This is a genomic window from Bacillus silvicola (genome assembly GCF_050524305.1).
Lineage (GTDB): Bacteria > Bacillota > Bacilli > Bacillales > Bacillaceae_G > Bacillus_A > Bacillus_A cereus_AT.
Genome location: NZ_JBNGVC010000013.1, coordinates 1,320,344 through 1,551,029, shown reverse-complemented (window position 1 = coordinate 1,551,029; position 230,686 = coordinate 1,320,344). Strand labels below are relative to the sequence as shown.

Sequence of the window (230,686 nt, the reverse complement as noted above, 5' to 3'; positions counted from 1 at the left end):
CCTATCTTTTCTGCTGGTGAACCTTTAATTGGCGATACGATAATAAGCTTACCGTCCGTTTTGTTCACTTCAGCTCCAATCCCTTCAAGTTCAGGATCTAGTGATTGACTAAACTGTTTTGCCGTTTCTTTATCCATATACGTGGAATAAGGGTCCTTCAGCGTAGACAACATGCCTTGTATTGCACCTTCGACTAACTTGTCGTCTTTCACGTCTTCCACATAACGTGAATCAATTAGTGCATACGCCTCATTAATTTTTGCCAAATTCCCTTGCGCTGTGCCAGCATTACCATTCGATACTGTTTGCGTTACATACGCTGGGTTTATCCCAAACCAGTACATACCACCAAACATCCCGCCAGCACCAATTAAAAATGCAACAACCATTCCAATAATTGCAACTCTACGTTTCAATGCGGAATTCCCCTTTCCAGAACACACAGGTGGTGTAGCAAAAGGCATCACACGATGTGTGATGCCTTTACCTATTTCTACTATATGATAAGCTTGTACGAATTATGTTTGCAACTTTTTATACTTTTAAGAAGCGACGAATTGACATTACACTTCCCCACATACCGATTAATGCACCGATTAACACTAATAAACCAGCTAATTGGAATACGAATGGGTTGTATGGTAGAAGCTCGAAAATTGTTCCGCCAAGTTTTTCATTAAACACACCTTGCAATGAATTATATATAACTAAAATTAGACCAATTGGAATAATTGATCCTAATACTCCTAGGAATAATCCCTCTAACAAGAACGGCCAACGAATAAACCAGTTTGTTGCACCAACAAGTTTCATAATTTCAATCTCAGTACTACGAGCATAAATTGTAATTTTAATTGTGTTAGAGATTAAGAACATCGCTGTGAATAGAAGACCAGCAATTAACGCAATCCCGATGTTACGACCAGTTTTTACAGTATCAAATAATTTTTCAACTTGACCTTTACCGTATTGAACATTACTTACAAACTGCATTTTCTCAATCTTTTTCGCAATTGTTGCCGTATCAGTCGGCTCTTTCGCCTTTACAACAAATACGTCTTTCAGTGGGTTATCTTGCTCAAATAATTCGAACGTTTTTCCACTATCGCCTAAGCTTTTAATTAAACGTTTCAACTCTTCTTCTTTAGAAGAATATTTAATAGAATCTACTTTCGCAATTTTACTCATATCTTCTTCTAATTTCTTTTGATCAGCTTCTTTTGCTGCTGGATCAATATGCACACGAATTTCTACATCTTGCTCTACTTTCGTCGCAAAATGGTTCATATTCATAATCGCTGTTAAAAAGACACCTACAAGTAATAATGTAACTGTTACTGCACTTACAGAAGCAAATGTCATCCATCCGTTACGGGATAGATTTTTTACACCTTCTCGCAAATGTCGACTAAGGGTCTTAGCCTTCATATCCGTATCCTCCCTCAATCTCGTCTCGAACAATTTTTCCGCCTTCAATTGCAATTACGCGATGACGAATTGTATTTACGATATCTGCGTTATGTGTCGCCATAACAATCGTTGTACCACGCTCATTAATACGTTTAAAAATCTTCATAATATCAAGAGCTGTTTCAATATCTAAGTTACCTGTTGGCTCATCGGCAATTACAACCTTTGGTCTATTTACAATCGCTCTCGCAATAGCCACACGTTGTTGCTCTCCGCCTGAAAGTTCACTTGGAAGTGCATCTGCACGATCATCTAGACCTACAAGACCTAACACTTCTGTAACACGTTCACGAATCGCATCTGGTTCTTCTTCAATTACCTCTAAAGCAAACGCAACATTCTCATATACCGTTAATTTAGGTAGCAATTTAAAATCTTGGAAAATTACGCCTAATTGACGACGGAAATATGGAACATCTCTTTCTGCTAATGTTTCAATTACAAGTCCATTTACATTAATTGATCCTGTAGATGGCTTCTCTTCACGATACATCATTTTAATAAATGTAGATTTTCCGGCTCCACTCGGTCCAACTACGTATACGAATTCACCTTGTTTAATGTTAACTGTGAGACCAGCAATGGCTTTCATACCATTTGGGTACTCCTTATAAACATTCGTCATTTTTATCATTATTTATCACCCAATACTTAATGATTTTTTTCGAAATACTTTTCTGTACATTTGAAAATAAAAGAAAACCTTATTCTCGCTTGACCATTCTTGTTGAAGGTAGCTTCCATACATGCTTTTTATTAGCAATGCTACTCTATGTAATATATTTCATCAAAATTCTACAAACCTCATTGTAACATCAATCGGTTTCCAGTTCGGATACAATTTTGTTACAGTTATGTTACATCCCCAAAAAAGGTAAACGAGCTAATGTAATTGCTTAACCAAAAGCGCTTTTCGGTCAAGTTATACAATCAGCTCGTTTATTAATTACGTTTCTTATTTATGTTCAGCTAACCATTCAGCTACTTTTTTCGCGTCCTCACCTTGAATAAGTCCTGGTGACATTGAACCGCGTCCTTTTTTAATAATTTCCTCGATATCTGCAGCATCATACTTACCGCCTACTTTTCTTAAATCAGGTCCAGTTGCCCCTGATAAATCTGTCGCGTGACATCCAGCACAACTTCTTTGGAAAATTTGTTCTGCACTATCTGCACTTGCAGATTGTTTCGAAGGTTTACTTTCTTCTTTATTTCCACATGCTCCTAAAGCAAAAACGACTGATGTTCCTAACGCAATAGCCAACAATTTCTTTTTCACTTCTATCGCTCCCCATTGTTGATATTCTTTTCATTCATAACTAGGCAATAGTCCTCATAACACACTCAATATTCATTATAAGCATTATCTTTATATAGAAAAACTAAGGTGTATTTCATATTTTTTACAAATATATCGAGAAGCCTAATAAAATAAAGCTTTCACAAATTGTTTCAATTCTGTGAACACCTTAGAAAGTTCTATAAAAAACCTCTTTCTTCAAAGTAAATCAAAAAAATTCCATATACGGTCCTACTCTATTACCTCTTTGTTTTACTATTCTCTACTTTTTACAAAACAATATGCAGCGTTGTATTCTACATATAATCTCATCAAAAAGAGAAGTTGTCGTTTTCAACTTCTCTTCCTCATTATTTCATCAATATAAATAAGATAAACCTCTTTATACCCTCTTTTACCTCAACATGTGCCAACAATCCTGTTGGCTTTTTCTCTTATTAAATGCGAGAACGTAAATACGCATCAATAAATGGATCAATTTCTCCATCCATAACTGCTTGTACGTTACCCACCTCTGTATTTGTACGGTGGTCTTTCACAAGAGAATACGGGTGGAATACGTAAGAACGGATTTGGCTACCCCATCCGATTTCTTTTTGTTCCCCACGGATTTCATCTAATTGTGCTTGTTGTTCTTCTAATTTCTTTTGATATAATTTCGCTTTTAACATTTTCATCGCGTGCTCACGGTTTTTAATTTGAGAGCGCTCTGACTGACATGTTACAACCGTATTTGTCGGTGTATGCGTAATACGAACTGCTGAATCTGTCGTATTAATGTGCTGCCCACCAGCTCCACTTGCACGGTACGTATCAATTTTCAAGTCTTCTGTACGCACTTCAATTTCAACTTCATCATTGAACTCAGGTACAACTTCACAAGATACGAATGATGTATGACGACGGCCTGAAGAATCGAACGGTGAAATACGTACAAGACGATGTACACCTTTCTCTGCTTTTAAGTAACCGTAAGCGTTATGACCTTTAATTAATAAAGTAACACTCTTAATACCAGCTTCATCACCTGGTAAGTAGTCAACCGTTTCTACTTTAAATCCACGTTTTTCAGCCCAGCGTGTATACATACGTAATAACATAGAACCCCAGTCTTGTGACTCTGTTCCACCTGCACCTGGGTGTAATTCTAAAATAGCGTTATTTTTATCATAAGGATCGCTTAGCAGTAACTGAAGCTCATACTCATTCATCTCTTGAATTAAAGTTTTCACTTCTGACTCTAATTCCTCATGTAAATCCTCATCATACTCTTCTTTTAACAGTTCATGCGTCATTTCTAAATTTTCGAACGTCTCATCTAACTGACGGAAACTTCCAACCATATCTTTCAACGCATTCGCTTCATTAATTACAGCTTGTGCGCCTTGTTGGTCATCCCAAAATCCTGTGCCCATCATTTTTTCTTCTAACTCTGCAATTTGCTTTTCCTTAGTAGGGAGGTCAAAGAGACCCCCTAAAAGCCGCTAATCTCTTAGCCATTTTTTCTAATTCTTGCCTAATTTCTACTAATTCCATTTCCTTCACCTCTATGTAATTGCTGTTACTTTCATATGAAAACAAGGGAAACTCTCTCCGCTTATTACGGAGAGAGTTTAATCCTTTTTATTATACATTTTTGATGTAAAAGTTTGCAAAGCAGTCTGAACTACAGTTTCCTATTACTGCCCAATGCCACAACAGTTTTTATATTTTTTGCCACTACCGCATTTACATAAATCATTGCGTCCCATTTGGTCACCTTTTACAACCGGTTTTTTCTTCGCTTCTTCGCCATCGCTAGATGGATGAACAGCTTCACCTTGAGCAACTTCTTGACGCTCTAAGTTTTGTTCAATTTCAGCTTTCATAATGTAACGAGAAATTTCCTCTTCGATAGAAGCAATCATTGACTCGAACATTGCGAATCCTTCCATTTGATACTCACGAAGTGGATCAATTTGACCGTAAGCACGTAAATGAATACCTTCACGAAGATGATCCATCGCATCAATATGCTCTGTCCATTTCGTATCTACAACACGGAATACAACAACTTTTTCGAACTCACGCATTTGCTCTTCTGGCAGAAGCTTTTCTTTGTCGTTGTAACGCTCTATTAGCTTCGCGATAATTGGCTCGCTCATTTCCTCTGGAGCAAGGCGACGTAATTCTTCTTCTTTTACATCTCCTTCTTGCAGAAGGTTTGTATTTAAATAGTCAACAAGACCTTTAATGTTCCAATCTTCTTCAATTTCCTCTTGTGTATGAAGCGCAACAGCACGTTCTACCGTAGATTTCATCATACCTTCAATAATACTGCGTAAGTTCTCAGAATCCATTACTTCTTGACGCTGTTTGTAAATAACTTCACGTTGCTGACGAAGTACATCATCGTACTGCAGTAACTGTTTACGTGCATCATAGTTATTTCCTTCTACACGTTTTTGTGCAGATTCTACCGCACGAGAAACCATTTTACTTTCGATCGGCTGTGAATCATCCATACCAAGACGATCCATCATCGCTTTCATATTATCAGAACCGAAGCGGCGCATTAGTTCATCTTCCATAGACAAGTAGAACTGCGTTACACCAGGGTCCCCTTGACGACCAGCACGACCACGTAACTGATTATCAATACGACGGCTTTCATGACGCTCTGTACCGATAACTGCTAGACCAACGTTTTTAATATCGTCTCCAAGCTTAATATCCGTACCACGACCAGCCATATTCGTCGCAATCGTTACAGCACCTTTCATACCAGCTTCTGCAATGATATCTGCTTCACGCGCATGGTTTTTCGCGTTTAAAATGTTATGGCGTACACCTTTACGTGTTAACATTTTTGAAATAAGCTCTGACGTTTCAATTGCAACTGTACCAACAAGAATAGGTTGCCCTTGTTTATGACGATTTACAATATCCTCAACAACTGCATTGAATTTGCCTTCCATTGATTTGAAGATTAAATCAGCACGGTCATCACGAATAATATCTTTGTTCGTTGGAATTACGATAACATTCATATTGTAAATACTACGGAATTCTTCTTCTTCCGTTTTCGCTGTACCAGTCATACCAGATAACTTTTCATACATACGGAAATAGTTCTGGAACGTAATTGTCGCGAGTGTCATACTTTCATTTTGAATTTCTACGCCTTCTTTTGCTTCAATAGCTTGGTGCAAACCTTCGCTATAGCGACGACCTTTCATAAGACGACCAGTGAATTGGTCTACAATTACGATTTCGCCTTCTTGTACAACATAATCTGTATCAAGGTGCATAACAACGTGTGCACGAAGCGCCTGATTAATATGGTGAAGAAGTGCTACATGTTTTAAATCGAATAAGTTATCGATATGGAAAGCTTTCTCAGCTTTCGTAATACCATCTTCTGTTAACATTACATTTTTCGTTTTCACATCAAATGAATATTCTTTTTCATTTTCTAATGTACGAACGAATGCATTTGCAAACATATATAGCTCTGCTGATTTTTGAGCTTGTCCAGAAATAATAAGCGGCGTACGTGCTTCATCGACTAGAATAGAATCGACTTCATCGATAATAGCAAAATGAAGTGGACGCTGAACGCACTGCTCTCTATATAACACCATGTTGTCACGTAAGTAATCGAATCCAAGCTCGTTATTTGTGCTATACGTAATATCAGCAGCATAAGCAGCTTGTTTCTCTTCGCGCGACATACTGTTTAAGTTAATTCCTACCGTTAAGCCAAGGAACTCATGAAGTTGTCCCATTTCGCTCGCATCACGTTGCGCTAAGTATTCATTGACTGTAACAACGTGAACGCCTTTTCCTGTTAAAGCATTTAAATATACAGGTAAAGTAGACGTTAACGTTTTACCTTCACCAGTTTTCATCTCAGAGATATTCCCTTCATGTAAGGCAATACCACCCATTAACTGCACACCATATGGACGCATTCCAAGAACACGAGTTGCTGCTTCACGAACAACTGCAAAAGCTTCAGGAAGTAGATCGTCTACTGTCTCACCTTTTGTTAAACGTTCTTTAAATTCAAGCGTCTTTCCTTTTAATTGCTCATCAGTTAGTGGCTTAATAGATGATTCTAATGCATCAATTTGCTCAACTGTCTTCTGCATACGTTTAATTTGGCGTTGGTTAACATCGAACACCTTTTTTAAAATACCGATCATAGGGAATACGCTCCTCTTTTTATTAAAATAAAACTTCCGATTGCTTTTTTCTTTCTCTCTTTACAATCAGTCGTTATAAAAATCAAATATATGTTATGCCAATTTTTCTCCTAATTAAAAAAACTAAAATGTATAAACCTAATGATAATTGTAACACTTGTCTTATAACTATGACAACAATCGTCCAAATGTCTAGCCCTATATTCAGAAAAAGTTTGTATTTTATTTGTTCCAAAAAACTAATTTCTCTTCGCTACAAATTTTGTATTAAATCTAAGTAGTATTCTTTTAAGTTCTCTTTTAAAGAAGATGGCTCAATTATTTTTATAGTTTTACCAAAACTAGCTAGATACGAGATGATAAAGTTGATTTCAGCAGGCTCATAAGTTCCTATTAAATATGTCCCTTCATGTTCCTCCCATAATTTCATCGAAGGATATTGTTGTTGCTTAAATATCTCTATCCCCCTCGCAGTAATTGAGCATTTAAATTGAATAGCTTGTTCGGTTGCTTTCCAAAGACTATGTGCGTTATGTATATTTATATTTTCCAAATCCAGACTATCCTGAGCATCTACCATTTCTGACGACCTAATACGATCACAGCGAAACACTCGATAAGCCGATTTATCTAAATCGTAAGCCTGACAATACCAATAACCTTTCATTGCATAAATCGAAATCGGCTGAATACGGCGCATTGTCGTTTGTTTCGGCGTTACATAGTTTATAGTTAAAGCCCTATTTTGAACAGCAGCTAACAAAATCTCTTCTAGATGACCACATTCATGTGCTTGTTCCGAATGAAAAAAGGAAACTCTTTTTTGCAAGTTTTCAATTTGCTCACGCTGTTTTGATGAAACACTATCTAAAAACTTCTTATTGATGGAACGAAACGAGACTTGAAAGGGAATACTTACAAAACTACTTAGTGCTTGCATTGCAAAATAAAGCGCAAAAACTTCATGATTTGTAAATGAAATCGGTGGTAATGTCATCGTTTTTATTAAACGATACCCTCCATACCGACCATACTCCGCAAAAAGAGGCGCACCCATTTCCTCCAAAGATGCAATATCACGTAAAGCTGTCCTTTTTGAAATTTGAAATTCATCCATTAAATCTTTCAATGTGAATGTTTGTTTTTGATTAATAAAGCGTAGCATCTGATTTAAACGTTCAACTTTTTTCATAAACTCTCCCTATAGGTGCCAACGCGTGGCACCTTATATTTGTATAGTAATAAGTGTAAACATATATGAAGGAGGCAATACAATGAACTTTGAAGTAATCACTTTTTTATCATTAAATGGGCAAGGTGCTAAAGCAATCGCATTTTACGAACAGTATTTAGGTGCAAAAGTTTTATTTAAAAAGAATTATAAAGAAATGAAAGAAATAGATCCGAATTTCATATATAAAGAAAGCCAAGAACATTATATTACTCATTCCGTTTTACAAATTGGTACTAATAAAATTATGATTGCAGAACAGGCAGTGGATTCCACACGCCCTTGGCAATTAAGTAATAGCTCATCATTATGCATTCAATCTAAAGATTTCCAAACCATTGAAACACTCTATCACAATCTAATTCAACATGATGAGGTTTATATTTTAACACCTTTTGAAAAAAACTCCTTCAGCCCGGGTTATGCCATTGTGCGAGATCCTTTTGGAATAGTAATACAATTAACCGTGACAAAACATGACTTCTAAATTTCATTACGAATTAGCCATTAAAATTCATATCGACATTACAAGATAAGGAAGTAAAAAAACATCTAAAAAAAGCGTAGCCATTTTGGCTACGCTTTTGAATGATTATTTTGTTTCGATTAAACCATATTTCCCATCTTTACGACCATATACAACATTAGTTTCATTTGTATCAGCATTTGTGAAGACGAAGAAATTATGTCCTAGCATATCCATTTGTAAGATCGCTTCTTCAACGTCCATCGGTTTTAAATCGAATCGTTTTGTACGTACAAGTTCTAATTCATCCTCTTCTACCGCATCCAGAACAGCTACTGCTTCTGGAAGGATAAAGTTAGTTTTCACAGAACCTTTTTCACGTAATTTACGGTTTACTTTTGTTTTATGTTTACGAATTTGTCGCTCAAGTTTATCAACTACTAAATCAATCGCAGCGTACATATCGCTATTTGTTTCTTCTGCACGAAGTAATAAATCTGTAAATGGAATTGTTACCTCGATACGTTGCTTGTCAGAGTATACTTTTAAATTAACTTTAATCTCTGGGAATGTATCAAAATAACGCTCTAATTTACTTAGTTTTTTCTCTACATATTCCTTTAATGCTGGAGTTACTTCAATATTTTCACCACGAATGTTGAATTTCATAGATGAATTCCTCCTTTCAAGCCTATGTACTATAATTTCGACATTGGCTTAAAAACTCCTTCTAATTTTTTAAAAAATTAGTGGAATTGCGATTTTTTTATCGTTTTTTGTTGAAATGAAAAGATGCATCGTTTCTATCTTTATTTTATCCTATTAACATCGTGAATAACGAGTGTAACTGTGGACAATTGGTTACAGAAAAGAAACAACTTTTTGACAACTTCCCCAAAACAAACAAGCCCTTGTTACGAGCAAGAGCTTTCACCATCTATATAATGCTGCTAAAAATACAGCTCTATCTTTTCCAAAAACTTAATTTTTACAGTTTCACAACATTAGCTGCTTGTGGTCCACGTGCTCCATCAACAATATCAAACTCCACTTGTTGACCTTCTTCTAACGACTTATACCCATCTTGTTGAATAGCAGAAAAATGAACAAACACATCGTCACCATCTTCACGCTCAATAAACCCAAATCCCTTTTCTGCATTGAACCATTTTACTCGTCCTTGCATATTCATTCCATTCCCTTCACTCTTAAAATCAGGGCATTCGCCCCATATTCTGACTATAACGAATGACAAGACTGTAAGTCAAAGAAGACCTGTCGTCTTTTTATTACTCCTTTCGACATTCACATATTACCCTCTACAAAGCGTCAAACAAGAAACTTCTTTCGCTCCTCGATCATACAAAAGGCTTCCAATTTGCCTAACAGTAATTCCTGTCGTATACACATCATCCACAATTAAAACATGTTGCTCATGAAACATCTCTCCTCCCTGAAAATAAAAAGGATTAACTCCCGATATCCTTTCTTTACGCTTCTTCTTACTTTGTTTTTCAGTTTCTATTCTTCTTAATGATGTACCAGATATTTTGACAGGCAAACAAGAGGCTAATAACTCAGCTTGATTAAAACCACGTTCGTATTCTCGCTCTTCACTAAGGGGAACCGGAATGACAACTGAAACATTCGCAAAATATTTTTGAAAAAGACTTCGAAAAGACTGATGGAAAATATGCACTAATTCAGCATCTCCTCGAAATTTAAACTGTGCTAATATTTCTTTCATCCTTTCATCATACACATGCAACGAACGATTTATGAGAGACGGAAACCTCTGCTCGTTCGTCCACCTTATGCAGTCCATGCAAATATCCACGTTTTTATATTCAGCTTGTACAAGTTCTAAAGGCCGACCACACTCCTTGCAAATCTCTCCTATAATATAGGAAAGATTTTGTTCACATCTATCACATATATACTTTTTTTGAAGCTTAACAAAAAAAGTGCACCAACTAATTGCGCACGAAATATATTCATCACAAAGTAGACAATGCATTAATCTATCAACCCTTGTTCTTTAGCATTTTTATTCATACTTTGAATATGTTTTTTCGCGCGCACCATCGCCTCTGTCTTTCCATAATGAAAATAGATGACATCTCCATGCGGTTCATCAGAACTTCTACCAGCACGCCCTGCAATTTGAACGAGAGCACTTTCTGAAAATATTTCTTCCTCAGCCCCTAAAACTGCCACTTGTAAATTTTTCACAGTTACTCCTCGTTCCAAAATCGTCGTTGTAATTAATAAAGGGATTTCTCCCTTTCTGAAAGCTGCTACCTTCTCTTTTCTCGCCAGATCTTCTGCATGCACACCATCAATTTGGTTGTTTAATGATTTTAATAACTGGCTAATTTCCTCTACATATCGTACATGAGGAACAAATAGAAAAATGGGATATTGTTTAGATAAGTACATATTTAACCATTGTAATAAAGCACGAGGAATTTTTTTACGCATAAGACCCTTTTTCCAATTTCCGCACCACCGAAATAGTGGAACTGGCAATGGATGACGATGATAACGTCCTGAAATAATAACCCCTTTTTGCTTACCATTCCGCAATTTACGCTTCCACTTTTCATCTGGAGTTGCAGTTAAATAAATACGTGCTGCCTCCTCTTTCATCGCTTTGTTTACTGCATAATGCAACATCTTATCCGCATGATACGGAAAAGCATCTATCTCATCTACAATCATGACATGGAATGCTCTATAATAACGTAACAATTGATGTGTAGTTGCAACGATTAACGCCGCACCCTTTTCTCGGTCCACACTCCCTCCGTATAAAGCTGCTACATTTATATTTGGAAACACTTCTTGTAATCTTGGTGCTAATTCAAGTACAACGTCCGTTCTCGGTGTTGCAATACAAACTCTCTCTCCCTTTTGTAGTGCCTCTGCAATTCCGCGAAACAACATTTCTGTTTTTCCAGCCCCGCACACCGCCCAAATAAAAAATGATTCTTTCTGCTTAACAGCGTCAACGACACTTTGCGCAGCTAACTCCTGACCATCAGACAAAACGCCTTCCCACTGTAACGGATTCAAATAATTTTCTCCGCTTATTTCAGCAATACCGCGAACAAGTACAGTACATTCACTTACCCTGCCCATCGTTATGCACTTACGACAATACGCACATACTTTACTGCACCTTTTACATACAAATGATGCAAATAGTCGTTGCTCTATATTTCCGCAACGCTGGCACGTATATTTTGAAAATTTCTTAATTACACCTTGCACACAAACGACTTCTCGGTTCCTTTTCAAATGATCCAATTTATTCTGCAAATCTGAAGAAAGTTCTTCTAACAATAACTGTCTACCAGCTAACATCATCAATAACCACCTCCAGCACTACTATAAATCCTTCTCTTTATCTCGTAAAAACTCAAAAAAGCCGCTAACCTACTTATAAAATAGTAAGCTATCGACTTTATACACGTTTTTTATTCAATTATAAATCCTAGAATCTACCGTATCCTAAGAAATGTTTTTGGTTGTACGAACTGTTAATATCACCGTACGCGATCCCTTTATCACTCGCATGAATCATTTGTCCATTCCCAACATAAATACCGATGTGAGATGGACCTGCTTTATAAGTACCTTGGAAGAATACTAAATCTCCAGGTTGTGGGCTACTTACTTTAGAAACTGAGTTCCAGTAACCTGCAACGTCTTGACGTCCTACACCAAAGATGTAAGAAATGAATCCACTACAGTCAAAACCACCGTTTGATGGAGATGCACTTGCCCAAACATAAGGCATACCTAAGTATTGTTGTGCTTTACCAATTACGCCAGGAACCGGAGTTGGAGTTGGACCTGGTGCTGGCTCTGGTTTTTTGTTTTCTGGTTTAGGTGTCTCTTTTTTAGGCTCTTCTTTTTTAGGTTCTTCTTTTTGAGCTTGTCCACCATTGTTTGCCGGTGCAGCTTGCTCTGCAGGTGCTTGTGCTGGCTGAGCTTGTGCCTCTTTAGCAGCTTGTTCTGCTTGTTTTTGAGCAGCAGCTTCTTGTGCCGCTTTTGCTTGCGCTTCTTCTTCCGCAATACGTTGTAATTGCAGTGCTTGTTTCTCAAGATCTTTCAATTGACTTTCCGTGCTTGTCATCGTAGTTACAACTGTATCCATTTTACCGCTTAAATCGTTTACCGCTGTTTCTTTTTTCTCTTTTTCAGCGTCAAGTTCTTTCTTAGCAGTTTCAATTTGAGCTTGTGCTTCTTTTAATTCTTTTTGTTTTTCTTTTACTGTCTCAACATCTTTTTTCACGTTCGTTTGATCTTCTTGTTGAGTTTTCATGATATCTTCGTCAGACTCAAGAATTTTAGACATAGAATTGAAACGATCCACTAAATCTGCAATGTTTTTAGAGTTTACAAGAACTTCTGTTACAACGTTCGTGTTCGGTTGTTCTTGTAGTGCAACTAAACGTTTTCTTAATAACTCTTCACGTTTTGCAATCTTTGTTTGTAATTCTGCAATATCTTTATTTTTCTTTTCAATTAATTGCTCAGTGTCAGAAACTTTTTTCGTTGTTTCATCAAGTTTTGTAGCGTTCTCTTGAACAGACTTATCTAAACCTTGAATTGTTTTGTTTAAATCATTCATTTGTTTTTGTAGTTCATCACGTTCTTGTTGTTGTTTATGTAAAGTATCATTTTGTGTGTTAATTTGTGATTTCACGTCAGAAATTTTATCTTCCGCAAATACATTTGGTGTTAGCCCTGAAAACATTAACCCTGCAACTAATGCGCAAGATGCCATTTTTAGCTTTTTCATTTTATTTTTTACACCGCTTTCTTTTGTCATTTTCCGTATATAACCTATTAAAATTTATACCATAATTCGGGAGTTTTTTTGCTAATGTTACGGTTTTGTAAAATAAATGTAATATTACATTTATCTCTATAGCAAAGTATATCTAAATTTGTATATATATGTAGAATTTCAAGAGCCTTACGCCGTTTTTTATAGAATTGAAAAAAACGTAAGGGATTCCCTTACGTTTTGAAAATACTCCAATATGAATGAGATAGAAACGTTACTTCATCCATTTCTCAGCCCAATTTTGGACCTCATCCATAACACTTTCCAACGCTTTCCCTTTATCAGTTAAACCGTACTCGATTCTAACTGGTACTTCTGGGTAAACATTACGAACTACAATACCTTCACCTTCTAATTCCTTTAAACGTTCTGACAACATACGATCGCTCATATTCGGTATAATATCTGCGATTTCTCTGAAACGTTTTGGCTCTTCAAGCAAAGATTTAATAATTAAGCCAGTCCATTTCTTACTAAGCATTGTAAAAGCTGACTCAAACTTTGGACATAAACAAGAATTATGCTCCATATGTTTCACCTCTCTTCTATTATAAGATAGTTTCTTGTAAAAAGTAAGTAATAAAACTTTCCTCATTATTTAATTTTACGTACATTTTACCATTTCCAAATATTAACTTGTCAAATCTTCGTAAAATACCCGTAAAAAAACCCTCTTTAACAAGAGAGCTTTTACATCTTTATCACTTCGTATACCAGCCTAAACCAAGCGCACCTTCACCTAAATGCGTCCCAATTACAGCTCCGAAATAACTCGTACGAATTGTAACATGAGGGTATATCTCTTCTAATTCTTGTTTCCATTCATTAGCTTCCTCTTCACGATTCGCATGAATAATAACAGCCTCCATAGGCACACCTTTACTTGCCTGCTCGTCAAAGATTTCAACGATACGCTTTAACGCTTTTTTACGCGTACGAATTTTTTCGAATGGAATAATTATTTTATCTCTAAAGTATAATACTGGTTTTACTTGTAACAAACTGCCGATGAAAGCTTGCGCGCTATTTAATCTTCCACCGCGTTGTAAATGATGTAAATCATCTACTACAAAATAAGCATCCATCGTTTTTTTCATTTCATCAAAGCGAGCGATAATCTCTTCTGGAGCTTTCCCTTCACCTGCTAATTTCGCACCTTCACGCACGTAAAACCCTTGTACTTCACAACTAATTTCAGAGTCGTACGTATATACATCGATACCATCTACCATCTGTCCAGCTGTCGTTGCCGTTTGGTATGTACCACTAATTCCACTGGAAAGGTGAATGCTAATAACTGCATCATATTCTTTAGATAACTCTTCATATAACTCTAAAAATTTTCCAATTGCTGGTTGCGAAGTTTTCGGAAGTTCTTCTTGTTCACGTACTTTTACGTAAAAATCATTTGCTGAAATTTCAGCCTCTTCTTGACAAGATTCCGTTCCAAACACAACGTTTAATGGAATCATATATATATTGAGTTCATCACGAATATGCTTCGGTATATATGCTGTACTATCAGTAACAATAGCTGTTTTCATTTTCGTACCTGCCTTATAAAAAATTTTTATCCCCTAATTTTACACGAAAACTAGAAAAGGTGCATCCATACATAAAAATGCCGGTTAGAAACTACAATCACCCACTCGACAAATTACAACAAAAAGATAAAATACTCATCAAAAATTTCAACATATTTGCAAAAAATGTTTGAATATAAAAACAACCGCTTTTAAAATGTAAAGTACTAGTCATTTTGAAAGATAGGGGCGTATACCATTGTTATTACAATATTTAACAATTAAAGACTACGGTGAGCACGAGATTGTCATTCAAAAATCAAGGTTCATTTGCTATGTAAGTCGAGCCACAACTGAAGAGGAAGCCCAAGAATTTATACAAAAAATAAAAAAACAACATTGGAATGCAACACACAATTGTTCCGCATATTTAATCGGTGAACAAGATCAAATTCAAAAAGCAAACGATGACGGAGAACCAAGTGGTACCGCTGGTGTACCTATGTTAGAGGTATTAAAAAAACGAGGTCTAAAAGATACTGTCGTTGTCGTCACGCGCTATTTTGGTGGTATTAAGCTTGGTGCTGGTGGATTAATTCGTGCATACGGAAAATGTACAAGTGAAGGACTTAATCACGTAGGCATTGTTGAGCGAAAACTAATGCGCGTTATGCAAACAGAAATTGATTATACATTGCTTGGCAAAGTTGAAAATGAATTACGCAATTCAGAATATACCATTAAAGATATACATTATCTCGAAAATGTCACATTTGATACGTATGTAGAAGAAAATCAAAAACAAACATTTACAAATTGGATGATTGAATTAACAAACGGGAAATGTACAATTAAAGAAGGAGATATGTTGTACTTAGAACAAGACGTTAACTAAGAATAGCTAACTTATCCCCTTTAAAGATTAATGTAGTGAATTAATTCCCTACAGATAAACTAAGGAGATTATATATGGAAGAACGTTATTATCATCTCCAAAATAGCAGAATAAAAAAGAAACGTAGAAGAAAATTTTTCTACTTCCTTATATTCGCATTTTTATTTGGTAGCGTAGGACTTTATATGTTAAATTCCTACACTTCTCTCATGGGGATGTACAGTGGATTTAGCCGTGAAAAATCTAAATTACGAGCAGAAGATGTGGAAATCACAAAAAAACCTTTCACAATACTCATTATGGGTATTGAAGATTATGCAACTGACGGTCAAAACGGTCGAACAGATTCACTTATGTTCGCGACAGTTAATCCAAACTCAAAAAAGGTTTCACTTATGAGTATCCCGCGCGATTCTCGTGTTAAGATTGTTGGCAAAAATAAAGAAGACAAAATTAACGCTGCTCATGCTTACGGTGGAGAAAAAATGACAATCGACACCGTCGAAGAGTTTTTAAAAGTTCCTGTTGATCATTATATTAAAATTGATTTCCAAGGATTTAAAGGTATCGTTGATGCTGTTGACGGTATTACCGTTGATGTCCCCTTCGATTTTTGGGAACGCTCTGACGTGGATTACTATAAAAAAATCCAATTTAAACAAGGTCAACAGAACTTAAATGGTGAAGAAGCACTCGCATACGTCCGTATGCGAAAGCAAGATCCTAACGGTGATTATGGTAGAGCTGCTAGACAAAGACAAGTACTGGCTGCTGTTGCCCAAAAGCTAAACTCTGCTTCTACCGTATTTAAAATTAAAGATTTAACAAAGGTAGTTGGAAAATATATAAAAACCGATATTCCTATTTCAGACGGACTTGCTCTTTACAATAAAATTTCTGGATTCGATCCTTCTACAATACAAACGTTAAAACTTGAAGGAGAAGACAGAAAAATTGGCGGTATTTATTACTTCCTTCCAGATCCAATCAGTGTAGAGACTGTACGTAACGAAATTGAAAAGGAAATAGGAGAAAAAGCAAAAGTTCCAACAGAGACTACGAAAAATGAGAATACAAATTCCGATTCAAATTCTAACTCCAGCGCAAAAGCAAAGAAGGAGTCGAGTGAGAACAAAACACCACCGCCTCCTCCCCCTTCTACAAATGCTCATGCAGAGTGGATTATGAGGAATCAACAATAATAAAAGAGAGCCAAATCACATACGATTTGGCTCTCTTTTCATTTACCCTGATTGGTGCGGGCTAATAATCAGTGGGGGATATCCCCCACTGATTAAAATTTCACTTTACTTCTTGAAGTGTTGTAAAATCGCTTCTACAATACGCTCTGATGCACGACCATCGCCATAAGGATTAGATGCTTTCGTCATCTTATCATGAGCTTCTTTATCTGATAACAACTCATCAGCAAGACCAAAGATTGTTTCTTCATCTGTTCCTGCTAATTTCAGTGTACCCGCTTCGATACCTTCTGGGCGTTCCGTCGTATCACGAAGAACAAGAACCGGTACACCTAGTGATGGTGCTTCTTCTTGTACACCACCAGAATCAGTTAACATTAAGTATGAACGAGCTGCTACGTTATGGAAATCAATTACATCTAACGGCTCAATTAAATGAATGCGGCTATGCTCGCCTAAAATATCATTCGCTATTTCGCGAACAACAGGATTCATATGTACAGGGTATACAACTTGTACATCTCCGTGCTTATCAACAAGACGCTTAATTGCACGGAACATATTGCGCATTGGCTCTCCTAAGTTTTCACGACGATGTGCCGTCATAAGTACAAGACGATCGTTTCCAAGTTTCTCGAGCACCGGATGACTATAAGTTTCTTTTACAGTCGTCTTCAGTGCATCGATTGCTGTATTTCCTGTTACGAAAATGCGTGACTCATCTTTATTTTCTTTTTGTAAGTTCGTTGCTGATTTTGTTGTAGGTGAGAAATGAAGATCTGCCATTACACCTGTTAATTGACGATTCATCTCTTCTGGATATGGAGAATACTTATCCCATGTACGAAGCCCAGCTTCAACATGCCCTACTGGAATTTGATTATAGAAAGCAGCTAAGCTCGCAATAAATGTCGTCGTTGTATCACCGTGTACAAGTACGATATCAGGCTTCGCTTCTTTCATTACTTTATCTAAACCTTCTAAACCACGTGTTGTGATATCAATTAACGTTTGACGATCTTTCATGATATTCAAATCGAAATCTGGTGTAATTCCAAAGATATTTAATACTTGATCTAACATTTGACGATGTTGTGCTGTTACAGTCACAATCGATTCGATTTTTTCTGGGTGCTTTTGCAACTCTAATACAAGAGGTGCCATTTTAATTGCTTCTGGTCGTGTCCCGAAAATTGTCATTACTTTTAAACGTTCAGTCATTTCATTGCCTCTTTTCTTTCACTAGTTACAACTTCTATTATCGCATATAAAAATATGCATGTGAAAATACACTTTTTAATGTACTCGAGAAACATTACTATTACAGACGCCTTTTCGCCCAACTGAGTAATAATCTAACCCCTGCTTCTCGGCATCCTCATTAGTATAACAATTCCTCCCATCAAATAGAATAGGCTCCCTCATAAGCTGTACATACTTCTCTAGCGGATAATTTCGAATTGATTCCCATTCTGTTACGATAAAAACTGCATTTGCCGCTCTAATCGATTCATCTATACACTCAGCGTATCGTATAGCATTTCCAAATATACCTTTTACATTTTGAATAGCCTGCGGGTCATATACAACCACATCCGCACCTATATTAATTAATTCTTGTATTGTAATAAGGGATGGCGCTTCCCTAATATCGTCAGTATTCGGTTTGAATGCTGCACCAAGAACCGCAATCCTCTTCTTCTTCATATTTATCATTTTCTTCGCTTTTTCAATTAACAACAACTGTTGTTTATTATTCACTTCAATGACTGCTTTCAACAAGTGAAAATCATGAGAAACATTCCCTGCAATTTGCACAAGTGCTTTCGTATCTTTTGGAAAACAAGACCCTCCATATCCAATACCTGCATTTAAAAAAGATGCACCAATTCTCTTATCCATCCCCATCCCTGTAGATACATCTAATATATCTGCACCCACCTGCTCACATATATTGGAAATCTCATTAATGAAACTAATCTTCGTAGCCAAAAAAGCATTAGATGCATATTTAATCATCTCAGCACTTCGAATATCCGTAATATACGTTTGTAAGCTTAATTTGCTGTACAAATGCTCTACTTTCCTTGCTGCTTCCTCACTACATGCTCCAATTACGATGCGATCACCATGAAAAAAATCATAAATACCAGAACCTTCCCTTAAAAATTCTGGATTCGATACGATATGTAATTCGTGTCTACCTTGTAGTTTTTCCTCAATCCATTCTCTCATCACATCATTTGTACCTACTGGAACCGTACTTTTCGTAACAACAATAATATCGTTATTCACATATGCTCCAATATCATCACAAGCACTACGAATATACGTTAAATTTGCTGTTCCATCTAATAAAGATGGCGTTCCAACTGCAATAAATATAAACTCTACATCATTAAATGCAGTTGATCTGCTTGCTGTAAAAGTTAAATGATTGTTCTCATACTCTTCATTTATTAATTCATTTAATCCACACTCATAAATAGGTAACTCGCCTTGTATGATCCGTTCAATTTTTTCACTATTTATATCAAAACATGTGACTGAATGTCCCAATTTCGCCAATCCTACTCCTGTAATCAATCCAACATATCCGGTACCTATTATCGTAATTTTCATTTTCCTTTCGCACAGGAATATATATAAGAGAATATACGAATACATAGAAGCCTCCCCTGTGCTTCCCCCTCTCTCACTAAAAATAAGAAAACTTCTTTTCTTCTTTATTATATGAATTGTCTTTTTATTCATTTTTAAGATTTTGTAAATTTAAATGATGCAATATATATAAAATGTAAATTCCCACATTTTAACACGGAACTTACTCATTTTTACGTGCAACACTTATAATAAAATACTTGTTATATACGAGGCAGATACACTGTCATATTTCAAGTCGCAATATGAACAACCTTCTCAAACGATCCAACATTCTATATACAGTTGTCATATATTCTATGCACTTCCATTTACAGCTAAAAGAAAAAAAGATTGAATTCTAATCTTTTTGTGATACCATATGTTATGAGCCTGTAAATAAACATCATAATTTTCAGATAAATACAATTAGAAAAATTACGTTAAACTATAAAAGGTGGGGTATTAATGGACTCACAAGTGATTTATGCCATTTTGGCATCTTTCATCACTGTACTCGTCGTTACTCCTTTAGTTATTAAATTAGCTTTCAAAATAGGAGCAACAGATAAACCAAACGCACGTAAAGTACACCAAAAAATTATGCCTCGTCTTGGCGGGTTAGCAATTTTTATCGGTGTAGCTGTAGGATTTGTTGTCGGTGGATTGTACGAACAAAGAATGCTATCGATAACTTTAGGTGCTATCATTATTGTTATCATCGGGATTTTAGATGATATGTACGAACTATCTGCGAAGGTAAAATTCGGTGGACAACTATTAGTTGCCATCATGATTGTAAAAAGTGGATTATTAGTGCAAGTATTATATATTCCAATCCTTGGAGATACTGAACTCGGATGGCTTGCTTATCCAATTACAGTATTTTGGATTGTAGGTATCACAAATGCCATCAACTTAATTGATGGATTAGATGGATTATCCGCTGGGATTTCATCTATCGTACTTGCAACGCTAGCATATATGGCCTTCGTTAGTCCGTGGGGTACTGGAGCGGCTATTATATTACCTCTAGCACTGATTACATTAGCAAGTACAATTGGATTTTTATTCTATAACTTCCATCCAGCAAAAATTTTCATGGGAGATACAGGAGCACTATTTTTAGGATACTGTATTTCTGTTATTTCGTTACTTGGATTATACAAAAGCGTAACGTTATTCAGCTTTATCGTTCCAGTTATCATTTTAGGTGTACCTGTATTTGATACGACATTTGCAATCATCCGCCGTATCGTCAATAAAAAGCCTATTTCAGCACCAGATAAGTCGCATTTACATCACCGTTTGCTTGCAATGGGATTCTCTCATCGTAAAACGGTACTAATTATTTACGCACTTGGTATTTTCTTTAGCGTAAATGCAATCATTTTCAGTAGTGCGACATTATGGTTATCCATTATTCTTCTTTTCGTTTTAATCTTCTTTACAGAAATTATTGCTGAAGTAATCGGTCTTGTACATGAACGTTACAAACCAATTATTTCCTTCTATAAAAAAGTGAAAAAACGCGAAGACTAATTGTAGTATAGCCTTTACTTTTATGAACTATTCAAATAGCATCCTCTTTTTCATAAGAGGATGCTATTTTTTATTTTTTAATCCTTATTCCCCATTTCCAAAATATAGATTGTTTGAGAGTGCCTCTATTGGAGAAAGATATACGTATAACGAAAAAAGCATCAAATTTTCGTTTTTACATCTTGATTGTCAAACTGAGGGTGAATGTTATGATCAAGCGATTACTTCAATGTATAATTTTATTTTTAACTATTACTATGTACGCATCATCTAATACGGAAGCAACTACAGACATTCAAGCAGAAGATCAACAAAGCACTCAAACTACCTCTCCTACAAAAAAAATTGCGTACTTAACATTTGATGACGGACCGAATAAATACACACCACAAATTTTAAATATTTTAAAAGAGAAGAACGGAAAAGCAACTTTCTTCGTTATTGGCGGAAAAGTGCCACATTATAAAAAAACGATGGAGCGATTGATTAAAGATGGACATTATATTGGTCTCCATAGTATGTCACATGATGTAAAACGTCTTTATACTGGCGATCCATCAATTTTAATTGAAGAAATGGATCAAACCCAGAATATTGTCTGGCAAGTTACACATCTAAATACACATCTCGTTCGTGTCCCATACGGTAGCATGCCTTATTTAAAAAAGAATTACCGCGACGCACTCGTATCTTCCAAGTATAAAATGTGGGATTGGACAATTGATACATATGACTGGAAAAGCTATGATAATCCTTCCGCAATACTAGAAAGAGTGCGGAATCAAAGCGATGAACAAGTAGAGGTTATTTTAATGCATGATTCTAGTGTCACAGTGCAAATACTTCCAAAAGTAATTGATTATTTGCAATCACAAGGATATCAACTACTTCCCTACAATCCATCTTCACATCTCGAAGTGAATTTTTGGAAAGACACAAGATTGTAACAGCTTTAGTGCTTATATACTAAAGCTGTTTTATTTTTCTCTTCCCACACTTCCCATTTTTGTGTAAAATTTTAAATAGTGATGAAGTTTCGAGGTGAATAGAAATGAAACGAATAGATCTCATTTTTAACGCAATACAAAAAGGGAGTTATACAGAAGGTGTAACAGCATCAGAACTCGCCACACTTCTACAGTTAGACCGTGCAAATGTTAGTAGCGACTTAAACAAGCTCGTGAAAGATAATCGTTTATTAAAAACGAGTACACGTCCTGTCCGTTTTTATATAGAAACGAATACTTCATTGGAAACGCATTCAACAAAGAGTACTTCATTAGATACATTTGCAATTGAAAATACAAGCCTAAAAATTGCAATTGAAAAAGCAAAAGCTTCTATTCTCTATCCTCCAAACGGTATGCATACTTTACTACTTGGAGAAACAGGTGTCGGAAAATCGATGTTCGCTTCTTTAATGCACGAATATGCAATTGAAGTGGAACAACTTCCAAAAGATGCGCCTTTTATCGTCTTTAACTGTGCTGATTATGCAAACAATCCACAACTACTACTTGGACAGTTATTTGGGATAAAAAAAGGAGCTTATACAGGTGCCAGTGATCAAAAAGGTTTAATTGAAAAGGCCCATGAAGGAATCCTTTTCTTAGATGAAGTACATCGTCTCCCTCCAGAAGGACAAGAAATGCTCTTCACATTTATTGATCGCGGAGTATATCGCCGCCTTGGAGAAACAGAAAATGAACGTAAGGCACAAGTATTAATTATTACTGCAACAACAGAAGAACCAAACTCATTTTTATTAAAAACATTTACAAGACGTATTCCAATGACCGTTACGCTTCCACCACTTCGTGAGCGAACGCATAAAGAACGCTTTGCTTTGTTGCAACTATTTTTCACAAATGAAGCGATTCGGCTACGAAAAGAGATTCATGTTAGTCCAAACGCAATGCGATCCTTCGTCTTTTACAATTGCCCAAATAACATTGGTCAATTGAAAACAGATGTACAAATTGCCTGCGCGAAAGCTTATTCTGATTTCGTAACAAAAAAACGTGATTCTGTCGGTGTTTCAAGTACAGATTTACCTTGGTATATGAAAGAAGGACTGTTTATCGAAAGAAAGAGCCGTCACCTATACCAAATACCAAATGAAACATTTGTATTTACAGGTGATGAAGGCTGGAGCAAGCATAAAACAGAAGATGAAAAACGTTCTTCTATTTACGATTATATTGATTATAAATATGAAGAACTTCAAGCACGCGGCATTGAAGAGGAAGAATTGGAATTACTAATAGAAAATGATATTCAAAGCTTTTTCGTTCAATATTTTAACCAAATGTCTAAAAAAACAAATCATGAAAATGTTTTTAAAATTGTGGACCGTAATATCGTTTCCGTATGTGAAAAAATTGCAGAACTAGCTGAAAAACATTTATCTAAGACTTTTGATGAAAAAGTGTTTCTTGCATTAAGTTTACATGTACAGACAACTCTACAACGTTTACAAAGCGGGAAGCAAATTCATCACCCACAATTGAATCAAATTCGTACGAAATATAAAGAAGCTTTTTCCGTAGCTATGCAATGTATTCAACTGTTAGAAGAAGAATTACAAATAACAATGCCTATTGATGAAGCAGGCTTCTTAACAATGTTCTTCGTTGTTGATCCAATTCCTGCCTCACAAACAGAAGTAAAAGTATTAATATTAGCCCATGGTAATGGCATCGCAACAGAAATGGCAAACGTCGCAAACGAACTTCTCGGTATTGATGAAGTAACTGGTATCGATATGCCCTTGCATGAATCACCGAAAGATTTCTTAGAGCGTGTTAAGGTGTATATGAAAACACTTCAAAATGTAAACGGGCTTCTCTTACTTGTTGATATGGGATCTCTCGCTTATATTGGTGATATATTAGAAACTGAATTCAAAATTCCTGTACGTGTTCTTTCCATGACGAGCACACCACACGCACTAGAAGCAGCTCGAAAAGCTCAGCTTGGCTACTCCTTAGATGCACTATATGAAACAGTGAAGAACTTAACGCCGTTCTATTTAAATGTACAAGAAGAAAAGAAAAAGCCGCTGTCACCAATGAAATCTGTTATTTTAACAGCTTGCTTAACTGGAGAGGGAAGTGCTTTAGCAATTCAAAAAATGTTAGAGAACTATTTACGCTTTGATAAAGACTTAATTGAAATTATTCCGATTAGTATCGTTCACGAAAAAGATTTAACAAAAATGATCGAGAACATAAAAAAAGAGCGTAATATCATTTGTATCGTCACGAATTTCGATGTGCAAGTACCATGCTTAACATACCACTTCCAAGACATTGTGAACTACACAGCGATTCAGCCAATTCAAGAATTAATTACGTATGAAGAAACATATGCGAAAATGGCTGATATTCTTGAACAACAAATGCAGCGTAACGATGGCGCATTACTTATTAAAACAATTCGTTATGCATTAAATACAATTCAAGAATTAATTTCTTTACAGCTAACTCCTGACAGTTTAATGGGTGTGATTTTGCATATGAGCTGCATGGTTGACCGTCTTCAAAAAGGCGAAAGTCTCCTCCCTCATCCTGATAAAGAGAAACGAAGACAAGATGAGTACTGGATGTACATGAAAGTAAAAAAAGCATTGCAACCTATTGAAAATACATTTGAAATACAAATACCAGATGACGAAGTATTTTATGTAATGGACTTCTTCATCAAAAATCAACCTGTAAAAAATTGATCTAGGCAGTTTTTAAATATATCGACCGTAACCTGGATTATATCAGCGATTTTTTAAATATATCGATTTATCGACAATAATCGCTAAAATTTGCACCTTATAGCAGAAAAGGCTGCTCCAAAATATGGACAGCCTTTTTTCTACTTCTTTACTTTCCTTATTCTCCCCCTGATTTCGCCCTTCTTATTGGACTTCGTATAAACATTTACATATACATTCGCCTGAATTATTTCTTGAAGTAAGCTATCAAACGCTCTCCCCTGTAAAGGTCCTTCAAAATCCTCTACATTGACTACACCGGTCACGACTCCTTCACTTACACTAATACCTTGCTTTAGCGGACCAAACAATTTTAAAACAACTGGACCAATTTGATCCGCTTTCCCTAAATGAATTTGGCATGATGTAACTTTTTCGATATTTTTCAATATGACCCGATATTGTAATTTCTTTAAATCATCACTAAATATAAACTCTGTTACACCATAAGCTTCTGTATTTACAGGAGGTATTTCCCTCTTACCTGTTAACCTCGCAAAGAAATGTGTTGTCATACGGGCATTCTCCTTATATAAATTTCCCAGCACTACTTCTACTACTTTATGGTTTATACATAATCATTTATGACTTTTTCAAGTTTTAATTACGAAGAAAAGATTCACACAATCTTTACATTAGAATCGTTCCTTTTGCTTTACTACCTCTTGTATAATGCACATAGAAAAACATTCTAGGAGGTACTTTTGAAAAATAACAAATACACTTTTCACACATTATTAGAGATTTTTCTCGTCTCATTTAAATTAGGACTTACTTCATTTGGTGGCCCCGTCGCCCATCTCGGCTATTTCCACCACGAATACATACAAAAAAGAAAATGGATGGATGAAAGAAGCTATGGAGATTTAGTAGCACTATGCCAATTCCTTCCTGGCCCTGCTAGCAGTCAAGTCGGTATGGGGATTGGATTACTAAGAGGTGGTTTATTAGGAGCTATTGTTTCATGGATTGGATTCACGCTACCGTCTGTGCTTGTTTTGGTTTTCTTCGCCTCGTTCCTTAATCAGTTCGATCTTGGAAGTGCTGGCTGGATTCACGGGCTAAAACTTGTAGCAGTCGCTATTGTCGCTCATGCCATATGGGAAATGGCACAAAAATTAACACCCGACCGAAATCGTGCGACCGTTGCGATTGTAACTGCCGCAATCGCCTTACTATGGCCAAACAGCTGGACACAAGTCATTCTCATTATAATATCTGGCTTTATTGGTTGGTTTTTATATCGCAATCAACCAATTAGCCAATCTCAAAATATAAAAGTACCTATTTCAAAAACGATAGCAGTCTCTTGTCTCGTCTTATTCTTCGGACTATTACTACTGCTACCAATATTAAGACCATTCTCTTATTACATCGCTTTATTTGATAGTTTTTATCGCTCTGGCGCACTTGTATTTGGAGGCGGACACGTCGTACTTCCCCTTCTTGAAGGTGAGTTCGTACAAAACAGCATGATGACAAAAGAACAGTTCCTAGCTGGATATGGATTAACACAAGCCGTACCAGGACCACTATTTACATTCGCCTCTTATATAGGCGCAGTGCTAAATGGAACCGCCGGAGCAATTGTTGCAACAATCGCGATCTTTCTTCCTGCCTTCTTGCTCGTTATTGGCGTCTTACCATTTTGGGACAGTGTAAGGAGAGTATCCTACATACAAGGCGCACTACTTGGAGTGAATGCAGCCGTTGTCGGTATTTTACTAGCAGCTTTTTATGATCCAATTTGGACGAGTACAATTATGAATTCTGTAGATTTCGTTTTTGCTTCTCTTCTATTTTGCTTACTCGCTTTTTGGAAAACGCCACCTTGGGTTATCGTTATACTCGGAGCCTTTGGTGGATATGTTCTATCCATTTTATAAACCTAAAAAAACGACGGCCCTATTTAGCCGTCGTTTTCCTATTAAAACTTCACAAGCTCTATTCCTTCAGGCAACTCGCTCTCCGTTAAAATACGCAATTCTTTCACACGATCCATTACGTAAGAAGAACGTTTCACAAGCTCTGGGTCAATATAAGCTGGATGCACCATAATTTCTACCGTTTGTTCACCCTGCACCCTTTCTTGTAACTTTACAAAGTAATCTTCCGTCACACCATCCGCGTAAAAGTCACTGTAAAACACGTCAGAAAACGGGCGTACCGCTCTATCTTCCTCACAACGACGAATTGGAACATTATATTTAGCCGCTAATCTCTCAAGAACATCGTGCAAAATCGGTAATCCATGCACGTGATGATGACTATCTAAATGAGTTGGTGTTAATCCGTAAGAGAGGAATTTCTCAATTTGAGCAGTCCACTCCCTCTCAACTTCCTCTGGATTTACTTTCCCTTCCCATACGACGCTTTGTTTATGAAACAATCCATCGCTACTTACAAGTGATGGTACGTCTCCAAGAAGTGGTTTCCCTGCGGTTAATACGAGATGTACGCCTACTCCTAGTGTGTTATACTCTTTCGCTAAACGTACCGCATGCCCTGTCCCTGGCATATTCATCATCATCGTCGTTGAATTTACAAGTCCATTTTTATGTCCATCAATAATGCCGTAATTTGTACCTTCTGTAAGACCGAAATCATCTGCATTTACAATTAACTTAATCATCGTAATACCTCCTAATAGAATAAAAAAAGCGGGCTAAATAGCGCCGCTTTATTTCTCTACCTTTTTGAAGAACTGTGGAAGATGTTCTTTATGTGCTTCCAACATTTCATCTAAAATTTGTTTTGCAACTTTATCTGATGGTACAAGTGGATTAATTGTCATAGCAAGCAGCGCCTTATGATAATCCCCTGTAACAGCAGCTTCAATTGTTGTGCGCTCAAATGATTTAATTTGCTGTACTAAACCGCGAACCGGTACTGGAAGATCTCCAACCGCAATTGGTTTTGGACCTTCTTTCGTAATAATACAGTTCACTTCAACAGCTGAATCATGTGGCAAGCTTGCAATTGTTCCGTTGTTTCGTGTATTAACAGGCTGGATATCACCTTTATTATTGTAAATAGACGTAATTAAGCTACATGCCGCATCACTATAATAAGCTCCGCCACGTTTTTCTAATTGTGGTGGCTTAATATCTAAATTCGGGTCTTTATATAACTCGAATAAATCATCTTCTAATTGTTTTACTACTTCTGCACGTGTACCTTTTTCAATCGAAGCTTCTTTCTCTTCTTCTAACATTTCACGCGTTTTGTAGTAGTAACGATGGTATGGACATGGAATTGCACGGAGGCCACGAATAAAGTCTGGCTCCCAGTTAAGCGCAGCGATATTTTCCATCGTAATTTGCTTTTCTGGATCTGTTACAAGCTCTAACACACGATCCATTACACTTACGCCATCTAAGTATACATCTAGTCCGTATACCATGTGATTTAAACCTGCGAAATCAACGTGGACACGACTTGCATCTACTTCAAGTAATCTCGCAAGACCCATGCGAATTCCGATTGGAACGTTACATAGACCAACTACTCTTTGAATATTTGTATAACGAAGAACAGCTTCTGTTACCATACCTGCTGGGTTCGCAAAGTTAATTAACCACGCATTCGGACAAAGCTCCTCCATATCTTTACAAATATCTAAAATAACAGGAATCGTTCTCAGCGCTTTGAACAAACCACCAGGACCATTCGTTTCCTGACCAATCACATCATATTTTAACGGGATTGCTTCATCTTTTGCACGAGCTTCTAATAAACCAACGCTAAGCTGCGTTGTTACAAAGTCAGCATCCTTTAATGCCTCGCGGCGATCAAGCGTTAAATGTACCTCGATTGGTAAACCAGATTTTTTCACCATACGTTTCGCTAAGTTACCAACGATTTCTAACTTTTCTTTTCCTGCCTCAATATCTACTAACCAAATTTCACGAACAGGAAGCTCATCATAACGTTTAATAAATCCTTCAATTAACTCTGGTGTATAACTAGATCCACCGCCGATTGTAGCAATTTTAATTCCAGTCATGCTTTATTCCCCTTTCGCTTCTAACTTTTTATAAAGGTCAATAAATTCTGCCGCTAATTCTTTCACTGTAATCGCATTCATTAAATGATCTTGTGCATGAATTAAAAGAACACTAATCTCTGTTTTTTCTCCTCTTGCTTCTGATTGTATGAGCTCTGTTTGGAAATGATGCGCTTCATTAATCGCTTCTTTCGCCTTTACCATCGCTTCATCAGCTTCTGCCATTTTCCCCTGTTTGGCAAATTGAAGTGCCTCCATTGCAAAGCTTCGTGCATTACCACTATTTAAAATCAATTGGAATGGAATTTGTTCTGCTGTAGTCATCATAATTACCGCCCTCTCTATAAGGTTCAACCGATTTAAATACCCCTTCAGTTTGAACATGTCTATTAAATTATTATTTTATTAATGATAGTTTGGTGTTCTTATAGATGTATTTCATCTTTTTGAACATGATATAAAGGTGATTGTTCTCACAGACAATATTGTCTGTGAGAACAATCTTTATGTTACATAGGTACAGAGTTGTTATTTCCTTGCGTTGCTGCTTTTTCAGTACGAACAACTGAACGGTCACATAACACAACGAATGGATAATAGATTACCATCGCAATTACAAAGTTGAATAACTGTAGAATTGCACCTGAAATATGTCCACCTGTTACAAGATAACCACTAATAATTGGTGGTGTTGCCCATGGAATCATCACAACTGTTTTTGGTACCCAACCAATAGATATAGCTGTATAAGAAGTAATTACTAATACAATTGGTGCTAGAATAAACGGTAAGAATAAAATCGGATTTAAGATAATTGGTGTACCAAAGATTACGGGTTCATTAATGTTGAATGCACCTGGACCAATTGATAAACGAGATACACCGCGTAATTGTGCACTTTTTGCTACAAGTAATACCACTACTAAGAACGCTAATGTTGCACCAGAACCACCAAGATATACAAAAGTATCAAAGAATGGTTTTGTAATAATGTTTGGAACATCAAATGCAGATGTACCACCTTGGAATAACTTCATGTTTTTCTCTAATGCCGGTAAGTATAATGGCTCAATAATACCACCAACGATATTTGGACCATGTAAACCGAAGAACCAAAGAAGATGAACAAGGATTACAATGACAATTGCACTTGGTAATGTCCCCGCTAAACTTTGCAGTGGTGATTGAATCGTATTAAAGATAAATTCATGAACACTTGTACCAGCTAATTTCACTGCTAATTGAATACCTGCAACTACTGTTAAGATAACAAATGCTGGAACTATAGCTGCGAAAGATCTTAAAACTGCTGGTGGTACTCCATCAGGCATTTTAAAAGTAATGTTTCTTTGTACAAAGAAACGGAATACCTCAGTAACAAGGAGTGCCACAATAATTGCTACGAATAACCCTTGTGCACCTGTCCAAGCTAAGTTCAATCCGCCTTCTTTCGGTGTTGTTGGCGTAAGAATAATTAACGCACCAAATGAAATAATACCTGCTGACAAACCATCAACGCCGTAAGATTTTGCTAAGTTATAACTTGTTGTAAATGCTATGATTAGTGCTAGAATTGCGAAAGAACCAGTCCACATTCCACCGCCAACTTGTTTCCACGTTTCACCAAACAAACCTTTCATGAAATCTTGGAAAGCTTCAGATGGAAAACCATTAATTAGTGATGCCAGTGCACCAACTAAAATAAGTGGCATAACTGCAATAAATCCGTCACGGATCGCAGCTAAGTGACGTTGCGATCCGATTTTACCAGCGACAGGAACAATATACTTCTCCATGAATGCAATAAACTTTTGCATTTCGCTTCCCCCCTAATTATTTTTTAAGTGTTAATGCGTGTTCTAAAACTGCTTCTCCATTCATCATGCCGTAGTGCATTGGATTAATAACATCAATTCCAACGTTTTTCTCATCAGCAAGCGTTTTCATTGAAGAGAGCATGTAACGAACTTGTGGTCCTAATAATAGTACATCTGCTTGATCGATATTGTTTTTTACTGCATCCCCAGATACAGCCCAAATCTTTCCTTCTAGACCGCGAGCTTTTGCAGCCGCTTCCATTTTTGTAACTAGTAAACTTGTAGACATCCCTGCTGAGCAACATAATAAAATATTCATTTGAAAATCCCCCTTGTGTAGTATAAAAAATTTATGTTTATTTATTTTTCTTTACGCTATTTATTAATGCAATTATCGTGCCAACTTTTTAAAACCACTAAAATCAGCACTTTTTCGACTGTTTTCTTTGTGTGTTAACGCTTTCAATTAGTGTGTCGCTCAAAAAACACACAGTGTGTTATAAAACAACACGCTTTTAACACATAACTGTATGAAAATAGATTAGTGTTTAGTTGTCTAGTTGTGTTTAAAATAAAAAAACACTGAAAAAACTTTTTTCAGTAAAAAATAATTTATTATTTTAATCCACTATTATTTAATAAAATAAAAAAACCTTGCATAAGCAAGGTTCATTCCGCTTCTGACATCTTCCTATATAATTCTACAAACTCACTCGCCAATTCCTTCACTGTAATTGCGTTCATTAAATGATCTTGTGCATGCACCATCAGCAGGGTAACCTCGGTTTTTTCCCCGGCAGCCTCTTTCTGTATGAGCTCTGTTTGTAAGCGGTGCGCCTCTTTTAATTCCTCTAACGCTTCTTGTAATTTCGCTTCTGCTTCTGTAAACTCTCCACGCTTTGCGCAATCAATTGCTTCCATTGAACAACTTCTCGCATTTCCTCCATGCAAAATTAAATGAAAAGCTTTCGTTTCTACCGTATCCATTTTAGTTCTTTACGCCCCCTTTTCTTCCGCTAATTTTTGTTTATCCCATATTTTTAAGAATGGTAAATAAATAAAGAATGCTAGTGCAAAGTTCACAAGTTGCAAAATAACTCCCGAGAATTTACCACCCGACCCTAAATATCCACTAAATAGAATAGGTGTAGTCCATGTTACAGCAGCTCCGCTCGGACGGGCAACCATCCCCCATTCCATCGCAAAGTAAGAAACAACCGTTAATACAACTGGAACCAATATAAATGGAATCAGTAACAGCGGGTTCATGACAATTGGCATACCGAAAGTCACCATCTCGTTAATATTAAAAATACCAGGTGCAATCGACAAACGGCCTAAACTTTTTAATTGCTGACTTCGAGCAAACAATAACATTCCGACAACTAAAGCCAAAGTTGCCCCGGAACCACCCATATAAATCCATAAATCAAAAAACTGTGTGGTAATTGTATTCGGTACATCCTGACCAGCCTGAAAAGCAATTCGATTCTGATCCATTAACGATAACCAAATCGGGCTCATTACACCACCTACAATTGTAGCCCCATGAATTCCGCATGCCCAAAGGACATGAACGAGAATAACCGCTATAACTGCCCCCCAAAGACTAGCACCAAGTACACTAAGTGGTTCTTGCAATAGCTTCCCTACAACATTATGAATACTTCCGAAAGTCGTATGTTCAAAAATTAATCTAATAATCCAAACAACTGTCACAACAATAAATCCTGGAATAAGCGCTGCAAATGAACGTGTTACTGCTGGTGGAACGGTCTCAGGCATCTTTATAATCATCTTTTTCTGCACAAGAAATCGGTATATTTCAGTAGATATAATTGCAATAATCATCGCTACAAATAAACCTTGGCTTCCCATTAATGCCGCTGGAATTACGCCATCTACCAGTATACTTTCTTTCGTACCCGGCATGATATATGCAACTTGAAATGGAGTTGCCAGTAGAAATGTTACAAGTGACAATGCCCCAGATGCTAAAGCATCTACTTTATAATACTCACCAAGTCTGTAAGCGATTCCAAAAACAGCTATTAAAGCCATTATATTAAAAGTTGCACTAACTGGATACCCTAATGCTACGTTCCAGTTTTTCCCGAACAAACTCGCCATGAATTCACTATACCCTGGGATTGGTAATGTACTAATAATAAGAAAAATTGATCCTATAATTAAGAAAGGCATCGTCAATACAAGCCCATCACGAATTGCTAATAAATGCCTCTGCTCTGCAACCTTCCCTGCAACCGGCATCACATACTTCTCTAAAAACCGTATCATCTATCCCACTCTCCTCATGGTTTCATTGACAAAGCTGCTTGTAAGATAGCTTCTCCATTACAAAGCCCGTAATGGACGGATTGAATGACATCCACAGGTACTCCCTTCACCTTACATAATTCTTTCATTTTCGGTAATAAATAACGTACTTGCGGTCCAAGTAAAAGTACATCAGCTTCATCTATGTGACTATTTACTTCAGAACCTGATACTGCCAAAATCTTTACCTCTATCCCTCTTGCCTCTGCTGCTTTCTCCATTTTTGTAACTATCAAACTGGAAGACATTCCCGCTGCACAGCAAAGCAAAATATTCATTCCACTTCCCTCCCCTTTTTCTAAACCTAAGTTATGGCCCATCCCTTACCACCACTAGGTTACAAATATATATGTCTAGATTTCTTGCTGTATGCCGAGCTTAAACACAAAAATTTCTCGGTTTTCACGCTATTCCATCTATCTGTATTTTCCTAGTAAAGAGTACTCTAACTCGCTATAATGATTCAGTATGATTTTTTTACAATTGATAGGAGGATATATTTATGAAGGCATATCGCTTTCCACTTATTTTATTATCTTCCATCCTAATTGGTGGTTTCATTGGTTATTTCATGGGTGCCGATGCAATTGCTTTAAAGCCGCTTGGTGACATTTTCTTAAACTTAATGTTTACGATTGTTGTACCTTTAGTGTTCTTTAGCATCGCGTCATCTATTGCCAATATGGATGGATTAAAACGTTTCGGTAAAATTATGTCTAGTATGGCTGGGACTTTCTTATTTACAAGTATTTTAGCTGCTATTTTTATGATTATCATCGTGAAAGTATTCCCGCCAGCACAAGGTGTTGTATTAGAACTAACACAGCCTGATAAAGCTGAAAAAGCTGTTAGCGTCGCTGATCAAATTGTCGGTATCCTAACAGTATCAGACTTCTCGAAGTTACTGTCTCGTGAAAATATGTTAGCTCTTATTTTCTTCTCTATTTTAATGGGAATTGCAACTTCAGCAGTTGGCGAAAAAGGAAAACCATTCGCTACATTCCTACAAGCTGGTGCAGAAATTTCAATGAAAGTTGTATCTTTCATTATGTACTACGCTCCAATCGGACTAGCTGCTTACTTCGCAGCATTAGTTGGTGAATTCGGACCGCAACTTCTTGGAACTTACTTCCGAGCAGCAATGGTATACTATCCAGCTTCTCTTATTTACTTCTTTGTATTCTTTACCTTCTATGCGTACCTTGCAGGTCGCAAACAAGGTGTACAAGTATTTTGGAAGAACATGGTCTCTCCTACAGTTACATCTCTTGCAACTTGTAGTAGTGCCGCAAGTATTCCAGCTAACTTAGAAGCAACGAAAAAAATGGGTATTTCTTCTGACGTTCGTGAAACAGTTGTCCTTCTTGGATCTACACTTCATAAAGATGGATCTGTTTTAGGTGGCGTATTAAAAATTGCTTTCTTATTCGGTATTTTCAACATGGAATTCGAAGGACCGAAAACATTGGCAATCGCACTTGTCGTTTCTCTATTAGTAGGAACAGTAATGGGTGCTATTCCAGGCGGCGGTATGATTGGTGAAATGTTAATCGTTTCTCTATACGGCTTCCCGCCAGAAGCATTACCAATTATCGCAGCAATTAGTACAATCATTGATCCTCCTGCAACCATGTTAAACGTAACAGCAGATAACGCTTGTGCTGTAATGACAGCTCGCCTTGTAGAAGGTAAGAACTGGATCAAAAATAAATTTGCTTAATATATAGAAAGAGGATGCTCGTTTGGAGCATCCTCTTTTTATCGTTATTTGTCAGTGAATCAATATATTTGGAAAATCGTTGATACATTTCAAGTTACGATAGATAGATTAGCAAAAACGTTAATATAATCCCATTCCGCCACAAATTTGTTATAATCTTCACAAATATTCCACACCTGTCATCCATTCTCCGTACTATAATCATGTATGGAAAAGGAGATGTATAAAATGACTCAAAGCGCACCAGAATTCAAAGTTTTGCAAAGCATTGCATTTCTTGCTGTCGTTTTGCAAAGTGCCTTATTATATACAATGAATCAAGGAAATGTCTTACTCGAGCAATCCCTCATTATGGGCATGCTATTTAATCTTGCAAAATTTTCAGCACCTGCATTCATATTTATCGTTGGATTTCACTTAATTCGTCACTATACAAAGCAATTGGTATATAAAGAATATATTTCTGAAAAAGCGACACACTTACTCATTCCTTATTTCTTTTGGTCTATTCTTTACTTATTAACAACAAACGATCTTATTACATTACAAAGCGGAATAAAAAGCTTATTACTCGGAACAGCTGCACCTCACCTTTGGTATGTTATTATGATGTTCCAAATTCACTTATTGTTCCCTTTACTATGCACACTTTTTTATTGGTTTCAAAAGCGTACAGAAAATAAAAAAGACATATATAAATATATGACCTTTTTCGCCTGCCTATATTTCCTATTAATGTGGTTCTCTTCTCACTATATTTTTAATGGAGAAAAATTAACAAGTTCAACAATTTTACATTATACAGATCGATCATTTCTATTCTACTCATTCTATTTCGTTATGGGAGGCATTGCCGCTGTAGCACTAAAAACTTGGCGTTTATTCGTCATGAAACATATCCCGCTTATAACAATCTTATTCTTTATTTTATTTTTATTCATCAATTATGAGTTATTTAGTTTTTACGGTGTGAACTCTATTCATTTAACTGTTTCTACTTATTTAAAACCATCTATGTTTCTATATATTGTATGCGAAATTATCATACTATACGTGCTATCTATTACAATTGTACAGCGACGCGGTTTCTTATATAAAGCTTTACGATTTATCGGAAATTACACGTATGGTGCTTATTTAGCTCATTTTTTCTTCTTACAACTATGTACAAAATTTCTTTCTTTATTCACATTGCAAGAAAACACAATATTATATAGCCTATTATTATTTATACTAACGGCCACAATCTCTATTTCAGCAATGGTCCTTTGCAGTGCACTACCATTTCATACGTGGATTACAGGACCTTCTCCTACTACAAATGTGAAATGGGTTAAGATTGTACTTCGGAAAAATCACGAAAAGGTATTCAAACCATATCTTTGATATAATAGAATTCCATACAAGAAAAGAAAGTAGGACACACCTATGATTAATCAAATTGGACAAATTATGTTATATGTAAATAATCAAGATGAAGCAGTACAATTTTGGACAGAAACAGTAGGATTCCAAATTATTGCGGAAGAAAATAACGGACAAGGCTTTCGCTGGATTGAAATTGCACCAACGAAAGAAGGAGGCACAAGCATCGTCCTTCACGATAAAGCGTTAATTGCGAAGATGCAACCTGAATTAAACTTAAATACGCCCTCACTTATGTTCTTCTCTAATAACTTAGATCAACTGTATAAAGATCTTTCTGAGAAAAATGTTACAGTTGGACAAGTTGTAGATTTACCTACTGGTAGAGCATTTAATTTTGCTGATAATGAAAACAATTACTTTGCGGTAATGGAACGCAAATAAAAAAGAAGCTATCCGAAAAAATCGGCTAGCTTCTTTCATTTTAAGACACTTGTTCTGTATTCGCTTCTCTATGCTGTATATGACTCGTTATCCAAGCAATTCCGCCGGCAACAACGAGGTAGCATAACAATATTAAAATTTGCATTCGTAATTGCGACCAATCTCCTAAAGAGATAACATCCTGTAATCCTCTAAGAGAATGAGACATTGGGAGAAACTGTCCAATTTTGCTAAGCACAGCTATATTTAACTCTCCTGGGAAAGTACCTCCGCTCGTCGCTAATTGAAGAACGAGAAGCGTTACCGCTGCGAACTTCCCAACAATGCCGAATACCGTTACTAACATAAGAATAAATGTCATGAACGTAAAGGAAATAATAATACTTGATAAAACGAACAGTGGTACACTTACAACTTCTAATTTCATAACTCCTAGCACAACCACATCCACAAGTAATGCTTGAATAAGTCCAATTAAATATACCAACCCTAGTTTATTAACAAAATGTACCGTTCCGCTTACCTTCATATTCTGTCTACGGCCAAGAGGTAAAATATTCGATGCCATAATTCCGCCAACATAAAATGCAAGCGATAAGAAATATGGCGCAATACCTGAACCGTAGTTAGGCACGTCAGAAACTGTTGACTTCACTAATTGAACTGGTTCTGAGAACATTGTATTGCGTATATCATCATTGCGAACATCCGCTATCTTCTCTGCGCCCTCTCCCAATTTTGTGGAAAGTTCTTTCGCACCCTCGTCAAGTTTAACAAGTCCGTTCGTTAACTTCTCAGCACCGTTATTTAGCTCCGTTCCACCACTCGCAAGCTGATTTACACCTTCTTGCAATGATGTAAATCCATTTCCCCACTTCGTAAATCCATCAGCCAAATTCGATGCACCATCCGCTATCTTTTTCGTTCCAGCAGTAGCTTCATTTAACTTAACTCCGAATGTATTTATGCCTTCTTCAATCTTATGTTGACCGTCAGTAAGCTTCTTCGCACCTTGTGTCAATTGTTGTTGGCTATTATTTAAAGTATTTGTTGCTTTAGCTAATCCATTAGAAGTAGCAACGATTTTTTGAAAAGCAGGATCTTGCTGTGCTTCTGGATGACTTTTCATGTACTCCTCTAATTGCTTCTTCATACTACTTGCCGCATCATCTGCTTTTACTTGTCCCTCAGCAAGTTTCTCACTTCCGTTCACCCATTCATTTGTACCGGAACTTAATTCACTAACTCCCGATTGTAAAGATTTCCCACCTTGCACTAGTAACTCCATACCACTATGAAGTGATGTCGCTCCTTGACTAAGCTCATTTGCTCCCCCTGTTAACGCCGATTGGCTAGAGGCAAGCTTACCACTTCCTTCTTTCAACTTCACTGTCCCGTCACTTAAACGATTAATACCATCTGCAAGCTGATTCGCCCCATTTTTCGCATCCGTCGTTCCTTCATGTAACTTCCCAGCACCGTTACTTGCATCACTCAACCCTTGTGCCAAATCTTGAAACTTTGAAAAGACACCTTCTGTATAAGATTTCGTAATACTATTTGAGATTTTTGTTTTCATATTTTCAACAGCTGTCGTTCCAATTTGAGCTGCTACAAAGTTTTTACCTGGGTTTACTTTATACTGTAACCTCGCCGGCTCTGGTTTCTCATCCATAAGTGTACTTACCTTTTTAGAGAAATCCTCTGGAATCGTAACAACCATATAATACTTGTCTTCTTTTAGCCCTTCATCAGCATTTTTTTCTGATACGAAATGAAAAGCCAGTTCCTTATTCTCTTTTAAATTTTTAACAAAATCGTCTCCTGCATGAATTGTTTTTTCATCCATCACAGCACCCTTATCTAGGTTCACAACTGCAACAGGTAATTTATCTAGTCGTCCGTATGGATCCCAATATCCAGCTAAGAAAAATCCTGAATAAATTAAAGGAACGATTAACAAAAAAATTAAAGCAATACGTCCATGTTTATGGTTCCACATCGCCTTCCAATCTTTAAATATAAGTTGAATTCCCTTCATGAAACATACTCCTTCTCCTAATTTAACACCCTTCGAATGGTTTAACAGATTCACTATACACGTCACTTTCCATACTGTATAATACATCTTTAATTATAAATTCATTCCTTTTAGTCTATAGAAAGGAGATTCGAAATGGAACTTCTTCAATTAAAATACTTTCAGACAGTCGCACGACTAGAACATATGACAAAAGCAGCTGAAGAATTACATATCGCGCAGCCTTCACTCAGCAAAACAATTGCTAGACTAGAAAAGGACTTAGGCGTCCCATTATTTGATCGCCAAGGTCGACAGATTATATTAAACTCTTTCGGGAAAGTATTTTTAAAACGAGTAGAACGTATTTTTCATGAATTAAGTGAAGGGGAACGAGAGATTAAAGACCTAGCTGAATTACAACAAGGCTCTATTACACTGGCAGTTTCTATTCCGAGAATATTACCAGAACTACTCGGTTCTTTTTTACTAGAACATCCTAACGTTCGATTCCAGCAATTTCTCGCATCTACTCCTTCTATGAAAAGACAACTAGATAATATGGAAATTGACTTTTGTATCTCCTCTGTGCCAATTGAAGGAGAAGAGATTGTTTGGGAGCCACTTATTACAGAAGAAATTTTCTTAGTCGTTCCTTCAGGCCATCGGTTATCAAGCCGCGAAAGTATCCATCTGCATGAAGTAAAAGACGAACCGTTCATTAGTATGAACACTGGTTACGGATTTCGGCACTTAACAGATGAATTTTGTAAAGAAGCTGGTTTCACTCCACATATCGCTTTTGAAGTAGATGAACCAACCGTGATTAGCGACCTCATTAAGCAAGGTCTTGGCATCGCATTTGTTCCAAGCTTAACTTTATTAAAAAACTCTACTTTAGCACCAAATAAGTTACGTATTATTGAACCTAATTGCGAGCGAACCATTGGCTTAAGTTGGTCGAAGAAACGTTACTTATCAAAAACTGCCCAGCAATTTCGTGAATTCGTGATTGATTACTTCTCCAATATTAGGACGTAAAATTATATCGACAAGGAATATCGATTTATAAACAAATAACGCCACAAATAGAAGGTGCCATTCCTAAAGGAATGGCACCTTCTATTTCTTGCTCTTCTCTAATTCCATTTCAGCTAAAAGTGGTAATACATTATCGAAAATATGCGTATTGTTATTCTCACCTGTTACATATCCACCATAATATCTACTAAATACATTATCACTTCTGAATGTAGTCATCCGTTCATACAATTCCTTCGCAAACTTTGTATCACCTGTTTGTAATACGTACAAAATTGTTAATCCATAAGATGCTGGTGATTCATAGTTTACCGTTTGTTTTCCCGTTTCTAAGTTATAACGACCGTATAACTTTCCATCCTCATGGAATTTTTTCTTTATAAACTCCAAATAAGCATCTGATGAAAGACCGCCTAAACTACGATGATACGCAACGTAGGATTGATCAATAAGATTCACTTCTTTATCGTATGTAAATGTACCATCTTCTTTATACTCTTTCGGAAATGCCCAACCCTCTCTCGGATAATCTGCTAAAAACTGCACAACTTCCTGATACTGCTGTGCAGAAATTTTTCCGTACTTTTTCATATAAGAGAATGCATGAGGATTTATGTAAGATGTTGTTGTAAATTTATTTTGTTTACCTGTATCTGCATCATAATAATCCACGTAATAATTATCTTTTTTATTATAACGAAGTACAGCATTGCTCAATTGATCAGCAAGGTTTTTATAGCGCTCTTCCTTGTACATTTCATAAGCACGATATAATTGTTCAATAATACGAAGATCATCTATAAGTGCATTGGTTGCTGACTGCATTTCTCCCTTTTCAGAGATTTTCCATAAAACGATGTGATCCTTATGTACAAAATTATTTTGAATAACCTTTACTTGTTCATCGAATAGTGACTGATCATCTTTATCAAGAGTATATTGTAGCCATAGTCCTGCCGATTCTGATAAAGCTTCACGACCCTTCGCCTCACCTGTTCCTGCCTTTGTATCTGCTAAACGATACGTTGCAAGTGTTCCATTTTCATTTACCATATGCCTTAAAATAAAATGCTCCGTACGGTTTCCTTGTAAAGCCGACCAAAATACAATTCCTCCTAAAGCGATTAAGAGAATAACCCCAATCCCTATATATAAACGTTTTCGCAAACTTTTCACCTCCTTAGTAAGGCTAACCTAAATTTATCAGAACATACGCGAATATAAAAAAGACAATCCTTTAGATTGTCTTTTTTATATTACCCCTCACAAACCTCTTTAGAAGGTCTATATAGCGATTCCACAAGTCGATCATATTCACGACGCGTAATTTCTTTATTATATAACTTTAATAATAAATCTCTATGCTCTTTTGAAAATGCCATCTTTTTAATGACTTCAGGATACATAAGACACCCTCTCCATTTCACATAAACTTCTTCATTTCATAAACGTAACACGCCAAAAAAGAACTTATGTTCGCATAAAAGATTATAAAATATTCTTCTCTAAAAAACAAACAAAATATTACACAATAAACATTTCTTTCTTTTTCGAATATTCAAAACCATATTAACACATTCCTTTTTTTTAATGCATATATATTTTTGGCATTTTATTGAATAAATCTTCCAATTCAATCAGAAAATAATGGCAAAAAAGAAGAGGAGTATACATATGGATACCGTAACATTAGCAAGAGCATTTTTTGGTTCTTCACTAGCATTCCACATTATCTTTGCAACACTTGGAGTCGGGCTTTCATTGATGATTTTTATAAGTGAAATACTCTATCACTGGAAGAAAGATTCCGACTATGCCATTATGGCAAAAAGATGGACGAAGGCTTTTGCTATCCTTCTCGGTGTAGCAATTCCAACTGGAACAATTGTTGGTGTACAAATTTCACTTCTTTGGCCTGGTTTCGCCAAAATTGTTGGCCAAGTTATTTCCGTTCCGTTTCAAATTGAGATTTTCGCCTTCTTTTTAGAGGCTTTATTCATGTCTATTTATGTATATGCAGCTGATAAATTACCTCCATTTATGAGGTTAATCTCGTTATTTTTCGTTATGATTGGCGCCACTGCATCCGCCGTGCTTATTACATCAGCAAATACATGGATGAATACACCTGCGGGCTTTTCAATGGGACCAGATGGCTCAGTTTTTAACGTTGATCCTTGGAAAGCTTTCTTTAACCCAAGCTTTGGCACAAGTGCATTCCACGTCGTTATTACAGCTTATGCAGCCGGAGCAGCCGTCATCGCTTCCATCGCTGGATTTAAATTATTAAAGAAAAATTTAAGTGCGCGTGAAATTGCTTATCATAAAAAAGGATTACTGTTAGGGCTTGTCGTTACATTTATTACAGGTGCTACGATGTGGATTTCGGGACATGAATCAGCGATTGCCTTACATAAGCACTCACCTGAAAAACTAGCATCTGCTGAAGCTTTATTTGAAACGACATCACACGCTCCTTTATCGATTGGCGGGGTTGTGGATCCTAATACACTTGAACTAAACTATGCACTCGAAATTCCGAACATGCTCAGCTTACTAGTTGGACTCGATCCTAGCACTGTTGTAAAAGGGCTAAATGAATTTCCTCAAGAAACATGGCCACCATTTTACACACATACTCTGTTCAACTTAATGGTAGGCACTGCTGCCTTTACCTTTGCAGTTGCAGCGATCGCTCTCTTATATTGGTACTTTGTTTACCGGAAAAAAGGAGCAGAGTTACCGAAGTGGCTTCTTTGGGGAGCTGCCGCATGCGGGCCAGTTATGATGCTCGGTATTGAATTCGGATGGATTTTCAGCTGTAGTGGTCGTCAGCCGTGGACAATTTATGGTATGCAACGTACAGTCGATGCTTCTACACGCGCTGATTTCGTCGGTCCTTTATTTATTCTATTCATCATTTTATATATCGGACTCGGTATTTTAACAGTCTTCGTACTACGGACATTCTTTAAGAGACATCCGTTAAAGAATGACTTACACCACCAAGGAGGCGATTCTCGTGCATGAGGAAAGCATTGCAATCATCATCTTATGGGCTCTTATTTTCGTATACAGTATATTAGGGTCCATCGATTTTGGCGCAGGTTTTTGGGGCATGGTATATGCTAAACATCCAACGCTCGCTGCCAAGCTTGCTAATCGGTACTTATCACCAACTTGGGAAGTAACAAATACGTTTCTTGTCTTTGTCGTTGTCGCTTTTCTCGGTTTCTTTCCAAAAGCGGCCTTTACACTTGCAACCGTTATGTTCGTACCCGTTATGTTAATTTTAGTACTCGTTGCGATTCGCAGTACATTTATGGTATTTGCTTACTCCCTGCCAAAGTACCAACACCTTCTTCGGATTATTTCAGGTATTACTGGGCTCTTAATCCCAGCTCTATTAATTACCGTTCTACCTGTTACAGAAGGTGCCTATATTACGATGTCTGAAGGAAAAGAAGTGCTCCTTTATGGAAAGCTTCTTTCTAGTCCTGTTATTTATTGTTATATGCTCTTTGGACTAACTTCGGAACTATTTCTATCATCTCTCTTTCTTGCTGATTTTGCGAGAGAACAAGGTTCAGAAGATGCATATAGAATCTATAGAAGAAATGCCATCATACTTGGTCCTGCAACGCTCGTGACTGCTATTATCGCTCTCGTTGTAATGGACCCTAAAACACACTGGCTTATGCAAGGCTTAATAAAGCAATTCCCATGGTTTACAGTCTCTATCGTTTTATTTGTTATCGGATATTCCTCCCTTTGGTGGACAAATAAGAAGTATGGCACACTAGGATTTCCTCGCATTGCAGTTTTAGCTGTCGTCGCTCAATATGCATTTGCAAGCTACGCTTACGGCGTCGCCCATTTACCGTATATCATTTACCCGGATGTAACTGTATTTACAAGCTTTACGACGGTCGAAACATTCTATGCACTTCTTATTCTTTACGCAATCGGAATTGCAATTTTACTACCCGGATTCATTTTCTTCTGGAATTTATTCTTGAAGGATCGAACTTTTTTGAAGGAAAAATAATAAAGTGAAACTTTAATCAGTGGGGTCTTTACGGGCAGCAGGGCTCCCACCTAACTTCTTTGCTCCAGCCGAATTTTGAGGTGGGAGTCTTACTGCCCGGCAAATAGCGGGATAAACGAGGGGCATTCGTACATAGAATGCCCCTCATTTATTAGACATCTATCCTAATAGTTATTACACTAGTATGTATACTTGTCCTATAGCTCAAAAAACACATATTCACTCTATTCCATTATATGTCTAGTTCTTCTTATTTCCTGCTGAATATACTACCAATATAAACTTGAGACAAGCTACATTTTCAAGGGAAAATAGAAAGGTAGGTTAAATATGAGCATTGAAATATGGATTACTATTATTGTATTCTTCTTAACGATGATTGTTATCTTTTGGCGACCTCGTGGTTTAAATGAGGCGTGGCCGGCAGCAATCGGCGCTGGTATTATCCTCATTACTGGACTTGTATCAAAACCAGACGTCATGGACATTATAAGTAAAATTGGAGGCGCCTCCATAACGATATTAGCGACCATCGTTATGGCAGTTATATTAAAAAGCTTCGGCTTCTTCCATTGGGCTGCAGCAAAACTCGCAAATTTAGCGAAAGGTTCCGGACACCGCCTATACTGGTATATTCAATTACTATGCTTCCTTATGACTCTTTTATTTAATAATGACGGTAGTATTTTGATTACAACTCCAATTTTAATTCTTCTTCTGAGAAATCTTCAATTAAAGCCTCATCAACAAATTCCTTATTTATTAAGTGGCGCTTTAATCGCTACTGCATCTAGTGCACCAATCGGTGTAAGCAATATCGTAAACTTAATCGCATTAAACATCGTCCATATGACCCTTTATATGCATACTGCTATGATGTTTGTACCTGCAACATTAGGATTATTGTTTATGTCATGGCTCATGTATACAGTTTTAAAGAAAAAACTTCCGAAAAAACTACCTGTTTCTTCTTATGATATTGAAGAAATTTTCTTCACAAAAAACTTCCATCCGTTAAAAGGAAAAAATTCTGTTGATACAAAACAAAAACGTACAAAATTCATGTTAAAAGTATTAGGCTTCGTCTTCCTTATGCGCTGTCTTCTATTCGTTGCATCCTTCTTATCGATTCCAATCGAAATTGTTGCCGGACTCGGTTCACTCGTTCTTCTCATCTGGAGATGGTACTACTTACGAACAAACCCTGTCGATATTTTGAAAAAGACACCGTGGCACATTTTAATTTTCGCATTCTCTATGTATGTCATTATTTACGGGCTTCACAACGCAGGATTAACAGCGGCGCTTGTTCACTGGCTCGAGCCACTTGTAAGTCAACATCTACTCTATGCTAGCTTTGCAATGGGCGGACTCGTCTCCCTCCTCTCTAACGTCTTCAATAACCACCCTGCACTTATGATTGGTACAATCACATTAACGGAAATGGGACTAGACCCAGTCACATTAAAAACTATCTACCTCGCAAACATTATTGGTAGTGACATCGGTTCACTATTATTACCAATCGGTACGCTAGCTTCCCTCATTTGGATGTATATCCTGAAACAAAACAAAATTAAAGTAAAATGGAAAGACTATTTAAGTGTATCCCTTATCGTTATTCCTCTCACAACAGTCGTCACATTATTCCTCTTATACTACTGGGTACACCTCTTCTTCGCCTTATAAACGACAGAAGCCCGCTTTGCTACCGTCTTAGCAAAGCGGGCTTCTTCTATATTTAAGTTAGGTACTACAGTGTGATCAATCAAGTAAAGAGGTGTAACGTGTTATTGGTATAAATGACTACCAGTGTCCTTAAATTCTTTCGCTTTCGCTTTCATCCCTTTTTCAATTGCTTCTGTCGTTTCTAAATCATTTTCTTTCGCATATTCACGAATATCATGTGAAATTCTCATACTACAAAACTTCGGTCCACACATTGAACAGAAATGAGCCGTTTTCGCGCCTTCTGCTGGCAATGTTTCATCGTGATATTCCATCGCACGTTCAGGATCTAAAGATAAATTAAATTGATCGCGCCAACGGAATTCAAAACGAGCTTTTGAAAGTGCATCATCACGCTGATGAGCCGTTTTGTGCCCTTTCGCAAGATCAGCCGCATGTGCTGCAATTTTGTACGTAATAACACCCTCGCGGACATCATCCTTATTCGGCAATCCTAAATGTTCTTTCGGCGTTACATAACAAAGCATCGCCGTTCCAAACCAACCAATCATCGCAGCTCCAATTGCTGATGTAATATGGTCATAACCTGGTGCGATATCTGTCGTTAACGGCCCAAGTGTATAGAACGGCGCGCCCTGACAAATATCAAGTTCTTTCTCCATATTCTCTTTAATTAAATGCATCGGCACATGCCCAGGTCCTTCAATCATCACTTGCACATCATGTTTCCAAGCAATTTTCGTCAATTCACCAAGCGTTTCAAGCTCAGAGAATTGTGCTTCGTCATTTGCATCTGCAATCGAACCTGGACGTAATCCATCTCCAAGAGAGAACGAAACATCGTACTGCTTCATAATTTCACAAATCTCTTCAAAATGAGTATATAGGAAGTTTTCTTTATGATGGAATAAACACCACTGCGCCATAATCGAACCACCACGCGAAACAATACCTGTCGTACGCTTTGCAGTAATCGGAATGTAACGAAGTAATACGCCAGCGTGAATCGTAAAGTAATCAACGCCTTGCTCCGCCTGCTCAATTAACGTATCACGATACACTTCCCACGTTAAATCTTCTGCAATTCCATTTACTTTTTCAAGCGCTTGATAAATCGGCACTGTGCCAACTGGTACAGGTGCATTACGAATAATCCACTCACGCGTCGTATGAATGTTTTTACCTGTAGATAAATCCATAATCGTATCTGCCCCCCAGCGCGTTGCCCATGTCATCTTCTCTACTTCTTCTGCAATAGAAGACGATACAGCAGAGTTTCCGATATTTGCATTGACCTTCACGTGGAAGTTACGTCCGATAATCATCGGTTCTGCTTCTGGATGGTTAATATTCGCTGGTAAAATAGCGCGACCTTCCGCGATTTCCTTACGAACAAACTCAGGCTCTACTCCTTCACGAATCGCGACATATTCCATCTCAGACGTAATGATGCCATTACGCGCATAGTGCATTTGCGTAACATTTGCACCTTGCTTCGCTTTAAGCGGTTTGCGATCCATTTGCGGGAAAACAGGTGTATGTTTCGAAGCCACCTTTACACCGTCATCCTCCGGTTTCACTTCGCGCCCTTCGTATGCTTCTACATCACTACGCTCCAGTATCCAAGAGTGGCGTGGCGCCTGCAACCCCTTTTCCAGCTCCACTTTATACGCAGGATCTGTATAAGGACCGCTCGTATCATACACACGAATCGGCGGATTCGGAACGCCGTTTGTATCGCTTTGTTCAATCTCACGCATCGGCACTTTCATACCTTCGCGTGGTCCATCCACATATACTTTCTTACTTCCTGGTAAACTCGATTTCAATTCAATTTGCTCAACTGAAACAGATTGTTTCATAACTTATGTTGCCCCCCTGTACGTGACAAGGACGAGATATGGCCAGCGTATGCCAAAATAAAAAGAGCCAGGTCCATAAAAAAATAAGGACCTGGCTCATAAAAGACATCATTATGTAAAGCCGTTAACTTCCCTACGCTGGTACGAGCCAGATCAGGTCCAAAGGGTTAAGAAGATCACGCGCTTCTCTCTCAGCCTACGCATACGTTAGGCACCCCTAGTTTATCACTGATTTAATTTTCAATACTTTCCCATCATACACGATAATCTGAAAAATGCAAAGTTTATTTCTTTTGTTGTTTATCCCGCATTAACGGGCCGTAAGACCCCACCTCAAAATTCAGCGGAAGCAAAGAAGTTAGGTGGGGATCAACTGCCCGTAAAAGCCCGATTGGTTCAACTAATAATCAGTGGGGGATGAACAAAACCCCCACTGATTAAAGTTTCACTTTATGGAATCATCCACGTTAAATAATATGCTTGAACATACGTCATAATACCAACAATAATTACGAAGAACAAACTATGCTTCACTGTAAAGCGGAATAAATCTGATTCTTTTCCAGCAAGTCCAACTGCCGCACAAGCAATTGCAATCGATTGCGGAGAAATCATTTTTCCTGTTACACCGCCCGTTGTATTTGCTGCAACGAGAAGTACTTCAGATACACCGACTTGCTGCGCTGTAATCGCTTGTAAATTCGAGAACAGTGCATTCGCTGACGTATCAGACCCTGTTAAGAATACCCCAATCCAACCTAAGAATGGTGAGAAGAACGGGAATAGTCCGCCAGTTCCAGCAAGTGCTAACGCTAATGTAGAAGATAGACCAGAATAGTTTGCGATAAATGCGAATCCTAATACGAATCCGATAGATAGAATTGGCATCTTCAGTTCGTTTAACGTTTCTTTAAATGTTACTACTGCATCTTTTGCACTCATTTTCAAAATAAAGATAGAAATGATACAAGCAATTAAAATTGCTGTTCCCGTCGCTGATAAAATATCTAATTTCAAGATTGCTCCATACGGCGTTGGTTTATTTACAATTGGCTCTGCTTTCATTACTAAATTGTGCAAGCCCGGAACTTCAAACTTAAACACAAGACTTTCTAAAGCACCGCCCGGAGCAAATAACGCTTTAAAGAAACTTTGGCTCCAAATGACTACCATCACAGTCAAAATAATGAACGGAGACCATGCTTTTACGACTTTTCCTACTGTTAGTTTCGGCATAGATGTCACCGTCGTCGCCGCAGCTACTTCACTATTCGCTTCTTTAGATTGATAAATTTCTTTCGGCTGCCAAACTTTTAAGAATAGAGATAAACTCACTAAACTTACAAGTGCTGACGTAATATCAGGAAGTTCTGGTCCTAAAAATGTCGCTGTAATAAACTGTGTAATTGCAAATGAACTACCCGCTACAAATAGAGCAGGCCATGTTTGTCTTACCCCTTTAAATCCATCCATTAAAAATACGATAAAGAACGGAACAAATAATGATAAGAACGGTAATTGATGTCCAGCCATTTGCCCGATTTTATGCGGATCAATACCAGTTACTTGTCCAGCTACTGTAATCGGAATTCCCATCGCTCCGAATGCTACTGGTGCAGTATTTGCGATTAAACAAAGACCAGCCGCATATAAAGGATTTAAGCCAAGACCTGCAAGAAGTGCTGCCGTAATCGCTACTGGTGCACCAAATCCTGCTGCCCCTTCTAAAAATGCTCCAAATGAAAAACCGATTAAAATAACAAGTAAACGATGGTCATTCGTAATTGATAATACAGATGCACGAATAACATCAAATTGACCTGTTTTCACGGAAATTTTATATAAAAATACTGACATAATAATAATCCACGCAATTGGCCATAATCCGTATAAGAAACCGTATCCCGTCGCTGCCATTGCCATTGTGAATGGCATTTTATATGCAAATAAAGCCACCAAAATTGTAAGTACAACTGTAATAAATCCTGCCACATACCCCTTCATGCGGAAAACTGCTAAAGCTAAGAAAAAAAAGATAATCGGAATAAGTGCGACCGCTGCAGAAATCCAAATGTTCCCGAACGGATCATAAACTTGTGTCCATGTGTTCATTGTTCTCTCCCCCTCAATAATCCCCTTTTAAATAAACATAACCCCATCAATAGACTATCAGGTCATCATACCTTTAAGTCTAAAAATAAAAAACGTTTGAGAAAACGTTTTCATCTATTTCCATTTATACTTTATCACATCATTTTCCATTAAAAAAGATTTTTTTGAAAATTATATTATTTAATGCGAAAATCTTACAAAATCGTCACGTTCTTGTAATGTTCATCGATAGTAAGCTTGCAAAAATTATTGCATAATAATAGTATAACAACGGACATTATTTATGAGGTGATATATATGAACGGAAACAAAATACTAGCTGCTTTATCATACTTTAGTGTACTATTTGCCCCTATCTTATTCCCAATTATCGTGTGGATTGTGGGCGATGCTGAAACAAAACCACATGCAAAACGTGCGCTATGGACACACATTATCCCAAGTATCGCTACATTCATTGGCTTAACTATTTTAGGAATTATGGGCATCGGATCTGATCAGGCAGATGTAACACTTGGAATTGGCGCAATGATTGTCTTATGTATTTGCGGAATCATTAGCTTATACTACTTCATTTGGAACATCGTAAAAGGTATTAAAGTACTGAAAGCTTAACTTTAAACAAACGTTTGATTAAAAAGAAACTGTCGCATGGTGGTAAATGAAATTTTATCGGCGATGCGACAAGCATAACCTACCTATTAATAAGAAGAAACCGTCCCAAAATACCTTTTGGGACGGTTTCTTTATCTTCTTCGTTTCTTCTTTTTTCTCATCATTTTCTTTCGGCGTGTGTTCACTTTATCCGCTATAATGTGGAGCGTACTCGCCACTACAATGCCCATTACGAACGTTACAATTTCAACCTCATGTTTCTTCGCAATTTCTATTAAATTTCCATCGAATGCGATTACATTTAATAGGAATAAAAACGGAGAAAACACGATTAACATGTATGCAATACGAATAATATCACCAATTATAATCGTATGTGTGAAGAAGGAACGATGGGGCATTACGCTCCTATATGGATACCAAAAAATGCGGAGGAATCCCCATTTATTATACGCATTACTATACGTATCTAAATCCGGTGTTAAAAATGAAGTACCTACTAAAAAGCCAATTGCAAAAGTTAATAAAAAATCAAAATTTGTTAATCCATACGAAAAGAGCATAAACAAAACAACTGGAAGAGATATTAAGTTTATTTTCGTATGCGTTTTTCCTGATGGCATAATGCACTTCCTCGCTTACGTTCGCCCTGTCACCATATGACAGTTCTCACCTATTGATCTAATTTTTGATCGATAAATGATGTGTCTATCTCCGAATCAAACCATTCTGCCAACTTCACTCGTGCCTTATCTTTCACATCTTCATTTACGTATAACGATACTTGTAATAGTGCGGCCGTTAACGCACCTAAATCATCCGTATAACCAATTCCCGCAATGAAATCTGGGATTGCATCAATCGGTGCAATAAAATAAGCAAGTGCTCCAATTACAATAATTTTCACTCGTTTTGGAACATCCGGTCTTTGCAAAACGTAAAACAACAATAAACTCACATAAATTACAGACTGACCAGCTTGCTTTGCAACATGTTTTATTTTCTTCCAAAACGCCTCCACTGAAAATTTTTGTTTCATTTAAAAGCCTCCCTATTTTCAAAAGAAATAAGCTACTTTATGTTATCAGTAAAAGTTCATCAAAATTACACAAAATTTATCAATAAATTTCATTGTAACAAACAAACCTAAAAAGAACAAGTGTTCGTTTATTTTCTCGTATTTCCCTTCATATAATAGTTTTCTAGAAAGCCAATTTAAGCTTTGCATTTCATATTTCTCAACCTTAAAATTTTCGATTCCACCTAACATTCTTTTCTATATTTATTATATTTTCTAGTTGACGAGCATATAAACGAATGTTAAAGTTTTCTCTGGTAGTGACAAATAACATACAAAAAATGTAAAATGTTATAGTGTTTCTCAGAAATGAATTTTGTTGTATAATACAGAAATGACGTTATGCTTATGAGCAGCACAAGAAACCAAAAAGGGTATGCATAGTTAAAGTCGTATATGGGTGAATATAGAAACTCTAATTATGGCCAAGAAAACTATGTATTTTTTATTTTAACATTTTTCGCTCCAAAATCGACCAAGCCTGATAGAGAAAGGGTGGAAATGAATGAAAGAAACCATGAAATCACAATTTCAAAATGTGCGTTTCACTTTATTCGTAGCTTTGGCCGTATGGCTAAAAACCTACATTATTACACGCACTAGCTTCGATTTAAAACTTGAATCTTTTATGCAAGAATTCATTTTATTCATTAGTCCATTAGCAGCATCATTACTGTTTGTGGGTCTTGCATTATTTGCAAAAGGGAAAAAACGTAACTATATAGCACTAGGAATCAACTTTATCTTAACGTTTATCCTTGTTGGTAACGTAATGTTCTACGGATTCTACAATGACTTCGTTACTTTACCAGTACTAGGACAAACATCTAATTTCGGAAGTTTAGGTTCTAGTGTGAAAGAATTATTTAACTTCAAAATCATCCTTGCATTTGCGGATATTATCGTATTCTTCGTTCTATTGAAGAAGAAGAAAAATTTTGCACCGACAGAGCGTGTAGCACGTCCGATGCGTTCCCTATACTTCGTGTCAACAATTGCTATTTTCTTCGTAAACCTAGGATTTGCAGAAGCTGAGCGTCCAGAACTATTAACACGTTCATTCGATCGCGTTATGCTTGTTAAAAACTTAGGATTATATGTACACCAAGCATACGATCTTGGCTTACAAGCAAAATCAAGTTCACAAAAAGCGTTTGCTGATAGTAGTAAATTGCAAGAAGCAGAAAACTATGTGAAAACAACACAAAGTAAACCAGATCCAAATATGTTTGGTACTGCAAAAGGGAAAAACGTAATTGTTGTCTCTCTTGAATCATTACAAACATTCTTAATTGGTGCGCAAGTTAACGGACAAGAAGTTACACCATTCTTAAACCAATTTGCGAAAGAAAGTTATTACTTCGATAACTTCTACCATCAAACTGGTCAAGGTAAAACATCTGATGCTGAATTCTTAGTAGATACTTCATTATATCCACTAGACCGTGGTGCTGTATTCTTCACACACGGTAACAACGAATATACAGCAACTCCAGAGATTTTGCGTCAGCAAGGGTATCACACATCAGTATTCCACGCAAACAACGCAACATTCTGGAACCGTAACATTATGTATCCGGCACTTGGTTATGATCGTTACTACAACGAACTTGACTACAAGATTACGCCAGAAACAAAACTAAACTGGGGACTAAAAGATATCGAATACTTTGATCAGTCTGTCGATATGTTAAAAGAAGTGAAGCAACCGTTCTATACTCGCTTCCTTACTTTAACAAACCATTACCCATTCACTTATGATGACAGTACGAAATTAATCGATGAATACAATTCTGGTGATGGCGTATTTGACCGTTACATGGTAACTGCTCGCTATTTAGACGAAGCAATGAAACACTTTATTGAGCGTCTAAAAGCTGAAGGCATCTACGACAACTCTGTGATCGTATTCTACGGTGATCACTATGGTATTTCTGAAAACCATAACCGTGCAATGGCACAGTTCTTAGGAAAAGAAGAAATCACTACATTTGACCATATGAACTTACAAAAAACACCGATGTTTATTCACGTTCCAGGTCAAAAAGAAGGTAAAACAATTTCAAAACCAACTGGTGAAATTGACATTAAACCAACAATTCTAAACTTACTTGGTGTAGATTCTACGAATCAAATTCAATTCGGTCATGATGTATTCTCACCTGATAATAAAGGATTCGTTGTTCTTCGTGACGGTAGCTTCGTTACAGATAAGTACATGTACACGAACAGTACATTCTACGACCGTAACACTGGCGAAGTTGTACAATTGCCGAAAGAAGAATCTCAACCACTTATTGATCGTGCCCAAAATGAATTGAACATGTCTGACAAAATCATTGAAGGTGACTTACTTCGCTTCTCTGAAAGTAACAAGATCAAAACTGGTGAAGTAAAGACAGCTATTAAAGAAGAAAAGAAGAGCGCTGAGTAATCTCAGCCTCTTTTTTTATTTTCTACTATCCTTCCTCTCCTATTCATTAACTTTAAAATTACATAACCTTCACCGAATATTTACACTACATTAATGAAGTATCTTTATAATAAAATATGCAAACGAGGTTTCACATATTTCTTATCTCTCATCTGTGATAAGATCCCTTAGAGAAATATGTGCACCATTTGTTTTCAACTTTCTTATAATTGTCTTACTAAAACTTTTAATAAGACGATGTCCCTACGAAAGATAGCTACCCTCCTTGTGCAGCATTCAATACGAATGTTGCTTTTTTTATTTCAAAAAGCAGGATTCTTATTTCTCATTTTCGAATTTGTATATACAAAATGCTATAAATCACCACTACTTCTCTATAATTTTCAAATACATATACGTCATATGAAGAGAATTGCTCACATAAAAATAACTAGAGTGCTTTTTATTCATGTACTAACGAAAGGATGGGACGAAAATTGGCATACGAAAAATTTGTACTATGGAATGATGCAGTTATTGATACAACAAAACATAGCGCGTACATAGAACTTGAAGAAAGAGGCTTGCAGTTTGGAGATGGTGTCTATGAGGTTATTCGCCTATATAAAGGGAACTTTCACTTATTAGATCCGCATATCACAAGGTTATATCGCTCCATGGAAGAAATAGAATTATCACTTCCTTTCTCAAAAGCAGAGCTTATTATCCTACTTTACAAACTAATTGAAAGTAATAATTTCCACGAAGATGGTACTATTTATTTGCAAGTATCTCGTGGTGTACAAGCTCGTACCCATGCATTCTCATATGACATCCCTCCGACAATCTATGCCTATATTACAAAGAAGGAAAGACCAGCTTTATGGATTGAATATGGTGTACGTGCTATATCAGAACCAGATACGCGCTGGCTACGCTGTGATATCAAATCTTTAAATTTATTACCCAATGTATTAGCTGCTACAAAAGCTGAACGCAAAGGTTGTAAAGAAGCTCTTTTCGTACGAAACGGTACTGTAACTGAGGGGAGCTGTTCTAATTTCTTTCTCATAAAAAATGGAACTCTTTACACACATCCAGCCAATCACCTTATTTTAAATGGCATTATTCGTCAATATGTCCTTTCCTTAGCGAAAACCCTTCGTATTCCTGTACAAGAAGAACTGTTCAGCATTCGCGATGTGTATCAAGCAGATGAATGCTTCTTTACGGGAACGACTATTGAAATTTTACCGATGACCCACCTTGATGGAACTGCAATTCAAGATGGTCAAGTTGGCCCTATCACAAAAATGCTACAAAAATCCTTTTCTCAAAGCTTGTTACAATCCAACATGTCATCTTCTTAAACACGAATAATTTCTATTCTCTCCACATCCAACATATGTATTTAAATAAAAATCAAGGTGTAGATTTATACCTTGATTTTTTCTTGTAATCTTTTTGTCATATTCAGATTCCCGCATAAGTCTTGACAGTAATCGACATGCTCTTTAGAATTTTTAACAGTTGGTAAATATTTCTTCACTACATTACAGACAGAAAGGAATCGACAAATTATGAAAAAATACCTTGCCGGTCTTGCGGCAGTGTCTGTAGCAGGAGGAGCAGCACCTACACTTGATAGCGTTCAAGCTGCCCCAGAACAAAACACACAAAAAGCTGCTACACAAACTGTCCAAGCTTCCGCATCAAACAACTCATCTTATAAGGTAACTGCTGACGTATTACATGTTCGTGCAGGATCTAGCACTTCTCATGACATTATCTCTCGTGTTTATAACGGTCAATCATTAAACGTGATTGGCGAAGAAAATGGTTGGTTCAAAATTAACCTAAATGGGAAAACAGGTTATGTGAGTGGTGAATTTGTATCAAAAAATGGAGCAACAACAAATAACAATGTAAGTACAGGTGGAAACAATAAAGTTACTGCTGATGTATTACGTGTTCGCACAGCTCCTAACACTTCTAGTGCTATTTCAGGCCGTGTGTATGAAGGACAAACTTTAAACGTTATCGGTCAAGAAAATGGCTGGGTAAAAATCAAACATAACGGACAAGTAGGTTATGTGAGTGACGAATTTGTATCTGGCGTTTCTTCAAATGGGGGCTCTACAAACAATAACGACCAAACAAATGTACAGCCAGCAAGCGGAAATTATACAGTAAACGTATCTTCCCTTCGCGTTCGTACAGGTCCTAGCACTTCTCATACAACTATAGGTTCTGTGAAAAAAGGACAAGTAGTACAAGTTGTAGGCGAAGTTCAAGATTGGTTCAAAATCAATTATGCGGGACAAACAGCTTACTTAAGCAAAGACTACGTAACAAAAGGCGGTTCTAACGAAAACGCCACGCAAGGTAACAACCAGGAACAAAACAATAATGTAACTGTTCAAACTGGTGGCACTTACGTCGTTAACGCAACATCACTACGTGTTCGTACGGGCCCTGCTACTTACCATAGCGTAATTGGTGGCGTATTAAATGGTACGAAATTAAACGTAGTTGGATCTGAAGGTAGCTGGTTTAAAGTTAATTATCAGGGAAAAACAGGCTACGTTAGCAGCGAATTCGTAAAATTCGTTAAAGGTGGCACTACTACTCCTGAACAACCTGAGCAACCTAACCAAGGTGCAATTGGCGATTACTACATTAATGCTTCTGCACTAAATGTACGTAGCGGCGAAGGTACAAATTATAGAATCATAGGCGCACTTCCACAAGGACAGAAGGTTCAAGTAATCTCTGAAAACTCTGGATGGAGCAAAATTAACTACAATGGTCAAACTGGTTACATCGGAACACGTTTCCTATCTAAAACACCAGTTGGGGGCGCAGTAGATAATAAGCCTAATGAAAATCAAAACAACAACAACAACAACAACAACGACAACAATAACAATACAAGCAATAATAGCGGTGACAGTTCTTCTATACTTGCATACGCGAAATCTATGCAAGGCGTGCCATACGTTTGGGGCGGTTCTTCTGCTAATGGTGTCGACTGCAGTGGTTACATCTACCACGTATTTAAGAAATTTGGCCATAACATTAGCCGCCAAAGTGTTGCAGGATATTGGAGTAGCTTACCAAAAACTTCAAGTCCACAGCCAGGCGACTTAATTTATTTCCAAAATACTTATAAAGCAGGTCCTTCTCACATGGGTATTTACCTTGGAGGTGGATCGTTTATCCAAGCTGGAGATAAAGGTGTAGCAATCGCTTCATTAAGCAACTCTTATTGGAAAAGCCATTTCTTAGGGTATACGAAAGCACCTTAAGTGATAGTTTCAGAGGCTTCTAGTTTACTAGAAGCCTCTTTTTTTAAGGTTTCAATATATGAATCCCTCTTATTCTCTTTCTCACGAAAAAATTATGCGTTCATTCTCCTATTTCGTACACCATACTCTATAAAAATTGTCCAAAATGTTATCACAATGAATATATTTCAACAAAAAACATAACCTATTTCATGTCGATTCATTTTATATGTGTTTTTTCAAAGAATTTTCTTTTTATTTAAACTTTTCGTTAGACGTTTGACCTCCGATGTCCATTATGATAAGTTACTTAAGATGTTATATTCGCAAAAGTATAGACAACTGGTTTATACACTTTTTTACTATGAGGAAGGAGCATACACTGCATGAATGTTTTATGGGGAATTGGCGGCGTGATTGGAGTATTAGCAATCGCTTTCTTATTATCTTCCAACCGCAAAGCTATTAATTGGCGCACAATTTTAATCGCGCTAGCATTACAAATGTCATTTTCATTTATCGTATTACGATGGGATGCCGGAAAAGCAGGTTTAAAATACGCTGCAGATGGCGTTCAAGGATTAATTAATTTTTCTTACGAGGGAATTAAGTTCGTTGCTGGGGATTTAGTCAACGCAAAAGGCCCTTGGGGATTTGTTTTCTTCATTCAAGCACTACTTCCAATCGTATTTATTAGTTCATTAGTTGCAATCTTATATCATTTCGGTATTATGCAAAAGTTTGTCAGTGTCGTTGGTGGCGCATTAAGTAAACTTCTTGGAACTTCGAAAGCAGAAAGTTTAAACTCTGTAACAACTGTATTTTTAGGACAAACTGAAGCTCCAATCTTAATTAAACCTTACTTAGCACGTTTAACAAATAGTGAATTCTTTACTATTATGGTAAGCGGTATGACAGCCGTTGCCGGATCAGTTCTTGTCGGCTATGCAGCAATGGGGATTCCGTTAGAACACTTATTAGCAGCAGCAATTATGGCAGCTCCATCAAGTTTATTAATTGCGAAACTAATTATGCCAGAAACAGAAAAAGTGGATAATAATGTTGAACTTTCTACAGAACGTGAAGACGCAAACGTTATCGATGCAGCAGCACGTGGTGCGTCTGAAGGAATGCAACTTGTTATTAACGTAGCAGCAATGTTAATGGCTTTCATCGCATTAATCGCTTTATTAAATGGTCTATTAGGATTAATTGGCTCTCTGTTCCATATTAAACTTAGCCTTGATTTAATCTTCGGTTACTTACTATCACCATTTGCAATCTTAATCGGGGTTTCTCCTGGTGAAGCTGTACAAGCAGCAAGCTTTATCGGACAAAAACTTGCAATCAACGAATTCGTTGCATACGCAAATTTAGGACCACACATGGCAGAGTTCTCTGCAAAAACAAACTTAATTTTAACATTCGCAATCTGTGGATTCGCAAACTTCTCTTCTATCGCAATTCAGTTAGGTGTAACAGGAACATTAGCTCCTACTCGCCGTAAACAAATTGCACAATTAGGGATTAAAGCAGTTATCGCTGGTACACTAGCGAACTTCTTAAATGCAGCAGTTGCAGGTATGATGTTCCTATAAATTAATGTAAAGTCTCCTCTTTAAAAGAGGAGACTTTTTTGTATACTATAAATATAATTTTCGTATATACCAAACACTAAATGTCTAGATATCTAGATGATATGTTACAACAATTAGTATGTCTGTTTATTTTTTCTTGCAACAAACAACAAAAGGGATACTATTTGATATCGCACGCTAAAAAAAGACTTCCAGCTACACGATCCATTTCTTAATAATTGTGCATACTACAAATATCCAGCACGAATTAGCTTTAAGGAGGAACGTTTCGTGAAAGATAAGTCCTATAAAGTCCTCTCTATGTGGATTTTACAAATTTTATTTTATTTTACTACTGTACATGTGACGAAATATGAGCACGCGCTCATATTTACAATTATATATGTCATCATAAATGTACTATTCCTATTTTTAGCTGATAAAACAGCATTTATTTTCTTTATACTGGGAACCATTATTTCAGTATTCTATTTATTTTATGAAGCGTGGCTTCACTTATGGAGTACATCAGATCAATGGGAATATATCATTACTCACTTCCTGATGGTAGCTAACTTCTTCCTTGTTTATATTTCAACCCACTTATTAAAAAAGGTTATCCTTAAAAATAGAGAGTTAACTGAACAAGTGCGAGTGTTGGAGCAATACATCGGAGAATCCAAACTATTAACAAGACAAGAATTCGAAAGACGACAAGCATTATTAAGGACTGCGATGAATCGTCGCAATGAAACAGGCATTATTATTTTCTTTGATTTCACTTCCTTTAGTAAATATACAAAGGAAAGCGTCATGGATCGTGTAGCTTCATTATTAGTTGATACAGTAAGAGCTAACTTTGACCTTGCTGCTGAATACGATAGCAATACACTGGTCATTCTACTGCAAAACACAAATGATGCAGGCGCTAATCTTGTAATGAACCGCCTACAACCAAAAATGGAGCAATGGTTTGCAGTTGAAGCAATCCAAGATATAAAAATTTCACGAGAGCAAATTGGACAAAAAGGACCGACATTATTATGATGACACTCGTTATACTCCTTTTATTCCTTCTGTTCTGCGTACTCGTTTTTTGGATTAGTATCATATTTTCAATTAAATATGTACTTATTTTTACTGCCTTTCTATTTTCTGGCCTACTCGTTTACTACTCTCTCTTAACACTCGCAGGCTTAGTTCATCGGAATAGGAAACGAAAAGATCGTACGCTAGAACATTATCCAAGTGTAGATATTTTAATACCTGCCCATAATGAAGGGGTTGTTATTAAAGATACATTAGAAGCAATGGCAAAGATTGAATACCCAGGCAAATTAAACGTTTATTTATTAAACGATAACTCTCAAGATGAAACACCTGAAATTGGCGATGATTTCGACAAAGCTTATGCTCATATTCATCACATTCGTGTACCACCTGGCGAACCAAAAGGAAAATCGCGTGTATTAAACTACGGTCTTAGCATTTCAGATGGTGAATATTTCTGTGTTTACGATGCAGATAATCAACCTGAACCACATGCACTGCGAATGCTCGTAGAACATGCTGAAACCATCCAAGATGCTGTTGGAGCAGTTGGACACGTTCGTACAGTAAATGAAAAGAGAAATTGGCTTACACGAATGATTTCATTAGAATTTCAGATTTTCCAGCTCCTTATGCAATCTGGACGCTGGCTATTATTCCAAACAGGCTCACTGACCGGAACAAACATGCTTCTTCGTCGTTCCGCATTAGAAGAACTTGGCGGCTATGATCCTTATGCAATTGCAGAGGATGCCGAATTAACATTGAGAATTACCCAAAAAGGCTATCTCTTACCAATCGCCCCGGAATCGATTACATGGGAACAAGAACCTGAACATTTAAAAATTCTTATTAAACAGCGTACACGTTGGCTTCAAGGAAACTTATATATTTTAGAAAAAATGTTTTCTTCGCTAAGCTTCTTTAAAGGAAAACTACTCGTCCATTCCTTACAGCAAGTTTTAGTATATGTCGTATTTTGGCTATTCTTAATCATTTCAAACGTTTGGTTTGTAATTGGACTGCTCGGGATATTCCAAATTCAATACAGCATTCCATTACTATTTATGTGGTATGTCGCATATATTACATATGTTTCTCAATTATTTAGTGCCCAGAGCGTCGAACGAACCTTTACACCAACCAACATTTTCATAAGCGTCATTATGTACTTTACGTACGCACAGCTCTTTACGTATTTGTTTATTCGCAGTCTCATTCTTTACTTACGTGCAAAGAGCAAGAAACAAGTAATTGGCTGGGATAAAACAGTACGATTTAAAAAGGAAAAATAAAGTGAAACTTTAATCAGTGGGGTTATTCATTTCCCACTGATTATTATCCCTCATCAATCGGGCTTTTACGGAATAAAAAATAAGCACAGAGCGCCGTAAGCTCTGTGCTTATTTTTTTACCGTAATACTATATATCAGACAATACCCCTTAGCTGAAAGTAATTTCACGTCCATCCCCCAACGAACGATCGACCTTCATTTATATACGAAAAAGTGATTGCTATTTTTGTAGAACCAGTTGCTTTTCTTGCTGCTCTTTGCGCGTTTCAGTCTTAGGTTCCGTGCTTTCTTGGACATTGCGATGTGCCACACGTTTCAAACAAATATGCTTCCACTTTCTTTCGTAACGTTTCATTATTCTAGATGTCCCCCTTGAATGCGATTTAAAACTATTTGAAATCGCTTACAGGAAATAATATAGCATATATACATAAAAGTGACAACACATTTCCGACATATTTTTGTCAAAAATATGAACATAATTTGCATAATATCGAATATTGTCGAAACATATCGATTTTCCTTTTCGAACTACTGATATCACCCTTTTCCTAATAGGTGCATTAAAAAGGAGCTGATATAAAATCAGCCCCTTTCCTTCTATTATTTATGTTGCTTCAGACGCCCTTCTTTTTGCAACTCTTTAAATAGTGCTGCAATCATAAAGAAAATAACAAATACAAATGGGAATGCCGCAATAATTGACGCAGTTTGCAGCGCCTCTAATCCACCAACATACAATAAGATCGACGCTAATGCCGCTAGAACAATGCCCCAAACCATTTTAATGCGATTTGGTGGGTTTAAACTACCATGTGTCGTTAACATCGCTAGAACAAACGTAGCAGAATCTGCTGATGTAATAAAGAATGTTGAAATAAGTAAAATAGCTAGAACACATAATGCCGGTCCCATGCCACCCATATGGTCTAACATAGCAAACAATCCTACTTCTGTGCCCATCTCTTTAATTTGTCCATATATATTCGCACCATCAAATAGCTCCATATGAATACCCGTTCCTCCAAAAACTGAGAACCAGAGTGCACCGATTACTGTTGGTACAAGTAACACACCAACTACAAACTCACGAATTGTACGTCCGCGTGACACACGAGCAATAAACGTTCCTACGAATGGTGACCATGCAATCCACCATGCCCAGTAGAAAATTGTCCATGACTGAATCCATTGATTTCCACCTTCATTTAATGGACTTAATCGGAAACTCATACTTGGCAATTCTTGAATGTATGAACCAATTGTTGAAGTAAAGTAATTCATAATAAAGTTTGTTGGACCTGCAAATAATACAATTATCATAAGTGCAAACGCTAAAATAATATTCGCATTACTTAAATATTTAATTCCTTTATCGAGTCCCGTTTGTGCAGATAACATATAAAGAACAGTTACAATTCCGATGATTACTAACTGTGTCGGTAATGAGTTCGGAATGGATGTTAAATAACTAACACCACCTGCGATTTGCTTCGCCCCAAGTCCTAATGATGTTGCCACACCAAATACTGTCGCAAATACAGCTAGCACATCAAACGTATGTGCAATACGACCATGTTCACCGCCCTTAAATAGCGGACCCACTGTCGCACTAATTGTACTCGCCCTTCCTTTTCTAAATGTAAAATACGCAATACATAATGCTACAAGTGCATATAATCCCCACGGATGTAATCCCCAATGGAAAAATGAGAAACGAAGTGCAAGACGTGCACTCTCTTCAGTTGCACCCTCTCCAAACGGAGGTGTGTATAAATGATTCAACGGTTCTGCAACGCCCCAGAAAACCAAACCAATTCCCATGCCGGCACTAAATAACATAGCAAACCATGTCATATAACTATAATCAGGTTCATCATCATCTTTACCTAAACGAATCGAACCGTACTTAGAAACAATTAAGAAAATAGCAATTCCTAAGAAAATAGAAACGGAAATAATATAGAACCAACCAAACTTACTAACTAGCGCAGCTTGAATTGCAGTCGTTACATTTCCTAAGCTACCTTTTCTAATAATAGATTCGGGAATAATCCCCCAAAGTGTAAATGCAATGCATAATGTTAATGAGACAATAAATGTTTTCGTCAGTTTCCTCATCAAATCCCCCTTCGTATGTTTCATTTCTTGTAAATAACATAAATTCCGATATGTTAAATCGGATAGAAAACCATAGTTTTTTGTGATGATTTTCTTTCGGCTCTCTCAAGTTTACCTTCACCAATTAGAGTTCTTATGGACAGCCTTACCTTCCGTACAACCTTTTCACTCTGCAAGAGCTACGAGATTGGAATCCTACTGTCAAATTGTGTGAGAAAAATGCGGATGGGAAGAGATTTTCCCAAAAAAGGATGTATTACAGTTTTAAAAAAGGGCGGATTTATTCTTTACAACCCTTTCTTCTTGTAACAATTATGCGGTTTTTTGCTAGTATATAGCGCGTGTTTATAACTTCACAAACGAGATGTTTATGTTTATATAACTATATTACCCATAAAACGGTAAAATACTCAAGGAATGTAACCGTATAGTAATCATTACGTAATACCGATGTAACATTTTTATTTACGCCGAAAAATATATGTTGTATTAAATATTTTGAATATAACTAGAAACCTACTAATTATATAGAATGAAAAACGCTTTCCTCTCATTCTAGCTATATTACAAAGTGTTAACGACTTATTACGAATGGTTTGTAATTGTGTGTTTTCCCCAAATCCGAAAAAATCTGTTGCTATAATGAGGACACGAAAACAAACGCAATGGAGGCTATCATGAAAAAATTAATTGGTATAGCAACAGCAGCAGTTTTTGGTCTTGGGATTTTCACCGCATCTGCTAATGCAGAAACTGTTGTAACAACAGACGTACTAAACGTACGAGAAAACCCTACTACTGAATCAAAAGTTGTCGATAAATTACAGAATGGTCATAAATTAGATGTTCTAAATACAGAAAACGGGTGGTCACAAATCAAATTAGATGGTAAAGACGCATTCGTAAGTGCAGAGTTTACAAAGAACTCTTACTATGTAACAGCTAACGTATTAAATGTACGTGCTGAAGCGAACACAAACTCAGAAATTCTTGGAACGCTTAAGAAAGACGATATGATCGAAACAACGAACCAAGTACAAAATGAGTGGTTACAATTTGAATATAACGGGAAAACGGCTTACGTTCATGTTCCTTTCTTAACAGGTACAGCACCTGTTATTGAGAAACAAGAAACGCCTGCTCCTGCTAAAGCTGCAGCACCAGCTAAAACTCAAGCACCTGCACCAGTAAAAACGGCTACTAAGCCTGCTGTGAAAGCTGCTGAAACTAGCGAACCTTCTAATGGTCGTGAGTTAACAGTTGTAGCTACAGCATATACAGCTCATCCGAGCGAAAACGGTGGCACATACGGCGGCCGTGTATTAACTGCAATGGGTCATGACCTAACAGCGAACCCAAACATGAAAATGATCGCTGTTGACCCGAAAGTAATCCCATTAGGATCTAAAGTATGGGTAGAAGGTTATGGAGAAGCTATCGCTGGTGATACTGGCGGTGCAATTAAAGGTAACCGTATCGACATTCTACTTGGATCAGATAGCGCTGCTCAAAAATGGGGACGCAAAACTGTTAAAGTGAAAATTTTAAAATAACCAATGACTGCTAAATTACAGCCGGTTCTCTTTATTGAGAGCTGGCTTTTATTTTTTATATAATACATATAAGGAGGTGACGTCCATGAATTTACAAGCTAAGGTAGACTGGGTCGGTACACCAAAACCGTACATATATAAAGATGATATAACATATGATGCTATCGCAATTGACTTCTCACTCACAAATGATGACAATCGCTATAAATTAATTGTGCTCAAGTCTGAAGAAAATACACATTACAAAATCGTACAATATGGAATAAAGCCAGGCTCTCAAAAGCCATTTCCTATTGATATTCCATTCGAGCAAGGAATGCTACCACTTATAGAACAAATATTACACGATCCATATGTACAAGCGATATTAAATCAAACACGATCCTAATTGCAAAAAAGGTATCACCTAGTAGAATTTTCCGACTAAGTGATATCCTTTTTTATTTTCCCTTCATGAATACGAGTAGAGAAAATTATATCAATGATTTTTCGAATATATCTATCATAAATTACAATATATCAACGGTTCGACATGAAATATCGATTTACCGACAAAGATTGAAAATAACGGTGCTACATAAAGAAAGAGACTGTTCAAAATTGAACAGTCTCTTTCTTTATGTTAACGAGTCGGACCAGATACTTCCTCTGACTTCAGCGTATTATTCGCTCCAAGAGAATGGTACAATATCTTTCCATTTCCATTAACAGTAACGATATGGTCATTATTAAAGCTTTTGAATTTCACAGAGCCATCACCATAACGAATATGATATTCTTCATATGTCGTTACTTTATATTTCGTTTCACTTTGACGCTCTACATTACGAATTTCCATTGTTAATAAATCTTCTGTAATTCCTTTTTTGTGTAGATATTGCAAGTAATCACGGTCTTCCTTATACGATTTCCCGCTCTTATCATAATCACTTTCAATTAAGCTAAAATCATTTAATGCAATTGCACGCACGTTATTATAAATATGATTTTGTACAAAGTCACCAACTGCTGAGCTTGAAGCTTCTTTCGGGAACTTTAAATAATATGTGCTTTGGTCTCCAACTTTGATGCTTTCGGATTTAATGACACCAAAGTCAGTGTTGTTCTCTAAATGTACTTCTACCGTTTCATCTGTCGGTACAGGACCAAGTTTATAGCTACCGTAACTTAATTTTCCGCGTTTCTTACCATTAACAAAAACAGTTGCGTCGCTTTCATCGGAAGAAATGGTTACATAATTTCCTTCAAGTGACAAATTCACTTCTACTGTCCCATTCTTTTCGTCTGCTAGATCTACTTCTTTTTCTGTTTCTAATTCAGTAAGTTCTGTCTTCGCCTTCGCCTTTACAACATAAGCCCCTAGGAAGTATGGACCTAATTCTTTTGAGGTTTTATCACTAGAAAGCTCTGCTTCTTTTTTATCATTTACATATATTTCAGCATTCTTTGTAGTTGTGCTAACACTCAAGTAATAAGATTTCATGCTGAACTTATACTTCGGATATAAGAACCACTCTTTCCCGTCTTCTATAATTTGCCCATCTTTAAAAGATGCATTATCACTTGCTAACTTTTGATTTACTGTTTCTTTTTGTAAATAAGACAGTAATGCTTTATTGTACGAAGGATTATCCTTTAAATAACGTATGTAAGCTTTAATATCTTCTGTCTTCACTTTCAAGCTCGGATCGTCCACTTTCAAAAACTCATCGATCGCATTCACATCTTTCTTTTGGAATGCTTCAATCATTGCATTTACTTGCTTTTCCTTCGAAAACTTGCTTGCACCGAATTTATAAGCGCCAAACAAAATAGCAACAACAATGACAAAACCTATAAGTAAAAACATGCTTTTCTTACTTTTCACTCGCCTTGTTTCTCTACTCATTTCTGAATGAGAAGAAGCTGTTTGATCAGCAATTTCTTCTACTTTACTTCCACACTCAGGACAAAAGTTCAAATGGTCTGCAAGCTGATTTTTACAAGTTCCACAAAACTTCAATATGCTCTCCCCCTATTTCTTAGCTAATTTCATTCCAGCGAACGCCGCTACATATGTCACAATGAAACTAAACAAAGTTAAGTATATAAATGAATTTTGCATAGATAGCACCGTGCCACTTGCCTCGAATAAATTCATTACATTTCCAGATACATCAATTCGGAACTTAGAAATTATGTTCATTACAATCATCATAATTGTGTAAGAACCACTGCATACCGCTAGTGTAATATACATATTAGTAGTCGGTAATTCTGCTAACTCTCTCCCTATAAATATATAGTAATATGCAAAATTAACTTCATATATATTACCATTATTTTCTAATTGTGTAATTAGAATTTCATTTTTTCTGTTTTGAGCATTTTTTGTTTATAATGGTAAAGGAAAGAAATATGTGTACGGAGGAATATTATGCTGCAACACTCAATTACGAAAGATGAAATTATGATGATTGCGAATGAGTTCGTTCAAGGGCTTGATCCGCAGCAAGTTGCTGATCAGGAGCATGTCGCTACAGCTCGGCACCTATATCGTAGTGGTGTTGTCTATAACGTTGACTTTGATGGCTATACGCTATCAGGAACTGTAGATGCTGAAGGCAGTGTATATAGCGTTCACATCCCGATTCGTAATGTCTCTGAAAGCTATTGCGATTGCTTTGCGCCAACGCAATGTGAGCATATGCTTGCTGTGTTACTATCTGCAGCTTCAAGTTTTGGGCAGGTAGGGGACGTATTAACTTTATTTAAAAATAATACGAAACCTTCCCTTCCTCCTATTCGAACTGCAAGACAAGTATTGCAATCATCAGCTTTTGAAGAAATGGATTATAAAAGTTGGCACACATACTTTGAAAATGAATTTGAATCATTTAAAAAGGATCAGGCTCGGCTCACTTATAAACAAATGTATTTTCTTATGAGTCTTTTTACAGACTTCTATACAAAATTAGAACGGAAAGCTCCGCGCGTCATTGCTATTCATGAATTATTTAAATTGCACGCGGCACTTTATTGCTTTCAAAAATTATTAGAAGAAATTCAAGAATTTGAAGCAAACAAACTATATTCTTATCACCAACCAGTTAACGTCGTTCGTCTATTCGTTGATAAAGTTGAATCTATCGTTAGGGACTTAAAAACAGAAGCGATTCCGGCAGAATCTGAACCTATTTTACAAGAAACAGCTCGGCTCACCCATGAAGTATTCTTCTCTACCGATGCTTATACACAAGAGCGATTCTTCATTTATCGTCACATATGGGGTGAATTGTTAAGAACAGAAGAACAGCTACAGGAAGAAGCAAAACGGATCGATACTAAAATGAATCCACTTTCCAAAGCATTAGCCTCTTCTCATCTGCTCTTTTTAAATAATGAAGATTTATTGGCAATGGAATTACTCGAAAAACAGCCTGCTTCTGTAGTAAGCCTTTATTTTTATTGGTTAGAAGAGTTATTAAGTGCAATGCAGTGGGATCGCGGGAAAAATTGGCTTTCCTTTACGTATAAACAAGTAAAGAAAACAATACTCGAACAAGAGAATACCGTCTTCATACAAGATATCGTTCGGTTATTTGTAATGATGTATGAAACGTATGCAACACACACAAATGAACAAGCGGGATTAGAAATGATTTTACAAGAACTCCTGCCGTATAGTTTCGCAAATTACGAACAATACGTACTAGCGAAGAAACAATACCGTGAATGGGCAGAACTTCATCTCTTATATGGATTTGAGGCAATCGAACTTTTGAAAGAACCATTGAAAGATATTGAAAAAGAAGCGCCTGAAGCAGCACTTCCTCTTTATCACCTTGCCGCAACAGCAGCAATTGAAGAACGGAATCGCAAATCATATAGACGTGCCGTTCGTTACTTAAAGAAATTACGTATGCTTTATAAACGACTGAAACGAACTGATGAATGGGATGCCTTCATTATTCACATTGCTAATTTACATTCACGTCTGCGCGCACTACAAGAGGAATTACGGAAAGGAAAATTAATCGATGATCATACAAACTGAAGTAACAATTAGGCTCCAGCACGTTAGTCAAGGTTGGTTCCTTTGGGGAGAAGATGATAGCGGTGCTCCCTTATCCGTAGCAATTTGGAAACAAAATGCATTCACATGGCACTCTACTTCCTTCTACGGCACGTTTCTAAAAGAAGCAACGTATGAAGGTAAACAAGGCGTTATGCTAACGAATGTGCAAGCATTTGAATACATCGCAAATAAACCGATGAACTCATTTGCAAATATGCAAATGAACGGTCCTATTACAGCACTTACAAAGGATGCAGATGAATTATGGGACGCTTTCGTAATTGGAAACTTCGTACCCGATATGGAGCGTTGGTCTCATCAGCCATCTTGGAAAGTTCAGAATACCCCAATTGAAGATGACACGTTAGCATCACTTTTCACTTCAGCGGTGAACGAAAGTATTTTGCAAGATAGTCGCTCAAATGATGGCTGGGAAGATGCAAAGAGACTATATGAACATTACGACTTTACAAAAAGACAATTGGAAGCAGCACTACATGAGGAAGATTGGCTTCGAAAAATTGGTTACATTGAAGATGATCTTCCATTTATAGTTGGATTAAGGCTTCAAGAACCACAAGAAGAATTTGAAATGTGGAAGCTCGAAACAATCGTTACGCCAAAGCGTGGTGCGCATCGCATATATGTATATGAGAATATCGATTCCTTGCCAAAAAGATGGCACGATTACGAAGAACGTATTCTTGAAACACAAGAAGGATTCAGTAAGCTCATACCGTGGCTAAAAGAGGACGACAAGTTCAGGGAAGAACTCTTTGAAACAGAAGCTTGGAACTTCTTAACCGAAGCAAGTAATGAATTACTCGCAGCAGGTATTACAATTTTACTACCATCATGGTGGCAAAATTTAAAAGCAACAAAACCGAAGTTACGTGTACAGCTGAAGCAAAGCACAGCACAAACACAATCTTTCTTCGGCATGAATACGCTCGTTAATTTCGACTGGCGCATTTCAACGGACGGAATTGATTTATCAGAAAGCGAATTTTTTGAACTTGTTGAGCAGAACAAACGCCTTTTCAATTTAAATGGTCAATGGATGCGACTTGATCCTGCCTTTATTGAAGAAGTAAAAAAACTAATGAACCGTGCAGATAAATATGGACTAGAAATGAAAGACGTGTTGCAGCAACATTTATCTAACACCGCGGAAACAGAAATTGTAGAAGACGATAGTCCGTTTACCGATATTGAAATCGAACTAGATGGATATTATGAAGAGCTTTTCCAAAAACTTCTGCACATTGGAGATATTCCAAAAGTAGATGTACCCTCTTCACTACAAGCAACACTCCGTCCATATCAACAACACGGTATTGAATGGTTGCTATACTTACGAAAGCTTGGATTTGGAGCATTATTAGCCGATGATATGGGACTTGGAAAAAGTATTCAAACGATAACTTACTTACTATACGCTAAAGAAAACAATCTCCAAACAGGACCTGCATTAATTGTTGCACCAACATCAGTCCTTGGAAATTGGCAAAAAGAATTTGAGCGTTTCGCACCAAATTTACGTGTTCAGTTACATTACGGGGGGAACCGAGCTAAGGATGAGTCATTTAAAGACTTCCTTCAATCAGCAGATGTTGTATTAACTTCTTATGCATTAGCTCAGCTTGATGAAGAAGAACTTAGTACCTTATGCTGGGATGCTGTTATTTTAGATGAAGCTCAAAATATAAAAAACCCACATACGAAACAGTCGAAAGCAGTAAGAAACCTACAAGCAAATCACAAAATTGCTTTAACCGGTACACCAATGGAAAACCGACTTGCTGAGCTTTGGTCTATTTTCGACTTTATCAATCATGGGTATCTCGGAAGCTTAGGACAATTCCAGCGCCGCTTCGTCACACCGATTGAAAAGGACCGTGATGAAGGAAAAATCCAGCAAGTACAACGATTTATCTCGCCATTTTTATTGCGTCGTACGAAGAAAGATCAAACAGTCGCATTAAACTTGCCAGATAAACAAGAACAAAAAGCTTATTGTCCACTAACTGGTGAACAGGCTTCCTTATATGAACAACTTGTTCAAGATACATTACAAAATGTAGAAGGATTAAGTGGAATTGAAAGACGTGGATTTATATTACTTATGCTGAATAAACTAAAACAAATTTGTAACCACCCAGCCCTTTATTTGAAAGAAGAAGAACCACAAGATATCATCGAACGCTCCATGAAAACAAAAACGGTAATGGAACTCATCGAAAATATAAAAGACCAAAATGAAAGTTGCCTAATCTTCACTCAATACATTGGCATGGGGAACATGCTAAAACGTATGCTAGAAGAAAAATTCGGTCAGCGCGTCCTCTTCTTAAACGGGAGTGTACCGAAGAAAGAACGTGACAAGATGATCGAGCAGTTCCAAAACGGAACGTATGACATCTTCATTTTATCATTAAAGGCCGGCGGAACAGGATTGAACTTAACTGCTGCCAACCATGTCATTCACTATGACCGTTGGTGGAATCCAGCTGTAGAAAACCAAGCAACAGACCGTGCATATCGCATTGGTCAAAAACGCTTCGTTCACGTTCATAAACTCATTACAACAGGAACGCTTGAAGAGAAAATTGATGAAATGTTAGAACGAAAACAATCACTAAACAATGCCGTCATTACAAGCGATAGTTGGATGACCGAGCTATCAACAGACGAACTAAAAGAATTACTTGGTGTATAAAGTGAAACTTTAATCAGTGGGGGTTCCATCCCCCACTGATTATTAGCCCTCACCAATTGACCTTTTATAGACAGAAGACCCCCGCCGAATTTTTGGGCGGAGTCTTGCTGTCCAAAAATTGCGGGATAAATAAAAAAGGAGCAGATCCCGAAATGAGATTAGCTCCTTTTTCTATGCCAAAACCAATTGCTTATTATAATTCCTGTCAATCCGCCACACGTATCAAGCAATGAATCTTGCCACATTGGTGTACGGCCCCCCGTAAATCCTTGATGAATTTCATCAAATGTTGCATAGCCCGCAACGAAAAGAAGGGCGTATATAAAGCACCGTTTCCTCGAATAACCCGATCTATGAAAAGCAAAGTACGCCAATGAACCAAGCATAAAGAACACCGTAAAATGAGCTCCTTTACGAAGGAAGAACTCAATAAAACCACCTACACCCTTATTTGCGATACTAACAGGTGTACCTCCGCCATAATCGATAGATACCCATGAAAAATTCTCTTTTACAAACTCAACATTTACATATTGCTCAATATTTGAGCGCATATCCTGTTTTTTATATGGCTGTGCTGAGGAATGGAAAATAAGCCCCATCCATAATAATACAGGAATCCAAAATAACCATTTACGATTCATTCTCCCGAAAGCTCCTCTCTTATTCTTTTAAGAGTACCAAAAAAAAGAAAAAATTTCACGCCAAAGCATGACAGTTGAAACAATCGTAATGGATTTAACTTTACGTCTCGTATTAAACGGTGGATTAAACAAAAATGGAAAAACAGTTTCTAAGAACAAGCAATGCAAACATATTAAAACAAATGCAGATTTAGGGAAGTACATGCTGTAGCACGTGCTTTTGCTTCATTACAAGGATCACCACTTCATGCTGTACAACTTGTAAGCACGTCAGATCTTTCTAATCTATAAATCAAAAGGAGTGAATAAAGTATGCAAGCACTTGAGTTAATTTTCGCGAAAGAAGATGGAAAAACAGTTTTTTTCTATCGATAATCCCATCACACCCGTAAAAAAGGTGCACGCCTCATAGAAAAAACGCTTCTGTTGCAAGAAAAGCATTACCAAATGAACAGGTTTCTAAGTGTCTTAGATTAGTGAATAATAAAACCAACGTTCAGGTTTGGGAACATAAAAAAACTAAAAGGGCATTTTATAATGGCCTATTGGTTTGTGGAAGTGTTTGAAATTGTCCGGTTTGCGCAGCGAAAATTAATGAGAGACGACGTAAGGATTTACAGCATGCTCTTGATATACAGAAAAGTGAAGGTGGTTGTATCGCTTTATTAGCCCCTACGTTTAGGCATAATAACGCTGATAGATTAAAAGAAATGTTAGAAAAATTCGGATTAAGTACGAGTTATAAATATGGTTTGGATTTGCAAGATGGAGATGAAGCTCAAAATTATTTAAGTAAACATGGTACTTGGGGTTTGGATCAGAAACTGAGTAAAGCGTATATTAAAAAAGCTAAAAATGATTCGATGACGCCTTTTGATTTTTTACGGAGATATCTTGAGGAAGATGATGAAAGGTATTTAAAATTGTTCCGAGAATATGCTGAGTGTTTCAAAGGTAAGCGCAATTGCAATGGTCACAAGGTTTAAAAAAGAGATTCATATTAGAAGATAAGACAGATGAGCAAGTTGCTAAAGAGAAGCTAGAAGACGCTGATTTGTTAGGTCTATTAGATTACGATATTTGGAAAAAGATTTTAAAATACGAAAATCGTTCCTACTTCTTGGATTTATGCGAGAAATATCATTTCAAGAAAGCGGTGAATATCGTGTCTAACTATCAGTTTGACAAAAATAAAAAGCCAAGTCCCCAAGAATTAGGACTTGACTTCAAACAATAGCACATTGTTATATTTTAATTCTTTTGGTGTTAGCGCACTAAAAGGATTTTTTATTGTTTTAATGGACTTATTATAACATAAAATCTGAGTCTTGTTCACGGATTTAATTGCTATTTATTAGTTTTGAGTGAATGTATTCTTTCGTAAAATGCCAATTTTTTGCTTAATTCCTCGCACTTTTCCTTTAATACCTCGCACTCCCTATTTTTGTTGTCGAACCGTTTTGATAAACGTTGGATTTCCTTTTGTAATTCTGTTGAATCATTAAGTATTCGTGATATCCGCTCTGTTAAAGTAGTCTGTTTTACAAGTTCTTTTATCGCCATAAACTCCAACTCCTTTATGTTTTTTAAATAAAATTCTCTATGAGTTATAAGTTTTCCTTCTTTTATGTTTTTAAAAAAATGATATAATTGTTTTAAATTAAAAATCAAAAGAGGTGCGACTTATGAGTTGTAACGGTTCGGATGAAATTTTAAAAGTAAGCCCTAATTTTAATTTTATTGATGATGTAGGGAGTATAAAATCCTTAGAGCATAACGTAGATGGAGAGAAAGTAATTGTTCCAGTACGACAATATAGCAAGGAAAGCTTTGTTGAAATGAAAGCTAATTCCTTTAGATCCTTGCTCGACTCTTTAAATGACAAAATAAAAAAGAACTGGGATTCATATGAGAAAGAAAAAAGACAAACGCAATTATTAAATACTAAATTACTAAACAAACAAGCGGAAATTGAAATGCTAAAAACAAGATTAAAAGCTTATGAAAAATTTGAAAACCAACAAGGAAAAGGAAGGCCAAAAGTATTAAGCGGTGAAGAATTAGCTATTGCCTATAAACATCTTAAATCTTACAAAGAAAAGACAGGTCGCTATAACTATTCGAGGACTTTTCGTTACATGCAAGAAAATTATGCATATGAAGGCTCTCACGTAACGCTGATGAATAGTTTAAGAGAAAAACACCCAGAAATATTGGATAAACCTTCACAAATTAATACAGGGCAAAACAAACGGTCTAAACCACTATTAACTGATGAAATGTTAGAAATCGCTTATAAATATCGTATGAAAAATTCAAGAATAGCTGAAGATGGAAAGCGTAAATATCCCAATACTATGAAAATAAACGAATACTTGAAAATAAATCATGGTTACTATGGGGGAGTTGAGCAATTGAAAGAGAGATTATCAGTTAAAATTAGAGAACAAAAAGATATTCAGAAAATAGACCCGGCATCGCTAGCTGTTCAAAAGTTGTTTCAAGAAAAATTGAAAGGTGACAAATGATTGGAAAATGGGTAGAAGTCGAGATAAATGGTCAAATATGCTACGAAAAGTTAAAAACAAAGAAGCCTTACCGCCAGTTATCATAAGAGCAATATGGACTCGTTATTCTTGTGGACAAACACCAGAAAAAATACATGAAAAACTAAAAGAAGAACGACAAATAAGTGCTAGTTTGGAAACTATAGAAACTTATATAGAGAAAGTAGTAAAGCCTTATTTCGATAAAAAAGAGAGTGGAGAAGCTTAATTTCTCCACTCTTTTTACAATCAGGACATTGCCAGTTCAAGATTGTATCGCGTGTGATACCTGAAATCCCGATTTTTCGAGTAAAATGAGTGCAGCCGTACCATTTTTGTGATTCTTTAGGAATCGGATTACCTTGCAAATTAGCGTTGCAATGAGGACAAAATTCTTTGCTATCGTTCATGTAATTCACCTCCTTGTTTTTCGGTGTGAGTGTTGTGTCTGAGTATAAATTTGATAAAAATAAAAAAGACAAGTTCCTCCCAAGAACTTGACTTTAAATAAAAACTTGTGATTTAAGTATCTAAATTATATGTAGATTAGATTCATTCAATCCTTTTGGTGCGACCAACACCGAGAGGATTTTTTGATTTTTTTGACGGAATTATTGTACCATAAGTTTAGTTTTTTGTTCAATTCAATGTAGTTATAGTTTTGTTTTATCATAAGGTTTTATTTTTTGTCCACAGTTTAACGAAAATCAGTTCAGTTTAGCGAAGTATCAGTTCATTCTCATAAAGTATTAGCTTAGTCTCATTAAGCATCAGCCTAGTCTCATTAAGCATCAGCCTAGTCTCATTAAGCATCAGCCTAGTCTCATTAAGCATCAGCCTAGTCTCATTAAGCATCAGCCTAGTCTCATTAAGCATCAGCCTAATCTCATTAAGCATCAGCCTAATCTCATTAAGCATCAGCCTAATCTCATTAAGCATCAGCCTAATCTCATTAAGCATCAGCCTAATCTCATTAAGCATCAGCCTAATCTCATTAAGCATCAGCCTAATCTCATTAAGCATCAGCCTAATCTCATTAAGCATCAGCCTAATCTCATTAAGCATCAGCCTAGTCTAGCAAAAGCGTAGTTTCGTTTGACGATAGGTCAGGGATAGCCCACGTTCTTCCATCATTTCAACTAAATCATGAAAACTGATGCTATACCGTAGGTACCATCTCACGGTTAATAAAATAATATCCGGTTGAGAATGTTTCCACTTGAATGGATTTTTCTCTTTCACACCAATCACATCCTTTTTTAGAGTACTAATATCAGTATGTCCAAGTTTAGGCGGTCATTTACAAGCGTTTTGGAGTGTTTGCACCAGAACAAAAAAACTTTATCTGAAGTTCACATTACTCCGTAAATCAAAAAGACGAATCTGCATCATTTTGCAGATTCGTCTTTTTTCTTCGGCATTTCAATCGGGATAAAGATCTTTGAAAAACCAACGCAAACATATTTATAATTCTCTCCGCCTAAATCAAACTCGGTCGTATAGGTTGAGAAGAAAATATAATCATTTCGCTTTGTATAATGATCGATTAATAATCCAACTTGTGGCTCAACATATTTATTTGCCAGTTTTTTACCCGCCGATGCTAAGTCGCCAAGTAAACCCTCTTTATTTTCTTTCTCAACCTCATCTAGCTTCTTACTCACATCATTACGCTTCATAAATTGTTTTGCTGCCCAATCTGTATATTCTCCCTTACTTGGATTACTGTTTGCTAAATAAAATAAGAGAACAGCCGCTAGAGCCATAATAATATACTTTTTCTTCATGATATATCACCGCCTACTCTTTTCTCTTTTCATATATATATATATATATATATGTACAAGCATTGCAAATTAGAAAGACTATCATCTATTGATTGTAAACGAACAATAAAAATTTACAATACGCAACAGAAGATTAATAGAGACTTCTCACAATTCGCATATAGTTATATTGGGAATAAAAATTATATACGGGAGGATTTAAATTTATGGATAATGAAAATGATATTTTTATTTCTAGTTCTACAATGATGATCGAACTTTATAAGTACCCTTATTACCACACAAAAATCATCAACAGTAGTGGAAGCCACCTACACTCATGCCAAACAGCTCTCCAACTCATAAAGAAATCCTGTCTAACACATGTTCATTCTACTTATCAAGGTAGACGTGCTGCAGTCCAAGCAAAATTTAATTTCAAACAAAATATGCCAATTCCAATTAATCATAGAGAATATATTTGTACTTTTCCAACAGAATCTCCTTCGTCCTCAAACGGCATATGGTTGTTCTACAACCGTATACAGGATATAGAAATTTTCAAAAAAACTAAACAAGCTAAAATTTATTTTTCAAACGGAGCTACCGCAATGATACAAATCAGTTCCCATAAGTTAAGTCAGCAATTATGGAAAGTCGGATATGTATTATCCCGAATGAACATGCAAGATTCACTACACTTAAAAAACTTCATGCCACATTTACTACCTTAAAATGAATAGAATGAAAGGTAATATTTTCCATACCTTCCATTCTACTTATTATTTTTATTCCTTTATACTATCTCGCATTTTCTCAAGCACCTGTCGATACAACCATCTCGTTTGATAGTACGTCATCCCCATTTCATAGGCTATCTCTCCCATCTTTTTCCCTACAAAGAATCACTCTGAAATAATGTACCTCTCTCTCATTTAACACACTCATAAAATCTTGTGCTCTTGTTCCCACATCTTCAAATTCAAATCGTTCATCATACTCTCTAACACACACATACCTTTCATAAGCATGCCAAAGACCTATTAAACCACATCGATAATATTCTTCATGATCTTGATAAATATTTAATCTCTTTATTTGACTTATAATCATACCTTCATACAAAACAACCGTATCTGCAAAAGTCACTGGCTTCACACAATACCCATTTCTAAAAGGTATACCTCTCTATTATTCCGCAGTACTTCTACAATATAAGAAGAGAAAAGAATTTTCATTGTAGTTAATTTCAAATACTGTTGCTGGAATTTGAAATAGGGGTAAAAATAAAAAGGTGACTCTCAGAAGAGTCACCTTTTCAAAATAATATGTTATGCGCCAAAATCAGAGAACATACCGCCTAACATACTAAACCCAATTGTAAGAATAAAGAATATAGAAATTAAAATTATTGCTTGTTTTTTACTTAAACCAGCAACGATACGCAAGCCTAAGCCAGTTAAAATTAAGCTCCAAATGTTAAAGACTTCAAATGCAGAACCAATGCCATATGCAATTGTTCCTTGTTCAAATAAAGGCCCTAAACTTGTATATTTATCAGCGCCATTCCCACCGAGAATATATCCTAAAGCTACATTGAGAAGGCTACCAACATAAAAGACAACATTGGCATATATATAAATAGATAATATCTTCATATATGGAGTATCATTGCTCATAAACATCATAATAACTTTATAAAATCCTGCTACCACAAAAAGACCAACAGCTGTTCCAACTAGACCTCCAACAGCTCCAAATCCAAGTGTAGTCCATTTCATTATTCCCGTCGTATCATCCTTAACCAGCTTCGCTAGCTCCGGAGTATTAAGTAACCCTAAATAAGCTACCGCTGCTGATAAAATTGTCCCCATTAAAAGGAATAAGAAAAATCCTCCCCAGACTGGGCTTTTCGTCTTCATTCTCTCAAACTGTAAGCCTGGAGAAGTAACCATTCCAAATAATGACGGCTTCTTCGCACCTTCATCTTGCGTATTAATATTTGCTTCCATTATAACGCCTCCCTCTATTTATATAACCCGTTCTAACGGGCGGTTCACATCCTCATTTTGAGGCTACGAACCGCCCACTAGAACGGTAATGTGTAGTTCTACTACACTATTAATTACTCATAACGTAATGCTTCAATTGGATCCAATTTCGCAGCTTTGTTCGCTGGAATTAATCCGAAAATAATACCAAGTGTCATCGAGAACAATACGCCTCCAACAACAACTTCCCATGAAACGAGCGGTGGCCATTTCGCAAATGTGGAAACGATATATGCTCCGCCATATCCAAGACCAATTCCGATCAAACCACCTAGAAGTGTTAACATAACTGCTTCAATTAAGAACTGTAATAAAATTTTACTACGCGTTGCTCCAAGTGCTTTACGTATTCCAATTTCGCGCGTACGCTCCGTTACAGATACGAGCATAATGTTCATAACGCCGATACCACCAACGACTAATGAAATACCAGCGATACCGCCGATGATCATCGTCATAATACCAGTTACTTTAGAAACATTTTCTTGGAATTCTTTTAAATTCACCAGTTCATATTTACCTGGAATTTCACTTGGCTTACGACTATTTAATACATCAACTGCTTGTTTCCCTGCCGCTTCTAAATCATCTACATTTTTAGCTTGAATTGCGATATTTTGAATATTATCTGTTCCGTATAAAACAGGCCATAACGTAAGGGGGACTAATGCTTCTTCCATCTCAAATCCCATAAACTCATTATCAGATCTGTACACACCGATAATTTGCATCGGTTGTCCTTTCATCTCAATAATTTGTCCAACTGGGTTTACGTCCTTAAATAATGTCTCTTCTGTTTTTGTACTAATCATCACAACGTTATTTGCATGAGAAATATCTGATTCACTTAAAGTACGTCCCTTTACGACCTTTACTTTATTAACCGCAAAATATTCATTATCAAGACCAATAACATTCAGATTTGCTTTTTTATCATTTACATCAAGCACCTCTGAATTCTGGTTTGTCGTAATAACGTGTGAAACATCTTTCACTTGTTTTACTTCCAAAATATCTTCTTCCGTTAACTTTGGTATTTCAAATCCACCTATAGCAAACTCATCATTAATATCTGGTTTAAATTGAATTGGCATAAGGTTATTACCACCAGAGCCTGCGAATTTCGACTTCAACATCGCTTCTCCGCCTTGCCCAATTGCAACGACAGTAATAATAGAACCAACGCCGATAATAATACCGAGCATCGTAAGAGCTGAACGCAGTTTATGAGCTAAAATAGAAGATAGGGCAATTTTTATACTATCTAGTAAACTCATACCGCACACCTTCTATCTTCTGTAATTTTCCCATCTCGCAGTACAATGCGGCGGGAAGAATACGCTGCTACTTCCTCTTCATGCGTAACCATAACAATTGTTGTACCTTCTGCATTAAGCTTCGTGAAAATATCCATGACTTGCTCACCAGACTTCGTATCAAGCGCACCAGTTGGCTCATCAGCCATAATGAACGTTGGATTATTCGCAATCGATCTCGCAATAGCAACACGCTGCTTCTGTCCACCTGATAACTCATTCGGCAAATGATGAACTCTGTCGGACAAACCAACTTTACCAAGTGCCTCCAGAGCTCTTTGACGTCGCTCTGCTTTCTTCACGCCACCGTATACGAGCGGAAGTTCAACATTTTCCACCGCAGAAAGACGAGGCAGTAAATTAAAGTGCTGGAATACAAATCCAATATATTCATTACGAATTAAAGCAAGCTTTGACTCGTCTGCTGTTAAGATATTCACATCATTCAGCATATATTCGCCTTCTGTTGGACGATCTAAACAACCAATAATGTTCATAAGCGTTGACTTACCGGAACCAGAAGGCCCCATAATCGAAACAAACTCACCACTCTGAATTGTTAAACTAATACCATGCAAAATCGGCACCGCCAATTTCCCTTGGTAATACGTTTTAGCAATATTATTTAACGTAATCATTTCTCTTTCACTTCCATTCCGTCATACACATCGTCGGAAGGATTTTTAACCACCTTTTGCCCCACTGTTACGCCTTCTACAATCTCTGTCCAGTCTCCATCAGTAGAACCTTTTTTCACATTCTGCTTACGAAGCTTCCCTTTATCCTCAACATAAACAAATGCATCATCGCCTTTTTCTACAATGCTCTTAGTCGGAACAGCAATCATCGTCTTATTCTCTAAATTTACTTGCAATGAAACGTGGTAACCTGGAGATAAACCGTCTTGACTATCAAGGCTTGCTTTATATGTATATTGAGACATATTTTGAGTCGCTTCGCCTACACCACCGGCTTGAGCCATCTCTGCACTCGTTGGGAATTCACTTACCTCTGTAATCTTACCTGTCCACTTCTTCTTGCTATTTGCTTTCGCAGTTACAGTGAATGTTTGATCTTTTTGAATTTGTGACTTTTGAAGCTCAGTTAACGTCCCTTGAACTTGGAACGGGTCTTTAGAAGCCACTTGTAAAAATGCCTTTCCTTGTCCACCTAACGCTTGAGATGAACTTTGTGCTGCATCTTTATCTAACTTTTGAACAACACCCGTAAAGTTACTATAAATCGTAAGTTCTTTCTGCTTTTTACTTAACTCTTCTTTTTGCAACTTCCCTTTTTCTTTCTCAAGATCAGTTGTTTTCTGCGTCATCTCTAACTCACTTACTTGCTCTTCCATCGGATCTGTTACTTCTTTCCCAGCTCCGCCATCTTTCGCCTTCTTAATTTCTTTCTTCAACGAATCAATCTTCTTTTTCCCTTGATCATAACGCATATCTGCCATCTTCTGATCAAGCTCAGCTTGCTTCATTTGAAGATTAATCTCTTCATTGTCATAAGAGAATAACTTCGTACCTTTCTCTACCTCTTGCCCTTCTTTTACCTCAATATCTTTCACTTTTCCTTTAGTCGGATCCGCATAAAAACTCTCGATATTCCCAGGCTTCACCTGACCAGAAATTAACTTCGTATTATTCAGCTTACGCTCTGTCACTTTCTCAAAACTTACAGCATCTGTCTTAGCTGTACCCTTCTTCTTGCCTTGCATAATAAAAATATTAACTGCTGCAACAATAACAATTAGTGCAATAACCCCGATAATAATCCATTTTTTCTTCTTGTTTGGAGTACGAACCGTATTTGGTACCATATTCTCTCTCCCTTTATAAATTAATAGTTTAATAAACACTACAATTGTATAAAACTTTCTGAAAAATAATTGTATATTATTACAATCTTTTTACAAAGTTTTACACATTCATTTATATTGTAACAAAAATTCCAATGATTAGAAATATGACATCTTATCTTTTAAGATAGTTTTAAGGAAAGATTATGTTATATAGAAAAAGCCATCCAAAATAACAATTGGATAGCTTTTCAAATAAAATATTACGCCGCTTTAGGATCTTTTCTCTCATGTCCACGTTGAACGATGAACAAGAAGACTGTTGATAAAATTGCACCTGTTAATAGTAAGATAAAGCAACCATCCCAGCCAGAACGATCAACAATAACACCAATTGCTGCGTTTGCTACAAGACTTCCGCCCACATAACCAAATAGACCACACATACCAACTGTCGTACCTACTGCAAATTTCGGTACTAATTCCATCGCACTTAAACCGATTAAGAACTGTGGTACGTAAATTAAACATCCGATAATAGAAACTGCAATACTTACAACAAGTACGCTAGTTGCTTGCCAATATACAAACGTACCAATAACAACTCCAACCATACTAATAATACACAATGGCATACGTTTCCCTTTAAATAATTTATCACTTAAAAGACCAACGATTAATGAACTTGGAATTGCCATACCTTCAAAGATTGCGTATGCTGCATGTGCTTCATTTTTTGAAAAACCTTTAACTGTCGTTAAATAAAGTGGAACCCAGTTAATAACACCGAAACGAATTAAATAAACAAATGCATTCGCAATACATAAGAACCATACAAATTTATTTTTCACTACGTATTTCATTAAAATTTCTTTTGGTGACATCTTGTTAGCATTATCTGCTTTTTCAAGATTTTCATAGTCATTACGATACTCATCAATTGGAGGAAGACCTTCAGACTCTGGTGTATCCTTCGCATTGATCCAAACAAGAACTGAAATTACCATTGCGATAATCGCTGGGAAAATAAACACGCCGCCTTGCCAATGACTTTCGCCGAAAATACCTACACCAATTCCGACAAGGGGCGGCACTAGCATTCCGCCAACGTTATGTGAAATATTCCAAATGCCTGTTTTCGTACCGCGTTCTTTCTTCGAGAACCATTTCGTCATAACGATACTACAAGGTGGTGCTCCCATACCTTGTACAATACCGTTCAGGACAAGCAATGTAACAATCATTCCAAAAGAAGATGCAAACCCGAAACAAATATTTACAAGCCCTGATAAGAATAATCCGACTGCGATAAAGCGCTGGGCAAAAGCTTTATCTGATAAATTCCCCATAAAGAACTTACTAAATCCATAAACAATCGCCATTACTGAACCCAGTAGTCCAATTTCAGCTGTACTAAAACCATATTCTTGTACTAAATACGTACTTGATAACGTAAAATTACTGCGCACTAAATAATAAGCAGCATATCCAACTGAGATTCCGATTAGCACACGAATACGTAGTAATGTATATACTTTAGCGATCATATCCGCTGGTAATCTCTCAATCGCAGGTGCTGGCTTAAGCCATTTAAACATATTCTTTCGTCTCCTTTTCTCACTGCTGAGAGAGACGTTGTCTATTCCATATCTCGATTATTCCACTATTTGATATATTTTTGTTCGTTCTTCTAACTGGCTGTCCTTCTATCTCTTTTTGGTTCTTCGCAAACATCGTTGGTACGCCAAACGAAACTTTTTCTAAAATGTGCCCCGCTTCTTCTGATAAACAATAATCAATAAATAAGTCCGCAATAAAACCACTCGGTGCACGCTTCAGTTTCGAAATCGCATTAACAGATAACCCTGTTTGCTCAGGTTCATTACTTACAATAGGAAAGCCTTGTTTCTGAAGCATTCTCTGATCTCCCGCAAAATTGATGCCTATCATATATTCACCGCTCGCGACCAGTTCTGCAGGCATATAACCATTCACCGTTACTTCACCAATTTGCCTTGCAAGACTCTTAACATACCCTTTCGCTTCTTCTTCACCTAAAGTATCAATAAGTGATTGAAACAAAGTATATGCTGTGCCGGAAACATTTGGATCAGGCATTGCAATCTTACCCGTATATACCGGATCTAATAAATCTTGCCACCGTGATGGATACGGAAGACCGAGCGGCGCTATTTCTTCATTCCACCGCTCTTTATTAATCGCGATTGCTAGTTTCTCCACTTCATAACCGTACCAATAACCATCTTTATCTTTAACAGACTTTGAAATACGGTTCGCATGCTGGCTCATAACAGGAATAGAAAGTTTCTTTTGCTTCATCATTTGATGCGCATCTACTGTACCGCCAATAATAATATCCGCCTTCGGATTTCCAGCTTCCTCTTCTACTCTCCGAAGAAGTTCTTCTGTCGATAGACGAATAAATTCATATGTACACCCTCGTTGTTTACAAAATGATGAAAGCAAGGCTTCACCAACTTCCTCGCGGGCCGCTACATACGCAACAAGATGACGATCATCCAAAATAGGGAGACCACTTTTATTATATTTAATAGAGGTTGTATCTCGAGAGCAACTAGACATCGCTCCTCCGATTACTAGCAAAAAGAAGAAAAAGGCTATCTTTCTCATGACACATTCTCCTTTACAAGGAATTCTGCTAGGGAGCCCTTCATATACATGACATTCCCGTTATTATCACCGAGATATTGCACAACAAAGTACGATGGATACACAGAAATGGTTAGAATATCCTCCCGCTCATTCTTTACACGCTTGCCCGTTTTATAGGCAGTAATATAAGCAATCGGCTCATTCTGTGATTGTAATAATTTCTGAATTTCTCCGTAATCTGTAATTTGCTTTGCGTATCGAATAGAATCAAATATTTGCGTAAGATCTATAGTACGTATTACATCCCCTTGCCTCACTACAACTTCCTTTGCCTCCGCAAAGAAATTACTAATGCGCTCCGGTGTATAATACAGGCTTAACAAATACGTCTGCAATGCTGAGATCATCGGATCCGTACCATTCTTTCCGTATACATTAGCCTCATACTGGAACAAGTCACCTACTGCAAAAGTACGTTTATGTCCATTCAAGTACGTTACTTCTCCAGTAAATACTTGTTCTTGATTCCTCGCTTCTCTCGGTTCTACTCGAATTCGGTCAAAGAATGAAACAATCGTATGCAAACGAACTTCATCCGTTACAACAATTTCTCCCCACTTCTCATGCCTTACTTCCACTTCAGTAGGAAGGGATTCATTCACTCTTTGTAAAACGGCTTGTTTGTCATCCACAATCGTGATTCGATTATATATTTGCTTCTCAATAACATAAAACAAAATAAGAGAAGCGATCATACAAAAGACAAACATAAGAATTTGAAATGATAGCCTTTTCATTTCTGCCTACCTCCAAGATAAAAAAACGTTGTTTCGAAAATACCGCATAATTGTTTCATAAATGTATCATTTAACCGCTTTCAAGTTTTTTATGTCTTCCATCCGTCTCGGAAGTACAAATGTCATACATATTGTAGTTCCCATTTCTTCACTACTCTCAATTCGCATACTTCCGCCTTGCTTCTTCATAATTCCCTGACAAATATATAAGCCATAGCCATTCCCATAACTAGAAGGAAGCACCTTCCCTTCCGGAGACTCATTCCATTCTGCAAGCACACCTTCATCCATACCGATGCCATCATCATGAACAAAAACCTTTGCTTCCTGCTCATTTATAATTACATTCATACGAACTTGCGTAGCATCACTATATTTAATCGCATTATCAAGCACATTCAAGAAAATTTGCTTCGTCTTATCAAAATCCGCAACAACGTGTACTTCCATTAACTCATTCATGACTTCAATTTCAAACTGCTGCAACCTGAGTTTCACAATCGAAACTGCCTCTTCTGCCAATTCCTTTATATTCACGACTGTAGGCGACACTTCAAACGTACTCGTCCCGTACTTTGAAGACTTAAGTAATTCCTCTACAAGTGATAAGAGACGCTCACTTTCTACAGCCACATAACGGAGGCTCTCCTGCACATCCTCCTTCGATTGTAACTTCGGAATCAAATCTACATAACCGATAATTGCCGTAAGCGGTGTTTTCAGCTCATGCGTAATGCGGTCTAAGAAATCTTTCTGTTTCTCTTTCTCTTCCTTCAGCTGCTTAATATGCAGTTCAATACCATCAGCCATCGCATTAAAGGATGCTGAAAGCTGTGCAATCTCCACATACTCATTTAGCTCAATCTTACTTTCATAATCTCCATTCGCAAGCCGATGCGCCATTTGCCTTAACTGATCAATTGGTTTATGAAGAGACTTCGCCAAACGAATCGCAAAGAAAATACCAGCAGCTACTAAACAAAGCGAGGTCATTAAAAACGTCCAACTTACATTTGTTAAAACTTCCTTCTCATCCGTTAACTCATTTATAAAACGAATACTCCCAATGACATCGTTTCCATGATAAACCGGACTTGAAAACAAAAGAATTGGAGCTGGGTCTCCCTCCTCGAAAACATAAGATTTCTTTCCCTTCAAAGAACTCTCAATATCAATATTCCGATGAAGTAATGCCCCTTTTTGTGTATCTGCAACAACATCTCCATTCTTCCCAATCATCTGCACCCGGACATCCATTCGCTTCGCTAAATACGAAGCAATTAAAAGCGAATTAGGACCTAACGTCTCTACTTCTGCTTCCTTCTCTAAATAATTCATCGTATAAATTTGCGCTTCTACACTTAACTTTTCTAAGGAATCTGCCGCATTATGATATACATTCTTCTCCAGTGCAATATAAACAACCGCATACAAAAGAACAAGAATTGGAATCAACAATCCAACTATTCCAAACACCATATTTCGTTTTAAAGACATATCATCACCTTTTAGCAATCAAGCTTATACCCAACACCATAAATTGTCTTAATATACTCCCCGCTTTTACCGAGTTTCTTTCGAAGCCTTTGCACCATAATATCAACCGCTCTCGTATTTCCGATATACTCAAACCCCCATACCTTCTCGAGTAACTCATCTCTCATGAATACACGCTGCGGATTCGAAACAAACAACTGACACAAATTAAACTCTCGGTACGTTAATTGAATCTCCTGCTCATTCACATGCACCTTTCGTTCCTTTGGACAAATAAGTAAATCACCTGCGCGAATTACTTCATGACTTGAAGTTACCCCCTCCTTCTTCACACGCCTACTCATATTCTTCACACGAAGAATAAGCTCCGCATAATTAAAAGGCTTCGTCACATAATCATCAGCTCCAAGCTGAAGACCAAGTAACTTATCATTCATCTGACTCTTCGCCGTCAGCATAAGCACCGGAATATCACGATCCTTCTCCCTGAATAAACGTAATAACTCATACCCATCCGTATCAGGAAGCATCACATCTAAAATAAGTACATCCGGCTGCTCATTCCATCTCTCTAAAGCTTCTCTCCCATCAGCCGCCGTCAATACTTCATATCCTTCCATCTCTAACTGCATCCGAATCAAATTACGAATACTCGATTCATCATCTACTACAAGTATTTTCATCATTCTCCTCCTTCCATCCTGTATTATAGTACAGTTTAGTATAGCAAAAATAAGACAAAAAAAGAGAGGGTATTGTCGAACATATTTTGTCGACGATACCCTCTCTTTAATCAATTCATTACTTTGCTACAAAATAATCCGTTACATATTGCGCCCAAACTTCATGCCCTTTAGCACTTGGGAAACCAAATTCTTCTTGTAAGTATGGTAAGATAGCCTTTGTTGTTGCATCCGGCCACGCTGTCCAATGGTCAACATATGTATAATTATTTTGCGTCGCAAATTGTTTTAATGCTTCAATTGCTTTCGGATAATTCTTCGCACCGTACACTGGGTTTGGTGGTTGAATCATAATTGTAGTGCCTTTTGCACTAATAGAAAGTGCTTCCGAACATTTATAAATTATTAATTTATCCACCCCAAACGCACCTTTAATGCATTTAAATATATCCTGCGAGCATATCCCCGTAATCCTATATTGATTCTTACTTAAATTCATCTTCACACATTATTGGATTTTATTAATTACACTCTGTTTCGATGCCCCATCTTCTGTGTTATTTATTATGCTCGGCTCGAATGTTGAACCTGAAAAAATATTGGCATCTAAATAATCTTTTCCCTTTGTTACAAAACGGGAATTTGTAATAGTGGCTATAGTGTTCTCTCCAATATACATCCTTGTTTTCTCTGAGCTTTTTAAAAAATCATTTCTACTTGTAAAATAACAACTATCAAATTTCACGAGTGTTTGAAATTTAGTTCCTTCTATTTTTACGTCTATGGGACTTGACCAAGTTAATAAATCCTTATTCTTCGCTTCTTGATAATTTGCTTCAAAATAACAATTAGTAAATAGTAGCGGCGAAATTCCCTTACTAATAATAGCAGTTTCCTTACTTTTCTCAAATGTGCTGGAATCAAAATGAATCCCCATAGATACTACTTGTCCATCTAAAAAAACTGCATTCTTCGCTCCCTGTATAAATATAGAAGAAAAACGCATTCCATTTACTTGTTCCATTCCCGATGGACTTATTATATGTAAACCATAGTTTTTACATCGACTTATATATATATCATTAAGAGATGCATACCATGTTTTTACTAACCTAATTCCTGTATCTACATTTTCTATTCTAACATCTTGAATGCGACTCCCGTTTACAAAATAGTATGCATCTATCCCTATTTGCCCTTTTTCACCCGTACCTACAATCCCTAAGGATTCAATTGCTACTCCTAATTTAGCTATTTTCGAACTTAAATCTATAGCCTTAATAGGTCCATTTAATTTTAAAATTGAATTATACTTTCCCTCCCCCTTTATCTGAATACTTTTATTAACGTTAATTGATGCTGTTATAAGATAATTACCCTTAGGAAAATATAGGGTTCCTCCACCTTTTTTCTCTAAGTTCCGAACAGCCTCTTGAATTGCGGGTGAATCATTTGTTTTACCATCACCCTTCGCGCCAAAATCTTTAACTGATAAACCACTCTCGAATTGATAGTTAGGGCTAGACTCTTCTTTATCTTTTTCCAAAAATAAAAAGCAAGCAAAAAGAACTAGCAATACACATATAATAAACGCATATATTCGAAGATACTTAAGAAAATGAGCCATGCTATTCACCTTATTTCACTATAATAATGTAACTAAATATCCCATACATAACTCTTCCTCACACTAAATTTCTCATTATATTCCACGACACTACTTTAACTATAATATCTTTCCAATGAAACAAGTTAATTAAGTGATTCGTCAAAAAACACTAAATTATTAGGAGCATGGTTAATTAATTTATTTCATAATCACCGTTAAATAATCTTATGTATTTGTAACTATTAATATCTGCTTCACTTAAATTAAATGTTACTCCATTTAATAAAAAAAAAAGGAAATTATTTTGCCTATTTAAAAACAAATAATTTCCTTCCTCAATTAAACCGTTATTTAGCAACAAAATAATCCGTTACATATTGTGCCCAAACTCCATGCCCTTTAGCACTTGGGAAACCAAATTCTTCTTGTAAGTATGGTAAGATAGCCTTTGTTGTTGCATCCGGCCATGCTCCCCAATGATCAATATATGTATAATTATTTTGCGTCGCAAATTGTTTTAATGCTTCAATTGCTTTCGGATAATTCTTAGCACCGTACACTGGGTTTGATGGTTGAATCATGATCGTAGCACCCTTTGCACTAGTAGAAAGTGCTTGAACGAACTTCTGTGTATTTACTACAGAGTTTCCATTACCATTTTTACCATTATCCGTAATAAATGGCGGCTCAAATAAAATTACATCTGGATTCTCTTTCGCAATCTCTTTATCACGCTTATTCGCAATTAACTCCTCTGTGCTTTCACCCTTATATTCCTTTACTGTCACATTCCATAAACCTTTACCGTAAGAAGCCTCTAAATTAGCAGTGAACTTAGCTACCCAAGCATCTTTTTCAGATGAAGAAGCTTCATCACCAACAATAACAAGATTTACTGCCTTCTTATCAGCCGCAGCTTTCTTTAATTTCTCTTTTACTGCATCTGGCAAGTTCTTTGCGTATGCTTCATTAAAAGATGACTTTGCTTGTTTTTTCTCTTCTTTCTTCGCTCCGCTATCTTTCACTTCAGCCTTTATTTTCATTACTTCACTCGTTTGTCCCGTTGCATTCGCAATCTTCTTATTCCAATATAGTTTACCGCTCACAACTGAAGCGATAAACAATACAAAAATAAATAGGACCAGTACTGCTTTCTTATTCATCGATTCACCTCATCTATTAATCTCATAATATAATACTAATATAAACCTACGCAAAAATAAACCCAACTCCTTCCAAAGGAGTTGGGTTATTACATATTACTTAGTCAATTCAAGATGTGCTTTTAACTTATTCGTTAAATCTTGTTTTGCTGCGTCTGGAACGTAGTAGTACCAAATGCCATCAGCCGCTTTATGTCCGTCACCTGGGATTTGGATTTCTTCGCTATTCTCCAAGCAATTTTTATAGTTCTTCTGCATATCAAACATTTGATCTTGCGTTAAGTTTGTTTTCACATTCTTTTGAATCGCTGTTAATACATCACCATAACTTGTTAAAGAAGAGAAGCTTGCGCCTTTCTTAATAACTGCCTGCATCACTTGACGTTGACGCATTTGACGTCCGAAGTCGCCTCTTGGATCTTCTTTACGCATACGTGTGAATGCTAGGGCTTGGTCACCTGTTAAGTGGATATTTCCCTTTTGGAAGTGCTTTCCTTCTAGAGAGAACTCTAAATCATTATTAACATCTACACCGCCTACTGCATCGACAATATCTTTAAATCCTTCCATGTTCACTTCAATATAGTAATTGATAGGAATATTTAAGAATTTTTCTACTGTCGCTACAGACATGTCTACACCACCGAATGCATACGCATGGTTGATTTTATCACTTTTCCCTTTTCCAACGATTTCTGTATATGTATCACGAGGGATACTTACTGTTTTCATTGAATTATTTTTAGGGTTTAAAGTAATAACCATTAAAGAATCTGAACGACCTTTATCTTCACCACGTTCATCTGCACCTAATAATAGGATTGAAACTGGTTCAGACTTATTAATTTTTTCTTCTTGTTTATTATTCTCGTCACGTTTTAAAGGCTTATGAACCTCATCTAATGTTTTGGAAACAGAAGAATATATATTATAAGCATAGACTCCTCCACCTATAATTAGTACCCCTATAATTCCTAATATCCAAAATAAGATTTTCTTTTTCATGCTTTTAACCTTCTTTCTTCAGTTACCGCTATCAAATTATTATGACTACAAAATATAAAATATATTATACATGTAATTCGATTTTTAAGCCAAATTATATCGATAACTCAATGGAAGTTTTAGCACCCTACAACAAATCCCTAGTTATTAATTTTTTGATATCCATTCTTATTCTCCGACTGCCATCTCCAAGAATCTGCACACATCTCTTTTAACCCACGTGTTGCCTCCCAGCCTAATTCACGCTTTGCTTTCGATGCATCAGCAAAACATACTGCCACATCACCTGGGCGACGCTCTGTAATTTTATAAAGGACTTTCTTGCCTGAAACTTTTTCAAATACTTCAACCATCTCCAATACACTATAACCCGTACCTGTTCCCAGGTTATAAGCATCTACTCCTGTTGTATCCAATACTTTCTCAAGCGCCTTGACGTGACCATTTGCTAAGTCTACAACATGAATATAATCACGAATACCCGTGCCATCTTTCGTTGGATAGTCATTTCCAAATACACTTAATTCCTTTAACTTCCCTACCGCTACTTGTGTTACATATGGCATTAAGTTATTTGGAATTCCATTTGGATCTTCTCCAATACGCCCACTTTCATGTGCGCCAAATGGGTTGAAGTAACGAAGTAATGCAATACTCCATCCTGCATCCGCAAATGCTACATCACGCATAATTTGCTCAATCATTAATTTTGTTTGACCATATGGATTTGTTGCACTTAATGGAAACTCCTCCGTAATCGGTGACGTTTCCGGGATACCATATACCGTTGCTGATGAACTAAAGATCATCTTTTTCACATTATGTCTCTGCATTACTTCACATAGCACTAACGTGCTTGTAATGTTGTTATGATAATATGTTAATGGAATCGCTACTGACTCCCCTACAGCCTTAAAACCTGCAAAGTGAATAACCGCTTCAATTGTATTTTCTTCAAAAATCGTATCCAGTGCTTCGCGATTTAAAATATCTTCTTTATAAAACTTAAACTGTTTTCCTGTTATCTCTTTCACTCGATTTATAGACTCTACTGAGCTATTCGAAAGATTATCTACTACTATAATTTCGTAACCGTTATTTAGTAATTCTACGCATGTATGACTACCAATATATCCTGCTCCACCTGTTACAAGTATTGCCATAATTACAACCCTCCTATTTTACTAATCCATTTTAAAACTATATATTTTTATATTACATGAATCACATAAAAATAAATCCGACTATCCTTTAAAGGTAGTCGGACTAAATACTTATATAAATCTAGCGTGTCCTATGCCCAAAGCAATATATTATACAAGGGCTTTCTCACGAACTATTGCAGGTCTCCCCACTGAATAATAATCCACATCAAATTCTTGAATATAATCTAAACCATGGCAATTACGTCCATCAAAGATAATAGGTTCTTTCATTAATTCAATGTACTGTTCAATTGAAAATGTTTTTATATCATCCCATTCGGTTACAATAAGTGCTACATCTGCATTTGTAATAGCCGCTTCAACAGAAGAAGCATATACTACTTCACTAGGTAGTACTTTTTTCGCATTTTCAATTGCAATTGGATCATAAGCTACAACTTTTGCACCTAATTCTACTAATTCTTTAGCAATAACAATAGATGCAGCCTCTCTCATGTCATCTGTATTTGGTTTAAAAGCTAAACCAAGCATAGCAACATGTTTTCCTTCCATATCACCCAATACACTTTTTACTTTTTCAACTAGAGATGCCTGTTGATTATTATTTACTGTAATAACCGATTTTAATAAATCAAAATCATGTTCTACATTACCAGCGATTTGTATTAAAGCATGTGTATCTTTTGGGAAACAAGAGCCACCATATCCAATACCTGCTTTTAAAAATTGTGTACCAATTCTTTTATCTAACCCCATACCATTGGCCACATGCTCAACATCTGCATCCAACTTCTCGCAAATATTTGCAATTTCATTAATAAAGCTAATTTTTGTAGCTAAGAAAGCATTTGCTGCGTATTTAATCATTTCTGAACTTCTAATTGTTGTTTTAAAAACAGGCACATTAAAAGGTTTATTCACTTCTTCCATAACATCTGCAGTTTTGGCATCATCAGCCCCAACAACTATACGATCTCCATAAAAACTATCGTGAATTGCAGAACCCTCTCTTAAAAATTCTGGATTCGATACCATACTAATTTTCACATCTGCTTTTAAATTTTGCTGAATTAAATTTTTAACATGATCATTTGTGCCAACTGGAACTGTACTTTTAATTACTACAATCGAATCTTTTTTAAGATTATTAGCAATATCCAATGCAACTTGCTCAATATATCGTAAATTAGCTGAACCGTCTGCTTGCTGTGGTGTACCTACTGCTATATAAATAACATCTGCTTCTTCAATTCCTTGACGACAATCCGTTGTAAATAACAATCTATTTTCTTTAATATTTTTACTCATCAATTCATCTAAACCAGGTTCATATATCGGCGAAATACCGTCTTTCATTTTTGCAACCTTATTTTCATCGATATCAATACATGTTACACGATGCCCAATATCCGATAAACACACTCCTGTTACTAGCCCTACATAACCTGTACCAAAAATAGCAATATTCATTTTATATCCTCCTTAGTTATTAACAATAAAAAAAGCCTTTTTGAGAAAAGACTTTTAAAATTTATTTAACAAAATGCTTTACAACTCCATTTAATGCGTAATTCCCAAAACACCAAGCGGATTTCAAAATACTTAATCCTTCAATTTCTCTATATAATTTCCAGTTCATTTTAGCCATTTTAAATTTTTTACTAGAAATAGAGTTTTCAACTTTTCTATACTTAGATAAAACTTCATCTAAGCCATAGGCATAATGACCCTGTTTCAATATTTTCAGCCATGTTGCAGTATCCTGACGGGTTCTAATGTTAGGCATTTGTACTTTTCCTAACTTCTCAATATCCAACATAACCGTTAAACAGCCGATTATTGTATTTTTTAATAATCCATTATAATTAATTTTCTCTGGGACATGCACAATCTTATCAGTGAGAGTACCATCTTGATTCATAATTTGATAACTCGTAAATGAAAAGGCTATATCGTTATTCTGCATAAAAGCTAATTGTTTTTCTAGTTTTTCTGGTAGCCATAAATCATCACTATCCAAGAAAGCTACATATCTTCCCTTTGCATGATTAATGCCAGTATTTCTAGCAATTGCAGCTCCGCTATTTTGTTCTAGTTTTATTATTCTAATTCTTTCATCAATCTCTCCCTGTTCTTCAATTATTTTCATTGTATTATCAGAAGAGCAATCATCAATTATAATAATTTCCCATTCTTTATATGTTTGTGCTTTTACAGAATTAATTGTATGTAATATGAATTTTTCTGCATTATACGTAGGAATAATTATTGATATCAGTGAGTTTCCAGCAACTTTATTATTTTCCATATAAATTCTCCTCTAACATATTTATCAATATTTTTAAAGCTATACCCTATAAATGTATTTTAAGCTCTAAAATATTCCTGTAAATAATATAATGTAATCAAACGAAAAGGTACTAACGTTTCTTTAAAACGGACATATGACGGTTTTGCATACTTATAAAAATCTATTCCTGTATACTCTGTTGAAAATTCTATAGACTTATTTAAAACATCTTTTAGTTCATTATCTAATAACTCGTGGTGCTTCTCATATACCATAGATTTTCCTATTTGTATTTTCCCCTTAGATACTAAATAACTTAAAACGAAAGCACCTAAAAATAGTTTTCTGAACTTAGGCTGAAGTTGTTTTGGTATCGGTATATTTGAAGGGAGTTTCTGATCAGGAATCCCAAAGGTTTCAGGAAATAAATCTAATGAGGCTTTTTTATAAAGATATCTATTTTCTCTTAATTCATATGGTAGTCCATTAAAGAATTTTGCATAATCCTTAGACGCAAATGGCCTAATTATTCTAGATTCCTTCTCTAATGGTGCAAAAATATTAGCTATCAAGGAATTTTGCCTATCCACATTCCTAATATATTCATCTAAATGGCAAGGTAAATTAATCTGGCAACAATCTTCGGCTAATTTCTTCACATCATTAATTATTTCTTCTTTTTCTTTTGTATCAATCTGAGCCCAAAGTGTATGACCTTTAAATCTCCTATTTATTACATCTTCTATGGCTTCTTCTTTTGTCATGGAAAAATTTTTCGCAATTTTAGTTTGATTTGCGCCAGCAAACTCTCCACCTAAAAATCCATGAATAATATACTTAGGTGAAATTTGTTTTTCTTGCATGACAGAATATAAGTGACAATGCATTGGGCTACTTAATCCACCGGTTAATCCAACAACTTCTTCCCCATATTTTTCATAATAACTATTGCGAAGCTCTTCAACATTTAATTTTAAATTCAACTCACCGGCTACTTTTCTTGCCACCGTTATCTCATTAGAATGACTCGGTCCGAACACTAAGCTATTGAATTTAAATCCTTTTCTTTTAGCAAGGCTAGCTAATAGTCTTGAATCATACCCACCACTTAGAGGTATTAAAACATCTTCCTCTTGACAATGTAATAGTTCTTCTTCATATTTATCAAATAAACTCCCTAATATATCTTTTGCATCCCTTAAATATAACTCTTCATTTTTTTCAGAGTGATTATCATTAAACTGCAATTTGAATACTCTTTCTTTCCTAATATCAAATTTTTCCAAGTCAAAAGAAATTTCTTCACCAGCCATACATTTATATACGTTCTTAAATAAAGTTCGATCTCTTAACGGATTATCTATTATACATTCTTCAAAAAATGCAGTTCGGTCGAGTTCTAGCTTAATATTCTTTTTCTGAATCGTCTTTACAAGCTCTATTAAATTACAATCAATTAATATTAAGTCCTTATCATGATAATAAAATAAAGGATATTCTCCATACCAACTGTTGTTGATTATTATTCTCTGTTTTTTTAAATCATAATTAATAAATTGATTATCGTTATCCTTAAAAAATTCATCAGAAGACGTTGTATATAATTGTTGATTATCTATCTTTGATGGAAAAATAAAAAACCTCTCTGTATTCTCAACCTTTAAATTTGTTTTAATTTTACCTCTTTTATATTCAAGTAATATATTTTCCAATCCGAAACACCTTCTCTATAAAAATTATCTACCTCTTTGTTATAAACCTCCTATTCCCCTAAAAATATTATTTCTTCCTAATTTTCAATCGGGAGGTTTTCAATATTAACATCATTTCTCTATTTTTAAATATGCAAAGGCTAACTATATAAAAAATGAAGTATAGAAGCATCGAACATACTAAAATGGTTATTGATCTAGAATTTAAAAGCCAACTATTCTCTATTAATTTCTTAACTAACAGAATATTCAATATAGAAATCGTCAAAATAAATATTATTTTTTTTATTAATGGCCATATCAAACTATAATTCATATATTCTTTATTCTTTGTAAACATATAAACTACCGTAATTATATTTGCTATAAAAATAGCCCATGGTACACCAAATTGATTAAATTTTAAACAAAAGAGAACTGTAAAAACCATGCTAGTTATCAGTAATATAACACTTGATATAAACGGCGTTCTTTTATTAGACGTAGCAAAACAAAATCGAAGTAATAACTCACGAATTGCTGTCGGATATAATCCCAATATAAAAATATTCAAAGATGATGCCGTTAACAACGTTGCTCGTTTGTCAAAGGCTCCACGTTCAAACAAAATCCTTATTATCTCTTCACTAAAATAGATTACAAAAACAGTTGAGGGAATTAATACTATTGTTAAGAAACCTATACTATTATTAAGTTGAATTCCAATCTTTTTAAATTCTTTAGCTACAAAACTTTTATTGAATAATGTATATAAAATAGAAAAAGATGACATTGCTAACAACAAGATAGGTAAACTAGCTATTGTAAAGGCATAATTCAGACTAACTAAAGCCCCTTCTCTAAAATTCCCTGTTAAAAACCTTGCCAATAGCATCGGTATTGTTGGTGCTATACTCGAAAGAATAGCTGGGAAGAAAAAACTCCAAAAACTCCTAATATCTTGTGATTTCCACCATCGCTCCCCAACTGTAGTATGCAATCTAGTTCTCTTTGCTTTTAAAAGAAGATACATTTGAGAAAAACTTGCTACTAATAATCCATAACATAAGTAGCGTATGTCATTATAATAGGCCCCAAAAATAATGGATACAATAAAAAATACATTAATAAATAAATTAGAAATAGAGGGTAACAAATAACTATTTTCAGCTTGATGTCTCCCTCTCTCAATGCCATGTATATTAAACATCAATATTGTAGGTAATAATATTAATATCATATATAATAGCAAATCATTCATACCTGAATTTTGAAACTCACCTATTCCATATACATACAAGATTGATCCAATACCTAACACAATCATCGATACTATACCTAAAAATAATATACATTTTTTAACTTGTTCATAAAACTTTAAAGCCTTTGGTTCTGATTCCTCTTTTAAGTTTAGATAAACAGGTATAAAAGATGTTGTAAGCGCCTTTCCAATTGCCGGTAAAACAACAAGTGGAAGGAAGGAAGCAATAACGAAGGCTTCCATTTCCCTTGATATACCAAAGTACTTAGCTAATAAAGTCTCTCTTAGAAGTCCTAAAATAGCACTAAATACAGAAATCAATAACATGATTAAAGATGTAGACATTAACTTCATTCCTGGCCTTCTTTCATTATTTTATCTATTCTTCAACAATTCCAACTATTATCCACAATAATGTAGCACAGGAACTAGTTCCCCATAAAAACCCACCGTCTATCAAATCATGTATAAAGGCACCTATTATAATCGCTAAAGAGATCAATTTAAAATGATTATTAAACCAAATATCCCTTTTCATCGTTAGTACATGTTTTATGATGACAACTAATAACATTATAAAAATTACGCTTCCTAATATCCCCAATGTAACAATTAAATCTAAGAATAAATTATGTGGGTGTGGCCAAGCCGCTCCGTATGCGGAATATATCCCATACTCTTTTAAGACCTCTGGAAATTGATAAAATCCTATCCCATGAAATGGATTATCCAAGAAAATCTTTATAGCACCCTCCCACAAAATCCACCTTCCTTGTTCTACCAATTTTTCAACTAATAATTGCGAAAAGCCAGTATTAATAATATTAAAACTTAATAGCAACATAAATATTATACTTGGTAATACTACAATGAAAACTTTTCTTACATCTATGACCTTATAAAGTAATATAACAAGTGTAGATATTACAAATGAAATTATAGATCCTTCTGAATCTGTAAATACAAGGTTTGTGAGAAGTAGAAGACAAATAGAAATTTGAAACAAGATGCTTTTTATTTTATTTTTTTCTAATAGTAAATTACCCAACAGTATTATTAAACCAATACATAGGTATCCGCCATACCCATTAGTATTATTAAAAAAGGCTGTAATTCGACCTGCACCAGTTGAAGAATCTATTACAGATTGAGACCATAGCCAAGAAATATTAGTGAATTTTTGTAACAAACCAATGAAGGAGGACAAAACCATCCCTAAAATAAAATAGTTGCAAATCTCTCTAATCTCTTTCTTATTAAATTTTATTTGTAATAAAACAGCATAACATAAAAATATGAGTATATATTGAAATACCTTTAACAGGCTTTGGAATATAGAATCACTTAGTAAAGAACTCAATATACCCAATAAAGAAAATAGCACCATCACATAGCTATAACCAGATTTGTGATACTCTTTTATACCTTTCAACCGTTCTCTATATTTATAAAGTATAGTAAAAATAAAGGCTATTAATACAAGTATTTTAACTACTTTAGTTACGCTTATAGGAATTATATACATAGATTCCAGAGGAAGCAGTAACCCTAATACCAAAAAGGGATTTTTAAAAAATATAAATGCAACAATCGGTAAAATACAAAGTAATATAAATATACCGCTCAAAATCATCTTTTGAGATAATAAGCCAACTAAAACAATTAATATAAGGTAAGAAAAAAACCTTAATGTCCTTTCATATTCGGAAATGAACATTCTTATCACTTATATTACCTCCTTTTTTACCTAGCACCATCACCAGTAACTACAACTTTAACAGTTTTTATAATAATCTTTAAATCTAACAAGATACTAGCGTGGTTAATATAATAAATATCCAACTCTAACTTTTCTTTCGGCGTGATTTCATAACCGCCATTTACTTGTGCCCACCCAGTCAATCCTGGTTTGACCTCTAATCTTTTCTTAAACCCAGGTATATCTCTTTCAAATTTCTCAGTAAATATTGGTCTTTCTGGTCTTGGTCCCACAAGAGACATATCACCTTTTAAAATATTAAATAATTGTGGTAGTTCATCAATTCTTGTTTTACGAATAAATAATCCTATTTTTGTAACACGTGGATCATTCTTTTCTGCCCACTTTGCCCCATTTTTTTCCGCATCATTTCGCATGGAGCGTAATTTAATAACTTTAAATCTCTTCCCGTTCACTCCTAATCTTTCTTGCAGATAAAAAGGGGACCCTGGAGATTCTAAAACAATAAGTATACTAAATATCAATATAACAGGCATTAATACTATTAATCCTACTAAAGAAAACATAACATCTAATAAATACTTAATTCCTAAATAGATTTTAGATTGATTACTTTCTACTTGAATAGTTTGAGTATCAGATGTAACCCGATACTCCCTCGCCATATTTTCACCAGTCTTCATATTCCCTCTCCCTTAAAATTATTTGATTACTTCTTTATGTACTAGTTCATTCATATATTCCATGAGTTGTTCTTTTAATTCTTTATGTTGCAGTGCCATTTCAATTGTCGTCTTAATAAACCCGAACTTCTCCCCAACATCGTAGCGAATCCCTTCAAAATCATAAGCAAACACACGTTGAATTTCATTTAAACGTTGAATCGCATCTGTTAATTGAATCTCTCCACCCGCACCTGTTTGTTGATCCTCAAGGAACATAAAGATCTCCGGTGTTAATACGTAACGCCCCATAATTGCTAAATTCGATGGTGCTGTGCCTTGCGCAGGTTTTTCAACAAATTGACGTACTTGATATTGACGACCATTTTGCGTGATTGGATCAATAATTCCGTAACGATGTGTTTCATTTTCCGGTACCGTTTGTACACCAATGACAGATGAATGTGTTGCCTCGCACTCATTCATTAGCTGTCGTAAACATGGTGTATCCGCTTGTACAATATCGTCACCAAGCAATACCGCAAAAGGCTCATTTCCAATAAATTTACGTGCACACCATACTGCATGCCCTAAACCTTTTGGCTCTTTCTGTCTTATGTAATGGATATTAATTTTTGAAGAAGCTTGTACTTTTTCAAGCATTTCATATTTCCCTTTTTCTAAAAGGTTTTGTTCTAATTCAAAAGAATGGTCAAAATGATCTTCAATTGCGCGTTTTCCTTTTCCAGTTACAATAATAATATCTTCAATTCCAGATTCAATTGCTTCTTCTACAATGTACTGAATCGTCGGTTTATCAACGATAGGTAACATTTCTTTCGGCATCGCTTTCGTCGCTGGTAAAAATCTTGTCCCAAGACCAGCTGCTGGAATAATCGCCTTTCTTACTTTTTTCAATTCTATTCCTCCCAATTTCATTTATCTATTTATTTATATGTAACAACAATAAAAACCCTACCTATAGAGTCATAGTTATAACTCCATAGGTAGAGTTTCTAATAAAAATAAAATTACGGGCATCTAACCCATCCTCACGCCATACTCCCGACGACAAGCGTCTAAGGTAGGTCCGAAATAAAAATTTCTACCCACAGCACGACCGAGTGCCCCCATTGATAACGGTTAGGAGGCATCACCAGAGCTCTTCAATTAAAAAATACCAAACAATTTTTTACGACGAATTTGTTCTGGATCTTCTTTATAAATTACTTTTCCGCTAATTAATAAATACGGATTTTCTTTTAAATCACTCATCACGTTCATTCCAAATTCTTTTTCGATTAATTCGTAACTTTCCGCTAAATGAAATCCCCTTGATGTTGTGTTATGTGCATCTGATGCGATCATATGTGTTAAATTATGTTCGACAAGTTGTAGTGAGAATTTTTTTATCTTTTTGCCGAACTTCCCCAACAAACTTCCTGCCGTCACTTGTGTTAATGCACCTTTATTTACAAGGTTATATAACTTATCCGGTCGCTCGATTAACTCGGCATTACGTTCCGGATGAACGATAATTGGAATCATTCCTTTAACACGCAGTTCATATAATAGTTGTTCTGCATAACGAGGTACATGATTAGATGGAAACTCAATCAATATGTATTTATCTGTTTCATTTAAAGTAACAATTTTACCAGCTTCATAATCTTCTAATAAATCACCATATAATCTGACCTCTTGCCCTGGTAAAATCTTCAATGGAATTTCGTTTTGTTGTAGTTCATCATTTAATTGTTTCACTTGATGAATAATAGAAGTACGTTCATTTACATATTTTCCATTTTGATGGTGTGGTGTAGCGACAATTGTGTGAATTCCCTCTTGAACAGCTTTTTGGGCCATCGCTAAACTATCTGTTAGGGTTTGCGCACCATCATCGATGCCAGGTAAAATGTGACAATGTAAATCAATCATTCTTCTCATCCTCCCTCTCGTATAAAAATCTTTTTTCCCTTAAATATGAGACATGTCTCATATTCAAGGGAAAAAAGGAGATATGTTCTTGCCATATCTCACTTTTTAATTAGTTTGCACCGTAGTAATAATATGAGCCTTGTTCGCTTTCACGATCGTTCAGAACAACGCCTAACAATTTACCTTTTGCAGATTCTAATAATCCTTTTGCCTTTACCGCTGTTTCCTTTTCTGTCGATTCACTACGAACGACAAGAATAGATGCATCACATACATTCGCCATAATTTGCGCGTCTGTTACAGCCAAAATTGGCGGTAAATCAAAAATAACTAAATCATACATGCTATACGCTTGAGCAAGAAGTTCTTGCATCGATTTCGAACCTAACAATTCCGCTGGATTAGGCGGAATTGGACCACACGCTAAAAAGTGCAAATTATCTACAGCTGTCGTTTGTACACATTTCTCTAAACGTTCACTATATGTTAATACATTCGTGAGTCCAAAAATATTATCAACTTGGAACATTTGATGCATCGCTGGTTTACGCATATCTGCATCAATTAACAATACTTTCTTTCCTTGTTGAGCAAATACAACCGCCATATTCGCTGTCGTTGTCGTTTTCCCCTCACTTGGGTTCGCAGACGTTATCATTAATGAATGTATATTTTTATCAACAGATGCAAACTCAATGTTCGTTCGAATATTACGATACTGTTCTGAAATTGGTGATTTCGGTTGTTGATGAGCAATTAGTTGACGACGTTGACGATGATTTTTTTTCTTTTTAAATAAACTTTTAAGAACCAATTGTCTGTCCCCTCACTTTTCTTGATGATGGAGCATGTGATTTCACGCTTGCTGTTTCTTCATCCATACGTGCTACAATACCTAACACCGGTAAGCCAAGTAAATTTTCTACATCTTCTTCTTTTTTCACTGTGTTATCTAAGTATTCTAGTAAGAATGCAAGACCAACTGCAGCCATTAAGCCAATAACGAAAGCAATTGCTACGTTTAACATTGGACGTGGTTTAATTGGTGATTGATTTTCCCCAACTTCCGCTTTCGATAATACCGTTACGTTATCTACATTCATAATTTTTGCAACTTCACCTTTAAATACATCTGCTGTTGCATTTGCAATATCACGCGCTACTTTTGGATCTTTATCCTCTGCCGTAATAGAAATGACCTGGGAATCTTTTTCATTTGCAACATTAATCTTTCCTGTTAAAGCTTGTGCAGTCATATTTAAATTTAATTTTTCATTCACTTGGTCTAAGACTACTGGACTTTTAATAATGACCTTATATGTATTCGTTAATTGAATATTTGTTTGAATTTCACCAGCTTGAATCATCGCACCCTCTTGTTTCTTCTGATTCACAAGAATTTGCGTTGAAGATTGGTAGATTGGTGTCATGAAGAAAAAGCTAATGATAGCACTTACAATAGCTGCACCAAAGGCGATTACGAGGATCATTGCTAACCGTTTTTTTAAGATATAAAATAACTCTTTTAAACTAATTGTTTCTTCCATAAGTTCCTCCAACTTTCTAAAATTTGCACATAAGAAAAATTATAACATATAATCTTACATTTTTTTATTTTAGTAATATCTACGTACGATTGTTATTTGAAAACATATATAATCTTACAAAATAATCTTAAATTTGACAACACATTCCATAAAATTTCCAAAATTTATATTTTATCATATTTTTTGTATAAACAAATAAAAAGTTTTAAAACAATTCAAAAAAGCCAACAAAATACTTATTGGCTTTGAAAATTATTATATTATACATTTTTCCTAATAATATCCATATTGTTCCTTTTCTTCTCTCTTGTCATTTAGTACAACACCAAGCAGTTTACCAGACGCCTTGTCTAAAATTTGTTTCGCTTTTACTATATTATCTTTTTCTGTTTGTTCACTGCGCACGACAAGTATGACTCCATCACATTTGTTCGCAAGTATTTGGGCATCGGTAACCGCAAGGACAGGTGGTGTATCGATTAAAATAATATCAAACATGTTATAAGCTTCTAGTAATACCTCGTCCATTACTCGATTTCCTAACAGTTCCGCTGGGTTTGGTGGTATTGGACCTGCAGCCATTAAATATACGTTCTCTACATCTGTTTTTTGAATGCATTGCATTAATTTCGCTTGTCCTGATAATAAGCTCGTTAATCCATTTGAATTATGAATTGCAAATAAGTTTTGTATCGTCGGCTTACGTAAGTCAGCTCCGATTACTAAAACTTTCTTTCCTTGTTGACCGAAAACAACTGCTAAGTTTGCAATTGTCGTGGTTTTTCCGTCACCTGGCTCTGCTGAAGTGACAACGATAGAACGAATATGATTATCTACAGATGTAAATTCAATATTTGTACGAATGTTACGGTATTGCTCTGCAATACGCGATTTAGGCTCCTTATGTGTAATTAATTGTTTTAATGGCTTTCTTTTCTTTCTCCCGAACATGTTCTAGTCTCCTTTTTTAAGTGCGACCTGTTCCCCCTATTTCTATATGCTCGATATACACGCCCATTTCATTCATAATCGATATATTACGCTTATTTAACATTTATTTCTACTGTTAAATCCGTCCATTATTCCCCATATTTAACCATAACAAGTACCATTCTATTTTGTCCTATATAAAGTCCGTAACAATATGACAATAGCCTCATTTCTTTTATACCTTTATCATTTATCTCAAAAAAGAGATAAATGATAAAGATATAATATGGTAATTCCAATTGGTTTGTATTTTTGCATTTACATCGATATATATCGTAAATAAAAAAACTTCTTGTACAAATACAAGAAGTTTTTTTATTCTATCTATTCTTTTTTATCACCAATCGCAAAAGTAATTTCTGCTTCACATGCAACTTCACCATCTACTGTTGCAATAGCTTTTCCTTTTCCAATTGGGCCACGTACGCGTGTCATTTCTACTTCTAGACGAAGTTGATCACCGGGGCGTACTTGTTTTTTGAAGCGACAGTTATCAATGCCTGCAAAGAAAGCAAGTCTTCCGCGGTTTTCTTCTTTCTTTAATACAGCAACTGCTCCAACTTGTGCTAATGCTTCTACGATTAACACGCCTGGCATAACTGCATAATCAGGAAAATGTCCATTAAAGAATTCTTCGTTCGCAGTTACATTTTTAATTCCGATCGCTTTCTTACCTTCTTCTACTTCCAAAATTTTATCAACGAGTAAGAATGGATAGCGGTGCGGGATAATTTCTTTAATTTGTTCTATATTTAACATGTAACGATCGCTCCTTTTTCTAAAAAAAGATTGGTCTTACCACTAGGGTATAGTTTATTATCCCATTTTGTTAACTTTTTGTCATTATTAAACGGGGACTACATTATTTAGGGACTTTCTCCTCCCCACCTTAAAATTTTAAGATGGGAAGTTCATCACTCACTATACGAATCGGAACGGAACAATCGTTACATAAATAAGTTGTAAAAAATGCACACACTTTATTCTTAAGAAAAACTATATAACTAATTACTGCTGACACGGAAATAGAAAAAAGTGTGTGCCCATATTAGGGGAAAGAAATATGTATAAAAACATACTTTTCCTCAAGTGTCGTATTCTGCATTATTATATTACATGTGATTTCAAATAAGAAAACCCAAAATATAGTTGAATATATGTATATACATCCTATTATCTCTATATTTCTTTATTATCCTTTGATTTTCTTAAAAATAAAAAATATATAAAAATAGAATTTGCACTCCATATACAATGGAAAACCTAGTAAACACAAGCTTCGTATTCAAATTTCGCTCTGTAATACGCAAGATTTTTTTATTTTTATACTATTTTTTTAAAAACCAACCTTACTTATTCCCACTATAACGAAGAATGAGCCTGAAAACATAAAAAAACAAGTCGTGGACTTTTTTAAGCGTCCACGACTTGGAGTATAGTTCATATTCGTTCTCTTTATTTCAAAGCACGTCTTGGTAGTTTATCGATATTCTCTAACATAATACCTGTACCAACAGCAACACATTGCATTGGGTTTTCAGCAATTAATACTGGTACCTTTAATTCTTCAGCTAGAAGCATGTCGATACCGTGTAATAAAGCTCCTCCGCCTGTTAGAATCACACCGCGGTCGATAATGTCCGCAGATAGTTCTGGTGGTGTGCGCTCTAGTACGCCTTTTGCAGCTTGTACAATGATAGCTGCGTCTTCTTTTAATGCTTCTGTAATTTCTTCAGAGCATACTGTAATTGTACGTGGTAAACCTGTTACCATGTCACGTCCGCGAATTTCAAGTTCTTCACTACGTGCACCTGGGAATACTGTACCAACTTTAATTTTAATGTCTTCCGAAGTACGTTCTCCGATTAATAGCTTATACTTACGTTTAATATAGTTTAAGATCTCCATATCAAACTTATCACCAGCCATTTTGATAGAGGAAGAGGTAACAATATCACCCATAGAAAGTACGGCAATATCTGTTGTACCTCCACCAATATCAACAACCATGTTTCCGCTTGGTTGGAAGATTTCCATACCAGCACCAACTGCGGCTACTTTTGGTTCTTCTTCTAAAAATACTGTTTTCCCACCTGAACGTTCAGCAGCTTCACGAATTGCTTTTTGCTCTACAGATGTGATATTTGTTGGACAACAAATTAAAATGCGAGGTTTTGAAAAGAAGCTTTTTACGTCCAATTTGTTAATGAAATACTTTAACATTGCTTCTGTAATTTCGAAATCTGCGATTACACCATCTTTAAGTGGACGAATTGCTACAATATTACCAGGCGTACGTCCCACCATACTTCTTGCTTCTTCACCTACTGCTAATACTTTCCCACTATTACGATCAATTGCCACAACAGATGGCTCATTTAATACAATACCCTTACCTTTAACATGAATTAATACATTAGCCGTACCTAGGTCAATTCCGATATCTCGCGCAAACATTCCCGTCTTTTCCTCCTCGATATTCAAAATCAGGTTACACCCGAATTCTTTTACACCTAATTTCTGATTTTATCATAAATTTAACAGAAACGTAATATTCGCAAAAAGAATTCTTCTGAAAAATATTACCGAATTTGCAAGGAATGTTTGCTTTCTTGTATTTATTGACGTACAGGCTTTTCTGTATCTTCTTTACGATACTTCTGCTTTGTTGCTTCTCCACCTCTTAAATGACGAATAGACTTATGATAATCAAGAATTTCCTTCACTTCATTTGCGAGCTCTGGATTAATTTCTGGCAAACGTTCTGTTAAATCTTTATGGACTGTGCTCTTTGATACCCCAAACTCCTTTGCAATTACACGCACTGTCTTTCTTGTCTCCACGATATACTTGCCAATCTTGATAGTTCTCTCTTTGATGTAATCGTGCACACCACTCGCCTCCCTAAATTGGATGTGAGAAGTGTGAAATGAGACTCGCTGCATACGACTAAGAAGTAAATGTGAGTGCTGTTTGTAAGCGTTAAACATTCTTGGATTTATAATGAAATGATTCACGATTTCTCACCTCAAACACTCTCTTTGCTTTGGTTTATACCATTGTATTGCTCGCACTACTGATATATGCTACATGTTCACTATTTTTGCGGACTAAGTTAAGAAAAATTACGTTTTTTTGTGAGAAATACGTTAAAGATGACAATTATGGCAAAAAAAATGACACCTTTTTATAAAAGGTGTCACTCTTCTCGGTCACAATCTTCTTTCAACAACTGATGGTGGGGAACTTCTTTCTTACCGGCAATATAATAATATAAAGCGAATAAAACAAACAATAAAATAATAGCAATCGACAGAACAGATAAAAATGACACAGTATCCCCTCCCTTTTGTAATATATATTCGAGAATCTCGTCATTTTTCCTTGTTATTGCAACTTTTTTCTCGAAATTAATTATTTTTATATAAAAATGAAAAAATCAGCTCTCTAGTGAGAACTGATCTTTTCATTTTATTATTCTTGTGAAGAAGAATCGTTAGATGATTCTGTAGAACCATTCGTTGATTTTTCTTCTTTTTGAGATTTCTCATCTTGCTTGCTGTTCGTCTCTTTATCACTAGTTGAACCGCTCGTTGATTTCTCTTCTTTTTGAGATTTATCTTCTGTTTTACTTTCTGGTTTCGTGCTTGTTGACTTTTCTTCTTTTTGAGATTTGTCATCAGCTTTTTTACCAGAAGCATTTGTCGCCTTTGCAGCACCTGCATCAGCTTTAATTTCTGCTACTGATTTATTTAAATAACGCTCAGGGTTCACAGCCACATTGTCTTTACGCACTTCAAAGTGAACGTAAGAACCTGCATCTTTATTCATTGCACTTAGACCTGATTTCCCTAACACTTCACCTTGCGCAACTCTTGCACCTTTCTCTACTTTCACACTACCTAAGCTTTGATAAGATGCTGCTACACCATTTCCACTATCTACTGTTACAACATAACCAAGAAGTGAATCTTTTTCAGCTTTCGTTACTGTACCACTTAAAGCAGCTGTCACATCAAATTCTTTTCCGTTCTTCGCAGCAATGTCGATTCCTTTATTAGGGGAATATGTGTTGTTATAAAAGACAAGTGCTTTTTCTTGTTCCGCCTCTGATGCTGCATCTTCATAGAATTTCTTCTGTACTACTACTTCTGCATTTGCTGCAGCTGGCATTTTCACTACTTCTGAAGACTTTGTTACTGGTACTGCTGGATTTTCCGTTTGTGTATACGGTGTTGCTTGATCTTGGTTCGGGGCTTTCTTCGGATTAGCTCCTTGGAACCATAGTGCAACCATTAAGATTACCGCTGCACAAGCAATATATAGTGCCGGAAACACCCATCTTCTTTGAAATAAATGTACTACTTTTCGCGACTTTTTATTATTTCTTCCTCGCATTCCATCATCACCTCAGCAATCATTTTGAACAATATTCAAACATCCTATACAACCTATAACTAATTACTTTTCGACAAAATCTGTAAAAATATGTATATAAATTGAAAAATTTCCGAGGAAATGATAGAAAAAGGAAAAAACTGAGCGTTTGAGCTCAGTTTTTAGTCCATTTGTTTCTTTCTATAAATGAAGAGCGTAATAACAAGTACTGCAACTAACCAAATAGTTATGTTCAATAAATTACTAGTAATTGCACTAAAACCTCCACCTTTTATAACACTGCTAACTGCAAGACCGATATGACGAGTTGGTAAATAATCGATTATTTTTGTAACGACTTCATTCTTCACAAACATTCCAATTAAATCACCGAAAAGAAATGTCATTAATATTGGTAATCCAATTGTTGATGTTTGCGGTACATTTTGAGCTAATAATCCGATACAAGTACCAATGAGATTAAATATTAACATTCCAAGAACAAAGATGAGTAATAATAATGCAAAATTACCTTCTAATTTACCTAAAATAAGTAGATTAATAAAACAGATTGCAACTGTAATCATACCTGTTAATGAACTTTTACCAATTAATACTTCAATAGATGATGCTGGTGATAGCATAAGAACACGAAGCGTATTTTTTTCCTTCTCTTCAGCGATAAGCATCGCCTGTACAAAGCCTCCAACCATAACTAACGCCATCGCAGTTAACGTACTTGCTCCAACTTCTCTCATATTATCTGAACGACTAAATAATACCGAAAAGACAAGTGGCATTACCAACATAATTAAAGTTTGTGAATTCGTTTTAAAATCCTGTAACTCTTTCCGGAAAATCGCTGAAAATCGTCTCATTGAAAATGTCATTATAATCCCCTCCCAGTAACTTCAATAAAGATATCACCTAGCGTTGGTTCGTGTGAATGAATGGATAGTAATTCACCTTTTTTCATCCATTCTGAAATACGTTTTGCACCTAATTCGTCTTTTTTCACAATTTCTTTCTTCTTATCTGTTAACACAACTTGTATTTGATCTTTCGCGTATTGCAAGCGCAGGTTTTCCGGTGTATCAAGAGCTACAATTTCTCCGCCGCACAAAAAGGAAATGCGGTTACAAAGTGTTTCTGCTTCGTCCATATTGTGCGTCGTTAAGAAAATCGTCGTTCCTTCTTTATTTAAGTCTTTTAAGATTTTATGAATGTTTTGTACGTTTACCGGATCAAGTGCGGATGTTGGTTCATCTAAGAAGAGGATATCTGGTTTGTGAAGGAGCGCTCTAGCTAATGTGACGCGCTGCTTCATTCCTTTTGATAATTTTTTTACTTGTGTTTTTTTATCATCTAATAGATTCACTTGTGCTAGTACTTCATCAATTCGTTCTTTTTTACAATTGTATAAGTCGCAAAATAATAGTAAGTTATCATAAATGCTAAGTCTTTCATATAAGCCGCTATTGTCTGTTAAAATACCGATTCGTTTGTAATCGATGCTACTTGGTCCTGTAATGTCTTTCCCTAACACTTTTACAGTTCCAACGCTATGAAGTAATTGAGAAGTTAAAATCTTTACTGTTGTTGTTTTACCGGATCCGCTCGGTCCAAGGAATCCGAAAATTTCTCCTTGCTTCACCTCAATATTTACATTTCGAAGTGCTGTTTTTTCGTTGAAACTTTTCATTACATCTTTCATTTCAATTGCCAATGTCATCTCGTCATCCCCTTTGTTTTTCTTATATAGATGAAATTCGCTTTCGCAAGTTTCGATTTGTTTGTTTCGCTTTTCTTGACTCAATCATATGAAAAACAAAGGGATTACGCAGTAAAATACCGGTAAAAGGAGTATTTTTACCGGTGAATGAATCGTATTTTGAGCTTATTGGAGCATTTTTATAGCCCGATTACACCTTTTAACTCATCCATTCGTCCTTTTGAAAGCGGAATTGAACTTTTTCTTTCGTCATCCAAAATTAAACTAAAACTATTACGTGTCCAAGTAATCACTTCTCGTACTCTTTGTAAATTGACGAGGTACGAGCGATGACATCTAAAGAATCCGAATCCTGTTAATCTCACTTCTAGTTCACTTAATGTTAATGCGCATACGAAATCTCCTTCGCGCACATGAATATGTGTCACTCCATTTTGCGTTTCAATGAAATGAATCTCCATTGGATCCAGTAAAATGATTTTATCGTTCACTTTCGCTGGTATTCTTTCAAGTTTCATTTGCGGAATCATTTGAACTACTTTTTCCTCATCAGCCTCTTCCACTTCTTCTTGCTCGATCTCTACTTTTTTTACACCGTCTTGATTTAATATGTACACATCCTCTGTTAGCGAAAGAGCGTCCGATAAGAAAGATGACGTAATAAAGATCGCCTTTCCTCGCTCTTTCATTTTCATAATCGCTTTCCGAATAATAATCGTACTCTCTGTATCTACATTTTGCTCTGGCTCTTCCAAAATAACTAAATCCGGATTATGAATCATAACTCGCCCAAGATGAAGACGGCGTTTCTCTGAAAATGACAATTTTTCTATTTTAACGTTCAACTTATCTAGGAGACCAACATATTGCACTACTTCTTCCATACTTATATTTGATTCATAAAGCCCTAATAAAAACTTGAAGTATTCCTTCACCTTCAAACGGTCATATGCTTCATCTTTCAAAAAACAAAAACCGATGCGTGAATATACTTTCTTTCCAATCGGCTCCCCTTCAAATAACACACTGCCCGAAGAAGCCTCTTCTTCTCCGATAATAATGCGATGCAACACTTTAGCTGTATGGTTATTACACTGCAAAACAACACATTGTCCTTTTTCAACCTGCAGTTCAACTGCCGGTAACTGGTTCGTCTTCCCTAATTGTTTCAACTCCAATAACGCCATTCTGTCTCCCCCAAATGTTTTTATCTAATTATACCAAACAATTAATGGAAAATTATGATATTTAATACAATGTTTTTAAACTGTATCAACAAAGAAGGCTATCCATCAGGATAGCCTTCTTCTCTATTTTTGCTCCACCATATAAGTCTTGAGCTGATCACGAAGTGCTCTTTTCAGGAATTTTCCTACAGATGTTTTCGGAATTTCATTTACAAATAAAATATCATCTGGCATCCACCATTTCGGGAATTCGGCTTCTAGTAAAGAATACAGCTCTTCTCTTTCTACTGCTTGTCCTTCTTTTAATACGACACAAGCAACGGGACGTTCTTGCCATTTTTCATGCGGAACTGCCACGACAGATGCTTCTAATACGTTATCGTGTGACATTAAAGCGTTTTCTAAATCTACTGAAGAAATCCACTCACCGCCGCTTTTAATTAAATCTTTCGTGCGATCAGCAATTTTAATAAATCCTTCCGAATCAACTGTAACGATATCTCCTGTATGGAGCCAACCATCTTTCATCGATTCCTCTGTACGCTCATCTTTATAATAGCTACCAGCGATCCATGGGCCTCTTAGACAAAGTTCTCCCATTTCTTCCCCGTCCCACTTAATTTCACCGTCTTGTCCAATCACTTTCATTTCTAGCCCAGGGAACAAATATCCTTGGCGAGAGCGCAAGTTATAATATTCTTCTTTCGGTAAATTGCGTTGATATGATTTCGGACAATTAATTACAACAGCAGGACTTGTTTCTGTCATTCCATATATTTGTCTAAATGCAATTTCATATTTCTCTTCATACGTACGAATCATACTTTGCGGAGCCGCTGATCCACCTGACCATATCGTTTTTACACTACTAATATCATATGGATGCTTTTCAAGTTCTTGTAATAAGCCAATCCAAATTGTCGGCACACCAGCCGTAATTGTTACTTTCTCACTTTCAATTAACTCCGCTAAAATTTTCGGTGTGAAATGCGGTCCTGGTAATACGAGTTTCGTCCCAAACCATGTACTCGCAAACGGTAATCCCCATGCATTAACATGGAACATTGGAACGACAGGCATACAAGTGTCTACTTCTGATATATTCCCGCCATCTGCAAGTCCAAGTGTATAACTATGGAGCGCAATACTACGGTGTGTGTAAACTACACCTTTCGGTTTTCCTGTTGTAGCTGATGTGTAGCACATACCGGCTGGTTCTTTTTCATCTAAATCTTTTACAAACGGAAATGTCTCATCGCCTTCTTCGAGTAATTGGTCATAATGATATGCTGGTGATAGTGTTGTGTGAGGTAGTTTATGATCGTCTGTCATAATAATAAAGGCTTTTATATGCGGGATTTCGTGTTGAATACGCTCTAATATAGGTACCATATCTTCATCGACAAGAATGATTTTATCTTCTGCATGATTAATAATATATGAAATGTGGTCAGCGGAAAGCCTTAAATTAATTGTATGTAACACTGCTCCGATTCCTGGAATCGCAAAGTATGCTTCCAAATGCCTATGATGGTTCCAAGCAATTGTCCCTACTTTATCCCCTTGTTCAATTCCCATTCGATTTAATACACTAGCAAGCCTTCTCGTCCGCTTTGCAATTTCTCCGTATGTTAATGTATGAATACGCGATGCAGTCCGTGAGACAACTTCCTTTTTCGAAAAATATTTCTCCGCTCGTTCCATCATGGATGGAATGAGAAGTGGTACATCCATCATCATTTTTCATTACCCCCTGTTATTATATTTTATATATTCACATAACTGTATTATAACACGCAGTACGCAGAGGAACTTCCATTTATTTCTACAAATAGTGACAAAAAGGACGTTCCGAAATTGAACTTCTGACTGAAGCTATTTTCTTCTTTGTTACGATTGCAATGATAATCGAATTTATATCAACGGAAATTGATTTATATCGTTCACGACCCCAAATATATCGACTTAACTACAAAATACGACAAAAATAATCTACCTACCAACAAAAGAAAACCGTCCCAACTACCATTTGGGACGGCCTCTTTTACGTTCTACTTTTTCACCATCAATTTTCCTTCATAATCATTCATCGTCTTTATTTCAACGCCTTTATAATAATGAGCGACGATATCTGTATATTTCTTACCTTCCGCTGCCATGCCATTCGCTCCGTATTGGCTCATGCCAACGCCATGACCGAATCCTTTCGTTGTAACGACAATTTTATCCCCCTGTTGTTTCCACGTGAAGTCAGACGAGCGTAAATCTAATTTTTCACGTACTTCTTTTCCTGTTAATGTTTTTCCTTGAAACGCTACATCTTTTACTCGTTTGCCTTCTGTAAGGTCTTTAATATCGCCGACTTTTCCGTCCGCTAGTACTTTCACACCGAGACGTTTTTGAAAGTCAGCTACTGTAAATGTTTGCTCGCTCGTAAATTTTGGAGATGCTTGATCCCACGGACTATCTACGCTTTTCAGGTACGGATAATCATTTCCCCAATAATCAGCTGCATTTTCTGTCCGGCCGTTACTCGTTGAGAAGAAAGAAGCTGAAATTGGTTTTCCATCATACGTTAAAACTTGTCCTGCGGTTTTCGAAACGGCTTCCTCGATTTTCTTTAAATTATTTTCGTAGTTATTACCCCATTGTTTCTTCAATTCTTCTTTGCTTTTGTACACTTGATCTTTCACCGTATCTGTCACGTCCGCATTGTTTTTCTTACCTCCGCTTAGCATGCGCTGGACTACAAATGTTCTCGCTGCTAATGCCTGCGCCTTTAGCGCCTCTATTTCAAAGCTGGCATTCATCTCAGAAGCTACTACACCGGTCACATACTCCTCCATAGGTAATGTTTCTACCTTCTTCTGCTGATCACGATATACAGCAACCTGAACCGCTGTATCCACTTTCCCTGGAGCTGGTATACTTTCTATCGCTGGAGGAGTTTTAGAAGCTGCTTCTTCCCCTACTTTTGCTTTCGCAAACGGAATAACAAGAGCAGCAGGTACAATGATAACGAGCGCTATTAAAAGCGCTACTGTAATGAAAAGTGGCTTTGAAAATTTCATCCTATTCCCCCAATATAAAGTTGGCTTCCTTTCATTCTTATGGAACTATGGACTCTTTTAGAACACGCTTGGGGGTATCGATATAAAGTGAAATTTTAATGCAGTGAAGTTGTACTGACCACAAATAGCGAAATAAAACGAAAATTTTCTAAATATTTTTACTGAGACGTGCATAAGTATAGAATTTCTTGACTATAACAGTAATAGTAAAAAAAATAGCCCCTATGTCAAAAGACATAGAGACTATTTCAATTAAGCGTGAAGATCAGAAACTTCTTGTTCTTTCACTTCTTCTACTTTTTCGTTTACGCGTTCAATAGTTGCACCTAATGCAGCTAATTTCTTATGGAAGTTTACATAGCCACGGTCAAGATGTTTTAACTCTGTTACACGAGTATAACCTTCTGATACTAAACCAGCTAAGATTAATGCTGCTGCTGCACGTAAATCAGTCGCGCCTACTTCAGCACCTTGTAAGCTGTTTGGACCGTTCATAATTACAGAACGACCTTCAATTTTAATATCAGCATTCATACGACGGAATTCTTCAACGTGCATAAAGCGGTTTTCGAATACCGTTTCAGTAATCATGCTTGTTCCTTCAGCTTGTAATAATAATGCCATCATTTGTGATTGCATGTCTGTTGGGAAACCTGGGTGAGGCATAGTTTTAATATCAACCGCTTTTAACTTATCTGGGCCGATAACACGTATACCTTCATTTTCCTCAATAATTTTAACACCCATTTCTTCCATTTTCGCTGTAATTGAGCGTAAATGTTCAGGTACAGCATTTTCAATTAAGATGTCTCCACCAGTAATTGCTGCTGCGACCATGAATGTTCCTGCTTCAATACGGTCAGGAATAATAGGGTGGTTTGCACCATATAATTTATCAACGCCTTCGATACGAATCGTTCCAGTTCCAGCTCCGCGTACTTTCGCTCCCATCGCATTTAAGAAGTTAGCTAAGTCAACGATTTCTGGTTCTTTCGCTGCGTTTTCAAGGATTGTTGTCCCTTTTGCTAATGTCGCTGCAGACATAATGTTTTCTGTCGCGCCTACGCTTGGGAAGTCTAAATAGATTTTAGCTCCTTTTAGTTCTCCGTCTACGTACGCCTCAACAAAACCGTTACCAACTTTTACTTTCGCTCCCATTGCTTCGAAGCCTTTTAAATGTTGGTCAATTGGACGTGAACCAATTGCACATCCACCAGGAAGTGCAATACGAGCACGACCATTACGTGCTAATAATGGTCCCATTACTTGGACAGATGCACGCATTTTACGTACATACTCAAATGGTGCTTCAATGTTTAATTCTTTAGAAGAATCGATTGTTACTTGGTTATTTTCAAATACGACTTCAGCATTTAAATGACGTAATACCTCGTTAATTGTGTATACATCAGACAAAACTGGTACTTCAGATAGTACATTCTTTCCATCACTCGCTAATAGGGCTGCAGCGATTATAGGTAATACAGCATTTTTTGCGCCCTCAACACGCACTGTGCCGTTCAACCGCTTTCCGCCACGGACGATGATCTTTTCCAAATTATTCCCCTCCGTGTCCTTTTTTCAGTATCTATTCACTCAATACTCAGAAGTTATGATCGGTGTGCCAACCACAATTGTATCTTTGTTGTCTGTAGAACGTATTGCTATTTGCACATTTATTTTCTCTCTATTTATCGAAAGAGCGTCATTCCACTTTTTATTATATGCGGAGACTGATACAAATGCTCTTTCTTCTGTCTGTTCGATCGCTCTTGCTGAAAGATCTTTCAAAACCTGATTGGTTTTATTTTGCAAAACACCTTCAATCTTATCATTCAATACACCTTGAACACAAGTGTAAATTGTAGGTTTTTCACTAAAAATTTTATTCATTTTCTGAACGTACTTCGGGTCCCATTTCGCCCCGCTTACTTCAAATATAATGAAAGTGTTTTCTTTAGTATTTTCCTTAGTCCAAGTTACTACTACTCGTTCTTCATATGAAGAAGATTTTTTATAGGATGTAGCTTTATATCCATCTGGAGATTGTTCTAATTCCCAACTTTCGATATTTGCCTTTTCCTTCACATCGTTTAACAATTTTTGAAACGTATGTATATTAGAAATTGTTTTTGTTTCTCGCGCTAACCATGACCACCGCTCTACTTTTGCATCATTCTTCTCTAAAGCTGCGATCATGCTCTCCATCTTCTGTTCATCGCTTATAGGTTTCATCTCTCTATATCCAACCAAAAATAAAACAACACTCAAGGCAACAATAAGAATGGCTTTAAGCTTCAATCTCATCCCCTCCTATCCCCATTGTTAACGGAGATATGAGGTTCTATACACTTACTTTACTAAATACGTTAAACTCTTTGAATAGCCTAAATAATCAAGGAAAAAGTTACTGACAGATGTCCCAATCGCAATCGTAACTAGGATGAGTAATACTCTCGTCTGCATCACTTTCCCAGACTTCATTAAACGCTCAATGTGAATACCTTGCAAGGCCCACCACGTAATAGTAATAAACAATAAATGCGAAACAATGGCAATCAGTGCTTGTTGCCCTAAAAGTTGTGCCAAAAAATCGACCCCTTTTTGTTTGGCTACTACTTACGTAAAATGTAAAAACGATACCATAATAAGTAGGAGCCACACTTTTTCAAACGTGAATAGGATTCTTACATTTCAAATCGTAATTTCCTCTCAAAAACATATACTTATATATGTTTCCGTTTGCTGTTACTCCAAAATAAAAAGCGCAGAGTACGGACTCTACACCTTTTGTTTTCACTATTGTACCACGTTCCCCAAGAAGAAGAAATCCTTCATTAGTGGAAAATATTCATAAAAGAAATTGTAACCAATCATCGGCATAATCCCTAGTATTACAATCGAAATTGCACAAAGACTCATGACAACCTTTATATTTAACGGTAACCGAAGCCGCTCTTCTGTCTCTCCAGTGCGGAAAAACATTTGCTGTAATATCCGGAAGTAATATACAAATGAAACAACTGTTGTCCCCATCATAATAGAAGCTAATACGTAATGAGCAGGTTCAACATGAAGTGCCCCTAAAAAGATGTTAATTTTTCCGATAAAACCAGCTGTCCCAGGTATCCCAGCTAACGATAAAATAAAGATCGTCATCACTATAGCTGTAAATGGAGATCGTTTGTATAATCCTGTAAAAATCGTCATATTTTCCTTATCATTTTGTAAGATTAATCCATGGATGATTGCAAATACTCCTATATTCATAAGCATATATGCAAGCATATAAAACCACATACTATCCATCGTGAACTGTGATAGCGCCACAAGCGGCACGAGCAAATACCCAGCATGCGCGATACCTGAATAAGCAAATAGACGTTTTACGTTGTATTGCTTTAATGCTACTACATTCCCAACAATCATCGTAATACTAGCTAGCACAGCAATGTATATACTCATACGCCCGTACAAAGATTGTGCATCTCCTTGGATTGCCACGCCTGCAAACACCATAAGAAACAAACGCGTAATGAGTAGAAAACCAGCAATTTTAGAAATCGTTCCGAGAAAAGCAGTGACAGGTGTAGCCGCTCCCTCATACACATCCGGTGCCCACATATGAAATGGTACTGTTGCAATTTTGAATGAGAGTCCAACGAGCAAAAGTAGAAATGCAAGAGCTAACAATAACTGAATGCCCCCGGCCAATCCTTGCGTAAATGCCTTTTGCATTTCCACTATGTTGGTCGATCCTGTAATACCGTATAAATAACTCATTCCAAAGAGCGTAATTGCTGTTCCAATTCCTCCGTTAATGACGTATTTCATCGCCGCCTCATTCGATGCGCGGTTTCTTTTCCGGATTCCTACAAGAATGTAGGAAGAAAGCGACAGCAATTCTAAACCGACGAATAGTGTGATGAAATCAACGCTCGAAGCCATGAACATCGCTCCAAGAAGCGCCATTAACATTAAGTAATAATATTCTCCCTTATCCTCGATAGGATCCTTTTCATCATCGCTCATTGCCATACATAAGACGAGAGCTGCCCCGATTAATAACAACGTTTTAAACCCTTTTGAAAATCCATCTAACACAAACGATCCATTTAAAATATCTCCCGCTGGTTCACTATATAGCGTAATTAATGACACGGCCGCTAATACGACGGCTGCGATTGCACCAATCGCAACGTGCCTATGGTTCAGCTTAAAAAACAAATCACATATGGAAAGAAGGATGGCTGCCCCAAGAATAATGAATTCCGGCACCATCAGATGCCACGACAAGCTAAGTAACGTATTCATATCCACCCTACTTCACCCCCAATGTTTTCAACGTATTTTGAAGCGGATCCCCTAGTAGTTCTGGCATTACTCCAATTGCGATAATACAAACGATAAGTAATATAACAGGAACATACTCCCATCCGTGTATATCAGATTTCGCTTCCCATTCTTTCTTACCAAATGTCACTTGAAGTGTCGCTCTTAATACGTATACAGCGGTTAAAATAATTCCAAGTACGCCTACGGCAGCTATAACTGGTTTCCCTTGAAATAAACCGAGAAAAGCAAGGAATTCGCTAATAAATCCAGACATCCCTGGCATTCCAAGCGATGCCATACCTCCCGTTAGGAAGAAGCCGCTAAGCACAGGAACACTTTTTGCGAGTCCACCAAGCGCTGTAATATCTGAAGTCCCAAAACGCTCTTCAATCATGCCAAGTAAGAAGAAGAGCAATGCCGCAATTAAACCGTGAGACACAACCTGGAACAGCGCCCCTTGTATACCTGGTACATTTAACGCCGCAAGCCCCATTAACACAATGCCCATATGCGAAATACTAGAGTAAGCAAGCACCTTTCTAAAGTCCGTTTGGATGAGTGCTAGAAAGGCCCCGTACAATAAATTAATGACTCCTAAAATCGCAATTAGCGTTGCAAAATCACGAAAATGTTCTGGAAATAATCCTTTCCCGAAGCGAATAATACCGTATGCTCCAATTTTCAGTAAAACTCCCGCATGAAGCATAACTACAGCAGGATGCGCTTCTATGTGTACATTGACCATCCAGCGATGCAAAGGGAAAACAGGAAGCTTAATCGCAAAGGCAATCATTATGGCAAGAAACAAGCCGAACTGTAAGCTACTTGAGACAGCCATTCCTCCCCCAGCACCTACACTCGTTAATATTTCTTTAAGCTCCGTAATATTTGTTGTACCTGTTTTCGCAAATAAAACCGAGAAAACGATAAGTAAAATAGCTGATCCAATACCGTTATATATTAAATAACTATATGCAGCCTTTTCACTCGACAATTTCCCCCACTTGCCAATTAATAAAAACATTGGTGGCAACGTAATTTCAAAGAAGATGAAGAACAGCATTAAATTTTGAGCAGCGAAGACACCGAGCATCCCTATTTCTAGCATGAGTAATAGCATGTAGAATGCTTTCAAATTTCTTTTAATGGAAAATGCCGCAATTGCTGCGAGCATCGCTAGAAGGGCCGTCAGCACCATCATTACAAGCGATAAACCATCAATACCAATCTCGTAATAAATGGAAAACCATCTCTTATCTACCGCTGCAAAATCCCCAAATTTAATCCATTTCACTTTTTCATCAAATATCGATAAACTCTTTCCTGAAGCGTATGTACAAGCGAGGACGATAGCAATTCCAAATGGAAGCGCCGTTCCGAATAAACCAAGCGCCTGCACTGTACGCGATTCTCGTTTCGGCGTTAATAAAAGCAAGAGAATTCCTAAAAGTGGGGAAAAAATGAAGAACGTTAATAGTAATCCATTCACCGTAAATCCCCTCCCGTATATAACAAAATAATTAGGAGCACTGCGAGCGAAACGACCGTTACAGTTCCGTACACTTGTACATTCCCGTTTTGAAGCCGCGATCCTAGACGGCTCATACCTTTAACCAATCCCGCAATTAAAACTGCAATTCCTTCTACAACGTATACTTCAAATAAGCGAAGCACATGAGCGATTCCTTTCGTAATAGGAAGCACCGTAACATTGTAGAGTTCATCCACATAATATTTTTCTTTCAAAAGGTTATAAAGAGGCGTCCCTTCTCCACCTGCCCCATCTCTAGAGATAGATTTCTTACCATATATGAAATATGCGAGGGCAATTCCTGCAAATGAAACGAGCGTCGCAACAATCATAATCCAAACAGGTCCATGTACTTCCTGCACTTTGAATCCTACATCTTTCGTAAGCCAATCCCCAAGAAACGTCCCGAACCACGGTGTATTTATATAGCCTGCCACTACCGCGAGAATACCGAGGACAATCATCGGATACGTCATTGTGCGAGGCGATTCATGCACCTCTTCCTTCGTCTTCGTTTCCCCTGTAAAGACAAGAAAGTATAGACGGAACATATAAAACGCTGTTAGAAATGCCGCAATTACCGCTAAAACGAATAGAAAGTAATTGCCATTCATCCAAGTCGCCGCTAAAATTTCATCTTTACTAAAAAATCCGGAAAGAAGAGGAACACCACTAATTGCAAGTGTGCCTATTAAAAACAGTACACCAGTTACTTTCATCTTTTTCTGTAAACCGCCCATTTTATTAATGTTTTGTGTATGGACTGCATGAATTACACTTCCTGCCGCCAAAAACAGTAATGCTTTAAAGAAGGCGTGTGTCGTTAAGTGAAAGACACCAGCTACATAACCAGCAGAGCCTAGCGCAAGCATCATATACCCGAGCTGACTAACTGTAGAATAAGCAAGAACCCTCTTAATATCCGTTTGTACAAGGCCGATAGAGGCCGCAAAGATTGCGGTGAAAGCCCCAACGATTGCAACGGTTTGCATTGCTACCGCACTTGCTGAAAATAGTGGGAACATCGTCGCTACTAAATATACGCCGGCTGCAACCATCGTTGCCGCGTGAATAAGCGCCGAAACAGGCGTCGGTCCTTCCATTGCATCTGGCAACCACGTATGAAGCGGAAACTGACCTGATTTCCCCATCGCACCGATAAAAATTAATATCGCCGTTATTGTAATCATAGAAGGCGAGAGGTCACCCGTATGAATCGCTTTAAAGATCGCGTCATATTCAAAACTACCTGCGTGCCAAAAAATTAAAATCATCCCAATAAATAGCCCAACATCCCCAATGCGTGTCATAATAAAAGCCTTTTTCGCAGCAGCCTTCGCTTCTTCTTTAAAGAAATAAAAACCGATAAGTAAAAACGAACCAAGGCCGACTAACTCCCAAAATATATAAAGCTGTAGTAAATTCGTCGATATAACAAGCCCAAGCATTGCAAATGTAAAGAGCCCTAAATATGCATAAAAGGTTGGTAACCTTTCGTCACCTTTCATATAACCTTTTGAGTACACATGTACAAGAAAACTTACAAGTGTAACGATAAATAACATTAAAGCTCCCAATGCGGTAACTTCAAAACCAAATGATATATCTATATCTCCTGCCCTAAGCCATACCCACTTATGCTTCACCGTATCGGATGAAAGCCGTTCTATTAGTACCACTACCGCGGATATAAAAGAGAGAAAGGTAAAGAAAATACCTAGTACACTACTTCCCTCTCTAATTTTCTTCCCGAACACAATAAGTAACACAAACGAAACAAGCGGGAAAAGCGGTATGAGCCATGCATAATCGATCATTGTTTCCTTCCCCCTTTTCGGTCACAATGCTATCCTTTGAGCGTATCCATCTCATCTACATGAACTGTCGGGCGATTACGGTACAAAGCAATCAAAATTGCAAGCCCTACCGCTGCCTCCGCTGCCGCTACAGACATCGTAAACAGCGAGAAAATTTGCCCTGTTAAATTCGGAAACAAGCCTAATTTACTAAACGCTACTAAATTTAAATTGGCCGCGTTAAGCATCAATTCGATACAAACTAATACAATTACTGTATTTCGCTTTGTTAAAGCTCCAAATAAGCCGATGCAAAACAAAATAATCGCAAGTGTTAAATACGCAGAAGCCGGAACGCTACTCATGGGAATCCTCCTCCCCCTCATCCTTCTTCGCAAGGATAATCGCTCCTACAAGTGCTACAAGTAAAATAACTGAAGTTAACTCGAATGGAATAATATATTTTGAATAGAGAAGTGTACCGATTTGAAGTGTGTTGTTTTCATGAAGAGGTAAACTTCCTTGTGTGCTTTGATTTGAAAAATCGATACTATTAACAGCGAAATACATAACTGCTCCAAATGCTACAACCGCAAAGAAGATAATCCATTTTCGAAGAGTAAGACGCGATTCATTTTCCGCGTTATGTTTCGTTAACATAATGCCAAAAATCATAATAATAGTGATCGCACCAGAGTAAAGTAAAATTTGTGCAACACCGATAAACTCGGCTGATAAAAGAAAGTACAAACCTGCAATGCTGAGGAATGTAAGAACGAGAGCTAGCATCATATGCATGACTTTCGTTAAGTTCAACATAAGAACACCGCCGATAATCGCAGACAAGGATAGGATAAAGAATGCTACAAACTCGCCATTCATGCTTTATTCTCCTTCCTGACGTTCTCGTCGTTTTCGTCAAGCCACTGCAAATTTTTAAATAAATCATCACGTGAATACTCTGCGAGTTCGAAGTTATTTGTCATTACAATTGCCTCTGTTGGGCAAACTTCTGTACATAAATCACAAAGAATACAAATTTCAAAATTAATATCGTACGTGTCGATAATTTTTCCTTTTTTCGTAGGATCAGGATGTTTTTTTCCCGTTAATTGAATGCAATCTGTCGGACAAATATTGGAACACTGATTACAAACAATACATTTCTCTGGATAAAACTTTTGAATACCCCGAAAGCGATCTGGTAATGGCAACGGCTGATTCGGATAATCATACGTCACCTTTTTCTTACTCAAATTACTAAGCGTATATTTTAAACCTTTAAATAGTCCTTTCATCTCTTACTGGCACCCCCTTTATAGATTAGAAGAATAACTCCTTAATCAATGCCGTTAAGAAAATATTTGCAAGTGCAATTGGCAATAATACTTTCCAGCCAAACTCCATTAACTGGTCACCTCTTATACGTGGGAACGTAACGCGGAACCAAATTAATAGAAAGACCACACTGCTGAATTTCAGAGCAAACCATACTGCTCCTGGAATAAATCCAAGGAACATAACTGGATTCCATCCGCCTAAAAAAAGTACTGTAATTAAAGATGCCATCCCGAAGAAATACACATACTCTGAAAGCATGAAAAACGCCCAGCGAAACCCTGAGTATTCCGTATGGTATCCCGAAACAAGTTCTGACTCCGCTTCGGGTAAATCAAATGGCGTCCTATTTAACTCTGCAACTGCAGCAATTAAGAAAACGACGAAACCGATCGGCTGCGCGAAAATGTACCATACCTTCTCTTGCGCCGCTACAATCTCATTTAAATTAAGGCTACCAGCTAACAAAACGACGCCAATTACACTCATCACAAGTGGAATCTCATAAGAAATCATTTGCGCTGCTGCGCGCATCCCTCCTAGAAGGGAGTATTTATTATTCGATGCCCATCCCCCGGTTACAACGCCGATCGTCGTAATCCCAGAAACAGCAATGTAATACAGTAATCCTACACCAATATCCGCGAACTGAAATTTATCAGTAAACGGGATAACCGCAAGTACCATAAATGCTGGTGCGAAAGCAATAACAGGCGCTAATATAAACAACGGTTTATCTGCAGCCTTCGGAATGCTATCTTCTTTTAATAATAATTTCAAAACATCAGCTACCGTTTGTAATAAACCGAACCGGCCCCCAACTTGGTTTGGTCCAATCCGCCCTTGCATAAATCCCATCACTTTCCGTTCTGCCAAAATACCGTATGTAACGAAGCCAAGGACTGCAAATAATAAAAGCACCGCTAATCCGAAAAAAATGAAGAAATTCGTCCAGCCTGAAGGTGATTGTAAGAGCGTCTCAATCATTAGCCGTCAACCTCCCCAAGTACAATATCAACCCCACCTAAAATCGTAATTAAATTGGCGATGTTTTCACCTTTCAATAACTTCGGTAAGATTTGCAAATTATAAAAAGATGGTCTGCGGAATTTCAGACGGTATGGCTCTTTCTTTCCATCACTAGCAATATAGCAACCAATCTCTCCCCGCGGTGACTCTATACGGACAAATGCTTCTCCCTTAGGTGCTTTAATAATTTTCGGCACTTTTGCCAGCACGGCTCCATCTTTTGGGAACTGCTCAGCTGCTTGCTCAATAATTTTTAATGACTCCTCAATTTCTTTCATCCGGCAAACGTAGCGATCCCAGGCATCCCCCACACTCCCAACAGGAATGTCAAAGTCAAAACGATCATAAATAGAATACGGCTCATCTTTGCGAAGATCAAAATGAACTCCCGTGCACCGCAAATTCGCTCCGCTCAGAGAGTACGAGATCGCCTCTTCCGCGCTATATATGCCAACGCCTTTCACACGATTTAAGAAAATTTCATTTCCGCTAACAAGGTCGTGATACCCTTCCAATTGCTCTCTCATATACGGAACAAACTCTTTCACCTTCTCAATCCAGCCGTCCGGCGCATCCCACTTCACGCCGCCGACTCTCATATAGTTGAAAGTAAGCCTTGCACCGCACAATTCATTTAATAAATTTATAATCATCTCTCGTTCACGAAATGCGTATAAAAACGGACTAACCGCCCCTATATCAAGCAGGTTCGTTCCCCACCAGACGAGATGACTTGCAACCCTTCCCAGCTCCATCGCAAGCACACGTAAGTATTCAGCACGCTCCGGAATCTCAAGTCCCATCATCGTCTCTACAGCATGGCAAATGACGTAGTTATTCGTCATCGCTGATAAATAGTCCATTCGATCTGTATACGGGATAATTTGTGTATACTGCAAGCTCTCAGCAATCTTTTCTGTTCCGCGATGCAAATACCCGATAACTGGTGTAGCCTCTTTAATAATTTCCCCGTCAATCTTAATTACAAGCCGAAACACACCATGTGTACTCGGGTGCTGCGGTCCAACATTTAAGAGCATCTCCTCCGTACGGATCACAAGCTACACCTCCACATCATACGGTTCATAATCTTTCCTAAGTGGATACCCTACCCAATCATCCGGCATTAAAATGCGAGATAAATTAGGATGACCTTTAAATACAATACCTAGCAAATCATACGCTTCACGCTCCGGCCAATCTGCCCCTTTCCAAAGCGGCGTCACCGATTCTACTTGCGGCGCTTCCCTATCCAGTTTTACCTTCACTGCTACTGACTGCTTCTTTCCATATGAAAATAAATGAACATATACTTCCATATGCGTCACAAAATCCGTCGCATGTAGCTCTGACATATAATCAAAAGCAAGTCCCTCATGCAATCGCATTAACTCCATCACTTCATAATATTTTGAAGGCTCCACCACAAGAGTTGGAACATCTTTTGAAAGCTTATTAATATAGGAATCTACTAATGCATATTCCCCTACCTTCTCCTTAACAGCCTCCACATATTGATTTAAATACGGTTGGTTAACTGATGGTTCTTCCTGCTGCGGTTCATCTTCTATCTTATTTACAGCTCCCTTTGCTCTTGCCGCAGCAGCGGCTTTCGCTTTCGCGGCTGCAATAGCCTTTGCTTTTTCATCTCCAGAATCTCCATCACCTTGCGAGGATTTTGCTTTCGCTAGTGCCGCTGCTTTTGCCTTTGCAGCTGCTACAGCCTTTGCCTTCGCTTTTGCTTTTTCTTCGTCCGTTACTTCTTCTGTTCCTTCTCGCTTTTGCTTCGCTAGTGCCGCTGCTTTTGCCTTTGCAGCTGCTGCGGCCTTTGCCTTCGCTTTTGCTTTTTCTTCATCCGTTACTTCTTCTGTTCCTTCTCGCTTTTGCTTCGCTAATGCCGCTGCTTTTGCTTTTGCGGCTGCTGTGGCCTTTGCCTTCGCTTTTTCTTCGTCCGTTACTTCTCCTGTTCCTTCTCGCTTTTGCTTCGCTAGTGCCGCTGCTTTCGCTTTTGCGGCTGCTGCGGCCTTTGCCTTCGCTTTCGCCTTTTCTTCGTCCGTTACTTCTTCTGTTCCTTCTCGCTTTTGCTTCGCTAATGCCGCTGCTTTTGCTTTTGCGGCTGCTGCGGCCTTTGCCTTTGCTTTCGCTTTTTCTTCGTCCGTTACTTCTTCTGTTCCTTCTCGCTTTTGCTTCGCTAGTGCCGCTGCTTTCGCTTTTGCGGCTGCTGCGGCAAGACGTTTTGCTTCTTCTACATTAACTTCTTTATTTTTTGGTAGCGCTTTCTCTTTTTCTCGATGTTCTCCTTCAAGTTTAGACATTTCTGTCTCATGTTTCGCGGCAAGACGTTTTCGCGCTTCCTCTTTCGCATGACGGGCTGCTTCTCTCTTCATACTTTCTAAGTCTTTATTTGGATCACTCATTTATTCGTCACCTGCTTCCCTGTCTTCGCCTCGTAACGAATTTTTTCTTTTAATTTATTAATTCCATAAATTAAAGCAGCAGGGTTTGGTGGGCATCCAGGAATATATACATCAACTGGTACAATTTGATCTACACCTTTCACAACCGCATACGAATTCACATACGGACCACCGGCTGTTGCACAAGATCCCATCGCAATTACCCACTTTGGTTCAGGCATTTGATCATATAAGCGCCGAACAATAGGCGCCATTTTCTTCGTTACCGTTCCTGACACAATCATGACATCCGATTGTCTTGGTGACGTCCGAAAAAATGACCCAAATCGATCTAAATCGTAATGTGATGAACCTACCCCCATCATTTCAATCGCACAGCATGCCAGTCCAAATGTCATCGGCCATAAAGAGTTGCTCCGTGCCCATCCCTTGAGCTGTTCCAATGTAGAAAAAAAGATATTCCTTTCTAATTCCGCTCGCTCCTGTGGGTGTAATTCCTCAAAATTTATAACCATTGTAACACCTTCTTTTTCCAAGCATACGCTAATCCAACCAACAACATCACAACAAAAATGAGCATTTCAATCAGTGCAAATAAACCCAGCTTGTCATATGCAACAGCCCATGGATATAAAAATAAAGTTTCTACATCAAAGATGACGAACAATAAAGCAAAAATATAATAACGAGCATGAAATCGAATATTCGCATCATGAAAAGGCTCAATTCCACTCTCATACGTCGTCGCTTTCGCTGCACTCGGTTTATTTGGACGCAGCATTTTCCCTAATGTAAGAGCCACTACCGGCAGCAATATACCTAATAGCAAGAAAATCAAAACAATCATATAACTATTTTCATATACACTTGCCATTGTGAAACCCTCCCCCCTGAATTAAGAACAAGTTCACATAGTAAACAATATGTCTTACTTGCATTATTTATTATTTTTAAATTTTTCTAAATAATGCAACTATTTTAATCATTATAGCAAACTTCAAATTCCTATGTCGATATATTGGGAACAGAAACAACAATTAATACTTACTAAACAAAACTATTTTTACAACTCATTATAAATGTGTAAAATAAATATAGAAATTCTATATATTTTTCAAGCAATCCTAAAAAAACATAAACTACAAAAGGTGGCTCTTATGTATATACAGTGGGTGATATAAATGACAAAACAAGCACACGTAAGTATTCTTATAAGCATTTCATTGTTGTATATAGCTATTCATTACGTATCAATGTCCTTTTTATATGAGTACGCACTCCCATTTCAAATATTAACTAGCATCAGTACCATATTAATTGATATTACAATTTGCAGTTATATCTTTTATTTTTCAAATGTAAAACAAGGGTTATCTCGTTTGTTTTGGATAACATTAACTATCGGATCCTTTTCTTATTTCATTGGTGATATAGTAGTTGCTTATCAACGCTTAATTCTGCATGACTACTATACATTCGTTGATCCATCAGACTTTTTTTACTTATTATGTTTAATTAGCTTTGCATTTGCCTTTCTATATGAAATTATTTATGACCGAAACTTATTGGAACAGCTTTCTACGATATGTGATATTTGTATTATTGTTACAGCTCAATTTACTCTAAGCTACTATTTGCTTATTGAAAGAACCATTCATATTTTCACAACATCATATATCGACATGTTTGTTCAACTCACGTATCCAATGGCTGATTTACTCTTTCTTTTAATAGGAATCAATCTTTTATTTAGACCATTATTCTTACTACCAAAACAAGTTGGTGCTCTTCTTGGCAGTGCTTTAATTTTGTATGCTACTACGGATGCTATTTATGCTTATATAAAATACTTCCAGCCTGAGTACTCTATGTTCACAGTTTCTCCATTCTATCAAGTAACTTTAGTATTGGTAGCAATCGCTTGTATACTTCACACAAAAGAGCCTGAAAAACAAGAACAAGTATTACTAACACCTCAATTGGGTGAATCAATCCGATTATCATTACCGTATATTTCTGTAGTGATGCTTATTGTTTTTATATTGGTCGAAAATGTTTTTGCACCTATCGTAGTAATTGGACTGATGGTAACTTTCGCCTTCGTTCTCATACGCCATATGTTAGTCCGAAGACAGAATAAAATATTATTACTAGCACAAATGCAATTCAACTTGGAACTCGAGAAACAAATTGAACTACGTACAGAAGATTTAGTAGAACAAAAAAATGAGTTATATCATAACCAACAAATGTTTAAATCTTTATACGAGCATCATCCAGATCCAATTTTCACATTAGATTTGTACGGTAATTTTCTAAATGTGAACAACGCTGGAACTACTTTACTCGGTTATCAAACGAATGAATTATTAAACCAACCATACTATTCACTTATGTATGAAGAAGATTTGGAAGAGATCATTAATGCCTTTCATCACGTAAAAAAAGGGAACTCTATTTCTTTAGAAATACGGGCATATCATAAAAATAGAGATATTTACTATTTGCATGTTACAGCTGTTCCCATCTTTTTAAAGGAGCATATTTCTGGAGTTTATTTAATGATTAAAGATATTACAGAAAGCAAGCAGCAACAAGAACAAATTAATTTCTTAGCATATCACGATACTTTAACGGAACTTGCAAACCGCCGTTCATTTCATCAGCAGTTAGAACAAGCAATTGCACGAGCAAAAATATCAAAAAGACCTTTTGCTGTTATGTTTCTAGACCTAGATCGCTTTAAAGTTATTAATGATACCCTTGGTCACCGGGTAGGAGATCTCCTATTAATTGCAGTAGCAAAAAGGCTCGAACGAATATCGACACAGAATATGAAACTTGCTCGACTAGCTGGGGATGAGTTCACAATCCTTATCGAAAATTATAACAAAAGAACAGATGTAAAAAGGATAGCTGATATGATTGTAGTAGCCATGAACGAACCATTCGAAATCGAAAATCAACATTTACACATCTCACCGAGTATCGGGATTGCCATATACCCTGAAGCAGGCGAAGACCCACTGTCTATTTTGCAACATGCCGATATGGCCATGTACGAAGCAAAAAATAAAGGGAAAAATCGTAGCTCTCTTTACACGAAAGAACTATATAAGAAAATGGAACGAAAAGCTCGAATCGAAAAAGACTTGCCACTCGCTTTAGTAAACAACGAATTTTATCTCGTCTATCAACCCCAAATTGATACGACAACAAATAAAATTATCGGTGCTGAAGCATTAATACGTTGGAAACATCCACTATTAGGTGACATCTCACCATGCGAGTTCATTCCAATTGTAGAAGAGACACCACAAGTCGTTCCGCTTGGACATTGGGTGTTAAGAGAATCTTGTCGTCAACTAAAAATATGGAAAAGTTTTGGATATACAAACTTAAAAATGAGTGTCAATTTATCAGCGAGAGAATTTCAACAAAATCAATTAATCGAAAATATTTCACGAATACTAAAGGACGTTGAGATTGACCCGAAAGATGTAACACTTGAACTAACAGAACGAATTGCGATGATTGATGAAAAAGAAACATTATCTAGACTAAAGCAATTAAAAGAATATGGTATTCAAACGTCCATCGATGACTTCGGTACCGGCTATTCTTCTCTTGCTTATTTATCAATTTTCCCTATCGATACATTAAAAGTACCAAAAGAATTTACACAACTAGCCGATCATCGACCTGAAGAAAGAGCCATCGTTTCCACTATCCTTTCTCTGGCAAATACTTTAAATCTCTCCGTCGTTGCTGAAGGAATTGAAACAGAAAAACAGCTTAAATTTTTGAAGAAAAATAACTGTAAATACATGCAAGGTTACTATTTCAGTAAACCTCTAACAAGTAAAGAATTTATAAGATTTCTACAAAAAACACCCAGTATGAACCAATAGTTCACACTGGGTGTTTTTATCCCGCTATTTGCGGGCAGTAAGATTCCCACCTCAAAATTATGCTGGAGCAAAGAAGCTAGGTGGGAGATCAACTGCCCGTAAATGCCCGATTGGTGAAGGCTAATAATCAGTGGGATACCCCCCACTGATTAAAGTTTCACTTTATAGTGTCGGAATTTTTTTCTCGTAATATTCTTCTGCAATCTCTTCGTAAAAAGCTGCTGACGTAGTATAAAAATATGGAATTAACCATAAAAATCCAATCCCTAATGTAATACAACTCAATATAAACCAACCAATAAAACTTAAACATAAAATGAAATACTCCATTTTATGTCCATCCATCATACGACGGCTTTCTGTAATAGCTTGATTTATGGAATACTCCGGATGATCATTTATTATAAAGTACGTCATTGCATAAGAAAATGATTTAATAATACCTGGAATAATAAATAGTAAGCACCATAAGAAAATATAAATGTTTACTACTATATATAATAAAAATGACTTTATAAACTTACTTCCTTCTGTAAACCATCTGAATATATGCCCAATACGCGCTTCTTTTTCACGAATTAAATGTAGCGCTAAATAATAGCCACCTAGCGTTAATGGACCTACCAGAAGTATTGTAATAACGTCTACTGTAAGTGAGTTATTTACTTCTTTCCAATCCCAAACCTGAGAGAAAATGAAATCAATACTAAAACTAAAAGCTGACATAAGAATCGAAATAAGTAATGTTGCCCCAACAGCTAATCCCCATTTTCCTTCTAGTGAGTCCAGCGCTTCTCCTTTTAAATCACTAATCATACTTAGCCTCCTATACGTAACAATTCTATTAGTATAGCATGTTCCTACTACAATTCACCTTTTGCAATATAGCGATAAAAATGCGCTGTCGTTGTACCTACATATGGACTAAGCCAAAGAAATCCTATTCCAAGAGTAAGAATCGCTAAGATAGCCCATCCTATGAAGCTAAGCCATAAAAGAAATAAATCTAGTTTATGCCCCTTCATAAGGTTCTTACTTTCTTTCATCGCCTGCGAAACGCTATATTCTGATTTTTCAACCATCACATAATACGTCATCGAATATGAAAAATACAGAACAGCGATTACAATGATCGAAATAGCTAGTAAAACAAAGAAAGCGATTATGAAAGATGGGTTGGCATTCTCATCAAAAAAGCCTAATATCCCAAATACAATCATTCCAAGCATCGGAACCCACGTACCTGTATATAACAAAAGTGCAAGCATAGCCCACATTGTTTTCATCATTCTTTTAAAACCACGAAATCCTTCAAATAAATAATCTACTCTAGCATCTTCTCGTTTACTTATTTGTAGAAACACATTCGTATAACCGTATGAAGTAATACCATAAGCTGCAGAACCTAAAATTATCATAAGGCAATAAAAAATCCCAAACATAACACTAGCTCCAATTGACATCGCTCCTTCTTCAATTGAACCAGTTGAAATAGTCACTAAAAGAAATATTATAACTCCTGAAATTAATAGTATAAGCATTACAGCCATTGAAACGACGTAACTTATAATATGATATAAAATCGTCGATCCAACACCTAAGCCCCATTTCCCCTTCAAGGAATGTAATGCTTCTTGCTTCATTTCACCGATCATTTGTTCATCTCCTTTATAAAATATAAATTGCTCTATATTCTCTACTTATACAAGCAATGACATAATTATACCATTTTGTTAATTTATTCATAAACAACAAAAAAATCCGTGAAGGCGAAGCCCTCACGGATTTTTATTTCATATCGGAAACGTTTAAACGGTTCACAGCACGCTGCAAGGCCATTTCTGCACGTCTAAAGTCAACATGTGCTTGTTTATCTTGCATACGTTGCTCAGCGCGACGTTTCGATTCATTTGCACGATGGATATCGATATGGTTTGCTTCTTCAGCAGATGATGATAATATAGTTACTTTATCTGGACGAACTTCGATAAAGCCACCACTTACTGCTACATAATCAGTGTGCCCACCATTTTTCAGACGAACCGCACTAATTTTTAATGGTGCAACAGTTGGAATGTGACCTGGTAAGATCCCCATTTCCCCACTCTCTGCTTTTACGCTTACCATTTCTACTTCTTTTTCGTAAACCGGTCCATCAGGAGTTACAATACTGACTGGAAATGTCTTCATAATTCGTCCCTCCTAAGGCCTTACGCCATCATTTTCTTCGCGTTTTCAATAACTTCTTCAATGCTACCTACTAAGCGGAATGCATCTTCTGGAAGGTCATCATATTTTCCTTCTAGAATTTCTTTGAAGCCACTAACTGTATTTTTTACAGGTACATAAGAACCTTTTTGACCTGTAAACTGCTCAGCTACGTGGAAGTTTTGAGATAAGAAGAATTGAATACGACGAGCACGATGTACAACTAACTTATCTTCTTCAGATAACTCATCCATACCTAAGATAGCGATGATATCTTGAAGCTCTTTATAACGCTGTAAAGTTTGCTGTACTTGACGAGCTACTTCATAATGCTCTTCTCCTACGATTTCTGGAGAAAGTGCACGAGATGTAGATGCTAATGGATCTACGGCTGGGTAAATACCCATTTGTGTTAAACGACGCTCTAAGTTTGTTGTTGCATCTAAGTGAGCGAACGTTGTAGCTGGTGCTGGATCCGTATAGTCATCGGCTGGTACATATACCGCTTGGATAGACGTGATAGATCCTTTATTTGTAGATGTAATACGCTCTTGTAATTGACCCATTTCTGTTGCAAGTGTTGGTTGGTAACCTACCGCAGATGGCATACGACCAAGAAGGGCAGATACTTCAGAACCTGCTTGCGTGAAACGGAAGATGTTATCGATGAACAATAGTACGTCTTGTCCTTGCTCATCACGGAAATGCTCAGCCATTGTTAAACCTGTTAATGCAACACGTTGACGTGCTCCAGGTGGCTCATTCATTTGTCCGAATACCATCGCAGTTTTCTTGATTACGCCAGAATCGCTCATTTCATGGTATAAGTCATTACCCTCACGAGTACGCTCACCTACACCAGCGAATACAGAGATACCACCGTGTTCTTGTGCGATGTTATTGATTAATTCCTGAATTAATACCGTTTTACCTACACCGGCACCACCGAATAGACCGATCTTCCCACCCTTAATGTAAGGAGCAAGTAAGTCTACTACTTTAATACCAGTTTCAAGAATTTCTACTTTAGTAGATAATTCTTCGAATGCAGGTGCTTGGCGGTGAATTGGATCACGGTGTACATCCGCAGGAAGTTCACCATCTAAGTCAATTGCATCACCTAATACGTTAAATACACGACCAAGTGTTGCATCACCAACTGGTACAGAGATTGCTTTACCAGTATCTTCTACTTCTGTGCCACGAACAAGTCCATCTGTGGAAGACATTGCAACTGTACGAACTGTGTCATCACCTAAATGAAGTGCAACTTCAAATGTTAAGTTAATGTTTGCTCCGTTTTCGTTGCTTTGTTTTACCGTAAGGGCGTTGTAGATTTCTGGTAGCTTTCCGCCATCAAACTTAACGTCTACAACCGGACCCATGATTTGCGTAACGCGCCCTTTATTCATCGGGTTCCCTCCTAGCTTTCTTTTAATTAGCCAACTTTCTAAGAGAAGTCGGCTTTTAATTTTTTATTAGTTTATAGCTTATGCGACTCTTTTGACAGAGCCGCTTCCACTTTTTATTGAATCTAGCTCCGGTGGCTAGAAGGGTCGGTCATTTCACCCCTTCCTACGAGGCAAAGAACGCCTCTTTGTCAGGAGTTCCAATGCCCTCCCCTTCTGGGCAAGCCACCTACGCTTTTTAATACTATTCTAACGCTGCTGCTCCACCAACGATTTCCGTAATTTCTTGCGTAATCGCTGCTTGACGTGCACGGTTGAATGAAAGTGTAAGTGAATCGATAACTTCCATCGCGTTGTCTGTAGCACTCTTCATTGCTGTCATACGCGCCGCGTGTTCACTTGCTTTACCGTCTAGTAATGCACCGTACACTAAGCTTTCTGCGTATTGTGGCAATAATACTTTTAAAATTTCTTCTTCAGAAGGTTCGAATTCATAAGCTGTCGTCGGTTTGTCAGACGCCACATCAGTAAGCGGTAAAATTTTATTTTCCGTTACTTCTTGTGAAATTTTACTTACGTAATGGTTGTAGTAAATGTACAGCTCATCATAAGCACCATCTGCGAACATCGCAATTGCTCGAGAAGCAAGATCTTTAATATCAGTAAATGATGGGTGGTCAGATAATCCAACTACTTCATCAATGATGTTAAAGCCGCGACGTTTTAAATAATCACGTCCTAGTCGTCCAAGCACAATAATTGAATATTGGTTTGAATCCATATTATGACGTTCACGAACTACGTTACTTACCGTACGTAATACGTTACTGTTATAACCACCTGCTAGTCCGCGATCAGATGTAATAACGATGTACCCTGTACGCTTTACAGGACGCGCATTTAGCATTGGGTGATTAATCCCTTTACTTCCTTGCGCAATGCTCGCTACTACTTCTTGAATCTTTTCCATATACGGAACGAAAGATTTAGCATTTTGCTCTGCACGGTTTAACTTAGATGCAGATACCATCTCCATCGCTTTCGTAATTTGGCTCGTTTTCTTTGTCGAGGTAATCTTCGCTTTTATATCGCGTAAAGATGCCACAGGTTTTCACCACCTTTTTTCCAGAAGTTGGCACGATTAGTAAGAATCCTCTTCCTAATCTACGTTGCAAGATATTCTTGCTCATGATTGAAGGAAAAGAATAGGTGCACCTACTCTTTTCCTTTACATAACCGTCAGCAATCTCAAATCTTGAGATGCCTTATATATATACTATCTAGCTCCAGCGGCTTGAATGCTCGGTGGCTTCACTTCTTCCTACGAGACAAAGACCGTCTCTTCGTCAGAAGCTCCATCCCCCTCACATTCAGAACGAGCCGCTTCCACTTTTATTATTCAGAAGCTACGAATACTTTTTTAAATCCGTTAATTGCTGCTGCAAATTTGTCGTCATCCGCAAGTTTCTTAGTTGTGCGGATTTCTTCTAATAAGTCAGTCGCATTTGAATCTAACCAAGCATGGAATTCTTCTTCGAAACGAGTGATATCTACTACTGGGATATCATCTAGGAATCCACGTGTTAAAGCGTAAAGAATGATAACTTGTTTCTCTACACGTAACGGTTTGTGTAATCCTTGTTTTAATACCTCAACTGTACGAGCACCACGGTTTAGTTTCGCTTGTGTTGCTTTATCAAGGTCAGAACCGAACTGAGCGAACGCTTCTAACTCACGGTAAGATGCAAGGTCAAGACGAAGTGTACCTGATACTTTACTCATTGCTTTAATCTGAGCAGATCCACCTACACGAGATACAGAAGTACCCGCATCGATCGCTGGACGTACGCCAGAGAAGAATAGGTCAGATTGTAAGAAGATTTGTCCATCCGTAATCGAGATTACGTTTGTTGGGATGTAAGCTGATACGTCCCCTGCTTGTGTTTCGATGAAAGGTAGTGCAGTTAAAGAACCGCCGCCTCTTGCATCACTTAATTTTGCTGCACGCTCTAATAAGCGAGAATGTAAGTAGAATACATCCCCTGGATATGCTTCACGACCTGGAGGACGACGTAATAGTAATGAAAGCTCACGGTAAGCCGCTGCTTGTTTTGATAAGTCATCATATACTACTAATACGTGTTTACCATTGTACATAAACTCTTCACCCATTGTTACACCAGCATAAGCAGCTAAGTATAATAATGGAGCTGGTTGAGAAGCTGATGCAGTTACAACGATTGTGTAATCTAATGCACCGTGCTTACGTAGTGTTTCTACTACGTTACGTACAGTTGATTCTTTTTGTCCGATAGCTACATAGATACAAATCATATCTTCATCTTTTTGGTTAATGATTGTATCAAGTGCAACTGCTGTTTTACCTGTTTGGCGGTCACCGATGATTAACTCACGTTGACCACGGCCAATTGGTACAAGAGCATCGATCGCTTTAATACCTGTTTGAAGTGGCTCATGAACAGATTTACGATCCATTACACCTGGTGCTGGACTTTCGATTGGACGAGTGTTTGTTGTATTGATTGGGCCTAAACCATCAACTGGTTGACCTAATGGGTTTACAACACGACCGATTAGTTCTTTCCCTACTGGTACTTGCATGATGCGACCAGTACGACGAACTTCGTCACCTTCACGGATTTCTGTGTAAGGTCCTAAAATAATGATACCTACGTTGTTTTCTTCTAAGTTTTGTGCTAGCCCCATAACGCCGTTAGAGAACTCTACAAGTTCACCAGCCATAACGTTATCAAGACCATGAGCACGCGCGATACCGTCACCAACTTGGATAACTGTACCAACATCACTAACTTCGATTTCAGACTGATAGTTCTCGATTTGTTGCTTTATCAGTGCGCTAATTTCTTCAGCTCTGATGCTCATGTGCTTCACCCCTATCTATTCTTCATTAATTCACGCTGAATACGTGCTAATTTTCCTTGTAAGCTTCCGTCGTAAATGCGATTTCCAATACGTACTTTAATGCCGCCTAGTAAATCTTCATCTACAACATTTTTCACGCGAATTGCATCTTTTCCCGTTCTCTTTGCAAATGCTTCTGCAACGTTAAGCTTCTCTTCTTCAGATAGAAGACGAGTAGAATACACAGTTGCATCCGCTACGTTACGTTCTTCATTAGCAAGAACAACATATTCATCCGCAATTTCAGGTAAGATTTCAATACGCTTGTTATCAATTAAAATATATAACGTATTTAAAATAGATTCAGAAACAGATCCGAATACGTTTGCAAGAAACGTTTTCTTCTGCTCTTTTGAAATGTTCGGTTGCGTTAAAAAGCTATGTAGTTCTCCGTTCTTTACATAAACGTTTTGTACAAGGCGTAATTCCTCTTCAAACATTTCTAATACGTGTTTTTCTTTTGCAATTTTAAAAAGAGCGACAGCATAACGTTTTGCTACAATCCCATTGCTCATCGCGCTTCTCCTACTTCTTTAATATAATCGCGAATTAACTTCACTTGATCTTCTTCTTTTAACTCTTTTTCAATTACTTTAGAAGCAATTTGAACAGATAAAGAAGCGACTTGTTCTTGTAAAGCAGCAATCGCTTGCTCTTTTTCGCGTTGAATTTCTTGTACAGCAGATGCTTTAATTGATTCTGCTTCTTCTTTCGCAGCAGCAACAATCACATCTTTTTGATCTACAGCTTGTTTTTTCGCTCTTTCGATTAACTCTTGTGCTTCAACACGCGATTGTTTTAACATTTCACGTTGTTCTTCTACTAATTTCTTCGCTTCAGCGTTACTTCTTTCTGCAGCGTCGATTTCACTAGTAACATGCTCTTCACGTTCTTTCATAATTCCCATTAAAGGACCCCACGCAAATTTGCGTAGCATTACTAATAGAAGTAAGAAAATGAACAATGTATAAGCAATCGTTCCAAATGGAATGGCAGCCCCTAATAATAAAGTTGGCACAAGGATTCACTCCCTTCAAAATATCTAAATTGATCATATGAAAAAAAAAGACATACGTTTCGTTCATAAAGCAATGGCGAAGAAAGTTCAAAAAACACTCTTCGCCATCTATGTAAGGGGAGTCTCCCTTATTTGTTCATTACGATGAAAGCAATAACTACACCGATGATTGGAAGTGCCTCAACTAAAGCAACCCCGATGAACATAATTGTTTGAAGTGCGCCTTTTAATTCTGGTTGACGAGCAACACCTTCGATTGTACGTGATACGATAAGACCGTTACCAATACCTGCACCTAATGCTGATAAACCAATTGCAATTGCAGCTGCGATTACACCTAAACTCATTTAATTTGTCCTCCTTTGTATTATAAAAAAATAAATTTTTTCTTACTTAAATTATATTAATGGTCATGGCTTACTTTATGAGCCATATAAACCATCGTTAACATAACGAAAATAAATGACTGGATTGATCCAACGAATACGCTGAATCCCATCCATGCTAACATTGGTACAAGCGCACCTAATGCTCCAAGGAATGATGCCCCGCCTAACTTAGCAAGTAATCCTAATAAGATCTCACCTGCATAAATGTTACCGAATAAACGAAGACCTAACGTTAATGTGTTAGCAAACTCCTCAATAACCTTTAATGGGAATAAGAATTTCATTGGTTGGAAATAACCTTTAACATATTCTTTCGTACCCTTCATCTTAATTCCATAATAATGGGTGAGGGTAACTACCATCACGGCTAATGTTAATGTAACTGCTGGATCAGACGTTGGTGATCTCCACCATGCAATATGTTCGCCAGCCTCAACTGTTGAATACATGAATGGTAAACCAAGGAAGTTCGATACGATGATAAACATGATAAGCGTAACGCCAAGCGTTAAGAAACGTCCACCTGTTTTCCAGTCCATCGTACTATTGATAATCCCTTTCACGAAGTCAAACACCCATTCCATGAAATTTTGCATCCCGGTTGGGCGAAGGGCTAAACTGCGAGTTCCGATAACAGCGATTAAGAAAACAATAACTGCTGCTACAGTAACCATCATAACTGATGACAAATCGAACGTTAAACCTAGAAATTCAACTAATTTACCGTGTTCCACTAGTAATTCACCTCTCTTCCCTGCTCTTATACTCTAAATAAAGAAAATCTATGATCATGACAAGGTATCCTGTCAGCAATCCTACACCTAGGCCCCACATCGCAATTAGCTCTTGATATTTGGCTGCAAATAAAATTAATAACCCAATCGTGGCAAATCTTGAATATGTACTTACCGCTGTCGCCTTAAACTTCACGTTTTCTCCATTTGTTACGCGATCTAATAGCTTGTCTGTTCTACGTGCAATGATGCGCAAACTAAGAAAACTGAAAATCGTTCCGATAATCAGTCCAAGAAATACATCCTTGTAAGAGGTAAATCCCCATCCTAGCACTAGAAGCGCAAGCAAGTAGTACATATATTTCTTTTGTCTTTGGACAAGTCCATGTACGTCTATCATCATTGCTCTCCCGAATAGTAATGTCGAATGAGTCGAATCATTGCGTATATCCCTGTTCCTAAACCGAGTAATAACCCTATAATAAGAAACAATGGAAACGTTCCAACCTTATTATCAATCCATTGCCCACCAAAGATTCCAATAAGAATAGAACCGACTAACTGAGCAAGAATTCCTGACATTAAAGCATATGCTTTTATATGGCTGCGATCGTTTTTTTGCAAGGATTCATCCCTCCAATATGTAACCCTCATTCACGATGTGTTAATAATAACTCATTTTTCTGCATAAATTCTATACAAAATAAAAAGTTTACATTTTCGTCACGGAATAGATGCATTTTTGTCACTGAAAGCCCTACCATCTATCCCCGTTGTTAGCATACAATAGGGTATTAACAGTGTCAACGAGAAATCGTAAAAAATCAAAAAATTTGAGTATTAGTCATTTCCTCCCAAAAATGAAAACGTTCCCCTTCTAAATACTGGTTAGAGATATGCAATTTCTAACAGTTTTCTCTTTATAATAGAAGAAAATGTTCACAAGTTTGTCACTATTATATTTTTAAGATATAGCGCTTTCCTTCCATAATATAGTGTTCCCAAGACGTAAGACTTCTATATTATATGTGATGTGTATGCAACTTATGTTGTATACACCCTGTATATTTATCTCCCCCTCCCCCGCACGCTCAGGGCGAAAAAAAAGACGAGCGGGGACTCCCCTCTCGTCTGTTGTCTTACTTCGTTCCGAATAAACGGTCACCAGCATCACCAAGACCTGGAACTACATAACCATGGTCATTTAGCTTCTCATCTAATGCTGCTACATAAATATCAACATCAGGATGCTCTTCTTGTACTACTTTTACTCCTTCTGGAGCAGCTACGATACACATTAATTTAATTTGCTTTGCACCGCGCTTTTTCAGAGAATTAATTGCTTCAGCTGCAGAACCACCTGTTGCTAGCATTGGATCTAGTACGATAAAGTCACGCTCTTCTACATCCGTTGGAAGTTTCACATAGTATTCTACCGGTTGCAATGTTTTAGGGTCACGGTATAAACCAACGTGTCCTACTTTTGCTGCTGGAATTAATTTCAGAATTCCATCAACCATTCCTAAACCTGCACGTAAAATCGGAATTAAACCAAGTTTTTTACCAGCGATCACTTTTGTTGTCGCTTTGCTTACAGGCGTTTCAATTTCAATGTCTTTAAGTGGAAGGTCGCGAGTAATTTCAAAAGCCATTAAGCTTGCTACTTCGTCCACTAATTCACGAAAATCTTTCGTACCTGTATTCTTATCGCGAATATATGTAATCTTATGTTGAATTAACGGGTGATCAAATACATACAGTTTTCCCATGTGAATCTCTCCTTTAGATGATATTCATGCGTTTACACGCTTTTTTACACTATTTACGATTGTAAAGAAAACGCTACTAATATTCAAGGGCAAATTTGGCAAAATCATGATTTTGTGATGAATCTATCTAGTATCTTTACCAATTATGGGAGGTGTATCCTTCATTATATCGCCAAAATTTATTCATCATTTGTATACATACTTTAAAAACAATATATGTCCAAAAAAAAGACTACTAAAACAATTACGTTTCAGCAGTCTTTTTCAATCTATTATAGATTTGTATACATTGGGAATTTGCTCGTTAACGCTTCTACACGTTTACGCGCTTCTTCTAATGCAACTTCATTCTCATGATTTTTTAATGTATAAGCAATAAGTGCTGCAATTTCATCCATTTCTTCTAAGCCGAAACCACGAGATGTTACAGCTGCCGTACCGATACGCACGCCGCTTGTTACAAATGGGCTTGCTGTTTCAAATGGAATTGTATTTTTGTTCACTGTAATACCAACTTCATCTAATACGTGCTCTGCTACTTTACCTGTGATTTCTAAGTTACGAACATCAATCAAGATTAAGTGATTGTCTGTTCCACCAGAAACAAGTGTAAGTCCTTCTTTTTGAAGGCCTTCAGCTAAGCGGTTCGCATTATTAATGATATTTTGTGCATATGTTTTAAACTCATCTTGTAGTGTCTCACCAAACGCAACAGCTTTTGCAGCAATTACGTGCATAAGTGGACCACCTTGGATACCAGGGAAGATTGATTTATCAATTTGTTTTGCAAATTGCTCTTCACATAAAATCATACCACCACGTGGACCACGTAATGTTTTATGTGTTGTCGTTGTAACGAAATGTGCATGTGGTACTGGGTTTGGATGCAAACCAGCAGCTACTAAACCAGCGATATGTGCCATATCAACCATAAAGTATGCACCCACTTCATCTGCAATCTCACGGAATCGTTTGAAATCGATAACACGAGGATATGCACTTGCACCTGCAACGATTAATTTTGGTTTATGTTCTTTCGCTTTTGCTAATACATCATCGTAATTAATACGGTGAGATTCAGCATCCACGCCATATTCTACGAAATTATATTGTACTCCACTGAAGTTAACAGGGCTTCCGTGTGTTAAGTGACCACCATGGGATAAATTCATACCAAGTACTGTATCGCCTTGCTCTAAAATTGTGAAGTATACTGCCATGTTCGCTTGTGCACCAGAATGTGGTTGAACATTTACATGCTCTGCACCAAAAATTTCTTTCGCGCGATCACGTGCGATATCTTCCACTACGTCTACGTGCTCACAGCCACCATAGTAACGTTTTCCAGGATATCCTTCAGCATACTTATTCGTTAAAACAGAACCTTGCGCCTCCATTACTGCTTCACTTACAAAGTTTTCCGAAGCAATTAACTCAATCTTTGAACGCTGTCTTCCTAGTTCTGCCTCAATTGCAGCAAATACCTTTTCATCTTGACGTTTTAAATGATCCACCAAAATCCCCCTTTTCTGAACGAATTACATCGATTCCCAATAGTTTTTTCTCATTTATTCAGAAAAAACGAAAATTCAGGTTGTAATTCTTTCGAACCTTCATGTTTTCAACTACATTCTAACATGACTTTCTATATCATAAAAGAAAAAAAAAGACCGAAATCGGTCTTTTCTTTCTTCTATTATAAAGTCAGACTACATACCTTTTATTTTTCGATATAAAGCTATTATGCGACTTTATAATTTTTCACGTTTAACGGCAAGGAATAGCTTCTTCATTTGCCGCATAAACAGCACGTGCTCCACCTATTAGTTTTCCACGTGTTTTCGCCATCGTTACATGCGCACTTCCTATTTCCTTCACACTTGTACGAACCGGAACAGCTACATGTTTTAAATGCATACCGATAAATGTATCGCCGATATCCATTCCTGCATCTGCTTTAATAAACTCAATTACTACCGGATCTTTAAAATTGTGATACGCATACGTCGCTAATGCACCACCTGCTGATCTAACAGGCGTAACTGTTACAATTTCAAACTGATATTTCATCGCTACATCTCTCTCAACTACTAAAGCACGATTTAAATGCTCACAACATTGAAACGCCAATTCAATACCTGTTCCCTCTTGAAATTGCTTTAATTCAGAAAAAATCGCCTCTGCCACTTCCATCGTTCCTGATGTTCCAATTCTTTCACCTAGCACTTCACTCGTGCTACACCCCACTACAAAAATTTGACCACTTTGCAGCGTGGCTTGTTCTTGGAAATCAGAAAGCGACATTTGTAGCTGTTCTCTTACCTTTACGATTTCTGTCATTACGCCTCTTCCTTTCACAGGTTGGTTCACCAAATTATATTTCATACTACTCATAGTTAGAATCTATTACTTTGTTTCGTACGTTTTAATTTTTCCTACGCGGTTTTCGTGACGGCCACCTTCATAGTCAGTTGTTAACCAAATTTTTGCGATATCACGCGCTAGACCAGCCCCAATTACACGCTCGCCCATTGCTAGCATGTTAGTGTCATTATGCTCTCTCGTCGCTTTCGCACTAAAAGTATCATGAACTAACGCACAACGAATACCGTTTACTTTGTTTGCCGCGATTGACATGCCGATGCCTGTCCCGCAAACTAAAATACCACGATCTACTTCACCATTTGCGACCATTTCTGCTGCCGGAAACGCAAAATCAGGGTAATCAACAGAACCAGCTTCACATTCACAACCTAAATCAATATATTCAATATTTAATTCTTCTAATAAACTTACAAGTTCTTTACGGATATTCATACCGCCGTGATCAGATGCTACTACTACTTTCATTTTTACCCCTCCAAAGTTTCAATCAATTATCTCCATTTCACACTCGCTCCCTTAATGGAACAAAGTGATCTCCAATATCGTATTATACACGAAACATCAACCTTCTGAATGTTTTTTCAGGAAAGTTTGTACAAGTTTTTCCATCTCTTCTAGCGTTTCTTTATAAATAGAAAGCGATCCGCCAAATGGATCTGAAATATCCTTACTTATACCCTCAGTTAATCCATATAATGTATCCAATTTCTTTTCAACACTCGGATAATGCCCAAGTACAATTTGCTTATGGTTTTCCGTCATTGTTACTACAATATCCGCCCAATCAACCAAAGTTTCATTTACCTGCTGCGCGGCATGATCGATTGCAATGCCTTTTTCAGCTAAAGCTTCCTTTGCATGTACCGACGCATCGCTTCCAGGATAGGCGAAAACGCCAGCAGATTGCACTTCAAATTTACCTTCTCCGTAATGACGAAGCAATGCCTCAGCCATCGGACTACGGCATGTATTTCCAGTGCAAACAAATAACACTCGTTTCATCTAAACCCGCCCCTTTTTTCTGTTTTCTACCATTTATCATAGCGTACATTAGAATAGAACAAAAGAAATGTGAATATACGAAAGGCGCATTTCTCTTATATTTTTTCTAAGAAAAATGCGCCTTATCCACATATATGTGAAACCCTATTTCCAAGTGCCCAAGGTATTTTACCATACATGATGAACACACTACAAAATAAAATAAGGAATCCATTTCATACGAAACAGATTCCTCTTATAGAATAATTATTTCATTGTAACTTTCATTACTTCTGTTGAACCTTTTGTAGCTGTTACACCTACAGTTGTCTTAATAGACTCAGCTGCATCTGTGTTTGTAATAACGATTGGAGTAATTGTGCTTTTCGCTTTTTCACGAATTAATTCTAAGTCGAATGAGATTAATTTATCTCCAGCTTTTACAGCTTGTCCTTCAGAAACGTGAGCTTCGAAACCTTCACCTTCCATTTTTACAGTTTCTAATCCAACGTGGATTAAAATTTCTGTACCGTTTTTCGCTTTAATTCCAATAGCATGTTTCGTGTGGAATAATTGTACGATTTCACCATCAACTGGAGATACAACTACACCTTCAGTAGGATCGATTGCAACACCGTCACCCATCATACGACCAGCGAATACTGGATCTGGTACTTCTTCAATATTTTTCACTGCTCCAGTTAATGGAGCTACGATTGTTTCTTCATTTGTTTTTGAACCAAAACCGAATAATTTTTTAAACATAGGATAGTCCTCCTTATAATTTACCTAAAAGTTTATAGGGCAATCTCTATTCAAGATCGAAATACACGTAAGACTTCATACTTCGAATGTTATACTGTAAAAACGCTTTCGAAATAAATTGTGTCATTACTAATAGACTCTTATTGTAGCGCCTCACAAAATTCCAGTCAATTCTGATTGTCTGAATAACAATAAGAAGTTAACTTCTACTTATATTTTCTCTTTTTTCACCCAACTTGTCTAGAGGTCTTTACTACATTTTGCTTTTTGTTGTTAATTTGTAAAATTTATTTCAAACTTTTTTCTAAATCTACTTGACTAAAGTAAGTAACTATTTTATTATTACTTACATAAGGTAAGTTAATAACTTTTAGGAGGTTTTTAAAAATGATGGATTTCGGTCTTCTTATTATTCGTCTTATTATAGGTATTACATTCATGGGTCATGGTGCTCAAAAATTATTTGGTTGGTTCGGTGGTTACGGTTTAAAAGGAACAGGTGGCTGGATGGAATCAATCGGGTTACGCCCTGGTGTATTCATGGCATTTATGGCTGGCGCAACTGAATTATTAGGTGGCTTCTTATTCGCATCAGGTATTTTCACTGCAGTTGGTTCATTATTTATCGTCGGAACGATGTTAATGGCAATCTTCACTGTTCACGGAAAAAATGGTTACTGGGTAACACAAAACGGATATGAGTATAATTTAATGTTAATCGCTGTTGCTGTTGGTGTAGCTTTAATCGGACCTGGCGCATACGTTTTACTTTAATATTTATCTCGATTTCAAGATGTTTACCAAAAAAGAGATTACTTCAGTACAATTGAGGTAATCTCTTTTTTTACATCATCAAAAAAATATTATTTTCAGCAGGAGATTCCCATTGATATCTTGTAAACAAACAGTAAGTATTCATATTTAGAAAGGGGATTACAAGCATGTTATCCATTAATCCAAACGAGCAAACTGAAAAAGATAATTACAAATTACTTACAGGAAGTATCATTCCACGCCCTGTCGCTTTCGTTACTTCTGTAACAAAAGACGGCGTATTAAACGGGGCACCATATAGTTATTTCAATATTGTCGCTGCTAATCCACCACTTATCTCAGTTTCTGTACAACGAAAAGCAGGAACACCGAAAGATACTTCTCGAAACGCAATCGAAAAGGGCGAATTTGTCGTACATATTTCTGATGAATCTTACGTAGAAGCAATTAACGAAACAGCAGCTAACCTCCCGCCAAATGAGAGTGAAATTGAACTAGCGAAACTAACGCCAATTGAAAGTGATGTCATCTCCGTTCCAGGTGTGAAAGAAGCAAATATTCGAATGGAATGCGTACTAGAACGCGCAATTCCTCTTGGTGGAACAGAAGACTCACCAGCTTGCGATCTACTAATTGGCCGCGTCGTTCGCTTCCACGTCGCAGAACACTTATACGAAAACGGGCGCATTCACGCCGAAGAACTAAAACCAATAAGCCGCCTAGCAGGACACAACTACGCAAAACTAGGAGAACAATTTGAATTGGTGAGGCCTGTTTAAAAGTGGAAGCGGCTCGTTCAGAATGGGAGGAGGATGGAGCTTCTGACGTAAAGGCGCTTTTTGCCTCGTAGGAAGACGCGAAGCCACCGACCATTCTAGCCGCTGGAGCTGGATACATCTAAAAGTGGAAGCGGCCCGCTTAGCTCTGACCAGCTAAGGTTCTCTCGCACAAAAGGTGCTTTTTACCTTTAGTGCGGGAGGTTCTTAGATGCGAAGAGCTGGCCACTGGAACTGGATACTATCTAAAAGTGGAAGCGGCTCGCTCAGAATCGCAGGACACTTCAAGCTCTCGACCTTGAAGCGCTTTTTGCTTCGATCGAGAGAGCTCCATCACCCAAATATAAAATCCCCCGCTAAAAAGCGGGGGATTTTTTCACTGTAATTCTTCGTTCTTCTCCTCTAATGCAGGTAATTTCTCTTTTTTCGGTTTCCCAAGCTTAATTACTAAGAAGTATAGGGAAAGCAGTGTAATAAGAAAAACAATTAGAAACGGGTATGGAGAATAAAAAGCACGCGCTGCCTCCGTCTTTCCTGCAACAAACTTCAATGACTCAATATCTAAAAACTCAGCAAACATTTGTACACCGAGCATACTAAACCAAAAAACGAAAAAACTAATAATAATACCAAAAACTTGCTTCAATCTCGTCATTCATCTCATCCTTTCTATATTTGCAATTTTTTAGTGAGATCAATATAGTACAAACAAAACTATGCACAGAAAGGAATCATCTTACCATTCACGAATTAATTTAATCCAACCTAACATCGAAATTTGCAAAATAATACCCCAAATTATAAGTCTTCTTAGCCATCGAGGAAAGAAGGTTAAAAACTTAACATACCATCCCAATAACTTGTTCATAATTCCCTCCTACATAAAATTATATAGGAAAAAGGATATATAATCCAAATCCAACCAGAATGATACCACCTACTATTTCACCATATGTACCAAGCATACCTTTCGCATGTCTACCAATTAATAAGCCAACCCATGCTAATAACATGCTTACAAATCCAAACAGTAATATCGTAATAATCGTCTGCGCCCCATAAATTCCAAGACTAAGACCTACTGAAAAACTATCTATACTGACACCAAATGCAAATACAAATAAACTAATTCCAATTGGAGCAGTTCTAGTCTCTTCACCTTCTAAAATAGACGAATATACAATATAGAACCCTAGCCCAATTAATAAAATAGCTCCTGCAAAATTCGCGACATCCCCATACTTCTCTGATAGAAAACGTCCTAGTACCATTCCGATAAACGGCATAATAATATGAAATATCCCAATCGTCATACCGATATAAAGGATTTGTCTTAACTTTAATGTTACCATCCCCATACCGAGGCTCACTGAAAATGCATCCATCCCTAGGGCGAATGCCATAATTATTAAAGGTATTAGCTGTTCAAGTGTCATTCATATCCCCCCTCGGACGTGCTACTTCACAATATGCTTATCCGAGGAGAAATATTCTGTTTGCTAAAGGTACATTATCATTCAGTGATAATATGATGTCCCGCCGCTTTTGTTAAACGATTCATAATTGCATTTCCTATTCCTTCATTCGGGAATGATTCACTAAAGATAACATCTACTTCACTTGCATCAAACGTTCTAAGCACATCATATAATTTAGTCGCAACGCTAGCTAAATCACTTCGCATACCACAAGATAATACAACATCAGCACTATATACATGTTGATACTCTTCGGTCGTTAATACACCTACTTTAAACCCTTCTTTCTTTTTCTCATCCACAATACACTGAATAAACTCACGGGATCCTTCAACAATACTAAGTGGCGCTTTCGGTGCATAATGTGTATATTTCATTCCAGGCGATTTCGGTTTTTCTTTCTCATCCTTTAAAGCTGGATCTAAAGAAACATTTCCTATTACTGCTTCCAATTGTTCCTTCGTAATCCCACCAGGACGTAGAATCGTCGGAACTTCGCTCGTACAATCAATTACAGTTGATTCAACGCCTACTCCTGTCGCCCCACCATCAACGATACCCGCAATTTTCCCGTTTAAATCTTCATACACATGAGAAGCTAATGTTGGACTTGGGCGTCCAGAACGATTCGCACTCGGTGCTGCAACAGGCACGTTTGCTTCTTCAATAAGAGCGAGCGCTACTGGATGATCTGGCATCCTTACTCCGACCGTATTAAGTCCCGCCGTAACCCGCTCTGAAATCCCTTCTTTTCTCGGTAAAATGATTGTTAATGGTCCTGGCCAAAAATGCTCCATTAACTTTTCTGCAACCGGTGGAATTTCTCTTACAATACCATCTAACTGAGATTTTGTTCCTATGTGGACAATCAGTGGATTATCACTCGGTCTCCCTTTCGCCGCAAAAATTTTCGCTATCGCTTCATCGTCCATTGCGTTTGCTCCTAACCCATATACCGTTTCTGTCGGGAATGCCACCGCTTCATTTTCTCTTAATAATCTTGCTGCTTCTTTTAATTGTGGATAATATTTTTTTCTTTCCACAACATTATCCACAACCCACATATTTGTATGCATTTTTTCCCACGTCCTTTTCTACCATGAAATACTTGTCTATTTTTAGTTTACTATGAGATTTATCCAAAAGACAAACAAGGTTTATCCACAAAATGTGGATAAACCTTGTTAATCCGTGGATAACTTTGTGAATAGCTGACAATTTAGTATTATTGCATTTGGCTCTTTTATATTTTTACAAAAGTGTTCTAACTGTCGAATTCCCTCTGGAACTTTCTCTTTCTCTATAATGACAAAGTTGAAAAACTGAAAGATTGTCACAGATTGTGGATGGTTTGTGAGTAAGTACAATTGTCGAATATTTTTTTCTTTCATATACTGCAAAAACATTTCAAAAAAATATAAGAAAGTCTGCTTATCCACATTAGGTGTGAATAAACAAGAACGAATAAGTGCATCTTCTTCACTTTGTTCATATCCAATTACAGCTCGTATTTCTCCCGCCTCTTCCAAAATCATAAATTGTGCGTACAACTCATTTATTTTATCATCTTTTTTATTAGCTTGTCCGAAAAAAGAATGCAATCTTTCTACATCTGCTTTCGTAGCAAAATACACGTTCTTCATAGTAAATCCCTCCTCATTTTTATATATGAGGAGGGATTTACTAATAGTACTACTTAGAGAATAAAGATGTAAAAGCTTCGACGATAAATAATTTAACCTCTGGTTTTTCTTCTTCCTCTTCTACTTTTACATACTCATTTTGCTTTTCTTGTTTTTTCTCCACAGGTTTCTCCACTTTTTCCACAGTTTTTGTTTCTACTTTTTTTACAGGCTGTTCTTCTACTTGCGTTTCATTTTTCACTACTTTCTTCTCAGGTGCTGTTACTTTTTCAGCTTTTTCCGGCTTTACTACTTTCGTTTCTTTCACCTTATCCTCTTTCTTCTCCGGTACATCCACTACTTCCTCATCTGATTGTTTCACCTGCTCTTCTTCAGGAGATTCAGCTTTCACAACATGTTCTTCTTTCCTTACAGCTGTACCACTCGAAAAATCTAAGAAACACATCGGTGGAAATAATACACACCACCAGTTTGCACCTTCACCTTTTCCAATTGTAATAAGTACCGCTTCATATTCTCCCGCTGGGTAAATAAAATTCCCATATACCTTTGTAGGAAACTTCACATTCTTACCAAATTTCACTTGGAAATTCTCTTTACTCCCTTCCCCTTTCAGCGTATTCGCTACTGTCTTTTCAATTTCAGGAATATGATTTTGAATTACTTTTCGAGCTTCTTCAAATGACGTTAAATCCGCTACCCATCCATCAATTTGCGCTTTCACTTCATCACGCACTTTACGTTTTAATGCCTGATCTTTATCAGAATCACTATTAGCTAAAATACGTAATCGAACGGCCTCTTTCGGAATAACAGCAGGCCCTTTTGCATCAGCTTTCATATATCCAAACTGCACAAGTAACTGTGCACCAATTAATAATAAAAGAAAATAAGCAATAACTTGTTTTTTCATTTCCTCCACCGTCCCCTCTAGAAACAGTGTGGACAGAGTTACTTCTTTCTAAACTATTAAATTCAAAATCTATATAAATTTTTGTAACTACTCAGCCACTCTATGAAAAACCGACAGAAAAGGCAGTAATAAAGAAGTGCCAGTCCTAATGTGGACTGGCACTTTGTAAGATACAAAATTCATTATTTGATTTCGCCTGAGGAATTTAATTTATCTATCTTGTATTTACTAATAAATGTGTTAATGCTTGTTTTAATGGTGTAGCCTGACGTTTTAATAAGAAATCTAAATCGGTATGTGTTGATTCTAATCCGCCTTCACGAACCCCTTTTTGAGTCATTGCTAACATTGATAAGTAGGCTTCAGGTACTCCAGCACCTTTTAACATTTCTTCATAAGAAGAATCATCTACTTCTAATAAAGGAACTTCTTTTCCTAATACTTCACTTAATGTATCAACAAATTGCTTTTGTGTTAAATTTTCACCAGAAAGCTCATAAATTTTATTTTTGTGACCATCAGCTACCAAAATATTCGCTGCTGCTTCAGCTAAATCTGGGCGATATACCCAACCGATTTTCCCTTTACCTGCAGAAGTTATCCAAGGTGCACCAGCCATACAGCTTTGAATTGTCCCAAGTTCATTTTCTACATACCAGTTGTTACGCAGAATCACATAAGGAATACCTGACTCAATAATTGCTACTTCACGTGCTCTATGCATGCCTGCTAAGAAGAAGTCATTTCCTTCTGCTCTTGTAACACTTGGATAAATAATTTGCTTTACACCTGTTGCTTTGGCAGCTTCTACTGCATTTGTATGCTGACGTATAGCTGTATTAAAGTCACCAAATGTTGACATGATGAATAAACGATCAACATCTTTGAATGCTGAAAACAAGGTTTCTTGATTTTCAAAATCCGTTACACGTACTTCTAAGCCTTGCTCCTTATACCTAAGTGCCTTTTCAGACTTGTCATCACGGACACCAACAATTATTTCTTCAATTGATAATCTAGTAAGTAAATACTCAACAATTTTAGAACCTAAATTTCCGTTTGCACCTGTTACTAAAACTTTCATACAATCTCCTCCGTTATATACAGCGTTATTTTTGATTTTTATATACAATACATATACTATTTCTTGAGAAGGATTTATGTAAGTAGGCACAATTTAATAACATAGTCATAAAAATAGTACCTAGAGAAAAAGGAGATTTTATTGTGGCACGTTTTAGTTATCAAGATAAATCGATTTCTGAAGAAGTACAGCAAGAAATTTGTCCATTAACAGTTACCCAAAATGCAATTGCAGGCAGATGGAAAATCGTGATTTTGTGGCATTTAAGTAAAAATAAAATCATTAGGTTTAATGAATTATTGAGGATGTTACCGGGTATCTCAAAAGGAATCTTAACTAGACAATTAAGAGAACTTGAAGAGGATGAGCTAGTACACAGAGAAGTTTATAAAGTTGTACCACCAAAAGTAGAATATTCATTAACAGAGCAAGGAAAAAAGTTTATACCTGTATTAGAAGCAATGCAAGTTTGGGGTAAAGATTTACTAAATAAAAAAATAGAGATGTATGAAAAACATGAGGACTAATAAATCATTACTAACTTTTCATTACCAATAGATGAAATGAATTCAAATAACTTTATTACCATTACACACCAAACCTCTAAATGAAACGTGCGACCGAGTAGTTATAAATTTTTCAGACAGAAATAGAGTAAGGCTTATGCCTTACTCTATTTCTGCAAATACCATGCGATCTTTTCCATTAATATCAAAGACAACTTCAACATGAGCGTGCGGGAAAGTTTGCTGTAATAATGCTTTTACATCTTCACCTTGCCCTACACCAATTTCAAACGCCACAATCGCCTTTTTCTTTAATACGTTTGGTAATTCCTCCATAAAACGGCGATAGAAATCTAATCCATCTTCACCGCCAACAAGCGCCCTTTTCGGCTCATGCTCTTTCACAACAGGAGAAAGACCACGCCAATCTTCCTCCGGTATATATGGAGGATTTGAAACAACAACATCTAGCTTCTGACCAGTTTCATAAAACGGCGACAGTAAATCACCGTGATAGAAAGTTACTTCCGCTCCTAAAGCCTTTGCATTTTCTTTTGCAACTTCAATCGATTCCTGTGCAATATCTACCGTATACACATGAAGATTTTTATTTTCTACAGCGAGCGTAATAGAAATCGCTCCACTACCTGTGCCAATATCCGCTACATGAAGCTCCTCATTACCGAAATGGCGCTCAATTCTCTCTAGGACTCCAACTATAAGTTCCTCTGTTTCTGGCCTTGGTATTAATACCTCTTCATTTACAAAGAATGCTCGGCCATAAAACATTTCATACCCAAGCATATATTGGATTGGAGTACCATCTACATGCTTGTGGATAAATTCTGCAAAACTTTTCTCTTGTTCCACAGTTATTTCTTCACGCATATTCATGAGCATTCCTGTTCTGTTCGTCTTTAATACATGACAAAGGACAATTTCTCCCGCATTCTCATCTCGTCCATTTTCTTGTAAAAAAGAAGAAGCCCATTTCAGGGCTTCATAGACACGCATTACTCAGCTGCCTCCATCTTTTGCGCCTGATCTTCCATCACTAAGGCATTGATGAAATCATCTAACTTACCTTGTAGGATTTGATCTAGCTTTTGAATCGTTAAGCCGATTCGATGGTCAGTAACACGGTTTTGCGGGAAGTTATACGTACGGATACGCTCTGAACGGTCTCCCGTACCAACAGCTTGTTTACGGTTTTGATCGTACTCAGCTTGCGCTTCTTGTCTGAATTTATCATAAACACGTGCACGTAATACTTTCATTGCTTTTTCTTTATTCTTGATCTGTGATTTCTCATCCTGACAAGATACAACTACACCAGTCGGTAAATGCGTTAAACGTACCGCTGACATCGTTGTATTAACACTCTGTCCACCAGGACCACTAGAAGCAAATGTATCAACACGAACATCTTTTTCATGAATATTAATTTCTACTTCTTCTGCCTCTGGTAATACAGCTACAGTTGCTGTAGATGTATGAATACGTCCACCAGATTCCGTTTCAGGAACACGTTGTACACGGTGAGCACCATTCTCGAATTTCAGCTTCGCGAAAGCACCTTTACCGTTAATCATAAAGATAATCTCTTTATATCCACCTAACTCTGTATAGCTCGCTTCGATAATTTCAGTTTTCCAACCTTGCACCTCAGCATAACGGCTATACATACGATATAAATCACCAGCAAATAAAGCTGCCTCGTCACCACCAGCAGCACCACGAACCTCAACGATAACGTTTTTATCATCATTAGGGTCTTTTGGAACAAGTAAAATTTTCAGACGCTCTGATAAAGTCTTCTCTTGACCCTCTAATTCAGAAACTTCCTCTTTTACCATGTCACGCATATCAGCATCTAACTTGTCTTCTAACATTGCTTTCGCATCTTTTAACTGCTCACGAGCATCTTTATACTCACGGTACACCTCTACCGTTTCTTGTATATCAGATTGTTCCTTTGAATACTCACGAAGCTTATTTGTATCGCTAATAACCTCTGGGTCACTTAACAATTCATTTAACTTCTCATAACGATCTTCTACAGCTTGCAAACGATCTAACACACCATTCACCTCTACATCCTAGTATCTAATACAAATAGTATATGGTACTTAATCAAAAAAACGCAAATTATATTTAAAAGCGCAGGTGGCTTGTTCAGAATCGCAGGACATTGGAGCTCTCGACCTTGAAGCGCTCTTTGCTTCGAGTGAGAGAGCGAAATGACCGGAGATTCTAGCCGCTGAAGCTAGATAATATATTTAAAAGCGCAGGCGGATCGTTCAGCTCTGACTGGCTAAGGTTCTCTCGCACAAAAGGTGCTTTTTACCTTAAGTAGCGGAGGTTCTTATACACGAAGAGCTGGCCACCAATCTTCATCTATTTTCGAAAAAAACCCGCTCTACATAGCGAGTTTCATTTATCTTTGTTTTGTAGGTACTGCATGACAATGACGACAACGTGGTTCATACGATTCTGAAGCCCCAACTAAAATAATTGGATCATCAAATGCCGCTGGTTCTCCATCGATTAAACGTTGCGTACGACTTGCAGGAGATCCACATGCAGAACAAACTGCCTGCAATTTAGTTACATGTTCAGCAATCGCCATCAGCTGAGGAACTTGTCCAAATGGTAGACCACGGAAATCTTGGTCTAATCCAGCTACAATGACACGATAGCCACGATTTGCCAATACTTGCACCACTTCCACAATGTCCCCATCAAAAAATTGTACCTCATCGATTGCAATAACATCCATTTCTTCTGTTACATGGTTAAATATATCCTTTGAAGCTGAAACAGGAACTGCTTTAACCTTTAATCCATTATGTGATACAACATCTTCTTCACTATAACGATTATCAATACATGGTTTAAATACAATCGCATTTTGTTTCGCAAATTGCGTACGGCGTATACGGCGGATGAGCTCTTCTGATTTTCCAGAAAACATACTCCCGCAAATCACTTCAATCCAACCATTTTGGTTCATTAAGTACATTGAGCTCTCCTTTCATCTACTTTCCTAATCCAAAGTAGGGTAAAGGTTTAATATTTTTGCAAAAAAAACAGACAAGCGAATACATACACTTGCCTGTTTTATGTTCTTTATTACTTGATGCCGTATTTCTTATTGAAGCGGTCAACACGTCCGTCTGCAGTAGCAAACTTCTGACGTCCAGTGTAGAATGGGTGAGAATCAGAACTGATCTCAATTTTTAGTAATGGATAAGTGTTACCATCTTCCCACTCAACAGTTTCGCTAGAGCCTTTAGTAGACCCGCTTAAGAATTTGAAGCCTGTGTTCGTGTCCATAAATACAACTTTATTGTAATTTGGATGGATTCCTGCTTTCATTCTTTTCATCTCCTTCCGCCCTGAATCATTTTCGAAACAGAGTTTTTCATCTTCAGCTGCTTACACAACTATATTGATGAAACACATATGATGAAATTATAACAAGGCTAACTCCATTTTGCAACTACCTGTTTTTGTCTTTTGAAATTTAAAGTGGAGGTGGCTCGTTCAGCTATGACCAGCTAAGGTTCTTTCGCCCTAAAGCTGCTTTTTACCTTTCGGGCGGAAGGTTCTTAGATGCGAAGAGCTAGCCACCGGAACTGGATAACATTTAAAAGCGCAAGCGGCTCGTTTAGAATGGGAGGTGGATGGAGCTTCTGACGTAGAGGCGCTTTTTGCCTCGTAGGAAGACGCGAAGCCACCGACCATTCTAGCCGCTGGAGCTGGATAACATTTAAAAGCGCAAGCGGCTCGCTCAGAATCGCAGGACACTTCAAGCTCTCGACCTTGAAGCGCTTTTTGCTTCGAGCGAGAGAGCGAAATGACCGGAGATTCTTGCCGCTGGAGCTGGATATTACTTTTAAAGTGGAGGTGACTCGCCCAGCTCTAACACAAAATATGATTTCCATCTCAAAAAACATAATTATTTCCATATATTACTCTCTCTAATATTCCCTTAAAAAACATAAAAAACTCGCTTACTACGAAATAAGCGAGTCCCAACCTTTTCCCTTTACTTAGTTGTTACATACCTTTTTGAGTCTGCAACAATGTTTTGTAAAAATTCTTCATTTGTCTTTGTTTGACGAAGTTTACGTAAGAAACTTTCAACAAAGTCTGGCGTATCACGCATCGTTTTACGAATACCCCATAGTTTGTCTAAATGTTCTTTTGGAATTAATAGGTCTTCTTTACGCGTACCAGAGCGACGAATATCAATCGCTGGGAAGATACGACGCTCAGCTAATGAGCGATCTAAGTGAAGTTCCATATTTCCAGTTCCTTTAAACTCCTCGTAAATTACATCGTCCATACGAGACCCTGTATCAACAAGGGCTGTTGCTAAAATTGTTAAGCTACCGCCTTCTTCAATATTACGCGCAGCTCCGAAGAAGCGCTTCGGTCTATGGAAGGCAGCCGGATCGATACCACCCGATAATGTTCTACCACTTGGCGGAATAACAAGGTTGTAGGCACGCGCTAAACGGGTAATACTATCCATTAAAATGACAACGTCTTTTTTATGTTCCACAAGACGCATTGCACGCTCTAATACAAGCTCGGCTACTTTAATATGATTTTCTGGTACTTCATCAAAAGTAGAGCTTACAACGTCACCTTTAACAGAACGTTCAATATCTGTTACTTCCTCTGGACGCTCATCAATTAAAAGTACAATTAATTCCGCTTCCGGATGATTTGTTGTGACACTGTGTGCAATTTCTTTTAACAGACTTGTTTTACCAGCCTTTGGAGGCGCAACAATTAAACCACGTTGTCCAAATCCAACTGGTGCGATTAAATCCATGATGCGTGTCGGTAACTTTTTCGTTTCCGTTTCCAACTTCATTTGGCGATCTGGGTATAATGGTGTTAATGCAGGGAAATGCACACGCTCTTTTGCTGAATCTGGATCATCTCCGTTTACAGCTTCAACTTGTAATAATCCAAAATAGCGTTCATTTTCTTTCGGAGGTCGTACTTTACCAGAAACTTTGTCTCCATTACGTAAATCGAAACGACGAATTTGCGAAGCTGAGATATAAATATCTTCTGAGCTTGGAGAATAGTTGATAGGACGTAGGAATCCAAATCCTTCTGATTGAATAATTTCTAATACACCTTCCATGAAAAAGAAACCTTCTTTTTCTGCTCGAGCTTTCAAAATAGAAAAGATTAACTCTTTTTTCGTTAACTTGCTGTAATACGAAATCTTAAATTCTTTCGCAAGCTCATATAACTCTTTTAATTTCATGTTTTCTAATGCTGCAATTGACAAATTCATTCAGACACCACACTTTAACATTATTCTCTTTTCAAATGGGTAAAGGGAAAAAATACGGAAGGCAAATAATTAATAATGAAAGGCAATAAGTTCAAGTAGGGTAATATTCACTATTGTAACCCTTTTATCTAGTTTTAATCAATACGTTGGAACACAAATACAAGAAGCGAAGACAAGAAAATTTGTCTTCGCTTTTTATATTTCTTACTTTTTTCTACTCACCTTATTTTAAGGAAGAATAGATAAGGTATTTCTGCTTTTATTTAATCTAGTTTCGGCGGCTATAATGGTCGGTAGATCCGCTTCTGAACGAGCTGCTTACGCTTTTTATTTAATAACCAAGTTCGGTTTTTTATTTAAGCTATGACGTCCGTCTACGAAGCGTACTGTACCTGACTTCGCACGCATAACAAGGGATTCTGTTGTTCCTACGCTACCTTTAAATTGAACGCCGCGTAATAGTTCTCCGTCTGTTACACCTGTTGCAGCAAAGATTGCATCGTCACCTTTTACTAAGTCTTCCATACGAAGGATGCGATTTATATCTTCAATGCCCATTTTTTTACAACGTGCTAATTCAGCTTCGTCTTGTGGTAAGAGCTTTCCTTGAATTTCTCCACCTAAGCATTTTAGCGCAACCGCAGCTAATACACCTTCAGGAGCCCCACCAGAACCGAATAAAATATCTACACCTGTACGGTCAAACGCTGTATTGATTGCTCCAGCTACATCTCCATCATTAATTAACTTAATACGTGCACCAGCCTTACGAATTTCTTCGATAATTGCTTGATGACGTGGACGATTTAAAACTGTCGCTACAACATCTTCAATATCTTTATTCTTCGCTTTCGCAACGGCACGTAGGTTATCGATAATAGGTGCGTTAATATCAACTGCCCCAACTGCTTCTGGGCCAACCGCAATTTTATCCATGTACATGTCAGGAGCATGTAACAAATTACCATGATCTGCAATTGCAATAACAGCAAGTGCATTCCATCCGCCAGCTGCTACGATGTTCGTCCCCTCTAAAGGATCAACTGCAACGTCTACGCGTGGGCCATATCCTGTACCTAATTTCTCTCCGATATACAGCATTGGCGCTTCATCCATCTCACCTTCACCAATTACAACTGTACCTTTCATCGGAATTGTATCAAATACATCACGCATAGCTGATGTTGCTGCACCGTCTGCCTCATCTTTTTTCCCGAGTCCCATCCAACGCGCTGATGATAATGCTGCAGCCTCTGTTACACGTACTAACTCCATAGATAAACTTCTTTCCACGATAATCCCTCTCCTTTAAGTCTTTATATTTCTGCCGTATTTTGTGAACCGTGTTTTTTCTATAAAGTGTACTTCCGCAAGTAGTGATGCTTCGCTTCCCCCTTGCGAAAGTATCACTTATGCGTTCTTCATCTCTTCAATTTCTTGCTTTGTCATTTGTTCTCGCCAAATGTTTGCGCCAAGCCCTTTAAGCTTGTCTACTATATTTTCATAGCCTCGATCAATATGCTCAAGTCCGGTTACTTCTGTAATTCCATCCGCCATTAATCCTGCAATAACAAGGGAAGCCCCAGCTCGTAAGTCACTCGCCTTCACTTTTGCACCTTGCAATAAAACAGGACCAGTTACAATTGCCGAACGACCTTCTACTTTAATTTGCGCATTCATACGACGCAATTCATCAATATGTTTGAAACGTGCGCCGTAAATTGTATCCGTTACAACTCCTGTCCCGTGTGCCTTTGTTAAAAGCGTCGTAAACGGCTGTTGTAAATCTGTTGGGAAACCTGGATATACAAGCGTTTTTATATCAACTACTTTTAACCTTCTATTACCGTTCACTGTAATTTGGTCATCGTTCGTTTCAACTTGGACACCAGCTTCTCTTAGCTTCGCAGTCACTGACTCTAAATGCTGAGGAATAACATTATCAACTGTTACTTCTCCTCCTGATGCAGCTCCTAAAATCATATACGTACCAGCTTCAATACGATCTGGAATGATAGTATGGTGACAACCATGCAGGGAGTCCACACCATCAATTCGGATTACATCTGTACCAGCACCTTTAATGCGTGCTCCCATACTTGTTAATAATGTGGCTACATCAATAATCTCTGGTTCTTTCGCTGCATTTTCAATAACAGTTCTACCTTTCGCTCGTACAGCCGCTAGCATAATATTAATCGTAGCTCCTACACTAACAACATCTAAATAAATGCGTGCCCCGCGCAATTCATCTGCTCTTAAATAAATGGCACCTTGTTCATTTGTAACATGTGCACCTAGTGCTTCAAACCCTTTAATATGCTGATCAATCGGTCGTGGCCCTAAATGACATCCACCTGGAAGCCCAATAACAGCTTTTTTAAAACGGCCAAGCATTGCACCCATTAAATAATAAGAGGCGCGCAATTTTTTCACTTTTCCATTTGGTAACGGCATCGCAACCATGTTAGAAGGATCGACTACCATCTCTTCTTCCTGCCCATAAGTTACTTTCCCTCCAATTTCCTCTAGTAAGTCTCCTAACATTTTCACATCCGAAATATTAGGAACGCCACCGATAGTTACCGGAGTATCTGCTAAAATTGTCGCTGGAATTAATGCAACAGCACTGTTCTTTGCACCACTCACACGAATTGTTCCATTTAAAGCTCTTCCGCCTTCAATTAGCAACTTTTCCATATTGAGCTCCCTTCTCGTGAATGTATTTATCTTCTACTGCTTTATAAAAAGAAGTAGAAAGTTCCCCTTAAGAATCTCAATCACTCTTTCCACCCTAAAACTCAATAAGTAGAAAACCATCACCTGTAGCTCCCCTGCTGTACAAATAGATGAAGATTAACTATTCATCGAATCAAATTCCCCAATTCAGATACTCATCACATTTATTAATAGGACTATGCACATTATTTTCTATATTTGCAGGCTAAAAATTCATTTTATAAAATCTTTAGACTTGTTCACGCTTTCATTATACAACGAAAGGAAACCGTCTAAAAGACTAGACGGTTTCCAAAACGGAATTTTATTCTTACGCTTTACCGTTAGAACCGAACTCACGCATTTTACCAGCAACAGTTGCTTTAATAGCGTCGCGGCCAGGTCCAATAAATTTACGAGGATCGTAAACTTCTTGGTCTTTGTTTAATACTTCACGAACAGCTTTTGTAAACTCGATTTGGTTCTCAGTGTTTACGTTGATTTTTGAAGTACCTAAAGAGATAGCTTTTACGATATCAGCAGTTGGGATACCAGTACCACCGTGTAATACTAAAGGTACGCCAGTGAAGTCACGAACTTGTTCCATTTCAGCGAATCCTAAGTTAGGCTCACCTTTGTAAGGACCGTGTACAGAACCTAAAGCTGGAGCTAGGCAATCGATACCTGTTGCTTCAACAAGGTGCTTACACTCTGCAGGATCAGCGTAAATTACGCCTTCAGCGATGATGTCGTCTTCTTGTCCGCCAACTGTTCCAAGCTCAGCTTCAACAGATACGTTACGAGCGTGTGCGTATTCTACTACTTTTTTAGTAGTTTCAACGTTTTCTTCGAATGGGTGGTGAGAAGCGTCGATCATTACAGATGTGAAACCTGCATCGATTGCCTCTTTACATTTTTCGAAGCTTGAACCATGGTCAAGGTGAATCGCTACAGGAACAGTGATGTTCATTTCTTCGATTAAAGCTTTAACCATAGCTACAACTGTTTTGAAACCAGTCATATGACGAGCTGCACCCTCAGATACACCTAGGATTACAGGAGATTTTTCTTCTTCCGCAGCAGCTAAGATAGCTTGAGTCCACTCTAAGTTGTTCATGTTGAATTGACCAACTGCGTATTTTCCTTCTAGTGCTGTGTTTAGCATTTCTTTCATAGAAACTAAAGGCATGGTGAATCCTCCTAAAAAACGTTTTTTGTATCCGATAAGTTCTTATCGCTGGTAGTATGACCAGAATAAGGTAAAATATGTATATCTGTATACCGGACTTTTTTCTACACTCATTAGGATAACAACTTGTACTAAAAAACTCAACCGTATTCACCTGCTCAATAGTCCATGTAAACGCTTTTTTCCATATTTTTTATAAAAAATTCATTTTTTACGCCTCTACAGCAAGCTGATTTCTCACCGCTTGACGAATCTCATCAATATCAAACGGTTTAGCAAAGTGCATTAAAGCTCCTAAATCTTTCGCTTCTTGAATCATATCCAATTCTCCATAAGCAGTCATTAAAATCACTTTAATACTCTCATCAATTTCTTTTACATGTTTTAAAATCTCTATACCATCCATACCTGGGATTTTCATATCTAACACTACTAAATCTGGATTATCTTTTTTCACGATATCTAAAGCTTGAAATCCATTCGCTGCTTGGAACGTCTGATAACCTTCTTTTTGGAACACTTCATGTAATAACACACGAATGCCATATTGATCATCAACGATTAAAATTTTCCCTTCCATAACTCCCAACCTTTCTGTGTAAATACAAGATTTACAGCTTCTTATATCTTATCGATTTATTTTCGCTATTCTTTGGCAAATTCCTTCCTATTCTTTCTTATTTTACCGTTTCCTATTTTGTTATGCTACCTACGATTTCACCTTTCTAAAAAAATAAATTATAATAAAAGCCGGCAAACACGTACGAAGGGAGTAACATTATGTTAAAAATTTTTTCAACTCAATTAAGTGGTTATTTCTCCAGAGTTTCTCAAAAAGAGGAAATAAATATAGAAGATAGCGCTCGTCTACTTGCTCAAGCACTAGTTGGCGATGGTTTCATTTATTTACATGGTACAAATGAAATGGAGGGCGTTGTTGCTGAAGCACTATTCGGTGCTGAACCAATGAAGCAAGCAAAACGCTTATTTGAAAACGGTAAAGAAGCAGAAGTAACTTCTGCAGATCGTGTACTTCTTATTAGCCGTTTTTCAACAGATGAAGAAGTTGTAGCAATTGCAAAAAAACTACAAGAAGAGGGGCACTCTATCGTTGGTATTTCAGCTATTCAAGAACATGTTGAATCACTGGAACAATACACAGATGTACATATCGATACAAAACTGTTAAAAGGCCTTATTCCAGATGATGAAGGTAACCGCTACGGTTTCCCAAGTTTAATTGTAGCTTTATTTGCTTATCACGGAATTAAATTTACAATTGATGAAATGTTAAACGAATATTAAAAAAAGCGCCCTATTTCAGGCGCTTTTTTTATTACTTGCTCTCTTTATTCGTAATAGAAGCACTTACGAAGTCATGGAACAATGGTTGTGGACGGTTTGGACGAGACACAAGTTCTGGATGGAACTGTGCTGCCACGAACCAAGGGTGGTCTTTTAATTCAATGATTTCAACTAGACGACCGTCTGGGCTTGTACCAGAGAATACAAATCCTGCTTTTTCCATATCCGGACGGAATTGATTGTTGAACTCATAACGATGACGATGACGCTCATATACAACCGGCTCGTTGTAAGCATTGTAAGCATTTGTTTCTTCAGCAAGCTTACATGGGTATAGACCAAGACGAAGTGTACCACCTAAGTCTTCTACATCTTTTTGTTCTGGTAATAAGTCGATGATTGCATAAGGTGTGTCAGGATTAATTTCAGAAGAGTTAGCTCCTTCTAATCCTAATACGTTACGTGCAAATTCGATTGATGCAAGTTGCATACCTAGGCAAATTCCTAAGAATGGAACTTTGTTTTCACGAGCATATTGAATTGCAACGATTTTACCTTCTACACCACGATCGCCAAAGCCACCTGGTACAAGGATACCATCTGTGTCGCCAACTAATTCTTTCACGTTCTCTGCTGTTACGTGCTCAGCATTTACCCATTTCACTTCTACATCTGTGTCGAATGAGTAACCTGCATGACGAAGTGCTTCTACAACAGAAATGTATGCATCTTGAAGCTCTACGTATTTACCAACAAGAGCGATTTTTGTTTTCTTAGAAAGGTTACGCACTTTATTAACTAGCGCAGTCCACTCTGTCATATCTGCAGCTGGATTGTCTAATTTTAAGTGATCACAAACGATTTGGTCCATGTTTTGCTCTTGAAGAGATAACGGAACCGCATATAAAGTATCTGCATCGCGTGCTTCGATAACTGCTTTTGTATCGATGTCACAGAATAATGCAAGCTTGTCTTTCATGTCCTGAGAAACAGGTAGTTCTGTACGAACAACGATAATATTTGGTTGAATACCTAAGCTACGAAGCTCTTTAACGCTATGTTGCGTTGGTTTTGTTTTCATTTCACCCGCTGCTTTTAAGTACGGGATTAACGTACAGTGAATGTACATTACATTGTCACGACCGATGTCGCTCTTAATTTGACGAATTGCTTCTAAGAATGGTAGAGACTCGATATCACCAACAGTTCCACCGATTTCTGTAATAACAACGTCCGCGTTTGTTTCACGACCAGAACGATATACACGTTCTTTAATTTCGTTAGTAATGTGAGGAATAACCTGAACTGTTCCTCCTAAGTATTCACCACGACGCTCTTTTTGAAGAACTGAAGAGTAAATTTTACCTGTTGTTACGTTGCTGTATTTATTTAAGTTGATGTCGATAAAACGCTCATAGTGACCAAGGTCTAAGTCCGTTTCTGCACCATCATCTGTTACGAATACCTCACCGTGTTGGTATGGGCTCATAGTCCCCGGGTCTACGTTAATGTATGGATCAAACTTTTGAATAGTTACGTTTAAACCACGATTTTTTAAAAGTCTTCCAAGAGATGCTGCTGTAATACCTTTACCTAAAGACGATACTACACCGCCTGTTACAAAAATATACTTAGTCATGAAAATACTCCCTTCTACCTTGTTGTTATATAATCACCGTTGCAAAGCGCAACGTATGTAGATAACACTGTACCTATCTTATTGTTAGACTCTTTTTATTTTCTAAACAAAAAACAAAAAAGAAAATTGCTCCCCTCATCACATAAAGTAATAAGTAGGGAGCAATTTTCTTTTATATTTACACTTTAAAAGTATTATCGTCCTGTTTTAAAGAGCCCAAAAATGATTCTACATGGACGATAATGAAAAGTCAAGAACTACAGCTCTTCCTCTTCTTCTTCATTTTCATCGTACTCAAGTTCTTCTTCTGCGAATTCTTCATCTTCTTCTTCTAAATCATCAAGATCATCATCTTCGTCATCTGCATCTTCTTCTTCAAGAACCTTGTCCAAATCTTCTACATCTTCTTCTTCGTCTGCATTTCCGTCTGCATCGTCGAATTCATCTTCATCTTCTTCGATGTAGTCGTCAAAACCGTCCTCTTCAACTTTACGTTTCTTCTTCGGTTTTGGCTGAGGTAAGATTTCTTCATCAATTTGCTCATATGGGTACCAGCTACGTAGTCCCCAACGATTTTCTCCTAAATTAATGAAACGTCCATCGATGTTTAAATCTGTATAAAATTGTGCGAGTTTCGCATTAACTTGCTCTTGAGATAGTCCCAGCACTTGAGCGATTTCTTGAACCAACTCGTTGAATGTCGTTGCTTGTCTTTTATCCCCTAAAACGCTATGTACAACTTCAATCATTGAACATTCTTTTAGCTCTTCTGGTGAATATTGCTTAAAATTCACTTATGCGGCACTTCCTTTCTTCAAATATAACCTTATATATAACGGTCTGCTTAAAAAAATCCATACTATTCATTATAAACAAAAGTCGCACAAATATGCTACAAAAAAAACGGGAAACTTTAATATGGTAATAAAATTATAATTTGTCCATTCCTTATTTCGGAAGCATATGCGCCCCTTGCAATACATACCTAATTTGCATTTCTGTATATTCTTCAAGCGTATACAGTTTTTGCAGGGCCCAACGTCTAAATCCCCACATTTGTCCTTGTATGAAAATATTATGTGCAAGAAGCTGTATTTCTTTTTTATTTAATGTAAATGTTCCATTTTCCGTACACTGTTCTAAAATATTCTCGAACATTCCTACCATTTGAAACTCTTTTTCTAATACATATGGGAGTGATTCTTTCGGTAAAAAACGTACCTCTTGATACATAATTAATACTTCTTCTTGCAATTCATCCATCACTTTAAAATAATTCGTTATTGCTATCTTTAAACTTTCTATACTTCCCTTCTCTGTACACACTACTTCCTCTAACCGCTCTTTTACATGTTCATATATACTATCACAAACTAAATATAAAACATCATCTTTTGTACGAATGTACTCATAAAGTGTTCCAATACTAAACCCAGCCGCCTTCGCAATTTCTCTCGTTGTTGTACGTGGGAACCCTTTTTGCTTAAACAGTTGCACCGCACCTTTAATCATTTGTTCACGCCTTAACGCAACTAATTTTTCATCTTTCACTGATGCATGTACATTATGTTTAACCATCCCCTTCACCTCTCTCTATTATTTTTGGAAGGAAAAAGCGTAGGAAAATACCTACGCTTTCGTTCCTATTTCGTTAACATACGAGAAATTACAAGCCTTTGAATCTCTTGCGTTCCCTCATATATCTGTGTAATCTTTGCATCGCGCATATAACGCTCTACTGGATAATCTTTCGTATAACCATAACCACCAAATACTTGTACTGCTTCAGTCGTTACCTTCATCGCTGTATCACCTGCAAATACTTTTGACATCGCTGACTCTTTCCCGTACGGAAGCCCTTCAGATTCAAGCCAAGCCGCTTGATATGTTAAAAGACGCGCCGCCTCTACATCCGTTGCCATATCTGCAAGTTTAAAGCCAATTCCTTGCTGCGCCGCAATTGGCTTCCCGAACTGATGACGCTCTCTTGCATATTCTACGGAAGCATCTAAAGCGGATTGTGCAATACCAACCGCTTGCGCCGCAATACCATTACGACCGCCATCTAATGTTTGCATCGCTACCTTAAATCCTTGCCCTTCTTCTCCGAGTAGATTCTCTACAGGAATGCGGCAGTCTTCAAACATAATTTCAGTAGTCGGCGAAGAGCGAATCCCTAGCTTGCTCTCTTTTTTCCCAACTGAAAATCCCGGCGTATCGCTCTCCACAATAAATGCGCTCGTGCCACGCTGCTTCGATTCAGGGTCTGTTAATGCAAAAACAACGTAAATATCAGCAATGCCACCATTTGTAATAAAGATTTTCGATCCATTTAAAATGTAATGGTCTCCATCTCGTTTCGCAGTTGTCCTCATTCCGCCAGCATCTGAACCAGAACTTGGTTCCGTTAAACCGTATGCCCCAATTTTCTTTCCTTCTGCCATCGGTCGTAAAAACTTTTGCTTTTGCTCTTCCGTTCCAAATTTAAAAATTGGCCAACCAGCAAGTGAAGTATGTGCAGACAATGTTACACCTGTAGAAGCACATACACGGGATAATTCTTCAATGGCAATTACATACGCCAAGTAATCGCTTCCAATTCCACCATACTCTTCAGGCCACGGAATGCCAGTTAAACCAAGCTCTGCCATTTGATCAAATAAAGCGCGATCAAATCGCTCTTCCTCATCACGCTCTGCCGCCGTCGGTGCTACTTCATTTCTTGCAAAATCCCGAACCATTTTTCTTATCATTTCATGTTCTTCTGATAATTTAAAATGCATTCCCGTCTCCCCCTCGTCTTTTTATAAAGCTCGACTAATTACAAGCTTTTGTATTTCGCTCGTTCCTTCATATATTTGCGTGATCTTCGCATCACGGAAAAATCTTTCTACTGGATAATCTTTCGTATAACCGTAACCGCCAAATACTTGCACCGCTTCAATCGCAACTTCAACAGCCGTCTTAGAAGCAAATAGTTTCGCAATAGAAGCTTCTTTACCGCATGGTAATCCTTGAGCTCTTAGCGATGCCGCTCTGTATACAAGTAATCGCGCTGCTTCTACGCTAGTCGCCATATCTGCAAGTTTGAATCCGATTCCCTGCTGCGCCGCAATTGGCTTGCCGAATTGCTCGCGCTCTTTCGCATAATCAATCGCACATGCAAGCGCCGCTTCCGCGATTCCTAATGCCTGCGCTCCGATCCCAATTCGTCCAACATCTAAATTCGCCATCGCCACCTTAAATCCTTGTCCTTCTTCACCAAGTAAATTCTCGGCCGGCACTTTCATATCTTCAAACGTAAGTTGTACTGTACGAGAACCAAGAAGCCCCATCTTATGCTCATCTTTTCCGATGATTAAGCCTGGTGTATCTTTCTCTACAATAAATGCAGAAATGCCACTTTTCCCCGCCTCTGGATTTGTAGAAGCGAATACAATGTATGTACTTGCTTCGCCGCCATTCGTAATAAATACTTTCGATCCATTGATAATGTAGTGATCGTCTTTTTTTACAGCTCTTGATTTCAAACTACCTGCATCTGATCCTGCACTTGGTTCTGTTAGAGCAAATGCGCCTAAATACTCACCAGTCGCCAATTTAGAAACATATTTCTGCTTCTGCTCTTCTGTTCCGAAGTATAAAATCGGATTCATTCCAACTGACGTATGTACAGCTAAAATTACACCAACCGTTGCACTTACCTTTGAAATTTCCTCAATTGCTAGAATGTAAGAAATAAAATCCATTTCTGCCCCGCCATATTTTGCAGGCGCTGGAATACCCATTAGTCCAAGCTCACCCATCTTTTGCAAAATCTCTTTCGGGAACACCCCTTGTTCCATACTAGGAACAAAGGGAGCTATTTCCTTCTGCGCAAAATCCCGAACCATTTTCCTCATCATTTGTTGCTCTTCAGTAAAGTGAAAATTCATGTACTTCGCCTCCGTTTGCTATATATCTTTTTAACAATTTGGTAAGACCACTATTTTAATAAAGGGAGGACTTTATTCGTAAACGTAGAAACCACGACCCGTTTTACGTCCTAACCATCCTGCATTCACATACTTGCGTAATAATGGACATGGGCGATATTTACTATCTCCTAATCCTTCATGCAACACTTCCATAATGTATAAACACGTATCTAAACCGATAAAATCAGCGAGTGTCAAAGGCCCCATCGGATGATTCATACCGAGCTTCATTACTTCATCAATCGCTTCTTTCGTTGCTACACCTTCATATAACGTATAGATTGCTTCGTTAATCATCGGTAATAAAATACGGTTCGATACAAACCCTGGGAAATCATTTACTTCAACTGGTACTTTCCCGATTTTTTTCGTAATATCCTCAATCGTTTCATAAACTGCATCATCTGTAGCTAAACCACGAATAATTTCAACGAGTTTCATAACTGGAACTGGATTCATAAAGTGCATGCCGATTACTTTCTCAGGACGTTTCGTTACCGCTGCAATTTCCGTAATTGGTAACGATGACGTATTCGTTGCTAAAATTGCGTGTTCTGGAGCGATTTCATCTAGATTCGCAAAAATTTTCTTTTTAATATCCATTTTCTCAACAGCAGCTTCGATAACAAGATCCGCTTCTTTTACACTATTTAAATCGAGTGTCCATGTAAGACGATTTAAAGTCGCTTCTTTCTCTTCTTCCTTCATACGACCTTTTTCTACTTGACGAGCTAAATTTTTTGTAATAACAGCTAGCCCTCTATCTAATTGCTCTTGCTTTAAATCTTGCACTTTCACATCATAGCCTGCCATTGCACACACTTGTGCGATACCTGAACCCATTTGTCCTGCACCAATTACAACTATTTTTTGTACACCCATTCTTTCTTCCCCCTTAATATAAGTTGTTAATAAACCAAAATCCTCTACACGTAAATTAACGAACTTCAATCATAATTGCGTCACCTTGACCGCCACCGCTACAAATAGAAGCAATTCCAATTCCGCCGCCACGCTGCTTCAGTGCATGGATAAGTGTAACGATAATACGTGCTCCGCTCGCTCCAATTGGATGCCCCATTGCTACAGCACCGCCATTTACATTCAATTTTTCCGGATCAATCCCTGCAATTTCAGTACTTGCAATTGCTACCGCCGCAAATGCCTCATTGATTTCAAATAGATCGATTTCTTCAATTGTCTTACCTGTCTTTTTCAACAATTCATTAATTGCATAACCTGGCGTTCTTGGGAAATCCTTCGATTCTACCGCAATTGCTGTATGCGCCAAGATTGTCGCTAATGGCTTTCTTCCCTCTTGCTTCGCTCTATCCTCGCTCATTAATACAAGCGCCGCACCGCCATCATTTAGTCCAGGAGCATTACCAGCTGTCACCGCTGACGTCTTATCAAATACAGGCTTTAATTTCGCTAATTTTTCAATCGTTGTATCCGCGCGTGGCGCCTCATCCTTAGCCACGACGATAGGATCGCCTTTTCTTTGCTGAATTGTTACTGGTACAATCTCCTCTTCAAAACGACCTTCCTTATGTGCTGAAACCGCACGTTGATGGCTACGATATGCCCATTCATCTTGTGCTTCGCGAGAGATCCCGTCTTCTTTTGCAACTTCTCCGCCATAAACACCCATGTGTATACCTGAAAATGCGCATGTTAAACCGTCTGCAACGTTTAAATCGATAACTTCGTTGTTGCCCATTCTGTATCCCCATCTTGCTCCTCGTAAAATGTAAGGACTGTTACTCATCGATTCCATTCCACCAGCTACAATCAGTGATTGGTCACCAGTACGAATAATTTGATCCGCTAAAGTAACTGCGCGAAGCCCTGATGCACAAACCTTATTTACTGTTTCTGTCTGCACTTCCCAAGGAATCCCAGCCGCTCTTGCTGCTTGGCGTGATGGAATTTGTCCTTGTCCTCCTTGGATAACCGTTCCAAATATAACTTCTTCAACATCACTTGCGGAAACATTCGCCCTTTCAAGCGCTGCCTTAATTGCGATTCCTCCAAGTTCTGTTGCTTTCACGTCTTTTAAAGTCCCTCCAAATTTTCCAACCGGTGTTCTTGCAGCACTTAAAATAACTGTTTTACTCATGTTTCTTTCCCCCATTTCTTTTTTTAACGCCGAGCGCTCGCTCGGTATTCCTACGTTGAGAAGAGGTGCAATAATTGCACCTCTTTCTAAAGTTGTATGCATTCCCACAAACTAGATTGCTTCTTTCTTCTGTCCGATAACTGAGCGTTCTAAAATCTCTGTTACGTCCAGCGTTTGAACTGTTTCTTCAACTTCTTTCGCTTTCGTACCGTCACTAATCATCGTTAAGCAATATGGGCATCCTGTACCGATAATTGACGGTTGTACAGCCAGTGCTTGTTCTGTACGAGCAACGTTAATACGAGAACCAGCCGTTTCTTCCATCCACATTAAGCCGCCACCTGCACCACAGCACATTCCCGTTTCACGGTTACGCGCCATTTCTACAAGGTTTACACCTGGAATTGCTTTTAGAATATCGCGCGGTGCCTCATATACTTCGTTGTATCTTCCTAAGTAACAGGAATCATGGTACGTAACTGTTTCTTCAATAGAATGGACAGGTTTTAAACGTCCTTCCTTCACCCACTGGGCTAGTAATTCTGTATGATGATAGACTTCTGCTTGTAAGCCAAAGTCCGGGTACTCATTTTTAAAAGTGTTATAAGCATGAGGGTCAATCGTAACAATTTTCTTCACTCCTGCTTTTTCAAATTCCTCAATGTTTTTCGTTGCCATCTCTTGGAATACGAATTCGTTTCCGAGGCGGCGCGGTGTATCACCAGAGTTCTTTTCCTTATTACCAAGAATTGCGAATGAAATGCCTGCTTCGTTCATTAGCTTCGCAAATGATATCGCAATCTTCTGACTGCGGTTGTCATACGAACCCATTGATCCAACCCAGAATAAGTATTCAAACTCTTCGCCAGCTTTTGATTTCTCTTTTACAGTTGGAACTGTTACTTCATCATCACCTTGACGCCATGTTTCACGCTCTTTACGGTTCAGTCCCCACGGATTACCTTGACGCTCGATATTTGTCATTGCACGCTGCGCCTCTGCATCCATTTTCCCTTCTGTTAAAACGAGATAGCGGCGTAAATCAATAATTTTATCAACATGTTCATTCATAACTGGACACTGATCTTCACAGTTACGGCACGTTGTACATGCCCAAATCTCTTCTTCTGTAATAACATCTCCGATTAAGCTCGGATCGTAAGCGAGCGCTGTAGCTGCTGATTCTTGTTGTCCTTTTCCAGCTGCCATCATCGCTAACTGATTTCCTTGTGTATTATTAAAAGCAACAACTGGAACCCACGGTGCTTTTGATGTTACCGCTGCCCCTTTATCCGTTAAATGGTCGCGAAGTTTTAAAATTAAATCCATCGGTGATAACATTTTGCCTGTTCCTGTTGCCGGACACATATTTGTACAACGGCCACATTCTACGCAAGCATATAAATCAACGAGCTGATTTTGTCTAAAGTCTTCAATTTTACCAACACCGAACGTTTCTTGTGTTTCATCTTCAAAATCGATTTTTTCAAGTTTTCCCGGATTTGAAAGACGACCAAAAAACACGTTAACTGGTCCAGCAATTAAATGCGCGTGTTTTGATTGTGGAACATAAACTAAAAACGTTAGCAAGATTAATAGATGCACCCACCAAGAGAAATAGAACACTGAAATGGCTACGGTTTCATTTATCCCTGAGAAAACGTAAGCGATTGCAGAAGCAATTGGTTCACTCCATGAAAGCTCCTCACCGTGCCATATAATTCCCATACCATTACCAAGTAGCACAGAAATCATTAAGCCACCAATAAAGATAAGAACAAGACCTGATTTGAAATTACGTTTTAAACGAACAAGCTTTTCAACATAGCGTCTATGAAAAGCCCAAAAGACTGCGATTAAAATAACAAGTGTGACAATTTCCTGGAAGAATGTAAATGCAGGGTATAGTGGTCCAAGTGGAAGATGTGATCCTGGTGCGAGCCCTTTCCAAACGAAGTCAATTGCTCCAAATTGGACAAGAATAAATCCGTAAAAAAACATAACGTGAATAATGCCACTCTTTTTATCTTTCAGCAGCTTTTTCTGACCGAAAACATTGACCTTAAGAAGATCCCAACGCTCTTTAAAACGACGGTCAAATTCAATCTTTTTTCCTAATTGTATGTAGGCCATCCTCGTTCGTATAAGATATACAAACAAATATCCCGCATAAGCAATAACAGCAATGGCAGCCAGCCAATTAATGATTAGTAAGCTATTCATTTTTATGCTACCCCTCTCTTTGTAAGCCCTCTTTCTTTTTTAGAATCTTCGAAAATATATAATTTTCTGAATTGTATCCCCTATTCCCATTATATAATGAGTGAGCATTCAGTCAACAGTTTTTTGTTATACAACAACACATTTTTTAATAAAGCTGTTTATTTGGGTGAAACTATAAAGTGAAACTTTAACCAGGGGGCTGTTCATCCCCCTCTGATTATTAGCCCACACCAATCGGGATAAAGTGACATTTTGATTTGTAAAAAACTGATGGTGAAAAGACCGTGAAGGAGGGAATCTACTTATGTTCTTCTTATCTCTCTTGTTAATAGGTAGCGCTCTCTGGATTACAATCGACCTTTCATATGGGAGAATTATTCATTTAAAGCGTGTACGTTCTCGTTCTTTCCCTTTACGTCAAAGTGATTTTCACCTTTATACATACGGAAAAGATTTGTATGACGCCCTATTTACTGATATAAAACAAGCTAAACACCATGTGCACGTTTTATTTTTCATTGTAAAAAATGATGAGATAAGTCGTACGTTTTTAAAGCTACTTATCGATAAAGCACAAGAAGGAATTGAAGTAAGACTTTTGCTCGACCGGTTTGGAAGTCATTATTTATCAAAAGAAGCGATTCATTCGCTACAAAAGCATGGTGTCTCTTTTTCATTTTGTCACAAAGTGAAATTTCCTTTTCCTTTCTTTTCTGCAAATCAAAGAAACCATAGAAAGATTACAGTTATTGACGGGAAAATTGGCTATATTGGTGGATTTAATATTGGCGAGGAATATTTGGGGCATAATCAAAAGTTAGGATTATGGCGAGATTATCATTTACGTCTTACAGGAGAAGGGATACAAGATTTACAAAAACAATTTTTACATGATTGGTTCGACGATACAGGTCAAAATTTATTAGATTCATCTCTTTATTTTCCTAAACAACAACCAGGGATCATTCTACATCGTTTTGTCCCTACTGATGGTGCCTATTTACAAAATACATTTTTACAATTAATCGAAAGCGCAAAAAAAGAAATCTTTATCGGTACACCATATTTCATTCCTGGAAAAAAAATTATGAACGCATTATTAAACGCACGAAAACGTGGAGTTCAAATAACTATTCTCGTTCCACAAAAGGCTGATCACGCCCTCGTTCGAGAAGCAAAATTCCCATATTGCCGAAAGTTAATACAAGCTGGTTGTAATATTTACGCTTTTCAACAAGGATTTTTTCACGCAAAAATCATTATAGTGGACGATCATATTTGTGATATTGGGACTGCTAATTTTGATATGAGAAGCTTATATATTAACCATGAAATCAACTGTCTTTTATACGATAAACATTTCATACAAGAAGTGAAAAATAAATTCCATGAAGATCTAAAAAATGCGTCATTACTTTCCTTTGATGATGTCAGCCCACTTTCCCTTATTGATAGGGGCAAAGAATGGATAGGAACGATACTTGCGTTCTTCTTATAGGAAAGGCGATAAATAAAAGAGGTGTATCCTTTATGATTATGCGGTTTGGATATGTCTCACATGCAATGGCATTGTGGGACTGTTCTCCTGCTAAAACGATGACATTTACAAGCTTTAAAAAACTCAATAAACAAGAGCGAGAAGATAAATTGTACCATGTTACAAGGCAGAACCTAGAACACACAATACGCATCCTTCATTACAATATTGCACACGAAATTCCATTATATCGTTTATCATCTTCTATCGTTCCACTTGCAACACATCCTGAAGTTGAATTTGATTACATTCAACTATTTGCTCCACTATGGCGTAAAATAGGAGCATTAATTCAAGAACACAATTTACGCGTAAGTTTTCACCCAAGCCAATTCACACTATTTACAAGCGACAAACCACATATTACAACTAATGCAATTACAGATATGACCTATCATTATAACGTGTTAAATGCTATGGGAATTGCAGATTCTTCCTACATTAATATCCATGTAGGTGGCGCGTATGGAAATAAGGAGAAGGCAATCGAACGTTTTCATGAAAACATACAGAAACTTCCTGACCATATAAAAAGACAAATGACTCTTGAAAATGATGATAAAACATATACAACTTCTGAAACTTTGGCTATTTGCCAAAAAGAAAAAATCCCTTTCGTGTTCGATTATCATCATCACATAGCGAACCTTTGTAATGAATCACTAGAAGAATTACTTCCTATGATATTTAAAACTTGGTCACATACAAATGTCCCTCCTAAAGTTCATATTTCTTCTCCTAAATCAGAAAAAGAATTTAGGTCCCACGCAGATTATATTGATTTAGACTTTATTAAACCTTTTTTACACATTACAAAAAAAATTGATCATAATTTCGATATTATGATTGAAAGTAAACAAAAGGATTTAGCACTTCTTCAGTTAATAGATGAAATCTCTTCTATAAGAGGGATAAAAAGAAAAAACGGCGCAGTGTTACAATGGTAATTTGTAATACTGCGCCATTTTTTTCATAAGAAAGTAATTCCTATAGTAAAAAACATTCCAATTTATATGCTATTATTTAAATTAGCATTTTCCCCCTGAGATTCAACTTTATTGAAATGGAGTCATAATATGATTAATCAACAGAAATATGTACAATTTGTCATAATATATATAATTATATTTTCTCTTTGGATATTCCTTATCCCTAGGAATTTAAATATAAAAGAAATTGGAATTCTCTTCTTATTTTGTTTTGCGGCAATCTTTTCTTGCTATTGCTTATATAAAGCAATTAAGAAGATGAAAAGTAGTGACAAACTATTTTGGGTTTTACTACTATGTACTTGCATATGTGGATTAATTATGGAAATAACTTTATTTCTTCAGTCACTTTCTATTTATGATCAAGTCATATTCTCATATAAAGCACTACCTTTTTTCATCATACAATATATTTTGCTTTTTTCTGGCTTTGCTATAAAGTTTATAAAGCATTACTCCATTAGAGGTCTTGCTCAATTTTCATTCGATAGCATCTTCATTGTTATTATGAATATTTATTTTATCCTAACCTTTATTTTAGATATTTCTAGCTTTCGTATGTTGACGACGGACACGTGGCTTTTGATTGGGTATTTTATCGCACAATCATTAGTAATTTACGCCGTTATTAGCCTATATAGGAGAGAACAATATTCTTCTAGTAGAATCTCATTAATTATCGGCTTTACTATCATACTTGTGTACGGATATATACATCTGTTCCAATTAAACAAAGGAATGGAAACTTCTTCTGAAGTCTCTTATTTAATACATACTGCTTCGATTTTACTAATCGGTTTATCGTCCATACTGTACATTTTGGATAAACCAATGCAACATGAAACGAAAATGAAGTATTATCGATTCGATTATGTACGCTTTATATTACCTTATTTTAGTATAATCATTACTTTTTCCTTTATTGTCATTCAGCCTTGGGACAATAAGTTCATGCTAATCGGTCTAGTATTATCACTAATCTTATTATTCCTACGACAACTTTACATGTGGAAAGATAATCAAGTATTAATCGATACGTACGAACAGTTGACTACACAACTAGAAGGAAAAGTCGAAGAAGGTGCATCTGCCCTATCAAAAAGTGAACAGCGTTATAAGTCTTTATTCGAAGATCATCCTGATGCTGTTTTTTCTTTAAATATGAACGGGATTTTTCAACAATCTAATAAGGCTTGTGAAAGTTTATTTACAGCCTATTACTGTGAAGTAACAAGTTATTCTCTTCTACACTTCATTGATCCACAAGATCATGAATTATTGAAGAAATCTTTACAAAGTACAAAAGAAGGTAGACCACAAACTCTAGAAATTCGAACAAAAGAAAAAGAAGGCTATTATTATTATCTTCACATTACATTCATCCCTATTTTTATAAATAAAGAAGTTGTTGGGATGTTTGGTATAGCACGTGATATTACAACTTTATATGAAAAACAAAAACAAGTAGAGCATTTGGCTTTCCATGATGCACTTACAGGACTACCGAATCGACGAAAATTCGAAAAAGATTTAAAAACGATTTTAAATACAGCGCAAAACAACACTAATGACGTTGCCGTCATGTTCCTCGACTTAGATCGATTTAAAAAAATTAACGATCGACTCGGTCATGATGTCGGAGATCTATTATTAATTGAAGTAGCAAAAAGATTACGTGGATGTTTGCGTTCAAAAGATATCGTTGCCCGCCAAGGCGGAGATGAATTTACGATCCTATTACCAGATATGTACTCTGAAAAAAGTGCTGCTTTTATAGCCGAACAAATTTTAACCATCTTAAATAAGCCTTACTTCATTAAAGATGAAGAACTTTCTGTTACACCGAGTATCGGAATTGCAATGTTTCCGGAATACGGAACCGATGTAACCGAATTAATGAAAAATGCAGATATGGCTATGTACCGAGCAAAAGCTAATGGAAAAAATAGATTCATTTTCTTCTCAAAAGAAATGAGTGTTGCGCAAAATGAACTACACTTCCTAGAAGGTGAACTTTCAAAGGCTCTGCAACAAAATGAATTTTTCCTTGAGTATCAACCGCAAGTAAATACAAAAACAAAACAAATTATCGGTTTTGAGGCATTAATTCGCTGGAAACATTCAAAACTCGGAATTGTATCACCTGCCCAATTTATTCCTCTAGCAGAGGAAACAGGATTTATTATTGAACTGGGTAATTGGATTTTACGTACCGCCTGCTTAGAAGCAAAAAAGTGGCATAACCAAGGATTCTCTCACTTAAAGGTTGGTGTAAATTTATCTGTTGTTCAATTTAATCACGTAGATTTAATATCAACTATTTCAAAAGTCTTGGAAGAAACAGAACTAAAGCCAGAAGCGCTAGATATTGAGATTACAGAAAGCATCGCGATTAATCAAAATCACTCTGTAATTGCTAAACTAGAAGAACTTCAAAATCTCGGTATCCAAATTTCAATCGATGACTTTGGAACTGGTTATAGTTCTTTAGCTTATTTAACGAAATATCCAATCAATACATTAAAAATTGCTCGAGAGTTTATTTGTGGAATTACAAATAGCCCTTTAGAAGAAGCGATTATCGCCTCCATCATTAAGCTATCGAAAGAATTAAATTTAGAGGTTATTGCGGAAGGTGTAGAAACAGAAGAACAATGGAAGTTTTTACACGAACAAAACTGTGACCACATTCAAGGATTCCTCTTTAGCAAGCCTGTTTCTAGTAAAGATGTTTGGATGTTACTCCACGAAAAAACAACCGTCTAAGTAAGACGGTTGTTTTTTAGTACTCAAAAGGTACATCTGAAGCTACTTGTATCTCTTGATCATTATAAGAAATTACTTGATTTTTCTCTAAAACTGTATCTCCTAATGAAATACCCCATGCCATCGCTAACGTTAATAGACTACCAATAAGTAGTTTTTTCATATTCCATCACCCGCATTTTTTCTTTAAATATATCATGAAAATTTATCCACATCTTATGCAATTATGCATATTTGTTTTTTGTTTTTTTATTTCTTCATTTTTTTTATAATTGACTCTTTTAACGTATGGTTTCCTAATATATCGAAAAAGAAGCACGCTTTTTCGTAAGCATCTTCAATTTCTGCTCTATCACACTCGAGCTTTTCTAGGCATTCACCTTTTCGATAGTATAACTGTCCAATCAATGTCATACTATTAATTCGACACGATAGTTCAATGGCTTTATTTGCGTGACAAAGCGCTTCTTCGTATTGATTGTCTAAGTATAATGCTTTTGCATGATTATGTCTCACCTTCACATCAAACTCTTTATTATCATGTAATGCCTCTAATTGTTTTAATATATTTTCAAATAACTCAATACTCTTCTTAAAATAGCCATTTTCAGCGTAAATGTTTGCAATTGCGTTTTCAATATAAAGGTTCTGATATACATCTATTCCTGCCAATTGTTGATTGAGCAATTTCTTTAATTCTAAAATACAATATTCGTAATCGATTTTTTTCAATATGTAAGCAGCTACATAATATTGCCATTGAAGAAATTGCTGAAGCTCGGAATGATATTCTTCCTTTTTCAACTCATTCCATACCTTAGTATAAATTTCTTTATATTTCTTTTGCTTACAAAGCATAATAATTCGATCTTTTAATTGCTTATTCCTCTCAATATCAGAATAAATGAGTACCTCATAAAAATGAATAATGGGAACTTGTAACTTCGCTGCAATACCTTGCAATATATCCATACTTGGGTATACCGCGCCCGATTCAATTCGACTCACTTCCGATTGATGACATATGTTCTCGGATAACTGCTTTTGTGTTAATCCTCTCATCACCCTAATTTTCTTAATTTCACTTCCTAGTTTTTCTGCGTGCATACTTACTCACCATCCCATTATAACAATCTAATTTTTTGAGTTGTCATACCACTACAATAATGTGAATTCGACAATTTTTGATATGAAATAATGCATAATATATATAAGATTCGGCAAATTTTTCATACAATCCATCTCACATAATATAATAGACTAGTAATTTTATAGATTAATTATAGAAAATTTGCCCGTGCTTTCGTTACATTCGGTCTTCTTTATCCTTTATCAGCAGAAGCTATTCACACCCAAGAACTAGATAGAAATGAAGTAAACGTTGAAATTGCTCAGCCTAGTTTAACGATTTAAAAATTAACACAACCTCAAAATGATACAAAAATATATGGCGAAAAAGTATTTAAAGGGTGAGATAAATGAGGCTAAAGCTCAACAAGGGTGAGTGACAACTGAAATGAATGTAGATTCCCAACCTACAAATAAAGATACAAAAGAAAATAAAACCGAAGTTCGCCTTGCACAAACTTACAAAAATTATAAAGTATATGGCCAAGATCTTATTGTAAAAGTAGATAAAAATGGAGTAATTACAACTGTTAGTGGTAAAGTTGTCCAAAATTTAGACCAACAACCTAATCTTACTATAACAAATTTTTTGTCGAAAAATGAAGTAAAATCTAAATTACGCGATATACTTCAAATTCTGAGCTATGCGACTGCGACGAAACTCTCTATTGAAATACTTGTTTATAAGAAAAAAGAAGCTTACCACTCATAGGTAAACTTCTTTTCATATCCATCCCTTTTCTTCCGCAATTGTAATTGCCTCAATTCTATTTTTCGCATCAAGCTTCGTTAATACTTCAGAAATATAATTACGTACTGTACCAGGTGAAAGATAAAGTGCCTTCGCAATTTCATTTGCCGTCTTTCCTTCTTTCGCAAGTAACAATACTTCTTTTTCACGATCTGATAACGGATTTTGTTCCTGCCATAAGCCGAACATTAAATCTTGAGAGATCTCTCGCTTTCCTTTCATTACATTACGAATTGCTGCAGCTAAATCTTCACTTGGGCTATCTTTTAATAAATACCCGTGAACACCAGTTTTCATTGCCCGTTCAAAATAACCTGGTCGTGCAAATGTTGTTAAAATCATTACTTTACAAGGTGACTTTTCCTTCTTCAGCGCTTCAGCAACATCTAAACCACTTTGAATCGGCATTTCAATATCCATAATACTTATATCAGGCCTTAGCGATTCGATTAATTTTAACGCCTCTTCCCCATTCGCAGCCTGACCAACTACTTCAATATCATCCTCTAGATCAAGCAGGGCTCCTAACGCACCACGAAGCATTCGCTGATCTTCTGCAATAATAATTCGAATCATGCCCTCACCTCATCTTTTCCTGTTCTAATAACAACTGGTACTTTTACTATTAATAGTGTCCCTGGATTTATCGTATTTAGTTCAACAAACCCATCAATAAGGGCGATCCGCTCCTTCATACCGCGAATACCGTTTCCATCATGATTTTGATTTTCCAAACCTACGCCATTATCCTCTACTTTCAAAATCAGTTCACCTTGCGATTCTAATACAGATACAATGCACTCCGTCGCCTTACTATGCTTTACAATATTCGTAACTGCCTCACGCAAACACATTCCTAAAATATTTTGTTCAATTGGTGATAACGAACTCGAACTTGCTTCCTGCTTCACCTCTAATTCAATATTAGCAGCTTGTAAAATCGCCTTTATTTGCTCCAGCTCTTCTTCTACTGTAATCATACGCATATCAGAAATTAACTCTCTTAACTGCTTTAAAGCTGTACGAGATGTTTGTGTAATTTCCTTCGCTTCCATACTTGCACGTTCTGGATTTTTCACAATTAACTTCTCCACGAGCTGGCTTTTTAAAGTAATAAGAGATAGCGTATGCCCTAACGTGTCGTGAAGATCCCTTGCAATTCGCTGACGCTCTTCACGTTTTACTAAGTCTTTAATTTGTTCGTTTGCTTCGTTTAGTTGATTCTTTAACATCTTTTTTTGATTAAAATTACGCATACCAAATGGTGTAAGCAGCATTATAATAAACATCGGAACTATATTCACTAATTCTGTAGTTGATAGGTGATTAAGGTTTACAAATATAAAAGTTCCAAGCATTACAATTAACAGAGACAACAGCACTCGAAATACTTTTTTACTAGGAGCAAACCCTATCGCACTCGCCGTGAAAAACCCAAAAAAGATCATGAAAGGATTATAATAAAAAGCAAATAACAAGGTAAGTATCATTTGGATGCATGCCCATAAAACAAAAGTCTTATTAACAAAATAAAGCTGCCGGTATGTGACGGTGAAGACTATCAACATACCGATCCCTATTACAAGCTTCCATCCTGATACTTGTGTTAAATTATAGATTGGAAATAATAAATACACGAGCCACATATACGGGAAGAAACCCATCTGTTTCGGAAAAATCTCAATCCTCTTCTTCTCTATCATTTATACCGCTTCCTGTCTTTTTCTTATATATATTGATACTACAACAAATATAAGGAAATAACCTCCTAGTACCGCGATATTTTCCCAACCAATTGACTTCCCAGCTACAATATCCCACGCACCGCTTCCGAAATGATATGTTGGTGTCCATTCACCAATAGATCTTAATATTTTTGGAAATATTTCAATTGGCATCCATAAGCCGCCAAGAATGGCTAAACACATATTTAAAATATTCGCTAACCCAGCAGCTGCATCTGCCTTCTTAATTGAACCTATTACTGTTCCGAGCGCTAAAAATGGTGTCACGCCTAATAATAGCCATAACCCAGCACCAATCCATTGTCCTACCGTTAACTCGACGTTATTAATTAATATTCCTGCCATAAAAATAACTAAGATTGAAAAAGCATTCACTACTGTTTGAGCAATAATTTTAGCTGTTATATACGCACCTTCTGGAAGTGGTGTAATTTTTAAAAGATGAGTCCATCCTTGCCCTTTTTCCTGAGAAAGTCTCACACCGAAACTAAAAAGTGCAGTCCCTACAATACTGAAAGTCGCCATTGAAATTAAATAATGTGCTTTCCAAGCATCTCCGTTCTGTGGCACTTGAACTACATTTGTAAAGATGTAATAAAACATAACTGGCATTAATAATGAAAAAAAGATAAATAATTTATTACGAAACGTACGTAAAATTTCTATTTTGCACTGCATCCATAAAGCTTTCATGCGATTCCCTCCTTCTGATTTGCAACAAACTGCTCAAACGCTTCATCAAGACTTCCGCGTTCAACTGAAATGTCCATAACAGGTAAATCTTTCTTAAAAATCGCTCGCAATGTAGCATCTGTATCATCCGTCGTTAAAATAATACGCGGTTCATGAGACTGAACCCCCGTCACATTTGGCAATCCTTTTAATAAAGCTTTCGGTATTTTCTCCGTTGCAACAAACGAAACTGTTTTTTGCGAGATTGTCGCTTTCATCTCATCCGGTGTGCCATCTGCGATAATCTTTCCGTTCGCAAATAATAAAATTCGATCTGCTAACGCATCCGCTTCTTCTAAATAATGTGTTGTTAAAATAATCGTTTTCCCTTCACTTGCTAATTTTCTAATCGTTTCCCAAAACGTTTTTCGAGATGTAATGTCCATCCCTACAGTTGGTTCATCTAAAAACAACAAATCTGGATTCCCTGCAAGTGCCAGCGCAAAATTTAACCTCCTTTTTTGACCGCCCGATAATTTCTCACATCTTTGCTTTCGTTCTGTTTCTAAGTTTGACAACTGCAGTAATGTTTCTTTCTCTACAGGATTCGTATAATAACTACGGAATAACTCGATTGCCTCTTCTACCGTGATGCTATCAATCACACTTACTTCTTGCAGCATCGCACCGAGGCTATTGCGAACCTCTCTATGCTTCGGACTCTTTCCAAATATAGAGATATTCCCTTCTGTTGGATCTTTTAATCCGAGCATCATTGAAATTGTCGTTGTTTTCCCCGCACCATTCGGTCCGAGTAATGCTACTATTTGCCCTTTATTCACATGAAATGAAACGTTATTTACTGCTTCTTTATGTTTAAATGTTTTAGAAACACCATTTACTTCAATAATCTTTTCCATCTCTCCACCCCCGCCGTTTCTTATATTTACATTGTACGCTCTGGAAAAGTTAGGAAACAGTATGATGCGTCATGACATCCATATGACAATTGTCATGTATTCTCTATGAGAGGAATCAACCCGCATACCGCACGCGAGTAGCAGTACAAAAACAAACATGATACAATCGGATAAGACATATATTCGAGGAAGGACAGTGGTTTTCATGATTATTCGTAATGAACAAGATTTAGAAGGTTTACGAAAAATCGGCCGCATCGTTGCACTTGCACGCGAAGAAATGAAAAAGCAAGCGAAGCCAGGTATGACAACGAAAGAGCTTGATTTAATTGGTAAAAAAGTATTAGACGAGAACGGTGCTATTTCAGCGCCTGAAAAAGAATATAAATTCCCAGGTGTAACTTGCATTAGTGTAAATGAAGAAGTTGCTCACGGTATTCCAGGCGATCGTGTATTAAAAGAAGGCGATTTAGTAAACGTAGACGTATCAGCAGCACTTGACGGCTATTATGCAGATACAGGTATCTCATTTGTTCTTGGAGAAGATGAAGAAAAAGAAAAGCTATGCCAAGCTGCAGTAGATGCATTTTGGGAAGCAATGAAAAAAATAAAAGCTGGATCAAAACAAAATCAAATTGGTCGTGCTGTTTCTAACTTTGCACATAAAAGTGGATATAACGTAATCCAAAACTTAACTGGTCATGGCATTGGCCTTAGTTTACATGAAGCTCCAAACCACATTTTAAGCTACTATGATCCAATGGATAATGCACTTCTAAAAGACGGTCTTGTTATCGCTGTAGAACCATTCATCTCAATGAAAGCAGATCATATTATTGAGCGCGGTGATGATGGTTGGACATTCGTTACACCAGACAAAAGCCTTGTTGCACAATGTGAACATACAATCGTTGTAACTCGCGGTGAACCGATTATTTTAACAGAAATATAATAAAAAACAGCCGTTTTGTAGATTCCTGCTACTGAAACGGCTGTTTTTTCATTATTTTTATGCATGTAAAAGCTTATATAAATAAAAAGGTGGTGCATCAAAGCATCACCTTTTTAACGGGGTGAGGCTGCCCAAAAGTACGGAAAACTCTTGAACAGCCTCGTATTTTCATATGGATGCCTTACATATATCATTGATGATAATTATGAAATGCGGAAACATAGTTATCATCACATGATTCAAACAAAAGAAAAGAAACCCTATAACAGATCTCTTTTCCCTACATAATCTAAAGTTTGGGTACACTAGATTCATGCAATGTAGGAGGCTTCAGAACTGAAAGCGATCCTTCATTTAAAATGATAGCATACATATATCCGCTAAAAATATGCAAATGTGCATATAGCGTTTTTTATTTCTCAACATACATTTATTGAAAATTCAGATATATAAAGGTAAAATGTAGTCGTTATCCGTCTTCTTTTGTCAGTCAGAGAGAATAGAAGAATGGGAGAGGAAAAAATGAGAAAATCACTGAAACAAAAAATAGTAAGCTCCTTGCTTGCTGTATCACTCGCTGTTAGCTTAGCTCCAATCGGACAAGCAAAAGCTGATTCCACGTCAGAAATCACACAAAATTCACCTATTACAACACAAGTTGATGCAAGCCGCGCTATCGAACATATCCGTTTCTTATCCGAAACAATTGGTCCCCGTCCAGGTGGTACTAAATCAGAAGAATGGGCCTCTCGCTACGTTGGTATGCAGCTTAAATCAATGGGCTATGAAGTAGAATATCAGCCGTTTCAAGTTCCAGATCAATACGTTGGATTTATCGAATCACCATTATCCACAAAACGCAATTGGCAAGCTGGTGCTGCTCCAAATGCACTAATTTCTACAGAAGCTGTTACAGCTCCCCTTATCTTTGTTCAAGGTGGAACAAAATTAGAAGATATTCCAAATGAGGTAAATGGAAAAATTGTTTTATTTGAAAGAGGAACAACAGTAGCAGACTATAATAAACAAGTTGAAAATGCTGTTAGTAAAGGGGCAAAAGGTGTGCTTTTATACAGCTTAATTGGAGGTCGTGGAAACTACGGACAAACCTTCAATCCTCGCTTAACTAAAAAGCAGTCTATCCCTGTCTTTGGTCTTGCTTATGCTCAAGGAAATGCGTTTAAAGAAGAAATTGCTAAAAAAGAGACAACGATGCTTTCCCTAAAAGCGAGACATGAGTCTAATTTAACATCCCTAAATGTCATCGCTAAAAAGAAACCAAAAAATAGTACAGGTAATGAAAAAGCTGTTGTTGTAAGTTCACACTATGATAGTGTCGTTGGGGCACCTGGGGCAAATGATAATGCTTCTGGTACGGGATTAGTATTAGAATTAGCTCGTGCTTTTCAAAATGTAGAAACTGATAAAGAAATTCGTTTTATTGCTTTTGGTTCTGAAGAAACTGGCTTACTTGGCTCTGATTATTATGTTAATAGTCTGTCCCAAAAAGAACGCGATCGAATTTTAGGTGTCTTTAACGCAGACATGGTTGCAACAAATTATGATAAAGCAAAGAATTTATATGCAATGACTCCTGATGGATCAACGAACCTTGTAACAGATGCTGCCTTACAAGCAGGTAAACAATTAAATAATGATCTCGTTCTTCAAGGAAAATTCGGCTCTAGTGATCACGTACCATTTGCTGAAGTGGGTATTCCTTCTGCACTATTTATTTGGATGGGCGTCGATAGTTGGAATCCATTAATCTATCATATTGAAAAGGTATATCACACGCCTCAAGATAATGTATTTGAGAATATTTCACCAGAACGTATGAAAATGGCATTAGAGGTCATTGGTACAGGCGTCTATAATAGCCTTCAACCTACCGTGAAAACAGGACAAAAAGCTGCTTAATACTATTTCAAGCCACCGATTAATCGGTGGCTGTTTATTGAGAAAAAATAAATATGCATAAAAGCATATTTATTACATGGTATTATCGCGTATAATTAAAATCTTAATATATAAATAAAAAACACATTTATTGCATAGCATTATCATGTAGAATAAAAATTGTAATACTATTGATTACATCTAATAAAGAGGTTTTTAATTATGAAAAAATTATCCTTGCAGTTGTGTGAACTTTAACTTGAATTTCAGGAATTAATGCTTTTATTCCTGAAATAAACGTTGCAACAGCTACTCAAGAACAAAGCTTTCCAAAATACTATTTCTAAATTGGCCATAAAAATGGCTATGCATTCATCTAAAACTTAATGGAACATGGTCATTGACCTTAAATTACATGAGATAGGAAACCACATTCTAAGCTTGTGATAATAGACTTCTTAAAAGCAGCTTTATTATCGCTTTAGAGCCGCTTATCTCTATGAAAGCTGACTATATTATTGGGCCGTTGATTGAGTCCAACGTGAAACTGTTCTCTTTTTTCTATAAAAAAACCCTTCAGGTTGCATTCTTCCCTTCACTTTATCGTGAAGTTTTTGAATACTTACCTAAAGGGCGTAATATCAATAGTAATTTTTCAACTTGTCTGCTACTCAGATTACGGTTTAATCAATAATCTAAAGCTTTTTTATTATTTTATTCGCTGACGAGCAAATAGAATTCCACCTAAAAGGAACAATACCATACCGCCAAGAATTGAAATCATTTCTGCTGATGCTCCTCCTGTGTTAGGAAGTAATGTTGGCTTATCATTTTCTGTAGTAGGTGGAACTTTTGAATCGCTATTTTTGTCTGTATTTGTGTTTGGATCTTTTGGATCTGTGCTTGGATCTTTTGGATCTGTGCTTGGATCTTTTGGATCTGTGCTTGGATCTTTTGGATCTGTGCTTGGATCTTTTGGATCTGTGCTTGGATCTTTTGGATCTGTGCTTGGATCTTTTGGATCTGTGCTTGGATCTTTTGGATCTGTGCTTGGATCTTTTGGATCTGTGCTTGGATCTTTTGGATCTGTGCTTGGATCTTTTGGATCTACACCTGGTTCGTCCTTGATTTTTGTATTTGTGATGTCATAACCTTTTACTTCGGATTTGTATCCCGCTACTGGTTGTTCTTTCACTTCATACTTGTATGCCTTTCCTTCGGCATCGTATGCTGCTAAATCTTTAAATTCATATTTCCAGCCTGTTGCTTCACTTACTTCTTGTGTCGCAACCACTTGGCCATTTTGTAGTAAGTCTACTTTGATCATTTCTGGACGTTCTTTTGCATTATCGTCTTTCCATGTTTTTGTTCCTTCTACTTTTGTTTGGCCTACTTTTGTATTTGTGATGTCATTACCGTTTACCTCAGATTTGTATCCGTCTACCGGTTGTTCTTTCACTTTATACTCATAAGCTACTCCGTTTGCATCATATGCCGCTAAATCTGTAAACGCATATTTCCATTCGCTTGCTGCACTCACTTCTTGTGTTGCGATTACTTTGCCATTTTGTAGTAGGTCTACTTTGATCATTTCTGGACGTTCTTTTGCATTATCGTCTTTCCATGTTTTCGTTCCTTCTACTTTTGTTTGATCAACCTTTGTATTCGTAATGTCATAACCTTTTACTTCGGATTGATACCCGTCTACTGTTTGTTCTTTTACTTCATACTTATATGCCTTACCTTCGGTATCGTATGCCACTAAATCTGTAAACGCATATTTCCATTCGCTTACTGCGCTTACTTCTTTTGTATCGATTACCTTGCCATTTTGCAGTAGGTCTACTTTGATTATTTCTGGACGGCCTTCACCATTTCCGTCCTTCCATACCTTCGTTCCTTCTACTTTTGTTTGACCAATCTTTGTATTCGTGATGTCATATCCTTTCACTTCGGATTTGTATCCGTCGATTGGTTGTTCTTTCACTTCATACTTGTATGCCTTACCTTCTGCATCATATGCCGCTAAATCTTTAAATTCGTATTTCCAGCCTGTTGCTTTGCTTACTTCTTGCATCGCAATCACTGTACCATTTTGTAGTAGGTCTACTTTAATCATTTCCGGACGATCTTTCGCGTTATCGTCTTTCCATGTTTTCGTTCCTTCTACTTTTGTTTTGCCAACCTTTGTATTCGTGATGTCATAACCTTTTACTTCTGTTTGATATCCGTCTACTGCTTGTTCTTTCACTTCATACTTATACGCCTTACCTTCTGCATCATATGCCGCCAAATCTGTAAACGCATATTTCCATTCGCTTGCTGCGCTTACTTCTTTTGTATCGATTACCTTGCCATTTTGTAGTAGGTCAACTTTGATTATTTCTGGACGGCCTTCACCATTTCCGTCCTTCCATACCTTCGTTCCTTCTACTTTTGTTTCGCCTACTTTTGTATTTGTGATGTCAGTACCACTTACTTTTGATTCATATCCTGGTACCGCTTGCTCTTTCACTTCATACTTGTATGCCTTACCTTCTGCATCATACGCTGCTAAATCTTTGAATTCGTATTTCCAGCCTGTTGCTTTGCTTACTTCTTGCGTCGCAATCACTGTACCATTTTGTAAAAGGTCTACTTTAATCATATTTGGACGATCTTTCGCGTTATCGTCGTTCCATGTTTTCGTCCCTTCTACTTTTGTTTTGCCTACTTTTGTATTTGTGATGTCATAACCTTTTACTTTGGATTCATATCCTGCTACTGGCTGTTCCTTCACTTCATACTTGTATGCCTTACCTTCTGCATCGTAGGCTTGGAGTTTGCCAAACGTGTACTTCCATTCAATTGCTGCTGTTACCTCTTTTGTATCTACTACTTTACCGTTTTGTAAAAGATCTACTTTGATCATTGTCGGACGATCTTTCGCGTTATCGTCTTTCCATGTCTTCGTCCCTTCTACTTTTGTTTCGCCTACTTTTGTATTTGTGATGTCATAACCTTTTACTTTGGATTTATATCCTTCAACTGCTTGCTCTTTCACTTCATACTTGTATGCCTTACCTTCTGCATCGTAGGCTTGTAGTTTTTCAAACGTGTACTTCCATTCACTTGCTGCTGTTACTTCTTTCGTATCTACTACTTGACCGTTTTGTAGTAAGTCTACTTTAATCGAGCTTGGACGATCTGTTGCATTGTTATCGTTCCACGTTTTCGTTCCTTCTACTTTTGTTTCGCCTACTTTTGTATTTGTGATGTCATAACCGTGTACGTCAGATTGATATCCTGCTACTGGCTGTTCCTTCACTTCATACTTGTACGCTACTCCATTTGCGTCATATGCTTCTACATCTGCAAATGCATATTTCCAGTTTGTTGCCGCTGTTACTTCTTTTGTATCTACTACTTTACCGTTTTGTAGTAAGTCTACTTTGATTGTGCTTGGACGATCTGTTGCGTTGTTATCGTTCCATGTTTTTGTTCCTTCTACTGTCAATTTCGCTACTTTTGTATTCGTGATGTCAGTACCACTTACTTTGGATTCATATCCTGCTACCGGTTGTTCCTTCACTTCATACTTGTACGCTACTCCATTTTCATCATATGCTTGGAGCTTTTCAAACATATACTTCCAATTCGTTTCTGCTGTTACCTCTTTTGTATCTACTACTTTACCGTTTTGTAAAAGATCTACTTTGATCATTGTCGGACGATCTTTCGCGTTATCGTCGTTCCATGTCTTCGTCCCTTCTACTTTTGTTTCGCCTACTTTTGTATTTGTGATGTCATAACCTTTTACTTTGGATTTATATCCTTCAACTGCTTGTTCCTTCACTTCATACTTGTACGCTACTCCGTTTGCATCATACGCTGCTAAATCTTTGAATTCGTATTTCCAGCCTGTTGCTTTGCTTACTTCTTGCGTCGCAATCACTGTACCATTTTGTAAAAGATCTACTTTAATCATTTCCGGACGATCTTTCGCGTTATCGTCGTTCCATGTTTTCGTTCCTTCTACTTTTGTTTTGCCTACTTTTGTATTTGTAATGTCAGTACCACTTACTTTTGTTTCATATCCTGCTACTGGCTGTTCTTTCACTTCATACTTGTATGCCACTCCGTTTGCATCGTATGCTTGGAGCTTTTCAAATGTGTACTTCCAGTTTGTTGCCGCTGTTACTTCTTTTGTATCTACTACTTTACCGTTTTGTAAAAGATCCACTTTGATCATTTCCGGACGATCTTTCGCGTTATCATCGTTCCATGTCTTCGTCCCTTCTACTTTTGTTTCGCCTACTTTTGTATTTGTGATGTCAGTACCACTTACTTTTGTTTCATATCCTGCTACTGGTTGTTCCTTCACTGTATACTTGTACGCTACTCCGTTTGCATCATACGCTGCTAAATCTTTGAATTCATATTTCCAACCTGTTGCTTTGCTTACTTCTTGCGTCGCAATCACTGTACCATTTTGTAAAAGGTCTACTTTAATCATTTCCGGACGATCTGTTGCGTTATCATCTTTCCATGTCTTCGTTCCTTCTACTTTTGTTTGACCTACTTTTGTATTTGTGATGTCAGTACCACTTACTTTTGTTTCATATCCTGGTACTGCTTGTTCTTTCACTTCATACTTGTATATCTTACCTTTTGCATCATAAGCTTGTAGTTTTTCAAACGTGTACTTCCAGTTTGTTTCTGCTGTTACTTCTTTTGTGTCTACTACTTTACCGTTTTGTAGTAAGTCTACTTTAATCGAACTTGGACGATCTGTTGCATTGTTATCGTTCCACGTTTTTGTTCCTTCTACTTTCGTTTCGCCTACTTTTGTATTCGTGATGTCATAACCGTTTACTTCGGATTTGTATCCGTCTACCTGTTGTTCTTTCACTTCATACTTGTACGCTGCTCCGTTTGCGTCATAAGCTTGTAATTTTTCAAACGTGTACTTCCAATTTGTTGCTTTACTTACTTCTTTCGTGTCAATTACTTGACCGTTTTGTAGTAAGTCTACTTTGATTGTGCTTGGACGATCTGTTGCATTGTTATCGTTCCACGTTTTTGTTCCTTCTACTTTCGTTTCGCCTACTTTTGTATTCGTGATGTCAGTACCACTTACTTTGGATTCATATCCTGCTACTGGCTGTTCCTTCACTTCATACTTGTATGTTACTCCGTTTGCATCGTATGCTTGGAGCTTTTCAAATGTGTACTTCCAGTTTGTTGCCGCTGTTACTTCTTTTGTATCTACTACTTTACCGTTTTGTAAAAGATCCACTTTTATCATTTCCGGACGATCTTTCGCGTTATCATCGTTCCATGTCTTCGTTCCTTCTACTTTTGTTTCGCCTACTTTTGTATTTGTGATGTCATAACCATTTACTTTGGATTCATATCCTGGTACTGCTTGTTCTTTCACTTCATACTTGTATGCCTTGCCTTCTGCATCATACGCTACTAAATCTTTGAATTCATATTTCCAACCTGTTACTTTGCTTACTTCTTGCGTCGCAATCACTGTACCATTTTGTAAAAGGTCTACTTTAATCATTTCCGGACGGTCTGTTGCGTTATCGTCTTTCCATATCTTCGTTCCTTCTACTTTTGTTTGACCTACTTTTGTATTTGTAATGTCGGTACCACTTACTTTGGATTCATATCCTGGTACTGGCTGTTCTTTCACTGTATATTCGTAAGCCTTACCTTCCGCATCATATGCTGCTAAATCTGAGAATATATATTTCCAACCCATTACTGAGAATACGTCTTGTGTTTGAATCACATTCCCGTTTTGTAGTAAGTCTACTTTGATCATTGTCGGACGGTCTGTTGCATTTCCATCGTTCCATGTCTTCGTTCCTTCTACTTTTGTTTTGCCTACTTTTGTATTTGTGATGTCAGTACCATTTACTTTGGATTCATATCCTGGTACTGCTTGTTCTTTCACTTCATACTTGTACGCTGCTCCGTCTGCATCATATGCTTGGAGGTTTTCAAATGTGTACTTCCATTCTGTTGCCGCTGTTACTTCTTTTGTATCTACTACCTTACCGTTTTGTAAAAGATCTACTTTTATCATTTCCGGACGATCTTTCGCGTTATCGTCTTTCCATGTCTTCGTTCCTTCTACTTTTGTTTCGCCTACTTTTGTATTTGTGATGTCATAACCATTTACTTTGGATTCATATCCTGGTACTGCTTGTTCTTTCACTTCATACTTGTATGCTACTCCATTTTCATCATACGCTGCTAAATTTTCAAACTCATACTTCCAGCCTGTTGCTTCACTTACTTCTTGCGTCGCAATTACTGTTTCTTTTTGTGCTGGTGAGTTATCTTTTTGTATTAAATCTACTTTAATGGTTTTCGGACGATCTGATGCATTGTTATCGTTCCACGTCTTCGTTCCTGCAACTGATGTCTTGCCTACTTTTGTATTCGTGATGTCATAACCATTTACTTTGGATTCATATCCATCTACCGGTTGTTCTTTCACTTCATACTTGTATGCTTTTCCATTTGCATCGAACGCTACTAAATCTTTAAATTCATACTTCCAACCTGTTTCTTTGCTTACCTCTTGTGTCGCAATCACTGTACCGTCTTGTAGTAAGTCTACTTTGATGGCTTTATGCTCTTCCTCTGTGCCACCTTTCCACGTCTTCGTTCCTGCAACTGATGTCTTGCCTACTTTTGTATTTGTGATGTCATAACCATTTACTTTGGATTCGTATCCGTCTACTGCTTGTTCTTTCACTTCATACTTATATACTTTTCCGTCTGCATTGTTTATCGCCAGATCTTTAAATTCATATTTCCAGCCTGTTGCTTCGCTTACTTCTTGCGTCGCAATCACTGTACCGTCTTGTAGTAAGTCTACTTTAATCATCGTCGGACGACCTTCCGTATTTCCGTCCTTCCATGTTTTCGTTCCTTCTACTTTAGTTGTTTGTACCACTTTTGTATTTGTAATGTCATAACCATTTACTTCTGTTGTGTATCCATCTATCGGTTGTTCTTTTACTTCATACTTGTATACTACTCCATTTGCATCATAAGCTGCTAGGTTGTCAAATTTGTATTTCCAACCATCTGCCGCTGTTACTTCTTTCGTGTCTACTACTTTCTCATTTTGTAGTAATTCTACTTTGATTGAACTTGGACGATCTTTCTCGTTATCGCCTTTCCACATCTTCGTTCCTGCAACTGATGTAGTTTTCACTTTATTAGAAATCGGCAACTTAATTCCGTTTACAGCATCTGCTTTCACTTCAAACTCTACTTTTGCCTGTGGATCAAAATCAATATAGTTTGGAGCTGAAACTTCTTTCACATAATATTTGCCTGGTGTTAAACCCTTGATTTCGATGACACCTTTTTCATCTGTTTTATATAGATTTCCAACTTGTTCACCCGACTCTTTATACAACTCAAATGAAACATTCGGTATGACTTTTTCTTCATCTTTATCAAGGTGCTTAACAATTTTTAGCGTTCCTCTTGGGACCCCTTCAGCACCACCGCCGGCTGTCCTATTTTCAACTGGGTAGCTACCCGATTCAGTAACTGGCTCTTTATTATAAATTTGATAATCAATCGTATAATCATTCTTAAAGAAATCTTGCGCCTTTCCGGCATCCGTTATAGTAGATGTATAAGCAATCGAAAAGGAGGAAAGACGTGCTTTATCCTTATAAAGCACAACTTGAAATGAGTTTTCACCAGTAAAGGTAATCTTTCCATAACCTTTAGATTCAAACTCTTGCAGTGATAAGTTTTGACGGCCTAGATAATTATCAATATCTATCCTAAAACTATCTTTATTAAGTATTTGACCTTCTTGTAAATTATCAGCCACAACAATATCATCACTTAACTCTTCTTTATTTAAGTTTGCATTTAAGAACCAACGTACCTCACCTGGCTTACCTCTCATATCACCAGTTTTATAAAAAAACGGACCCTTTCCAGGATCTGTACCACCACCGCTTGTTGGACCGGTAATTGTTACAGATTGCTTATCTACATTTGTACCTAAATTGGTTTCAATCTCTTTCTTTTGATCTTCTCCTACGTTAGCAGCTTGCACGTAAAAGTTTAAATATCCTTTAATATCATCACGTGTATCTACTTTATCATTAAATGTGCATATCACAGTACCTGAATTGACTGTACAAGTACCATAATCACCTAAATCAAACTGTGTATTCAACCCTATTAATTCTGGGGGCAGTGTTAATGTTAGTGTGTCTCCTGGCTTCAGCCTAACTCCATCTTTTTCACTGAAGTTTACAGTTACTTTAGTCTCTTGTCCAATATAAAGATCTGTTTTATCAATCTTAATACTATCCACAAGTCCTGCTGTGTTTAGCTCTTTTGCATTTGCTACTATACCTAAAAAACTCTGACCTATGGTAAACATGAAAATCATTATAATCGAGAAAATCGAAGTTATTCTTTTTAAATACATACTTTGTATGATTCCTCCCTATAAAATTAAATGTAGATAGATTTTGGTGCAAACATACTATGACAAAGATTCTATTATTCAATGCCATTAAGCTATTTTACTTAAATATTTTTGATAGCTATTATCATCTTTTTCTCTTTTTTCAACCCTTCTATTGCTTAGAAACTTGAAGTTTGAAGTCCAAAGTATGACTTTTATATAGATTCATCTCATTTCTCCGACATGTCTAAACTATGTTATTTCTGGCCTATACTGTTTAACAAGAACAGATACCGGACAGGACAAATTTTGATAAAGAAATTCGAATTACAAATACGTATGAATGGGCCATAGAATAACTTCAAAGCCAGAAGAAGACAATTCAAAAAGCACTCACGATAAAACTCATGACAGTCATTCGTCTTATTATGCTGTAGGGTTTCTGAAATTTATCCATATCAACGCAAACGTTTGCTCTATAAATACGAAAATTGCATTACCGACACGTATGGCAGAGCCACTTCACAGTAAATATGCATTTGGTCAACTTCCTTACTTATCCTCCTAAAGAATAACAAGAAGTACAATCTATAATCGAATTTAGCATATCAGCCGAGGAAGATTACGATTGTGAAACACGCTAGGATACTCGTATTCTAAAAAATGTTATTGAAGATGCATTTTTTGCCATTATGAGTTGAGGTGAAATTGGCCATATGTTAAAACGTTTGGTGTTTAATTACACAGCCAACCTACACACCGAAACAGGTAGTACAAAAAGCGTTCCACCGCCAGCATTATATAATTAAAAACGCTCTGGATGAAGTATTGTTTGCCTATGCAAGATGAAAGTCATATTCTCCAAATTTAAATACAATGGACCGAATTTTGGGGTAACTAAAAAAGAGTATGGTTGTCAACTGATTTCATGTAAATCGTATAGAAATACGAAATTCAGCCTTTTTATTTTTGGAGTATATAAATGAGTGTCGAGAAAAAACACTTTGCCTAATGGGTTCCATGGCTATGTCGAAGAATTAAAATGAGCTTATATATGATGATAATATCAAAACCGAGAGATTTATATCCTTTCATTTTTTTTATCAAATCATGAAAACTTTAATTGTACTATATGTACTATTTTAAACATACCATCCCTAGTTTCTTGACTAAGTTGGAAGTTTTCAAGATTAATTACTAATTGGTTAGATGAATTGTTATTTTAGTATTTGGCATAGCTGTAACAATGTTTTTTACAATAATCACACCATTTCCTAGTAACATTCCAACAACTAATAATACATATATGGATTTTTGATAAAGTTACCCCCAGCAGTCTATTATTCTAGAATCGCTCCTAAAAATCAATAGTTAACTGGTATTTTACTATTTTCACTTCATCACCATAACATATATTTGTCACATATATTTAGATTAGAAAATTGGCGCAGAAAAAGAGATAGCTTTGCCATCTCTTTTTCTGTTTCAACTTCCTATTATCAAGCCATACAGCTTTTCGTCAGTCTTCTTTCTTTGACATCTAATCAGTCTATAGACTGATTAGATGTTTTTATATCAACTTGTATATCACTTCTAAACAAAAATAAGCATCTTTTCTTTTGTCTATTACATTTTTTCTGGTGCAGATACTCCTACGATTGCTAATGCATTTTGAAGTGTAGTGCGTACTGCTTTCATTAATTCGTAACGAGCTTTACTTAATTCTAAGTTATCTTGGTTTAATACTTTTTCTGCATTGTAGAAGCTGTGTAATGCTGCTGCTAATTCAAATGCATAGCTTGTAATGCGGTGTGGCAGACGTTTTTGCGCTGCATCCGCAACTACAGCTGGGAATTCACCAAGTTTTTTCAGTAACTCTACTTCTTTCTCAGAAGTAACAAGTTTGTAATTCACGTCTCCGCCTGTAGCTAATCCTAACTCTTCACCTTGACGAAGGATACTGCATACGCGAGCATGAGCATATTGTGCATAGTATACTGGGTTTTCATTAGATTTTGATACAGCTAAGTCCATATCAAAGTCTAAATGAGAATCACCGCTACGCATTGCGAAGAAGTAACGCATTGCGTCCACGCCTACTTCTTCCATAAGCTCACGAAGTGTAACTGCTTTACCTGTACGCTTACTCATCTTCATTTTTTCACCATTTTGGTACAGTTGTACCATTTGGATGATTTCTACTTCAAGTGTTTCTTTATCGTAACCAAGTGCTTGAATAGCAGCTTTCATACGAGGAATGTAACCGTGGTGGTCGGCACCCCAAATGTTGATTAGCTTATCGAAACCACGCTCTAATTTATCACGGTGGTAAGCGATATCTGGCGTTAAGTATGTGTAAGAACCATCGTTTTTAATTAATACACGGTTTTTGTCGTCACCGTAAGTCATTGAACGGAACCAAGTTGCTCCGCCTTCTTCAAAGATTTCATCACGCTCTTTTAATACTGCAAGTGCAGCATCGATTTTTCCGTTTTTGTATAATGATGTTTCTGAGAACCATACATCGAACTTAACACGGAAGCTTTCTAAGTCTTTTTGAAGTTTTGCTAACTCATATTTTAAACCGTATGAACGATAGAACTCATAGCTTTCTTCTGCATCAGCTTTTGCGTAACGATCGCCAAACTCTTCAGCTAAACGTTTACCGATTCCAATGATATCCGCACCATGATAACCGTCTTCTGGCATTTCTTTCTCTAAGCCTAAAGCTTGCATGTAACGAGCTTCAACAGAAAGAGCTAAGTTATGAATTTGGTTACCAGCATCATTAATGTAGTACTCACGAGATACATCGTATCCTGCTTTTGCTAATACGTTACATAAAGTGTCACCTACCGCTGCACCACGTGCATGTCCTAAGTGAAGATCGCCTGTTGGATTCGCAGATACGAACTCAATTTGCACTTTTTCACCTTTACCAGTATTCGTTTCACCGTAAGCTTCACCAGCGTTTACGATTGTTGGGATTAAGTCTGTTAAGTAGCTATTATCCATGTAGAAGTTAATGAAACCAGGACCAGCGATTTCAATTTTTTCAATAGAAGCTTTTGCTTTATCGAAGTTTGCAACTAATTCTTCTGCAATCATACGAGGCGCTTTTTTCGCAACGCGTGCAAGTTGCATTGCCATATTTGTAGAGAAATCACCATTTGTTTTATCTTTTGGAGATTCTAATATAACGTTTGGAATCTGTTCTTCTGTCGCTAATTCTGCCTTTAATACAGCGGCTTGAATTTCTTCTTTAATCAATCCTTTTACTTGTTCTAAAGAATTCATTATTTTGCCTCCTTCAAATTAATTGTAATTGTATATCTGCCAGCTTCTTGTTCACTTAGAAGCAATGCGTACGTTAAGAAGAGTTGTCCTTTTTTCTTTTCATCCGACCATTTAAAAAGAACGTTATCAGTTTTCGTTTGCAATGCAAACGTACCAAGTTCACTCGTATACGTACCAGTTGTCCATTCACCTTTCACATGCGTCTGACGCATAGAAATAGCACCTGAACGCATAATGAGAACTTGTTCATCTTGGATTTTAATAATTGTTTTCACTTCGCCTTGTTCGTTCGGCTCTTGGAATGTTATATATGTACCTTGACCTTTTACATAGTATTGACCATTTGCTTCAAAAGCAACGGTTTCCTTCCTCGCCCCTTCACGGATTTCTGTTACGAAATGAACGTGTACCGGCAAGCCTGCAAGTTGTTTCTTCACGTCTTGCACACCCTTCAAATGTTATAGATATTAAATATTACTTATAATAAATCACTTTTCCTATCATATCAAAAAAAGATGCTGTCTGTCTGCTGAAAAATCAGGAAAACTCCTTTTCAAAAAATAATTCACCTTCACTTTATTTCATATGTTAAAATGTTTTTTAAATCTAAATATTCTTTCATTTAAAGGGGTGAATTTGGTGCTACCAATAAAATTAAAAAAAGGTGATGAAATAAGGGTTATTTCACCATCTTGTAGTTTAAGTATTGTCTCAAATACGAACCGAGAGCTTGCTATAAAAAGATTAACCGACATGGGCTTTCAAGTTACATTCTCAAAATATGCTGATGAGATAGATCAATTTGCTTCCTCTTCTATTTCTTCACGCGTCCAAGACCTCCATGAAGCATTTAAAGACCCTAATGTAAAAGCAATTTTGACGACACTTGGCGGATATAACTCTAACGGTTTATTAAAACATCTCAATTACGATTTAATTCGTGAAAACCCGAAATTCTTCTGTGGTTATTCTGATATTACTGCTTTAAATAACACAATCTATACAAAAACAGGTCTTGTTACATATTCAGGCCCTCACTTCTCTTCATTTGGAATGGAGAAAGGGCTCGATTATACAACCGATTACTTTTTAAAGTGCTTAACTTCTCATGAACCTATTGAAATACTACCAGCTGAAACGTGGAGCGATGACTCTTGGTATATTGATCAAGAAAATCGAGAGTTTATTAAAAATGAAGGATATGTTTCGATTCAGGAAGGAGAGGCAACAGGGGATATTATCGGCGGAAATATGAGCACTTTGAATTTACTACAAGGTACACCATATATGCCAAACTTACAAGGCAAAATTTTGTTTCTTGAAGAGGATAGTTTAACCGGAAAAGCTACCCTAAAAACTTTTGATCGATATTTACATTCTCTTATGCAGCAACCTGACTTTGAACATGTAAAAGGCATTGTTATAGGAAGAATGCAAAAAGGAGCAGAATGTATGATAGAGGACATTCAAGAAATGATTGCTTCAAAGCCTGAACTTGCACATATCCCTATTATTGCGAATGCAAGTTTCGGACATACAACTCCAATCTTTACTTTCCCAATTGGTGGACGTGCAAAAATCATTTCTAATAAAAAAAGTTCAGCTATCACTATTTTAACGCACTAAAAAAGGAGCGAACGATTCGCTCCTTTTATGGTTTTTCTATTTTTTGCAACGCTTTTTGCGGGATTGATTCTTTCGGGATTTCAGCCCATCCTTTTCCCTGCATACCTTTTGCATAAATTTTTATAAAAGCACCCGTATGCAATTCACGGTTCATCATTCTTTTAATAACTTGTAGCTTTCCATCTTCTGTATACCCTTTAAATGTATACAAATATTCATCGTCTTTTTTCTCACTTTTATCTATAACAGCATAATAATCTTGTATTTCTTTATTTGAAAAGAAGTTGTCTACAAAAGCATGCACACCTTCTGTTTTTGTGTTTAAATAATACGCTGTTCCTCCTAAAATAATGGCGAACACAGCTAAAACTTTAATTACCAATTTCATAAATGCGCCTCCTGTTTGCACTGCTTTCTCACTAACCGTATGTCTATACCTGTATTATACGAAAAAAAGCATACTATACTCTATCGAAATGCCTTACACTTTCCTTACATTATTGTAAGAGTTTTTCACCTTACAGCAATTTCCCAATAAAAAATTTTTCCGTTTAACAAACTTTTATATTATTATTGAATGATACAAATTTTTATTACAAAAATCAAAGGAGACAGTTTTCAAATGGCTATCTTGCAAGGTTTAGCACTATTACTTGTTGTACTCTGTCTATTTACACTTTTTAGTTACCGTGCTCCTTACGGAATGAAAGCAATGGGTGCTTTAGCTAATGCAGCAATCGCAAGTTTTCTTATTGAAGCATTTCACCGTTATATCGGTGGGGAAATGTTTCATAATGACTTTTTACAATCAGTAGGAGAAGCTTCTGGTAGTATGAGCGGTGTCGCAGCGGCAATTTTAGTAGCATTAGCAATCGGTGTCTCACCCGTATACGCGGTTTTAATCGGTATCGCTACTAGCGGATTCGGTATTTTACCAGGTTTTTTCGCTGGATACGTTTGTGCCTTCGTCGTGAAATTTCTCGAAAAGAAATTACCAGCTGGTGTAGAATTTTTAGCAATCCTATTTATCGCTGCACCAATCTCACGTGGAATGGCCATGCTTATGGATCCACTTGTTAACGCAACACTTGGTAAAATCGGTTCTATGATTTCAGTTGCAACTACAGAAAGTCCTATCATTATGGGTATTATGCTTGGTGGATTAATAACAGTTATTTCTACCTCTCCATTAAGTTCTATGGCACTAACTGCAATGCTTGGATTAACAGGTTTACCAATGGCTATTGGTAGTCTTGCCGTAGCAGCTTCTGCCCCGATGAATTTTATTTTCTTTAAACGACTAAAAATTTGTTCAAAGAAAGATACAATCGCTGTCGCAATCGAGCCGTTAACACAAGCCGATGTTGTCTCAGCAAACCCAATTCCAATTTACGCGACAAACTTTGTTGGCGGTGCACTTGCCGGTATTATTACGTCGCTATTCCAGCTCGTTAATAATGCACCAGGGACAGCATCACCAATTCCAGGACTACTTGTCTTATTCGGATTTAATGACGTTATAAAAGTAACGATTGCTGCCGTATTATGCGGAATCGTTACCATAGTTGTCGGATACGTCGGATCAATTGTGTTCCGCAAATACCCAATTCGTTCCGCTGATGAAATTCGTGGTATTACTTCAGAAGAAAAAGTTGCATAAGAAAAAAGAGCTATTCTCAAATGATGAGAATAGCTCTTTTTTTATGTCACATGACGTTAAGTGCAATTATATCGGCGATTTTTTAAATATATCGACTTACCGACACATAACAACAAAATAAGAGCCCCCTATTCATATAGAAGGCTCTTATTTTATCTAGCTACGGCAGCTAGAATCTCCGGCCATTTCACACTCTCGGCCTGCGCCAAAAGCGCTTCTCGGTCGAGCGTTCCAATGACCTGCGATTCCGAGCGAGCTGCCTTCACTTTTACTTTACCCAGCCGAGCAGCATTTCCCGCACGAATTTGCTTGCTGCGACTGGTGTTTGATCACTATGGTCGTAGACTGGAGCTACTTCTACTAAATCTGCTCCAACTACATTTATATTTGAATTTGCAATTGCTACGATGGAATCTAATAGTTCTTTAGATGTGATACCTCCAGCCTCTAACGTTCCGGTTCCAGGAGCGTGAGCTGGGTCTAATACGTCAATGTCAATTGTGACATAGACTGGGCGTCCTGCAAGTTTCGGTAATACTTCTTTTAACGGTTCTAACACGTCAAATTTGTATAAGTTCATACCTACTTCTTTTGCCCATTCGAATTCTTCCTTCATTCCAGAACGAATACCGAAAGAATATACGTTTTCCGGACCAATTAAATCGCACACTTTACGAATTGGTGTAGAGTGGGATAAAGGCTCTCCCTCATATGACTCACGTAAGTCAGTATGGGCATCCATATGGATGATTGCTAAATCCGGATATTTTTTTGCCATTGCCTTAAAAATTGGCCAAGACACTAAGTGCTCACCGCCGAGACCTAGTGGAAACTTACCGGCATCTAAAAGTTTTGATACATACTCTTCAATCATGTCTAAGCTGCGTTGTGCATTTCCGAATGGTAATGGGATATCACCCGCATCAAAATATTTTACCTCTTCTAGTTCACGATCTAAATACGGACTATATTCTTCAAGACCAATTGATACTTCACGAATACGTGCAGGGCCAAAGCGAGATCCTGGACGGAAACTTACTGTCCAATCCATAGGCATCCCGTAAATAACTACCTCTGACTCTTCAAAACTTGGATGACTTTTAATAAATACTTTACCTGAATAAGCTTCATCAAAACGCATATTCTTTTCCTCCTTATGTGGAACTTAAGGTATCCCAACCTTTCACTATTTCTCAAATTTGGAGCGCACTGCTCCTCTTTCTCGATTTACCGGTGTCTTCTTTTTTAACGATAAGAAGACGATTTTCTTTACAGATGTGCAAGTAGCTAGCATGCTCAAGTCTTCTGGACAAACACCTTAAATGAGCTACTTACACTTTATTTGTTCAAACTCGATTTCTTACTTAATTAAATCGCCAACAAATTTCGGTAATGCGAATGCTGCATTGTGCAATTCTTTTGTGTAATATTTCGTTTCAATTTCGTGGAAACGCTCTTCACTTACTTCTAATGGATCATGTTTTTTAGATCCGATTGTGAATGTCCAAAGCCCACTTGGGTAAGTTGGAATGTTTGCCGTGTATAAACGAGTAATTGGGAAGATCTCTTTTACGTCTTTAAACACAGTTGTAATTAGTTCTGGTGTGAACCAAGGGTTGTCCGTTTGTGCAACGAAAATACCATCTTCTTTTAACGCTTTAGAGATTCCAGCGTAGAAGCCTTTTGTAAATAGGTTTACTGCTGGGCCTACTGGCTCAGTAGAATCTACCATAATTACGTCATATTCATTTTCGCTTTCTGCGATGTGTAGGAAACCGTCTCCTACTTTTACTTCTACACGCTCATTATCTAATGCGCCTGCAATTGATGGTAAGTATTGTTTAGAGTACTCAATTACTTTTCCATCGATTTCAACAAGAGTTGCTTTCTTTACGCTTGGGTGTTTTAACACTTCACGAATAACACCGCCATCGCCACCGCCTACAACTAATACGTTTTCAGGGTTTGGATGTGTAAATAAAGGTACGTGCGCTACCATTTCATGATAAACGAACTCGTCCTTTTCTGTTGTCATAACCATGCCATCTAAAATAAGCATGTTTCCGAACTCTTCCGTTTCAACCATATCAAGTTTTTGGAATTCTGTTTGCTCCGTATGTAATGTGCGGTTAATACGCGCCGTAATCCCAAAATGCTTTGTTTGTTTTTCAGTGAACCATAGTTCCATCGTACAATCACGCCTTTCAATGCAAATTTATAATAGGGACATCATTAATGTCCCCTAACAAAAATAAAACAAAACATCCAAAAAGTATAGTTAAAAGTACAAAAATACCGAAAATATATTTTAGTCAGAGGGTTCTAACATATATGCGAAAAGGGTTTGCTCTGTAACAGGAAAGAAAACCCTTTCTTAAGAAAGGGTTTTTGTCTCTATTTCTACCGGTTTACGAATCGGAATTAAGATTATTACGCAACCAACTAACACAACAATTCCACCGACTAAAAACGGACTTTGTGGTGAAACTGTATGACCGATGACTCCTGATAAAATTGGAGCAATCGCGCCTCCTAACCAACGAACGAAGTTATAAACACCTGATGTAACAGATCTTTCATAAGGTGAAATATCCATTACATAACTTGTAAATAACGCGTTATTTAATCCTGATGCTAATCCTGATAGAACGATTAACACGATTTGTAACCACATGATTTTAACGAAGAATAGTGCAATTAAGAAAATCGCAAATACGAGTAAACTACCTTTTAACAATGTTTTTGGTTCATATTTACCTTCTAGCTTATGCGCTAAAATTGCTGATCCGTAAGCTAATGCTAATCCCCATCCGCAAAATACAAATCCTAATTGAATAGCAGATAAATGCATAATCAGTGGTGAATATGCTAACACGACGAAAAATCCGTAGTAGTATAACATTCCCGAAATTGCACCTTGCATAAACGGTTTATACTTCACCAGGTTAAGTAATTCCCCTACGCCTGCCGCTTTACGCTTCACTTTTCGCTCCGGTTCTTTTACAAAAAAGAAAACTAAAATAAATGCTAAAGAAATTAAAATACTCGTCGCAAAAAATGGGTAACGCCAAGAATAGCCACCTAATATCCCGCCTAATAGTGGTCCACCTGCCATTCCTAAACCAATGGCTGCTTCATATAATCCTACTGCTTCATGAACTTCTTTACTTAATGCAATTAATAATGTCATTGCTGTAGCAAAAAACATCGCATTTCCTAATCCCCATCCAGCGCGGAAAAGAGATAATTGAGCAATCGTTTGCGATATACCACATATAAATGCAAATACAGTTACAATCGCAAGACCGATCGTCATCATTCGTTTATCACCAAATCTTGATGCAAATATTCCAGCTGGTAACATCATAATTGCCATCGTTAAAATATAAGCTGTAAATAACATCTCGACTTGCCAATGCGAAGCACCAATTTGTTCAGCAATACTTGGTAAAATTGGGTCGACCACTCCTATACCTGAAAAGGCAAGGAAGGTAGCCACCACTGTAATCAATCTCCCTAATTTTTGTTTACTCTCCATTTTGCTCATTCTCCTTTTGTATTCTCTAAAAATGTGACCGCTCGGCTTAAACTATCCTCTAGCTCCGCCTTCACACGCTGCATTTGCTCCATCTTCTCGTCTAACGTTTGCACTTGTTTTTCAAGCATCTCTTTAATCTCATGAATAACTTCACGGTCACGAGGATTTTCACTATTTCTTCTTTGTTCCATTCTTTCTTTTAACGATAAGAAATGTTGCATTTCTTGAAGCGTAATTCCTAACACTTCTTTCGCTTCCACAATCTTTTTAATTCTTGCAATGTCCTCATCTGTATACAGACGAATATTCCCCTCGCTGCGTTCTGGGGGATGAATTAAACCAATTTCCTCATAATAACGAAGTGTACGCTTTGTTAAACCAACTTGCCTTGTTACTTCATCGATTTTATACATGTTTATTCCTCCCTTCACTTGATTATTACATTTTACGTTAACGTTAACTTTTATGCAACTGTTAGACTTTTGTAAATGTTTGTCCTATTCAATTGTATTTTCCCCAAGGCAGTTTCATAATGAAGAAAAAGAGATGATAAGGAGATTTTCACATGAATAAACCACTTATTTTCGCTCACCGCGGGGTAAAAGGGACACATCCAGAGAATACGATGATTGCCTTTCAAGAAGCCGAACGCATTGGTGCTCATGGAATTGAACTTGATGTCCATTTATCAAAAGATGGTGAACTTGTCGTAATTCACGACGAAACCATCGATCGTACAACAAATGGCATAGGACTTGTTTCTGAAAAAACTGTAGAAGAATTACAAGCTTTAAATGCCGGTAGCCATAAAGACCCTTCTTTCCATGAGGCGAAAGTCCCAACTTTACGAGAAGTATTTATTTGGCTCTCTACAACAAATTTACAACTTAACATTGAATTGAAAACAGATGTTATTCACTATCCAAATATTGAAGAAAAGGTCGTTGCCCTTGTTCGTGAATATCATCTATCCAATCAAATTGTATTTTCATCATTTAACCATGATTCCGTTTCATTATTAGCAGAAATTGCGCCAGAAATTCCAAGGGCGATTTTGTACGATACACCACTTGCAGATCCAATTGCTGAAGCAAAAAAACGTGAGGCAACTGGATTACATCCAAACTTTCAATTATTAACGAAAGAGTTTGTCCAATTAGCACAGGGGCAAGGATACATTTTTCGCCCTTACACCATTAATGAATATAAAGATTTACAAACTATGATTGATTATGGCGTAGACGTCATTATTACTGATTGGCCAGCACGTGCTTTTGAGCTCCTTTCTTAAATGAAGGGGCTCTTTTTATTTTGGAAATTTCATTGTTTAAAATAAACAAAAACCCTCAATACTAATACAATAATGCTTGTATTAATGAGGGGCTGAAAAAGATGGATCAAACTATGAATCCAAAACTTAAAAAATATAAACGTCTTTTCTTCACCGTAATGTTTTCTTGTATTCTTTTTTTCGTTTTTTCCTTTTTCATTATCATTATAGCTGCAAAAATTATGGGACCTCCACCTGTTGCGGTTCCGCAAACGAGTGTCTTTTACGCTAATGATGACACTGTTATAGGGCAGAGTAATGAAATGCAAAAACGCTATAATGTATCTCTTGATGAAATTTCTCCTTATGTAAAAGAGGCGACACTATCTATTGAAGATCAACGATTCTACAAACATCATGGCTTTGATATGAAGCGCATTGTTGGTGCCATTGTTGCCGATTTAAAAGCAATGGCAAAAGTACAAGGTGCTAGTACTATTACACAACAGTATGCTCGTAACCTATACTTAGATCATGATAAAACGTGGAAACGTAAACTATTAGAAGCAATGTATACCGTTCGTCTTGAAGTAAACTACAATAAAAGTCATATTTTAGAAGGATATTTAAATACAATTTATTACGGGCATGGTGCTTACGGAATCGAAGCTGCTTCTCGCCTGTATTTTGATAAAACTGCAAAAGAATTAACATTAGCAGAGGCTAGTATGCTCGCAGGTATTCCGAAAGGACCTAGCTCCTATTCTCCCTTTTTTAAAGAAGAGCGTGCTAAAGGACGTCAGTCTCTCATACTAGATGAAATGGTAGAGCAAGGTTATATTACAAAACAGCAAGCTGCCTCAGCAAAAAAAGAAACACTTACTTTTGCCTCATTGGATACGAAAAAAGTTGCAGAAATTGCACCTTATTTCCAAGATGCTGTACAAGCTTCTCTTCTTCGTGATATCGGATTAGATGAGCAAGCCTTACAGCGGGGTGGCTTGCGTATTTATACAACGCTAGACCCTAAATTACAATCTGTAGCAGAGCAAGCTGTAAAAAATCATATTCCTGACACAACAAACATACAAACTGCTCTCGTCTCTATGAATCCGAAAACGGGTGAAGTGGCTGCCCTTGTTGGAGGAACTGATTATAATACGAGTCAATTTAACCGGGCTACACAAGCCGTTCGTCAGCCCGGTTCTACATTTAAGCCATTTCTATATTACGCAGCTTTGGAACGGGGATTCACCCCTGCTACGCGCTTAAAAAGCGAATACACTGTATTCACTTTAGGTGACGGCGTTTCAAAGTATAAACCGAAAAACTATAAAGATTATTATGCAGATGATTTCGTAACTATGGCACAAGCTCTCGCAGTCTCTGATAACATATATGCCGTGAAAACGAATTTGTTTTTAGGGGATGACACTCTCGCAAAAACTGCGAAGCAATTCGGAATTACGAGTGCATTAAAAGATGTGCCTTCTCTAGCTCTCGGTACGTCTCCTGTAAAACCGATTGAAATGGTGAATGCTTATAGCATGTTCGCAAATGGTGGAAAAGAAATAAAACCGATATTTATTCGCCGCATTATGGATCATGAAGGGAACATGTTATACGATGCCCATTTGGAGAGTAAACAAGTTCTCGATAAAAGCAAAGCGTTTGTGATGGAAGAGATGATGACTGGTATGTTTAATAAAAAACTAAGCAGCTATGCCGCTGTAACTGGGCAATCGATGTTATCAAAGCTATCAAGAACATATGCCGGAAAGTCTGGTTCTACTGAAACTGATAGTTGGATGATTGGATTTACCCCACAGCTCGTAACTGGTGTATGGGTTGGATATGATCAACCTAAATCCCTTTCAAACGTAGCAGAACAAGGATACGCGAAAAAAATATGGACCGATACGATGGAAAAAGGATTAGATGGACAGCCTAAAAAAGATTTCAAACAACCAACAGACGTTGTTGCTGTCGACGTTAACCCTGAAAACGGTAAGATTGCTACAAAAAATTGTCCCATTTCTGTGAAAATGTATTTCGCAAAAGGAACAGAGCCAACAGAGTATTGTATGGATCACGTTGATGATAAAGAAGAATTCGACAAGGCTAGTGAAGAGAAGAAAAAGACGGGCTGGTGGAAAAAATATCTCCCGTGGTAAGAAAGAAGGCTATTGTCATTCATTGTCGGTAAATCGATATTCCTTGGCGAATCGTTGATATATTTTCATATACCATGGTCCTAGTCACTAAATAAAAAGGATGTCACCTAGTCAAAAACTCGACTTACGGGACATCCTTTTCTTTTATTCACCTAATAATGCACGGCGCAATTCTTCACTAGATTCGTTCCAAATTGCTTCATTATGCTCTTTTAAGAATGTACCAAGTACTTTTTTAGATGATTCATCCATATGATCGATCATGATGTGACGCTTTAGTGATTTATCCATTTTGTTTACATGCTCTGGAAGTGATTTATATCCGCGGCGAATTTCACGATCAACTGTCATTTCACAAGCAGTTACACCTGCGTAATATGCACCGTTTGGTGTTCTTTCAATCGTTACCCAAACAAGCCAAAATGGTTTTCCGTTTGGAACTTCATCTTTATTTGTTAAAAATTTAATACCTTTTTCTACTGTACTACGCGCATGCATCGCACCGATATCAACGAACGCAGTTTTCTCTAATACATCAACAAATACAGGGGAAATATTTTCTAGGCTTAATGCCCCAACACCAAAACCACCATGTCCATCTGTTGAGTCATTCTTCACTATATTAAAACCGATTTTTTTCTTTTTCTCTGTCATATGTAAATTCCTCCTCGCTTAATAATTATAGGAGCCCGAAAATAGGCGCAATGATACTTTGTAAAAACACTAATACATATGGAATAACAACATTAAAAATAGGTTGAATTGTGTAATTGCTAAGCGGTGTAATAACAAGAATTAATAACGCAATTGCTCCATACTTTTCATACTGTGTCATTTTCGCACGAATATTTGCTGGTGCTAAATCTTCCACAACGCGATAACCATCAAGTGGCGGGATTGGTAATAAGTTAAATACAAGTAAAACAATATTAAGCATAATAAAAATCTGAAAGAATTGACCCAGCGTATCTGCTACTGCAGGTGGAATCGCATCTAATACACCAAATGTTATTAAGCTATACCAAATAATTAAACCAATTGCACTTAAGATAAGATTACTTATCGGTCCCGCTATAGAAACTAATATTCCCGCAAGACGCGGTCTTTTAAAGTTATACGGGTTAACCGGTACTGGTCTTGCCCAACCGAATCCAAGAATTAATACAGCAATCATACCAATAGGATCTAAATGAGCCATCGGTGATAACGTTAAACGTCCTTGTTTTTTTGCTGTATCGTCTCCAAATTTATATGCAACATACGCATGTGCAAATTCATGCACAGATAATGCAATAATAATTGCCATTGCTACCAATGGAATTTGTTGCAACGGATATCTAAATAACTGATCCATACTCCAACTCCTCTTCAATATGTCAAAAAAAGAAATTATTTGTTTTTTCGATTGTTCTTCCCCATAATCCGCTATAATAAGAGTGTAACTTACATAAAAGGAGCGATTGTACATGCCATACGTAACAGTGAAAATGCTAGAAGGACGCACAGAAGAACAAAAGAAAGCTCTTGCTGAGAAAGTAACAGCAGCAGTAAGCGAAACAACTGGTGCTCCTGAAGAAAACATCGTTGTTTTCATCGAAGAAATGTCTAAAAACCATTATGCAGTTGGCGGAAAACGCTTAAGCGACAAATAATCTCAAATTTTTTCATAAGAAGCAGCTCTTAGCTGCTTCTTATTTCTTTCCCTCTAACAACTCGATAATTCTCTCTTTATATTTTCCTCTTCTTCCATCTTCATAGATTAAATCATGCGGATAGAATAGTTTTTGATCCGTTCGCTTCTTACCTGTAATCGCCTCAACAATATCCGATTCACGCGAAAGCTCTCTAAGTTCCCCGTTCGGCATAAGAAGTAAGATTGGTAGACGTTCTTCTTCTTCTCCTGCACGATAAAAGTCATACGGTAAGTCTGATGTTGAATCAACAACTAAATAATACTCTGGATCGAGTCCAATCTTTTTAAATAAGCTACTTAATTCCATCCAATTATCTAAACCGTGCTTATCAGTAAACTCTACATATTTAAATAGATTTCTGTTCATAAAGCGGCGGCATAAATCACTTAAAATTTGATCTTCTTCGTCTTGCCATACTTGGAAGTAATAATACATTACGTTCTCGTCTAGCTTTAAATAATCCTCTACTGTTACTTCTTCTTCAAATAAAGAATAGAAATGAACAGGATGATTTTTAAACGCATAATACTTCTCATGCAACGATTTAGCTCGGTGTAAAATCTTCGTTAAAATTACTTCTGCACTACGTGTTACCGGATGAAAATATACTTGCCAATACATTTGATAACGGCTCATAATATAATGCTCTACAGCATGCATACCACTATTTTTAATGACAACTTGATTACCGTATGGGCGCATGACACGCAGTATACGCTCCATATCAAAGTTCCCATACTTTACACCAGTAAAATATGCATCTCTTAATAAATAATCCATACGATCAGCATCAATCTGGCTTGAAATCATACTAATCGCTAATTTATTAGTAGATGTTTTCGCAATGACATCTGCTACCTTTTGCGGGAAATCCTTATCAACACGGCTTAACACACGATTAATTTCCGTATCACCAACGATAATCTTTTGGGTAAATTTCTCATGATCTAACGAAAATACTTTTTCAAACGAGTGAGAAAACGGGCCGTGACCGACATCATGAAGTAATGCCGCACATAAACATAATAATCTATCTTCAGCATTCCAGTTCGGTCTGCCATCAAACACATCATCAATCATACGACGAATAATTTCATATACACCTAACGAATGAGTAAAGCGACTATGCTCTGCACCGTGAAATGTAAAAAATGTCGTTCCAAGCTGCTTTATACGGCGCAAGCGTTGAAATTCTTTCGTTCCGATTAAATCCCAAATAACGCGATCACGCACGTGCACATATTTATGTACTGGGTCTTTAAACACTTTTGTTTCGCTGAGTTTGTCGTTTAAATATACCACCTTCCGACATCCCCCTTCCTTTACTACATTCTTACTTTATATTATAAACGAAATAAGAAACAGAAAGAAATGAAAGACTATATTAATTCCTGTTATATAAAGAAAAATCACTCTTACCGACGTAAAAGTGATTTTTCTTTATATATTATTTTCCTAAAACAAACTCAGCAACTTCGTCTAAGATCATTTCTTTACCTAGTGGGAAGTATCCTTTGTTTAGGTCTTCATTGCTAATTGTGAATACGTGATTGTTTTTAACAGCGTTCATATTTTTCCAAATTGATTCTTCTTGGAATTCTTTTAGACGCTGAGAACCGTCACCAGTTGTAAATACGAATAAGTAATCTGGATTGTAATCGATTAAAGCTTCTTTTTGTACTTGTACTAATGGTTTATCAGTTGGTGTACCTTTAACTGCTGGTAACTTTAAGTCATTAAAGATTACGCTACCGTAACCGTAGTCACCGTATACGCGGAAAGCATTTGGATATGCAGCCATTTTCATGAATGTTGCATCACCAGTTTTAGCGATGATTTTGTCATGTAATTTGCTTGCTTTTTCATCATACTGTTTGAACCATTCTTTTGTTTCTTTCTCTTTACCGAAGATTTGACCTACTTCTTCGAATTTTGGACGCCATTGGTCTAATGGAGTTTTTAACATAACTGTTGGTGCAATTTTAGATAATTGATCATAAATCTTTTCTTGACGATTGTTTACAAGAATTAAGTCTGGTTTTGCAGCAGCTACTGCTTCGATGTTAATTTTATCGCCCCAAGCAGAACCTACTGGTTTCACGCCTTCTAATTTCTTTGCAATATGTCCATCAATTTTTTCTTGTGTTGTATTTGCAGTAATAATCGGTTTCATACCGAAAATTAATAATTCTTCTGTTGAACCACTAAGGTCAGCAATTTTCTTTGGATTTGCAGGAATTTTAATTTCCCCTTTTGCATGCTGTACAGTGCGCTCTTCAACCTTCGCATCTGCTTTCTTCTCTTCTTCTTTGTTAGAACAAGCTGCAAATAGTACAGAAGTAACAACTAGTACCATTGCTAATAGTGCCATTTTAAAATTCTTCATATTCCCACTCCTTCTAGCTGTATTTCTCTTATAATTTGCATGTAACTATAAGAAACGAAAACAACATTTAATTAATATATATTTATTAAATGTTGTTTATAGCCCGTTCTAACGGGCGTTCAACTTCCCATCTAGGGGTAAGAAGCTCAACGTCCATTAGAACCCCCCCCTCTCACCTCTTTAAGAGGGGGAAATTCTATTAATTATGCTTTTTTGCGCAATTGATTATTAATCATCGCTAAATCGTATGTTAAACAAATTGGTTTACAGTTTACTGGACATGGAACGATTTGCGCTTCAATCTCAAATACGTTACGAAGTGTTTCACTCGTCATAACTTCATCTGGCGTTCCTTGTTTCATTAACTTACCTGCTTTTAATGCAATCATATGATCAGAGAAACGAGAAGCATGATTTAAATCGTGAATAACCATCACAATCGTTCTGCCTTCTTCTTTGTTTAACTTCTTCAGTAAGTTTAATACCTCAAGTTGATGAGCCATATCTAAGTATGTTGTTGGTTCATCTAACACAAGTAAATCTGTTCCTTGTGCAAGAGCCATCGCAATCCATACACGTTGACGCTGCCCACCTGATAAGGCTTCTGCTGGACGATTTGCGAATTCTGTCATCCCCGTCACTTCAAGTGCCCAATGAATGTAGCGATAATCCTCTTCTTTCAATGTTCCAAATCCTTTTTGATGAGGAAAACGTCCATATGAAACAAGTTCAAACACAGTAAGGCCTGTTGGCACTTCTGCAGTTTGTGGTAAAATCGCCATTTTCTTTGCGATTTCTTTCGTTGGCTGTTTCTCAATTGCTTTTCCATCAAGATAAACAGTACCTCGTTTTGCTTTCAAAATACGAGAAGCCGCTTTTAATAATGTAGATTTCCCACAACCATTTGGTCCAATAATCGTTGTAATTTGCCCTTCCGGAATTTCAACTGTTAATCCATCTATAATTAACCCTTCATTATAGCCAACAGATACCGCATCAACCGCTAAAGTTGCCATACAAAAAGCCTCCCTTTATTTTGTCCTCATAAGTAAATATATGAAATATGGTGCGCCAATTACAGAAATAACAAGTCCGACCGGTATTTCTGAAGTTGGTAACACACTTCTTGAAATTACATCTGCAAATAAAAGTAAGAACGTTCCTATTAATGCAGCTGTTGGTAACATAATTTGATGTTTACCACCAACGAGGCTTCTCGCTAAATGCGGAGCCATTAAACCGATAAAACCAATGCCGCCCGCAACAGCGACAGATGCACCCGCTAAACAAACTGCAATAAATAATAATTTACGTCTTTCCTTTTCTACGTTTACACCAAGGCCAACTGCTGTAGAGTCGCCTAAATTCATTACATTTAATATGTGCGCTTTACTAATGGCAAGTGGTAAGAAAATAATCATCCATGGGAGTACACTTAGTACGAACTTCCAATCTGTTCCCCATAAACTTCCTGCCAACCAAATCGTTGCAAAACGGAAGTCGTTCGATGTCATCTTCATAGAAAAAATTAAACTAACAGCACCAAATCCAGCTGCAACAGCGATACCAACAAGAATTAATCGAGTTGATGAAACACCGTCTTTCCATGCTAGTAAATAAATAATAACCGCTGCCAATATCGCCCCAACTAGTGCGAAGAACGGAAGGATAAATACAGATAAAAGTGTACCTGTTCCAACTTTTCCGAAGAAAAAGTAGACGAATACAACAACTGTTAATCCCGCTCCAGCGTTAATACCGATAATACCTGGATCAGCAAGTGGGTTTCGTGATAACCCTTGCAAAATTGCACCTGACATAGCTAGTGCAGAACCAACTAATATAGCAATAACCATACGTGGCATACGAAATTCAAATAAAATAACAGATTGATCTTCTGCACCTAATCCAACCAATGACTTTAATACATCCATTGGTGGTATTTTAAATGTTCCTGTATTTAAGCTTACTAAAAATACAGCAACGATTAATCCTACTAAAATCGTTAAAATAGAAACGTTCTTTTTTGTTAAGACGCTCGTCCTCACATTTTCCCTCTCCCTTCGTTACGTGCTAAGTAGAGGAAGAATGGAACTCCAATTAGCGCTGTAATTGCTCCAATTGGCGTTTCAAATGGTGGATTAATAACGCGAGATAACATATCTGCACATTCAATTAACAATCCACCTAAGACCGCAGAACATGGAATAACCCATCTATAATCTGAGCCTACAAGGAAACGAGTCATATGTGGAATTACAAGACCAACAAATCCAACCGATCCTGCCATAGAAACCGCAGAACCCGTTAATACAAGAACAAGTACTGTTCCAATGAATTTAATTAATGTAGTATTTTGACCTAGCCCAATCGCAATTTCTTCACCAAAGCTTAAAATGGTAATATATCTCGACATCATAATTGCTATAATGAGACAAACAAGACCAATCGGTACTAACATATTAATACTTTGCCATTTCACTCCGGCAACGCCGCCTGCATTCCACATACTCACCTCTTGGGCAAGATTGAAGTACAATGCAATTCCAGATGAAATTGCCCCTAATAAAGCACTAATTGCAGCTCCAGCTAAAGCTAATTTCACAGGTGTTAATCCACCCGGTGAAGAAGACCCAATACCATATACAATACTTGCTCCAAACGCAGCTCCAATAAAAGATGCGATAACAAACATTAAATAAGGTGAATTAGGGAAGAATGCATACATAATTGCAATCCCGAATACAGCACCATCTGTAATCCCCATTAACGATGGTGATGCAAGTGGATTCCGTGTCATCCCTTGCATAATGGCTCCTGATACCGCTAAAAAGGCACCTGCAACTACGCCCCCTATCGCCCTAGGCATGCGAAGTTCTTGAATTACGTTATGATGCGTTATAGACCCATCAAACTGAAATACAGCTTGCCAAACGGTCTTTAAACTAATATCTGCAGCACCAAACGAAATAGAAACTGCCATGCTTAAAGCTAACAAAATTGTGCCTGCTATTAAAATAATAGAGGCAACGAGCGGTCTGCTCTTAATCTCTTTAACATTCACATCTTGCTGTTCTATACTCCTTGCGCTCGCTTCCATCCCTCAACCATCCTAACCAACAACATATATTTAATAAAATGAAATTTATTCTCAAATAGTAATAAAAAAAATTAGATGAATTGATATTTTCCTGATAATGATTCTCAGAATCAGACACTTTCTATTTTACCTACCGCTTCAAAAGGCTGTCAACCATTATTTTGAAATACGAATTCATACAAAACGCTATCTTACGGACATAAAAAAAGAAGAGTAATCTATTCACTCTTCTTTTTCTTACTTATTTAACTTTGCTTCAATTTTTACAATTAATTCGTCTTCTGTTGGAGCCGCAACTGGACGATTATTTACAAACGCGAATGATTTTTTACGACCAGGGCCACAGTAAGACTGACATGCAACCTCAATCGTTGCACATGAATCTACTTTTTTTAACTTCGGAATCAGCGTTTTAACGTTCGTCGCCTGACAATCATCGCACACACGAAATTCGTTTCCCATTATATATAACACTTCCTCTATTTTAAACTTTTCACAAGTACATTTAAAAATAAACACTAAATGGTATTTTACCGCTCTTTGAAGCTTGTTGCAAGTCTCCGGACATAGCTCTATTCCTATATAAGGCTACATATTATTTATATTTTCTCCTTCAAAAGCTTCCACCATTCATAGCAAAAATTTCTTCTCTTCATCGAAATCTACCATATTTTTAAAAGCTTTGTATAAAAGCTTTTTTTTTTGCCCATTATAAAAATAGGAAGTTCATAAAAAGAAAGGGAGTTGAATCTATGAAAGTAAGACAAGATGCTTGGACAGACGAGGACGATTTATTACTTGCTGAAACGGTGCTTCGCCATGTTCGAGAAGGAAGTACTCAATTGAATGCATTTGAAGAAGTAGGAGATCAGTTAAACCGCACATCCGCTGCTTGTGGTTTCCGCTGGAACGCTGTCGTTCGCTATAGTTATGAGCAGGCTCTTCAACTAGCAAAAAAACATCGTAAAGATAAAATGCGTGCTGCGAGCGGCGAACAGGCAAAAAAACGCTTACTTTATACACCACCAGCTTCAGAAGCGGTAGATGATTATGAAGAACTAGTACCATACGAAGCAGCTGTTCAATATAAAGAAGCAATTCCATATCAAGAGCCGACTGTCCCTGCTCCAAAAAGCTCGATAACAATGCAAGATGTTATTTACTTTTTACAAACAGTTGGATCTTCAAATATAAAAATAACAGCTCTTGAAAACGAGAATACGAGATTGAAACAAGAAATTAAAGCGCAAATCTTGCGAAATGAAGAACTAGAAAAGAAACTAGAAAAATTAGAACAACAATCTCATACTGTACAAGAAGATTACGAAACACTTATGAATATTATGAACCGAGCTCGTAAATTGGCAGTAATGGATGATGAGGAGCGTCCCCAAACCTCTTTCCGAATGGATCGAAACGGTAATTTAGAAAAAATTGCAGAATAAAAAGGATGCATGCAATGCATCCTTTTTATTCTTTCACTTCAAAATCCCCCTTTATCCCGCTATTTGTGGGCAGTAAAACTCCTTTTTTTATTTTTTGCTATAATAGAGATTGTCATTTTAAAGATAAGGGGTTAGTTATATGAGCAATTCCCGTTCGATTTTATCTCAGCCAGAGTGGCGTATTGTGGATCAGTCTAGTTTAGGACCAACATTCCATGCACTTCAGTCATTCGCAATGGATGACACTTTATGCACAAGCATCGGAAAAGGTCACTCCGCTGCAACAATGCGTTCTTGGGTTCATCACAATACAATTGTTCTTGGCATTCAAGATTCGCGCCTACCACATTTAGAAGAAGGTATTTCCTTTTTAAAAGAAAACAACTTCAATGTTATCGTTCGTAATTCTGGCGGACTTGCCGTCGTACTTGATGAAGGTGTTTTAAACGTATCACTTTTATTCCAAGAAACAGAAAAAGGTATCGATATTGATCTTGGGTACGATACGATGTGGCATTTAATTAAGGAAATGTTAAAAGATTACGATGTTACTATCGAGGCAAAAGAAATTGTTGGTTCTTACTGTCCTGGTAGCTATGATTTAAGTATTCGTAATCAAAAATTCGCTGGTATTTCACAGCGCCGTATTCGCGGTGGCGTTGCTGTACAAATTTACTTATGTGCAACAGGAAGCGGTTCTGAGCGTGCCGCACTCGTTCGTGATTTCTACAACGTAGCAATTCAAAGAGAAGAAACGCGATTTACGTACCCTGAAATTGTACCGAGTACGATGGCTTCACTCTCTGAATTACTTGGCGAAACAATTACAGTACAAGATTTAATGATGCGCCTTTTAAAAACGCTGCAACAATTCGCTCCAAAGTTAACACCATCTCAACTAACAGTAGATGAAATTCCTTTATACGAGACGAATTTACAACGTATTATTGATCGCAACAATAAAGCACTTGGTTTAGAAAAATAAAAAAGACCACCCATTTCAAAAGAAATAGGGTGGTCTTTTTTCATACTAATTCATTACAGAATTAAAGTGCTTGAGCTGCCGTAATTAAAGCTAACTTGTACACTTCTTCTTCGTTACATCCACGAGATAGGTCATTTACAGGCATGTTTAAACCTTGTAAGATTGGTCCTACTGCTTCGAAGTTACCTAAGCGTTGAGCGATTTTGTAGCCAATATTACCAGCTTCTAGGCTTGGGAATACGAATACGTTAGCATCACCTTTAATTGTAGAACCTGGAGCTTTCTTCTCAGCTACAGATGGTACGAATGCAGCATCGAATTGGAATTCTCCATCTAAAGTTAATTCAGGAGCCATTTCTTTCGCAATGCGAGTTGCTTCTACAACTTTTTCTGTTTCTGGAGATTTCGCAGAACCTTTTGTAGAGAAGCTTAACATAGCAACGCGTGGGTCAATGCCGAATAGTTCAGCAGTTTTCGCACTTTCGATACCAATTTCAGCTAAATCTTGGCTGTTTGGTGCAATGTTAATTGCGCAATCAGCGAATACATACTTCTCTTCTTCACGTACCATGATGAATACGCCTGAAGTTTTTGTAACGCCTGGTTTTGTTTTAATAATTTGAAGTGCTGGACGAACTGTATCAGCTGTAGAGTGAGCTGCACCACTTACTAAACCTTGTGCTTTGCCCATGTATACAAGCATTGTACCGAAGTAGTTTTCGTCTTTAAGGATTTTGCGAGCATCTTCTTCTGTTGCTTTACCTTTACGGCGTTCAACGAAAGATGCTACCATTGCATCCATTTCTTCATATGTAGCTGGGTCATAAATATCAACGCCTGCTAATGTTAAATTCATGCTAGCAGCTTTTGCGCTAATTTCTTCTTTATTACCAACTAAAATTGGTTTTACTAACTCTTCTTTTGCTAAACGCTCTGCAGCGCCTAAAATTCTTTCATCAGTTCCTTCAGGAAGTACGATAGAAATGCCTTTTCCTTGAACTTTTTCTTTTACTGTTGTAAATAAGTTGCTCACGAATAAACCCTCCTACATATGTTAAAAAAACTCTATCTTTAAGAATACTGCTTTTCTTCTATATTTTAAACTTATAGCTCCCAAAAAATAGATAAAATAAAAATGATTATATTTTCATAAAATTCAGCCATAAAATCCACCTTATTTTAGAAGGCTCTGCCCTCTTTACTATTCCCTATAAATGTGACAATTTTACGCGCTAAGGTTTTATATAGATGATTTTAAAACTATATATGCTATAGTTAACGTGTAAAATATCATTAACTGAGGTGAATAGAATGAGTGAAGCAACAACAACGTTAGATGGCTGGTATTGTTTACATGATTTACGTTCTATTGATTGGGCAGCATGGAAAACATTATCTAGTGACGAACGCGGACAAGCAGTGTCTGAATTTTTAAATGTCGTTGAAAAATGGAACGAAGTAGCTGCTGCAAAAAAAGGCAGTCATGCAATGTATACAGTTGTTGGTCAAAAAGCAGATATTATGCTGATGATCTTACGTCCAACAATGGAAGAATTAAATGAAATCGAAACAGAATTAAATAAAACAACATTAGCTGAATATTTAGTTCCTGCATATTCTTACGTATCTGTTGTTGAACTAAGCAACTACCTTCCAGCTGATGAAGATCCATACCAAAACCCACAAATCTTAGCTCGCTTATATCCTGAGTTACCAAAAGCAAATCATATTTGCTTCTATCCAATGGATAAGCGTCGCCAAGGTAATGACAACTGGTACATGCTTCCTATGGAAGAACGTAAAAAAATGATGTACAGTCACAGTAAAATCGGTCGCCAATACGCAGGGAAAGTACGCCAAGTAATTTCAGGATCAGTCGGATTCGACGATTTCGAGTGGGGCGTAACATTATTCGCTGACGATGTTCTTCAATTTAAGAAGCTTATATATGAAATGCGCTTCGATGAAGTAAGTGCTCGTTACGGTGAATTCGGTACATTCTTCGTTGGGAACATTTTACCAGACGAAAAAGTAGAGAAATTTTTACACATATAATAATGAAAAAGGAACGAATTTCGTTCCTTTTTTTATTATCCTCTATATTTCTTCTCAAAAAACTTCTTTTCTCTGCAAATTTGAACAAAAATCGACAAATTCTTTTCAAATTTCTTGTAAGATTGTAACCTTTTCACATCCAAATTTATGCTAAAATGGTACGAGCTATATGCTAATAACGATGCGAAGGTGATAATGTATATGAAGAAAATCTTGTCTATTTTACTAGCGTTTCTATTGTCAATTTCTTCCTTAGGAGTAACAACATCCCATGCAGAAGAAAAAATACATATAGAGGCAGCTGCTGCACTTCTATTTGATGCAGATACAGGAAAAATACTGCATGAACAAAATCCAGATGAATTACTAGCTATCGCTAGTATGTCAAAATTAATTGTTGTTTATGCCGTATTAGAAGCAATTAAAGAAGGAAAAATCACTTGGGATACGAAAGTAAACATTTCTGATTACGCTTATGAAGTTTCACGTAATAATGAATTCTCTAACGTACCGTTCGAAAAGGGACGCCAATATACTGTAAGAGAATTATATCATTCTATCGTTATCTTCTCTGCGAATGGATCTAGTATTGCTTTAGCAGAATTACTTGCAGGCAGTGAGAAAAACTTCTTAAATCTTGCAAATGAACATGCAGAAAAACTAGGGTTAAAGAAATATAAATTTGTAAACGCTACTGGGTTGAATAACGCTGATTTAAAAGGGAAACATCCTGAAGGAACTGATCCGAATGGAGAAAACTCTATGTCAGCTCGCGATATGGGTATTCTTTCAAAAACAATTATTACAAAGTATCCAGAAATGCTAGAGGATACAAAACAAAGATTTAGAAACTTCCCAGATAATCATCCGAAACCAATTCGTATGGAAAACTGGAACTGGATGTTACCAGGTGCTGCTTTCGCTTATGAAGGAGCAGATGGTTTAAAAACAGGAAGTTCTGATACTGCTGGATATGGATTCACTATTACAGCAAAACGTGGTGATTTACGCCTTATTTCAGTTATTATTAAAACAAAATCAATGGATGAGCGTTTCACAGAATCTCGTGCATTAATTGAATATGGGTTTAATAACTTCGAAAAACAGAAATTAAAAATAGATAAAAATAACAAAATTTCTGTAGTAAAAGGGAAAGAAGACTACGTAACAGTTACACCAGAAAAAGAAGTGACAGTAGTTACTGCAAAAGGTAGCAAAGCACCTTACAAAATTTCTACTGAAGCGGATAAGTCACTCGCTGAAGATGGACATTTAGTTGCTCCTATTAAGAAAGATGCAAAGGTTGGTTCCATCGTTTTAGAGCCAACTGATAAATACGGATTTTTAGATGGAACTAAAAGTATGAAAGTTGCTGCAAAAACGACAGAAGAAGTAGCAAAAGCAAATTGGTTCGTATTAACAATGCGTTCCGTTGGTGATTTCTTCTCAAACTTATGGTCCAAAATATTTTAATGATAAAAAGCTAGCACACGCTAGCTTTTTTATTTTCCTCTCTCAATGTAAAACTTCGTTTGGTTGTCATATCCGAGTCCTTTTTCTCATACGTATGAACTAGTAATTGTTCCACACTTCATCTAGAAAAAACCTCTTTCCAAAGGGTATTCCAAAAAGAGAGGTGACACATAATGGGTGTTATTGCTTATAACGAAGAAGATGTAAAGTTATTAGCTAGACTGATGCGTGCTGAAGCCGAAGGAGAAGGGCAACAAGGAATGTTAATGGTCGGAAACGTTGGGGTAAATCGTGTCCGCGGAAATTGTTTAGATTTTAAAAAAATACGTAATTTACGTCAAATGGTTTATCAAAATCCTGGTGGTTTTGAGGCAACTCAAAAAGGGTATTTTTATCAGCGAGCGAGAGAGCAAGATATCGCATTAGCAAGACGGACCATTCAAGGACAACGTTTTTGGCCCGCCAATTTTGCCTTATGGTTCTTTAGACCTGAAGGTCCTTGCCCGCCAACTTGGTATGACCAACAAAATTCTGGACGTTTTAAAAAGCATTGCTTCTTTCAACCATCTGGTGAAGATTGTCCTGGCGTATATTAAGGAATGAAAATGAGGAGGGATTTTTGAATGGCACAGCAACAAAACCCATACTACGGAACAGGTTTTTATCAACCATCTGGAACTTATGTACAACCGCAACAAATGACTCCTGGGCAACAGCAACAGCAGCAAGCGATGCAACAACAAGCTGCTCAGGCTCAACTTGCAGTTTCTCAAGGTATGTTACCACTAGAGCAATCGTATATTGAAAACATCCTTCGTTTAAACAAAGGCAAGCCGGCTACAGTTGTAATGACTTATGAACGTGGTAGTTCGCTTGGTACACAATCTTATACAGGGATCATCGAGGCAGCTGGCCGTGATCATATTGTAATTAGTGAACCGAAATCTGGAAAGCGCTATTTGCTACTAATGATTTACTTAGATTATGTAGAATTCCCAGGAGAAATTGCGTATTTACCTGCCCAACAAGCAACTTATGCTCCAAGACCATAAAAAAAAGCTGGCAAATGCCAGCTTTTGTTTTTTATAACCCTTTTACAACTGCAGTTCCGACTAAAATCCACGCCACAATAAACGCTACACCACCGAGAGGTGTAATTGGGCCAAAGAATTTAATACCTGTTGTACTTAATGCATAAAGACTGCCTGAGAACATAATAATCCCAGCTACCATAAACCAACCCGCAGCGCTTAAAAGTGATGATTGCATTTTGTCCATTAATAAAGCAACTACAAATAAGCCCCCTGCATGAAACATTTGATATGTAACGCCCGTCTTCCACACTTCTAACATTTTTGCAGAAATTTTATTTTCTAAACCATGTGCTCCAAAAGCCCCTAATGCAACGGATAATCCCGCTGCAATGCAACCTAGTAAAAAGAAAATTTTCATCTTAATTCCCCTTTTTTACTTTTATCATAAGCAATTTTTTCATATAAGCCAAACGATTGTGCTTTTAAAAGTCCAATAAAGAGTTACCGTTTGCATCATCTTCTTTTATATATACTGGCTCTCCAGAAATCGGCATCACCGGCTGAACTGTTGTCATAGGCTGAGATCCGATTATTTGTGATTGAACTTGTGGTTCTCTATAAGTATGGGATTCAACTTGTTCATCTAATAATAAATCACATAATGCTCGCACAACTAATAAATGTTCTTTAGACTTTTGCCCTTCACTACTTTTTGCCTTTGCAATTTCATTCGCCATTTTATTTAAAATCTTGTCGCTAGATATTTGCATTCCTTATCACCTCGTACTTTGTAATTCTTTCTCAAATTGTCCCAGTTTCTCTACTGAACCAAATACTATTATCATATCACGTTCTTGCAGTTTTTCCTGCCCCGTTGGATTATGAATAATATTTCCATCCCTTAAAATAGCCAAAATTGTTACATCAAATTGATTTCTCACATCACTTTCTAGTAACGATTTATTGACTAAGATAGAATCGTTTCCGACTGAAATTTCTTCAATTACAAATGATTGTTCTATTCCATACAGTACTGTATCAATATAATGAACTGTTAGCGGATTCGCAATACCTTTTGCAATATGAATTCCTGCCATACTAGATGGATTAATGACCTTATTTGCACCAGCGCGTCGTAATTTCTCTTCTGTTTCTGGCTTTTCAGCTCTTGCTACAATTTTAATTGCATCGTTCAATCCCCTTGCTGTTAATGTAATAAATACATTTTCAGCATCGTTTGCTACGATAGCAACTAGACCCGCTGCCTTCGAAATTCCAGCGTTATGTAATACTTGATCTTCCGTTGCATCCCCGTGTACATATAAAAGTTTTTCCTGCTCCAATATACTTTCATCTTTATCCACAACTACAAATGGCATTTTCTTTTCCTGCAATTCATGTACAACTTGAAGCCCTACTCTACCGCATCCACACACTATAATATGATTTTCTAACTGTGCTATTTGTTTATCCATCTTCTTCCTCCGCACTGCATGAAATAAATTCCCTTCAATAAGCATAGCTGCTACTACCCCAATTGCATACGTAACGATACCGACGCCAATAGGTATAATAAGAAGAGCAAAAACTTTTCCCGCCTGCGTTACAGGAACCGCATCTCCATATCCAACAGTTAATACAGTAATCATCGTCATCCAAAATGCTTGAAATAAACTAATCTCTTCAATTATCATAAATCCTAGCGTTCCTAGAATTACAACAAAGGTCATACATACAACTGCTATCCATAATTGCTTACGTGCATTCATATTATGTTTCAACTCTTTTCTCTATCTACAATCTTTGCCAGAGGAAATGAAATACGTATATACTAGAAACGGAATCTATGAAAGAGGTCGATATAATGAAGATATTTCTTTCTGCCTTGCAATGGGCACTATTTATTTTAGCTGGAAGTCTTATTGTACCAATTAGTGTCGCAACTAGTTACGGTCTTGATGGCGCTGAAGCCATCGCGTTTGTACAAAGAACATTATTTGTTCTCGGATTTGCTGGTCTCTTGCAAGCTATATTTGGGCATAAACTTCCTATTCAAGAAGGTCCTGCAGGCCTTTGGTGGGGAATCTTCTCCCTTTATGCAAGTTTAGGCGTCGTATTATTTGGATCAAGCAATGAAACGCTTAAGGTCCTCCAGTACGCTTTCCTATTAAGCGGAATCATTTGTATTATTCTTAGTGTTTTTGGACTTATCGATAAACTAGTTCGTTACTTTACACCGACAGTAATTGGAACATATTTATTCCTTCTCGTCGCACAACTTAGTGGCTCCTTCTTAAAAGGCATGTTTGGTCTTGATGGACAACACACAGAAGTACAGGCTAACGTATTTATTCTTTCACTCATTGTTATTTTACTATCTTTTTTCATTATGAAGCTACCTATTATTGGACAATATTCCGTTCTTTTCAGTATCGTCTTCGGCTGGATATTATTCGCATGCTTCGGATTATCTAATCCAGTAACACCTGTGACAGATATAATTCGTCTTCCATCTCTATTTGTTTTCGGAATGCCTCGCATTGAATGGAACATGGCAATTACAGTAGTTTTCGTCACACTACTACTTCTAACAAATATGTTAGCAAGCATTCGCGTTGTACAAAAGGTTGTTTCTAAATATGAAAAAGATCCCGCTCCAAATCGCTTCAAACAAGCTGGCATTATAACAGGAATAAATCAATTACTAGGTGGTCTATTTTCAGCCATTGGTCCTGTTGCCATTTCTGGATCAGCAGGATTTATCGCAACGACAAATATTTATAAACGCCTTCCATTTATGTTAGGATCAAGTTTTATCATTCTTGTTAGTATATTCCCAAAGATTACTTCATTCTTTGCAGCAATCCCCGTTGCAGTTGGGTATGCTGCGATTTACCCTGTATTTGCAAGCATGATTGGTCTCGCTTTTCGCGAATATAACACTGTACAAAATAAAGAACAATTATTTAAAGTAGCAGGTCTTTCAATATTTACAGGAGTGGGAGTTATGTTCATTCCGGCAGGAGCATTTTCTACGCTACCACCATTTTTAGCATCGTTTTTAAGTAACGGTCTCGTTCTTGGGTCTGTTATGGCTATTTTGCTGGAAATACTATTTTCTCGTTCGAACGAAAAGCAACTATCGTAAATTGGAAAACTTCCATTATTGCACTCTACCTTTAGAGTTGTTACGATAATGATAAAGTGAAACTTTAATCAGTGGGGTTTTTGTTCATCCCCACTGATTATTAGCCCACACCAATCGGGCGTTTACGGGCAGTTAATCTCCCACCTAACTTCTTTGCTCCAGCCAAATTTTGAGGTGGGAGTCTTACTGCCCACAAATAGCGGTATAAAATATCATGGGCAACACGCTCATGATATTTTATACTAACAATGCAGAACCTTTCTTATCTTCATGCAAAGAGGTTCGATGTCTTACTATATATTCTCCAATATCTTCATAAAAATTTATTTCTATTCCAACAAAGAAAGGAATTTTCTATATGACTTATAAAATGATTGTTTTAGATTTAGATGATACTTTATTACGCGATGACCATACCATTTCACCTCGTACGAAAGAGGCTTTAATGACAGCACAAGAGCAAGGAGTTAAAGTTGTACTGGCTTCTGGGCGTCCAACGTTTGGTATGCGCAATGTTGCAAAAGAACTTCGTTTAGAAGAATACGGTAGCTTCATTCTATCCTTTAACGGTGCAAAAATTATTAACTGTAAAACAAATGAAGAAATCTTTAGTAGTACGCTATCTCCTGAGATCGTTCACAACCTATTTGAAATTAGTAAAACTGAAGACGTTTGGATTCATACTTATATTGGCGATGATATCGTGACAGAAGAAAATAACCCGTATACCGAAATTGAGGGTGACATTACTGGTATGCCAATTGTTGTAGTAGATGATTTTAAAGCCGCTGTAACAGATCCTGTAGTAAAAGTATTAATGAACAAAGAAGCTGAACGCCTTGTTGAAGTAGAAAAGAAACTACAAAAACAACTAGAAGGCCAATTAAGCGTAATGCGTTCAAAACCATTCTTCTTAGAATTTACTGAATATGGTGTTACAAAAGGAACAAGCCTAAACCAACTAATCCAAAAACTTGGTATTAAGCGTGAAGAGGTTATCGCAATGGGTGATAGCTATAACGACCAAGCTATGATTGAATTTGCTGGTCTTGGCGTTGCAATGGGCAATGCACCAGATGATATTAAAGAAATTGCGAACTACGTGACAGATACAAATATGAACGATGGTGTTGCAAAAGTTGTAGAGAAATTCGTTTTAAAAACGGAAGTACTTGTTTAATATTTTCATTCATAAAACCTATTTGAAGTCAAATACTTCAAATAGGTTTTTATTTAAATTACAATGCTTTTGTGACTATATTTTGAACTTTGCACTATTCTCGTAGTGTAAACTTTCTTTTTGTATATAATGGAACAAAATAGACTATTTTATTTTGAAAAAGAATACAAATTTACTATATACAAGCATACGTTAAAGGAGGATACTTCATGTTATCTACACCAATCGGACGATTAAGAGCAATCGGCTTAGTTGAGGGGATTTCTTTCCTATTACTATTATTTGTAGCAATGCCATTAAAATATTTCGCGGGGTTTGCAACAGCCGTTAAAATTACAGGTATGGCTCACGGAGTTCTATTTATACTATTTATCTTTGCGGTAATTCAAGTAACAATCGTACACCGTAAATCAATTTTATGGGCACTTGGCGCACTTGCTGCATCAGTTATCCCATTTGGTACTTTTGTACTAGATGCAAAACTAAAAAATGAACAGTAATAGTAAAAAGGTAGTTAACAATTGTTAACTACCTTTTTTACGTTTATATATTTAGAATTTCCCAATCAATTTCTCTTTCACCCATATTATCTAAAATCGTATTTACTTTAGAATACGGTTTACTGCCAAAGAAACCACGTCTTGCTGATAATGGACTTGGATGCACGGATTCAATAATATGATGATTCGTATTCGTAATTAACTTTTTCTTCGCCTGAGCATGGCGGCCCCACAATATGAAAATAACTGGCTTTTCACGTTCATTTAATAGCTCAATTACGCGATCTGTGAAATGCTCCCATCCTTTTCCTTTATGAGAGTTTGCTTCACCTTGTCGAACTGTTAATACAGTATTTAATAATAAAACTCCTTGCTCCGCCCACTTTACTAAATAACCGTTATTCGGAATTTCATAACCATATTCCTCTCGAAGTTCTTTATACATATTTAACAATGACGGTGGTGTTTTAATACCAGGTTGTACAGAAAAGCTTAAACCATGCGCTTGATTCGGTCCATGATATGGATCCTGTCCTAAAATGACAACCTTTGTATTTTCATAACTTGTATACTGAAGAGCGTTAAAAATATCTTCTACCTTTGGATAAACAACATGTGTACTGTACTCTTCTTTCAAAAAATTAGCTAGCGTATAATAATATTCTTTCTCAAATTCGGGTGCCACTAATGGCCCCCAATCATTATTTAAAACTGTTTCCATGCTTTCACTTCCTGTCCAATTAATTCACCATATCCTGCTTTGTAAATACTACAAACGAAATAATAAGGGAAACAACTGCCCAAATCGTTAAATTCATTAAAGAAAATCCCATCGATAGCCCTTGTAATGCAGGTAATTTTCCTGATAAATAATCCGTTAACGTTAAGTTCACACTAAAAATATATTTCGCACCTTCCCAAGATGTTGCGAATGAGCTTAAAATGCCTCCTGCAATTAATGCGGCTAGCATAACGCCCATACCAGCTGGTGTATTACGAATTAAAACAGAGACCATAAATGATATAGTTCCGACAACGATAGCAACAAACCAAGCTAATCCATACGCCATTAAGATGTATTGCCACTGCGGAATAAGATGTACAAAATTCGTATTTAATGTCTCCTTATCAATGACGAACCCTGTTAAAACAGGTAAGTTCCATCCAGAGTATCCAAATACAAGCCCGGATAATACATAAGCAAACAAACCTACAAGAAGCAGTATGAGTGAAATGAAAAATAACATCGTCACGTACTTACTAAGAAGTATTTTCCAGCGCCGGATCGGCCGCGTAAGTAACATCTTCATCGTCCCATCACTTCGTTCTCCTGAAACAATATCAATAGCAACAATCATTACAAGAAGCGGAATAAACAATGTAATTCCTTGCTCAATAAATGCTCTTACAAAAGTCGGTGCGCCCGGTGCCATCGGGTTAATATCATGATCTAAATAATATTGTTGTTGCTCCACTCTTACCTTTAACCAATCACGCCATTCGTCTGGCAACCTAGAGTTATTCAAACGGTTCTGTGAATCAACAATTTGTTGTTGTAATGAAACTTTCCAGTCCGTTGTACCGAGTCTTTTTTGCGTCGTTTCTATTTCACGATACTGAGCATACACAAAAAGTGGGATCAAGATTGCTAAAATAAGCATGACAACAAAAATACGTTTCTTACGATAAATTTTCTCCGATTCATTTAAAACTAGATTCGCAAATTCACGCATGCTGCTCACCCCTTGTGAGTTCAATAAATAAATCTTCTAGCGTAAATACCAGTTCCTTAACGCTATGCACATCTATCCCATTTTCTACAAAGAGTTTATTCCAACTACTTATAGATGCAATATCCATGCGGCATAGTAATCGGTCACCTTCTATACTCACTTCCCTTACTTCCTCAGCATCTTCAAGCATATTTTTCGCCTTAGAGATCGGTGTAACAATCCATTCTACACGATCACTTGCTGTTTTAATTAACTCTTCAATAGGTGCAACTGTTATCATTTTTCCTTTATGAATAATAGCAACACGATTGCATATCATTTGTACTTCACTTAGCAAATGACTTGAAATAAATACACTCATATTTTCTTCTTTCACAAGCTTATGTATAAATTCCCTAAGTTCTCTAATTCCAGCTGGGTCTAAACCATTTGTTGGCTCATCTAATATGAGCAACTTGGGATTTCCAAGAAGCGCCTGGGCAATTCCAAGGCGCTGTTTCATACCGAGTGAGTATGTTTTTACCTTGTCGTGAATTCTTTCATCCAAATGAACCATTTGAGCAATTTCAAGAATACGTTCATCTGATATACCACCTAGCATACGGGCAAATTGTTTTAAATTTTCCCATCCAGTTAAATATGTATACAGTTCTGGGTTTTCAACGATACTCCCTATTTGACGCATCGCTTCTCTGAAATTTTCCTTAATAGAATAACCACCGATAGAAATCGTACCTTCTGTTTCTTTAATCAACCCAACTAACATTCGAATTGTAGTCGTTTTTCCAGCACCATTCGGCCCTAGGAAGCCAAACACTTCCCCTTGTTTTACATCGAAGGAAATATTCTCTACAATTGTCTTCTTTCCAATTACCTTCTTCACGTCTCGTACGGAAAGTATCGTCGTCATTTTACCCCTCCTTGTTCTAGTTTTAATTTACTCGCAACATTTTGAACTAATCGGTCTGCCATATATGTATACCCTACTTCATTCGGATGAAAATGATCGGAGTATAATAAATCTTTCCCGCGATTTTGGAATAAATCAAATGTCGGTGTAATATATACATTTTTAGCATTTAGCGCTAATTTCTCTAAAGATGCATTCCAGTCTACAACGATGTTTGAAGAACCTTTTAAATCTTCTACATCTTCAAAAGGATTGTATAAACCAAGCCAAAAAATAGGGCTATCTGTATTTAACTTACGAATTTCTTCTATTATTTTCTTCGCTTCATTTTGGAACGTCGCTGTATCAGGACGGTATGTTTCTAAATCTATCTTTCCAAGCGATTCCCAACCTGGAAATAAATCATTTCCTCCAATTGTTAAAACGATTACATCTGCTTGCTTAATTGAATATTGAGCGCCACTACTCTCAATTTGTTTTAATAAGTCAGGCATTTTTGCACCACTAACAGCTAAGTTTGTTAATGCAACCTTTTGCTTATAATCTTTTTGTAAATCCTCTTTCATACGCCCAATATAGCCAATTCCTTCTT

At 36.9% G+C, this 230,686-nt stretch carries 215 protein-coding genes, 6 pseudogenes and 1 riboswitch (2 of these 222 cut by a window edge); of the genes and pseudogenes, 57 read left to right on the top strand and 164 right to left on the bottom strand.

All coding sequences use genetic code 11. The features are described from left to right. From ACP6L7_RS30035 to ACP6L7_RS30005, 7 genes are all read right to left on the bottom strand, one after another. Positions 1-416 carry the start of a S41 family peptidase gene (locus ACP6L7_RS30035; protein ID WP_084667599.1) on the bottom strand. The gene continues 1,021 nt to the left of window position 1, outside the view, so only the first 416 of its 1,437 coding nucleotides appear in the window; it begins with the start codon at positions 414-416; the stop codon falls past the left edge of the window. A gap of 118 nt (positions 417-534) precedes the next feature. Then, positions 535-1,428, bottom strand: a complete 894-nt coding sequence (gene ftsX / locus ACP6L7_RS30030) for a permease-like cell division protein FtsX (RefSeq protein ID WP_097832365.1) — start codon at positions 1,426-1,428, stop codon at positions 535-537. Further along, positions 1,418-2,104, bottom strand: a complete 687-nt coding sequence (gene ftsE, locus ACP6L7_RS30025; RefSeq protein WP_097832366.1) for a cell division ATP-binding protein FtsE — start codon at positions 2,102-2,104, stop codon at positions 1,418-1,420. The genes ftsX and ftsE overlap by 11 nt, the downstream gene beginning before the upstream one ends. A gap of 321 nt (positions 2,105-2,425) precedes the next feature. After that, entirely contained in the window at positions 2,426-2,749 is a 324-nt protein-coding gene (gene cccB, locus ACP6L7_RS30020; protein ID WP_097832367.1) for a cytochrome c551, read from the bottom strand. A 458-nt stretch (positions 2,750-3,207) separates the two neighbouring features. Next, positions 3,208-4,306, bottom strand: a protein-coding gene (prfB, locus tag ACP6L7_RS30015; RefSeq protein WP_097832368.1) for a peptide chain release factor 2 whose coding sequence is annotated in 2 segments (ribosomal slippage) — positions 3,208-4,233 and positions 4,235-4,306 — 1,098 coding nt in all. Because the reading frame shifts where the segments join, the coding sequence is not laid out codon by codon here. A 143-nt stretch (positions 4,307-4,449) separates the two neighbouring features. Then, on the bottom strand, positions 4,450-6,957 hold the full coding sequence (gene secA, locus ACP6L7_RS30010) for a preprotein translocase subunit SecA (protein WP_071770862.1): 2,508 nt from the start codon (positions 6,955-6,957) through the stop codon (positions 4,450-4,452). A gap of 253 nt (positions 6,958-7,210) precedes the next feature. Next, positions 7,211-8,149 (bottom strand): helix-turn-helix transcriptional regulator, encoded by a 939-nt coding sequence (locus ACP6L7_RS30005; RefSeq protein ID WP_097832369.1) that lies wholly within the window; start codon positions 8,147-8,149, stop codon positions 7,211-7,213. A gap of 82 nt (positions 8,150-8,231) precedes the next feature. On the opposite strand from ACP6L7_RS30005, the gene ACP6L7_RS30000 reads away from it, so the two are divergent. Next, complete coding sequence (locus ACP6L7_RS30000; protein WP_097832370.1) at positions 8,232-8,675, top strand: VOC family protein; 444 nt, start codon at positions 8,232-8,234, stop codon at positions 8,673-8,675. Positions 8,676-8,780: 105 nt separating this feature from the next. Here ACP6L7_RS30000 and hpf read toward each other — a convergent pair whose 3' ends face one another. The 7 genes from hpf to ACP6L7_RS29965 all read right to left on the bottom strand — a co-directional run bounded on the left by hpf (position 8,781) and on the right by ACP6L7_RS29965 (position 15,056). Next, complete coding sequence (gene hpf, locus ACP6L7_RS29995; RefSeq protein ID WP_000671183.1) at positions 8,781-9,323, bottom strand: ribosome hibernation-promoting factor, HPF/YfiA family; 543 nt, start codon at positions 9,321-9,323, stop codon at positions 8,781-8,783. Positions 9,324-9,642: 319 nt separating this feature from the next. Further along, positions 9,643-9,840, bottom strand: a complete 198-nt coding sequence (cspC, locus tag ACP6L7_RS29990) for a cold shock protein CspC (protein WP_001990088.1) — start codon at positions 9,838-9,840, stop codon at positions 9,643-9,645. A gap of 126 nt (positions 9,841-9,966) precedes the next feature. Next, the gene (locus ACP6L7_RS29985) at positions 9,967-10,671 is read right to left on the bottom strand and encodes a ComFC family protein (protein ID WP_430529612.1); all 705 of its coding nucleotides are present in this window, start codon (positions 10,669-10,671) and stop codon (positions 9,967-9,969) included. Next, a complete protein-coding gene (comFA, locus tag ACP6L7_RS29980; RefSeq protein WP_097832455.1) occupies positions 10,671-12,020 on the bottom strand; it encodes an ATP-dependent helicase ComFA in 1,350 nt (449 codons plus the stop codon). The genes ACP6L7_RS29985 and comFA overlap by 1 nt, the downstream gene beginning before the upstream one ends. 130 nt (positions 12,021-12,150) lie before the next feature. Continuing rightward, positions 12,151-13,494, bottom strand: coding sequence for a C40 family peptidase (locus tag ACP6L7_RS29975; RefSeq protein WP_141533265.1), 1,344 nt, complete (start codon positions 13,492-13,494; stop codon positions 12,151-12,153). Between the two features lie 232 nt (positions 13,495-13,726). Then, positions 13,727-14,041 carry a winged helix-turn-helix transcriptional regulator gene (locus ACP6L7_RS29970; protein WP_002112882.1) on the bottom strand — a complete coding sequence of 105 codons (315 nt, stop codon included), beginning with the start codon at positions 14,039-14,041 and terminating at the stop codon, positions 13,727-13,729. A 172-nt stretch (positions 14,042-14,213) separates the two neighbouring features. Next, a complete protein-coding gene (locus ACP6L7_RS29965; protein ID WP_097832372.1) occupies positions 14,214-15,056 on the bottom strand; it encodes a DegV family protein in 843 nt (280 codons plus the stop codon). A 238-nt stretch (positions 15,057-15,294) separates the two neighbouring features. Here ACP6L7_RS29965 and ACP6L7_RS29960 point away from each other — a divergent pair, with 238 nt between their 5' ends. Beyond that, positions 15,295-15,930: a YigZ family protein gene (locus tag ACP6L7_RS29960; RefSeq protein WP_430529611.1), complete on the top strand. Its 636-nt coding sequence runs from the start codon at positions 15,295-15,297 to the stop codon at positions 15,928-15,930. Positions 15,931-16,004: 74 nt separating this feature from the next. Beyond that, the gene (locus ACP6L7_RS29955; protein ID WP_097832374.1) at positions 16,005-17,132 is read left to right on the top strand and encodes an LCP family protein; all 1,128 of its coding nucleotides are present in this window, start codon (positions 16,005-16,007) and stop codon (positions 17,130-17,132) included. 105 nt (positions 17,133-17,237) lie between these two features. On the opposite strand, the gene wecB is transcribed toward ACP6L7_RS29955, so the two are convergent. After that, a complete protein-coding gene (gene wecB / locus ACP6L7_RS29950) occupies positions 17,238-18,353 on the bottom strand; it encodes a non-hydrolyzing UDP-N-acetylglucosamine 2-epimerase (protein WP_430529610.1) in 1,116 nt (371 codons plus the stop codon). 75 nt (positions 18,354-18,428) lie between these two features. Continuing rightward, entirely contained in the window at positions 18,429-19,799 is a 1,371-nt protein-coding gene (locus ACP6L7_RS29945) for a UDP-glucose dehydrogenase family protein (protein ID WP_430529609.1), read from the bottom strand. A 441-nt stretch (positions 19,800-20,240) separates the two neighbouring features. Here ACP6L7_RS29945 and tagO point away from each other — a divergent pair, with 441 nt between their 5' ends. The 3 genes from tagO to ACP6L7_RS29930 all read left to right on the top strand — a co-directional run bounded on the left by tagO (position 20,241) and on the right by ACP6L7_RS29930 (position 25,041). Beyond that, positions 20,241-21,314, top strand: coding sequence for a UDP-N-acetylglucosamine--undecaprenyl-phosphate N-acetylglucosaminephosphotransferase TagO (tagO, locus tag ACP6L7_RS29940; RefSeq protein WP_097832377.1), 1,074 nt, complete (start codon positions 20,241-20,243; stop codon positions 21,312-21,314). Between the two features lie 209 nt (positions 21,315-21,523). Next, complete coding sequence (locus tag ACP6L7_RS29935; RefSeq protein ID WP_097832378.1) at positions 21,524-22,261, top strand: polysaccharide deacetylase family protein; 738 nt, start codon at positions 21,524-21,526, stop codon at positions 22,259-22,261. A 104-nt stretch (positions 22,262-22,365) separates the two neighbouring features. Then, positions 22,366-25,041 carry a sigma-54-dependent transcriptional regulator gene (locus ACP6L7_RS29930; protein WP_430529608.1) on the top strand — a complete coding sequence of 892 codons (2,676 nt, stop codon included), beginning with the start codon at positions 22,366-22,368 and terminating at the stop codon, positions 25,039-25,041. A gap of 140 nt (positions 25,042-25,181) precedes the next feature. Here the strand turns inward: ACP6L7_RS29930 and exsM are convergent, their stop codons facing one another. Then, the gene (gene exsM, locus ACP6L7_RS29925; RefSeq protein WP_097832380.1) at positions 25,182-25,595 is read right to left on the bottom strand and encodes an exosporium regulatory protein ExsM; all 414 of its coding nucleotides are present in this window, start codon (positions 25,593-25,595) and stop codon (positions 25,182-25,184) included. A gap of 189 nt (positions 25,596-25,784) precedes the next feature. Here exsM and ACP6L7_RS29920 point away from each other — a divergent pair, with 189 nt between their 5' ends. Beyond that, positions 25,785-26,966, top strand: coding sequence for a chromate transporter (locus ACP6L7_RS29920; protein ID WP_430529607.1), 1,182 nt, complete (start codon positions 25,785-25,787; stop codon positions 26,964-26,966). Between the two features lie 41 nt (positions 26,967-27,007). Here the strand turns inward: ACP6L7_RS29920 and chbG are convergent, their stop codons facing one another. From chbG to ACP6L7_RS29880, 8 genes are all read right to left on the bottom strand, one after another. Next, on the bottom strand, positions 27,008-27,712 hold the full coding sequence (gene chbG / locus ACP6L7_RS29915; RefSeq protein ID WP_430529606.1) for a chitin disaccharide deacetylase: 705 nt from the start codon (positions 27,710-27,712) through the stop codon (positions 27,008-27,010). 48 nt (positions 27,713-27,760) lie between these two features. Next, positions 27,761-29,086: a 6-phospho-beta-glucosidase gene (celF, locus tag ACP6L7_RS29910; RefSeq protein ID WP_430529605.1), complete on the bottom strand. Its 1,326-nt coding sequence runs from the start codon at positions 29,084-29,086 to the stop codon at positions 27,761-27,763. 3 nt (positions 29,087-29,089) lie between these two features. Further along, a complete protein-coding gene (locus tag ACP6L7_RS29905) occupies positions 29,090-29,413 on the bottom strand; it encodes a PTS lactose/cellobiose transporter subunit IIA (protein ID WP_000989050.1) in 324 nt (107 codons plus the stop codon). 182 nt (positions 29,414-29,595) lie between these two features. Then, the gene (celB, locus tag ACP6L7_RS29900; protein ID WP_264448430.1) at positions 29,596-30,903 is read right to left on the bottom strand and encodes a PTS cellobiose transporter subunit IIC; all 1,308 of its coding nucleotides are present in this window, start codon (positions 30,901-30,903) and stop codon (positions 29,596-29,598) included. A 16-nt stretch (positions 30,904-30,919) separates the two neighbouring features. Then, on the bottom strand, positions 30,920-31,222 hold the full coding sequence (locus ACP6L7_RS29895) for a PTS sugar transporter subunit IIB (RefSeq protein ID WP_430529604.1): 303 nt from the start codon (positions 31,220-31,222) through the stop codon (positions 30,920-30,922). A 350-nt stretch (positions 31,223-31,572) separates the two neighbouring features. Next, positions 31,573-31,890 carry a PTS sugar transporter subunit IIA gene (locus ACP6L7_RS29890; protein WP_264448432.1) on the bottom strand — a complete coding sequence of 106 codons (318 nt, stop codon included), beginning with the start codon at positions 31,888-31,890 and terminating at the stop codon, positions 31,573-31,575. 9 nt (positions 31,891-31,899) lie between these two features. Next, complete coding sequence (gene celB, locus ACP6L7_RS29885) at positions 31,900-33,201, bottom strand: PTS cellobiose transporter subunit IIC (protein ID WP_430529603.1); 1,302 nt, start codon at positions 33,199-33,201, stop codon at positions 31,900-31,902. A 14-nt stretch (positions 33,202-33,215) separates the two neighbouring features. After that, positions 33,216-33,518 (bottom strand): PTS sugar transporter subunit IIB, encoded by a 303-nt coding sequence (locus ACP6L7_RS29880; protein ID WP_430529647.1) that lies wholly within the window; start codon positions 33,516-33,518, stop codon positions 33,216-33,218. 224 nt (positions 33,519-33,742) lie between these two features. Here ACP6L7_RS29880 and ACP6L7_RS29875 point away from each other — a divergent pair, with 224 nt between their 5' ends. From ACP6L7_RS29875 to ACP6L7_RS29865, 3 genes are all read left to right on the top strand, one after another. Next, a complete protein-coding gene (locus tag ACP6L7_RS29875) occupies positions 33,743-34,960 on the top strand; it encodes a dicarboxylate/amino acid:cation symporter (RefSeq protein ID WP_430529602.1) in 1,218 nt (405 codons plus the stop codon). 228 nt (positions 34,961-35,188) lie between these two features. Beyond that, on the top strand, positions 35,189-36,346 hold the full coding sequence (locus ACP6L7_RS29870; protein ID WP_430529601.1) for an acyltransferase: 1,158 nt from the start codon (positions 35,189-35,191) through the stop codon (positions 36,344-36,346). A gap of 42 nt (positions 36,347-36,388) precedes the next feature. Further along, the gene (locus ACP6L7_RS29865; RefSeq protein WP_046960095.1) at positions 36,389-36,769 is read left to right on the top strand and encodes a VOC family protein; all 381 of its coding nucleotides are present in this window, start codon (positions 36,389-36,391) and stop codon (positions 36,767-36,769) included. Between the two features lie 40 nt (positions 36,770-36,809). Here the strand turns inward: ACP6L7_RS29865 and ACP6L7_RS29860 are convergent, their stop codons facing one another. Next, entirely contained in the window at positions 36,810-38,810 is a 2,001-nt protein-coding gene (locus tag ACP6L7_RS29860) for a YhgE/Pip family protein (protein ID WP_430529600.1), read from the bottom strand. A gap of 135 nt (positions 38,811-38,945) precedes the next feature. Between ACP6L7_RS29860 and ACP6L7_RS29855 the strand changes: the two genes are divergently transcribed. Then, a complete protein-coding gene (locus ACP6L7_RS29855; protein WP_430529599.1) occupies positions 38,946-39,830 on the top strand; it encodes a LysR family transcriptional regulator in 885 nt (294 codons plus the stop codon). An 81-nt stretch (positions 39,831-39,911) separates the two neighbouring features. On the opposite strand, the gene ACP6L7_RS29850 is transcribed toward ACP6L7_RS29855, so the two are convergent. After that, the gene (locus tag ACP6L7_RS29850) at positions 39,912-40,997 is read right to left on the bottom strand and encodes a transcriptional regulator (RefSeq protein WP_430529598.1); all 1,086 of its coding nucleotides are present in this window, start codon (positions 40,995-40,997) and stop codon (positions 39,912-39,914) included. A gap of 89 nt (positions 40,998-41,086) precedes the next feature. Beyond that, positions 41,087-41,236, bottom strand: coding sequence for a hypothetical protein (locus ACP6L7_RS29845; protein WP_000283176.1), 150 nt, complete (start codon positions 41,234-41,236; stop codon positions 41,087-41,089). A gap of 268 nt (positions 41,237-41,504) precedes the next feature. Between ACP6L7_RS29845 and cydA the strand changes: the two genes are divergently transcribed. From cydA to ACP6L7_RS29830, 3 genes are all read left to right on the top strand, one after another. After that, complete coding sequence (gene cydA / locus ACP6L7_RS29840) at positions 41,505-42,860, top strand: cytochrome ubiquinol oxidase subunit I (protein WP_430529597.1); 1,356 nt, start codon at positions 41,505-41,507, stop codon at positions 42,858-42,860. Then, on the top strand, positions 42,853-43,878 hold the full coding sequence (locus ACP6L7_RS29835; RefSeq protein ID WP_098219336.1) for a cytochrome d ubiquinol oxidase subunit II: 1,026 nt from the start codon (positions 42,853-42,855) through the stop codon (positions 43,876-43,878). Before cydA ends, ACP6L7_RS29835 begins: the two co-directional genes overlap by 8 nt. A 330-nt stretch (positions 43,879-44,208) precedes the next feature. Beyond that, positions 44,209-45,567: an arsenic transporter gene (locus ACP6L7_RS29830; protein ID WP_430529596.1), complete on the top strand. Its 1,359-nt coding sequence runs from the start codon at positions 44,209-44,211 to the stop codon at positions 45,565-45,567. A gap of 101 nt (positions 45,568-45,668) precedes the next feature. Here the strand turns inward: ACP6L7_RS29830 and thiC are convergent, their stop codons facing one another. Next, complete coding sequence (gene thiC, locus ACP6L7_RS29825) at positions 45,669-47,429, bottom strand: phosphomethylpyrimidine synthase ThiC (protein ID WP_430529595.1); 1,761 nt, start codon at positions 47,427-47,429, stop codon at positions 45,669-45,671. Positions 47,430-47,542: 113 nt separating this feature from the next. Next, positions 47,543-47,658, bottom strand: a riboswitch (TPP riboswitch). 221 nt (positions 47,659-47,879) lie between these two features. Beyond that, a complete protein-coding gene (gene lldP, locus ACP6L7_RS29820) occupies positions 47,880-49,541 on the bottom strand; it encodes an L-lactate permease (RefSeq protein ID WP_430529594.1) in 1,662 nt (553 codons plus the stop codon). A gap of 297 nt (positions 49,542-49,838) precedes the next feature. Between lldP and ACP6L7_RS29815 the strand changes: the two genes are divergently transcribed. Next, on the top strand, positions 49,839-50,156 hold the full coding sequence (locus ACP6L7_RS29815) for a magnetosome magnetite crystal formation protein family (RefSeq protein WP_097832396.1): 318 nt from the start codon (positions 49,839-49,841) through the stop codon (positions 50,154-50,156). Between the two features lie 131 nt (positions 50,157-50,287). Here the strand turns inward: ACP6L7_RS29815 and ACP6L7_RS29810 are convergent, their stop codons facing one another. Together ACP6L7_RS29810 and ACP6L7_RS29805 are read right to left on the bottom strand one after the other, a co-directional pair. Continuing rightward, the gene (locus ACP6L7_RS29810; RefSeq protein ID WP_430529593.1) at positions 50,288-50,779 is read right to left on the bottom strand and encodes a metal-binding protein; all 492 of its coding nucleotides are present in this window, start codon (positions 50,777-50,779) and stop codon (positions 50,288-50,290) included. A gap of 50 nt (positions 50,780-50,829) precedes the next feature. Next, a complete protein-coding gene (locus ACP6L7_RS29805; RefSeq protein WP_097832398.1) occupies positions 50,830-51,195 on the bottom strand; it encodes a YkvA family protein in 366 nt (121 codons plus the stop codon). A gap of 544 nt (positions 51,196-51,739) precedes the next feature. Here ACP6L7_RS29805 and ACP6L7_RS29800 point away from each other — a divergent pair. The 6 genes from ACP6L7_RS29800 to ACP6L7_RS29775 all read left to right on the top strand — a co-directional run bounded on the left by ACP6L7_RS29800 (position 51,740) and on the right by ACP6L7_RS29775 (position 60,856). After that, on the top strand, positions 51,740-53,668 hold the full coding sequence (locus ACP6L7_RS29800; protein WP_430529592.1) for an LTA synthase family protein: 1,929 nt from the start codon (positions 51,740-51,742) through the stop codon (positions 53,666-53,668). Between the two features lie 464 nt (positions 53,669-54,132). Then, positions 54,133-55,017 carry a D-amino-acid transaminase gene (locus ACP6L7_RS29795; RefSeq protein WP_430529591.1) on the top strand — a complete coding sequence of 295 codons (885 nt, stop codon included), beginning with the start codon at positions 54,133-54,135 and terminating at the stop codon, positions 55,015-55,017. Between the two features lie 210 nt (positions 55,018-55,227). After that, a complete protein-coding gene (locus ACP6L7_RS29790) occupies positions 55,228-56,955 on the top strand; it encodes a C40 family peptidase (protein ID WP_430529590.1) in 1,728 nt (575 codons plus the stop codon). Positions 56,956-57,320: 365 nt separating this feature from the next. Next, positions 57,321-58,532, top strand: a complete 1,212-nt coding sequence (locus ACP6L7_RS29785; RefSeq protein ID WP_430529589.1) for a NupC/NupG family nucleoside CNT transporter — start codon at positions 57,321-57,323, stop codon at positions 58,530-58,532. A gap of 270 nt (positions 58,533-58,802) precedes the next feature. Then, the gene (locus tag ACP6L7_RS29780) at positions 58,803-59,558 is read left to right on the top strand and encodes a dGTP triphosphohydrolase (RefSeq protein ID WP_430529588.1); all 756 of its coding nucleotides are present in this window, start codon (positions 58,803-58,805) and stop codon (positions 59,556-59,558) included. After that, positions 59,555-60,856 carry a glycosyltransferase family 2 protein gene (locus ACP6L7_RS29775; RefSeq protein ID WP_430529587.1) on the top strand — a complete coding sequence of 434 codons (1,302 nt, stop codon included), beginning with the start codon at positions 59,555-59,557 and terminating at the stop codon, positions 60,854-60,856. Before ACP6L7_RS29780 ends, ACP6L7_RS29775 begins: the two co-directional genes overlap by 4 nt. A 220-nt stretch (positions 60,857-61,076) precedes the next feature. Here the strand turns inward: ACP6L7_RS29775 and ACP6L7_RS29770 are convergent, their stop codons facing one another. Together ACP6L7_RS29770 and opuD are read right to left on the bottom strand one after the other, a co-directional pair. Continuing rightward, a complete protein-coding gene (locus ACP6L7_RS29770) occupies positions 61,077-61,211 on the bottom strand; it encodes a hypothetical protein (protein ID WP_000833065.1) in 135 nt (44 codons plus the stop codon). Between the two features lie 248 nt (positions 61,212-61,459). Beyond that, a complete protein-coding gene (gene opuD / locus ACP6L7_RS29765) occupies positions 61,460-62,977 on the bottom strand; it encodes a glycine betaine transporter OpuD (RefSeq protein WP_430529586.1) in 1,518 nt (505 codons plus the stop codon). 677 nt (positions 62,978-63,654) lie between these two features. Here opuD and ACP6L7_RS29760 point away from each other — a divergent pair. Continuing rightward, positions 63,655-64,530, top strand: coding sequence for a cell wall-binding protein EntA (locus ACP6L7_RS29760; RefSeq protein WP_430529585.1), 876 nt, complete (start codon positions 63,655-63,657; stop codon positions 64,528-64,530). 85 nt (positions 64,531-64,615) lie between these two features. Next, positions 64,616-64,918 carry a DUF3910 family protein gene (locus ACP6L7_RS29755; protein ID WP_430529584.1) on the top strand — a complete coding sequence of 101 codons (303 nt, stop codon included), beginning with the start codon at positions 64,616-64,618 and terminating at the stop codon, positions 64,916-64,918. 234 nt (positions 64,919-65,152) lie between these two features. Here ACP6L7_RS29755 and ACP6L7_RS29750 read toward each other — a convergent pair whose 3' ends face one another. Further along, complete coding sequence (locus ACP6L7_RS29750) at positions 65,153-66,532, bottom strand: zinc ribbon domain-containing protein (RefSeq protein ID WP_430529583.1); 1,380 nt, start codon at positions 66,530-66,532, stop codon at positions 65,153-65,155. Positions 66,533-66,544: 12 nt separating this feature from the next. Further along, a pseudogene (locus ACP6L7_RS29745) lies at positions 66,545-66,877 on the bottom strand (zinc ribbon domain-containing protein); the annotation flags it as partial. A 69-nt stretch (positions 66,878-66,946) separates the two neighbouring features. Here ACP6L7_RS29745 and ACP6L7_RS29740 point away from each other — a divergent pair. After that, positions 66,947-68,566, top strand: coding sequence for an SWIM zinc finger family protein (locus tag ACP6L7_RS29740; protein ID WP_430529582.1), 1,620 nt, complete (start codon positions 66,947-66,949; stop codon positions 68,564-68,566). Beyond that, positions 68,550-71,306, top strand: coding sequence for a DEAD/DEAH box helicase (locus ACP6L7_RS29735; protein WP_430529581.1), 2,757 nt, complete (start codon positions 68,550-68,552; stop codon positions 71,304-71,306). The genes ACP6L7_RS29740 and ACP6L7_RS29735 overlap by 17 nt, the downstream gene beginning before the upstream one ends. A 158-nt stretch (positions 71,307-71,464) precedes the next feature. On the opposite strand, the gene ACP6L7_RS29730 is transcribed toward ACP6L7_RS29735, so the two are convergent. After that, positions 71,465-71,950, bottom strand: a complete 486-nt coding sequence (locus tag ACP6L7_RS29730; protein WP_430529580.1) for a VanZ family protein — start codon at positions 71,948-71,950, stop codon at positions 71,465-71,467. A gap of 67 nt (positions 71,951-72,017) precedes the next feature. Between ACP6L7_RS29730 and ACP6L7_RS29725 the strand changes: the two are divergent. The 4 genes and pseudogenes from ACP6L7_RS29725 (at position 72,018) to ACP6L7_RS29710 (ending at position 73,187) form a co-directional block, all read left to right on the top strand. Continuing rightward, a pseudogene (locus ACP6L7_RS29725) lies at positions 72,018-72,241 on the top strand (DUF1659 domain-containing protein). A 21-nt stretch (positions 72,242-72,262) separates the two neighbouring features. Next, positions 72,263-72,341 (top strand): annotated as a pseudogene (locus tag ACP6L7_RS29720) (DUF2922 domain-containing protein); the annotation flags it as partial. 319 nt (positions 72,342-72,660) lie between these two features. Beyond that, positions 72,661-72,936 carry a hypothetical protein gene (locus ACP6L7_RS29715; protein ID WP_430529579.1) on the top strand — a complete coding sequence of 92 codons (276 nt, stop codon included), beginning with the start codon at positions 72,661-72,663 and terminating at the stop codon, positions 72,934-72,936. Beyond that, complete coding sequence (locus ACP6L7_RS29710) at positions 72,915-73,187, top strand: Rolling circle replication protein, Rep63 protein (protein ID WP_430529578.1); 273 nt, start codon at positions 72,915-72,917, stop codon at positions 73,185-73,187. The genes ACP6L7_RS29715 and ACP6L7_RS29710 overlap by 22 nt, the downstream gene beginning before the upstream one ends. Positions 73,188-73,297: 110 nt before the next feature. Here the strand turns inward: ACP6L7_RS29710 and ACP6L7_RS29705 are convergent, their stop codons facing one another. Continuing rightward, on the bottom strand, positions 73,298-73,513 hold the full coding sequence (locus ACP6L7_RS29705) for a hypothetical protein (RefSeq protein ID WP_430529577.1): 216 nt from the start codon (positions 73,511-73,513) through the stop codon (positions 73,298-73,300). 122 nt (positions 73,514-73,635) lie between these two features. Here ACP6L7_RS29705 and ACP6L7_RS29700 point away from each other — a divergent pair, with 122 nt between their 5' ends. Beyond that, positions 73,636-74,478, top strand: coding sequence for a hypothetical protein (locus ACP6L7_RS29700; RefSeq protein WP_430529576.1), 843 nt, complete (start codon positions 73,636-73,638; stop codon positions 74,476-74,478). After that, positions 74,468-74,725, top strand: a complete 258-nt coding sequence (locus ACP6L7_RS29695) for a hypothetical protein (protein WP_430529575.1) — start codon at positions 74,468-74,470, stop codon at positions 74,723-74,725. Before ACP6L7_RS29700 ends, ACP6L7_RS29695 begins: the two co-directional genes overlap by 11 nt. Positions 74,726-75,213: 488 nt before the next feature. Here ACP6L7_RS29695 and ACP6L7_RS29690 read toward each other — a convergent pair whose 3' ends face one another. The 3 genes and pseudogenes from ACP6L7_RS29690 to ACP6L7_RS29680 all read right to left on the bottom strand — a co-directional run bounded on the left by ACP6L7_RS29690 (position 75,214) and on the right by ACP6L7_RS29680 (position 76,283). Then, a complete protein-coding gene (locus tag ACP6L7_RS29690) occupies positions 75,214-75,540 on the bottom strand; it encodes a hypothetical protein (RefSeq protein WP_430529574.1) in 327 nt (108 codons plus the stop codon). A gap of 57 nt (positions 75,541-75,597) precedes the next feature. Then, positions 75,598-75,738: pseudogene (locus ACP6L7_RS29685) on the bottom strand (IS6 family transposase); the annotation flags it as partial. A gap of 146 nt (positions 75,739-75,884) precedes the next feature. Next, positions 75,885-76,283 (bottom strand): DUF4359 domain-containing protein, encoded by a 399-nt coding sequence (locus tag ACP6L7_RS29680; RefSeq protein ID WP_430529573.1) that lies wholly within the window; start codon positions 76,281-76,283, stop codon positions 75,885-75,887. 206 nt (positions 76,284-76,489) lie between these two features. Here ACP6L7_RS29680 and ACP6L7_RS29675 point away from each other — a divergent pair, with 206 nt between their 5' ends. Beyond that, positions 76,490-76,996, top strand: a complete 507-nt coding sequence (locus tag ACP6L7_RS29675) for a competence protein ComK (protein WP_430529572.1) — start codon at positions 76,490-76,492, stop codon at positions 76,994-76,996. A 54-nt stretch (positions 76,997-77,050) separates the two neighbouring features. On the opposite strand, the pseudogene ACP6L7_RS29670 reads toward ACP6L7_RS29675, so the two are convergent. The 50 genes and pseudogenes from ACP6L7_RS29670 to nuoA all read right to left on the bottom strand — a co-directional run bounded on the left by ACP6L7_RS29670 (position 77,051) and on the right by nuoA (position 127,773). Next, positions 77,051-77,420 (bottom strand): annotated as a pseudogene (locus tag ACP6L7_RS29670) (sigma-70 family RNA polymerase sigma factor). Positions 77,421-77,593: 173 nt separating this feature from the next. After that, positions 77,594-78,274, bottom strand: coding sequence for a YknW family membrane protein (gene yknW, locus ACP6L7_RS29665; protein WP_430529571.1), 681 nt, complete (start codon positions 78,272-78,274; stop codon positions 77,594-77,596). A 113-nt stretch (positions 78,275-78,387) separates the two neighbouring features. Then, a complete protein-coding gene (locus ACP6L7_RS29660; protein WP_097832416.1) occupies positions 78,388-79,590 on the bottom strand; it encodes an ABC transporter permease in 1,203 nt (400 codons plus the stop codon). Next, positions 79,587-80,267, bottom strand: a complete 681-nt coding sequence (locus ACP6L7_RS29655; protein ID WP_000631628.1) for an ABC transporter ATP-binding protein — start codon at positions 80,265-80,267, stop codon at positions 79,587-79,589. Before ACP6L7_RS29655 ends, ACP6L7_RS29660 begins: the two co-directional genes overlap by 4 nt. Next, a complete protein-coding gene (locus tag ACP6L7_RS29650; RefSeq protein ID WP_430529570.1) occupies positions 80,264-81,454 on the bottom strand; it encodes an efflux RND transporter periplasmic adaptor subunit in 1,191 nt (396 codons plus the stop codon). Before ACP6L7_RS29650 ends, ACP6L7_RS29655 begins: the two co-directional genes overlap by 4 nt. Before the next feature lie 242 nt (positions 81,455-81,696). Next, the gene (locus tag ACP6L7_RS29645; protein WP_000477572.1) at positions 81,697-83,031 is read right to left on the bottom strand and encodes an MFS transporter; all 1,335 of its coding nucleotides are present in this window, start codon (positions 83,029-83,031) and stop codon (positions 81,697-81,699) included. Positions 83,032-83,050: 19 nt separating this feature from the next. After that, positions 83,051-84,085, bottom strand: a complete 1,035-nt coding sequence (locus ACP6L7_RS29640) for an ABC transporter substrate-binding protein (protein WP_430529569.1) — start codon at positions 84,083-84,085, stop codon at positions 83,051-83,053. Next, positions 84,082-84,864 carry a DUF3919 family protein gene (locus ACP6L7_RS29635; protein ID WP_430529568.1) on the bottom strand — a complete coding sequence of 261 codons (783 nt, stop codon included), beginning with the start codon at positions 84,862-84,864 and terminating at the stop codon, positions 84,082-84,084. The genes ACP6L7_RS29640 and ACP6L7_RS29635 overlap by 4 nt, the downstream gene beginning before the upstream one ends. A 66-nt stretch (positions 84,865-84,930) precedes the next feature. Further along, the gene (locus tag ACP6L7_RS29630; protein WP_430529567.1) at positions 84,931-86,361 is read right to left on the bottom strand and encodes a HAMP domain-containing sensor histidine kinase; all 1,431 of its coding nucleotides are present in this window, start codon (positions 86,359-86,361) and stop codon (positions 84,931-84,933) included. 11 nt (positions 86,362-86,372) lie between these two features. Beyond that, positions 86,373-87,044 carry a response regulator transcription factor gene (locus ACP6L7_RS29625; RefSeq protein ID WP_430529566.1) on the bottom strand — a complete coding sequence of 224 codons (672 nt, stop codon included), beginning with the start codon at positions 87,042-87,044 and terminating at the stop codon, positions 86,373-86,375. Positions 87,045-87,162: 118 nt separating this feature from the next. Further along, a pseudogene (locus ACP6L7_RS29620) lies at positions 87,163-87,441 on the bottom strand (SGNH/GDSL hydrolase family protein); the annotation flags it as partial. A 111-nt stretch (positions 87,442-87,552) separates the two neighbouring features. After that, the gene (locus ACP6L7_RS29615; protein ID WP_430529565.1) at positions 87,553-88,671 is read right to left on the bottom strand and encodes a glycosyl hydrolase family 28-related protein; all 1,119 of its coding nucleotides are present in this window, start codon (positions 88,669-88,671) and stop codon (positions 87,553-87,555) included. Positions 88,672-89,000: 329 nt separating this feature from the next. Further along, entirely contained in the window at positions 89,001-89,816 is an 816-nt protein-coding gene (locus ACP6L7_RS29610) for an SGNH/GDSL hydrolase family protein (RefSeq protein ID WP_430529564.1), read from the bottom strand. A gap of 96 nt (positions 89,817-89,912) precedes the next feature. Then, positions 89,913-90,821 carry a polyisoprenyl-teichoic acid--peptidoglycan teichoic acid transferase TagU gene (gene tagU, locus ACP6L7_RS29605; RefSeq protein ID WP_489686866.1) on the bottom strand — a complete coding sequence of 303 codons (909 nt, stop codon included), beginning with the start codon at positions 90,819-90,821 and terminating at the stop codon, positions 89,913-89,915. A 140-nt stretch (positions 90,822-90,961) separates the two neighbouring features. Then, the gene (galE, locus tag ACP6L7_RS29600; RefSeq protein WP_430529563.1) at positions 90,962-91,984 is read right to left on the bottom strand and encodes a UDP-glucose 4-epimerase GalE; all 1,023 of its coding nucleotides are present in this window, start codon (positions 91,982-91,984) and stop codon (positions 90,962-90,964) included. A gap of 150 nt (positions 91,985-92,134) precedes the next feature. After that, complete coding sequence (locus tag ACP6L7_RS29595) at positions 92,135-93,457, bottom strand: UDP-glucose dehydrogenase family protein (RefSeq protein ID WP_430529562.1); 1,323 nt, start codon at positions 93,455-93,457, stop codon at positions 92,135-92,137. Between the two features lie 61 nt (positions 93,458-93,518). Continuing rightward, positions 93,519-94,295, bottom strand: coding sequence for a glycosyltransferase family 2 protein (locus ACP6L7_RS29590; RefSeq protein ID WP_430529561.1), 777 nt, complete (start codon positions 94,293-94,295; stop codon positions 93,519-93,521). 59 nt (positions 94,296-94,354) lie between these two features. Beyond that, positions 94,355-95,989 (bottom strand): asparagine synthetase B family protein, encoded by a 1,635-nt coding sequence (locus ACP6L7_RS29585; RefSeq protein WP_430529560.1) that lies wholly within the window; start codon positions 95,987-95,989, stop codon positions 94,355-94,357. 67 nt (positions 95,990-96,056) lie between these two features. Next, positions 96,057-97,583, bottom strand: coding sequence for a murein biosynthesis integral membrane protein MurJ (murJ, locus tag ACP6L7_RS29580; protein ID WP_430529559.1), 1,527 nt, complete (start codon positions 97,581-97,583; stop codon positions 96,057-96,059). A gap of 25 nt (positions 97,584-97,608) precedes the next feature. Beyond that, positions 97,609-98,946, bottom strand: a complete 1,338-nt coding sequence (locus ACP6L7_RS29575; protein WP_430529646.1) for an O-antigen ligase family protein — start codon at positions 98,944-98,946, stop codon at positions 97,609-97,611. 26 nt (positions 98,947-98,972) lie between these two features. Further along, positions 98,973-99,632, bottom strand: coding sequence for a sugar transferase (locus ACP6L7_RS29570; RefSeq protein ID WP_430529558.1), 660 nt, complete (start codon positions 99,630-99,632; stop codon positions 98,973-98,975). 18 nt (positions 99,633-99,650) lie between these two features. Beyond that, positions 99,651-100,529 carry a UTP--glucose-1-phosphate uridylyltransferase GalU gene (gene galU / locus ACP6L7_RS29565; protein WP_430529557.1) on the bottom strand — a complete coding sequence of 293 codons (879 nt, stop codon included), beginning with the start codon at positions 100,527-100,529 and terminating at the stop codon, positions 99,651-99,653. A gap of 252 nt (positions 100,530-100,781) precedes the next feature. Continuing rightward, on the bottom strand, positions 100,782-101,549 hold the full coding sequence (locus tag ACP6L7_RS29560; RefSeq protein ID WP_430529556.1) for a tyrosine-protein phosphatase: 768 nt from the start codon (positions 101,547-101,549) through the stop codon (positions 100,782-100,784). Between the two features lie 109 nt (positions 101,550-101,658). Further along, entirely contained in the window at positions 101,659-102,363 is a 705-nt protein-coding gene (locus ACP6L7_RS29555; RefSeq protein WP_430529555.1) for a CpsD/CapB family tyrosine-protein kinase, read from the bottom strand. After that, complete coding sequence (locus tag ACP6L7_RS29550; RefSeq protein WP_430529554.1) at positions 102,353-103,096, bottom strand: YveK family protein; 744 nt, start codon at positions 103,094-103,096, stop codon at positions 102,353-102,355. The genes ACP6L7_RS29555 and ACP6L7_RS29550 overlap by 11 nt, the downstream gene beginning before the upstream one ends. Before the next feature lie 273 nt (positions 103,097-103,369). Beyond that, positions 103,370-104,047 carry a CpsD/CapB family tyrosine-protein kinase gene (locus ACP6L7_RS29545; RefSeq protein ID WP_430529553.1) on the bottom strand — a complete coding sequence of 226 codons (678 nt, stop codon included), beginning with the start codon at positions 104,045-104,047 and terminating at the stop codon, positions 103,370-103,372. Positions 104,048-104,410: 363 nt separating this feature from the next. Beyond that, positions 104,411-104,845 carry a 3-hydroxyacyl-ACP dehydratase FabZ gene (gene fabZ / locus ACP6L7_RS29540; RefSeq protein WP_074532622.1) on the bottom strand — a complete coding sequence of 145 codons (435 nt, stop codon included), beginning with the start codon at positions 104,843-104,845 and terminating at the stop codon, positions 104,411-104,413. 696 nt (positions 104,846-105,541) lie between these two features. Then, a complete protein-coding gene (locus ACP6L7_RS29535) occupies positions 105,542-106,543 on the bottom strand; it encodes a rod shape-determining protein (RefSeq protein WP_000457977.1) in 1,002 nt (333 codons plus the stop codon). Between the two features lie 161 nt (positions 106,544-106,704). Continuing rightward, the gene (spoIIID, locus tag ACP6L7_RS29530) at positions 106,705-106,977 is read right to left on the bottom strand and encodes a sporulation transcriptional regulator SpoIIID (RefSeq protein WP_000544011.1); all 273 of its coding nucleotides are present in this window, start codon (positions 106,975-106,977) and stop codon (positions 106,705-106,707) included. Positions 106,978-107,285: 308 nt separating this feature from the next. Next, complete coding sequence (locus ACP6L7_RS29525; protein WP_044738197.1) at positions 107,286-107,420, bottom strand: hypothetical protein; 135 nt, start codon at positions 107,418-107,420, stop codon at positions 107,286-107,288. A 140-nt stretch (positions 107,421-107,560) separates the two neighbouring features. Next, positions 107,561-108,484, bottom strand: coding sequence for a stage II sporulation protein SpoIIQ (spoIIQ, locus tag ACP6L7_RS29520; RefSeq protein ID WP_097832442.1), 924 nt, complete (start codon positions 108,482-108,484; stop codon positions 107,561-107,563). 161 nt (positions 108,485-108,645) lie between these two features. Then, entirely contained in the window at positions 108,646-109,353 is a 708-nt protein-coding gene (locus ACP6L7_RS29515; protein ID WP_097832443.1) for an ABC transporter permease, read from the bottom strand. Then, positions 109,353-110,195, bottom strand: a complete 843-nt coding sequence (locus ACP6L7_RS29510) for an ABC transporter ATP-binding protein (protein WP_430529552.1) — start codon at positions 110,193-110,195, stop codon at positions 109,353-109,355. Before ACP6L7_RS29510 ends, ACP6L7_RS29515 begins: the two co-directional genes overlap by 1 nt. Before the next feature lie 179 nt (positions 110,196-110,374). Beyond that, positions 110,375-111,382, bottom strand: coding sequence for a LytTR family transcriptional regulator DNA-binding domain-containing protein (locus ACP6L7_RS29505; protein ID WP_097832445.1), 1,008 nt, complete (start codon positions 111,380-111,382; stop codon positions 110,375-110,377). A 123-nt stretch (positions 111,383-111,505) separates the two neighbouring features. After that, positions 111,506-113,122: a long-chain fatty acid--CoA ligase gene (locus tag ACP6L7_RS29500; protein ID WP_430529551.1), complete on the bottom strand. Its 1,617-nt coding sequence runs from the start codon at positions 113,120-113,122 to the stop codon at positions 111,506-111,508. A 311-nt stretch (positions 113,123-113,433) separates the two neighbouring features. Next, entirely contained in the window at positions 113,434-114,453 is a 1,020-nt protein-coding gene (gene spoIID / locus ACP6L7_RS29495) for a stage II sporulation protein D (protein ID WP_097832447.1), read from the bottom strand. Positions 114,454-114,705: 252 nt separating this feature from the next. After that, positions 114,706-116,010: a UDP-N-acetylglucosamine 1-carboxyvinyltransferase gene (gene murA, locus ACP6L7_RS29490; RefSeq protein WP_097832448.1), complete on the bottom strand. Its 1,305-nt coding sequence runs from the start codon at positions 116,008-116,010 to the stop codon at positions 114,706-114,708. Positions 116,011-116,049: 39 nt separating this feature from the next. Then, a complete protein-coding gene (locus ACP6L7_RS29485; protein WP_430529550.1) occupies positions 116,050-116,754 on the bottom strand; it encodes a YwmB family TATA-box binding protein in 705 nt (234 codons plus the stop codon). 51 nt (positions 116,755-116,805) lie between these two features. Further along, on the bottom strand, positions 116,806-117,042 hold the full coding sequence (locus tag ACP6L7_RS29480) for a DUF1146 family protein (RefSeq protein ID WP_071734725.1): 237 nt from the start codon (positions 117,040-117,042) through the stop codon (positions 116,806-116,808). 210 nt (positions 117,043-117,252) lie between these two features. Then, on the bottom strand, positions 117,253-118,767 hold the full coding sequence (nuoN, locus tag ACP6L7_RS29475; protein WP_336297075.1) for an NADH-quinone oxidoreductase subunit NuoN: 1,515 nt from the start codon (positions 118,765-118,767) through the stop codon (positions 117,253-117,255). A gap of 7 nt (positions 118,768-118,774) precedes the next feature. Further along, positions 118,775-120,277: an NADH-quinone oxidoreductase subunit M gene (locus ACP6L7_RS29470; RefSeq protein ID WP_430529549.1), complete on the bottom strand. Its 1,503-nt coding sequence runs from the start codon at positions 120,275-120,277 to the stop codon at positions 118,775-118,777. Beyond that, complete coding sequence (gene nuoL / locus ACP6L7_RS29465) at positions 120,274-122,136, bottom strand: NADH-quinone oxidoreductase subunit L (RefSeq protein ID WP_430529548.1); 1,863 nt, start codon at positions 122,134-122,136, stop codon at positions 120,274-120,276. Before nuoL ends, ACP6L7_RS29470 begins: the two co-directional genes overlap by 4 nt. Before the next feature lie 29 nt (positions 122,137-122,165). After that, positions 122,166-122,480 carry an NADH-quinone oxidoreductase subunit NuoK gene (gene nuoK, locus ACP6L7_RS29460; RefSeq protein WP_000100081.1) on the bottom strand — a complete coding sequence of 105 codons (315 nt, stop codon included), beginning with the start codon at positions 122,478-122,480 and terminating at the stop codon, positions 122,166-122,168. Beyond that, on the bottom strand, positions 122,473-122,997 hold the full coding sequence (locus ACP6L7_RS29455; protein WP_001012819.1) for an NADH-quinone oxidoreductase subunit J: 525 nt from the start codon (positions 122,995-122,997) through the stop codon (positions 122,473-122,475). Before ACP6L7_RS29455 ends, nuoK begins: the two co-directional genes overlap by 8 nt. After that, the gene (nuoI, locus tag ACP6L7_RS29450) at positions 122,994-123,413 is read right to left on the bottom strand and encodes an NADH-quinone oxidoreductase subunit NuoI (protein WP_000677191.1); all 420 of its coding nucleotides are present in this window, start codon (positions 123,411-123,413) and stop codon (positions 122,994-122,996) included. Before nuoI ends, ACP6L7_RS29455 begins: the two co-directional genes overlap by 4 nt. A gap of 25 nt (positions 123,414-123,438) precedes the next feature. Then, entirely contained in the window at positions 123,439-124,440 is a 1,002-nt protein-coding gene (gene nuoH, locus ACP6L7_RS29445) for an NADH-quinone oxidoreductase subunit NuoH (RefSeq protein ID WP_430529547.1), read from the bottom strand. Further along, positions 124,440-125,540 carry an NADH-quinone oxidoreductase subunit NuoD gene (gene nuoD / locus ACP6L7_RS29440; protein WP_128856213.1) on the bottom strand — a complete coding sequence of 367 codons (1,101 nt, stop codon included), beginning with the start codon at positions 125,538-125,540 and terminating at the stop codon, positions 124,440-124,442. Before nuoD ends, nuoH begins: the two co-directional genes overlap by 1 nt. A gap of 3 nt (positions 125,541-125,543) precedes the next feature. Further along, the gene (locus ACP6L7_RS29435) at positions 125,544-126,899 is read right to left on the bottom strand and encodes an NADH-quinone oxidoreductase subunit C (protein WP_430529546.1); all 1,356 of its coding nucleotides are present in this window, start codon (positions 126,897-126,899) and stop codon (positions 125,544-125,546) included. After that, the gene (gene nuoB / locus ACP6L7_RS29430; RefSeq protein ID WP_000236333.1) at positions 126,896-127,414 is read right to left on the bottom strand and encodes an NADH-quinone oxidoreductase subunit NuoB; all 519 of its coding nucleotides are present in this window, start codon (positions 127,412-127,414) and stop codon (positions 126,896-126,898) included. The genes ACP6L7_RS29435 and nuoB overlap by 4 nt, the downstream gene beginning before the upstream one ends. Further along, positions 127,405-127,773: an NADH-quinone oxidoreductase subunit NuoA gene (gene nuoA / locus ACP6L7_RS29425; RefSeq protein WP_000179270.1), complete on the bottom strand. Its 369-nt coding sequence runs from the start codon at positions 127,771-127,773 to the stop codon at positions 127,405-127,407. The genes nuoB and nuoA overlap by 10 nt, the downstream gene beginning before the upstream one ends. Before the next feature lie 307 nt (positions 127,774-128,080). Here nuoA and ACP6L7_RS29420 point away from each other — a divergent pair, with 307 nt between their 5' ends. Further along, on the top strand, positions 128,081-130,810 hold the full coding sequence (locus tag ACP6L7_RS29420; RefSeq protein ID WP_430529545.1) for a putative bifunctional diguanylate cyclase/phosphodiesterase: 2,730 nt from the start codon (positions 128,081-128,083) through the stop codon (positions 130,808-130,810). 162 nt (positions 130,811-130,972) lie between these two features. Here ACP6L7_RS29420 and ACP6L7_RS29415 read toward each other — a convergent pair whose 3' ends face one another. From ACP6L7_RS29415 to ACP6L7_RS29325, 19 genes are all read right to left on the bottom strand, one after another. Then, the gene (locus ACP6L7_RS29415; RefSeq protein WP_430529544.1) at positions 130,973-131,626 is read right to left on the bottom strand and encodes a DUF975 family protein; all 654 of its coding nucleotides are present in this window, start codon (positions 131,624-131,626) and stop codon (positions 130,973-130,975) included. Between the two features lie 47 nt (positions 131,627-131,673). Then, positions 131,674-132,465, bottom strand: a complete 792-nt coding sequence (locus ACP6L7_RS29410) for a DUF975 family protein (RefSeq protein ID WP_430529543.1) — start codon at positions 132,463-132,465, stop codon at positions 131,674-131,676. 133 nt (positions 132,466-132,598) lie between these two features. After that, positions 132,599-133,000, bottom strand: a complete 402-nt coding sequence (atpC, locus tag ACP6L7_RS29405; RefSeq protein ID WP_002123795.1) for a F0F1 ATP synthase subunit epsilon — start codon at positions 132,998-133,000, stop codon at positions 132,599-132,601. Between the two features lie 20 nt (positions 133,001-133,020). After that, positions 133,021-134,430 carry a F0F1 ATP synthase subunit beta gene (gene atpD, locus ACP6L7_RS29400; RefSeq protein ID WP_097831477.1) on the bottom strand — a complete coding sequence of 470 codons (1,410 nt, stop codon included), beginning with the start codon at positions 134,428-134,430 and terminating at the stop codon, positions 133,021-133,023. A 241-nt stretch (positions 134,431-134,671) separates the two neighbouring features. After that, positions 134,672-135,532 (bottom strand): F0F1 ATP synthase subunit gamma, encoded by an 861-nt coding sequence (gene atpG, locus ACP6L7_RS29395; protein WP_063222513.1) that lies wholly within the window; start codon positions 135,530-135,532, stop codon positions 134,672-134,674. A gap of 290 nt (positions 135,533-135,822) precedes the next feature. Beyond that, positions 135,823-137,331 carry a F0F1 ATP synthase subunit alpha gene (atpA, locus tag ACP6L7_RS29390; RefSeq protein WP_000027511.1) on the bottom strand — a complete coding sequence of 503 codons (1,509 nt, stop codon included), beginning with the start codon at positions 137,329-137,331 and terminating at the stop codon, positions 135,823-135,825. Positions 137,332-137,342: 11 nt separating this feature from the next. Beyond that, complete coding sequence (gene atpH, locus ACP6L7_RS29385) at positions 137,343-137,885, bottom strand: F0F1 ATP synthase subunit delta (RefSeq protein ID WP_000064687.1); 543 nt, start codon at positions 137,883-137,885, stop codon at positions 137,343-137,345. Beyond that, complete coding sequence (atpF, locus tag ACP6L7_RS29380; protein WP_001142619.1) at positions 137,882-138,388, bottom strand: F0F1 ATP synthase subunit B; 507 nt, start codon at positions 138,386-138,388, stop codon at positions 137,882-137,884. The genes atpH and atpF overlap by 4 nt, the downstream gene beginning before the upstream one ends. A gap of 128 nt (positions 138,389-138,516) precedes the next feature. Continuing rightward, a complete protein-coding gene (atpE, locus tag ACP6L7_RS29375) occupies positions 138,517-138,735 on the bottom strand; it encodes a F0F1 ATP synthase subunit C (protein ID WP_000052064.1) in 219 nt (72 codons plus the stop codon). 56 nt (positions 138,736-138,791) lie between these two features. Continuing rightward, positions 138,792-139,511 (bottom strand): F0F1 ATP synthase subunit A, encoded by a 720-nt coding sequence (gene atpB / locus ACP6L7_RS29370; RefSeq protein ID WP_061680019.1) that lies wholly within the window; start codon positions 139,509-139,511, stop codon positions 138,792-138,794. Between the two features lie 7 nt (positions 139,512-139,518). Continuing rightward, positions 139,519-139,911 carry an ATP synthase subunit I gene (locus ACP6L7_RS29365; protein ID WP_000567600.1) on the bottom strand — a complete coding sequence of 131 codons (393 nt, stop codon included), beginning with the start codon at positions 139,909-139,911 and terminating at the stop codon, positions 139,519-139,521. Beyond that, positions 139,911-140,135, bottom strand: a complete 225-nt coding sequence (locus ACP6L7_RS29360; protein WP_001171218.1) for an AtpZ/AtpI family protein — start codon at positions 140,133-140,135, stop codon at positions 139,911-139,913. The genes ACP6L7_RS29365 and ACP6L7_RS29360 overlap by 1 nt, the downstream gene beginning before the upstream one ends. A 26-nt stretch (positions 140,136-140,161) precedes the next feature. Further along, entirely contained in the window at positions 140,162-140,275 is a 114-nt protein-coding gene (locus tag ACP6L7_RS29355) for a DUF4024 domain-containing protein (RefSeq protein ID WP_000232963.1), read from the bottom strand. Positions 140,276-140,650: 375 nt separating this feature from the next. Then, a complete protein-coding gene (gene upp, locus ACP6L7_RS29350; RefSeq protein ID WP_000517539.1) occupies positions 140,651-141,280 on the bottom strand; it encodes a uracil phosphoribosyltransferase in 630 nt (209 codons plus the stop codon). Positions 141,281-141,552: 272 nt separating this feature from the next. Next, a complete protein-coding gene (gene glyA, locus ACP6L7_RS29345; RefSeq protein WP_141533317.1) occupies positions 141,553-142,794 on the bottom strand; it encodes a serine hydroxymethyltransferase in 1,242 nt (413 codons plus the stop codon). Between the two features lie 253 nt (positions 142,795-143,047). Next, positions 143,048-143,620, bottom strand: coding sequence for a TIGR01440 family protein (locus ACP6L7_RS29340; RefSeq protein WP_097831474.1), 573 nt, complete (start codon positions 143,618-143,620; stop codon positions 143,048-143,050). 66 nt (positions 143,621-143,686) lie between these two features. After that, positions 143,687-144,130 carry a ribose 5-phosphate isomerase B gene (gene rpiB, locus ACP6L7_RS29335; protein WP_000869917.1) on the bottom strand — a complete coding sequence of 148 codons (444 nt, stop codon included), beginning with the start codon at positions 144,128-144,130 and terminating at the stop codon, positions 143,687-143,689. A gap of 96 nt (positions 144,131-144,226) precedes the next feature. Next, entirely contained in the window at positions 144,227-144,667 is a 441-nt protein-coding gene (locus ACP6L7_RS29330) for a low molecular weight protein arginine phosphatase (RefSeq protein WP_097831473.1), read from the bottom strand. A gap of 246 nt (positions 144,668-144,913) precedes the next feature. Then, positions 144,914-145,411 carry a PTS sugar transporter subunit IIA gene (locus ACP6L7_RS29325; RefSeq protein WP_002016294.1) on the bottom strand — a complete coding sequence of 166 codons (498 nt, stop codon included), beginning with the start codon at positions 145,409-145,411 and terminating at the stop codon, positions 144,914-144,916. Between the two features lie 387 nt (positions 145,412-145,798). On the opposite strand from ACP6L7_RS29325, the gene ACP6L7_RS29320 reads away from it, so the two are divergent. Both ACP6L7_RS29320 and ACP6L7_RS29315 read left to right on the top strand, forming a co-directional pair. Then, entirely contained in the window at positions 145,799-146,185 is a 387-nt protein-coding gene (locus tag ACP6L7_RS29320) for a DoxX family protein (RefSeq protein WP_071769887.1), read from the top strand. A gap of 167 nt (positions 146,186-146,352) precedes the next feature. Next, on the top strand, positions 146,353-146,964 hold the full coding sequence (locus ACP6L7_RS29315) for a flavin reductase family protein (protein WP_097831472.1): 612 nt from the start codon (positions 146,353-146,355) through the stop codon (positions 146,962-146,964). 373 nt (positions 146,965-147,337) lie between these two features. On the opposite strand, the gene ACP6L7_RS29310 is transcribed toward ACP6L7_RS29315, so the two are convergent. The 7 genes from ACP6L7_RS29310 to ACP6L7_RS29280 form a co-directional block, all read right to left on the bottom strand. Further along, positions 147,338-147,616 carry a DUF3935 domain-containing protein gene (locus ACP6L7_RS29310; RefSeq protein WP_097831471.1) on the bottom strand — a complete coding sequence of 93 codons (279 nt, stop codon included), beginning with the start codon at positions 147,614-147,616 and terminating at the stop codon, positions 147,338-147,340. A gap of 81 nt (positions 147,617-147,697) precedes the next feature. Next, positions 147,698-147,829: a hypothetical protein gene (locus ACP6L7_RS29305; RefSeq protein ID WP_002144729.1), complete on the bottom strand. Its 132-nt coding sequence runs from the start codon at positions 147,827-147,829 to the stop codon at positions 147,698-147,700. A gap of 19 nt (positions 147,830-147,848) precedes the next feature. Then, positions 147,849-148,397, bottom strand: a complete 549-nt coding sequence (locus ACP6L7_RS29300; RefSeq protein WP_097831470.1) for a manganese efflux pump MntP — start codon at positions 148,395-148,397, stop codon at positions 147,849-147,851. A gap of 77 nt (positions 148,398-148,474) precedes the next feature. Beyond that, positions 148,475-149,515, bottom strand: coding sequence for an L-threonylcarbamoyladenylate synthase (locus ACP6L7_RS29295; RefSeq protein WP_097831469.1), 1,041 nt, complete (start codon positions 149,513-149,515; stop codon positions 148,475-148,477). Positions 149,516-149,623: 108 nt separating this feature from the next. After that, on the bottom strand, positions 149,624-150,082 hold the full coding sequence (locus ACP6L7_RS29290; RefSeq protein ID WP_071769891.1) for a GNAT family N-acetyltransferase: 459 nt from the start codon (positions 150,080-150,082) through the stop codon (positions 149,624-149,626). 49 nt (positions 150,083-150,131) lie between these two features. Further along, positions 150,132-150,995 (bottom strand): stage II sporulation protein R, encoded by an 864-nt coding sequence (gene spoIIR / locus ACP6L7_RS29285; RefSeq protein WP_097831468.1) that lies wholly within the window; start codon positions 150,993-150,995, stop codon positions 150,132-150,134. Between the two features lie 214 nt (positions 150,996-151,209). Continuing rightward, the gene (locus tag ACP6L7_RS29280) at positions 151,210-152,079 is read right to left on the bottom strand and encodes an SDR family oxidoreductase (protein WP_097831467.1); all 870 of its coding nucleotides are present in this window, start codon (positions 152,077-152,079) and stop codon (positions 151,210-151,212) included. Between the two features lie 143 nt (positions 152,080-152,222). Between ACP6L7_RS29280 and ACP6L7_RS29275 the strand changes: the two genes are divergently transcribed. Next, positions 152,223-152,606: a winged helix-turn-helix transcriptional regulator gene (locus ACP6L7_RS29275; protein WP_097831466.1), complete on the top strand. Its 384-nt coding sequence runs from the start codon at positions 152,223-152,225 to the stop codon at positions 152,604-152,606. A gap of 141 nt (positions 152,607-152,747) precedes the next feature. On the opposite strand, the gene prmC is transcribed toward ACP6L7_RS29275, so the two are convergent. From prmC to spo0F, 9 genes are all read right to left on the bottom strand, one after another. Then, complete coding sequence (prmC, locus tag ACP6L7_RS29270) at positions 152,748-153,599, bottom strand: peptide chain release factor N(5)-glutamine methyltransferase (RefSeq protein ID WP_097831465.1); 852 nt, start codon at positions 153,597-153,599, stop codon at positions 152,748-152,750. Beyond that, complete coding sequence (gene prfA / locus ACP6L7_RS29265) at positions 153,599-154,666, bottom strand: peptide chain release factor 1 (protein ID WP_141533318.1); 1,068 nt, start codon at positions 154,664-154,666, stop codon at positions 153,599-153,601. The genes prmC and prfA overlap by 1 nt, the downstream gene beginning before the upstream one ends. A gap of 356 nt (positions 154,667-155,022) precedes the next feature. Next, positions 155,023-155,607, bottom strand: coding sequence for a thymidine kinase (locus ACP6L7_RS29260; protein WP_000281088.1), 585 nt, complete (start codon positions 155,605-155,607; stop codon positions 155,023-155,025). A gap of 110 nt (positions 155,608-155,717) precedes the next feature. After that, positions 155,718-155,963 carry a type B 50S ribosomal protein L31 gene (locus ACP6L7_RS29255; RefSeq protein ID WP_000643447.1) on the bottom strand — a complete coding sequence of 82 codons (246 nt, stop codon included), beginning with the start codon at positions 155,961-155,963 and terminating at the stop codon, positions 155,718-155,720. 673 nt (positions 155,964-156,636) lie between these two features. Beyond that, positions 156,637-157,908 carry a transcription termination factor Rho gene (gene rho / locus ACP6L7_RS29250; RefSeq protein WP_097831462.1) on the bottom strand — a complete coding sequence of 424 codons (1,272 nt, stop codon included), beginning with the start codon at positions 157,906-157,908 and terminating at the stop codon, positions 156,637-156,639. Positions 157,909-158,235: 327 nt separating this feature from the next. Next, positions 158,236-159,201, bottom strand: coding sequence for a class II fructose-bisphosphatase (glpX, locus tag ACP6L7_RS29245; RefSeq protein ID WP_097831461.1), 966 nt, complete (start codon positions 159,199-159,201; stop codon positions 158,236-158,238). A 117-nt stretch (positions 159,202-159,318) separates the two neighbouring features. Further along, complete coding sequence (gene murA, locus ACP6L7_RS29240; protein WP_097831459.1) at positions 159,319-160,608, bottom strand: UDP-N-acetylglucosamine 1-carboxyvinyltransferase; 1,290 nt, start codon at positions 160,606-160,608, stop codon at positions 159,319-159,321. A gap of 349 nt (positions 160,609-160,957) precedes the next feature. Next, positions 160,958-161,815 carry a class II fructose-bisphosphate aldolase gene (locus ACP6L7_RS29235; protein ID WP_001131859.1) on the bottom strand — a complete coding sequence of 286 codons (858 nt, stop codon included), beginning with the start codon at positions 161,813-161,815 and terminating at the stop codon, positions 160,958-160,960. Between the two features lie 211 nt (positions 161,816-162,026). Continuing rightward, positions 162,027-162,395, bottom strand: coding sequence for a sporulation initiation phosphotransferase Spo0F (spo0F, locus tag ACP6L7_RS29230; RefSeq protein WP_000398595.1), 369 nt, complete (start codon positions 162,393-162,395; stop codon positions 162,027-162,029). A gap of 200 nt (positions 162,396-162,595) precedes the next feature. Between spo0F and ACP6L7_RS29225 the strand changes: the two genes are divergently transcribed. Further along, positions 162,596-163,120 carry a DUF2529 domain-containing protein gene (locus tag ACP6L7_RS29225; protein WP_097831458.1) on the top strand — a complete coding sequence of 175 codons (525 nt, stop codon included), beginning with the start codon at positions 162,596-162,598 and terminating at the stop codon, positions 163,118-163,120. Positions 163,121-163,151: 31 nt separating this feature from the next. On the opposite strand, the gene pyrG is transcribed toward ACP6L7_RS29225, so the two are convergent. From pyrG to ACP6L7_RS29185, 8 genes are all read right to left on the bottom strand, one after another. Then, positions 163,152-164,759 carry a CTP synthase gene (pyrG, locus tag ACP6L7_RS29220; protein ID WP_000170445.1) on the bottom strand — a complete coding sequence of 536 codons (1,608 nt, stop codon included), beginning with the start codon at positions 164,757-164,759 and terminating at the stop codon, positions 163,152-163,154. 257 nt (positions 164,760-165,016) lie between these two features. Then, positions 165,017-165,553, bottom strand: a complete 537-nt coding sequence (gene rpoE / locus ACP6L7_RS29215; RefSeq protein ID WP_098361669.1) for a DNA-directed RNA polymerase subunit delta — start codon at positions 165,551-165,553, stop codon at positions 165,017-165,019. Between the two features lie 154 nt (positions 165,554-165,707). Further along, positions 165,708-166,337, bottom strand: coding sequence for a TetR/AcrR family transcriptional regulator (locus ACP6L7_RS29210; protein WP_000238599.1), 630 nt, complete (start codon positions 166,335-166,337; stop codon positions 165,708-165,710). Between the two features lie 65 nt (positions 166,338-166,402). Further along, positions 166,403-167,542 carry an acyl-CoA dehydrogenase AcdA gene (gene acdA / locus ACP6L7_RS29205; protein WP_071744053.1) on the bottom strand — a complete coding sequence of 380 codons (1,140 nt, stop codon included), beginning with the start codon at positions 167,540-167,542 and terminating at the stop codon, positions 166,403-166,405. A 21-nt stretch (positions 167,543-167,563) separates the two neighbouring features. Beyond that, complete coding sequence (locus tag ACP6L7_RS29200; protein WP_097831456.1) at positions 167,564-168,694, bottom strand: acyl-CoA dehydrogenase; 1,131 nt, start codon at positions 168,692-168,694, stop codon at positions 167,564-167,566. A 72-nt stretch (positions 168,695-168,766) separates the two neighbouring features. Then, positions 168,767-169,618 (bottom strand): 3-hydroxybutyryl-CoA dehydrogenase, encoded by an 852-nt coding sequence (locus ACP6L7_RS29195; protein ID WP_002094337.1) that lies wholly within the window; start codon positions 169,616-169,618, stop codon positions 168,767-168,769. A gap of 55 nt (positions 169,619-169,673) precedes the next feature. Further along, positions 169,674-170,957: an acetyl-CoA C-acetyltransferase gene (locus ACP6L7_RS29190; RefSeq protein WP_128856191.1), complete on the bottom strand. Its 1,284-nt coding sequence runs from the start codon at positions 170,955-170,957 to the stop codon at positions 169,674-169,676. Between the two features lie 9 nt (positions 170,958-170,966). Then, positions 170,967-173,078: a (Fe-S)-binding protein gene (locus tag ACP6L7_RS29185; protein WP_097831455.1), complete on the bottom strand. Its 2,112-nt coding sequence runs from the start codon at positions 173,076-173,078 to the stop codon at positions 170,967-170,969. 304 nt (positions 173,079-173,382) lie between these two features. Here ACP6L7_RS29185 and cls point away from each other — a divergent pair, with 304 nt between their 5' ends. The 3 genes from cls (at position 173,383) to ACP6L7_RS29170 (ending at position 178,370) form a co-directional block, all read left to right on the top strand. Beyond that, positions 173,383-174,576 carry a cardiolipin synthase gene (gene cls, locus ACP6L7_RS29180; RefSeq protein WP_097831454.1) on the top strand — a complete coding sequence of 398 codons (1,194 nt, stop codon included), beginning with the start codon at positions 173,383-173,385 and terminating at the stop codon, positions 174,574-174,576. Positions 174,577-174,608: 32 nt separating this feature from the next. Further along, positions 174,609-175,562, top strand: a complete 954-nt coding sequence (gene uvsE, locus ACP6L7_RS29175) for a UV DNA damage repair endonuclease UvsE (RefSeq protein ID WP_097831453.1) — start codon at positions 174,609-174,611, stop codon at positions 175,560-175,562. A 129-nt stretch (positions 175,563-175,691) separates the two neighbouring features. Further along, a complete protein-coding gene (locus ACP6L7_RS29170; RefSeq protein ID WP_097831452.1) occupies positions 175,692-178,370 on the top strand; it encodes a DUF4084 domain-containing protein in 2,679 nt (892 codons plus the stop codon). 16 nt (positions 178,371-178,386) lie between these two features. Here ACP6L7_RS29170 and ACP6L7_RS29165 read toward each other — a convergent pair whose 3' ends face one another. Further along, the gene (locus ACP6L7_RS29165) at positions 178,387-178,533 is read right to left on the bottom strand and encodes a quorum-sensing peptide PapR (protein ID WP_000734736.1); all 147 of its coding nucleotides are present in this window, start codon (positions 178,531-178,533) and stop codon (positions 178,387-178,389) included. A gap of 86 nt (positions 178,534-178,619) precedes the next feature. Next, positions 178,620-179,477 carry a transcriptional regulator PlcR gene (gene plcR / locus ACP6L7_RS29160; RefSeq protein WP_430529542.1) on the bottom strand — a complete coding sequence of 286 codons (858 nt, stop codon included), beginning with the start codon at positions 179,475-179,477 and terminating at the stop codon, positions 178,620-178,622. A gap of 409 nt (positions 179,478-179,886) precedes the next feature. Between plcR and ACP6L7_RS29155 the strand changes: the two genes are divergently transcribed. Further along, on the top strand, positions 179,887-180,210 hold the full coding sequence (locus ACP6L7_RS29155; protein WP_071744047.1) for a bacillolysin: 324 nt from the start codon (positions 179,887-179,889) through the stop codon (positions 180,208-180,210). A 12-nt stretch (positions 180,211-180,222) separates the two neighbouring features. On the opposite strand, the gene ACP6L7_RS29150 is transcribed toward ACP6L7_RS29155, so the two are convergent. From ACP6L7_RS29150 to ACP6L7_RS29135, 4 genes are read right to left on the bottom strand one after another with little or no spacing between them, the layout of a single operon-like run. Continuing rightward, complete coding sequence (locus ACP6L7_RS29150; RefSeq protein ID WP_097831449.1) at positions 180,223-180,825, bottom strand: response regulator transcription factor; 603 nt, start codon at positions 180,823-180,825, stop codon at positions 180,223-180,225. Next, complete coding sequence (locus ACP6L7_RS29145; RefSeq protein ID WP_098361668.1) at positions 180,822-181,952, bottom strand: sensor histidine kinase; 1,131 nt, start codon at positions 181,950-181,952, stop codon at positions 180,822-180,824. Before ACP6L7_RS29145 ends, ACP6L7_RS29150 begins: the two co-directional genes overlap by 4 nt. Next, complete coding sequence (locus ACP6L7_RS29140) at positions 181,953-182,687, bottom strand: ABC transporter permease (protein ID WP_097831447.1); 735 nt, start codon at positions 182,685-182,687, stop codon at positions 181,953-181,955. Beyond that, positions 182,684-183,586, bottom strand: a complete 903-nt coding sequence (locus ACP6L7_RS29135; RefSeq protein ID WP_097831446.1) for an ABC transporter ATP-binding protein — start codon at positions 183,584-183,586, stop codon at positions 182,684-182,686. The genes ACP6L7_RS29140 and ACP6L7_RS29135 overlap by 4 nt, the downstream gene beginning before the upstream one ends. A 157-nt stretch (positions 183,587-183,743) precedes the next feature. Between ACP6L7_RS29135 and map the strand changes: the two genes are divergently transcribed. Beyond that, positions 183,744-184,538, top strand: a complete 795-nt coding sequence (gene map, locus ACP6L7_RS29130; RefSeq protein ID WP_128856181.1) for a type I methionyl aminopeptidase — start codon at positions 183,744-183,746, stop codon at positions 184,536-184,538. 522 nt (positions 184,539-185,060) lie between these two features. Next, positions 185,061-186,458, top strand: coding sequence for a M28 family metallopeptidase (locus ACP6L7_RS29125; RefSeq protein WP_097831484.1), 1,398 nt, complete (start codon positions 185,061-185,063; stop codon positions 186,456-186,458). A gap of 688 nt (positions 186,459-187,146) precedes the next feature. Here the strand turns inward: ACP6L7_RS29125 and ACP6L7_RS29120 are convergent. The 3 genes from ACP6L7_RS29120 to ACP6L7_RS29110 all read right to left on the bottom strand — a co-directional run bounded on the left by ACP6L7_RS29120 (position 187,147) and on the right by ACP6L7_RS29110 (position 198,620). Continuing rightward, a complete protein-coding gene (locus ACP6L7_RS29120) occupies positions 187,147-194,907 on the bottom strand; it encodes a Cna B-type domain-containing protein (protein WP_430529541.1) in 7,761 nt (2,586 codons plus the stop codon). Between the two features lie 1,605 nt (positions 194,908-196,512). After that, entirely contained in the window at positions 196,513-198,183 is a 1,671-nt protein-coding gene (argS, locus tag ACP6L7_RS29115; RefSeq protein ID WP_001086435.1) for an arginine--tRNA ligase, read from the bottom strand. Beyond that, positions 198,183-198,620 (bottom strand): YwiB family protein, encoded by a 438-nt coding sequence (locus ACP6L7_RS29110; protein ID WP_000744340.1) that lies wholly within the window; start codon positions 198,618-198,620, stop codon positions 198,183-198,185. Before ACP6L7_RS29110 ends, argS begins: the two co-directional genes overlap by 1 nt. 148 nt (positions 198,621-198,768) lie before the next feature. Here ACP6L7_RS29110 and ACP6L7_RS29105 point away from each other — a divergent pair, with 148 nt between their 5' ends. Next, the gene (locus tag ACP6L7_RS29105; protein WP_141533522.1) at positions 198,769-199,809 is read left to right on the top strand and encodes a S66 family peptidase; all 1,041 of its coding nucleotides are present in this window, start codon (positions 198,769-198,771) and stop codon (positions 199,807-199,809) included. 25 nt (positions 199,810-199,834) lie between these two features. Here ACP6L7_RS29105 and ACP6L7_RS29100 read toward each other — a convergent pair whose 3' ends face one another. Beyond that, positions 199,835-200,197: a YxeA family protein gene (locus ACP6L7_RS29100; protein ID WP_097831440.1), complete on the bottom strand. Its 363-nt coding sequence runs from the start codon at positions 200,195-200,197 to the stop codon at positions 199,835-199,837. 234 nt (positions 200,198-200,431) lie between these two features. Here ACP6L7_RS29100 and ACP6L7_RS29095 point away from each other — a divergent pair, with 234 nt between their 5' ends. Beyond that, positions 200,432-201,469, top strand: coding sequence for a PTS sugar transporter subunit IIC (locus tag ACP6L7_RS29095; protein ID WP_097831439.1), 1,038 nt, complete (start codon positions 200,432-200,434; stop codon positions 201,467-201,469). Between the two features lie 268 nt (positions 201,470-201,737). Here ACP6L7_RS29095 and speB read toward each other — a convergent pair whose 3' ends face one another. The 4 genes from speB to ACP6L7_RS29075 all read right to left on the bottom strand — a co-directional run bounded on the left by speB (position 201,738) and on the right by ACP6L7_RS29075 (position 205,420). Further along, positions 201,738-202,610: an agmatinase gene (speB, locus tag ACP6L7_RS29090; protein ID WP_097831437.1), complete on the bottom strand. Its 873-nt coding sequence runs from the start codon at positions 202,608-202,610 to the stop codon at positions 201,738-201,740. A 219-nt stretch (positions 202,611-202,829) separates the two neighbouring features. Beyond that, entirely contained in the window at positions 202,830-203,657 is an 828-nt protein-coding gene (gene speE / locus ACP6L7_RS29085) for a polyamine aminopropyltransferase (RefSeq protein WP_000424696.1), read from the bottom strand. A 186-nt stretch (positions 203,658-203,843) separates the two neighbouring features. After that, positions 203,844-205,007, bottom strand: coding sequence for an MFS transporter (locus ACP6L7_RS29080; RefSeq protein ID WP_097831436.1), 1,164 nt, complete (start codon positions 205,005-205,007; stop codon positions 203,844-203,846). Positions 205,008-205,012: 5 nt separating this feature from the next. Next, positions 205,013-205,420, bottom strand: a complete 408-nt coding sequence (locus ACP6L7_RS29075; RefSeq protein WP_097831435.1) for a MerR family transcriptional regulator — start codon at positions 205,418-205,420, stop codon at positions 205,013-205,015. Between the two features lie 152 nt (positions 205,421-205,572). Between ACP6L7_RS29075 and ACP6L7_RS29070 the strand changes: the two genes are divergently transcribed. Then, entirely contained in the window at positions 205,573-206,298 is a 726-nt protein-coding gene (locus ACP6L7_RS29070; protein WP_097831434.1) for a glycerophosphodiester phosphodiesterase, read from the top strand. 101 nt (positions 206,299-206,399) lie between these two features. Continuing rightward, complete coding sequence (locus ACP6L7_RS29065) at positions 206,400-208,451, top strand: transglycosylase domain-containing protein (protein WP_097831433.1); 2,052 nt, start codon at positions 206,400-206,402, stop codon at positions 208,449-208,451. Between the two features lie 144 nt (positions 208,452-208,595). On the opposite strand, the gene ACP6L7_RS29060 is transcribed toward ACP6L7_RS29065, so the two are convergent. Together ACP6L7_RS29060 and ACP6L7_RS29055 are read right to left on the bottom strand one after the other, a co-directional pair. Then, positions 208,596-209,105: a YwhD family protein gene (locus ACP6L7_RS29060; RefSeq protein WP_002113108.1), complete on the bottom strand. Its 510-nt coding sequence runs from the start codon at positions 209,103-209,105 to the stop codon at positions 208,596-208,598. Positions 209,106-209,130: 25 nt separating this feature from the next. After that, positions 209,131-209,805, bottom strand: coding sequence for a site-2 protease family protein (locus ACP6L7_RS29055; protein ID WP_070145628.1), 675 nt, complete (start codon positions 209,803-209,805; stop codon positions 209,131-209,133). 112 nt (positions 209,806-209,917) lie between these two features. Between ACP6L7_RS29055 and thmT the strand changes: the two genes are divergently transcribed. Next, positions 209,918-210,103 (top strand): 2-hydroxymuconate tautomerase, encoded by a 186-nt coding sequence (gene thmT, locus ACP6L7_RS29050; RefSeq protein WP_001147171.1) that lies wholly within the window; start codon positions 209,918-209,920, stop codon positions 210,101-210,103. Positions 210,104-210,142: 39 nt separating this feature from the next. Here the strand turns inward: thmT and ACP6L7_RS29045 are convergent, their stop codons facing one another. The 6 genes from ACP6L7_RS29045 to ACP6L7_RS29020 form a co-directional block, all read right to left on the bottom strand. Beyond that, positions 210,143-211,447 carry an HD domain-containing protein gene (locus ACP6L7_RS29045; RefSeq protein ID WP_000262736.1) on the bottom strand — a complete coding sequence of 435 codons (1,305 nt, stop codon included), beginning with the start codon at positions 211,445-211,447 and terminating at the stop codon, positions 210,143-210,145. 145 nt (positions 211,448-211,592) lie between these two features. After that, positions 211,593-212,531 (bottom strand): ABC transporter substrate-binding protein, encoded by a 939-nt coding sequence (locus tag ACP6L7_RS29040; RefSeq protein WP_002113112.1) that lies wholly within the window; start codon positions 212,529-212,531, stop codon positions 211,593-211,595. A 203-nt stretch (positions 212,532-212,734) separates the two neighbouring features. Further along, the gene (locus ACP6L7_RS29035) at positions 212,735-213,547 is read right to left on the bottom strand and encodes an ABC transporter ATP-binding protein (protein WP_097831432.1); all 813 of its coding nucleotides are present in this window, start codon (positions 213,545-213,547) and stop codon (positions 212,735-212,737) included. Positions 213,548-213,562: 15 nt separating this feature from the next. Continuing rightward, the gene (locus ACP6L7_RS29030) at positions 213,563-214,579 is read right to left on the bottom strand and encodes a FecCD family ABC transporter permease (RefSeq protein WP_097831431.1); all 1,017 of its coding nucleotides are present in this window, start codon (positions 214,577-214,579) and stop codon (positions 213,563-213,565) included. Continuing rightward, a complete protein-coding gene (locus ACP6L7_RS29025) occupies positions 214,576-215,631 on the bottom strand; it encodes a FecCD family ABC transporter permease (protein WP_000388282.1) in 1,056 nt (351 codons plus the stop codon). The genes ACP6L7_RS29030 and ACP6L7_RS29025 overlap by 4 nt, the downstream gene beginning before the upstream one ends. A gap of 237 nt (positions 215,632-215,868) precedes the next feature. After that, entirely contained in the window at positions 215,869-216,093 is a 225-nt protein-coding gene (locus tag ACP6L7_RS29020) for a YuzB family protein (protein ID WP_000526075.1), read from the bottom strand. A 290-nt stretch (positions 216,094-216,383) separates the two neighbouring features. Between ACP6L7_RS29020 and ACP6L7_RS29015 the strand changes: the two genes are divergently transcribed. Together ACP6L7_RS29015 and lipL are read left to right on the top strand one after the other, a co-directional pair. After that, positions 216,384-217,076, top strand: coding sequence for an RsfA family transcriptional regulator (locus tag ACP6L7_RS29015; RefSeq protein ID WP_097831430.1), 693 nt, complete (start codon positions 216,384-216,386; stop codon positions 217,074-217,076). A gap of 139 nt (positions 217,077-217,215) precedes the next feature. Further along, the gene (gene lipL / locus ACP6L7_RS29010; RefSeq protein WP_097831429.1) at positions 217,216-218,061 is read left to right on the top strand and encodes an octanoyl-[GcvH]:protein N-octanoyltransferase; all 846 of its coding nucleotides are present in this window, start codon (positions 217,216-217,218) and stop codon (positions 218,059-218,061) included. Positions 218,062-218,122: 61 nt separating this feature from the next. On the opposite strand, the gene pta is transcribed toward lipL, so the two are convergent. Next, positions 218,123-219,094, bottom strand: coding sequence for a phosphate acetyltransferase (gene pta / locus ACP6L7_RS29005; RefSeq protein WP_000067219.1), 972 nt, complete (start codon positions 219,092-219,094; stop codon positions 218,123-218,125). A 278-nt stretch (positions 219,095-219,372) separates the two neighbouring features. On the opposite strand from pta, the gene hemQ reads away from it, so the two are divergent. The 4 genes from hemQ (at position 219,373) to gerQ (ending at position 222,641) form a co-directional block, all read left to right on the top strand. Next, positions 219,373-220,116, top strand: coding sequence for a hydrogen peroxide-dependent heme synthase (gene hemQ, locus ACP6L7_RS29000; protein WP_097831428.1), 744 nt, complete (start codon positions 219,373-219,375; stop codon positions 220,114-220,116). 195 nt (positions 220,117-220,311) lie between these two features. Then, positions 220,312-221,589 carry a serine hydrolase gene (locus ACP6L7_RS28995; protein WP_141533524.1) on the top strand — a complete coding sequence of 426 codons (1,278 nt, stop codon included), beginning with the start codon at positions 220,312-220,314 and terminating at the stop codon, positions 221,587-221,589. Between the two features lie 173 nt (positions 221,590-221,762). Continuing rightward, positions 221,763-222,185: a cell wall hydrolase CwlJ gene (gene cwlJ / locus ACP6L7_RS28990; protein ID WP_002198736.1), complete on the top strand. Its 423-nt coding sequence runs from the start codon at positions 221,763-221,765 to the stop codon at positions 222,183-222,185. Positions 222,186-222,212: 27 nt separating this feature from the next. Then, complete coding sequence (gene gerQ, locus ACP6L7_RS28985) at positions 222,213-222,641, top strand: spore coat protein GerQ (RefSeq protein WP_097831426.1); 429 nt, start codon at positions 222,213-222,215, stop codon at positions 222,639-222,641. Between the two features lie 31 nt (positions 222,642-222,672). Here gerQ and ACP6L7_RS28980 read toward each other — a convergent pair whose 3' ends face one another. From ACP6L7_RS28980 to ACP6L7_RS28970, 3 genes are all read right to left on the bottom strand, one after another. Next, positions 222,673-223,041, bottom strand: coding sequence for a DUF423 domain-containing protein (locus tag ACP6L7_RS28980; protein ID WP_097831425.1), 369 nt, complete (start codon positions 223,039-223,041; stop codon positions 222,673-222,675). Between the two features lie 64 nt (positions 223,042-223,105). Then, on the bottom strand, positions 223,106-223,393 hold the full coding sequence (locus ACP6L7_RS28975) for a YwdI family protein (RefSeq protein WP_097831424.1): 288 nt from the start codon (positions 223,391-223,393) through the stop codon (positions 223,106-223,108). A 6-nt stretch (positions 223,394-223,399) separates the two neighbouring features. Then, positions 223,400-224,392, bottom strand: a complete 993-nt coding sequence (locus tag ACP6L7_RS28970; protein WP_141533521.1) for a potassium channel family protein — start codon at positions 224,390-224,392, stop codon at positions 223,400-223,402. A 95-nt stretch (positions 224,393-224,487) separates the two neighbouring features. Between ACP6L7_RS28970 and ACP6L7_RS28965 the strand changes: the two genes are divergently transcribed. The 3 genes from ACP6L7_RS28965 to ACP6L7_RS28955 all read left to right on the top strand — a co-directional run bounded on the left by ACP6L7_RS28965 (position 224,488) and on the right by ACP6L7_RS28955 (position 227,451). Continuing rightward, positions 224,488-225,771, top strand: a complete 1,284-nt coding sequence (locus ACP6L7_RS28965) for a purine/pyrimidine permease (RefSeq protein ID WP_141533520.1) — start codon at positions 224,488-224,490, stop codon at positions 225,769-225,771. 358 nt (positions 225,772-226,129) lie between these two features. After that, complete coding sequence (locus ACP6L7_RS28960; RefSeq protein WP_097831421.1) at positions 226,130-226,951, top strand: Cof-type HAD-IIB family hydrolase; 822 nt, start codon at positions 226,130-226,132, stop codon at positions 226,949-226,951. A gap of 209 nt (positions 226,952-227,160) precedes the next feature. Further along, positions 227,161-227,451: a DUF3817 domain-containing protein gene (locus ACP6L7_RS28955; protein ID WP_071770537.1), complete on the top strand. Its 291-nt coding sequence runs from the start codon at positions 227,161-227,163 to the stop codon at positions 227,449-227,451. Between the two features lie 43 nt (positions 227,452-227,494). Here the strand turns inward: ACP6L7_RS28955 and ACP6L7_RS28950 are convergent, their stop codons facing one another. The 4 genes in view from ACP6L7_RS28950 to ACP6L7_RS28935 are tightly spaced (at most 19 nt apart) and all read right to left on the bottom strand, a layout consistent with a single transcriptional unit that may run on beyond the window. Beyond that, positions 227,495-228,172 carry a uracil-DNA glycosylase gene (locus tag ACP6L7_RS28950; protein WP_097831420.1) on the bottom strand — a complete coding sequence of 226 codons (678 nt, stop codon included), beginning with the start codon at positions 228,170-228,172 and terminating at the stop codon, positions 227,495-227,497. Between the two features lie 19 nt (positions 228,173-228,191). After that, positions 228,192-229,184 carry a DUF2705 family protein gene (locus tag ACP6L7_RS28945; protein ID WP_097831419.1) on the bottom strand — a complete coding sequence of 331 codons (993 nt, stop codon included), beginning with the start codon at positions 229,182-229,184 and terminating at the stop codon, positions 228,192-228,194. After that, positions 229,177-230,094: an ABC transporter ATP-binding protein gene (locus ACP6L7_RS28940; RefSeq protein ID WP_097831418.1), complete on the bottom strand. Its 918-nt coding sequence runs from the start codon at positions 230,092-230,094 to the stop codon at positions 229,177-229,179. The genes ACP6L7_RS28945 and ACP6L7_RS28940 overlap by 8 nt, the downstream gene beginning before the upstream one ends. Continuing rightward, positions 230,091-230,686, bottom strand: partial view of an SGNH/GDSL hydrolase family protein gene (locus tag ACP6L7_RS28935; RefSeq protein WP_141533519.1) — the 3' portion only. The gene runs 286 nt beyond the window's last position; the window shows 596 of its 882 coding nt (coding positions 287-882); its start codon lies beyond the right edge, outside the window; it ends in the stop codon at positions 230,091-230,093. Before ACP6L7_RS28935 ends, ACP6L7_RS28940 begins: the two co-directional genes overlap by 4 nt.

Bases quoted from the DNA above. Each gene is read 5' to 3' on its own strand.
- ftsX (WP_097832365.1), bottom strand. From the start codon at position 1,428: ATGAAGGCTAAGACCCTTAGTCGACATTTGCGAGAAGGTGTAAAAAAT.
- ftsE (WP_097832366.1), bottom strand. From the start codon at position 2,104: ATGATAAAAATGACGAATGTTTATAAGGAGTACCCAAATGGTATGAAA.
- secA (WP_071770862.1), bottom strand. From the start codon at position 6,957: ATGATCGGTATTTTAAAAAAGGTGTTCGATGTTAACCAACGCCAAATT.
- ACP6L7_RS30005 (WP_097832369.1), bottom strand. From the start codon at position 8,149: ATGAAAAAAGTTGAACGTTTAAATCAGATGCTACGCTTTATTAATCAA.
- ACP6L7_RS30000 (WP_097832370.1), top strand. From the start codon at position 8,232: ATGAACTTTGAAGTAATCACTTTTTTATCATTAAATGGGCAAGGTGCT.
- hpf (WP_000671183.1), bottom strand. From the start codon at position 9,323: ATGAAATTCAACATTCGTGGTGAAAATATTGAAGTAACTCCAGCATTA.
- cspC (WP_001990088.1), bottom strand. From the start codon at position 9,840: ATGCAAGGACGAGTAAAATGGTTCAATGCAGAAAAGGGATTTGGGTTT.
- ACP6L7_RS29985 (WP_430529612.1), bottom strand. From the start codon at position 10,671: ATGCATTGTCTACTTTGTGATGAATATATTTCGTGCGCAATTAGTTGG.
- comFA (WP_097832455.1), bottom strand. From the start codon at position 12,020: ATGTTAGCTGGTAGACAGTTATTGTTAGAAGAACTTTCTTCAGATTTG.
- ACP6L7_RS29975 (WP_141533265.1), bottom strand. From the start codon at position 13,494: ATGACAAAAGAAAGCGGTGTAAAAAATAAAATGAAAAAGCTAAAAATG.
- ACP6L7_RS29970 (WP_002112882.1), bottom strand. From the start codon at position 14,041: ATGGAGCATAATTCTTGTTTATGTCCAAAGTTTGAGTCAGCTTTTACA.
- ACP6L7_RS29965 (WP_097832372.1), bottom strand. From the start codon at position 15,056: ATGAAAACAGCTATTGTTACTGATAGTACAGCATATATACCGAAGCAT.
- ACP6L7_RS29955 (WP_097832374.1), top strand. From the start codon at position 16,005: ATGGAAGAACGTTATTATCATCTCCAAAATAGCAGAATAAAAAAGAAA.
- wecB (WP_430529610.1), bottom strand. From the start codon at position 18,353: ATGACTGAACGTTTAAAAGTAATGACAATTTTCGGGACACGACCAGAA.
- ACP6L7_RS29945 (WP_430529609.1), bottom strand. From the start codon at position 19,799: ATGTATTCGTATATTCTCTTATATATATTCCTGTGCGAAAGGAAAATG.
- tagO (WP_097832377.1), top strand. From the start codon at position 20,241: ATGGACTCACAAGTGATTTATGCCATTTTGGCATCTTTCATCACTGTA.
- ACP6L7_RS29935 (WP_097832378.1), top strand. From the start codon at position 21,524: ATGATCAAGCGATTACTTCAATGTATAATTTTATTTTTAACTATTACT.
- ACP6L7_RS29930 (WP_430529608.1), top strand. From the start codon at position 22,366: ATGAAACGAATAGATCTCATTTTTAACGCAATACAAAAAGGGAGTTAT.
- exsM (WP_097832380.1), bottom strand. From the start codon at position 25,595: ATGACAACACATTTCTTTGCGAGGTTAACAGGTAAGAGGGAAATACCT.
- chbG (WP_430529606.1), bottom strand. From the start codon at position 27,712: ATGATTAAGTTAATTGTAAATGCAGATGATTTCGGTCTTACAGAAGGT.
- celF (WP_430529605.1), bottom strand. From the start codon at position 29,086: ATGACTGGAATTAAAATTGCTACAATCGGCGGTGGATCTAGTTATACA.
- ACP6L7_RS29905 (WP_000989050.1), bottom strand. From the start codon at position 29,413: ATGATGACTACAGCAGAACAAATTCCATTCCAATTGATTTTAAATAGT.
- celB (WP_264448430.1), bottom strand. From the start codon at position 30,903: ATGCAAAAGTTTATTGCATTCATGGAGAAGTATATTGTTCCTGTCGCT.
- ACP6L7_RS29895 (WP_430529604.1), bottom strand. From the start codon at position 31,222: ATGAATATTTTATTATGTTGCTCAGCAGGGATGTCTACAAGTTTACTA.
- ACP6L7_RS29890 (WP_264448432.1), bottom strand. From the start codon at position 31,890: ATGGATACGGTAGAAACGAAAGCTTTTCATTTAATTTTGCATGGAGGA.
- celB (WP_430529603.1), bottom strand. From the start codon at position 33,201: ATGATACGGTTTTTAGAGAAGTATGTGATGCCGGTTGCAGGGAAGGTT.
- ACP6L7_RS29880 (WP_430529647.1), bottom strand. From the start codon at position 33,518: ATGAATATTTTGCTTTGCTGTGCAGCGGGAATGTCTTCCAGTTTGATA.
- ACP6L7_RS29875 (WP_430529602.1), top strand. From the start codon at position 33,743: ATGAAGGCATATCGCTTTCCACTTATTTTATTATCTTCCATCCTAATT.
- ACP6L7_RS29870 (WP_430529601.1), top strand. From the start codon at position 35,189: ATGACTCAAAGCGCACCAGAATTCAAAGTTTTGCAAAGCATTGCATTT.
- ACP6L7_RS29865 (WP_046960095.1), top strand. From the start codon at position 36,389: ATGATTAATCAAATTGGACAAATTATGTTATATGTAAATAATCAAGAT.
- ACP6L7_RS29860 (WP_430529600.1), bottom strand. From the start codon at position 38,810: ATGAAGGGAATTCAACTTATATTTAAAGATTGGAAGGCGATGTGGAAC.
- ACP6L7_RS29855 (WP_430529599.1), top strand. From the start codon at position 38,946: ATGGAACTTCTTCAATTAAAATACTTTCAGACAGTCGCACGACTAGAA.
- ACP6L7_RS29845 (WP_000283176.1), bottom strand. From the start codon at position 41,236: ATGTATCCTGAAGTCATTAAAAAGATGGCATTTTCAAAAGAGCATAGA.
- cydA (WP_430529597.1), top strand. From the start codon at position 41,505: ATGGATACCGTAACATTAGCAAGAGCATTTTTTGGTTCTTCACTAGCA.
- ACP6L7_RS29830 (WP_430529596.1), top strand. From the start codon at position 44,209: ATGAGCATTGAAATATGGATTACTATTATTGTATTCTTCTTAACGATG.
- thiC (WP_430529595.1), bottom strand. From the start codon at position 47,429: ATGAAACAATCTGTTTCAGTTGAGCAAATTGAATTGAAATCGAGTTTA.
- lldP (WP_430529594.1), bottom strand. From the start codon at position 49,541: ATGAACACATGGACACAAGTTTATGATCCGTTCGGGAACATTTGGATT.
- ACP6L7_RS29815 (WP_097832396.1), top strand. From the start codon at position 49,839: ATGAACGGAAACAAAATACTAGCTGCTTTATCATACTTTAGTGTACTA.
- ACP6L7_RS29810 (WP_430529593.1), bottom strand. From the start codon at position 50,779: ATGCCATCAGGAAAAACGCATACGAAAATAAACTTAATATCTCTTCCA.
- ACP6L7_RS29805 (WP_097832398.1), bottom strand. From the start codon at position 51,195: ATGAAACAAAAATTTTCAGTGGAGGCGTTTTGGAAGAAAATAAAACAT.
- ACP6L7_RS29800 (WP_430529592.1), top strand. From the start codon at position 51,740: ATGAAAGAAACCATGAAATCACAATTTCAAAATGTGCGTTTCACTTTA.
- ACP6L7_RS29795 (WP_430529591.1), top strand. From the start codon at position 54,133: ATGGGACGAAAATTGGCATACGAAAAATTTGTACTATGGAATGATGCA.
- ACP6L7_RS29790 (WP_430529590.1), top strand. From the start codon at position 55,228: ATGAAAAAATACCTTGCCGGTCTTGCGGCAGTGTCTGTAGCAGGAGGA.
- ACP6L7_RS29785 (WP_430529589.1), top strand. From the start codon at position 57,321: ATGAATGTTTTATGGGGAATTGGCGGCGTGATTGGAGTATTAGCAATC.
- ACP6L7_RS29775 (WP_430529587.1), top strand. From the start codon at position 59,555: ATGATGACACTCGTTATACTCCTTTTATTCCTTCTGTTCTGCGTACTC.
- ACP6L7_RS29770 (WP_000833065.1), bottom strand. From the start codon at position 61,211: ATGAAACGTTACGAAAGAAAGTGGAAGCATATTTGTTTGAAACGTGTG.
- opuD (WP_430529586.1), bottom strand. From the start codon at position 62,977: ATGAGGAAACTGACGAAAACATTTATTGTCTCATTAACATTATGCATT.
- ACP6L7_RS29760 (WP_430529585.1), top strand. From the start codon at position 63,655: ATGAAAAAATTAATTGGTATAGCAACAGCAGCAGTTTTTGGTCTTGGG.
- ACP6L7_RS29755 (WP_430529584.1), top strand. From the start codon at position 64,616: ATGAATTTACAAGCTAAGGTAGACTGGGTCGGTACACCAAAACCGTAC.
- ACP6L7_RS29740 (WP_430529582.1), top strand. From the start codon at position 66,947: ATGCTGCAACACTCAATTACGAAAGATGAAATTATGATGATTGCGAAT.
- ACP6L7_RS29735 (WP_430529581.1), top strand. From the start codon at position 68,550: ATGATCATACAAACTGAAGTAACAATTAGGCTCCAGCACGTTAGTCAA.
- ACP6L7_RS29730 (WP_430529580.1), bottom strand. From the start codon at position 71,950: ATGAATCGTAAATGGTTATTTTGGATTCCTGTATTATTATGGATGGGG.
- ACP6L7_RS29715 (WP_430529579.1), top strand. From the start codon at position 72,661: ATGTTAGAAAAATTCGGATTAAGTACGAGTTATAAATATGGTTTGGAT.
- ACP6L7_RS29705 (WP_430529577.1), bottom strand. From the start codon at position 73,513: ATGGCGATAAAAGAACTTGTAAAACAGACTACTTTAACAGAGCGGATA.
- ACP6L7_RS29700 (WP_430529576.1), top strand. From the start codon at position 73,636: ATGAGTTGTAACGGTTCGGATGAAATTTTAAAAGTAAGCCCTAATTTT.
- ACP6L7_RS29690 (WP_430529574.1), bottom strand. From the start codon at position 75,540: ATGCTTAATGAGATTAGGCTGATGCTTAATGAGATTAGGCTGATGCTT.
- ACP6L7_RS29680 (WP_430529573.1), bottom strand. From the start codon at position 76,283: ATGAAGAAAAAGTATATTATTATGGCTCTAGCGGCTGTTCTCTTATTT.
- ACP6L7_RS29675 (WP_430529572.1), top strand. From the start codon at position 76,490: ATGGATAATGAAAATGATATTTTTATTTCTAGTTCTACAATGATGATC.
- yknW (WP_430529571.1), bottom strand. From the start codon at position 78,274: ATGGAAGCAAATATTAATACGCAAGATGAAGGTGCGAAGAAGCCGTCA.
- ACP6L7_RS29660 (WP_097832416.1), bottom strand. From the start codon at position 79,590: ATGAGTTTACTAGATAGTATAAAAATTGCCCTATCTTCTATTTTAGCT.
- ACP6L7_RS29655 (WP_000631628.1), bottom strand. From the start codon at position 80,267: ATGATTACGTTAAATAATATTGCTAAAACGTATTACCAAGGGAAATTG.
- ACP6L7_RS29650 (WP_430529570.1), bottom strand. From the start codon at position 81,454: ATGGTACCAAATACGGTTCGTACTCCAAACAAGAAGAAAAAATGGATT.
- ACP6L7_RS29645 (WP_000477572.1), bottom strand. From the start codon at position 83,031: ATGTTTAAATGGCTTAAGCCAGCACCTGCGATTGAGAGATTACCAGCG.
- ACP6L7_RS29640 (WP_430529569.1), bottom strand. From the start codon at position 84,085: ATGAGAAAGATAGCCTTTTTCTTCTTTTTGCTAGTAATCGGAGGAGCG.
- ACP6L7_RS29635 (WP_430529568.1), bottom strand. From the start codon at position 84,864: ATGAAAAGGCTATCATTTCAAATTCTTATGTTTGTCTTTTGTATGATC.
- ACP6L7_RS29630 (WP_430529567.1), bottom strand. From the start codon at position 86,361: ATGTCTTTAAAACGAAATATGGTGTTTGGAATAGTTGGATTGTTGATT.
- ACP6L7_RS29625 (WP_430529566.1), bottom strand. From the start codon at position 87,044: ATGAAAATACTTGTAGTAGATGATGAATCGAGTATTCGTAATTTGATT.
- ACP6L7_RS29615 (WP_430529565.1), bottom strand. From the start codon at position 88,671: ATGGCTCATTTTCTTAAGTATCTTCGAATATATGCGTTTATTATATGT.
- ACP6L7_RS29610 (WP_430529564.1), bottom strand. From the start codon at position 89,816: ATGAATAAGAAAGCAGTACTGGTCCTATTTATTTTTGTATTGTTTATC.
- tagU (WP_489686866.1), bottom strand. From the start codon at position 90,821: ATGAAAAAGAAAATCTTATTTTGGATATTAGGAATTATAGGGGTACTA.
- galE (WP_430529563.1), bottom strand. From the start codon at position 91,984: ATGGCAATACTTGTAACAGGTGGAGCAGGATATATTGGTAGTCATACA.
- ACP6L7_RS29595 (WP_430529562.1), bottom strand. From the start codon at position 93,457: ATGAATATTGCTATTTTTGGTACAGGTTATGTAGGGCTAGTAACAGGA.
- ACP6L7_RS29590 (WP_430529561.1), bottom strand. From the start codon at position 94,295: ATGGAAAATAATAAAGTTGCTGGAAACTCACTGATATCAATAATTATT.
- murJ (WP_430529559.1), bottom strand. From the start codon at position 97,583: ATGAAGTTAATGTCTACATCTTTAATCATGTTATTGATTTCTGTATTT.
- ACP6L7_RS29575 (WP_430529646.1), bottom strand. From the start codon at position 98,946: ATGTTCATTTCCGAATATGAAAGGACATTAAGGTTTTTTTCTTACCTT.
- ACP6L7_RS29570 (WP_430529558.1), bottom strand. From the start codon at position 99,632: ATGAAGACTGGTGAAAATATGGCGAGGGAGTATCGGGTTACATCTGAT.
- ACP6L7_RS29560 (WP_430529556.1), bottom strand. From the start codon at position 101,549: ATGATTGATTTACATTGTCACATTTTACCTGGCATCGATGATGGTGCG.
- ACP6L7_RS29550 (WP_430529554.1), bottom strand. From the start codon at position 103,096: ATGGAAGAAACAATTAGTTTAAAAGAGTTATTTTATATCTTAAAAAAA.
- ACP6L7_RS29545 (WP_430529553.1), bottom strand. From the start codon at position 104,047: ATGTTCGGGAGAAAGAAAAGAAAGCCATTAAAACAATTAATTACACAT.
- fabZ (WP_074532622.1), bottom strand. From the start codon at position 104,845: ATGTTAAATATAGAACAAATTAAAGAAATTATCCCGCACCGCTATCCA.
- ACP6L7_RS29535 (WP_000457977.1), bottom strand. From the start codon at position 106,543: ATGTTTGCGCGAGATATCGGAATTGACCTAGGTACGGCTAATGTATTA.
- spoIIQ (WP_097832442.1), bottom strand. From the start codon at position 108,484: ATGCGAGGAAGAAATAATAAAAAGTCGCGAAAAGTAGTACATTTATTT.
- ACP6L7_RS29515 (WP_097832443.1), bottom strand. From the start codon at position 109,353: ATGACATTTTCAATGAGACGATTTTCAGCGATTTTCCGGAAAGAGTTA.
- ACP6L7_RS29510 (WP_430529552.1), bottom strand. From the start codon at position 110,195: ATGACATTGGCAATTGAAATGAAAGATGTAATGAAAAGTTTCAACGAA.
- ACP6L7_RS29505 (WP_097832445.1), bottom strand. From the start codon at position 111,382: ATGGCGTTATTGGAGTTGAAACAATTAGGGAAGACGAACCAGTTACCG.
- ACP6L7_RS29500 (WP_430529551.1), bottom strand. From the start codon at position 113,122: ATGATGATGGATGTACCACTTCTCATTCCATCCATGATGGAACGAGCG.
- spoIID (WP_097832447.1), bottom strand. From the start codon at position 114,453: ATGAAATTTTCAAAGCCACTTTTCATTACAGTAGCGCTTTTAATAGCG.
- nuoN (WP_336297075.1), bottom strand. From the start codon at position 118,767: ATGAATACGTTACTTAGCTTGTCGTGGCATCTGATGGTGCCGGAATTC.
- nuoL (WP_430529548.1), bottom strand. From the start codon at position 122,136: ATGATCGATTATGCATGGCTCATACCGCTTTTCCCGCTTGTTTCGTTT.
- nuoK (WP_000100081.1), bottom strand. From the start codon at position 122,480: ATGAGTAGCGTTCCGGCTTCTGCGTATTTAACACTTGCGATTATTTTG.
- ACP6L7_RS29455 (WP_001012819.1), bottom strand. From the start codon at position 122,997: ATGAATGGCGAGTTTGTAGCATTCTTTATCCTATCCTTGTCTGCGATT.
- nuoI (WP_000677191.1), bottom strand. From the start codon at position 123,413: ATGAAAGGACTATTTAAAGGTTTAAAATATACGCTTAGTAATTTGAGT.
- nuoH (WP_430529547.1), bottom strand. From the start codon at position 124,440: ATGATTGAGACGCTCTTACAATCACCTTCAGGCTGGACGAATTTCTTC.
- ACP6L7_RS29435 (WP_430529546.1), bottom strand. From the start codon at position 126,899: ATGAGTGATCCAAATAAAGACTTAGAAAGTATGAAGAGAGAAGCAGCC.
- nuoB (WP_000236333.1), bottom strand. From the start codon at position 127,414: ATGGTTATAAATTTTGAGGAATTACACCCACAGGAGCGAGCGGAATTA.
- nuoA (WP_000179270.1), bottom strand. From the start codon at position 127,773: ATGGCAAGTGTATATGAAAATAGTTATATGATTGTTTTGATTTTCTTG.
- ACP6L7_RS29420 (WP_430529545.1), top strand. From the start codon at position 128,081: ATGACAAAACAAGCACACGTAAGTATTCTTATAAGCATTTCATTGTTG.
- ACP6L7_RS29415 (WP_430529544.1), bottom strand. From the start codon at position 131,626: ATGATTAGTGATTTAAAAGGAGAAGCGCTGGACTCACTAGAAGGAAAA.
- ACP6L7_RS29410 (WP_430529543.1), bottom strand. From the start codon at position 132,465: ATGATCGGTGAAATGAAGCAAGAAGCATTACATTCCTTGAAGGGGAAA.
- atpC (WP_002123795.1), bottom strand. From the start codon at position 133,000: ATGAAGACATTTCCAGTCAGTATTGTAACTCCTGATGGACCGGTTTAC.
- atpD (WP_097831477.1), bottom strand. From the start codon at position 134,430: ATGAATAAAGGGCGCGTTACGCAAATCATGGGTCCGGTTGTAGACGTT.
- atpA (WP_000027511.1), bottom strand. From the start codon at position 137,331: ATGAGCATCAGAGCTGAAGAAATTAGCGCACTGATAAAGCAACAAATC.
- atpH (WP_000064687.1), bottom strand. From the start codon at position 137,885: ATGAGCAATGGGATTGTAGCAAAACGTTATGCTGTCGCTCTTTTTAAA.
- atpE (WP_000052064.1), bottom strand. From the start codon at position 138,735: ATGAGTTTAGGTGTAATCGCAGCTGCAATTGCAATTGGTTTATCAGCA.
- ACP6L7_RS29365 (WP_000567600.1), bottom strand. From the start codon at position 139,911: ATGATAGACGTACATGGACTTGTCCAAAGACAAAAGAAATATATGTAC.
- ACP6L7_RS29355 (WP_000232963.1), bottom strand. From the start codon at position 140,275: ATGGTAGGGCTTTCAGTGACAAAAATGCATCTATTCCGTGACGAAAAT.
- upp (WP_000517539.1), bottom strand. From the start codon at position 141,280: ATGGGAAAACTGTATGTATTTGATCACCCGTTAATTCAACATAAGATT.
- ACP6L7_RS29340 (WP_097831474.1), bottom strand. From the start codon at position 143,620: ATGACAGAAATCGTAAAGGTAAGAGAACAGCTACAAATGTCGCTTTCT.
- rpiB (WP_000869917.1), bottom strand. From the start codon at position 144,130: ATGAAAGTAGTAGTAGCATCTGATCACGGCGGTATGAATATCCGTAAA.
- ACP6L7_RS29330 (WP_097831473.1), bottom strand. From the start codon at position 144,667: ATGAAACGAGTGTTATTTGTTTGCACTGGAAATACATGCCGTAGTCCG.
- ACP6L7_RS29325 (WP_002016294.1), bottom strand. From the start codon at position 145,411: ATGTTTAAAAAATTATTCGGTTTTGGTTCAAAAACAAATGAAGAAACA.
- ACP6L7_RS29320 (WP_071769887.1), top strand. From the start codon at position 145,799: ATGATGGATTTCGGTCTTCTTATTATTCGTCTTATTATAGGTATTACA.
- ACP6L7_RS29315 (WP_097831472.1), top strand. From the start codon at position 146,353: ATGTTATCCATTAATCCAAACGAGCAAACTGAAAAAGATAATTACAAA.
- ACP6L7_RS29310 (WP_097831471.1), bottom strand. From the start codon at position 147,616: ATGACGAGATTGAAGCAAGTTTTTGGTATTATTATTAGTTTTTTCGTT.
- ACP6L7_RS29305 (WP_002144729.1), bottom strand. From the start codon at position 147,829: ATGAACAAGTTATTGGGATGGTATGTTAAGTTTTTAACCTTCTTTCCT.
- ACP6L7_RS29300 (WP_097831470.1), bottom strand. From the start codon at position 148,397: ATGACACTTGAACAGCTAATACCTTTAATAATTATGGCATTCGCCCTA.
- ACP6L7_RS29295 (WP_097831469.1), bottom strand. From the start codon at position 149,515: ATGCATACAAATATGTGGGTTGTGGATAATGTTGTGGAAAGAAAAAAA.
- ACP6L7_RS29290 (WP_071769891.1), bottom strand. From the start codon at position 150,082: ATGAAGAACGTGTATTTTGCTACGAAAGCAGATGTAGAAAGATTGCAT.
- spoIIR (WP_097831468.1), bottom strand. From the start codon at position 150,995: ATGAAAAAACAAGTTATTGCTTATTTTCTTTTATTATTAATTGGTGCA.
- ACP6L7_RS29280 (WP_097831467.1), bottom strand. From the start codon at position 152,079: ATGAAAGTTTTAGTAACAGGTGCAAACGGAAATTTAGGTTCTAAAATT.
- prmC (WP_097831465.1), bottom strand. From the start codon at position 153,599: ATGCGTGTCTATGAAGCCCTGAAATGGGCTTCTTCTTTTTTACAAGAA.
- ACP6L7_RS29260 (WP_000281088.1), bottom strand. From the start codon at position 155,607: ATGTACTTAATGAACCAAAATGGTTGGATTGAAGTGATTTGCGGGAGT.
- ACP6L7_RS29255 (WP_000643447.1), bottom strand. From the start codon at position 155,963: ATGAAAGCAGGAATCCATCCAAATTACAATAAAGTTGTATTTATGGAC.
- rho (WP_097831462.1), bottom strand. From the start codon at position 157,908: ATGAATTTGTCAATTGCAGCATTAGAAAACATGAAATTAAAAGAGTTA.
- murA (WP_097831459.1), bottom strand. From the start codon at position 160,608: ATGGAAAAGTTGCTAATTGAAGGCGGAAGAGCTTTAAATGGAACAATT.
- ACP6L7_RS29235 (WP_001131859.1), bottom strand. From the start codon at position 161,815: ATGCCTTTAGTTTCTATGAAAGAAATGCTAAACACAGCACTAGAAGGA.
- spo0F (WP_000398595.1), bottom strand. From the start codon at position 162,395: ATGGAAGGGAAAATTTTAATCGTTGATGATCAATATGGCATTCGTGTG.
- ACP6L7_RS29225 (WP_097831458.1), top strand. From the start codon at position 162,596: ATGTTAAAAATTTTTTCAACTCAATTAAGTGGTTATTTCTCCAGAGTT.
- pyrG (WP_000170445.1), bottom strand. From the start codon at position 164,759: ATGACTAAGTATATTTTTGTAACAGGCGGTGTAGTATCGTCTTTAGGT.
- ACP6L7_RS29210 (WP_000238599.1), bottom strand. From the start codon at position 166,337: ATGGTTAAACATAATGTACATGCATCAGTGAAAGATGAAAAATTAGTT.
- acdA (WP_071744053.1), bottom strand. From the start codon at position 167,542: ATGCATTTTAAATTATCAGAAGAACATGAAATGATAAGAAAAATGGTT.
- ACP6L7_RS29200 (WP_097831456.1), bottom strand. From the start codon at position 168,694: ATGAATTTTCACTTTACTGAAGAGCAACAAATGATGAGGAAAATGGTT.
- ACP6L7_RS29195 (WP_002094337.1), bottom strand. From the start codon at position 169,618: ATGGGTGTACAAAAAATAGTTGTAATTGGTGCAGGACAAATGGGTTCA.
- ACP6L7_RS29190 (WP_128856191.1), bottom strand. From the start codon at position 170,957: ATGCATACAACTTTAGAAAGAGGTGCAATTATTGCACCTCTTCTCAAC.
- ACP6L7_RS29185 (WP_097831455.1), bottom strand. From the start codon at position 173,078: ATGAATAGCTTACTAATCATTAATTGGCTGGCTGCCATTGCTGTTATT.
- cls (WP_097831454.1), top strand. From the start codon at position 173,383: ATGTTCTTCTTATCTCTCTTGTTAATAGGTAGCGCTCTCTGGATTACA.
- uvsE (WP_097831453.1), top strand. From the start codon at position 174,609: ATGATTATGCGGTTTGGATATGTCTCACATGCAATGGCATTGTGGGAC.
- ACP6L7_RS29170 (WP_097831452.1), top strand. From the start codon at position 175,692: ATGATTAATCAACAGAAATATGTACAATTTGTCATAATATATATAATT.
- ACP6L7_RS29165 (WP_000734736.1), bottom strand. From the start codon at position 178,533: ATGAAAAAACTACTTATTGGTAGTCTATTAACGTTAGCGATGGCATGG.
- plcR (WP_430529542.1), bottom strand. From the start codon at position 179,477: ATGCACGCAGAAAAACTAGGAAGTGAAATTAAGAAAATTAGGGTGATG.
- ACP6L7_RS29155 (WP_071744047.1), top strand. From the start codon at position 179,887: ATGAATGTAGATTCCCAACCTACAAATAAAGATACAAAAGAAAATAAA.
- ACP6L7_RS29150 (WP_097831449.1), bottom strand. From the start codon at position 180,825: ATGATTCGAATTATTATTGCAGAAGATCAGCGAATGCTTCGTGGTGCG.
- ACP6L7_RS29145 (WP_098361668.1), bottom strand. From the start codon at position 181,952: ATGATAGAGAAGAAGAGGATTGAGATTTTTCCGAAACAGATGGGTTTC.
- ACP6L7_RS29140 (WP_097831447.1), bottom strand. From the start codon at position 182,687: ATGAAAGCTTTATGGATGCAGTGCAAAATAGAAATTTTACGTACGTTT.
- ACP6L7_RS29135 (WP_097831446.1), bottom strand. From the start codon at position 183,586: ATGGAAAAGATTATTGAAGTAAATGGTGTTTCTAAAACATTTAAACAT.
- map (WP_128856181.1), top strand. From the start codon at position 183,744: ATGATACAATCGGATAAGACATATATTCGAGGAAGGACAGTGGTTTTC.
- ACP6L7_RS29125 (WP_097831484.1), top strand. From the start codon at position 185,061: ATGAGAAAATCACTGAAACAAAAAATAGTAAGCTCCTTGCTTGCTGTA.
- ACP6L7_RS29120 (WP_430529541.1), bottom strand. From the start codon at position 194,907: ATGTATTTAAAAAGAATAACTTCGATTTTCTCGATTATAATGATTTTC.
- argS (WP_001086435.1), bottom strand. From the start codon at position 198,183: ATGAATTCTTTAGAACAAGTAAAAGGATTGATTAAAGAAGAAATTCAA.
- ACP6L7_RS29105 (WP_141533522.1), top strand. From the start codon at position 198,769: ATGTTAAAATGTTTTTTAAATCTAAATATTCTTTCATTTAAAGGGGTG.
- ACP6L7_RS29100 (WP_097831440.1), bottom strand. From the start codon at position 200,197: ATGAAATTGGTAATTAAAGTTTTAGCTGTGTTCGCCATTATTTTAGGA.
- ACP6L7_RS29095 (WP_097831439.1), top strand. From the start codon at position 200,432: ATGGCTATCTTGCAAGGTTTAGCACTATTACTTGTTGTACTCTGTCTA.
- speB (WP_097831437.1), bottom strand. From the start codon at position 202,610: ATGCGTTTTGATGAAGCTTATTCAGGTAAAGTATTTATTAAAAGTCAT.
- speE (WP_000424696.1), bottom strand. From the start codon at position 203,657: ATGGAACTATGGTTCACTGAAAAACAAACAAAGCATTTTGGGATTACG.
- ACP6L7_RS29080 (WP_097831436.1), bottom strand. From the start codon at position 205,007: ATGGAGAGTAAACAAAAATTAGGGAGATTGATTACAGTGGTGGCTACC.
- ACP6L7_RS29075 (WP_097831435.1), bottom strand. From the start codon at position 205,420: ATGTATAAAATCGATGAAGTAACAAGGCAAGTTGGTTTAACAAAGCGT.
- ACP6L7_RS29070 (WP_097831434.1), top strand. From the start codon at position 205,573: ATGAATAAACCACTTATTTTCGCTCACCGCGGGGTAAAAGGGACACAT.
- ACP6L7_RS29065 (WP_097831433.1), top strand. From the start codon at position 206,400: ATGGATCAAACTATGAATCCAAAACTTAAAAAATATAAACGTCTTTTC.
- ACP6L7_RS29060 (WP_002113108.1), bottom strand. From the start codon at position 209,105: ATGACAGAGAAAAAGAAAAAAATCGGTTTTAATATAGTGAAGAATGAC.
- ACP6L7_RS29055 (WP_070145628.1), bottom strand. From the start codon at position 209,805: ATGGATCAGTTATTTAGATATCCGTTGCAACAAATTCCATTGGTAGCA.
- thmT (WP_001147171.1), top strand. From the start codon at position 209,918: ATGCCATACGTAACAGTGAAAATGCTAGAAGGACGCACAGAAGAACAA.
- ACP6L7_RS29040 (WP_002113112.1), bottom strand. From the start codon at position 212,531: ATGAAGAATTTTAAAATGGCACTATTAGCAATGGTACTAGTTGTTACT.
- ACP6L7_RS29035 (WP_097831432.1), bottom strand. From the start codon at position 213,547: ATGGCAACTTTAGCGGTTGATGCGGTATCTGTTGGCTATAATGAAGGG.
- ACP6L7_RS29025 (WP_000388282.1), bottom strand. From the start codon at position 215,631: ATGGAAGCGAGCGCAAGGAGTATAGAACAGCAAGATGTGAATGTTAAA.
- ACP6L7_RS29020 (WP_000526075.1), bottom strand. From the start codon at position 216,093: ATGGGAAACGAATTTCGTGTGTGCGATGATTGTCAGGCGACGAACGTT.
- ACP6L7_RS29015 (WP_097831430.1), top strand. From the start codon at position 216,384: ATGAAAGTAAGACAAGATGCTTGGACAGACGAGGACGATTTATTACTT.
- lipL (WP_097831429.1), top strand. From the start codon at position 217,216: ATGAGCAATTCCCGTTCGATTTTATCTCAGCCAGAGTGGCGTATTGTG.
- hemQ (WP_097831428.1), top strand. From the start codon at position 219,373: ATGAGTGAAGCAACAACAACGTTAGATGGCTGGTATTGTTTACATGAT.
- ACP6L7_RS28995 (WP_141533524.1), top strand. From the start codon at position 220,312: ATGTATATGAAGAAAATCTTGTCTATTTTACTAGCGTTTCTATTGTCA.
- cwlJ (WP_002198736.1), top strand. From the start codon at position 221,763: ATGGGTGTTATTGCTTATAACGAAGAAGATGTAAAGTTATTAGCTAGA.
- gerQ (WP_097831426.1), top strand. From the start codon at position 222,213: ATGGCACAGCAACAAAACCCATACTACGGAACAGGTTTTTATCAACCA.
- ACP6L7_RS28980 (WP_097831425.1), bottom strand. From the start codon at position 223,041: ATGAAAATTTTCTTTTTACTAGGTTGCATTGCAGCGGGATTATCCGTT.
- ACP6L7_RS28975 (WP_097831424.1), bottom strand. From the start codon at position 223,393: ATGCAAATATCTAGCGACAAGATTTTAAATAAAATGGCGAATGAAATT.
- ACP6L7_RS28970 (WP_141533521.1), bottom strand. From the start codon at position 224,392: ATGAATGCACGTAAGCAATTATGGATAGCAGTTGTATGTATGACCTTT.
- ACP6L7_RS28965 (WP_141533520.1), top strand. From the start codon at position 224,488: ATGAAGATATTTCTTTCTGCCTTGCAATGGGCACTATTTATTTTAGCT.
- ACP6L7_RS28960 (WP_097831421.1), top strand. From the start codon at position 226,130: ATGACTTATAAAATGATTGTTTTAGATTTAGATGATACTTTATTACGC.
- ACP6L7_RS28955 (WP_071770537.1), top strand. From the start codon at position 227,161: ATGTTATCTACACCAATCGGACGATTAAGAGCAATCGGCTTAGTTGAG.
- ACP6L7_RS28950 (WP_097831420.1), bottom strand. From the start codon at position 228,172: ATGGAAACAGTTTTAAATAATGATTGGGGGCCATTAGTGGCACCCGAA.
- ACP6L7_RS28945 (WP_097831419.1), bottom strand. From the start codon at position 229,184: ATGCGTGAATTTGCGAATCTAGTTTTAAATGAATCGGAGAAAATTTAT.
- ACP6L7_RS28940 (WP_097831418.1), bottom strand. From the start codon at position 230,094: ATGACGACGATACTTTCCGTACGAGACGTGAAGAAGGTAATTGGAAAG.